Here is a 222,875-nt window from a genome sequence, read left to right as displayed (position 1 = left end):
AGCTCGGGGTGTGGACCGAGATGTTCTCCGACGGCGTGCTCGACCTCGAGCACGCCGGGGTCCTCCGGCACGACGAGCCGCTGACCGCGTCCTTCCTCTTCGGCTCACGCCGGCTGTACGACTGGGTGCACGAGAACGACCGCGTCCACGTGCTGCGCGTCGAGAAGACCAACAACCCGGCGCTGATCGCCGCGAAGCCGGCGATGACCAGCGTGAACACCGCGCTCCAGGTCGACCTGTACGCCCAGGCGAACGCCACCCGGATCGGACACCGGATCTACTCCGGGATCGGCGGGCAGACCGACTTCATCGTCGGCGCGCTGCACTCGCCGGGCGGCCAGGCCCTGCTCGCCCTCCAGTCCTGGCACCCGCGCGCCGACGTGTCGACGATCGTGCCGATGATCGACGAGGCGACCACCTCGTCGCAGATGTCCGCGGTCGTCACCGAGCACGGGGTCGCCGAGCTGTTCGGGTACGACGAGCGGGCCCAGGCCCGGCACCTGATCGAACAGGCGGCCCATCCCGACGCGCGTGAAGATCTCTGGGAGGAGGCCGCGGCGCTCGGCCTCGCCTGACGGCGCGTCACCCTCCGCGCAGTCGCGAGTCGCCTGCGGCGCGGTCACGAGTCGCCTGCGGCGCCGCGAGTGACTCCTCACCCCGCCAGGAACGACTCGCGGCCCCGCTAGGAACGACTCGCGGTGTCAGGCGGCGCCCATGGGCAGGATCACGACCGGGCACGGCGACACGCGTGCCAGCACGTCGCTGACGGAGCCGAGCGCGTTGTGCCGGATCGACGACGTCCCGTGGCTCCCGACGACGAGCAGCTGCGCCCCGGCCGCCACCGACAGCAGGACGTCGACCGGCGCCCCTTCGTGCACACCGACACTGACCTCGGCCTCGGGATCGATGCGGCGCGCCTGCGCTCGTACGGTCTCTGCCACGGTCTCGCCGTCGTCCGCGCTCGTCACCGAGGACCCGGACGGGTCGACCGCGACGACGACCTGGAGCGCCGTCCCGCGCAGTGACGCTTCCTCGATCGCCCAGTGCAGCGCCCGCTCCGCCCCGGCGGAGCCGTCCGTGCCCACCACGATCGTCCCGATCCGTTCCGGTGTGTCAGCCATGCCGTCATCCTGTCGGTTCCGGGCCGAGGAAGCGACCCACGCACCTTGAGATATGTATAAGCACATAATATAAATACGTTATGCATTCTGCCCAGGCCCCCGAGCTCGCCGGCGCGATCGAGCGCCTCAGCACGCTGCTGCGTCACCTCAGCCCGGCCGGCCTCTCGCTGACCGCGGCGGCGACGCTGGCCACGCTGTCGCGCTCCGGCCCGATCCGGCTCACGCAGCTCGCCGCGATCGAAGGCGTCTCCCAGCCCGCGATGACCCAGCTGGTCACCCGCCTCGAGCGCACGGGCCTGGTCGCGCGGTCGTCCGACCCCGGCGACCGCCGGGCCGTGCTCGTCGCACTCACGTCCGACGGCGAGGCCGAGCTGGCGAGTCGTCGAGCGACCCGCACCGAGCGGCTGGCCGAGATGCTCGCCCACCTGTCCCCGGCCGACCAGCAGGCTCTCGCCGACGCCCGGCCTGCGTTCGACGCACTGATCAGGCTCGTCGACCCCCGTACGGAAGGAGATCCCTCGTGACCTCACCTGCGACCTCGTCGCACCTCCACGCCCCCGCGGCGAGCCCGTTCAGCCAGCCCAAGGCGGTGTGGGCGGTCGCGTTCGCCTGCGTCGTCTCGTTCATGGGCATCGGCCTCGTGGACCCGATCCTGCCGGCGATCGCCTCCGACCTGGACGCGTCGCCGAGCCAGGTGACCCTGCTGTTCACGAGCTATCTGGTCGTGACCGCGGTCGCGATGCTCGTCACGGGGTGGGTGTCCAGCCGGATCGGCGCCAAGCGCACCCTGATCGCGGGCCTCGCCGTCATCGTCGTGTTCGCCGCGCTCGCCGGCGCGTCGGACAGCATCGGGCAGATCGTCGGATTCCGTGCCGGGTGGGGCGTCGGGAACGCGCTGTTCATCGCGACCTCGCTCGCCGTCATCGTGGCGTCGGCGTCGGGCGGGTTCGTGGGCGCGATCATCCTGTACGAGGCCGCGCTCGGGCTCGGGATCGCCGTGGGGCCGCTGCTCGGCGGCCTGCTCGGCGAGCTGAGCTGGCGCGGGCCGTTCTTCGGGGTCGCCGCCCTGATGTCGATCGCGCTGATCGCGACGCTCGTGCTGGTCGAGCCGATGCCGATCCCCGAGAGGAAGGTGTCGGTCCTCGACCCGATCCGGGCGCTGCGGCACCGCGGCCTGCTCACGCTCTCGCTCACCGCGCTCTTCTACAACTGGGCGTTCTTCACCGTCCTCGGCTACACGCCGTTCCCGATGGACCTGGGCGCGATCCAGCTCGGGTTCGTGTTCTTCGCGTGGGGGCTGCTCGTGGCGCTGTTCTCGGTCGTCGGCGCTCCCCGGCTCCAGGCGCGCTTCGGTCTCGCCCGCACCCTGTACGCGAACCTCGCGCTGTTCGCGGTCGTCGTGCTGGTGATCGCGATCTTCGTCGAGGACCGAGCCGTGCTCATCGGCGCCGTGATCACCGCCGGCGTCTTCATCGGCATCAACAACACGGTGACGACGCAGGCCGTCATGACGATCTCGCCCGTGGATCGACCGATCGCCTCGGCAGCGTACGGGTTCGTGCGGTTCATCGGAGGCGGGCTCGCGCCGTTCGCGGCCGGGAAGATGGTCGAGGCGTGGAACATCCGCGTGCCCTTCTACATCGCCTCCGCCGCGCTCGTCGTCGCGATCGCGATCCTCGCGACGGCGCACCGGCAGCTCGGTGAGGCCGAGCTCGCGCAGGCCGAGTCCGTCGAGGTGCCGGCCGAGGCCCCGCCGGCCGAGGCCCCGCCGGTCGAGGCCGGGCGGAGCGGGGATCGAGACCCTGCCGCGGTCCCGGTCGACCACGTCGTACGGCAGCCCGTGCGGGTGGACGCGGAGACCGACGGCATCACCGTGGCTGCGATCGACGCGTCCTCGCAGGCGGCCGAGGTGGTCGCGGCGGCGGGACGGCTCGCGGCCCGCTACGGACGCACCGTGCACGTCGTCCACGCGCAGGAGAGTGCGATCACGCCGGACGGCGCCGTCGAGACCGAGGCCTTCGCGGCTGCGCAGGCGCTGGTCCGTACGCACCTGGTCGCCCTCGCCGATGCGGGCGTCCCCGCGGTCGGGCACGTCCTGCGGCACGTTCGCGGCCACGGCGCCGCGGGGCGGACGGTCGCCGAGTACGCCAACGCCCACCACGCCCACGCCCTCGTGATCGGCGTGCCCGAGCACGGCGGCCTCGCCGCTCTGATGGAGGAGTCGGCGAGCGCGGAGCTGTGGCGCCACGCCCGCAGCAGCATCGTGATCGTGAACCCCGAGCGCGACCCTGTCGCCGTCTGACTCCGAGATGCCGTCCGCCCGTCGCCCGGAGTAGCGTCGCACCGGGGTCGAGATCGGCCCGGTCCGACCCGACAGGGGTGTCCGATGAGCACGTCGTTCCCGATCGCGACCGTCACGGCGGCGCTCCGCTCGCTGCTGCGTGCTCAGGTCCCGCTCGTCGACGACGAGCTCGCCGACCTCGCCGTCACCACCCAACCGCCGGACCGGGCACGCCAGCAGATCGGGGTGCCGTCCCTCGACCTCTACCTCTACGCCACGAGCCTGGGCGGCACGAGCCTCGGCGGCGCGGGCATGGGCGGCGGCCAGCCGCCGCCGGGACCGGTCTTCGGCCGTGACCGCGGCAGGTCGGCGGCGCCGCCGGTGCTCGACCTCCACTACCTGCTCACGGCGTACGGTCCGTCGGGCGACCGCGACACCGTCGACCAGCGGATCCTCGGCGCGGCGATGGGGGTGCTGCACGACCGGCCCGTGCTCTCCGGCGCGGACGAGGTTCCGGGGTCCGGGCCGAGTGACGCGACTCCTCCGTTCGACTCCGTACGGATCGCGCCGACCCCGCTGTCGATCGACGACCTCGCCCACCTCTGGAGTGCCTTGCGCACCCCGCTCCGGCTGTCCGCCGCCTACACGGCGTCGGTCGTGCCGTTCCGGCCGGACGTGTAGCCGCCGGTGCGTCGGCCGCCCCGGCGCCGGTGTCCCGACCCGGGGGTGGGCGGTGCCTGGGCCGTCTCCCCGGGGGTCCAGGTGACGGCCCAGGCACGCCCTGGCGTGGAGGCGATCAGATCAGCGTGCCGACGTCGTGGGCGACGATCTCGTCCATGGCCCGCTCGGCGACGGCCGCGATGGTCATCGAGGGATTGCAGGCCGCGGTCGTGCCGGGGATGAGCGCTCCGTCCAGCACGTACAGCCCTGGCATGTCGTGCACACGCCCCTCGAGGTCGCACGACGTCCCCATCGCGACGCCGCCGAGTCCGTGCCAGGTGCTCGGGACGACGGCGTTGGTGTCGGTGAGGAAGCCGAGCGGAGCGGCGATCCTCTTCGCGCGCCGATGGATCGCGTCGAACAGCTCGGCGTCACCGTTCTTCGGCCAGGTCAGCTCCGCGGAGTCCCTCCAGCCGTCGTAGGTGAACCGACCGCGCGCCTCGCTGACCCCGAACCCGACCATCATCGTGGACCGGACGTTGATCCCGAGTCCGGGGATGGAGGCCTGGATGATGGTGTTGGCGCGGGCGGGGTCCGACCAGTCCTTCGTGCCGTAGACGACCGGGCCGCCCTGCACCGACCCGAAGTTCTCGGCGAGGCTGGTCCAGACGTAGATCCGGTCGCCGTTGGTCCCCCAGTTGGTGCCCAGCCCGTCGATCGCGGGGATGTGGCCGCGGCCGACGGAGCGGACCAGCAGCTTCGTGGTGTTGAGACTCCCGGCGGCCATCACGAGCGTGCGCGTCGTGATGATCTTCTTCTCGAGGATCGTGCCGCGCTCGTCCGTGCGGTCGACGTGCACGGTCCACCGCCCGTCGCTCGCACGCTCGATGTCGACGACGTTGTGCTGGATCAGCAGGTCGACCAGTCCGGTGTCCTCGGCCTGCTTGATGTAGGTGACGTCGACGGAGTGCTTGCCTCCGTTGTTGACGCCGAGCGCGGAGTCGCCGTTGGTGTAGGACGCCTTCATCTCACCGTCGAGCTCCCGCAGGGCGTACGACCAGTCGATCGGCATCGGGATCTTCTCCAGCGCGTAGCCCTCCCGCCGGACGTGGTCGGCGAAGACGCGAGCCGGCTTGTACGTCGGGCTGGCGACCAGCTCGTCGGGCGCGGTCTCGAGCTGGAGCATCCGGGCGACACGGGGGTAGTGGACCGCGTCCATGCGGGCGTAGTCGAGCTCCTCGGGCAGGCAGTGTGCGAAGACCTCCTCGCTCGGCTGGAGCGTCATCCCCTGATAGACCAGCGAGCCGCCGCCCACGCCGGCTGCGCAGGTCGCGACCATGTTCTGGCCGACCACGGCCTCGAGCAGTCCGACGTACGGAGCGAGGGAGACCGGTCGGCCGAGCACCTGGCTCGCGGAGCCGTACCACAGGGCCCGCTCGTCGAGGCTCGACAGCGTGGGGAACGTGTCGGCGTCCGGGCCGGTCGGCCAGCGCTTGCCACGCTCGAGGACCGTGACCGGCACGCCGGCCTGGGCGAACCGCAGGGCCGCGACGCCGCCGCCGAAGCCCGACCCGATGATCACGACCCGTCGCTCCTCGCGCGTGACCGGAACACGAGTGAGCGCCGCCGCCGACGACGCGCCCGTCCCGAGCGCGACGCCTGCTCCGAGTGCCGCACCTGCGCCGAGCAGGGTGCGGCGCGACAGCGACCGGGGTGCGGCTGGTTGATCCATCGGAGTCTCCCTCTCGGCAGGTGACCTTCACCACACCGACCGGGCCTCAAACTAGACACTTTCAACATCAAGTGTCAAGAAGAGTGACACTCTCGCCTAACCACCGCTCCAGGAACGACCGGAGGTCCTCGTCGCTGCGGACCGCAGCGCTGTCGAACATCAGCACCGACAGCGCCAGGCGTACGACGACCTCGGCGATCTCGTCCAGGTGCCGTACGAGTCCGGGCGAGCGCTCGGTGATCGGCGCCAGGGTCGCCCGGGCCACCGGCAGGGCCCGCGCCATCATGTCGCGGTCGAAGACCGGGTTGCCGGCGTCCGGCACGAGGAGACGCGCCAGCACCGGCCGCTCACGCACGACGCGCCGCGACGCGACGATCAGCTCGACGACGAAGGCCCGTGCGGTCCGGGTCGCGGCCGTCACCTCCCGCACCTCGGCCAGCGACTCGGTCGCGACCCCGATCATCGCCTCGGACACGAGGTCCTCGAGCGTACCGACGTTGGAGTAGACGGTCTGCCGGGTCACCCCGGCCTCCTTCGCCACCGCGGAGATCGTGACCGCGTCGAAGCCGCCGGCCTCGATCAGGCTCACGGTCGCGGCGAGGATCGCGGGCTTGGATCGCATGGCCGCCATTCTGGCCGCCCGCCGCCCGTCCGTGCTGGTGCGTGCGCCACCATGTCGGGGTGGCTGCCTTCGCCCTGACCGTGCTGCTGATGGGGACCATCGGGCTGATCCTCGTGGTCGCCGGGACCACCATGCTGTCCACCGGCCTGCGCGATCGCGACCCCTACCCTCGCACACGCATCCCCGGGCGCGTGGTCGACAACGGCTCCGGCGCCCTCGACGCGAGCACGGTCACCGTCGAGTACCCGCTCCCGGACGGCACCCCGAACCGCGTCACCGCACCGGTGCCGTGGCGGGGGCGGCCACGCGGGATCGGCACCCCGTACCCCGTCTGGGTCCGCATCCACGACCCCCACGACGCGGTGGTGGTGAGGGAGGGGTACGGGGGGCGCCTGCAGCTGGTCGCCGGCGGCGTGCTGCTCGCGGTCGGCGTGGTCGCCGCGCTCGTGGGCGGGCTGCTCTTCCTGTGGCTCCTGGCCGGCACCAGCGTCATCAGCTGAGCGGGGTCAGATCCCCATCGACCGGCCGATGATCTCCTTCATGATCTCGGTCGTGCCGCCGTAGATCGTCTGGATCCGGGTGTCGGCGTAGGCCTTGGAGATCGGGTACTCGCTCATGAACCCGTACCCGCCGAAGAGCTGGAGGCACTTGTCCACGGTCTTCTTCTGCAGCTCGGTGGTCCACCACTTGCCCATCGCCGCGTCGGCGACCGACAGCCGGCCGGCGTTCAGCTCCATGATCGAGCGATCCACGTAGACCTGCGCGATCTGCTGCTCGGTCTCCAGCTCGGCGAGGGTGAAGCGACTGTTCTGGAACGACCCGATCGGACGCCCGAACGCGGTGCGCTCCTTCACGTACTCCAGGGTCATGTCGATCACGTGGCGGCACGCGGCCGCGGCGGTGACCGAGATCGTCAGCCGCTCCTGCGGGAGCTTCTCCATCAGATAGATGAAGCCCTTGCCCTCCTCGCCGAGCAGGTTCTCCTTCGGCACGCGCACATCGGTGAAGAACAGCTCGGCGGTGTCCTGCGCCTTGAGGCCGAGCTTGTCGAGGTTGCGCCCGCGCTCGAAGCCCTCCATCCCGCGCTCGAGCACGAGCAGCGAGACACCCATCGCGCCGGCGTCCGGGTTCGTCTTCACGGCCACGATCACGAGGTCGGAGAGGATGCCGTTGGAGATGAAGGTCTTCTGGCCGTTGACCAGGTAGTGGTCGCCCTGGTCGACCGCGGTGGTCGCGATCGACTGGAGGTCCGAGCCCGTGCCCGGCTCGGTCATCGCGATCGCGGTGATCGTCTCGCCGCTGCAGAACCCGGGGAGCCAGCGCGCCTTCTGCTCGTCGGTCGCGTACGACAGGAGGTAGCCGGACACCAGGTCGTTGTGCAGCGCGAAGCCGACTCCGGACGCACCCGCGCGCGCCAGCTCCTCCTCGACGATCGCGTTGAACCGGAAGTCGTCGACGCCGCCTCCTCCGTACTCCTCCGGCATCATGAACCCGAGGAAGCCCTGCTTGCCGGCCTCGAGCCACATGTCGCGCGAGACGATCCCGTCGACCTCCCACTGGGCGTGGTACGGCGCGATCTCCTTCTCGACGAAGGTCCGAAACGACGCGCGGAAGGCGTCGTGGTCAGGGGTGAAGAGCGTGCGTTCCATCATGTTCCTCCGGCGGTACGAGTCGGTGCGGGTGGCTCCGTCGGTCCTCGGGGCGCGAGCCGAGCGGGCGATCGGGGGGTGGGCGGGTCAGCCGTCGTCGCGCTGGACGACGGCCCCGGCCTCGAGCAGGGCGTCGGCGTCGGCGACTCCCCACGCCTCGAGGACCGAGCGCGTGTCGGTGCCGGGCTTGACGGGACCGCGGCCCAGCGACGCGGGCGTGCGCGAGAAGCGCGGTGCGGGCGCGGCCTGCACGACGTCGTCGTGCTCGACGTAGGTCCCCCGCGCGACGAGATGCGGGTGCTCGGGCGCCTCGCGCATCGGGACGACGGGCGCGACGCACGCGTCGGTCCCGTCGAACACCTCGGCCCACTCGGCCTGTGTCCGCTCAGCGAATCGGGCGGCGAGCAGCGCACGCAGCCGCGGCCACTGCGACGGGTCGTTGCGGTCGGGAAGTGGTGGCGCCTCCCCGGCGTCGAGCTCGAGCAGCTTGACGAGCTCGTCGTAGAACTGCGGCTCGAGCGCCCCCACGGACATCCAGCGACCGTCCGCCGTCTCGTACACGTCGTAGAACGGGGCCCCCGAGTCCAGCAGGTTGGTGCCGCGCGCGTCGTTCCAGGCGCCGACCTGCTGGAAGTTCGTGATCATCGTCAGCAGGTGCGCCGCGCCGTCCACGATCGCCGCGTCCACGACCTGGCCGTGACCGGACGACCGGGCCTCGAGGACCGCGGACAGGATGCCCACGACCAGGTACATCGACCCGCCGGCGAAGTCGCCGAGCAGGTTCATCGGGATCTGCGGCGGCCCGTCCGCGCGGCCGATCGGGTCGAGTGCGCCGGCGACGGAGATGTAGTTGACGTCGTGGCCGGCCGACTGGGCGAGCGGGCCGTCCTGGCCCCACCCGGTCATCCGGCCGTACACCAGGCGCTGGTTGCGCTCGAGGCAGACGTCGGGACCGATGCCGAGGCGCTCGGCGACGCCGGGCCGGAACCCCTCGATCAGGACGTCGGCGCTCTCGACGAGCCGGAGGACGACCTCGACCCCCGCCGGCTGCTTGAGGTCGACGGCGATGGACGGTCGGCCGCGCGCGAGCAGGTCGCGGTCCTGCGGCAGGACGACCAGGCCTCCCGCCTTGGTCCGGTCGACGCGCACGACCTCGGCGCCGAGGTCCGCGAGCAGCATCGCCGCGAACGGTCCGGGCCCGATCCCGGCGATCTCGACGACCCGGAGCCCTGCGAGCGGGCCGGAGCCCTTCGGTGTCTCAGTCACCTGCTGATTGTGACAGCGTGACTGTCAGAGTTGTCAAGCGGGCGGGCGGGTCCGACCCGCCCGGTCGCGCCGACGACCGGCGACGAGGGTCGCGACTCCGACCCCGACCAGCACCAGTGCGGTGCCGATCAGCCCGAGCACCAGGCCACCGGTATCAGGCAGGCCTCCGCCCGAGACGGGCTGCTGGCCGGGTTCCGGTGGCTCCGACGGCGGTGGCGGCACCGACGTCGGAGCCGGCGTCGCACTCGACGGCGGCACCGAGGTCGGTGCCGGGGTCGGCGTCATGGTCGGGGTCGGGGCCGAGCTCGGCGTGGGCGTCGGTGTCGGCTCGACCGCGCTGAGCACGAAGTCCTGGCCCGTGACCGGCGCGTCGTCGATGTCGAACGGGGGGAGCGTCAGCGTCCCGGTGTACCCGGCAGGCGGCGTCACCGAGACGACGTAGTCCGCACCGAGGGCGTTGTCGTCGAAGAGGTAGCGGCCGAGGCCGTCGGTGGTGGTGACGGACGCTCCCTCCGGACCGGTCAGCGTGACGGTGACGCCGACGAGCGGGAGCCCGTCGTCGTCGGTCACGGTGCCCGAGACCGACTGCGGGACGATCGTGCGGACCTGCAGGTCCGGAGCCACGACGTCAGTGCTCGCGTCGACGACCTTCTCCACGCCGCCGACGGCCACGCATCCCGACGGCGGCTCCACGAGCACGCGGTAGCCCGCCTGGGACGCGACCTCGCCGAAGTCGTACGAGCCGTCGACACCGACGGGAACGGTGCCGAGGTCGCGGCCGTTCTGATCGAGCAGCCGGACCCGGACGTCCGCGAGCGGGCACGAGCCCGCCCCGGACGACACGTCGACGACCGAGCCGCCGAGGCTGTGGGTGGTGTTGAAGAAGCTCGTGGCGTACAGCGGGAGGCCTGCCCGCCGCACGAAGGTGAGCGTCAACGACCGCAGGCGTGCCGGCGGCTGGAACCAGCCCGCCGCTCCGACCGTGTCGGCAGCCTGGGGGTTGCCCGTCAGGGTCAGAGTGGACGGATCCCAGGTCGGCACGTCGCCGAGCGAGTCGACACACCCCGCCGGACGCGGGGAGCCGAACGAGCAGTAGTTGAAGCCTCCCTGGAAGCCGAGGTCGGCCGCCGTCGCCTCGCGCGCACCCGCCCCGTCGGCGACGGTCGCGCTCACCACGACCGCGTCGGCGTCGATGTCGGAGACCCCGAACCCCCACTGCTGGGCCGGGGTCGGAGACGCGAAGACGTACGTGGTGACCGACGGCGCGGCGGCGTTGTCCGCGCGCGGACGGAGGTTGAGGTACGGCTGCCCCTGACTGGAGCCGTACACCTGACCGACCGGCGTCGCAGCGTTGACGTACGCGCTGACTCCGGAGATCACGCCGACACCCGAACCACCGCGCGAGTCGGAGGTGAACGTGGCGGCCGGGAACCCGAGTCCGGGCAGTGTGACGGTGCCCTGGTAAGCCCCGGGGGTGCCCTCGAAGGTCCATTGCGCGTAGCCGGCCTGCTCGGATGCCCCGGGGGAGGCAGTGAGCGCGGCCAGCAGCACCCCCGCCGCGACCGCCGCTGCCCTGCGCCTGGCGCTGGCCATATCGTCCCCCCGAGCCGAACCTGGCGACAGCGTAGTCCGATCTGTCCGTTTCGTCTGTTTGCCGGCGCCTGGCCGAGCGGCGCAGGCACGGGGTACGATCCGAATCACGCCATCGCGTTTGTTCCATCGTTGATGTCAGGAGAGTCGCGTGTCCGGAATCGTGCACACCCGTCGCGGCCGGGGCGAGCCCCTGGTCCTGATCCACGGGATCGGCCACCGCAAGGAGGCCTGGGCGCCGGTGATCGACCGGCTCGCCGAGCACCACGACGTGATCGCGGTCGACCTGCCCGGCTTCGGCGCCTCCGCGCCCCTCGACGAGGGCAGTGCCGACGGCATGCACGCGTACGTCGAGGCGATGGAGGACCTCTTCGACGACCTCGGCCTGTCGCACCCTCACGTCGTCGGCAACTCCCTCGGTGGGGCGATCGCCCTCGAGCTCGCGGCACGTGGCAGCGTCCGCACCGCCACGGCGCTCTCCCCCGCCGGCTTCTGGACCGAGGGAGGCCGACTGTGGGCGTTCGCGGTCCTCCTCGGCATCCGGGCGTCAGCGCTGATGCCGCCGGGCGTGATCCGCTGGGTCGGCGCCCACCGTTGGGCACGCGGAGCGGCGATGGCGAGCCTCCACGCCCACCCCACCCGGTTGTCGCAGGAGGCGTTCCTCGGCGACGTCGCCGCACTGCGCGACTGCACGGCCTTCGGCCGCGTGCTGCGCGCCGGCTCCCGCTACCGCTACCGAGGTCGGCCCCGCGTGCCCGCCACGATCGCGTGGGGCACCGCCGACCGGATCCTGCTGCCGAGCCAGGCCGGTCGGGCACGCCAGCAGCTGGTGGACGCGGCACACGTCCCGCTCCCCGGTTGCGGGCACGTGCCGATGATCGACGACCCCGGCCTGGTCGCGCGGGTGGTGCTCGACCGGAGCCGCTCCGCGACGCCGACGACCTCGGAACGGGCCGCCTGACGGCTGGCCGCAGGGCGTGTCAGGGACGGGCGGCGTCGGCGCGCTCGGCGGGTCCGGTCACCCGCGCGCGGAACACCCAGAACGACCAGCCCTGGTACGCGAGCACCACCGGGAGCATCACGACCGCCACGACCGTCATCACCGTGAGGGCGTAGTCACCGGACGCGGTCGAGGAGACGGTGAGGTTGTGCGCCTCGGAGGTCGAGGAGACCATCACGTTCGGGTAGAGGTTCGCGAACAGGGCAGCGACCGTGCCACCGATCGTCAGCGCGGTCGCGACGAACGACCACCCCGGTCTCCCGGCGGGAACGAGCACCACCGCCACCAGCGCGGCCACGACAGGAACGGCCGCCGCGACCACCCGCCATGTGCCCCCGGCCGAGAGGGTGACGGTCCAGGCCGAGAAGCCGACGACGCACGCCAACGACACCCAGACGAGCCGTCGCGCGAGGGCGCGAGACCGTTCCTCGACCGGACCCGTGGTCTTCAGACCGAGGAACGTCGCCCCGTGGGCCAGGCTCAGAACGACGAGCGTCAACCCCAGCCACAGCCCGTACGGCGTGAGGAGATCCACGAACGACCCGGTGAACACCTCGTTGCCGTTGATCGGCAGGCCGGCGAGCAGATCCCCCAGGGCGACGCCGAGCAGGAAGGGCGTGAGCACGGAGCCGATCGTCAGGGTCCAGGTCCAGGTCCCGCGCCACCCGTCCCGGTCGACCTTCGCCCGCCACTCGAACGACACCCCGCGGATGATGAGCGCCACCAGGACGAGCAGCAGGGCGAGATATCCGGCCGAGAACCAGGTGGCGTACCACGACGGGAACGCCGCGAAGATCCCGGCGCCGGCCACGACGAGCCACACCTCGTTGCCGTCCCAGACCGGGCCGATGCTGTTGATCGCGACCCGCCGCTGCGTGTCCGTGCGACCGACGACCTGGTGCAGCATCCCGACCCCGAAGTCGAACCCCTCGAGCACGAAGAAGCCGGTCCAGAAGACGGCGACGATCACGAACCACACGACGTCCAGACTCATCGCTCCCCCTCAGTACGTGAAGCTCGAGGCGGTCGGTTCACGGGACTGCGGGTCGTCTGGCGCGTCCTCGGACGGCTCGTCCGCGAGGCCCTGCCGCGCGTGCCGGACCATCAGGAACGCCCACACCACCCCGAGCACGACGTACAGGAGCGCGAACGTCCCGATGCTCGCGACCACCTCGCCGCGGCTGACCGACGGCGAGTTGCCGTCCTCGGTCTTCAGCAGGCCCTGGACGACCCACGGCTGCCGACCGCTCTCGGTGAGCAGCCAGCCCGCGGTGTTCATCGCGAACGGCGCGAGGAAGGCCCAGGACGCGCACCACAGGAAGACCTTCGACGACGCGAGGCGGCGCCTCCGCCACACCCACAACCCCCACAGACCGAGGATCGGCATCAGCGCCCCGAGGTAGGCCATGGTGCGCATCGACCAGTACTGGATCGCAAGGTTCGGGATGTAGTCGCCCGGACCGTACTTCGTCTCGTACTGCTTCTGGAGCTCGTTCAGACCGACGACCTTGCCGTCCCACGACTGGGTGGCCAGCAGCGACAGCAGGTGCGGGATCTCGATGATCTTCGTGGCGTCCTGGTCGTCCTCGCTGAACCCGCCGACCTGAGCCGCCGAGAACGAGCACGGCTGGCACGTGTCCCACTGGGCCTCCATCGCGGCCACCTTCATCGGCTGGTACTTCGTCTCGATCACCCCGAGATGGCTCCCGACGCCGAGCACGAGGATCGAGACCGGAACGAGCACGGCCAGCGACAGCTTCATCGAGCGGACGAACACGTCGGCGTCGCCGCGGCGGCGGAGGTGCCAGGCCGACACGGCGAGCATCACCAGCGCGCCCGTGAGCAGCGACGCGAGGATCACGTGCGCGTACCCCCACACGAACACCGGGTTCGTGAAGAGCGCGGTGATCGACGTCAGCCGCGGACGTCCTGTGGCCTGGTCGATCTCGTACCCGACGGGGTTCTGCATCCAGGAGTTCGCCGCCATGATGAAGGCAGCGGACAGCGCCGCGCCGATCGCGACCATCCACACCGTGACGAGGTGCACCCGTCGCGGCAGGACGCCCCACCCGAACAGCCACAGGCCGAGGAACGTCGACTCGAGGAAGAACGCGGCGAGCCCCTCGATCGCCAGCGGCGCACCGAAGACGTCACCGACGAACCGCGAGTACTCCGACCAGTTCATCCCGAACTGGAACTCCTGCACCAGACCCGTCACGACACCGATCGCGACGTTGATCAGGAGCAGCGTCCCGAAGAACCGGGTGAGTCGCCGCAGGTCGGGGTCGTTCGAGCGGTACCACCAGGTGTGCAGGAGAGCGACCAGGAACGCCAGCCCGATCGTGATCGGCACGAACAGGAAGTGGTAGATCGTGGTCATCGCGAACTGGATCCGCGACAGATCCAGCTGCGAGACGGTGTCCATCCCCTCACGCTAGGGCGATTCCCGCCCCCTCGGATCCCTCGATCTGGGTGAGGATCGGGCCCAGGGCGCCGGGCCCGTCCACAGCCGGGCTGCACCAGCGCGCGACCACCGCCGTCCCTCGCTATGCTCGGGTGATCCGAAGGGGGTGTCGGTGATGGTCGACCTCGAAGCACAGACCCAGACCCACCTGGAGAAGGCGTCGACGGCAGAGCACGGGCGCAGCGCCGAGCTCGTGGTGCAGGACGGGCCGCTCCGTCAGAGCGTGCTCGCGCTCGCCGAGGGCGCCGAGCTCTCGGAGCACGACGCGCCGCCGGCGGCCAGCATCCTCGTGCTCAGGGGCGCGATCGACGTCGTGGCCGAGTCCGGCACGACCGTGCTCGAGACCGGGATGCTCGCGGAGATCCCGCACGAGCGGCACTCCGTCAAGGCGGAGGTCGACTCGGTGTTCCTGCTCACCGCCGTCACCGACATCTGAGCCCTCCCGCTGGTCGAGGCGCGAGCGGAGCCGCACCCCCGCTGGTCGAGGCGCGCGAGCGGAGCGGCACCCCCGCTGGTCGAGGCGCGAGCGGAGCGAGCGATCGAGACCCCTCCGTGTCACACCAGGAACTGGAACGCCGGGTCGTCGGGCGACAGCTTGCGGGCGTGCACCGGCGATCGCTCGAGGCGCTCGATGAGCCCCACCAGGTCGGCCGGCGACCCCAGCTCGATCCCGACCAGGGCGGGCCCGCGCTCGCGGTTGTGGCGCTTGACGTACTCGAAGAGCGTGATGTCGTCGTCCGGCCCGAGCACCTCGTCGAGGAACCTGCGCAACGCCCCCGGCTCCTGCGGGAACTCGACGAGCCAGTAGTGCTTCACACCACGAGAGACCAGCGCGCGCTCGATCACCTCGGCGTACCGGCTCACGTCGTGGTTGCCCCCGGACAGCACCACCGCGACCCGCTCGCCGTCCCCGACCAGGCCGTCGAGGCGGAGCGCCGACGCAGCCAGCGCTCCGGCGGGCTCGGCGATCACGCCGTCGACCTCGAACAGGTCGAGCATCTCCTCGCTGACGAGTCCCGCGTCGACCTGGACGAGCTGGGGCATCCGGTGGGCGTGCAGCACGGCGTACGGGTGGTCGCCCACACGGCGGACGGCTGCGCCGTCGACGAACGCGTCCACCTCCGTCAGCTCCACCGGACCGCCGTGCTCGAACGCGGCCGCCATGCTCGCCGCGCCCGCGGGCTCGACGCCGACCACCCGGGTGCGGGGGTGCCGGTCGGCCAGCCAGGCGGTCATGCCGGCGATCAGTCCGCCACCGCCGACCGGCACGACCACGACGTCCGGGGCCTCACCGAGCTGCTCGACGATCTCGCGCGCGACCGTGCCCTGGCCCGCGATCACGTCCGGGTGGTCGAAGGCGGGCACCACGAGCGCGCCCGTACGCGCGGCGTCGTCCGACGCGGACGCGGACGCCGCGTCGTACGTCTCTCCCCCGACGATCACCTCGACCGCGTCGCCACCGAGCGAGGCGATCCGGTCACGCTTCTGCTTCGGGGTCGTGCGTGGCAGGTAGATCCGCGCGTGCATCCCCAGGGAGCGTGCAGCGTACGCGACGCCCTGGGCGTGGTTCCCGGCGCTCGCGGCGACGATCGGGCGGTCCCGTTCGCCGTCGCCGAGGCGGGCGATCATGTGGAAGGCGCCGCGCAGCTTGTACGAGCGGACCACCTGGAGGTCCTCGCGCTTGAGCCACACCTGCGCGCCGGTGCGGTCGGACAACCGTGCGTCGGGCTGCAACGCGGTCCGGTCGACGACCTTCGCGACGACGTCCGCCGCCGCGTCGACGTCGGCAGCGGACACGGGTGGGAGGGGAGGCACCGGTCCAGCCTAAGGCGCTTCGCCCGCTCGGCTGCTCTCGTCACGGCACCGTGAGATGCCGGTGCCGCGCCCACCTAGACTTCGCGCGTGACGCCACCCCCTCGTACCGACGGCTGGCGGCTCGCAGCGCTGGGCGCGATCGCGACGGTCACCGCAGTCGTCAGCAGCCTCGGCGCACCGCTCGTGCCAAGCATCGCCCGTGCGTACGGCGTCGGCCTCGGGACCGCGCAGTGGGCGCTGACCGCCACCCTGGTCGCGGGCGCGGTGACGACGCCGGTGATCGGCCGCTGGGCCAGCGGGAGGCTGCGCCGCCCGGTGCTGATCGGCGGCCTGGTCGTGGTGCTGCTCGGCACCGTGCTCTCCGCGCTGCCGGTCGGGGTCGCCGCCCTGGTCGCCGGACGGGCGCTCCAGGGCGTGGGGCTCGCCCTCGTGCCGCTGGCGCTCGCCGTGGCGCGCGACCTGTGGACCGGACCACGACTGGCCTCACGGCTGAGCTGGCTGTCGGTGGCGACGGTGGCCGGCGCCGGCCTCGGGTATCCGGTGACCGCGTTCGTGGCCGAGCACCTCGGGATCGCCGGCGCGTACTGGTTCGGTGCCGCGCTCGTCGCGTTCACGCTCCTGCTCGCGGTGCTCTTCGTGCCGTCCAGCCCGGACGGCGAACCGCAGCCCGTCGACCTGGTCGGAGCCGCGCTTCTGTCGTCGGGCACCGTCACCGTCCTGATCGCGATCAGCCGCGGCGAGACCTGGGGCTGGGCCGCCCCGCTCACGGTCGGGCTGACCGGCGGCGGGCTGCTGCTGGTCTCGGCGTGGGTGGGGTGGAGCGCGCTGCGGGTCCGTCGCGGGAGACAGCCGCTGGTCGACCTCCGTCTCGCCGCACGCCCCGGCGTCGTCGGACCGAACGTGGTCGCGTTCGGGCTCGGGGCCGGGATGTACGGGTTGCTGACGCTGGCGGTGATCCTCGCGCAGGCGGACGGTTCGGACGGGTTCGGGCTCGGTCACGGCGTCGGCGTCGCGGGGCTGCTGCTGGTGCCGTACTCGCTGATGAGTGTCGGCGGCAGCCGGGTGGCGCTCGTGGTGGCGCGCACGTTCGGACGGGGCGCCCTGCTGCCGATCGGGGCGACGGTCTTCGCGTCCGCGATGGTGCTGCTGGCGTTCGGGCACGACTCGCTGTGGCAGGTGCTCGCTGCGATGGCGCTCGGCGGGCTCGGCAGCGGGTTCTCCTTCTCCTCGATGGCGTTCCTGATCGTGCCGCACGTGCCGCCGTCGGAGACGGGGAGCGCGATGGCGTTCAACCAGCTGCTGCGCTATCTCGGGTTCTCCGTCGGGTCGGCCGCGAGCGTGGCCCTGATCGACGTGTACGGCGGGGGCGGCGCGGGGTTCCGCGGCGCCGCTCTCACCTTCGCGATGGTCTGCGGTGCAGTCGGGCTGCTCGCGCTGGGTGGTCGGCGGCGCGCCCGCGACGTGTGAGCGGCCCGGCCCTGCTCCGGCAACGCGATGGCGGCACGTCGACCGCCGGTGCAGACTGACCCCAGGCTCGAGCGGAGGTTCGGGTGACCGGGGGACGAGCGCCGATGCTGCTGTGGTCGGACGAACAGCTCGGCGCGTTGACCGACGCGCTCGAGCGAGCGCGCCGCGCCACTCCGTCCGCCCTGGTCGTCGAGGGCGGGCCCGGCGAGGGCAAGACGAGCCTGATGGCGGAGCTGCTCGAGCGCGCCGCCGACTTCCGGATCACCACCGCGGAGGGCCTCGAGTCGGACTCCGCTCCCGAGCCGTTCGATCTGCTCCGCGCGTGGGGCGTCGCACTCCCGCCGGGGACTCCAGACGACCTCGCCGTCACATCGGTCGGTGCGCTCGCCGCGCACGTCGACGAGCTGACCGTCGACCGGCCTCTGCTCCTCGTCGTCGACGACGTGCAATGGACCGACCACGAGTCCGTCGACTCGGTACGGACGCTGCTGCGCCAGCTCGACGGCACGCCTCTGCTCGTCGCGGTCTTCTGCCGGGTCCCGTCCGGATCGACCGCGCCACGGGTCGACGGCCTCGTCCGTGCCGAGTCGCGGCTCACGCGGATGACGCTGTCGGGCCTCACTTCCGATGCCGCCGTGGCGCTGGTCGCACGCGAGCGGCCCACCGTCTCGCCGATGACCGCCGTGGAGCTGTGGCGGCACACCGAAGGCAACCCGTTGTTCCTGACCTCGTTGCTGCGCGAGCTCGACCCCGAACAGCTCGACGACCTGCCCCGTGCGCTCCCCGCCCCACGCGCCTTCGCCGACGCGCTGGGGCGCCGGCTGGCACGACTCGATGAACCGGCACGTGACGTGCTCGAGGCGACCGTCGTTCTCAGCTCGGGATGGTCGACCGTGCTCGACGTGGCCGCGGTCTCGGGGCGTGCCGAGCCGTTCGGTGCCGTCCAGGAGCTGGTCGATGCCGGCCTCGTCGACGTCCGCCAGTCCGGACCGCTGTCGCTTCGCTGCTCGCACGCGCTCGTCCGCGCGGCCGCGCAGCAGGTCATCGGGGTCCCCCGCCGCCGGTCCCTGCACGCACGCGCTGCCACACTCACCGGTCGGTCCGACGTCCTGGACCACCGGATCGCCGCGGCTGCGTCCTACGACGAAGCGCTCGCAGCCGAGGTCGAGCAGTACGCTGCGGCCGCGCACCGCGCCGGCGCGTACCGACGGGCGGGCCACTACTTCCGCAGTGCCTGCGCGCTGACGTCGGAACCCTCCCGGCGGCGCACGCTCACGGCTCGAGCCGGGTGGGACGACGTGCTCGCGGGGATCGGGCCACGGCCTCATCCCGACGAGCCGCACGCAGCAGACGACGCCGACGCCGTGGCCACCGCCGCGCTCGAGGCGACCGCCGCTCGCGACCCACGCCACGCGCTCGATCTGCTCGAGACGCTCCCCGGGTCGGTGCTCGACCGGGCCGAGCCGCTGGTGCGCTACCGCGCCCACCTGCTCGCGGCCTACCTCCTGCTGCTCACCGGGGCTGCGGTCGACCGCGTCGACGCGCGGCTGGCCGCTGCGGACGCGGCCGGCGTGACCGATCCCGCCCTCGCCCAGATCGCGTCACCGGTGCGGGGATTCGCGACCGCACGCCGCCTCGGCGACGGCCCCCAGATGGCCGTGATCCTGGGCGAGCTGCCCGAGGATCCCGCGGCGGTCCCGGCGGGCGGCCGCGACCTGCTCGCCTGGCGGGCGATCTACCGGGTCTACGCGCTGCACGTGCGCACGGCCGCGCGGGACCTCGAGGTGCTGGTCGACGCCTCCGGCCGAACCCGCGATCCCTCCGCCCTGCACGAACAGCTCGCGCTCGCGCGCTGGTTGAGCGGTGACTGGGCGCTCGCGGCCGTCTCCGCGCAGCTCTCCCCGAACCGCGGAGGACCCCTGTCCCTGTGGAGCGTCGAGGCGGGTGGCGCTGCGCTCGACGCGACGCGAGGTCGCTTCGACGCGGCCGATGCGCGCCTCGAGCAGGCGATCACTCTCGCCCGCCGCGCGCCGTGGCCCGAGGGGCGCCTGATGCTGCTCGTCGCCCGCGCCGTGCGCACCCACGCCGGTGGCGTTGCTCCGGACGCCGTGGCGCGCCTCGCCGCGGACTACCCGGACCTCGAATCGTTGCTCGCGGTCGCGTCGCCCGCGGACGGGCTCCTGCTGCTGCACGCCGGCCTCACGGGGCTCTGGACGGGGCAGACCGGCGCAACGGAGACGGCCCTCGCGCTGCTCGAACGGGCGCGGGAGCCGTCCCGGTCGGACCGGGCGGTGATCGCCTGGCTCTCGGGGCAGCTGGCCGGGCACCTCGGCGACCGCGGACGTGCGGTCTCCCTGCTCCGGGCGGCGGCCGGCGACGAGCAGAACGAGCTGCCGCTGTACCGCGCGCACATGCTGGCCGACCTGGCCGACGTGCTCGAGCCGGACCACCGCGACGACGCCACGCGCGCTCGGAGCCTCGCGCGGTCGATCTACCGCAGGCTCGACGCCGTCCCGTACGTGGAGCGCCTCGCGCAGACCCGGGTCCGGCGCGACGTCACCGACCCGTCGCCGGACCCGGACGACTACCTCCCGCCGCTGACCGATCGTGAACGGGACGTCGTCGCACTGCTCGTCCAGGGCCTGAGCTACGCCCAGATCGCGACGCGGCTGTTCGTGACCCGCAGCGCAGTCGCGTTCCACCTGTCCAACACGTACGCGAAGTTCGACGTGCACTCGCGGCACGACCTGACCGCCTACGTGCTGGACCATCCGTCGGTGCTGACGGGGTGAGGGCCTCAGGCGATCCCGCTCAGCCGGTCCTCGAACCAGGCGAAGACCCGATCCTCCGTCACGAGCCGCCCGAGCGGCTGGCAGTGCCGGTCCGCCCCCTCGGCCGCGCTGAACCGGACGACGTCGGCGTGCGGCACGAGCTCGGCGAGACGTTGGGACTGACCGGGCCAGAACTGCTCGTGCTCGGGTTCGGTGATCAGGAGCGGCGTGGTGATCCGGGCCGCGTCCGCCGGATCGAGACGGTACTGCCGGACCTCCCGGTACAGGTCGAACCAGTCGCTGTGCTCGTAGGGGCGGCTGCGCCACGCGAGCGTACGGCCGAGAGAGGGAAGCTTGGTGGCGAGGCCCATGTCGCGGTCGAACGCGTGGCGTTCTCCGTCGTCGTCGAGCATCGCGACCATCTTCTTGCTCAGCGGACGCGTCCACGACTCCGACACGTCCACGACGCCGGGGTCGACGACGGCGGCCACGAGGCGGTCCTCGAAGGCGAGGGCCCGCGAGAGCCAGAACCCGGCCTGGCTGACCCCGTATCCGAGCAGGCGCTGGGCGTCGACGTCCGTTCGCGCCACGAGCGCGTCCACGACCGGTCCGAGCACCGCCTCCCAGTCGGGCCGGAAGCAGGTCTGCTGCTCGAAGAGCATCGACTGCTGGCCAGGGCCGTCGTAGACGAACGCGTTCCAGCCCCGCGCCAGCGCGCCCGCCGCCGCAGGCACCCACAGGTCGCTGATCGAGCCGTCGCTTCCGTTCGTCACGATCACGGTGGGCCGCGGCTCACCGCTGGGGTCCGGTCGCAGCAGGTAGCCGGGCAGCGTCCCGCCGTCGTACGGCACGGCGACCCGGACGTGAGCGCCCTCGGAGCAGTCGACGAAGGAGTCCCAGGCCGAGCGGTGCGCCCGGAAGGCGTCGAGCAGGCCGTCGGAGTCCGACGCCGTCGCGAGCCCGTCCACCACGCAGGACCAGTACGTCGCGGCCCGCAGGAATCCTGAGCGCGCGCTGGCGAGGTGCCCGCCGGCGCGCGCATCGTCGGCCGCCTTCTCCACGGCCTGCGCGGTCAGGGCCCACTGGGCCGACCAGTCCGACGCGTGCCGCACGCGCGCCACCGTGGCGAGGACCTCGCCCACCTCGCTCGCGCCGTGCACCGCGCGCCCGAGGACGCCCCGCGTCGCGAAGTCCAGGTCGCCGTCGCTGAAGAACCCCTCGTCGATGACGCGGTGCCCGGAGTTTCCGAGTCTCATGATGTCTCCCCCTGCTGAATGGTCGAGCCCGGCTGTCGGGCCCCACCACCAGTCAAGGCGAGGGTCGGCGCCCGGGGCCTGTACGCAATGACTAGTTCTCGGCCACACCCGAAAACAGGTTGCGCGGCCGTGGGAGACTGGACGGGCGATGAAGAACTGACACCGACCGCGCTCGCGTCCGAGGCATCGTGCCCGGTGAGCCCCTGCGACCCTGCGAGGTCTTCCGGTGTCTCCTTCCTCTCCTTCCTCTCCTTCCTCCTCTCCCGCGACCGCGCCGGCGGGTACGTCGCGTGCTGTCGTCGCTCGCCGGCTCACCGTCGCGTACGGGGTGCGTGTGGTGCTGTCCGACGTCGACGTGACCGCGTCACCCGGTGACCGTCTCGGCGTCGTCGGCGAGAACGGTGCCGGCAAGTCGACGCTGCTGCGGGTCCTGGGCGGGCGGCAGGCCCCGGACTCCGGGACGGTGCGCCGACCCGCGCGCGTGACGCTGCTCGGCCAGGTTCCCGACCTCCCCGACGGCGGCACGGTCCGTGATGCCGTCGACGGCGCGCTCGCCTCGTACCGCGGGCTCGAGTCGCGGATGCGCGAGCTCGAGGACGCGATGAGCGCAGGCGACGCGGAAGCGCTCGAGGAGTACGGCGACGTGCTCGAGGAGTACGAGCGCCGCGACGGCTGGTCCGCGGACGCCCGGGCCGAGCGCAGTGTCGCCGGCCTCGGTCTGGGCGCCGTGGCTGTCGACCGGGACCTCAGCACGTTGTCCGGGGGGCAGCGGGCCCGGTTGGCGCTCGCGCTCGCACTCGTCTCCGCCGACGACCTGCTGCTGCTCGACGAGCCGACGAACCACCTGGACGACGACGCGCTCGACTACCTGGAGTCCGCCTTGCGTGAGCACCCGGGCGTCGTCGTGGTCGTGTCCCACGACCGCGCGTTCCTCGACGCCGTGTGCACGTCGGTCCTCGACCTGGATCCGTCGCTGCAGGTCGAGCCGGACGGCACCACCCGGGTCGGGCCGGAGCGCTCGTCCGGCGCCTACACCGACTACCTGGCGGCGAAGGCCGCGGGCCGGGTCCGCTGGGCGCAGGCTCGCGACGCGTGGGAGACCGCGCACGACGAGGCCCGGGCCGCGCTGAGCGGTGCGAGCCGCCAGGTCGGGCACGGTCCGCGGGCGCCTCGTGACAACGACAAGTTCGTGCCGCACTTCCTCGGCCAGAAGGTCGACGCGGCGGTGGCCCGCCGGGTCCGCGACGCCGAGAACCGCCTCGCGAGGCTGGAGGCGAACCCGGTCCCGCGGCCGCCGGAGGAGCGGGCGTTCGCGGGTCTGGGTGCCGCACGACCAGCAGACGGGGTGCTGGTCGCGGCGCGCGACATCGAGATCCCGGGACGGCTGCAGCTCGATGCGCTCGACGTGACGGCAACGACCCGCCTGCTGGTGACCGGCCCCAACGGGGCCGGGAAGTCGACCCTGCTGGCCGTGCTCGCCGGGGAGCTGACGACGGCGCACGGCACCGTCCAGCACCGGGGGCGGCTTAGGATCGGCTACCTTCCCCAGCACGATGCCGCCGGTGACCTCGGCGCGACGGCAGCCACGGCGTACGGGGTGGGCCGCGGCGGTGATCCGCAGCGGGCGCGCGACGAGCTGCGGACGACCGGCCTGCTGCATCCGCGCGACCTCGATCGGCCGATGGGTGAGCTCTCGGTGGGGCAGCGCCGCCGGGTCGCACTGGCGCGGGCGATCGCGGACCGGCCGGACCTCCTCCTGCTGGACGAGCCGACCAACCACCTCTCCGTCGCGCTCGTCGAAGAGCTGCAGGAGGCGCTCGCCGGCGGCACCGTCCCGTACGTGCTCGTCACCCACGACCGCTGGTGGCGTCGCGGCTGGGACGGGGCCGAGCTGCGGTTGGCGGGCGATGTCCGTGGTCAGCGGTAGCGTCGGCAGCATGGCTGAGATCGTCGTGTTCCACCACGCGCAGGGTCAGACGGGCGGGTTCCTCGCGTTCGTCGACGACCTCCGTTCCGCCGGGCACACCGTGCACGCGCCCGACTACTACGACGGACGGACCTTCCCGACCGTCGATGCCGGCGTCGCGTACGCCGAGGAGGAGGCCGGACGCGACGAGCTGGTGCGCCGGGTCGAGGAGGCAGCGGCGACGCTGCCGGCCGAGGTCGTGTGGGTGGGGATGTCGCTGGGGAGCCTGTTCGCGCAGAAGTACGCGCAGACCCGGCGGGGCGCGCGCGGCGCCGTCCTGCTGTACGGGGCGCTGCCTCCGGAGGTGTTCGGCACGCCGTGGCCGTCCGGTGTGGGTGTGCAGGTCCACGCGATGGCCGACGACCCGTGGGTCGACTGGGAGGGCGAGGTCGCCCCGGTGCGGGCGCTGGACGAGGCCGAAGTCTTCTCGTACCCGGGCAGCGGCCACCTGTTCGCCGAGACCGACTCCGTCGACTACGACGCCGACGCCACCGCGCTGCTGCGTGAGCGGGTGCACGCCTTCCTGGCACGGATCGACTGATGAAGCCGGCCGACGCACCTCACCTGCGGATCGAGTCCATCGCCCAGTGGCGGGCCTGGCTCGCGGAGCATCATGCGGACGCCGATCCAGGCGTCTGGCTGGAGTGGCGCCGTCGCACGAGCCATCCCGAGGCACTCGACTACGACGAGGTCGCCATGGAGGCGCTGTCGTTCGGGTGGATCGACGGTCACGCCAAGAGCATCGACACGGAGTGGTCGATGCTGTGGGTAACACGGCGCCGCCGCGACAGCTGGTGGTCACGACTGAGCAAGGAGCGCGTGGCGCGCGCCGAGTCCGAAGGGCGGATGACCGACGCCGGCCGTGCCGTGATCGAGGCCGCCAAGGCGGACGGATCGTGGTCACGGGGCGACGCGGTCGAGGCGTTGGTCGTCCCGGACGATCTCGCCGCAGCCCTGGCGGAGCACCCCGGGGCGCGCGAGGCCTACGACGGCTTCGCACCCAGCACACGCAAGCAGATCCTGCAGTGGATCGTCGTGGCGAAGCGGGACGAGACCCGGGCCCGGCGGGTGGAAGAGACGGCGAGGCTCGCAGCGGAGGGGAGGCCGGCGCAGTAGTGGTGTCAACTCAGCCGGCTCCAGCGAGCGTCTCCAGCCGTGTGCGACGTGCCTTGACGATCCCGTCGACCGCGTCCCAGGTCGCGATCGCGACGACCGAGAAGCCGATGACCGCGGGGACGACCACGTCGAGGTTCTCGCCGCCGAGCTCCGTGAGCGCGGTGATCAGCTCGGGGTTGATGAGCTCATCCCGCACGATCAACCAGACGGTCCCCACGACGAAGGCGGCAGCGAGGAGGGCGTTCGCCGCGGCGAGCCGCGGACTCCAGCCGCGTCGCGCGTAGGCCGCGACCGCGACGGCCACCTCGAGCAGCTGCAGCGCGATCAGCGCAAGGATCCATCCCGGCCACAGGCCGGGGTCGAGGACGTGCATCCACTCGCCGTCGTACCCTGCGCCGTCGACGCGGGCGATGCCGTGGAGCCCGTCCCACAGGAGCGCGCCGACGAACAGCGCTGACATGACGACGGAGGCGATCAGGTCCCCACGACCACGTCCGCCCTGACGCTCCGGGAGCTTCTCCGGGTTCCACGGCTCGATCCCGGCGTCGGCGGGGTTGGTGGTGCGGTCGAGGACCGCGAAGACCAGCGTGGTCCAGAACGCCACGTGCGCCACCACGCTCAGGGCGACGCCCCACGTGCTGGCGGCGACCTCGCCCGCGCTCGCCCCGCTCAGGATCTCTCCCAGCGCCACCACGCCGGCGACGCACGCGGGGACGATCCACAGGAGCGTCGTGAGCAGCCGCCACCAGGCCACGTAGTAGCGGGGCCCGATCAGGTACAGCTGGCGGCCGGTGTACGCGGCTGCGAGGACGACGGGATCACCGAACTCGGTCAGCACCGCCCGCTCGGCCTCCTCGGTGCTCGCGGTCTCGCCGCTCCGTGCGTCGACCTGGTCGGCGATGGACCCACGGAGCTCGGCGGCCACGTCGGCACGCTGCTTCTCGGGCACCGCGACGATCACGGCGCCGACATAGCGATCGATCAGGCTCGTCATCTCAGTTCTCCTCCGGGAGTGCGGCGATCGCACGGGCGATCGCCTCGAAGTCTTCGGTCATGGCGGATGCGAGCCCGGAACCCTCGGGGCTCGTGCGGTAGAACTTGCGCGGCCTCGCCTCGTCGGTGTTCCACTCGCTGACCAGGTGCCCTTGCTTCTCGAGGCGGCGGAGCAGGGGATACAGCGTGTTCGCATCGGTGTCGAACCCGCGGCCCCGCAGGGCCTCGAGCAGCCCGTAGCCGTAGCCCGGCTCCCGCAGCAGCCGCAGGCACGCCAGCACGACGGTGCCGCGGCGCAGCTCCTGCAGGTGGGTCTGGAACGGCTCGGTCTCGTCCATGTCTCGCACTATACCGTATGCCACACAGTATTGTGTGTCGCATTGATGACGGACTGGGCGACCCGAGAAAGAGCGCCGCCGCCGGCTCTCCGCAGATGCAATCAGTTGCATATGCATCGAGTTGCATCTAGGCTCCCTGCATGGCCTTGGAGCACGCGATCCTCGTCTCGCTCGCCGAGCGCACGGCGAGCGGGTACGACCTGACGCGCCGCTTCGACAAGTCGATCGGCTACTTCTGGCGGGCGAGCCACCAGCAGATCTACAAGGTGCTCGGCCGGATGGAGGCCGACGGCCTCGTCTCGTCGAAGGCGGTCCCCCAGCAGGGGCGCCCGGACAAGAAGATCTACGCGATCACCGAGGACGGCCGCGCGACGCTGCTCGCCTGGTCACGGGAGCCCACGAGCATGGAGCCGCTGCGCAGCGCGTTCGCGGTCAAGGTGCGCGGCCTCCCGTACGGCGACCGCGACGCGGTGCTCGCCGACGTCCGCCGGCGCCGTGAGCAGCACCTCGCCACACTCGCGTTCTACCGCGAGGACGAGGCCCACACCTTCGGCGACCCGGCGGCGCTCGACTCGGCACAGACCGCGCAGTACGCGGTGCTGCGCGGCGGCATCCTCCTGGAGGAGGCCGGACTCGCGTGGTGCGAGGAGATCCTCGCGCTGCTCAGTGATCCGAGCGCGCGCCCCGACGGGAGCGCAACGCCGTGAACGCCACCCAGAGCACACCGAGCGCGATCGCGACCGCTGCGCCGATCAGGACCACGTGCACCCACAGGAACGACGTCGGCGAGCTGTCGCCGACCGCGCCGGTCCACGCCCGCTCGTCGTTCCAGATCGCCACCCCGAACCGCGGCCAGATCACCACGTTGAACACCCCGGCGACCACCAGGAACCACGCCGCGCCTCGAGAGATCACCCGACCAGTACACCCCAGAGGGACACGATGACCGAGCACACCCCCGTGACCACCGCGTACCCGCACCTCCTCTCGCCGCTCACCGTCGGCGGCGTCACGCTGCGCAACCGCGTGATGATGGGCTCGATGCACACCAAGCTCGAGGATCGTGCGGGTGACATCGGCAAGCTCGCCGCCTACTTCGCCGAGCGCGCCAAGGGCGGCACCGCGCTGCTCGTCACCGGCGGGTACGCCCCGAGCTGGCGCGGCTGGCTCAGCCCGCTCGGCTCGACGATGGCCTCGCGCCGCCTCGCGGACCAGCACCGCCAGGTCACCGACGCGGTGCACGCGTACGACTCGCGGATCCTCATGCAGGTCCTGCACGCGGGGCGTTACGGCTACTCGCCGTTCTCCAAGGGCGTCTCGAAGAAGCAGTCGCCGATCACGCCGTTCAAGCCGAGCGCGATGAGCACCCGCGAGGTCGAGCGTACGGTCGACGACTTCGTCCGTGCGGCGACGCTGGCCAAGCGTGCCGGCTACGACGGCGTCGAGGTGATGGGGTCGGAGGGCTATCTGATCAACCAGTTCCTCGCCGCCCGCACCAACGACCGTACGGACGCGTGGGGCGGCACCGCCGAGAAGCGGATGCGGTTCCCCGTCGAGGTCGTGCGTCGGACCCGGGAGGCGCTCGGCGACGACTTCCTGATCCAGTACCGGATCTCCCTGCTCGACCTGGTCGACGACGCCCAGGACTGGTCCGAGACCGTCGAGCTCGCGCACCGGATCGAGGCCGCCGGGGCGTCGATCCTGAACACCGGCATCGGCTGGCACGAGGCCCGCATCCCCACGATCGTGACGTCGGTCCCGCGCGGCGCCTTCGCCTGGGTGACCGGCAAGCTGCGACCCGAGGTCGGCATCCCGGTGATCGCCTCGAACCGGATCAACACCCCCGAGGTCGGCGAGCAGATCATCGCCTCGGGCCAGGCGGACCTGATCTCGATGGCACGCCCGCTGCTCGCGGACCCGGACTTCGTGAACAAGGCCGCGGCCGGCCGCCGAGACGAGATCAACGTGTGCATCGGCTGCAACCAGGCCTGCCTCGACCACACGTTCAGGAACCAGCGCGCGACCTGCCTGGTCAACCCGCGGGCCGGCTACGAGACCGAGCTGCGGCTGCTCCCCGTGCCGAAACCGCGCCGCAAGGCGATCGCCGTCGTCGGCGGCGGACCCGCGGGCCTCGCGGCCGCCACCGAGCTCGCCGGGCGCGGCCACGCCGTGACGCTGTACGAGGCGGACCTCGAGATCGGCGGGCAGTTCCGACTCGCGCGTCGGATCCCCGGCAAGGAGGAGTTCGCGGAGACGCTGCGCTACTACGCGAAGCGGCTCGAGGTGACCGGCGTCGACGTGCGGCTCGGGACGCGTGCCGGTGCGGACGACCTCGCTGCGTACGACGAGGTGGTGGTCGCGTCGGGTGTCGCGCCGCGCAACCCCGAGATCAAGGGCCTCGACCACGCCTCGGTCGTGTCCTACCCGGACGTGATCGACGGCCGGGCCGAGGTCGGCGCGAAGGTCGCGATCATCGGGGCCGGCGGGATCGGGTTCGACGTGGCGGAGTTCCTGCTGCACGAGCCGGACGAGTCGCTCGAGCACTGGATGGCACGCTGGGGCGTGGCCGACCCGGCGACCGAGCGCGGCGGTCTCGGCACGAAGGTCCGCACGACGCCGGCTCGCGAGGTCTGGCTGCTGCAGCGCAAGCCCGCACCGCTCGGCAAGGGCCTCGCGAAGACGTCCGGCTGGGTGCACCGCACCACGCTCAAGGACTCCGGGGTGCACATGATGGGCGGCGTGACGTACGAGTTCGTCGACGATGCGGGCCTGCACATCCTCGACGAGGACGGGACGCCTCACGTGCTCGACGTCGATACCGTCGTCGTCTGCGCCGGCCAGGAGTCGGTGCGTGATCTCGTCGAGCCGCTGGAGTCCGGCGGCACGACGGTGCACGTGATCGGTGGGGCGGACGTGGCTGCGGAGCTCGACGCGAAGCGCGCGATCCGCCAGGCGACGGAGCTCGCAGCCCGCCTCTGAACCGTCCCGCGGCGGGCCTTGCGGGCCTGACGGTCTGCGTAGCCGGCTACGGAGACCGTCACCTGGCACGGAAGGTTTCCCGCGCCGAGTGGGGATCTCCCCAGTTGGCTACGGAGACTGCAGGCGCCGAACAACGGACGGCGAGCGCCGGAACAACGGACTGCGAGCGCCGGAACATCCCTGCCCGGTTCCGGGTTGGACTGGATGTGAGTTCCCCCGCCGACGCCGTACGCGATGTCGTCGACGTCGTCGTGATCGGTGCCGGCCAGGCCGGGCTGTCCGCTGCGTACCACCTGCGCCGACTGGGGGCGCGCTTCGTCGTGCTCGACGCGAACCCAGCCCCAGGCGGCGCGTGGCAGCACCGGTGGCGGACGCTCACGATGGCCGATGTCCACGGGATCGCGAAGCTCCCCGGGCTCGACGCCCCGCACGCCGACGGCGACACCGCTGCGCGTGACACCGTCCCGGCCTACTACGCGGACTACGAGGACCGCTTCGGCCTCCCCGTCGTCCGGCCCGTCCGCGTACGGAGGGTCGCGAACGCCGACCCAGCGGAGCCGACCGGCGATCTGCTGGTCCACACCGACGCCGGCACGTGGCGGACCCGCGCCCTGATCAACGCGACCGGCACCTGGGAGCGCCCGTTCTGGCCGAGCTACCCCGGTGCGGCGACGTTCCGCGGACGCCAGCTGCACACCCACGACTACACCGGCCCGGACGAGCTGGCGGGGCTCGACGTGGTCGTCGTCGGCGGTGGCGCGTCGGCCGTGCAGATCCTCGGCGAGCTCGCCGGGGGCGCGGCGTCGACGACCTGGGTGACCCGCCGCGAACCCGTCTGGCGGACCGACGACTTCGACCCCGCCGCCGGGCGCGATGCCGTCGCGCTCGTCGAGGACCGCGTACGCCGAGGACTGCCACCGCAGAGCGTCGTGAGCGTGACCGGGCTCGCACTCCGCCCGCAGGAGCAGCGCGCAGCCGCGCTCGGCGCGTACGAGCGCCACCCGATGTTCACCGCGATCGAGCCCGAGGGCGTGCGGATGGCCGACGGCACGTTCCGTCGCGCCGACGCGATCGTGTGGGCGACCGGGTTCCGCGCCGTGCTCGACCACCTGGCGCCCCTGCGGCTGCGCGAGACGAGCGGCGGCGTTCGGCTCGTGGCGCGCGAGGATGCCCACACGCCGACCACCGCGGCACGCGACCACCGGGTCCAGCTCGTGGGGTACGGTCCGTCGGCCTCCACGATCGGCGCCAACCGCGCGGGACGGGTCGCCGCCCGCTCGGCCCTGCGTGAGGTCGAGCGGACCGCCGTCGCCTGAGCGATTCGCGTCCGGGCAGGGCCGGGGTGATGATGGCCGGGTGAGGCTCGCGTACGGCTGCATGGGTCTCGGCTCCGGCTCCCCCCACCCGACCGAGGAGGACGTCGACCGGGCCGAGCAGGCCGTGCTGGCCGCGTACGAGCTGGGGATCCGGCAGTTCGACCACGCCGACAACTACGGCGCCGGGTCTGCCGAGACCGTGTTCGGCCGCGTCCTGAAGCGTCACCCCGGGCTCCGGGAGACCCTCACGATCCAGACGAAGTGCGGGATCGTCCTGGGCGGCGCGCCCGACGCCGAGCCGCACGGCGGCAATGCGTACGACCTGTCGCACGAGGCGATCCTCACCGCCGTCGCAGGCTCGCTCGAGCGCCTCGGCATCGACCACGTGGACCGGCTGCTCCTCCACCGACCGGATCCCCTCATGGTGGCCGAGGAGGTCGCCGACGCGTTCGACACCCTGTACCGCGACGGCCGGGTCGTGGGGTTCGGCGTCTCCAACATGGGGGCGGCGCAGATGGCCCATCTGGCCCGTGCCCTCCGGCGCCCGATCGAGGTCGACCAGGTCGAGCTGAGTCTCGCGCACCGCGACCTGATCGAGGCGGGGGTCCTGGTCAACCATGCCGGGGCGAGCACGTCCGTCGGGTCGCTCGGGACGCTGGAGCACTGCGTGTCCGAGGCGATCACGATCCAGGCGTACGGCTCGCTCGCCCAGGGCCGCTACACGGGAGCACGGCCCACCTCCGACGCCGACCGCGCGACCGCGGGCCTCGTCGGCAAGTACGCCGCCGAGCTCGGGACCACCCCTGAGTCCGTGGTCGTCGGCTGGCTGCTGCGCCATCCCGCGATGATCGTCGCCGTCGTGGGGACGACCTCACCGGAGCGGATCCGCGCCTGCGGGGACGCCGAGCACGTCGCAGCCGCGATGAGCCGCGAGCAGTGGTGGTCGCTGTGGACGACGGCGCGAGGGGAGCCGGTTCCTTGAGACCTCTGCGTACGGCGGTGATGGTGATGGCGTGCGGGGCGCTGGTCGTTCCGGTCGGGCCTGCGGCGGCGGAGGGGTCTCGATCGTCGCTCCGCTCCGCCTCGACCATCGAAGGAACCGCCCTCCGCTCCGCCTCGACCATCGAAGGAGCCTCCGGTGCTCGAGGCGCGAGCGCAGCGAGTGATCGAGTGCCGTCCACCGCCGGCGCCCGGGTCGTCGAGCGGATCCGTCTCGGCGGCGTGAGGGTCGGTCTTCGGGCGGGCACCCGCCAGGTGATCACGGTCAACCGACGCTCGGGCTATCGCGCCACCGTCACGTACTGGGTCCGACGCGACGGCCAGTGGGTGAAGCGCCGGCGCACGTCCTCGGGCCGGATCGGGTACGGCGGGCTGGTGAAGGCGTCGCAGCGCAAGCAGTGGACCGGGACAACGCCGATCGGGTCGTTCACGATGACGGAGACGTTCGGGAACCACCGCCGTACGCCCCGGGCACGGATGCCGTTCCATCGCGTCCGCGCGGGCGACTACTGGGTCCAGGACAACCGCTCGGCGTACTACAACACGTTGCGGAACAAGCGCGCGGGCGGGTTCCGCTGGTGGCTCGCACCGTCCGTGCCCAACTCCTCCGAGCGCCTTCGGGACTACGGCCGGCAGTACCGGTGGTCGGTCGTGATCGACTTCAACCGGCCGCCGAACGCGGTCCGCCGGCGGGGCTCCGGGATCTTCCTGCACGTCAACGGCGACGGCGCCACCGCCGGCTGCGTCTCCGCACGCCGCCGATTCATTCGCTGGACGATGAATCACCTCGCCCCTCGGAAGGTTCCGGTCATCGCAATCGGGCGTTGAACCGACCCTTTTCGTCCGAATCTTCGGACAATCGAGCCTAAATGGCATCGATTCCGTCGGACCCTCGTCATGGCGACGTGTAGACCCCGCCGCCCGTGGGTACGTTGCCAGATGCCGCCCGAGATGCGGACGGCATACCCCGGGCACCGTGCCCGGGCCCCCGAAAGAGGAGAGGAACGTCATGGAGTTTCTGCTGTGGATCCTCGCCGTCATCCTGGTGGTGGCCGGCATCGTCGCGATCGTCCGCAAGCAGCTGCTGTGGGGCATCGTCCTGATCATCGTCGGTCTGCTCGTCGGACCGGGCGGCGTCAGCATCTTCACCTGAGCCGGGTGCCGGGTGGCCGCGCAGGCCACCCGGCCCGTCCGGGGACGTAGTGTTGGTCCATGGACCTCGTGACCATCGTCATCATCCTCGGCATCGCTGCCGTGGCGTTCTATCTCGTCCGTGAGCAGCGCAAGTCCAAGGCCCTCGAGCAGCAGCGGCACGCTGACGAGCTGGCGGCCGTGAAGCGCACGGTCAACGAGGACGTCACCGCTCTCGGCGAGCAGCTGCAGGACCTCGACCTGGAGGTGTCCGGTGTCGCCCTGGACGAGGGCGGCCGCGCCGACTACCAGCGGGCGCTCGACGCGTACGAGTCCGCGAAGACCGCGGTCGACGCACTCGACGACCCCGAGAACGTCCGGCACGTCACCGAGATCGTCGAGGACGGCCGATACGCGATCGCGTGCGTCCAGGCCCGTACGGCCGGAGAGCCTCTGCCGGCGAAGCGGCCGCCGTGCTTCTTCGATCCTCGCCACGGGCTGTCCGTCACCGACGTCCAGTACGCGCCCCCGGGCGGTGTGGTCCGCGACGTCCCCGCCTGCGCGCTCGATGCCGAGCGGGTGAACGCCGGGGCGGACCCCGACACCCGTCAGGTGATGATCGGTTCGCAGCGCACCCCGTACTACCAGGCCGGGCCGGCGTTCGGGCCGTACGCCGCCGGATACTTCTCCGCCTACGCGTTCATGCCGGCCCTGTTCATGGGGACGATGATGGGCGGGATGTTCGCCGCCGACGCAGGCCTCGATCCGGGTGCCTACGGCGACCCGTCCGGCGGCGGTGACGCCGGTGGAGGCGATGCCGGCGGGGACGCCGGTGGCGACGCCGGCGGGGGTGAGTTCGGCGGCGACGGCGGAGGCGGCTTCGACTTCGGCGGCTTCGGCGACTTCTGACCCTGATGGCTTCCTCGACGCCGGTCGTCTATCTGCTGCGTGCCGTCAACGTCGGCGGCAACAAGGTCCCGATGGCCGAGCTGCGTGAGCTCGCGAGCGATCTCGGCGCGGACGCCGTCTCGAGCTACGTGAACAGCGGCAACCTCCTGTGCGTCCCCCCGGGCGATGCCGCAGCGTTCGGGACGGAGCTGGAGGCAGGGATCGCCGACCGGATGGGCGTCACCACCGATGCGATCGCCCGGACCGGACCGCAGCTGCGTGCCGCGCTCGACGCCTACCCGTACGACCTCGAGGTCCCGAAATTGCGGCACGTCTGGTTCCTCGCGTCCGCACCGGATGCCGACGCCGTACGGACGCTGGAGGCGTTCGACTTCGCGCCGGAGCAGGTGACGGTGGACGGGGACCTGCTGCACATCCGGTACGAGGACGGGGTCGCGCGGAGCAAGGTGACCGCGCCACGGCTGCTCAAGCTCACCGGCGGGATCCCGGGGACGGGCCGCAACCTCCGTACGGTCGAGACCCTCGCCGAGCGCCTCCAGGCGATCTGAGCGCGGGCGCGTCTCGATCCTCGCTGCGCTCGGCCTCGACGAACGGGGAGAGGCTGCGCTCGGCCTCGACGAACGGGGAGAGGCTGCGCTCGGCCTCGACGAACGGGGAGAGGCTGCGCTCGGCCTCGACGAACGGGGAGGGTGTCAGCTGAGCTGGCGCAGGCGTACGGTCTCCGGCAGGTTGCCGAGAGCGCTCAGCGTCTGCGGGGCCAGCTCCTTGTCGATGTCGGTGATGACGTAGCCGATCTCGCCGCGGGTCCCCAGCGTCTGTCCTGCGATGTTGACCTCGTGCTCGCCGAGCACCGAGTTGATCGCCGACAGCACCCCGGGGACGTTGTGATGGATGTGCACGAGCCGGTGGCCCTGGTGGTACGAGGGCAGCTGGAGGTGCGGCAGGTTCGGTGACAGGTCCGTGCTGCCCTCGGCGAGGTAGCTGTGCAGCTTGCCCGAGACGAACCGGCCGATGTCCTGCTGCGCCTCCATCGTCGATCCGCCGACGTGGGGGGTGAGGATGACGTTCGGGAGGCCGCGCAGGTCCGACTCGAACGGGTCGCCCTGCTTCTTCGGCTCCACCGGGAACACGTCGACGGCCGCGCCGGCGATGTGGCCGGACTCGATGTGCTGGCGCAGTGCCAACGTGTCGACGAGGATGCCGCGCGAGAGGTTGAGGAACAGCGCTCGCGGCTTCATCCGCGCGAACTGCTCGGCGCCGAACAGCCCGGCGTTGCCCGGTCGCCCGTCGACGTGCAGCGTGACGACGTCCACCGTCTCGAGCAGCTCGTCGATGGTCGCGCAGCGCCTCGCGTTGCCGAGCGCGAGCTTGTCGGCGACGTCGAAGTAGAAGACCTGCATGCCGAGCGCCTCGGCGATGACCGAGAGCTGGCTGCCGATGTTGCCGTAGCCGACGATGCCGAGCTTGCGGCCACGGATCTCGTGGCTGCCCTGGGCCGACTTGTTCCAGACGCCGGCGTGCATGTCGTTCGTCTTCTCGTTCAGCCTGCGCGCGAGCGAGATGATCTCGCCGATCGCGAGCTCCACGACCGAGCGGGTGTTGGAGTACGGGGCGTTGAAGACCGCAACGCCACGGTCGGCGGCCGCCTTGAGGTCGATCTGGTTGGTGCCGATGCAGAACGCGCCGACGGTCAGGAGGTCCGGCGCATGGTCGAGCACCCGCTCGGTGACGTTCGTGCCCGAGCGGATGCCGAGCACGTGGACACCGGCGAGCGCCTCGATCAGATCGTCCTCGCCGAGCGCGCCCTTGCGCGTCTCGACCTGGTATCCCTGGGCGCGCAGGAAGTCGGCGCCGTCGGGGTGGATGTTCTCGAGCAGCAGGACGCGGACGTCACCGTCGTCGAGTCGCGGTGTGGTCACCGGCAGGTCTGTGGTCATCGTGTACAGCGTCTGGGTCGTCACGGACGGCACTCCTCCTGGTCTCAGGTCGTGGCACCGCCGGCAGCGGTGCGTGGCGACCCAGGGCCCAGGCGAACGGTCCCGCGGTCTGGCTACTCCACGTCGCTCCCTGGTGGTCGTCCCACCTCAACGCCAGTCGCGACGCCTCCCAGTGTAGGCGGACGGGACGAACCACCGCCGTTCCGTCCACTCCCCGGCCGCGAGTCAGCCCTGGCGGGGTCGCGAGTCAGCCCTGGCGGTCCCGTACGAACTGGAGGAACTCCGGCGGCACCGCGCCGTCGAGGTGCGCCAGCCGGACCTGTCCCTGTGCGACGAGCTTGCCGTCGGCGTTCGTGGTCTCCAGCCGCCACAGCTGCGACGCGCGCCCCCGGTGGATCGGGGCCGCGATCGTCGTGAGGCGATCGCCGGGACGGGCCTGCCGGAGGAAGTCCGTGCTGTTGTTGACTCCGACGACGATCCCGCGCTCCCCCAGCCACGCCTGCGCGGCGACGCTCGCGGCGGTCTCGTGCGCGGCGCAGTGCACGCCTCCGTGGACGATCCCGAACGGCTGGAGGTGCCGGGTGTCGACGTCCCACTCGACCCGGACCCGATCCGGCGTCACCTCGACCCACTCGAACCCGAGCAGGGCGTCGAGGGTCTTCTCCTGGCTCGCGGTGCTGTGCTCTGCGTTCACCCGGCGATCCTCGCACGCAGGCCGCTCGGTCGTACGGCGTGGCCCGCCCACCTTGCGTCATGTACCCCCTAGGGGTATCGTCGCCGGTATGACCACACACCCACCCGGCTACGTCGACGACAAGGACGCCGTGCTCAAGCGGCTGCGCCGGATCGAGGGCCAGATCCGGGGCCTGCAGCGGATGGTGGACGAGGACACGTACTGCATCGACGTCCTCACCCAGGTCTCCGCCGCGACGAAGGCCCTCGAGTCGGTCGCGTTGACCCTCCTCGACCAGCATCTCGCGCACTGTGTCCACGACGCGATCAGCCAGGGCGGTGACGACGCCCAGGACAAGATCGCCGAGGCCTCGGCCGCGATCGCGCGGCTGGTCCGTTCCTGACCTACCCCGGCGCCGGTCACGAAGGACCGGCGCCCCCACCCGTACGAGACGAAGGAGCACCCATGGAGACCACCTACCCCGTCAGCGGCATGACCTGCGAGCACTGCGTCGCCGCCGTCACCACGGAGCTGGGCGAGCTCCCCGGAGTCACACGCGTCGTCGTGGACCTGGTGCCCGAGGGCACGTCGACGGTCAGCGTCTTCAGCAACGCCCCCGTCGACGACGGCGCGGTCGCGCAGGCCCTCGACGAGGCGGGCGACTACGCCCTCGTCGAGCCGTCGTGACCTCCACCGCCGACGCGCGCACCCTCGACCTCGACATCGGGGGCATGACGTGCGCGTCCTGCGCCGCCCGGGTCGAGAAGAAGCTCAACAAGCTCGACGGCGTGACGGCCACGGTGAACTACGCGACGGAGCGGGCGCACGTCGACGCCCCGGCCTTCGTCGACGTGTCCGAGCTGATCGCGACGGTCGAGCGGACCGGCTACACAGCCTCCGAGGTCCGGCAGGATCCGCCGGCCAGCAGCGGGCCCGCGGGCGACGACGGTACGGAGTCCGGCGACCCGGCGCTCGCCGGACTGCGCCAACGGCTCCTGGTCTCGACAGCCCTCTCCGTACCGGTCCTCGCGCTGTCGATGATCCCCGCCTGGCAGTTCGACAACTGGCAGTGGCTCGCGCTCACGCTGGCCTCGCCCGTCGCGGTCTGGGGAGCATGGCCCTTCCACCGCGCCGCGGTGATCAACGCGCGGCACGGCGCGGCGACCATGGACACGCTGGTGTCGCTCGGCGTCACCGCGGCGTACCTGTGGTCGCTGTGGGCGCTGTTCCTCGGCGGAGCCGGCGAGCCGGGGATGACCATGGAGATCACGTGGTTCGCCCAGGGGTCGGGCGCCGACGAGATCTACCTCGAGGTCGCGAGCGCCGTCACGGTCTTCCTGCTGCTGGGCCGCTACCTCGAGCAGCGCGCACGACGCGATTCCGGCGCCGCGCTGCGGGCGCTGCTGGAGCTCGGGGCCAAGTCGGTCACGGTGCTGCGCGACGGCCGCGAGTCGGTGATCGCGATCGGTGACCTGGGCGTCGGCGAGCAGTTCGTCGTACGGCCGGGCGAGAAGGTCGCCGCCGACGGCGAGGTGGTCTCAGGCAACGCCGCGATCGACGCGTCGATGCTGACCGGGGAGAGCATCCCGACCGAGACCGGACCGGGTGACGCGGTGGTCGGGGGTACGGTCGCGGTCGGCGGGCGGCTCGTCGTCCGCGCGACCGCGGTCGGGCACGAGACCCGCCTGGCGCAGATGGCCAAGCTCGTCGAGGACGCGCAGAGCGGCAAGGCGCCCGTGCAGCGGCTCGCCGACCGGATCTCCGGGGTGTTCGTGCCGATCGTGCTCGTGATCGCGCTCGGGACGCTCGCCGGCTGGCTGCTGCTGGGCGGGACGGCGACCGAGGCGTTCACCGCGGCGGTCGCAGTGCTGATCATCGCGTGCCCGTGCGCCCTCGGGCTCGCGACACCGACCGCGCTCCTGGCCGGTACGGGGCGAGGCGCCCAGCTCGGGATCCTGGTCAAGGGTCCGGAGGTGCTGGAGGCGACGCGGCGGGTCGACACGATCGTGCTCGACAAGACCGGCACCGTGACCACCGCGCAGATGAGCGTGGCGGCGGTGACGCCGGGAGACGGGTGGACCAGCGAGGACGTGCTGCGATTCGCGGGCGCGGTCGAGGCTGCGTCGGAGCACCCGATCGCGGTGGCGATCGCGGAGGCGGCCCGGGTAGGCAGCGTCTCGATCGCTCGCTCCGCTCGCGCCTCGACGACCGGAGACGGCTCCTCCTCGCTGGTCGAGGCCGAGCGCAGCACCTCTCCGCTGGTCGAGGCCGAGCGCAGCGAGGATCGAGACCCCCTCCCGCCCGTGCACGACTTCGCGTCCACCACCGGTGTCGGCGTCAGCGGAACGGTGCATGGCCGGAAGGTCTCCGTCGGGCGGCTGGGCTGGCTTCGCGAGTCGGGGCTCGATACCGCCGCCGCGCCCGACCCTGTGCACGCGGACGCGACCGCCGTGCACGTCGCGGTCGACGGCGCGGTCGTCGGCGTGATCGAGGTCGCCGACACCGTGAAGCCCGGCGCCGCCGACGCCGTCGCCGAGCTGCGCGCACTCGGGCTCGAGCCCGTCCTGCTCACCGGCGACCGGCGTGAGGTCGCCGATGCGGTGGCTGCGCAGGTCGGGATCACCGAGGTCGTCGCCGAGGTGATGCCCGAGGACAAGGTGTCCGTGGTCGCCGACCTGCAGACGCGCGGCCGTACGGTCGCGATGGTCGGCGACGGCGTGAACGACGCGCCCGCGCTCGCGACCGCCGACCTCGGCATCGCGATGGGCACCGGGACCGATGCGGCGATCGAGGCGTCCGACCTGACGCTGCTGCGCGGCGACCTCGGCCTCGCTCCGCGCGCGATCCGGCTGTCGCGCTCGACGCTGCGCACGATCAAGCAGAACCTCGGTTGGGCCTTCGGCTACAACGTCGCCGCCATCCCGCTGGCGGCGGCCGGGTTCCTCAACCCGCTGATCGCGGGTGCCGCGATGGCGGCGAGCTCGGTGCTGGTCGTGACGAACTCGCTGCGCCTGCGCGGGCGCTGACGCCCGCGCAGGCGGCACCGTGGGCGTCAGCCGGTGACGACAAGCACGACCACCACGACGACCGCGGCGACCGCCGGCACCAACCTGTCAACCGTCCGGGCCCACCCCACTGACGTGCGGCGTGGGATCCGGGCGACCCACCATGCGACACCCGCCACAGCCAGCGCCGGGAGGAAGAGAGAGTTCGAGGTCGGATCCGCCAGACCCAGGCCGACCGTCCCGACGACGTAGACCACCATGTAGGTCAGGAATGCATCCGTCCAGAGGGGTACCGCGGACGCCATCTCCAGGTCGCTCTGCTCGTCGTGCTGAGTCATGTCGCACTCCCCCGAAAGAGCCGTCCACCGGCCGAGAATGTCCCCTTGCATGTGCGCCGAACAGCCTCGATCCCGGTGAGCCCTAGAACCCCGCCAAGAAGGGCGTTCCACTGTGCCGAGCTGTCTGCTTCCATCAGCTTCTCAGCATGCTTTCTCAGGCCTCCCGCCTTCTTGGCCGCTTTCCAGCCAAGGCCGGCAGGAATCACGACCTCCGCGACCGCACCGACACAGAGGGCGCGCTTGTCCCAGGGCCGCCCTGTTGCGCTTGCTGCACGTGTACGTCGAAGGCTGCCCTCGCCAGACATAGACCGCCTTCGTACAACCTGGGAGCTTGTACTTGCGGCCCGCACGTGTCTGCTTGTTCAGGCGGCGGATGTGCTTCTTGTTCTTGATCCAGATCACCCGCACGTTGGTCCGCTTTCGAGCGCCCGCACGCTCAGACTCGGATCCGGTCTCGGCAGCGAGACTCACCGTTGCGCGCGCTTCGCCCCTCTGGCTCTCGGATGCATCGTGTGCGCCGACAACGACCGACGCCAATGGGCAACCCGCCACCGTCGTCGCCCACGTGCGACGTGCGAACCCTCGAAACACCTGGGCCCCCTGACCTCCTCGGCTACCGAAAACAGTAGTGAACACTGGAGTCACAGGACCGGTCGATTCGACCACCTGTGGAGAACCCCGAGATCCCGCTCGCACGAGCGATCGTGGGAGGATCAAGGCGATGACGGGACCAGCGGCACGGATCGGGATCACAGGAGCCACCGGGACGATCGGTGGCAAGGTCGCCCGGCACCTCGCCGACGGCCAGGTGCCGACCCGGCTGATCGTCCGCGATCCGCTCCGCGCTCCGAACCTGCCGCACGCCGAGGTCGCGACCGCGTCGTACGGCGACGGGGACGCGTGCCGGAGCGCGTTCGACGGCCTCGACACGCTGTTCCTCGTGTCGGCATCCGAGTCCGACGACCGGGTCGAGCAGCACCGTACGGCCGTCGATGCGGCCGCCGCAGCCGGTGTCGGGCACGTCGTCTACCTGTCGTTCGTCGGCGCCGCTGCGGACGCCACGTTCCTGCTGGCGCGCGACCACGGCGCGACCGAGGACCACGTACGCGCCAGCGGGATGAGGTGGACGTTCCTGCGGGACAACCTCTACACCGAGGCGATCGCGACGATGTTCGGCGAGGACGGCGCGATCCGTGGTCCGGCCGGGCACGGCGAGCTCGCCTGCGTGGGGCAGGACGACGTCGCCGCCGTCGCGGCGCTCGTGCTCTCCGACCCGACGGCGCACCGCGACGCCACGTACGAGCTGACCGGCCCGAACCCGATCGGGCTGGCCGAGTTCGCGGTGCTGCTCAGCTCCGCGCGGCAGGCGGAGCACCGGTTCGTGGACGAGACGATGGACGAGGCGTACGCGTCGCGCGAGCCGTACGGCGCGCCGCGGTGGATGGTCGATGCGTGGATCAGCACCTACACCGCGATCCGGGACGGGTCGCTCGCAGACGTCAGCCAGGACATCCCGCGGCTCCTCGGCCGACCGGCCTTGAGCGTGGCCGAGGTGCTGTCCGGGCACAGGTGAGGGGTCTCGATCCTCGCTGCGCTCGGCCTCGACCAACGGAAAGGGCGGCGGGGGTCACTCCAGGGTGGCCGCGTGGTCCGGGACCAGCGTGGACGGGTCGCGGGGCGGCCGCTCGTACCCGTGCGACGTCGGCCGTTCCGGGATCGCGATGTCCTCGCGCTCGACCGGGCGCCACGGCACCTGGCTCAGCAGGTGGGCGATCATGTTGATCCGGCTGCGCCTCTTGTCGTCGGACTCGACCTCGTACCACGGCGCCGACGGGATATCCGTGTGCACGCTCATCACGTCCTTCGCGCGCGAGTAGTCCTCCCAGCGCGTGATCGACGCGAGGTCGTTCGGGGAGAGCTTCCACCGACGCATCGGGTCGTCGGCTCGCGACCGGAACCGCTTCTCCTGCTCGACGTCGGACACGCTGAACCAGTACTTCAGCAGGATGATCCCGTCCTCGACGAGCATCCGCTCGAAGATCGGCGCCTGGTGGAGGAACCGGTGGTACTCCTCGTTGGTGCAGTAGCCCATCACGTGCTCCACACCGGCACGGTTGTACCAGGAGCGGTCCATCAGGACGATCTCTCCAGCAGCCGGCAGATGCGCGACGTACCGCTGGAAGTACCACTGGCTCCTCTCGCGCTCGGTGGGCGCGGGCAGCGCGACGATCCGCGCGACGCGAGGGTTGAGGTACTCGGTGACCCGCTTGATCGTCGATCCCTTGCCCGCGGCGTCGCGTCCCTCGAAGATCACGACGATCCGCGCGCCGGAGTGCTGGACCCACGCCTGCATCTCGACGAGCTCGGCCTGGAGCCGCTTCAGCTCGCGCTCGTACGCCTTCTTCGGCAGCCGCTCGCCCATCCCGCACTCCTCGTCGTCGGTGCACGCCACGATCCCACGTCAGTGCCCCTCCCTGCTGATGTACGGCCCGCTTCCCAACGCCGCGGCAGGCTTGTGTCGGGCCTGCGACCTAGGCTCGATGCATGAGCACCCCCGATCCACCGGCGTACGGCGACCCGACGCCCGTGCTGCCCCGGATCGCCCGGCTGCTCGCTCCGTACCGCACGATGATGATCGCCGTCGCGATCGCCGTCGTCACGGCGGCGGCGCTCAGCGCCCTGGCGCCGTTCCTGACGAAGGCCGTGTTCGACGATGCGCTGTTCCCGACCGACGGGGGCGATCCCGACCTCACGCTGCTCGCGTGGCTCGTCGCGGGGATGTGCGCGATCCCGGTGGTGACCGCGCTGATCGGGATCGGCCAGAACTACCTGACCTCGACGATCGGCAACTCCGCGATGGCCGACCTGCGCGGCCGGCTGTTCGAGCACCTGCAGACGATGGAGCTCGGCTTCTTCACCGCGACCAAGACCGGGTCGATCCAGTCGCGGCTCGCGAACGACGTCGGCGGCGTCCGTACGGTCCTGACGGACACGGCGACGACGATCCTCCAGAACGCCGTGACCGTCTCGTCGGCTCTGATCGCGATGGTGATCCTGTCGTGGCAGCTCACGATCATCGCGCTGGTGCTGATGCCGGTGTTCGTCGTCGTGCAGGTTCGGGTCGGCCGGCGGCGCCGCCGGCTCGCGCGCAAGACCCAGGAGTCGCTGTCGGAGATGACCGCGATCACCGAGGAGGCACTGTCGGTCTCGGGGATCCTGCTCGCGAAGGTGTTCAACCGCTCCGAGGCGGAGACCGAGCGCTACCGCGACGAGAACCGTCGCCAGACCCGCCTCCAGGTCGAGGCCGCGATGACCGGCCGCACGTTCTTCGCGCTGGTGCAGACGTTCTTCGCGATCACGCCGGCGCTGATCTACCTCGCGGCCGGGTTCATGATCACCGGGTCGGCCGGCGGAGCGACGCTCACGGCGGGGACGCTCGTCGCGTTCACCACACTTCAGGGGCGTCTGCAGATGCCGCTGATCCAGCTGATGCGGGTGACGCTGGACGTGCAGACGTCGATCGCGCTGTTCCGCCGGATCTTCGAGTACCTCGACCTCGACCCGGCGATCATCGAGCGCCCCGGCGCGCAGCCGCTGCCGGACACCGGGCGTGGCGGCGCGGTCGAGTTCCGCGACGTCTCCTTCCAGTACCCTCCGCCGCGGATCCTCGGCCAGCAGCCGCGCGGCACCGACGAGGCCGACCCGGTGACCGAGGCGACCTGGGTGCTGCGGGACGTGTCGCTGCAGGTGGAGCCTGGGAGGCTGGCCGCGATCGTCGGTCCGTCGGGCTCCGGCAAGACGACGATGACCTACCTGATCCCGCGCTTCCACGAGGTCACCCGCGGGGCGGTCCTGATCGACGGCGTCGACGTCCGCGACGCGACCGCCGAGTCGCTCGGTCGCGCGGTCGGCATGGTGACGCAGGAGCCGTACCTCTTCCACGGCACGATCGCCGAGAACATCGCGTACGCGAAGGAAGGCGCCACACCCGACGAGGTCGAGCAGGCCGCTCGCGACGCGAACATCCACGACCGGATCATGAGCTTCCCCGACGGGTACGAGACGATCACGGGCGAGCGCGGCTACCGGCTGTCGGGCGGCGAGAAGCAGCGGATCGCGATCGCCCGGGTGTTCCTGATGAACCCGCGGGTCCTCGTGCTCGACGAGGCCACCTCGGCGCTCGACACCGAGACCGAGCGGCTCGTGCAGGAAGCACTCGATCGTGCCACCCACGGCCGTACGACCATCGCGATCGCGCACCGGCTGTCGACGATCCAGAACGCCGACGTGATCTTCGGGCTCGAGGACGGCGAGCTGGTCGAGCAGGGCACGCACGCCGAGCTGCTCGAGCGCGGAGGGCTGTACGCCCGGCTGTACGTCGAGCAGTTCGGGTCCGGCTCGGTGGAGGCACGCTTCTCCGACGGCGTCCGCTACACCGACGGTCGTTGCTTCCGCGACCACCACCGCGCCGACGTCGCGTTCTAGACAGCGACGTCGGCGGTGGACCGCTCGCGGCGGCGCGCCCGATCCCGCAGGAGGCTCGCCACCACGGTCACAGCCAGGACGCCCACGATCACCGCGAGCGACAGAAGCGTCGGGATCTCCGGCACGCTCGTCCAGACGTTGTGCGCCCAGTGCAGTGCGAGCTTGACGCCGATGAAGCCGAGGATCGTCGCCAACCCGTAGTCCAGGTAGACGAGGCGATCCATCGCGCCGTGCAGGACGAAGTACAGAGCCCGCAGACCGAGGAGCGCGAACGCGTTCGTCACGAACACGAGGTACGGGTCGCCGGTGATGCCGTAGACCGCCGGAACGGAGTCGACGGCGAACACGACGTCGGTCGCCAGCACCGCGACGACCACGACCGCGAACGGCGTGATCGCCCTGCGCCCGTCGATCCGCCCGAGCATGCGCGGTCCCTCGTACTGCTCCGTGACCGGCACGAACCGGCGCACGAGCCGGACGCTGCGCAGGCGCGCGACGTCGACCTGGTGCGCCTGTCCGCGCCGCGCGTCCCGCAGGAGCTTCGCCGCGGTGAGGACGAGGAGCAGCCCGAAGAGCAGGAACACCTCGTCGAACGCCGCGATCGCGGCCGCCCCGATCACGATGAAGACCGTGCGCAGCACGAGCGCCCCCGCGATGCCGTACAGGAGAACCCGCTGCTGCAGCTCCGGCGGCACCGCGAACGCTGCCAGGAGGACCATGAAGACGAAGAGGTTGTCGACGCTCAGCGACTTCTCGACCAGGTAGCCGGTGAGGTAGTCCAGGCCGTTGTCGCCCCCGTGCGCACCCCAGACGTAGAAGGTGAAGGCGAGCGGCAGCGCGACGTAGAAGACCGACCATCCGATCGCCTCACGCATCGACACCTCGTGCGGGCGGCGGGTGACGATGAAGTCGACGACGAGGAGCGCGACCACGGCGCCTGCGGTGATGAGCCACAGGGCGGGGGACGCGATCGATTCGATGCCCGTCACGATCAGGCGTGGGGGTGGTGGTGGCCGTGGCGTTCGTCGCGATGGTGCTTCCACCGCACGACGTCACGCGAGATCAACCACGTGAGCGCACCCGCCCAGGCGATCACCGCCACCACGGCCAGGAACTCGAAGAGATAGATGTTCACCACGACACCTCCGTCGATCGCGTTTCGACGAAGGTCTCCCCCGGCTCTGCGGCCCCACGGGCCGGGACGTCTCCGTACCGAGCTGACGACCCGTGGTGGTGGGGTACTCCCCTTCCGTGGTGCTCAGACTACCGGGCTCCGGGTGGCGGGCAAGGCTCTGCCGTGCCCGTCGCGGACTCACCCCGTACGCAGGCCCGCTGCTTTGCGCTCGTACGCCGCACGCTCGGCGGCGTTCCGGGTCAGCTCCGCGGCCTGCTCGTACGACGCCACCGCGGCGTCCGCGCGGCCGGCGAGCGCCAGCAGGTGACCGCGTACGGCCGGGAGCTGCGGGTAGCCGCGCAGCGCCGGCGTGGACGCGATGGCGTCGAGCACGGCCAGGCCGCGCTCGGGCCCGTCGGCCATCCCGACCGCGACCGCGCGGTTGACCTCGACGACCGGCGACGGCCACTGGGCGCGCAGCACGGTGTAGAGCGCGGCGATGCGATGCCAGTCGGTCTCCTCGTACGACCGGGCGCGAGCGTGGCAGGCCGCGATCTCGGCCTGGACCGCGTACGGACCGAGCGCGCGGTCCGTGCCCGGCTCGCTCGCCAGCACCTGCGCGCGGTCGAGTGCTGCGATCCCGCGCCGCACCAGCGTGCGGTCCCAGCGCTGCCGGTCCTGCTCGTCGAGCAGCACCGGCGACCCGTCGGCCGCCGTCCGAGCGGGGATCCGGGCTGCTTGGAGCTCGAGCAGCGCGACGAACCCGAGCACCTCCGGGTCGTCCTCGACGAGACCCGCCAGGACCCTCGCGAGGCGGAGCGCCTCGGAGCACAGCTCGGTCCGGTACCACTCCGTGCCGCCGGTCGCGGCGTACCCCTCGTTGAAGATGAGGTACACGACCTCCAGGACCGAGTCGAGCCGCGCGGCGCGCTCGTCGGGGTCCGGCAGCGCGAACACGACCTTCCGATCGGTCAGGGTCTTCTTCGCGCGCGAGATCCGTTGACCCATCGTCGCCTCGCTGACGAGGAACCCGCGCGCGATCTCCGCCGTGGACAGGCCACCGAGGCAGCGCAGCGTCAGCGCGACCCGTGACTCGACCGACAGCACCGGGTGGCAGGCGGTGAACACCAGCCGGAGCAGGTCGTCGCCGACATCGTCGAGCGCGTCCTCCACCTCGGTGTCCGCGGTGCGGTCGTCGAGGTCGCGGCCGACCTCGGCGAGCTTGCGCTGGTACGTGGACCGCCGCCGCGCTGCGTCGATCGCGCGGTTCTTCGCGGTGGTCATGAGCCACCCGGCCGGGTTCGGCGGGACACCGCGCGACGGCCACTGCTCCAGGGCGACGACGAGCGCGTCCTGCGCCATCTCCTCGGCGGTCCCGAGATCGCCGGTGACGCGGGCCAGCCCGGCGATCAGACGCCCGGCCTCGATCCGCCAGACGGCCTCGACCGTACGGCGTGCCGCGTCGGCGTCCCCATCGGTGGGAGACGCCGACGCGGGGCGTTCGGGAACGGTCTCGTCCATGTCAGCCCGCGGGCGGGACGTCCTCCGGGCCGAAGACCTTGACCACCTTCGTCGTGCCGACCCACCCCGGCCAGTGGTCGACGTGCAGCTGCATGAACCGCCGCGCCCACTCGACCGCCTCCTCCTTGGTCCGGACGTCGTAGAGGGCGTAGCTGACGAGCTCCTTGGACTCCGCGAACGGCCCGTCGGTGATGCTGAGCCCGTCGCCGTCGACGTCCACCCGGGCGCCGAACGCGCTGGGTGTCAGTCCCGCGAAGTCGACCAGGCTCCCGGCCTGACCGGCCTCCGCGCCGAGCGCGGCGATCGCCTCCATCAGCTCGGCGGGTGGGGGCCCGTCGGGCGCCGTCGCCTCGAGCAGGGTGAAGTAGCGCATGTCCGTCTCCTCTGTCGACTCGAGCTCACGCGGCCCGGGTGTTCCGATACTGGTCCACGGCGAGGGCCGTCAGCCAGCCGAAGACCGTGATGACGGCGGCGGTGAACGCAAGGTTGCCGGCGGCGGCACCACCGCTCGCCCCCATCGCGACGAAGCCGGCGAAGAACACGACGGCTGCGACTCGCGACGCCAGCGCGGCTCGCTGACGACCCTCCGCCCCGTACCGGCGGGCGATGACGAAACCTGCTGCGGCCAGGCACGTGAAGCCGATCGCCGCCGCCGCGAGGTGGATCGTCCCGTGGGTCGAGAACGTGCCGGGACCGTCCGGCGTGCCGAGCGGGAAGCCGTACGACGGGTCGGCGCGGAACGCGGCCGCCACCATCATCGCGACACCGAAGCCGCCGACCAGGCGCGGCGCCCAGCGCGACCCGGGACCGTCGGTGAGGCTGCGGTTCAACCCGATCGCGAACGCAAGCACCATGAGGCCGGTGAGGGTGAGGTTCACGACCTGGATCCAGCCGAGGTCTCCGAGGGCGAGCTGGCTCCAGGCGTGGGTCGTCGGATCGAACCCGTCGCGCGTGAACGCCTGCACGAGGCTGACGGTCACGTAGAACGGGCCGGCGATGATGCCGTAGCCCAGCAGCGACCGGGTGATGCGCTGCTCGGGCGTACAGGGGGTGGCGGTGGTCGGCGTGCTGGCGGTGGTGGTCATCGTGTCCTCCTGGGGTCGGCCGTCCGCTTCGTACGGGCGGCTCTTCACCCCCTCCACGAACGGAGGCCGGGCCTTTCGACATCGCCTCGCGACGTGTTCCGGATTTTTTTCTCGCACGCCGTGCGCGCACGCCGTACCAGGAGTCCAGACCTACCCGCGTTTGCGCAGCCCGATCACCCCGATGAGCGCAGCGCCTCCGTACGAGGCGTGAACACGGGAGTGACTCGGGACCACGCCGCCGGTGACTCGCGAGCCCGCCGCGCGTGACCCGCGAGCTAGAGGGCGAGGCCGACGTACTTGGTCTCGAGATACTCCTCGATCCCCTCGGCGCCGCCCTCGCGGCCGAACCCGCTCGCCTTCACCCCGCCGAACGGCGCGGCCGGATTGGAGACGATGCCCTGGTTCATCCCGACCATCCCGGTCTCCAGGCCTTCGTAGACCTTCACCGCGCGACCGAGGTCCTGGGTGAACGCGTACGCGACCAGCCCGTACTCGGTGTCGTTGGCCATCCGCAACGCCTCGTCGTCGCTGGAGAACCGGAACACCGGGGCGACGGGACCGAAGATCTCCTCCGAGTAGACCTTCGCCGACTCGGTGACGTCGGCGAGGACGGTCGGCGGGTAGAAGTACCCGGGTCCGTCCGGGACCTCGCCGCCGGTCAGGACCTTCGCTCCCGAGTCGACCGCATCCGAGACCAGCTCCACGACCTTGTCCCGAGCCGCGGACTCGACCAGCGGACCGACCTCGGTCCCCTCGGCCGAGCCACGTCCCACCGTCATCGCGCCCATCCGCTCGGCCAGCCGCGTGGAGAACTCGTCGGCGACCGAGTCGTGCACGAGGAAGCGGTTCGCGGCCGTGCAGGCCTCCCCGACGTTGCGCATCTTGGCGAGCATCGCGCCGTCGACGGCCTTGTCGAGGTCCGCGTCGGAGAACACCAGGAACGGCGCGTTGCCGCCGAGCTCCATCGACACCCGCAGCAGACCTTCGGCGCTCTGCTCGACCAGCCGGCGCCCGACGCCGGTCGAGCCGGTGAAGGTGAGCTTGCGCAGCCGGGGATCGCGGATCAGCGGCTCCATCACCTTGCCGGTCGACGTCGTCGTGACGACGTTGAGCACGCCCTCCGGCAGTCCGGCCTCGGTCAGGATGTCGGCGAGCGCGAGCATGGTCAGCGGAGTGAGCTGGGCCGGTTTGATCACCATCGTGCAGCCGGCCGCGATCGCGGGGCCGATCTTGCGGGTGCCCATCGCGAGCGGGAAGTTCCACGGCGTGATCATCAGGCATGGGCCGACCGGCTGCTTGAGGGTGAGCAGCCGGGTCGCGCCGTTCGGGGCGACGGAGTAGCGGCCCGAGATCCTGACGGCCTCCTCGGAGAACCACCGGAAGAACTCGGCGCCGTACGCGATCTCGGCCTTCGACTCCGACAGCGGCTTGCCCATCTCGAGCGTCATCAGCAGGGCGAGATCGTCGGCGCGCTCGGTGATCAGCTCGAACGCCTTGCGCAGGATCTCGCCACGGTCACGCGGCGGAGTCTTCGCCCACTCCTCCTGCTTCGCGACCGCCGCGTCGAGCGCTGCGGTGCCGTCAGCGACCGACGCGTCGCCGACCGAGGCGATCGTCTCGCCGGTCGACGGGTCCTCCACCTCGAAGGTGGCACCGGACTCGGCGTCGCGCCACTGTCCTCCGACGAACAGCCCGGTGCTCACACCCTTGACGACCTCGGCCTCGTGACCCTGCAGCGACATCCTGGTCCTCCTCGACTCGGCTACCCCTCGATCCTGCCGCGCCGATCGCTGCCACGCCACACTCGCGACGGAGACCCGATCTCACGCCGGTCGTACGGGGGTCAGCCGTGCTGCACGCCGGCGGCCTTGCGGCGAGCTCGGAGGCGACGCGACCGCAGTCGGCGCCGCAGGTCGCGGGACGACGCGCCCTCCTGCCACGCGTCCCAGAGCACCCGACCCTCGACGGTGTCACGCGACCGGTACGCATCCGCCACGCCCGTCAGGTGCAGCTGCTCCTCGAGAACCTGATCACCGAGATCACCCGCGCGCTCCCGCACGTGCTGCGCCTGCTCGTACGCGCGGACCACCTGACGCTTGTCGGTCTCCCAGAGATCAACAAGATCGGAGGGGGGGGTGAAGATCACGCGCTGATCGTCCCACACGGCGTCCGGGCCGCGCTCCCGAACGTCGACGGTCAGCGCTCGGCGGCCCGGTCGCGTGACAGTCTGCTACCTACGCCCAGCACGGCGACGGCGCGGCGTGGTCGGCGGCGTCTCGTCCGAGACGCCGTTGGTGTCAAGACGTCGCTGACGACGAGTCGTGCGCAAGGGTTTGACCGTCCGACCGAACAGGTCGTCCAACGCGCGCACGCATATCGCCCGCTGTGAGGCTCGGCCGCCCGGGTGGTCCCGCCGGTCTCGATCGCTTCTCCGCTCGCGCCTCGACCAGCGAGGGAACGCCGCGGCCCCTCGATAGTCTGGCCAACTGAGAGGCTAGTAATAGGCCTGATCTCTGGCTAAACTTTCTCCATGGGATCGTCGGTGCCACTCAGTGAAGCCAAGGACAGGCTCTCTCACCTCGTGGAGGCTGCCGAGTCGACGCACGAGATCACCACGATCACGCGCCACGGCAGGCCGGCCGCTGTCCTCATGTCGGCTGACGACCTGGAGTCGCTCCAGGAGACGGTGCACTGGTTGGCGCAGCCCGAGATCGCCGACGCGATCCTCTCCGCCGAGCGCGAGTACGCTACGGGCGACACCATGTCGGGTGAGGACCTCCGCGCGGCGTTCGGGCTCCCAGATCAGTGACGGACTCGCGCTACGCGGTCCAGGTCAGTCGTGGCGCGGCCCGCGATCTTCGGCGGCTCCCGCCGCGCATCGCCGTCGCGATCGTCGAGTTCATCACCGCGGTCCTGCCGGAGAACCCTGCCAGGCTGAGCAAGCCCCTGACCGGCGATCTCGCGGCGTACCGGTCTGCTCGCCGCGGTGACTACCGCGTACTGATCCGGGTCGACGAGTCCGAGCGGACCGTCCTGGTGATCCGCGTCGACCACCGCGCGCACGCGTACCGCCCCATGTGAGGCTCGGCCCAAGGAGTCCCTCCGGGGGTCTCGATCGCTCGCTCCGCTCGCGCCTCGACCAGCGACATTGCTCGCTCGTGACCAACGCGACCGGCTCAGGCCGGGGGGACGACCACCCACGGCTCGCGCGGGAGCGCGGCCGGGTCGAAGCGCTCCAGCATCTCCCCTGCCGTCCGAGCCTCGGTCATGCCGAGCGACTCGGCGATCCACGCGACGACGTCGTCCACCGCGAGCCCGCGCTCGGCCAGGTCCGCCAGCGTCACGGCACCGTCGCGCTTCGCGAGCCGCTGCCCGTCGGCGTTGAGTGCGAGCGGCACGTGGGCGTACGTCGGGGGTGCGATGCCGAGCAGGGTCGCGAGGTAGGCCTGCCGGGGCGCGGAGCTCAGGAGGTCGTCGCCGCGCACGACCTGGTCGACACCGATGGCTGCGTCGTCGACGACGACCGCGAGGTTGTACGCGACCACGCCGTCGTTGCGCATCAGGACGACGTCGTCGACCGGGCCCGTGTAGGCACCGTGCAGCAGGTCCGTCACCGTCGCCTCGACCACCTCGGACGCGAGCCGGATCGCCGCCGGCCTCTCGGTGCGCCGGGCGTCGCGCTCCGCGGTCGACAAGGTCCGGCACGTCCCCGGGTAGAGGCCGGGCGTGCCGTGGGGGGCCGACGCGGCCTCCGCGATCTCGCGGCGCGTGCAGAAGCACTCGTACGTCCGGCCGGCGTCGACGAGGGCCTGCAGCGCCGCGGTGTACGCGTCGCCGCGCTCGCTCTGCCGCACCAGCGGCGGATCCCACTCCAGTCCGACGGCCGCGAGGTCGTCGAGCTGGCGCTGCTCGGCGCCCGCTCGAACGCGATCGAGGTCCTCGACCCGCATCCGGAACGATCGGCCGGTCGACCGGGCGAACATCCACGCCAGCAGGCCCGTCCGCAGGTTGCCGACGTGCAGGTCCCCCGACGGGCTGGGTGCGTAGCGCCCGGTGCCGCTCACGCCACCCGCCGCACCGACGGGTGAGCCGCGACCACCTCGGGATGCAGGATCGACGCCAGCGCCTCCACGCCGTCGACCACCCTCGGGCCGGGGCGTACGACCAGTCCGTCGGCGTCGATCGCCCAGACCGGGACGTCGGGCAGCTGCTCGGCAACCGCGCGGGCCTGCGCAGACGCGTCCTCCAGACCGAACCCGCACGGCGCCACGACCACCGCGTCCGGGCGCGCCGCCCGCAGCGCGTCCCAGGTCGACGGACGCGACCGCTCCCCTGCGTACCCTGCCACGCTCGTACCGCCGGCCAGCTCCACCATGTCGGGGATCCAGTGACCGCCCAGGTAGAGCGGATCCACCCACTCGACGACCGCCATCCGCGGCCGCGGCCGCGACGCCGTGGCGACCGCGACGTCCGCGAGCCGGCACCGCATGTCGGCGACGAGCGCGTCCCCCCGGTCACTCACGCCCGCATGGGCAGCCACCTCGGCGATGCCCGCGACGATGTCCCCGACCGAGCGCGGGTCGAGCGTGACCACCTCGGCGTCACAGCCGAGACGTGCGAGCGCTGCCTCGACGTCGCCCGAGGGTACGGCGCACACCGCGCACAGGTCCTGCGCGAGCACCAGCTCGGGATCGAGCCCGGCCAGGGCACCGGGGGCGATCGCGGGACCGGATCCGACCGCGGCAGCGCGGGCGACCTGCTCGTCGATCTCGGCCGGCGACAGCCCGGCGGTCGCGACGGCCCGGGTGACGATGCGTCGCGGACCACCCGCGCCGACGTCGCACTCGTCGGTGACCGCGACGAGCCGCTCGTCCAGGTCGAGGGCCAGCACGATCTCCGTCGCCGCGGGGAGCAGGGACACGATTCCGCTCATGGGACCGGCATCCTACGCGTACGGGTGGGGGTGTGGTCTCGACAGGCTCGACCGACGGGCGTGGGGGCGGGGTCTCGATCCTCGCTGCGCTCGGCCTCGACCATCGGGCGTGCGGGGTCTCGATCCTCGGGGAGGGCGGTACTCGAGGCGCGAGCGGAGCGAGTGATCGAGAGTCGACCGACGGGAGTCGTCAGGGCCGCGTGGGACGATCGAGAGGTGACCAGCGACGCAGCGCCGACTCTCGAGTGGCGCTGGCGCCCGCAGGAGCCGGTCGACGTGCGGCGCACGCTCGGGATGCTCGGCAAGGGTCCGTACGACCCGGCGCACGCGGTCGCTCCCGACGGCGCGGTGTGGCGTGCGAGCTCGATGCCGTCCGGTGCCGTGACGTACCGCGTCACCGTCCGGGACGGCGAGGTGGTCGCGCACCTGTGGGGGGACGGTGCCGCCGACGCCGCCGACGAGCTCGGTCCGCTGCTCGGGCGCGACGACGACTGGAGCGGGTTCGAGGCCCGCCTCCCGCTGGTGGCGGAGGCACGACGGCGACACCCGGGTCTGCGACTCCCGACCCAGCGCAGGATCTTCGAGACGCTGGTGCCGATCGTGATCGAGCAGCGCGTCCCGGGGGTGGACGCGTACGCCTCGTGGCGACGGCTCGTGCGCCGGTACGGTGCGCCGGCGCCGGGCCCCGTACCGCGCCCGATGTGGGTGCCGCCCAGCGCGGAGCAGTGGCGTGCGGTCCCGTCGTGGGCTTGGCACCGCGCCGGCGTCGACCCGGGGCGCGCCCGCACCGTCGTGGCGGCGGCGCAGCGCGCGAGCGCCGTCCAGCGCCTCGTCGACCTGCCCGTCACCGAGGCGTCCCGTCGCCTGCGATCGCTGGACGGTGTCGGCGCCTGGACCGCGGCCGAGGTGATGGTGCGCCTCGGTGACGGCGACGCCGTCTCGGTCGGCGACTACAACCTGGCCAAGGACGTCGGGTGGCTGTTCGACGGCTCGCCGGGGGACGACACCCGCATGCTCGAGCTCGTCGAGCCCTGGCGTCCGCACCGGGGCCGCATGCTCCGCCTGCTCCTCGCGTCCGGGGTGCTCGTACGGCCCCGCCGCGGACCACGGATCACCCGCGAGGACCACCGCGCCCGCTGATCCGCCCGGTGACCCGCGAAGTCGCCCGATCTCGGTGACAATGGACGGGTGCGACACGTGGGGGCGGTCGCGGTACGGGTGCTCCTCCTGGTCGGGGTCTGGGTCGTGCTCGGCAGAGCGGTCGGCCTGGCCGTCGGTCAGACGCCCGACGCGACCATCACAGCGTCCGTCGCGACCACGACGGCGTGGTTCGCGGTGGCGGGGTTCGTCGCGCTCCTCGACGCTCGCCGGGACCGGCTCCCGCGCTACCCGCTCGTGCTGTGGGTGGTGGTGTGCATGCTCACCTCGGTCGCGTGCGTGACGTGGCAGTGGGCGTCAGCCGCCCTCAGCGCGCACCTGTGGGTCGGCTCCGACCTGCTGGACGATCTCGGGTACCTCACGCCGGGCCTGCTCGTCGGATCGACGGTGTGCGCGATGATCGGGCTCGCGCTGGGGCGCCGCGACGCCGCGGCAGCCCGAGCGGTGGCACTGCCTGAGTCCCGGGAGGCGACCGAGGATCAGCGTCCGCTGACCCGGTCCGCGACCCGCGCGAACCACGAGGTCGTCGACGCCGCAGGGGAGTCCTCGCGCCGGTCCGCGGTGCGGTAGGCCGCGTACATCGCCTGCACCCCGAGCCAGCGCAGCGGTTCCGGCTCCCACCTGCGTGCCCGTCGGCCGACCCACGGAAGCGTGACCAGGGCGCTGTCGCGGTCCAGGATCAGGTCGCGCAGCGTCCGGCCGGCGAGGTTCGTGGTCGCGACACCGTGCCCGGTGTAGCCGCCCGCGGCCGCCAGACCGGTCCCCCGATCGAGCGTGACCGTCGAGCACCAGTCGCGAGGCACGCCGAGCACACCGGCCCACGCGTGGTCGATCCGCGCGTCGGCGGTCTGCGGGAACCGGCGCACCAGCACGTCGCGCAGGCTCGCGACCGTGGCCTCCTGCGTGTGCCCGGCCTGGTCGGTCGTCGACGCGTAGCGGTACGGGACGCCGCGCCCGCCGATCGCGATCCGCCCGTCGGCGGTGCGCTGCGCGTACATGTACGCGTGGGCCATGTCGCCGATCGTCTCCAGCCCGTCCCAGCCGATCGCGTCCCAGACGTCGTCCGCGAGCGGCTCGGTCACGAGCATCGCGGAGTTCATCGGGAGCCAGGTGCGGCGCAGCCCGGGGATCCGGGCGGTGAACCCCTCGGTCGCGCGGACCACGACGTCGGCCGTGACGGTCCCGTACGGCGTGACCGCGCGTCGTGGCTCGATCGCGGTGACCGGACTCGACTCGTGGATCGTGACTCCGAGCCGCTCGACGACCTCGGCCAGGCCCAGCACCAGCTTCGCGGGATGCACCCGCGCGCAGTGCGGCGTCCACAGCCCCAGGGCCGCGTCGGCGACCCGGACACGCTCCGCGAGTGCAGGCGCGTCGAGCACCTCGTGGTCCTCGTCCCCCCACCCGTGCAGGTACGCCGCCTCCTGCCGCAGTCGCTCGACCTGCGGGCGGCTGCACGCCACGGACAGCTCGCCACCCTTCACGACGTCGGCGTCGACGCCCTCGGTCCGCAGCACGTCGATCACCTCGTCGACGGTGTCCTTCATCGCCTGCTGGAGTGCCAGCACGCCGTCCCGACCGTGCGTGCGCGCGTACCGCTCCCGTGACCCCGCCAGCGCCGCCGTCAACCAGCCGCCGTTGCGACCCGAGGCCCCGTACCCGCAGAACTCCGCCTCCAGCACGACGATCCGCAGCGTGGGATCGGCCTTCGCCAGGTAGTACGCCGTCCACAGTCCGGTGAGCCCGCCCCCGACGATCGCGACGTCAGCCGTGACGTCACCGCCCAGAGCCGACCGGGTCGGCTCGGTCCGGCCGAGCGAGGTGAGCCAGTACGAGACGCCGCCGTTGATCACAGCGACACCGCCTTTCCGGAGACGCGGACCCGGGAGGACTCCCGGGAGAGCTGGACCTGCAGCAGGCTGGGTCGGCCGAGGTCGACCCCCTGCTCGATGGTGAACGACGCGTCCGGCTCGACCAGACCGTGGTGCGCGAGATACGCCCCGAACGCTGCTGCCGCGGCCCCGGTCGCGGGGTCCTCCACCACGCCGCCGACCGGGAACGGGTTGCGCGACTGGTAGCCACCGAAGCGGTCGGGCCAGATCAGCTGCACGGTCGTCAGCCCCGCACCGAGCATCGCGTCGCGCAGCCGGTCGACGTCGTACGCCAGCCGGGTCAGCCGGTCCCGGGTCCGGACCACGAGGACGAGGTGGCGCGCACCGGCGTCGGCGACCGACAGCGGATACGCCGGATCGAGGTCCGCCCGGTCCCAGCGCAGAGCGCCGAGCGCCTCGTCGACGAGATCAGGATCCGCCGGCTCGACGGACGGCTCCACGCTGGTCAGCGTCGCCCACAGTGCACCGTCGAGCCGGGTCGTGTCCACGTCGACGAGACCGGACGGGGTGTGCAGCGCGAACCCGCCGACACCGTGCCGCTCGGCCAGTGCGACCCCGCTCGCGATCGTCGCGTGCCCGCAGAACGGAACCTCGACCCTCGGCGCGAAGTACCGGACGTCGTACGCCCGGTCCTCCCCGGCACGCGGCACGAGGAACGCCGTCTCGGAGTAGCCGACCTCGGCCGCGACCGCGAGCATCTCGTCGGCCGACAGCCCGGTCGCGTCCAGCACGACTCCAGCGGGATTCCCTCCGGACGGGTCGTCGGTGAACGCGGCGTAGCGCAGGATCTCGGTCACGAGCAGAGGCTACGCCGCGCCGTCGCGTCCACGATTTGTCGGGTTCTCGACTGATTGCGCGAGCCGATTCGGTACGCAACCCGACGAATCGCGGACGCCGTCGCCGCGGCGGCTCAGCGGTGGAGGCGCAGCATCCAGTCCGGGGGCACCCGCTCGGACGGGCCCGGAGCCGGCTGGTCCGCAGGGCGTGACGTCGGCGGCGCCAGCTCGGGACCGACGAGGATCGCCTCCTCCGCGTAGTCGAACCACCAGTCCTCGCCCGGCTCGTACGACTGGGCGTAGCGATGACCGGTCGACCGGTAGTGGGCCGTGGCGTGCTGCGCCGGCGACGAGTCGCAGCACCCGACGTGGCCGCAGGTCGCGCACCGCCGCAGGTGGAACCACCATCCGGGCGGGTCCGCCCCCTCGCAGTCCGCGCAGCCCGGGCCGCTCGGCGCCACCTCGGTGTCGACACCTTCGGTCATGCTCTCCCCCGTCGGACGCGGGCACCGACCCCCGTACGGACCCTCGTGGGCCTCAGGCTACGTCGCCGGATCGCGGGCCGCACGAGGGATCGCGTGGAAGGATCAGAAGCATGAGCGACGAGCGCAGCGACGAGGGCTTTGCGCAGCGGTGGGTGTACGGCAACCCCGAGGCCGCGCTGACGATCACCGAGTTCGGCGACCTCGAGTGCCCGTACTGCGGGGCCGCGGCCCCCGTGCTGCGCGAGCTCGTGGACACCTCCGAGGACCAGGTCCGGCTGGTCTGGCGACACTTCCCGCTCTACACGGTGCACCCGTTCGCGCTGACCGCGGCGCTGGCAGCGGAGGCGGCCGGCCGGCAGGGGGCGTTCTGGCCGATGGTCGAGAAGCTGTTCAAGCACCAGGACCGGCTCGACGACGCGTCGATCGTGGAGTACGGGCGGTTCCTCGAGCTCGACACCTCGACCCTGGTCGGCGACGCGGCGCAGCAGTACGCCGAGGCGGTCCGGGCCGACTACGCCGACGGGATCGCGCTCGGGGTCCACGGGACGCCGACCCTCTTCGTCGAGGACACCCCGTACCTCGGGAAGGTCACTCTCAACGACCTGCGCGACGAGCTCGGGCTCTCGCGGCGCGGTGCGTCGCGGGCCCGTTCCTAGCAGACCCGCGCGGGCGACCGTCACGGCCGGATGGATCGCGTGCCGGGTCAGGCCGGCGGGCGCCACGGCGTGGCAGGAGCACGCCACGGCCCCTCGGGGAGCGGGGGCGGGCCGTCCTCCTCGTCCGGCGAGCACAGCGACATCCGCTCTCCGAAGTACCGGACGATCAGCGCCCCGGCGATCGCCGACACGACCGAGCCCACGAGGATCCCGACCTTCGCCTCGTTGACCAGCGCCTCGTCGTCGAAGGCGAGCTCGCTGATGAACAGAGAGATCGTGAACCCGATCCCGCACAGGAACCCGCCACCGATCAGGTGGCCGTAGCGCACCTGCCCGGGCAGGGCGCCGAGGCCCGTGCGCAGCGCGATGGCCGCGCCGGCGACCACGCCGAGCGCCTTGCCGACGAACAGACCCACGACGACTCCCAGCGTCACCGGGCTGGACAAGGCGTCCGAGACCTCCTCCGCACCCAGGACGACGCCGGCGTTCGCGAGACCGAACGCGGGCACGACGAGGTAGGAGCTCAGGGGGTGCAGCGCCTCCTGGAGACGGTCACCGGCCGGTACGGCGGCGCGGGCGGCGCTGACGGCGAGCCTCGAGCGGATCGGGTCGGTCTCCTCGACCAGAGCCCGACCGTAGAAGGAGAGGTAGCGCCGCAGCTCGTCGCGGTGCACCTCCTTGCGGGTCGGCATCAGCAGACCGACCGCGACGCCCGCCAGGGTCGGGTGCAGGCCGGACTCGAGCACCGCGACCCACAGGCCCGCTCCGACCAGCAGGTACGGGGTGACCTGCCAGACCCCCGTCCACCGCATCGCCGCGAGCACCACGACGAGGCCGACGACGAAGGCGAGTGCCATCGGGTCGAGCGCGTCGGCGTAGAAGATCCCCATCAGCGCGATCGCCCCGATGTCGTCGAAGATCGCCAGGGTCAGCAGGAAGACCCGCAGCTGGTCCGGGCACCGCGGGCCGACCAGCGCGAGGATGCCGATCACGAACGCCGTGTCCGTCGACATCGGGATCCCCCACCCCGCCGCGTCCGGGCCGGACGGGTTGATCGCCAGATACAGCGCGATCGGGACCGCGAGTCCGCCCACGGCTCCGAGGAACGGGACCGACGCGGCGCGTGGGTGGCGCAGCTCGCCGACGGTCAGCTCCCGGTTCACCTCCAGACCCACCACGAGGAAGAAGATCGCCATCGCCCCGTCGTTGACCCAGTGGTGCAGCGACAGGTCGATCCCCCAGTCGCCGATGTCGACGGTCGCGTGGGTGTCCCAGAAGTGGTGGTAGGAGTCGCCGGGGAGGTTCGCCCACACCAGCGCGATCGCGGACGCGGCGAGCAGCAGGGTCGCGCCGCCCGCCTCGGTCGAGAAGTAGCGGCGCAGCCCCGGCGACAGCCGCGGGTACGGGACCACGACGCGCGGGCGCGGTCCGGGCAGCGGCGGGACCCCGGTCGGGACGGGCTCGGTCACGGGCCGATCTTTCCAGCGCGCCGCCGGATCCGCACTACGCGCCGACGTGGACGAGGTCCGAGATCGCACGCTCGATCGCGTTGAAGTCGGGTGCGTTCACGTCACGGTGGTCGCCGAGGTCCACGTCGACGATCTTCTCGATCCGGCCCGGCACACCGTGCGATGGTCCCCCGGTCATCACCACGACCCGGTCGGCGAGGTAGACCGCCTCCTCGATGCTGTGGGTGACGAACACGACGGTCGCCGACGTCTCCGCGTGGATCCGCTTCAGCTCGTGCTGCATCGAGGTGCGGGTGAGGGCGTCGAGCGCGCCGAACGGCTCGTCCATGAGCAGCAGAGCCGGCTCGTTCGCCAGCACGCGCGCGATCGCGACCCGCTGCTGCATGCCTCCGGACAGCTCCCCGGGGAAGCGGTCGGCGAAGCGGCTCAGCCCGACGGTCTCGATGTAGCGTGCGGCGATCTCCTTCGCGCGGCGGCGCGGGACCCGCCGCTGACGGGGCCCGTACCGGACGTTCTCCGAGACCGTCAGCCACGGGAAGAGCCCGTAGTCCTGGAAGACCACGCCGCGTCGCGGGCTCGGGCCGGTCACCGGCGCGCCGCCGACCTCGACCTGACCGTCGGTGTGGTCCTCGAACCCGGCCAGGATGCGGAGCAGGGTGCTCTTGCCGCACCCCGACGCCCCGACGACGGCGAGGAACTCCCCCGCCGGCACGTCGAGGTTGAGACCGCCCAGCGCTTCGACGCCCTCGCCGACCGGGCCGTACCACTTCGCCATCTGCTCGATCCTGACCTGGCCCTCGAGCGGGACGGGGGGTTCGATGCGTGCCATCACAGACCTCCGGGTCGCGATCAACCGACGAGCGGCCGGCGCCCGAGGCCGACCTTGAAGAGACCGACGAGCAGCCGGTCGGAGACGAAGCCCGCCAGCCCGATGCAGATCATCCCGACCACGACGAGGTCCGTACGGACGAGCTCGCGCGCCAGGTTGATCACCGCGCCGAGGCCGGTGTCGATGCCGTTGGCCTCACCGAGGACGAGGATCACCCACCCCAGACCGAGGCCGATCCGCAGTCCGCTGACGATCCCCGGGGTCGCGGCCGGCACCACGACCTTCAGCAGCACCCCGGCACGCGACGTGCCGAGCATCTGTGCCGCCTCGACGAGGCGCGGCGGGACCTGCCGTACGGCCGAGATCGTGTTGATCAGGATCGGGAAGAACGCCGACAGCATGATGAGGAAGATCGTGGCCTGGTTGCCGAACCCGATGATCAGCAGCACCAGCGGGACCCAGGCCGTCGCGGGGATCGGCCGGACGATGCTCACGGTCGGGTCCAGCGCGGCATCGACCACCCAGAACCGACCCATCAGCACCCCGATCGGGATCGCGAAGAGGGCCGCCAGACCGAACCCCGCGAGCACGCGGGCGGTGCTCGCGAGCAGATGGTCCAGGGCCGTGCCGCTGAAGGCGTCGTCGAGGATCCCGCCGAACCAGAAGTCCCAGAAGACCTCCGCCACCCGGCCCGGCTCCGGCACGTACCCCATCTTGATCCCGAACGGCAGCACCCACTGCTGCTGCACCCCGAAGTGCCACAGCAGGAGGATCGCGATCGGGACGGGCAGGGCCAGCAGGACCCGGTTCAGGGTCCCGCCGGCCCGCCCACGCGTCGTCGCCACCGGCACTCAGGACGTCTCGGCGAACGTGTCGACGACGACGTCGCCGAGCTCCGGCTTCTCCGTGATCTTGCCGAGCTCGTACGAGGCGTCGATCAGCGCCTGGATCTGCGCCTGCCAGTCGTCCGGGATGTCCGCGCGGAGCCAGAAGTTGTCGAGGGCCGTCTCGAAGACCTCCTGGTCGCCGCCGTACGTCTCGACCAGGTCCTTGAGCCACACGTCCTGCGTGGTCGTCATCTCCTCGGTGACACGGGTGTGCTCGTCGACGACCTTCTGCACCAGGTCGGGGTCGTCGTCGATCAGCCGCTGGGTCGTGATCAGGGCGATGTTGACGCGGCCGATCTCGGTCTCGTACGGCGAGGCGACCTCGTGGCCGCCGTCGCCGAGGGCGAGGGAGACGGCGATCTCCGGCGCCCAGAAGCCGTCGATCTGACCGGTGGAGAAGGCGTTGAAGAACTCCGGCGGCGCGAGCTCGACCAGCTCGACGGCGTCGGCGTCCACACCGGCCTCCTCGAAGGTGAGGCGCATCGCGATCTCCTGCGAGCTCGCGACCAGGTAGCCGAACTTCTTGCCCTCGACGTCGGTGACGGACTGGATCGTGTCGTTGCCGACGAAGCCGGACCCGCCGTCGGCCGCGTTGGCCACGATCCGCAGGTCGCGGCCCTGGGCGACCGAGGCGATCGTCGCGGTGATGCTCCCGACCACCATGTCCACCTGGCCCGACACGAGCGCGTCGTTCAGGGCGGGTGCGGTGTCCAGGGTGACGGCCTCGTAGGTGATGCCGTCACCGTCCTCGTAGAGCAGGGGCGCGTAGAAGTGCGGCTGGCCGCGCAGGGTGCCGACCTTGACGACCGTGGTGTCGTCGCCGGCAGCGGCTTCGTCGTCGCCGCCGCACGCGGCGACGGCGGTGAGCAGGGACAGCGAGGCGGCCGCTGCGAGGAGGCGCAGGGGTCGGCGTCGGGTCATCGGCGGTCCTTCCGGGATCGTGGGTGCACCACTGTGCCGACGCGGTGTTACCGACCGACCGCCCTTCCGTGACGTGAAGGTTTCACTTCACACTGATCGCCCCGATCAGCAGCGCAGCTTCCGCGGCACCCGTACGGGCGAGGTCGCCGGCTCGCCGTGCTCGCGGTACGGGCGGCACAGCTTCAGCCCGGTGGACCGGACCGCGCTCACCAGGGCCCGGACGTCGTACCGGCGGTGCAGGGCGTGGTTCATGTGCAGCAGGATCACGTCGCCCGGGCGGACGTTGCGGACGATCCGCGTCCGCACCTGCTTCGGCGTCAGGTCGCGCCAGTCGCGCGTGTCGAGGGTCCACAGACAGATCCGGTACCTCAGGTCGCTCGCGATCGCCGCCACCTGTGCGTCGTACGCGCCGTACGGCGGCCGCAGCAGGCTGCTGCGGACCCCGCCCCGGATCTCGCGGCGGATCGCGGCCGCCCCGAGCGTGGACAGGCTCCGGTGGTCGTACGTGTGGTTCCCGACGTACTGCCCCTGGGCGCGGACCTTGTCCGCGAGGCTCTTGCCGTGCGCGCGGCGGTACGCGGTGTTCGGCTCCCCCAGCGGGAAGTACAGCATGCCGACGTCCAGCCGCTTCGCGGTACGAGCGGTCGCGACCATGCGCTTCGGCTCGGCGTAGTCCCAGTCGTCGAACGACAGCAGCACACGACGGCTGCGGTTGCCGCACGTCGACCCGCGCGGTGCGCGCCCGGTCGCATCGAGGAGCGGCCAGTCACGCACGACGGCGCGCCGCGGCTCGTCGGGCTCGGCCTGCGCGGGGGAGTCCCCGGAGTCCGGACGCACGAGTGCCGCGAGCACGAGAACCGAGCCCAGCGCCAGCAGGGCGACCGTCCGTGTCTGCACGACCTCACCTCTCGCGTGCCGAGCCTGGCCGAACGCTATCGTGCGACGTCCGATATTCGCTGGTGACATGCCCGGCCGGGACGTAGGTTCGCGTGGTGAGCAGCCAGCCGTCCGCGACGACCGTCGCCCGCGACCTCTCGTTCGCGGCTCTCGGTGTGACCGTCGTCCTCTGGGCCTCGGCGTTCGTGGGGATCCGCGCGGTCGGGGACGAGCTGTCTCCCGGTGCGCTGTCGCTCGGACGCCTGCTCGTCGCGGCGCTGGTGCTGAGCGTCCTGGCGCTGCCTCGACGACAGCCCCTTCCTCGTGGTCGCACCGCCTGGTTCGTCCTCGGGTACGGAGTGCTGTGGTTCGGTGCGTACAACGTCGCGCTCAACGCCGGCGAACGGCACCTCGACGCCGGGACCGCCTCCATGCTGATCCAGCTCGGACCGATCATCATCGCCGTGCTCGCCGGGCTGTTCCTCGGGGAGGGGTTCCCGCGCACGCTGGTCGTCGGACTCGCCGTCGGCTTCGGAGGCGTCGTGCTGATCGGCCTCGGCGGCAGCGGAGGCGGGGACGAGGACGTCGACCTGCTCGGCGTCGCGCTCTGCCTCGCCGCCGCGGTGCTCTACGCGGCCGGTGTCCTGCTCCAGAAGCCGGCGATGCCGAGCATCGGCCCCCTCCAGGTGACCTGGCTCGGCTGTGTGATCGGCACCGTGACCTGCCTGCCGTTCGCGGGACAGCTCGTCACGGAGGCCCGCGACGCCTCGACCGGAGCCCTGCTCGGCGTCGTCTACCTCGGGGTGTTCCCGACGGCCCTCGCCTTCACCACCTGGGCGTACGCGCTGCGCCGGGTCGGGGCCGGCCCGGCCAGCGCGACGACCTACCTGGTGCCGGCGGTCGCGATCGGCCTGTCCTGGTGGCTGCTCGACGAGGTCCCGACCGCGCTCGGCTTCGTCGGCGGCGTCGTGTGCCTCGTCGGGGTCGCGATCACGCGCCTGCGGCCGCGCCGGCGCACACCCGACGCCGTGCCGGCCGGCGAACCGTCACCGCTCGCCGACGCCGAGCGCGACTGAGTCCTTGCCCGCGTCGCGACGTCACCCGAGCAGGTCGTCCGCCAGGTGGCGGAGCTTGTCGGGGTTGCGGACCATGTCGACGGCGACGACCCGCCCGTCGTCGATCTCGAGGAACAGGACGGTGAGCACGCCGTCCGCCGACCGGAGCAGCATGCCGGGATCGCCGTTCACGAGCACCCGTCGCGCCGCCAGCGGCGGCTGGCGCGCGAATCCGATGAGGATGCGGGCGACTCCCTCGGCGCCGCGTTGCACCTGCCGGACGGCCGAGACCAGACCCCCTCCGTCGGAGCGCAGCTCGACGTCCGCGTCGAGCAGTGCGACGAGCCTGGCCAGGTCGCCGTCGAGGCAGGCAGCCGAGAACGCGTCGGCGACCTCGCGCTGCTCGTCCGGCCCCGCCGGGCGGCGCGGACCCGCGGCCCGCACGTCCCGGCGCGCCCGGGAGGCGAGCTTGCGCACCGCGGCCGGAGACCGCCCGACCATCGTGGCGATCTCGTCGAAGGACAGGCCGAAGACGTCGTGCATCAGGTACGCGACCCGCTGCGCGGGCGAGAGCCGTTCGAGCACGACGAGCAGCGCCAGCCCGACCGACTCGTCCATCGTGACGCGGTCCGCCGGATCGGCGCCCGCCGCGTCCGGTGCCGGCTCGACGACCGGCTCGGGCAGCCACGTCCCGACGTACCGCTCGCGACGAGCGCGTGCGCTGCCGAGCTGGTCGAGCGCGATCCGACCGACCGCCGTGGTCAGCCATGCGCGAAGGTCACGAATCTCCGCGACGTCCGTGCGTTCCAACCGCAGCCACGTCTCCTGGACGCAGTCCTCCGCCGCTGCCCACGACGAGGTCGTGGCGTACGCGACCCTCAGCAGGTGGGGCCGGTGCTCCTCGAAGGCAGCGGCGAGATCGTTCTCGGTCGCACCGCTCACGGGCGCGTCGCCACCGGCTCGTCGGAGTGCTGCGCGGCGAGCCACTGCCGGAACGTGATGCGGCCGCGGACGTCCGGCGAGTCCGTCACCAGGCCGCCGTCCCGCAGCGCACGGCCCAGGCCGCCCGGCACCCGCAACGGGATCCGGAGGGCGTGGCTCCCGGTGCCGTCCCGCCACTCGTCGACGAACGCGCGCAACGGTCGCGCCTCGGGTCCGGCGACCGTGATCGTGCGGCCCTCGGGACCTTCCTCGACCGCGTCGGCGAAGACCGCCCCGACCTCGCCGGCGTCGACCGGCTGCGTCAGGAACCGCGGGGCGGGGACGACGCCGAGCCGCGCGGCCGAAGCCAGGAGATCGGCGACGAACGGGTGGAACTGCGTCGCCCGGACCAGGGTCCAGCCCACCGGGCCGTCGACGACCAGCCTCTCCTGCTCGACCTTCGCACGGTAGTACCCGAACGGGACCGCTTCCTGCCCGACGATCGAGATCGCCAGGTGGTGCGGGACCCCGACGCGCTGCTCGGCCGCGAGGATCCTCCGTGTGCCGCCGACCATGACCTCCTCGGCCAGCTTCGGCGAGCGGGTGTTGGCGGCCTCGACCACGGCGTCGCAGCCGTCGAGTGCGTCCTCCAGCCCCTCACCCGTCGTGAGGTCGACGGGATGCTCGCTGTGTCGGGTCAGGACCCGGACCTCGTGGCCTCGATCCCTCAACGCGGCTGTGACCGGCGCCCCCAGCATCCCGGTCCCTCCGATGACGGCGATCCTCATCGCGCACTCCTTCCGTTCGGACTCTCTCACCTCACGGACGACGTGGCGACGTGGAATGTGACATCGCTCCCGGGTCGGGCTCAGTCGGCCGACGCGGGGAGCCAGCGGGGTAGGCCGAAGAGCTCGAAGAGCGTCACGTCGAGGAAGCTGGTGATCCCCGCGACGCGACCGTCACGGATGTCGAGCACGTGAAGTGCCCACGGCAGGTGGGTCGCGTCCGCCGGCATGTCCCCGGGCGGCGCGTCGCCCGGGCCGTGGACGAGCGGCTCGATCGCGGACTCGACCAGGCGGTACTGGGCGATCGCGGGGGCGCCGTTGGCCGACGTGACGATCGTCCTCGAGCCTCGGCACCCGCAGCCCGGGCCGAGCATCCACGCCGCGATGTCCTCGCGACCGGCCAGCCACATCTCGAAGGGCGGCATGTTCTGGGTCGCGTCCTCGTGCAGCAGCTGCACGAATGCGTCGATGTCGTAGGCCTCGAACGCCGCGACGTAGCGATCGAGGAGGTCCTTGACGTCGTCGTCCATGGGGTCGGACGCGCTCGTCTCCTCACCCAGCCCGTCGAGGGTGGCGCGGGCGCGCTGGAGCGCGCTGTTGACCGAGGCGACCGTGGTGTCGAGCAGCTCGGCCACCTCCTTCGCCTGCCAGCGGAGCACCTCCCGCAGGATCAGCACGCTGCGTTGCCGGGGCGGGAGGTGCTGGAGAGCGGACACGAAGGCGAGCCGGATCGACTCGCGCCCCGCCGCGACCTCGGCCGGGTCGGCCGACGGCGGAAGGACCCGCTCGTCGACCATCGGCTCGAGCCAGTCCTCGTTGGCACGGCGGGCGGACAGCGAGTCGGCGACCGGCTGCCACGCCGTGGACGACAGGTCCATCGGGCGGGCGCGCCGCTGACCGGACCCCAGCGTGTCCATGCAGACGTTCGTGGCGATCCGGTAGAGCCAGGAGCGAAGCGAGGACCGACCCTCGAACCGGTCGAGCGCCTTCCAGGCACGGACCATGGTCTCCTGCACCGCGTCCTCGGCGTCGAAGGCCGACCCGAGCATCCGGTAGCAGTAGCCCGTCAGCTCGCGGCGATACTCCTCCAGGTCGGCGTCAGTGGCGACGGCAGCGGTCATCGGGGTCCCCCTCGTTCGGATGCCTGCAGTCAACCGTACGCATCTGACAGGTTCACGAGAAGACGCGATGACCGTCGGGCGGCCCGGGGGCCGCTAGTCCTGGAAGGCCATCCCCGCCTCGTCCAGCGCCTCGCGCAGGGCGGTCATCGCCCGCCGCCCCACACCGTGCAGCGCGGCCACGTCGGCCTCCCGCCACCGTGCCAGCGACTCGAGGTCCACGATCCCCGCGCCGGCGAGCGCTCGCCGAGCAGGCGCACCGGGAACGTCAGGGAGATCGGTCACGACGGCACCTCGGCCGACTCGTCGTGGGGACGTGGCGTCCTGCCGAGGACCTCCGTGACCACCAGCGCGAGGGCCGCCAGCAGGGCGATCGTGATCACGACGAGACCGCTCGGATAGCGCCAGAACACCAGCACGACCGCCGCCACCGCGATGATCGCGGACCGGACGAGGATGCGGTTGCGGCCGAGCCACAGCTCGGCGCCGCTCGGCTCGCGGTCCGAGTCGTCCCACCGCTGCCGGACCGATCCCACTCCACGACGCAGCCCGACCGCTGCCGGCGACGGGCCGCTGAGGAAGGCCACCAGCGCCACCACGACCCCGAGCGCGAACACCGCACGGAAGGTCGTACGGAGCGGGTCGACGACGGCGTCGAAGACCGTCTCGGCCGCCGGGATCGTGATCAGGTCGGCCGGGACGGCCGACAGGTAGAAGCTGCGGCCGATCGCGACCGCCAGCGCGAGCAGCAGCATCGACAGGGCGATCGCCAGGGCAGCCACCACCAGGGCCCGGCGGCGCCGGCCGAGCGGTGCGGCCCAGATCGCCAGCGCCGTCAGCAGGAGGGCGAGCCAGGGCAGGACGGTCGAGGTGCGGTCGAGGAGGTCGGTCGCACGCTGGGCCCGGACGACGTCGGCCGACTGGAACACCTCGAACTCGGCGTTCACGCTCGGCAGTCCCTCGACGAAGGTGAAGCCCCGGTTGACGAGCTGCTCCTTCGCAGCGGCGAGCAGCGCGTCCAGCCGGACCGAGACGGTGCCGCGGTCGTCGACCGTGACGCTGGAGTCCTCCCGGCCGGTGAGCACGGCCACGACGGAGTCGTGCGCCTGACGGTTGGCCTCCGCCCAGGTCGTGGCGAACGCGTCGCTGCGGACCAGACGCTCCAGCGTGTTGTGCACGAACGTCTCGACCTGGGAGGTCAGGACGGGCGTCAGTCCGACGACGCGGTCGGGGACACGCGGCGCCACCTCGGTGAGACCGGTCAGCGCCTGGCGGATCATCGCCTCCACGTCGACCTGCGCCATCAGCTGCTCGGTCGCCGTGTCGACGATCTGGTCCTGCACAGCCGGCTCGTCCGCCAGCGGCGCGACCGTCTCCACGTAGCGGTCCGTGTCGAGGAGGATGGAGGCGGTGTAGCGCGAGACCACGCCACCGAGCGCGAGCACCACCGCGAGCGCCACGAGCACGCCGAAGGCGACCCAGCGCCAGCGGCTCGACGTCCGTCCGGTCGTCGCACCGTCGTCCGCGGGCGGCGACTCCCCCGCCTCGCGAGCCGACGCCTCGGCGCGCAGCCGGGCGACCTCCGCACGCAGCGCAGCGATCTCGTCCTCGGCGCCACCAGATTCGTTCGACGCAGCCATCGGCCTCTCCTCGTCCGCGCGGCCCGACGGACGTCACCCTAGCGCGATCGGGAACGTTCACCTCTCGTTTTCCTGCGGTTCCGGCGACGGACCGCAGCCGTCCTTAGCGTGCTGACGGTCACGACGAACGAACGAGGAGATCTCCCGTGCCCCTTCGCCTGCTTCCGCTGCTCGACGCGTCCGACAACGAGGCTCCCTGCGCCTCCGGCCGAGCCGCGATGACCTGCCGCTACCGCTGCGGCGATGCATGTGCCCACGACGCCCCGAACACCTCGGCCAACCCCTACTTCGGCGACGTCGCCGCCCGCGCCGTCTCCCGCCGCGGCATCCTGCGCGCCGGTGCCGTGATCGGTGCGGCGGGCCTCGCGGCCGGTGCCGTCGGCGCCTCCCCCGCGGCCGCCGCTCCCGGCAAGGGCCGCGGCAAGGGCGGCGGCAAGGGCCACGGCGGCGGGCGCCCCGACGCCGCCAAGGGACTCGACTTCACGCCTGTCGCACCCAACACCGCCGACGCCGTCACCGTGCCGCCCGGCTACGCCCAGGGCGTCGTGATGGCGTGGGGCGACCCGATCTTCCGCGGGGCGCCCGCCTTCGATCCGGCGAACCAGACCGCTGCGGCACAGCAGCAGCAGTTCGGCTACAACTGCGACTTCCTCGGGCTGTTCCCGCTCGGGCGCGGCAAGCACCTGATGTGCGTCAACCACGAGTACACCGACGAGGCGCTGATGTTCCCCGCCTACGACGAGGCGAACCCGACCCGCGACCAGGTCGAGATCGCCTGGGCGGCTCACGGGCTGTCGGTCGTCGTGGTCGAGGAGGACCGCCGCTCGGGCGCGTTGACGCCGCTCGTCGGGCACCGGATGAACCGACGCTTCCACACGCACAGCGAGTTCGAGCTCACCGGCCCGGTCGCCGGCCACGAGCTGGTCCGCACGGCCGCGGACCCGCGCGGCCGGACCGCTCTGGGCACGCTGAACAACTGCGGTGGCGGCACGACCCAGTGGGGAACCTGGCTCACCGCCGAGGAGAACTTCAACCAGTACTTCGCCAACGCCGGCGCGGTCACCGATCCCACCACCTCCGAGCGGCTCGCGCGCTACGGGCTGCCGACCGGCGCGACGCCGCGGCAGTGGGAGGAGTTCGAGGACCGCTTCGACCTCGCCAAGGAGCCGAACGAGGTCAACCGCTTCGGATGGATCGTCGAGATCGACCCGTACGACCCGAGCTCGACGCCGAAGAAGCGCACCGCGCTCGGCCGCTTCAAGCACGAGGCCGCCGAGCCGCAGGTCACCCGCGACGGCCGGGTCGCGGTCTACATGGGCGACGACGAGCGGTTCGACTACTTCTACAAGTTCGTCTCGGACAAGAAGATGGCACGCGGCGACTCCTGGTGGGCCCGCCGGCACAACAGCACGCTGCTGGACTCCGGCACGCTCTACGTCGCCCGCTTCCTCGGTGACTCGTCGCAGGCCGAGATCGACGGCTCGGGCGCTCTTCCGTCGGACGGCGAGTTCGACGGCGTGGGCGTGTGGGTGCCGCTGGTCAGCGGCACCACCTCGTACGTGGCCGGGATGACCGCGGAGGAGGTGCTGCTGTTCACGCGGCAGGCCGCCGACATCGTGGGTGCCACCAAGATGGACCGCCCCGAGGACGTCGAGCCCAGCCCGAGGACCGGCAAGGTGTACGTCGCGCTCACGAACAACTCGAACCGCGGACGCGCGGGCTACCCGGCCGCCGACGAGGCGAACCCGCGCAACTCCAACCGCCACGGTCAGGTGCTCGAGCTGACCGAGATGGGCAACGACGGCGCCGCGGAGGCCTTCACCTGGGACCTCTTCCTCGTCTGCGGCGACCCGGAGGACCCGAGCACGTACTTCGCCGGCTACCCCAAGGAGGCCGTCTCGCCGATCTCGTGCCCGGACAACGTCACGTTCGACGCGTACGGGAACCTCTGGATCTCCACCGACGGCAACGCGCTCGGCTCGAACGACGGCCTGTTCGGGGTCGCGGTCGACGGGGAGTACCGCGGCCAGGTCAAGCAGTTCCTCACCGTCCCTCGGGGCGCCGAGACCTGCGGCCCGTACGTCGACTCCGACCGCGTGATGGTGTGCGTGCAGCACCCCGGTGAGATCGACGGCGCGTCGTACGAGGCCCCGGCGTCGCACTGGCCCGACGGTGGCACGTCGATCCCCCGTCCGGGCGTGGCCGCCGTGTGGCGCAAGGACGGCAGGTCGATCGGCCGCTGAGCCGGATCAGCCCGACAGCTCGACGCCCGGCGGGTGGTACGGATCCGTACCACCCGCCGGGCGCTTCCGCGTCCGGACAGCGCCGCCGGTGCAGCGTAGCGTCGAGCGCATGTCGCGATCGCACACGACCGTGGTGCGGCTGCTCGATCGGTACGGCCGCACCTTCAGCGACGACGCCGGGATCACGCTCCGTGACAAGCCCTCGCCGCTGTGGCGCCTGCTCGTCCTGTCGCTCCTGCTGTCGGCACGGATCTCGTCGGACATCGCCGTCGCGTCGGCCCGTGAGGTGAGCCGGGCGGGTTGGCGGACGCCCGCACGGATGCTGGACAGCACCTGGCAGCAGCGCGTCGACGCACTCGGCCGCGGCGGGTACCGCCGCTACGACGAGCGCACCGCGACCCAGCTCGCCGACGCCGCGCAGCACGTCCGAGCCCGGTGGTACGGCGACCTGCGGCGGATGCACGCCGACGCCGGCGACGACCCCGACGCACTCGCACGCAGGCTGCAGGAGGTCCGCGGGATCGGACCGGCCGGCGCGGCGATCTTCCTCCGCGAGGCGCAGGCCGTGTGGCCGGGTCTGCGTCCGTACGTCGACGACCTCGCCGTCCGGGGCGCGCGGGCCCTCGGCCTGCCGACCACACCCTCGCGGCTCGCCGCTCTGGTCGACGGTGAGGATCTCGCCCGCCTGGTCGCGGGCTGCGTCCGTGCGGCGCGTGACGACCGGGTCGCCGACGTCGTGCGGGGCTGATCGCGCCGGGGCGTACGAAGCGGTGGCCCGGCCGTCACGCGATCGTGCTGCGTGACGGCCGGGCCACCGCTGTGGTGCTCCTTCCTCAGGCTCCGGTCACTCGGCGAACAGGTGGTCGAGCGTGCGGGACATCAGATCCGACGCCTCGTCGGGAGCCAGTCCCTCGAGCCCGAACCCGTACATCGCCGTGTCCGGCGTGGTGATGACCGCACCCTCGTCGACCGAGGCCTGTGCCCGCTCCCAGTCGTTGGCGTTGCCGCCCGACCCCTCCGGAGCGCCCGGGACCTCCCAGCCACCGAGATCGGTCTCGAACGACGTCTCCGCGACGGTCGCGCCGTCGACGGTGACCGAGGCGTCGTCGATCCAGACGCCGAGGTTCGTCGTCGCCCAGTCCGTGGCGTACACGATCGCGACCTCGACCTCCTGGCCGGCGTAGGCGGACAGGTCCATCGACCAGTCCTGCCAGCCCGAGGAGTTGCCGCTGAACGCGTTCCACTCGCCGGTGGTGCCGGTCGGGCTGCAGTCCTCACCCTGGTAGTGCGCCAGCTTCGGGTGCAGCTCGTCGACCCAGCCCGACGCGCAGCTGTCGCCGGTGGCCTGGGTCGTGTGGCCGTTCGCGTCCGGCAGCGTCGTCCAGTCGTCCGTCCCGACGGGTGCCACCTCGACGAACACGAAGTCCCAGTTCGTCTCGGTGTCGGCCGAGATCCGGAAGTCGAGACTGCCCGAGGAGGCCCCGGTCAGGTCGACCGTGCGGGCCAGACGCTTGTAGGCCTGGTCCGCCGACTGGCTCGAGACGAACCAGTCGCCGGTGTACGGAGCGTACGGATCGCCGAACCCGCGGTCCCACGAGACGGGTGCCTCGGAGGTGAACTGCGGGAACTCGTCCGGCGGCAGGAACGACGACGTCGACACGAAGGCCGCCGTGTGGTCCTGCGTCTCGTTGAGCGACGCGCTCCAGCCGTCGAAGAGGGTGTCCTCGTCGCCGACCAGCGGGAAGGTCCCGTCGTCGGTCGTTCCCCCGTCACTAACGTACTGGTACGACCCGAGCCAGTACTGGAGGAAGTCGTTGCCCATCGGCAGGCACGGGTCCGCACCCGGTGTGGTGCACCCGACGTCGCCGGCCTCCTCGTACGGGTCGTAGTAGTACGAGCCGTCGGCAGCCTGCGCGAACAAGGCGTACTTGCCGGCGACGAGCAGCTTGCCGCCCTCGTTGACGTAGTCGCGGACGTTCAGCTCGGTGTCGTACGACCACTTCGCAGCGGTGCCGGGCACCTGACCGACGTTGCGGGCGATGACGTCCTCACCGGTCTCCCACACGACGGCGTCGTAGTGCGACAGCACGCCCAACGGGTGCGGAGCGAGCCGCCCCGCCGCATCGACGTCGTAGACGTCGGTGCTGTAGCCCGCCGACTCGACCGCGTCGACGTAGGTGTCGACGTAGTTCGGGCCGTCGGCCTGGGCCGGCGAGACGCCGGTGTAGTCCTCGGCCGCGAGCACGAGCACGTCGTCCCCGATGTCGTCGGCGACGGTGTAGCTGAAGGACTCGCTCTTGACGGTCCTGGCGCGCTTGCCCCAGGAACCCTTGCCGCCCTTCGACTTCAGCTTGCCGCTGAAGCTCACCGTCACCTCGTCGCCGGAGCGCTGGCGCGGGACCTCGGCACGGTACTCGGCGTAGTAGATGTCGTTCTCGCCGCCGTACTTCTCGCCGCCCCTCCACTCCTTGGCCTTGACCGTCCGGGTCTTCGTCTTGCCCTTGCCCTTGCCCTTGCCCTTCGAGGGCGACGCCTCCCGGACCTTGTAGGTCATCTTGAGGTTCTTCACGGCACGCTTGGCGACCACCGCGACCTCCTGCGACGTCCCGTACGACACCGGGAAGTCGTCGACGTCGAAGGTCGGCGTCTTCAGCCCGACCGACGACTTCGGGTCGTCGGGGTCGGAAGCCGACCGAGCGACCGCGAGCGCGAACGGGATGTTGTTCTCGAACTCCTGCTGGATCAGCTCCTCGTCGTCGGGGAAGTTGAACCCGCTCGCACAGTCGGCGGCCTCCCACTCGTCGTCGGGATCGGCGTTGCTGATCGTCTGGCACGTGGACATCTCCGGCGTGAACGCCAGCGTGCCCTGCTCCTCGTGCGTGTGACCGTCGGTGTCGCCGTTGGTCGTGTAGAGCTCGGCGGACAGGTCCGGGTCGTAGTTGGGGATCGCCGGGTTCTCGTCGGTGCCCGCCAGGGCCTCGTAGATCTCGTCGTCCGGTGTGGGCGTCTCCACCTGCCAGCCCACGCCGTAGAGGATCAGCTCGGCGGCCGAGTGGTAGTTGATGAAGAAGTCGAAGCCGACCTTGTCGACCAGACCGATCGTCGCCCGCGTCTCCGACTCCGACGCCGGCTCCGGACCGCGGTAGGTCTCGCTCGCAGGCTGCGGCGAGGACCCCTCGTTGTCGTAGCCCCACTTGTAGGGGAAGTTGCGGTTCATGTCGACGCCGTCACCGTTGGTGATCACGCCGTCGCCGTTGTTGTCCCGCAGCGTCTTGCGCCACAGCCGGTTGCCCTCGGTGAAGGTGAAGTCGTAGCCGTCCGGGTTCTGCACCGGGAGGAACCACAGCTCGGTCGTGCGCAGGAGCTTGGTGATCTCGCGGTCGGAGCCGTACCCGTCGATCATGTAGTGCATCAGCCGCTGCACCATCTGCGGTGTGATCCACTCGCGCGCGTGCTGGGTCGCTCCGTAGAGGACCGACGGCTTGCGCCCGTCCTTGAGCCACTTGGCGCCGGTCGTGACCTTCAGCGCGTAGATGGGCTGACCGGTGCCGGAGGTGCCGATCTTGACGAGCTTCGTCAGGCTCGGGTTCGCCCTCGCGGTCGCGACCAGGTCGTCCTTGATGCCGCCCGCTTCGCTGTAGGAGCGGTAGACGCTGAAGCCGGCCGCGGCCTGGCGAGCCATCATCGTCGAGGCGGCGACGCCGTCGACCTCCTTGACGTCGAGATCGACGCCCTCGCCCTCGAGCTCCCCTGCCTGCTCCGGGGTCAGAACGACCTCGACCTCGGCCTCGCCGTCCTTCGTGACGTCCGTGGTGGCGTGGTCACGGTCCACGCCGACCTCGCCGAGCGCGTCCAGCCCCTCGGAGTCGACCGTGGCCGTATAGACCTCGAGCCCGGACCCACGTGGGCCGGGCTCGTTCTTGGGCGTCTCGGCGGAGGCTGGGCCGGTCGCGGCCAGCACCCCGCCCATCAGGGCGAGAGTGAAGATTCCGACGAGAGATCGTCTCGCCGACGTACTTCTGACGGGTACGGGTGTCCGTCTCATGCAAATCCTCCGGCCTCAGGGCGCGTCCCCTCGCGGCGCGCACTGTCCCACATCGTGGACGCAATGCCCTGAGGTGTCAACGGGTCCGTCCGGGTTGGACCACATCGTCCTCCGATGTCGCCGACATCGGGTCACCGGCGGAAGTGGGCTCCCGCCGCCGGGTCGGCCAGCGCAGCCCGGACGTGGGCGAGGCGCTCCCCGGTCGAGGGGGCGAGGGGCGAGGGCAGCCCGTCCGGCGGGAACCATCCGACGGCTGTCGACTCGTCGTCGGCGACCCGCGCCGAGGCGACCGCCGCGTCGTCGACGGGCCGACAGGCGAAGCACAGGTCGACGTACTGCGTGACGTCGCCGTTGGGGTAGTGCACGGGCTCGGTGGTCGTCACCGCCGCGAGCCGGTCGACCACCACCGCGACGCCGGTCTCCTCCTGGATCTCGCGGGCGAGCCCGACCGCCGGCTCCTCGCCCGGCTCGAGGATCCCGCTCGGCACGGCCCACTCGCCGCTGTCCGCCCGACGGCCGAGCAGCACGCGCCCGTCCGGCGCACGCACCACACCGGAGACCCCGGGAAGCCACAGCAGATCGTGGCCCACCCGCGCACGCAGCGCGGCGACGAACTCCGGGATCGGCACGGTGCGAGCGTACGCCAGGTCACGGAACGGATCGCTTGCACCACGAGGAGTGCGCGCAAGACTGGAGGGAACGGGGTCCCGACAGCGTCGTCGTACGGGCCGAACCGATCGAGACCCGGAAGGCAGGGCGTTCCATGACCCTGAAGGACACGATCACCAGCACCCCCAACCCTCTGTACGCAGCGGTCGGCGTCACCGATGCCGTGGTCGCGGGACTGCGGGGCATCCCGTCCACGGTCCGCGATCTCCCCGACACCGTGCGCGGCCTGCCGGAACGCGCCGAGACCGCGGCGCGATCCGCATGGAGCGACGCCGGTGCCGCGTACGGCGGCCTCTCCGACCGTGGGGAGCGGCTGATCGGGCGGGTGCGTTCGCAGCAGGCGACTGCTGATCTCGAGTCGTCGGCCAAGGCGACCGAGTCGCGGGCCAAGGCCGCCACCACGACAGCGAAGCGGTCCGCCACCCAGACCCGTGCGGCCGCGAAGGGCGCGACCACGTCGGCGCGCCGGACTGCGGGGAAGGCCGGGAAGGCAGCCAGCGGCGCCGCCGACAAGACCGGTCGCTGACGGGAGCGGCGCGGTCCCGGCTCAGCCCCGGTCCCGACTCAGCCCCGGTGCCGGCTCAGCCCCGGTGCCGGCTCAGCCCCGGTGCCGGCCGGCGCGACCACCGGCTACGCGCCGGGCGCCGACGGCGGCGAGGACGAAGACCGCCACGCACGCAGCACCGAGCAGGATCGCCAGCGGCGTGGAGAGTCCCAGCGCGCCGGGAGCTGCTCCGGCCGCCTGCTCGGCCGCAGGCTGCGCTTGGGGTGCCGGGACCGTGGCGGTGTCGGCCCCAGGCGTCGGGGTCGGGACCGACGGCGTCGCGTCCGCAGGCTCGCTGCGTTGCTTCGTGACCTTCTTGGACGCCCCGCCCTCGGCCTTCTCGCCGCTGCCGGCCTTGGCGTCGCTGTCGCCCTTCTCGTCGTTCGCGCCGCTCCCGGCACCCTCGCTGCCGTCGCCTCCGTCGCTTCCGTCGCCCGAGCCGTCACCGCCCGAGCCGTCACCGGACTTGTCGCGCTTCGCGCCGGCTCCGCCGCCTGCATCCCCGCCGGTCGAGCCGGACCCCGCTCCGTCGGAGCTGCCTGGGGTCGACCCGGACGGGCCGCCACCGTCGTACCGGGCGAAGACCTGGACCCCCCACGTCGTCGATCCGTCACGGAGGAAGGCCACGCCGACGTGGGTGTAGTCGCCGAGGATGTTGGCACGATGACCCGACGACCCCATCCAGGCAGCGTGCATCGACGCTCCGTCCGACTGACCGGAGGCGACGTTCTCGCCCCAGGCGCGCCAGCCCGACGGGATCTGGTCGCCGACGGCGGGGTTGTGCGACAGCGAGCCGTTGCGCCGGAGCTGGCGAGCCCAACCCGCTGCGACCTCGTCCAGCGCGGGCGCGCGCACCAGCCTGGTCAGGCCCTGATCCGATCGCGCGTCGTTGGCCAGCGACGCGATCGTGCCGGAGTCGGACGCCGCTGCGGCCGGGGCGAGGAGCCAGAGCACGAGGCCGAGGCTCGCGGCCAGCACGGCAGACGTGGCCCGCACCGCACGCCATCGCCGTCCCGTCACGGGGACGAGCGTAGGGGCGCGACGACCGGAAGGGAACGGCGAGGTCCGCAGGACGGCCCCGGGCAGCGCTCACCTCGCAGCGCCGAGAGCGTCGCGCCCACCGAATCGTGCCGTGTCAGCAGCCGCTCGCCCCGCCGCCCATCCGTCGAGGCTCCGGACGCTCGTGGTCCGCTCGTGGAGGCTCCCGAAGATGGAGACCAGCGCCTCCTCGGCCGCCCGATCCCGCAAGGACATCACCACCACCAGGTCCGCGGCGCGCGGGTCCGCCGCAGCCGCGCCACGACTCGCTGCCGCCAGCCGCTCTCCGACCCGCGCGGCGTACGCCAGCAGGAAGCTGCGCCGGAACGATGCCGTCCGCACGGTGCCGTCACGATCACGCCGCGCGCCGCACGCCAGCGCTGCCGACTCCGCCTGGGCAAGCAGCGAGACGGCCATCACCCCGACGGCGTCGACGTCGCTCGGAGCGCCGACGACGCTCGCGAAACCGAGAGTCTCCGACAGCGCGACACGGCAACCGTTGGCCCGTGCGACCCGGTCGACGAGCAGCGCCTTGGCCGAGACGTGCGGCGCATCGATCCAGATCCGGCGCAGCGTCGCAGCCGAGGGCGTGCCCCCCTCGGCGAGCAGACGGTCCAGGGCGTATCGACTCACGAGCTCCTGCGCCTTGGCAGACAACGCCTCCGCCTCCTCGGGGTGATCGGTGGACTCTGCCTTCGCCAGGAGCGCACGGACTCGGTGGGTGTGCCGTGCGGTCGAGGCGCTCGATCCGACCGCGGAAGGGTCCGCGGCGGACGCGTCGGCGCTCCCCGGGGCCGGCAGGGTGCGCGGGAGCGCCGGCAGGTGGTCGAGCGCGCCGGCCAGGCGCAGCGCGGACGCCAGCCCGGACGGACTGCGCAGATCGTCCGGGCGCGACGAGCCGAGGTCGTCGACCTCGCGTCGCCACCGCGGCACGACCCGCTCGTCCGGGTGCCTCGCGGTCTCCGCGATCACCAGGTCCGCGAGCAGCGCGACGTCGTCACGTCGTGCACGCCGGCGCACGATCTCGCGCAGGTCGACGGGCGTCCAGCCCTTGTGCCGCACGGCGGTCGAGACCAGCCCGCCCAGCACGTCGACGGCCGCGGCCGCGATCTGCGCAGCTGCGACCGGAGCCTCGCCGCGGCCGGGGGCCCCGGCCACCCGACTCGCGTACGCTCGATCGATGCGAGTCCGCCTCGCCGACTCGACGAACCACGCGGCCGCCTCGGACAACCTCTGCTCCTCCGTGATCGTCACGACCCGTCCCTTCTCCGGCTTTTCGAACATGTGTTCCCACACTAGAAGAGACCGCTGACAGGATCGGGTGCTCAGCCGAGCTGGCGCAGCCCGCCTGCCACCAGCGCCGCCACGAGCACGACGACCACCAGCGGCGCTCGCACCAGCGCGGCAGCCACACCGGCGGCGACACCGACGACCCGTGGGCCGTCGGCGGGCTCCGCACCGTCGTAGGCCGTGGTCGCGACGGCGACCGCGAGCAGCAGGACCGCGACGCACCGCTCCAGAACGGCCTCCCGCTCGCCGGTCAGAGCGATGCGGTCCCGCATCACCACGCCGATCAGGCGCACGGCGTACGTGCCGACGGCGAGCACCCCGATCCCGACGAGCACCTCGGTCGGCGTGCTCACGGACGCCTCCTCGCCCGCGCCACCAGTGCGGCGACCGGCACGCCGACGAGCGCGACCAGCGGCGCCAGCCCGACGGGCAGCCACGGCGTCGCCGCGAGCGCGACGACGGCCCCGACGGACGCGGCCACCCGCGTCGAAGGCTCGCGCAGCGCAGGCAGGACCAGCGCGACGAGAAGGGCCGGGAAGACCGCGTCGAGGCCGAGCGTCTCCGGGGCCGCCACCTCCCCCAGCAGGCTGCCGGCGATCGCACCGGTCGGCCAGGCCAACGCGATCGCGGCCCCGGACAGCCAGAAGACGAAGCGCCGCTCGTGCTGGCTGGTCTGCGCGGACGCGAGGGCCACCGACTCGTCGTTCACGAGGTGGGCCCCGAGCCAACGCCACGGGCCACGCCCGAGGAACCGCGCCGCCGCCATCCCGTACGCGCCGTTGCGGAGGTTCACCAGGAGCGCGGCGGCGGCTGCGAGCAGAGGCGCGCCGCCGGCTCCCACCACCCCGACGAACAGCAGCTCGGCCGATCCGGCGAGCACCGTCACCGCCAGGAGAGCGACCTGCCACCGCGCCAGCCCGACCCCCGTCGCGCTCGCGCCGTACGACACCCCGACGACCATGACGGCCAGCGCCACCATCCCGACGTCGCGCAGGACGCCCGGCCGGATCGTTCGCTGTGTCGAACGCATGTTGTCCAGAGTGAACGATTCGTTCGGTGTCTGTCAACCCGAACGTTTCGTTCGCTAAGGTGAACGGGTGGAGTCCTCACCGTCCATCCGTGGCCAGGTCGCGGCGGCCCTGACCCGCGAGCGCACCCGCGCCGGCGTCTCGCTGTCCGAGCTCGCGCGCCGGGCCGGCGTCTCGAAGTCGACCGTGTCCCAGCTCGAGGCCGGCACGGGCAACCCCGGTGTCGAGACGCTGTGGGCGCTGAGCACCGCCCTCGGGATCCCGTTCTCGCGCCTCGTCGACCCGCCGCGCCGAAGCACCGAGGTCGTCCGGCTGGGTCACGGCCAGACCGTGGTCGCGGAGGAGGCCGAGTACGCGGCCACCTTGCTCGCCGCAGGCGCCGCCCACGTGCGCCGCGACCTCTACGTGGTCCAGGCCGAGCCCGGGCAGCCGCGCCGGTCCGACCCGCACCCGCCCGGGACCGTCGAGCACGTCGTGCTCGTCCGCGGACGCGCATCCGTCGGGCCCTCCGACGATCCGGTCGAGATCGGTCCCGGCGACTACGTCCGCTACCCCGGGGACGAGCCGCACGTCTTCGTCGCCCTCGAGCCCGCGACGGTCGCCGTCCTGCTGTCCGACCAGCCCTGATCCGTCCGACGTCAGTGACGCGGACGGTCGCGCCACGCGGCGGTCGCCCACAGCGCCCACAGCACGAGCAGCGGCTGGAAGAACAGCCGCACCAGGCGCGCCCGGTCGGAGTCCAGGCCGAACGCGTCCGTCTGGGTCACGTACTGCGAGATGTTGCCGGGGAAGATCGCGACGAAGAACGCAGCCGTGAGCCAGCCCACGGCGACGCGCCTGCCGGGGAGGCCGATCAGGGCGCCCCCGAGCCCCACCTCGACGAACCCGGACGCCACCACCACCGTGTCGCCGTCGAGCGGGACCCAGTCCGGCACCTGCGCCAGGAACTCCTCCCGCGCGAACGTGAGGTGACTGATCCCCGCGAACAGCAGGAACGAGCCGAGCGCGATGCGGCCGATCGTGCGGGGCGTGGACACGGCGCGCTCCGGCGCCTTCGAGTGCGATGCCATCGATGGTCTCCTGGGGGCGACGAGCGGTGCGGCGGCGCTGCCGCTCGCCACGCTAGCCCGCCCGTACGCCCTTGTCCGATCGCGCGCCGTGGGGGTGCTCCTAGGACCCCACCGTCTCCACGACGGGACGCTCCCCGCTCGGCTCGGCGGCCTCCGCCTCCCCGAAGTACGCCCGGTGCACAGCGTCACGATCAGCACGGAGCTCGGCCGCCGACCCCCTCAGCACCTCCTTGCCGTGGTGCAGGACGACCGCACGGTCGGCCACCGAGAGCGCGAGGTCGACGTGCTGCTCGACGAGCAGGACGCCGACCCACAGGTCGTCGGCCAGCGCCCGCACGATCGGCAGCAGCTCCTGGACGGCGACCGGGGCGAGGCCCATGCTCAGCTCGTCGATCAGCAGCACACGCGGCTGCGCGAGCAGCGCCTTGCCGAGCGCGAGCATCTGCTGCTCGCCGCCCGACAGCAGCCCGACCTTGCGGCCGACCAGCGGCTTGAGCCGCGGCAACCGATCGAGCACCGCGGACATCCCTCCGTCCCGGCTCCCCCGCGCGAGCAGCAGGTTCTCCCGCACCGTCAGGTCGGCGAAGATCGCCCGGTTGTCGGGGACGAGCACCACACCCGCCCGGGTGTTGCGCTCGACCCGACGCGCGATCGGCCGACCGAACGCACGGACCTCGCCTCCGTCCGGCTTCACCAGGCCCGCCGCCGTACGCAGGGTGGTCGTCTTGCCCGCACCGTTCGGCCCGAGCAGCGCGACCACCTCGCCGGCCGACACGCTCAGGTCCAGGTCGCGCACCGCAGGCGCGTGCCCGTAGCCGGCCGTCACGCCGCACAGCTCCAACGCGCTCACGCGATCGCCTCCGCACCGAGATACGCCGTGATGACGGCAGGGTCGCGTCGGACCTCGTCCGGTGGTCCGCACGCGATGACACGTCCGAAGTCGAGCACGTAGACGCGGTCGCACACGTCGAGCACCAGGTTCATGTCGTGGTCGATGAGCAGGACGCCGAGTCCGGTCTCGACCATCGACCGCACCTCCGCACCGAACGCCACGCTCTCGTCGGTGTCGAGCCCGGCGGCCGGCTCGTCCAGCAGGACGACGCGGCTGCCGCCCGCCAGTGCGCGCGCGACGCCCACCAGCTTCTGCCGGCCGAGGCTGAGCTCGTCGGGGCGCCGGGCCGCGCAGTCGCCGAGCCCGAGCAGCTCGAGAGCCGGGTCGGCTGCCGCCGTCCCGCGCCGACCGAACATGTCGGCCACCAGCCCGCCGACGCCGCGGCGCTGGGTCGTGACGGCGAGGTTGTCGGCCACGGTCAGGTCGCCGAACAGCTCCCCGGCCTGCCAGGTCCGCGCCAGACCGGCACGGCGACGCCGATGCGGCGACAACCGGTCGATCCGCCGACCGGCGAGCAGGACCTCACCGGTCGACGGAGCGAAGCCGGTCACGGCGTCGACCAGCGTCGTCTTCCCCGCCCCGTTCGGTCCGATCAGCCCGACCACCTCGCCCGCGCGTACGGTCAGGTCCACGTCGTCGTTCGCGACGACGCCGCCGTAGCGGACGGTCAGTCCCCGGGTCTCGAGCAGCGGTTCGTTCTCAGGCATCGGCACGGGAGCTCCTGCGGTGGGCGAGGTGGGTGGAGGCCTCACGGACGCTGCCGGTGATCCCCACGGGGTTCAGCACGGCCGTGATCACCAGCGCGAGGGCGGCGATCAGGCTGTAGTACTCGCCGACGCCGAGGGTCCCCTCGAGGATCACGGCGAGAACGCCCAACGGCGCGATCAGACCGGCGAGGACGGCGCCGGCGATGCTGGTGATGCCGGCGACGTAGACCGTGCAGAGCAGCGTGAGTCCGACGAGGACGTTGAACGACTCCACCGACAGCTGCGAGCGGCTGTAGCCGATCAGGCACCCGCCGACCCCGGCGAGGAAGGCCGACAACGCGAACCCGAGCAGCTTCGTCGCCGCCACGTCGATGCCGGCGGAGGCCGCGGCGCGCTCGTTGGACCGTACGGCCAGGAACGCCCGTCCCGTCCGGCCGGCCAGCAGGCGCGCGGTGACCCAGGTCAGGACCGCGACGACGGTCAGCACCATCAGCGCGAAGGACACCGTCGTCAGGTCGGTCCCGCTGCGGACCGCGAGGTCGATCCCGAACAGCGACGGGTCCGCGATGTGGTTGCCCTCGAACGGCGTGAACGCCGGGTTGCCGAACACGAAGCTCTCGATCGCCAGCGCAGCGGCGAGCGTGACGACGGCGAGGTGCGCACCGCGGATCCGCAGCGCCGGCACCGCGACCACCACGCCCAGGAGGGTGGCGGCGAGCGCCGGTCCGATCAACGACCACGGGAACGCGATGCCGTACTCGGTCGTCACCCGCGACAGCACGAACCCGCCGGTGCCGGCGAACGCCATCGCCGCGAGCGAGATCTGCCCGAGGTAGCCCGTCAGCACCACGAGGGACAGCGCGATCAGGCTCATGATGATCGACGTCACCACGCCGAAGCGCCAGCTCCCGTCGGTGAGCAGGACGGCCGCGACCGCGACTCCGATCAGCACGAGCGTGGGGAGAGGCTTCATCGACGGCGGACGTACGGTCGGCATCCGCATCGCGACCACGCCGCCGCGGGCCGGCATCGCCTTGCCGAACGCGAACAGCGCGATCACGACGATGAGGAACGGCACGGTCTCGCCGAACCCGGCCTGGGCCCAGGTGGGCCAGAAGTCGTACGTGCTCATCATCAGCAGCAGCGACTGGAAGATCCCGATCCCGAGCCCGGCCGCGCAGGCGCCGAGGACCGACCGCAGCCGGGCGAGCAGCGCCGCGGCGAGCCCCGGCAGGACGTAGAAGGTGTAGCTGAGCGGGTCGAGCCCGACGGTCGGCGAGGCGACGATCGCCACCAGACCCGTCGCGGCGCCGGTCGCGACCCAGACGACGGCGGCCAGGCGGTCCGGGGAGTAGCCCGTCAGCATCACCGCCGTCTCGTCCTGCGCGCTCGCCCGCGTCGCCATCCCCCACCGGGTGAACCGGAACCAGCCTGCGAGCAGGAGCGCGATCGCCACCGCGAGCCCGACGAGGATCAGGTCGGAGACGGCCACCGCAGCGCCGAGGATCTCGACGGTGCCGGCGGGCAGGATCGGAGGTGCGACCGACCCCGTGACGTCGAACCGCAGCGGCACCAGGCTGACGATCACCAGCATCACGCCGACCGACGCCACCACCTGCGACAGCACCGGCGCCGAGCGCAGCGGCCGCAGGACGAGCAGGTGCGTCAGGAGTGCGATGACCGCGGAGGAGAGCGTCCCGACCGCGACCGCGACCGCGGCCGAGGTCGGGCCGTCCGAGACAGCGATCGACCCGACCGGCAGCACGAGCGTGCCGGTGGTGCCGAGCTCGGCGGCGACCCAGACGCCCCACAGGGCGATCGAGCCTTGGGCGAAGTTGAGCACCCCGGTGGCGGCGTGCACGGCGACGAGCGACGACGCGACGACGGCGTAGACCGCACCGACGGCGAAGCCGAGGGTCACGAACAGGACGATCTGGTCCACGGGTCACCTCCTCGAAGATGGGACGGGACGAGAGGGATCCGTCGGGCCGCCCGGGGGTGGCGGCCCGACGGAGGCGGGATGGTCAGGGGTGCGCCGAGGCAAGAGGCGTGGAGCCTCGGCGCACCCCGGTCGATCACGTCGCGCCGGGGATCTGGGCGAGAACCTCGGGAACCGGCTGCAGGAAGCCGTCCGTCAGCGGCGCGATCGTGCCGTCGTCCTGCACCTCGAAGAGAAGCATCTCGGTGGTGCAGTTCGGCGAGGTCGGGCTGTCGCAGGAGATGTCGGCCCCGAGGAAGCTCGGGAAGTCCTTCAACCCCTTCAGCGTGGTCAGCACCGTCTCGCCGGTGAGCTCGCCGTCGACGCCGTCGAGCGCCTGGGCGAAGGTCACGAACTGGGCGAACTCGGCGTACGCGTAGAAGCCACCGGTGCCGCCCTCGACCGACTCGATGGCCTCCTGGGCGGCCGCGAGATCGTCCTGGACCTCCTCCGGGGCGTGCTCGGCCGCGGCCGGCAGCCAGGTCGAGGAGTAGAGCGCGCCGCCGGCTGCCTCTTCGGGCGCCGCCGCGATGTAGTCGGTGCACGCCGCGGTGAAGATCGTGCCTTCGTACCCCTGCTGGCGCAGCGCCTGCACCAGCGCGGTGCACGCGGCCTCGTTCGGCGAGGCGACCAGGCCCCCGACGTCCGGGTTCTCCTTCGCGATCGTCGCCGCGAGGGCGGTGAAGTTGGGGTTCGTCGGCGAGAAGTAGACGCCGTTGGCGTCCATCTCGAGCGCACCCGCCAGCGCCGGCAGGAGCGTGTCGATCGTCTGGTGCGAGGAGGGCGTGTCCACGAGGGCGAGGGTGACCGAGTTCTTGCCGGCCTCCTTGAACGCCTGCATCGCGCCGACCAGGAACGACGCCTGGGGGGCGGCGAAGTACACGCGGTTCTCGGCCTCGGCTCCGGTCACCGAGTCGAACGGGATCATCCCGACCAGCGGGATCTTCGCCGCCGTGAGAGCCGGCAGGGTCGCGCTGGAGGACAGGTTGAAGCCGTCCATCACCGCCACCACGCCGTCCTCCACGAACTGGTTCGCGCAGGCCGTCGCCTTCTCGGGTGTCGTGTCGGTGTCGCACGAGACCAGCTCGAGCGGGCTGCCGTTGATGCCGCCCAGCTCGCCGTTGATGTAGTCGACGGCTGCCTCGGCGCCGGTGTCGGCTCCGGGCTGCGGGACCGCTCCGCTCGACGGGTTGAGGAAGCCGACCTTGATCGGCGGGCCGTCCAGGCTCGCCGCCGGGTCGGCGTCGGCCTCCGAGTCGCCGTCGGAGCCACAGCCCGCGAGGGCCAGGGCGGCGACGGACAGCAAGGCGGTGATTCTCAGTGATGCCGCTCTGGTTCGCACGGCGTTCTCCTTCTCCTAGGTGTGCGCTCGCGCGCGTTGGGGCAGACGGGTGGTGAGGGACGTGGGGCGTACGGGTCGGCTCCGGTCGGAGCTCAGAGGCGCGCCGCCAGACGGGAGGCGTTCATGTGGGCGATCGCCTCGATCGAGATCATCGGGTTGACGCCGGACGAGGTCGGGAAGCACGAGGCGTCGGCGACGACGAGGTTCGGGACCTCCCAGGTCGCGCCGTCGGGGTCGAGGGCGGTCTCGTCGGCCGAGCCGCCCATCCGGGCCGAGCCCATGATGTGCAGCGCGGCCATCGCGCAGCGCCCGGGACCGTAGCCGGCGTCGTCGCATCGGGAGACGAAGTCGTCCACCGAGCCTTCGCCGCGCGTCCAGGTGATCCCGGCCTGGTGCCCGGAGAACATCGACGCCGCCCCTGCTGCCTCGACGATGCGGGCCGCGCCCGCGACACCGGCGCGGAGACGGTCCTCGTCCCGGGCGGACAGCGTGTAGTGGACGACCGGCTCGCCGTCCTTGCCGACCTTCACCTCACCGGAGTCCTGGTCGCGGGTGATCACGCCGACGCCGCTGAGGTGCGCGAGGTTGAGCATCCGCTCCCGGTGCGTCGCCGCTCCGCGCCACGACATGAAGGCGACACCGAGCGCGGGGTTCGTCGCCGCGGTCTCGTAGATCACGCCGTACCCCGAGCCGTCGAGGTCGGCGTGCTCGGTGGAGTAGCGAGTCTGGATGCCGCCCTCCCACGGGCGGACCTCGTCCTCGAACTCACCCCACACCGCGGTCGCCGGATGCAGGCGCAGGTGCCGGCCGATGTTCGGGTTCGTCAGTCCCGATCGCCGCAGCAGCGCCGGCGTCTGCAGGCTGCCGCCGGCGACGACGACCGCACGCGCCCGTACGGTGACGCGGTGACCGTCGGCGGTCCGGCCCTCGACCCCGGTCGCGACACGGCCGCGGCGGGTCACGGTGCGCACGTCGACCCCGGTGTAGAGCCGTGCGCCGTCGACCTCGGCGTCGACGAGCCACGTCTTCGCCGTCGACTGCTTCGCACCGATCCGACAACCCATGCCGCAGCGTCCGCACTCGATGCCGTTGTCGCAGCCCTTGACGTTGCGGGGCATCTCGTCGACGTGCCAGCCGAGCTTGCTCAGACCGCGCTCGAGGATCACGTCGCGCGAGGAGATCGCGTTGTGGTTCTGGTTGACACCGAGCCGCTCCCAGACGGCGTCCAGCGAACGATCGAACTCGTCGGTCGCGAACTGCTTCGCCCCGATCGACGCCCACTCCGCACGGACGTGGTCGGGCGTCTTGAAGGACGTCGTGTAGTTGACGACCGTGCCGCCGCCGAGGCACTGGCCCGAGAGCATGCTGAGCTGTCCTTCGGCGGTGGCCGTCGGTCCCGGCGCGTACGCCCGGGTGAGTCCGTTCAGCTCGCTGCCGTCGAAGTCGCGGTCGTCGAGGTAGTCGCCCTTCTCCAGCACGACGACGTCGTGCCCGGCCGCGGCCAGCACGGCCGCGGCCGTCCCGCCCCCAGCGCCCGAGCCGACGACGACCACGTCGCAGTCGACCTCGAGGTCGCCGGTCGGCGTGATCGGCGACAACGGCGGGGCTGCGGCGTCGTCACGGAACCCCAACGGCCCGGGGTAGCCCATGGCGTCCCACAGCGGCGAGCGCCCGGTCGGTCCCGGGGCCAGGTAATAGCCGAGGGTGGCGGCGCCCTTCAGTGCCTGGAAGAGCGCGCGCTTCTGCGCGACACGGGAGTCGCCGAGTCCGATCAGTGCGGCCTCGCGCTGCTCCTGGCTCAGCCGGGAGAACCGGCGCGGGCCGAACCCCAGGGCGACGCCCAGCGCACGGGTGTCCCAGAAGCGCAGCAGCGTGGCGAGCTGCTTCGCCTCGGCCTCCCGCGGGTTGTGCATCGCCATGCCCTCGACGATCTCGACGGTGCCGAGCCGGCTCGCCGGGGGGATCGCGTCGCCGTCGCCCGGGGCGAAGGTGTCGCAGATCGACGCGAGCGCGGCCCGCTGGCGCTCGTTCAGCGCGGTCATCACTCGACCTCGGTGCGCAGTGCGGTCTTGAGGACCTTGCCGCCGGCGTTGCGTGGGAGCTCGTCGATGATCACCAGGCGCTTGGGCAGCTTGTAGCGGGCCAGGTGGCCGTCGAGGAAGGTGGTCAACGCCTCGAGGTCCAGCGCGGCGCCCTCGCGCTGGACGACGACGGCGACCGGGATCTCGCCCCACTGCTCGTCCGGACGACCGATCACGGCCGCCTCGACCACGTCCGGGTGGGCGTACAGCGCGTTCTCGACCTCGGCGCAGTAGACGTTCTCGCCGCCGGTGATGATCATGTCCTTCTTGCGGTCGACCACCCAGACGAAGCCCTCGTCGTCCTGGCGAACGAGGTCGCCGGAGTGGAACCACCCTCCGTGGAAGGCCGCCGCGGTCGCCTCCGGCTTGTTCCAGTACCCGCGGCTGACCGTCGGGCCGCGGTAGACGATCTCGCCGACCTCGCCGCGCGGGACGTCGTTCATCTCATCGTCCACGACGCGGTACTGGATCGTCGGGATCGGCTTGCCGACCGAGCCGAGCTTGCGCAGCGAGTCGTCGCCGCTGAGCACGCACGTGATCGGCGACGTCTCCGTCTGGCCGAAGACTGCGACGTTGACCGCGTCGGGGAAGGTCTCGGACATGGTGCGCAGCAGCGTCTCCGAGGCCGGCGCCGCACCCCAGCTGATGATCCGCAGGTCGAGCTTGCGGTCCTTGATGTCCGGGAGGGCGCAGATCGCCTGCCACTGCTGCGGGACGTTGAAGACGATCGTCGCGCCCTCCGCCTCCCACGCATCCACGACGGCCGCCGGGTCGAACGCGCCGAGCGGGTGGATCACCGTCGGGATGCCCAGCAGCAGGTTCGCGACCATCGAACCGAGACCGGCGATGTGGAAGAACGGCGCCGTCAGGAAGCCGACGTCGGAGTCGTCGTTCATGCCGTTGGCCCGGATGCACGTCAGCGCCTGGAGCTGCAGGTTGCGGTGCGAGAGCATCGCGCCCTTCGGGTGTCCGGTGGTGCCCGACGTGTAGATGATCAGGGCCGTCTCGTCCTCGGCGACGTCGGCGAGCTCGGCGGGATCGTCCTCGGCGACCAGCGACGCGTACGACTCGAAGCCCTCCGCCTCGCCGAAGCAGATCCGGGTCCGCAACCGGTCGGTGAGCTGGCCCACCGCGCCGACGAGCGGCGCGAGCATCTGGTCCGCCAGGATCACGGTGGCCCCGGAGTCCTCGACGATGTACTGGACCTCGCCGGGCGCGAGCCGGAAGTTCACCGGCACGGCCATCGCGCCGAGGCTGTTGATCGCGAGCACCGCCTCCACGAACTCGGAGTGGTTCAGCGTCAGCAGCAGCACGCGGTCGCCCCGCCGGACCCCGCGGCGAGCCAGCGCCCCGGCCGCAGCAAGTGAATGCTCGTGCAGCTGACTCCAGGTCGTGTTCACACCACGGTGCCGCAGCGCGGTCTCGTCGGCCTTGCCGAAGGCGTGGCCGGCGACCTGGGCCATCCAGTGGTTGCGAAACGTCCACTCCGGAGCGGTGTTCAAGAGGTCGGTCATGGCGCTGCCCTTCTGTGCGGCGTGCTGCAGTTGGCCGGAAGCATGCCGTAGATCACATTCCCTGACAACCCCTCTTGTTAATCGAGACTCACATTTTTGTTAGCGGAGGTTCACGTCACGTGCGAATCCGGCCGGATCCTGGGGTTCCTAGCATCCTGGGCTCGACACGAACGTGAGTCGTGGTTAACTTTGCGGGACGTTTCGAGAGGAGGTGGAGCCGTGGCGAGCTCGACGACGGCGTCCGGTCGGCCGCGTGGCACGCAACCGGCGCGCCGCCCGCGCAACCGCAAGGCGCTGATCCTGGCCGCGGCCTCGCGCGCGTTCGCCGAGCGCGGGTACCACGCCGTCGGGATGGACGACATCGCCGTCGCGGTCGGGATCTCGGGCCCAGCGCTCTACCGCCACTTCCCGAGCAAGTACGCGCTGTTCGCGCAGTGCGCGCGGTCGATGGCCCAGGAGCTGCTCGACGACTGGGCGCCCGCGCCGCCCGGTGTGGATCTGACCGATCCGCAGGCCGCGCGCGCGCACCTCGACGCGATCCTCGACTCGGTCACCCGGGCGACTCTCCGCTCCCGCCGCACCGGCGGGATCTACCGGTGGGAGGGTCGCTACCTCGAGGCCGACGACCGGCGCGAGACCGGGGCGCTGTTCGCCGAGATGATCGCGCGGGTCGCGTCGGTGGTGTCGGTGCTGCGGCCGGAGTCGGGTGCCGCGGACGTCGACCTGGTCAGCGCCGGGACGTTGAGCGTCGTGGCCAGCGTGACAGCCCACCGGACCTCGCTCCCGCAGCGCCGCACCGTGACGGTGATCGGCGACGCGGCCGTACGGGTCGCGACCGGCGACCTGCCGCGGTCCGGCGACGGGGTTGCGGCGGCCGACCTCGCGAGGCCGCCCGCCACGGAGCCGACCACGCGGCGCGACCAGGTGCTCGCCGCGGCCGTCCGGCTGTTCCACTCGGTCGGCTTCGCGGAGGTCACGGTCGAGGCCATCGCGACCGAGGCCGGGCTCACCCCGTCGGGCTTCTACCGGCACTTCAGCAGCAAGTCCGACGTGCTGCTGGCTGCGTGCCTGCTCGCGTCGGACCACCTCGACGCCACGGTGACCGCCGCAGGCGTCGGCGGGGCACCGCCCGAGCTCGCACTCGAACGGCTCAGCCGGGCGTACGTCGCCCACTCGTTCGCGCACCAGGAGCTGATGTCGGTCTACTACGCCGACGTCGCCAGCCTGCCGCCGGCGGACCAGGCACGGCTGCTGACCCTGCAGCGTGACCACGTGGGTCTGTGGGTCAGCCTGCTCTCGGCGGCGCGGCCGGAGATCGATGCTCGCGAGGCGCGGTTCCTGGTGCACGCGGCGCTCGGTGTGGTGACCGACCTCGGTCGGCGGACGCACTGGCGCGACGACGCCGCGACCCGCGCGCGCATCCATGCGATGGCAACCGCCGCACTCGGAACGGCTGCAGCCTCCGAGCGGTCCCCGTGACCTGGTCGCCGATGCACAGGCGGGCTCTTTTGAATCTGTGTTAGATTCCCTCTCGTGGCCGACCAGACCCGAGGACGCTCCCGCGCGGGCGCGAGCGCGCCGCTGCCGAAGTCTCACCGGACGCGCGAGCGGATCCTGGACGCCGCCGCACGCGTGCTCAGCCGGAAGGGCTACGCGGGCACGCGGCTGCAGGACGTGGCGACGGAGGCGGGCGTCCAGGCTCCGGCGATCTACTACTACTTCTCGTCGCGCGACGAGCTGATCGCCGAGGTGATGTACGTCGGGGCACACCGGGTGCGCGGACACGTCAACGACGTGCTCGCCGGGCTGCCGCTCGACACCACGCCGATGGGCCGGATCCTCGCCGCCGTCGAGGCACACCTGCGCTACGAACTGCTGATCAGCGACTACACGACCGCCTCGGTCCGCAACGCCGGGCAGGTCCCGCGCGAGGTACGGGAACGCGCCACCGCCGAGGAGACGGCGTACACGCACATGTGGCGCGACCTCTTCGAGCAGGCACGCGATGCCGGGGAGCTGCGTGGCGACCTCGACGTCAACCTCACCCGGCTGCTCATCATCGGCGCGATGAACTGGGCCGCGGAGTGGTGGAACCCTGAGCAGCGCACCCTGGACGACCTGGTCGCCGCGACGCAGAAGCTCGTACTCAACGGCGTCGGCAGTCCCTGACGAGTCACGTGCGGCGTGCTCACCGCCACGGGCGTCTCGCCGCCGTCAGACGGGGAGGAGTGCAGACGAGCGGCGGCGGAGGACCTCCTCGGCCTCGGCCACCGTTCGGCGGACGATGTCGCCGGCGCTCGGCACGTCGTGGATGAGCCCCTGGACCACGCCGACGGACCAGATCCCGGCGTCCAGGTCGCCGTCGTCGAAGACCCGTCGGCCGCGCGCACCCGCGACCAGATCTCGCACCGAGGCGAAGTCGCCGCCCTCGTCGAGGATCCGGACGACCTCGCGGCTGACCTCGTTGCTCGCGACCCGGGCGGTGTTGTTCAGGGTGCGGAAGATCAGCTCGGTGTCGAGCTCGGACGCCTCCACGATCCGCTGCTTCACCGCGTCGCTCACGGGGGACTCGGTGCTGCACAGGAAGCGGCTCCCCATGTTCACGCCGTCGGCCCCGAGCGCGAGCGCGGCGGCGAGTCCACGCCCGTCAGCGATCCCACCGGAGGCGATGAACGGGATCGTGATCCGGTCCGCCGTCGCCGGGATCAGGACCAGCCCACCGATGTCGTCCTCACCGGGATGGCCGGCGCACTCGAACCCGTCGATGCTGACGGCATCCACACCAACCCGCTCCGCCTTGACGGCGTGCCGCACGCTCGTGCACTTGTGGATCACCCGGACGCCGTGCGCCTTGAGAAGGTCGAGGTACGGCTCCGGGTTCGCGCCGGCGGTCTCGAGGATCGTGATCCCGGAGTCGATCGCGGCCCGCACGTACTCGGCGTACGGAGGCGGCGAGATGGTCGGCAGGATCGTGAGGTTGACGCCGATCGGGCGGTCGGTGAGCCGACGAGCGCGCTCGATCTCCGCGGCGAGGTCGGCAGGTGTGGGCTGCGTCAGCGCGGTGATGATGCCGAGCCCACCCGCCTCGGAGACCGCCGCGGCGAGCTCGGCGCGCCCCACCCACATCATCCCGCCCTGGACGACGGGGTGGGTGATCCCGAACGTCTCGGTGAACCGCGTCCTGATCACCACGCCACCCCCCACGGGACCACCGGGGTCACGCGTCCACCGCCTGGCCGGCCTCCGCCCGCACGACCAGCGACACCGGCGGTTCGAAGCGGGGCCCGTACGCCGCCGCCAGCTCGCGTGCTCGCGCGACGAACCCGGCGACGCCGCCCTCGTACTGGTTGACGTAGTGCAGCACCCCGCCGGTCCAGGCGGGGAAGCCGATCCCGAGCAGCGAACCGATGTCGGCGTCCTCGACGGACGTGAGCACGCCCTCGTCGAGACACCGGGTGGCGTCGATCGCCTCCGCGAAGAGCATGCGCTCCTGGAGATCGATCAGCGGCACGTCGGCCGACCCCGATCCGAAGGCATCACGCAGGCCCGGCCACAGGCCCACGCGTCGACCCTCGGCGTAGGCGTAGAACCCCCCACCGGTCGAGCGACCTCCCCGACCGAGCTCACCGATCATCCGGTCCAGGACGGCGTCGGCACCGTGCGGCGTCCACGTCCCGCCCTCCGCCTCGACCGCGGCCCGGGTCTCCTCCCGGATCTTCTGGGTCAGCGTCAACGTGAGCTCGTCGAGCAGCTGGAGCGGGCCGGCCGGGTAGCCGGCCTGGAGCGCGGCCTGCTCGACGCTCGCCGGCTCGACGCCCTCGCCGACGGCGGCCACGGCTTCGTTGATGAAGGTGCCGATCACACGCGAGGTGAAGAACCCCCGCTGGTCGTTGACGACGATCGCGGTCTTGCGGATCTGCCGGACGAAGTCGAACGCCTTCGCGAGCGTCGCGTCGGAGGTCTGCGCACCGCGGACGATCTCGACGAGCGGCATCTTGTCGACCGGCGAGAAGAAGTGCAGGCCGATGAAGTCCTCCGGCCGGCTCACGCCGCCCGCGAGGGTGGTGATCGGCAGCGTCGAGGTGTTCGAGGCGAGCACCGCGTCCGGCAGCACCACCGGCTCGATCTCGGCGAAGACCGCCTGCTTCACCTCGACCGACTCGAAGACGGCCTCGACGACGAGGTCGACCCCCGCGAAGTCCGCGAGGTCGTCGGTCGGGGTGATCCGGTCGAGCAGCGCCTGCGACCGCTCGGCTGTCGTACGGCCCCGCTCGAGCGCCTTGGCCTCGAGTCGCTCGGCGTACCCCTTGCCTCGACGGGCCACGTCGAGATCGGTGTCGCGCAGGACGACCTCGATCCCCGCCCTCGCGGCGACGTACGCGATCCCGGCGCCCATCATCCCGGCGCCGACGACCCCGAGCCTGCGGCAGGTGGACGCGGGCTCGCCGTCGGGTCTGCTCGCGCCGGCGTCGACGCGCTGCTTCGCGAAGAACGTGTGGATCATGTTCTTCGCCACCTGCCCGCTCGTGAGGCTCACCAGGTAGCGGGTCTCGATCCGCGTCGCGGTGTCGATGTCGACGTACGCGCCCTCGACCGCGGCGGCGAGCGCGGCCCGCGGCGCGGGCATCGGAGCGCCCTTGAGCTGCTGGCGCAGCAGGGCGGTGATCGCGGGCAGCGTCGAGGCGATCGCCGGGCTGGTCACGGCGCCGCCGGGGATCGTGAAGCCCGTGCGGTCCCACGGCTGCGTGGCGTCCGGGTTGGCCGCGATCCAGGCGCGGGCACGGGGCAGCAGCTCGTCGACCGACGACACGACGTCGTCGACCAGGCCGAGCTCGAGCGCCTTCGCCGGGGTCATCCGCGTCCCGCTGAGGATCACCTCCGAGAGCGCCCGCTGCAGGCCGAGCATCCGCACCGTACGGGTGATCCCGCCCCCGCCCGGGATGAGCCCGAACGTGACCTCGGGGGTGCCGAGCTTGGCGCCGGGAACGTCGGCGACGATCCGGTGGTGGGTCGCGAGCGCGACCTCGAAGCCACCGCCCAGCGCGGCGCCGTTGACTGCGGCGACGACCGGTCGACCCAGCGTCTCGATCCGCCGCATCACGGCCTTGATCCCGTCGATGTGCGCTGTGCGCTGCGGCGCGTCCTCCGGCGATCCCTGACGCAGCAGGTTGAGGTCGCCGCCGGCGAAGAAGGTGCTCTTCGCGCTGGTCAGCACCACCCCGGTGATCGACTCGCGCTCGGCCTCGAGGCGATCGGCGGCGCGGGCGTACGACGTGGCCCAGATGTCGTTCATCGTGTTGACCCGCTGGGTCGGGTCGTCCATCGTCAGGACGACGACACCGTCGTCGTCCTGCTCCCACCTGATGCCCTCGACGGTCTCGCCGGGGTTCGGGTCCGTGTGCTCGTTCGTCATCCGTGTTCTCCGGTCGGTCTCGGCGGCGGGTCAGAGGCGCTCGATGATGGTGGCGACGCCCATCCCGGCGCCCACGCACAGCGTGACGAGGCCGTAGCGCGCCTCGCGGCGCTCGAGCTCGTCGAGCACCGTGCCGAGGATCATCGCCCCGGTGGCGCCCAGGGGGTGGCCCATCGCGATCGCGCCACCGTTGACGTTGACCTTCTCCGGCGGCAGGTCGAGGTCGTCGATCCACCGGAGGACCACGGCCGCGAACGCCTCGTTCAGCTCGAACAGATCGATGTCGTCGACGGTCAGACCGGCCCGGTCGAGCACCTTCCGTGTCGCCGGGGTCGGCCCGGTCAGCATGATCGTCGGCTCGCTCCCGACGGCGGCGGTGGCGACGATCCGCCCGCGTGGAGTGAGGCCCATCGCGGCACCGGCGGCCTCGCTGCCCATCAGGACGAGCGCAGCACCGTCGACGATGCCCGACGAGTTCGCCGCCGTGTGGACGTGCTCGATCCGCTCGACCGCGTGGTACTTCTGCAGCGCCACGGCATCGAAGCCGCCCTGAGCCCCGATCCCCGCGAACGCCGGCCGCAGGGACGCCATCGACTCGGCGCTGGCGTCGGGACGTCGGTGCTCGTCGTGGTCGAGCAGCACGACGCCGTTCATGTCGCGGACCGGCACGATCGAGCGCTTGAAGTAGCCGCTGGTCCAGGCGTGCTCGGCGCGGCGCTGCGACTCCAGGGCGTACGCATCCACGTCCTCGCGGGAGTAGCCCTGGAGGGTCGCGATCAGGTCGGCCCCGATGCCCTGGGGGACGAAGTACAGGTCGTACGCGGTGGTCGGGTCCTGGACGTACGCTCCGCCGTCGCTGCCCATGGGCACCCGCGACATCGACTCGACCCCGCCCGCGACCACCATGCCGTCGCCGATCGCGATCTTGGCGGCGGCGGAGTTCACCGCCTCCAGACCGGAGGCGCAGAACCGGTTGAGCTGGACCCCGGGCACGGTCTCCGGGAGGTCGGACAGCAGCGCAGCGGTCCGGGGGATCACACCTCCCTGCTCCCCGACCGGCGAGACCACGCCGAGCACGAGGTCGTCGACGCGTTCGAGGTCGAGCCCGGGGTTGCGTGGGACGAGCTCGTCGAGCAGTCCGACGACGAGGTCGACGGGCTTGGTCCCGTGCAGCGCTCCGCCGCGGTTCTTGCCACGTGGTGTGCGCAGTGCGTCGTAGATGTACGCCGTGTCGGGCATGGGTCCTCCGCAGTCAGGGGCCCCGGGCTCGCGGAGCCGGGTCCGGTGGGGTGTGGGGTGCAGGCGCTAGAGGCCCAGGCCGCGGCCGACGATCTCCTTCATGATCTCGGTCGTGCCGCCGTAGATCGTGGTGATCCGCGCGTCCTCGTAGTCGCGGGCGACGCGGTACTCGCGCATGTATCCGTACCCGCCGTGCAGCTGGAGGCAGCGGTTGACGATCTCGACGTGCTGCTCGGTGCACCACCACTTCGCCGCGGCGGCCTCCTCCGGGGTGAGGGCGCCGTCGAGGTGCTTGCGGACCATCTCGTCGATGTAGACACGGCTGACCTGGAGCTGCGTGGCGATCTCGGCCATCACGAAGCGAGAGTTCTGGAAGGAGCCGATCGGCTTCCCGAACGCCGTACGCTCCTTGACGTACTCCAGGGTGCGCTCGAAGGTGCCCTCCGCCGCCGCGACGGAGCCGACCGCGATGGAGAGCCGCTCCTGCGGGAGGTTGCGCACCAGGCCGAGGAAGCCGGCGCCCTCGTCGCCGAGGAGGTTCGCTGCCGGGACGCGCACGTCGGTGAACGACAGCTCGCTGGTGTCCTGGGCGTGCAGCCCGATCTTCTCGAGGTTGCGCCCTCGCGTGAAACCGGGCATGCCCTCCTCGACGACCAGCAGGCTCAGACCGCGGTGCGGGTCGTCGCCGGTGCGCACCGCGACCGCGACGAGGTCGGCGTTCTGCCCGTTGGAGATGAACGTCTTGGCACCGTTGACGACGTAGTCGTCGCCGTCACGCACCGCGCGGGTGCGGATGCCGGAGAGGTCCGAGCCCGTGCCCGGCTCGGTCATCGCGATCGCGGTGACGAGCTCGCCGCGGGCGATGCCGGGCAGCCAGCGCCGCTTCTGCTCGTCGTTGGTGAGGTCGGTGAAGTAGGGGAAGACGATGTCGTTCTGCAGGGCGACGCAGCCCATGCCGCTGCTGACCGGGTTGCGGCCGAGCTCCTCGAGCATCACGGCGTTGAACCGGAAGTCGTCGACGCCGCCCCCGCCGAACTCCTCGGGGATCGAGAACCCCAGGATGCCGTCGCCCGCCGCCGCGGTGAAGAGCTCGCGGTCGACCTTCTCCTCGGCCTCCCAGCGATCGGCGTTGGGTACGACGTTCTTCTCCACGAACGCGCGCACCGTCTCGCGGAATGCCTCGTGCTCGGCGTCGTACAGCGTGCGGGTGCTCATCGGCGTGGCCTCCTCGTGGTCGTCGCCTCGCACGGAGGCCGGTGAGAAGACCGTAACGCGAAGACGCCTGTTTTTACAAGAGATTAGAAAATGGCGAGCCCCTGGTGGAAGCACTGGCCGCATCGCTTGAACAAGGCGCCATCACTTTCGAATGCTGATGAGAAAGCGGCGCTCACCGTGCGGATGTGCCCGGGCGGGGTCAGCGCTCGACGGCCGCGGCGACCAGGGAGCGCAGCGTGCCGGCCACGGCGTCCAGCGGCGCCGCGCTGCGCTGGCTGCGCGCGAGCACCACCGCCCCCTCGACGGAGGCGAGCACGGTCCACGCGAGCGCGTCCGCCTGCTCCGGAGCGACGCCGTCGCGGCGCAGCGTGTCGACGATCAAGGTGTGCCAGCGCTGGAAGACGGCCGTCGACGGCGGCGGGTCGTCACCGCGCCCCGGCTCCTCGGCCGCGACCGCGAGAACCGGGCAGCTCGCCCGGTAGTCGGTCTCCTCCAGCAGGCGCCGCCAGCTCGCGACGAACGCGTCGAGGGCAGCGACGGCGTCGTCGCACGACGCGATCAGCCGCTCGGTCCGCACGCAGACCCAGGCGAGCGCCTCGTCGACGAGCTGGTCCTTGCCTCCTGGGAAGTAGTGGTAGGTCGAGCCGAGCGGCGCGCCGGTGAACCGGGCCAGCTCGCGCACGCTCGTCGCGCCGACGCCGCGCATCCCGATCAGGGACGCGGCACCGGCGACCATCCGTGTCCTGGGGTCATCGGCCATGGTCCGATGCTACCCCTTGACTATGACGTCCGTCATAAGTCATCGTGCTGACTATGACGACTGTTCTAAACGCGGTCCGGATCCCGACCGACGACGGGAGCGAGCTGTCCGGCGAGTGGCTCGAGCCGCGCGGCCGCCGCCGTGGAGTGCTCGTCGTCGCACCGGCGATGGCAACGCCGGCGGCGTACTACCGACCGATGGCCGCCTGGCTCCGCGACCGCGGGATCGCCGTGCTGCTGTTCGACTACCGCGGCTACGGCGCCTCCGCGACCGGCCACCTGCGCGACGTCGAGGCCGACACGACCCGCTGGTTGCGGGACGCGGCCGCCGCCGGCTCGTACGCCCTGGACCGGGCCGAGGGCCTCCCCGTCACCTGGCTCGGGCACAGCCTCGGCGGCCAGGCGTTCGGTCTTGCGGACCACACGCGTTTCGCACGGCTCGTCCTGGTCGCGGCCGGCAGCGGCCACTGGCGCTACGGCGTCGGTCGGAGCCGGTTCGTCGCGCCGGTGCTGTGGGCCGCCCTCGCACCGGTGGCGATCCGACTCACCGGCTACTTCCCGGGTCGGCGCTTCGGGATCATCGGCGACCTGCCGCCCGACGTGATGCGGGAGTGGGCGTCGTGGTGCCTGCACCGCGACTACCTCTGGGGGCGGAGGCCGGAGCTCACCGCCCGGTACGCGGAGGTCACCACACCGGTGTCGTCCCTGGTGATCGCCGACGACGAGCTGCTCGGAGAAGCGAGCATGCGCGACCTCGCCGGCCGCTACTCGGGTGCGGAGACCGAGGTGCTGCGGGTCGAGCCGACCGCCCACGGCCTCCAGCGGATCGGCCACCACGGGTTCTTCCACCGGGACCACGCGGTGCTGTGGGAGTCGCTGCTCCTCCCCCGGATCACGACCGCCGAGCCGGCTGCGACCGCCTGAGCAACGATCGAGCGGACCCGCCGCGGCGGTCCTACGATTCTGCTGACGCTCCGTCGCGGGGTGCCGACGACCTGGTCGCCACGATCCCGAGGAGCACTCCGATGACCGAGATCCCTGATGTCTCCCCAGCCGACCGCGACGCAGCGCTCGTCGCCGCCGCGAACGCCTCCGGCCGGCAGCCGGTCGTGTTCGTCCACGGACTCTGGCTGCTGCCGACGAGCTGGGACCGCTGGGTCGAGCTGTTCGAGGACGCCGGCTACGCCGCGATCGCCCCGGGCTGGCCCGACGACCCGGACACGGTGGAGGAGGCAGGCGCGAACCCCGAGGTGTTCGCCCGCAAGAGCGTCGGTGACGTGGCCGACCACTACGCCGGCCTGATCGGCACCCTCGAGCGCACCCCGGCCGTCGTCGGCCACTCCTTCGGCGGTCTGCTCGCCCAGATCCTCGCGGGTCGCGGCCTCTCGGTCGCGACCGTCGCGATCGACCCGGCCCCGTTCCACGGCGTGCTCCCTCTCCCGTTCTCCGCCCTGCGGGTTGCGAGCGTGGCCGTGAAGAACCCGTTGAACTACCGCCGCGCCGTACCGCTGACGTACGAGCAGTTCCGGTACGGCTTCGCCAACGCGGTCTCGGAGGACGAGGCGCACCGCCTGTACGACGAGTTCGCCGTCCCCGCGCCCGGCCAGCCGCTGTTCCAGGCCTCGACGTCGAACCTGAACCCGTGGTCGGAGACGAAGGTCAGGACGAAGGCCGCCGGGCGTGGACCGCTGCTCCTGCTGTCCGGGGAGAAGGACCACACCGTGCCGTGGGCACTGACGAACGCGGCGTTCGGCAAGCAGAAGCGCAACGAGCACGCCGTCACCGAGATCGTCGAGGTGCCCGACCGGGGCCATTCGCTGACCATCGACGACGGGTGGCGTGACGTCGCCGACCTGGCCCTCGGGTTCGTCCAGCGCTACGCCTGACCCCGCGCATCCTCCTCGGCGTTTCCCAGCCGCTTCCCAGGCCGGTCCCGTATCCTCGCGGTCGTGATTCCCGCCGCCATCTGCCTCGTCGCCCTCGGGTCGATCTGGCTCACCGAGCACCTGCTGCGACCGCTGCCCGCCGATGCGTCGGAGGAGGCGCGCGAGGGACGGGAGGCGAGGCTCGAGCAGATGGTCGAGCGCGCGCCGAGCCTGCCGTTCCCGGTGCTGGCGCTCGTCGTCGCCGGGATCGCGGTCTACGAGGCGACCCAGGGCGCGTCGAACTGGTGGCTCTGGCTGGCCGCCGCCGGCCTGGTCGCCGTCGGGTGGCGCCACCGTCGCATCGCCGCGGACCGCGCCGCCGCCGCGCTCGCCGAGACCGCGCCCGACCGCGGCTGACCGACGACGATGGTCGTCCGGTCGGTCGCGGTCCTGTCCGACGTCCACGGCGTGCTGCCGGTCCTCGAGGCCGTCCTCTCCGAGCCCGACGTCACCGCTTCCGACCTCGTCGTGGTGACCGGCGACCACGCTGCCGGGCCGATGCCGACCGAGACCCTCGACCGGCTGACGGCCCTCGGCGAACGCGTCGTCCTGGTCCGCGGGAACGCCGACCGTGAGCTGGTCGAGGTCGCGCGTGGAGGCACCTCCGAGCACGCCGAGTCCGTCTGGGCGGCAGGCCGGCTGCGCCCGGACCACATCGACCTGCTGGCCGGGCTGCCCCACCCCGTCACGATCGATGTCGCCGGCTTCGGACCGGTGGTGTTCTGCCACGGCACCCCACGCGACGACGATGAGGTGGTGCTCGTCGACACCCGCCTCGCGCGCTGGGTCGAGGTGCTCGCCGCGCTGCCACCGGACGTCGGCACCGTGGTCTGCGGTCACACGCACATGCCGTTCGTCCGGCTCGTGGACCGACGCACGGTCGTCAACCCCGGCAGCGTCGGCATGCCGTACGGGCGGGTCGGCGGCGCCTGGGCGCTGCTCCGCGAGGGACGGATCGAGCTGCGGCACACCGCCATCGACGTGGACGCGGCGGTCGCCCGGATCATCGCCGAGTCGACCTATCCGGACCGGGCCGCCTGGGCCGACGAGTACCTCCGCGCACGGCACAGCGACGCCGACGCACTGCGGGCGTTCGGGCCGCGCGACGGACGCGAGACCTGAGACGGCGCCTGTGCCGGGTCAGAGGTCGTGAACCATCACGCACCGCCGCTGTGACGGGTGCGTCACCTCCCGGAAACCTGCCGCCTCGAAGACACGGCGGTGCCCGACGTACATCTCGCCCCAGGTGATCGTGGTGTCGGCGTCGACGTCCATCGGGTAGCCCTCGAGGCGCGTGGCTCCTCGCTCACGAGCGAACGGCACGGCGGCTCGCGCCAGCGCGTAGCTGATCCCACGCCTGCGGTATCCGGCCCGGACCACGAAGCAGACCAGAGCCCAGACTCCCCTGTCGTCCTTGTCCTCGTCGCGACCCGCCCACGGCGTGCGCATCCTCCGCAGCCGGGCGTACTCCGCCCGCGGCTCGAGCGCGCACCACCCGACCGGCTCGCCGTCCAGGTACGCGACCAGCCCGCTCGTGCTGGGACTGTCCGGACGACCGCACGCCGTCTGCTCCCGCAGCCGCTCGCGGAGCTCCTCACGGCTGTGCGCGGACCAGTCGCGGTCGCGGATCTTGAAGTGCTGACACTGGCAGCGCGCGGCGTCGCCCCGCGTCCCGAAGATCGCCTCCAGATCGGGCGCGGTCGCGTCGCTCGCCGGCACGATCGTCACAGCGGTGTCGGCTGTCATGTCGTCAGTCTGCGCCACGGCGCCGACATCGGCCGCCGACCTTCGAGAGGGCTCAGAGGCGGCCGGTGACGCGGAACCGCTCCAGGACGACCAGGGTGTCGTCGTCGGTGACGTACGCCGGGTCGCCGAGCGCGTCGCGCATCGGCTCGCTCTCCCAGAAGGCGGCATGCCCCGCGCGCCACTGCGCGACCGTGCTGTCGCCTTCGCCCTCGTCGACCACGTGGGCGAGATCCACCTCGGCCAGGCGCCGTACGGCGACGTCCGTCGTCTCGATCACGCAGACCGCGGACCCGGCGGAGTCGACGAGTCGCCACCGCTGCCCTACGGCCGGCATCGGCTCGGTGACGCCCTCGCCGCCGCCCGGCGCGGCGAGGAGCTCGGCGACCAGCGAGGTCGTCGAGGTCTTCGCCCCCTCCAGCACCGCGGCCACCAGCCGGTCGCGCACGGGCCCGGGGAACGCGAGCTCGCACACCGGGAGGTCGTCCGGCTCCAGGTCCGGCACCGGCGCGGTCCCGCCGACGACGGCCGTGCCGACCTCGAGGTCCAGGTCGGCGACGTGCGCACCGAGGCCCTGCCGAGCGAGCGCCTCCGCAGTCCACGGCACCTGCGCGGTGCTGGTCTCGATCAGGACGACCCCGCCGGGCCGCAGCCACGAGCGCGCACCGCTCGCGACCCGTCGGTGGACGTCGACGCCGTCCGGACCGCCGTCGAGGGCGAGTCGTCGCTCGTGATCACGAGCCTCGGACGGCATCGTCGCGATGTCCGCCGACGGAACGTACGGCGCGTTCGCCGCGATCACGTCGACCCGGCTCTGCAGATCCGCAGGCAGCGCGTCGTACAGGTCGCCCTCGTACGTCACACCCCGCTGGAGGTTGCGTCGTGCGCAGGCGACCGCGGCGGGATCCAGGTCGGCGGCGACCACCGTGCAGTCCGGCCGCCGCTGCTCGACGACGGCACCGACCGCGCCGACCCCGCAGCACAGGTCGAGGACGGTGCCCCCGGCCGGCGCAGCGGCCACCGCGGCTTCCGCCAGGACCGTCGTTCGCCGGCGGGGCACGAACACGCCCGGAGCGACCGCCAGCCTCAGGCCGTCGAACTCGACCCACCCGACGATCTGCTCCAGCGGCTCGCCGGCGACCCGCCGTCGCGTCATCTCCTCGAGGTGTGCGGCATCGACGGCCGAGGAGAGAAGAACCCGCGCCTCGTCCTCCGCGAACACGCACCCGGCTGCCCGCAGGCGTGCCGCCAGCGCGTCGAGGTCCGTGCGCTCGGCCCGCGATCCGGTCATCACGAGCCGACTGTACGGGGTGGGCGCGAGCGTGCACGTGACAATACGTTCGATCGGTCGTATTGTTTGGGAATGACGATCGCACAGAGCGCTGCACACGCGACCGAGGCCGTGCCGTACGGGGTGGTGATCCCGGTCCGGATCTACCTCGACGACCTGGACGGCTTCGGCATGCTGAACCACGTCGAGTACGCCCGGCTGTTCGACCACGCGGTCATCGACTTCTGGACCGACGCGGGGTGGGTCGCCGACCCGTCGAGCTCGGTCCAGGCGATCCGTGACGTGCACCTGACCTACCACCAGCCGATCACCACGATCGGACGGGTGATGGTCCACCTGTGGGTCGCCGAGGCCGGCCGGACGAGCGTGAACTACCGGTTCCGGATCCTCTCCGAGGACCGCGGCACGCTGCACGCCGAGGGCTCGCGGCGCCTGGTCAACCTCGACCCGAGCACCCTGCGCCCGAGCCCGCTGACGGATGCGATGTGGCAGTTCGCCGCCCCGCTGCTCGGGCCCGACGTCCAGCGTCCGCGCGGCTGAGCCCGGTCAACCCAGCGCGTCGATGACCTCGAGGGCGCACGCGACAGCCAGATCGAGCTCGCTCTCGTCACCGAACAGCACGAACCGGGTGTTGCCGGCCGCGAGGAACGCATCGAGCTGGAACGCGACCCGAGGGCCGTCGCCCCCGGCGGTCACGGCGTCGGCGGCCAGCAGGTCCAACCACTCGCGCTTGAGCGCACGGACGGCATCCGCCACGGCGCCGTCCTGCGCTCCGAACTCGGCCGACGCCGCCACCAGGAAGCACCCTCCGGGGAAGACCCGGCGACGGACGTACGCCGCCCAGCTCTGCACCAGCGCGCGCAGACGCCGCGCTCCGGGCTCGGTCGACCAGGCACCGGTGACGACCTCCTCGACGAAGACCCGTCTCCCCTCGCGGACCGCAGCGAGCTGGATCGCCTCCCGGTTGGGAAAGACCGTGAGGATCCCGCTCTTGCTCAGGCCCGTGTCCCCGGCGATCCGACCGACCGACAACGCGTCGAGGCCCCCGAGCGTGGCTGCGTCCGCGGCGTACCTCGCGACCCGGCGACGGGTCGCGTCACCGCGCAGGCGTCGTCCGTCGGCCGTCGTCATACCGCGAGTCTAGGCTCGCGGCGGGCGTCAGGCGCCGACCCGGCGTCGCAGGGCGCTGACGAGCGCGATCGCCGCACCGGCGATGACGAGTGCCACCCCCGTCGGCGCCAACCACCCGGCCGCACCGCCGGTGTTCGGGAGGGAGGCACCGGGCCCTGTCCCGCCGGTCTCGTCGTTCCCGGCGACGGCAGCGGTCGGCTCCGTCGTCGGCTCCGTCGTCGGCTCCGTCGTCGGCTCCGTCGTCGGCTCCGTCGTCGGCTCCGTCGTCGGCTCCGTCGTCGGCTCCGTGGTCGGCTCGTCGGACGGTGTCGGCGCGGTCGTCGGATCCGTCGGCGGGGCCGGCGCACCGTTCTCGCAGTCGACGATCCCGCGGAACGGGTAGTCGTGCAGCTCGCCCGCGGTCGTCGACCCTCCGGCGATCGCGGAGCCGTTGTGGACGAAGGAGCGCGCGATCACGTTGCCCTGGATGTTGGACCCCGTGACGAAGCGCAGGTCGGCGAGCGGCGCGTAGATCGTGCCGTTGACCGAGTCGCCCGAGGTGAAGGTGAGCGAGGTCGAGGTCGGGAAGTTCCAGAGCGTCCAGGGCGCCGTGTCGCCGGAGGTCCCGGCGATCTTGAGGAACCGGCCCTCGTAGCGGGGCAGGCCGAGCACGTTCACCAGCAGGACCGTGTCCTGCGAGGGACGGACGGCGCCGTCGAACTGGATCTCGGCGAGCGAGGCCATCTGCGCGTCGGTGATGTCCAGAACGTTGGTGATGCCGGGCTCGAGGGTGACGAAGAGCTTGTCGCCCTCTTCCCTCGTCTCGACGGTGCGGTCGCAGCGCCCCATCTGCTCGGTCAGACCGCGGTACGCCGTGAAGGCGCGCTCGAAGTCGAGTCCCAGGCCTTCGGCGTCGCGGATCGACTGCTCGGACTGCACGGCCGTCCCGGCCAGGCGCGGGTCCGAGTCGACACCGGCTCCCGGTGCGACGACCTGCGGCTCGTTCGGGTTCTTCGCGACGACGTCGTTGTCCTCGCCGCCGACCTTCAGGAAGCCCTGGTCCAGCACCCTCAGGGTGCCGCTCGGGCTGCGGCCCCACGCCACGTCGCCGCCGACGAAGAGGATCGTCGGTCGCGCGTCCCCGGCCGCGGTCGGCGTCTCGAGGTGGTAGCCGCCCGTCTTGCGCATCACGTTGTAGTTCGCCGTGAGCGCCAGGTCCCCACCGAGCGCGATCGAACCCTCGGACTCACCACCGCGCACGGTCACGTCGTCGCGTACGAACGCGAGGAAGCCGGCGTTGTACGGGTCGGCCTCGTCGACCCGTACGGGGTTGAGCGCGGCGACGTCGGCGTCGGCCGACGGGGCAGGGATGGACAGTGCGGTGAAGACGACTCCGGTGGCTGCGACCGCAGCACCGAACGACGTGATGGCCCGAGAAATCACCCGCCCAGCGTACGGAGTGTTGGACGCTCACCCAACTTCCGGCGCTGCCGTGGCTTGCCGCACGAGCCCCGGCCGTGGTGACATTCCGCCATGCCGAACCGGGTGATCGAGTCCGACGACGCCGTCGCGCTCGCGACGAGATGGTTCCTCGAGGGTCGTCCGGTCGACATGCGCGCGCTCGCCGACGCCATGGCCGTGGGGCGCGCCACGCTCTACCGCGTCGTCGGGAGCCAGGAACGCCTGCTCGGCGACGTGATGATCGGGCTGGCGACCGAGATCATGACCGCATCGTTCGACCGGGCACGCGCACGCGGCCTGGCACCCGGCGTCGACCTGATCGTCGGGGCCGCCCGGCACCTGAACACCGCGATCGTCCGCGCCCGCCCCCTGCGGACCTTCCTGGCGCGAGAGCCCGACCTCGCCTTCCGCGTGCTCTTCATGCCGGCCGCGCGAGTTCACCTGCGCAACGTCGCGGCGTGGCAGGCGGTGCTCCAGGAGGCCGTCGACTCGGGCGAGCTCGAGCTGAAGGTCGAGCCCGAGCGCCTCGCGTACATGTTCGTACGGATCGGCGAGTCGATGATCTACGCCGATCTGTTGGCCGACCGCGAGCCCGATCTCGAGCTCGCGGCCGACCTCCAGCGTCATCTGCTGATGACGTCGCCGCCGGGGGGCTGACCGAACGCGGACCAGAACCCGCAGTGCGCGGCCGCGGCCACGTCCTCGGTCCTGACCCCGCCGGTCGCGGCGAGATCGAGCGCGAGCACGTCGCCGTGCCCGCTGTAGCGGGGCCACCGCGGCAGGCCCGCGGCACGCGGACGGCCCGTCGCGGCGAAGCTGGTCCAGTAGGCGACCATCGCGTCCGACAGGGTCTCCTGCTCCGGCGTCAGCCCGTCACCGAACAGCCCCGGGAACAGGTAGGGCAGCTCGGTCGCGTGCGCCGCACCGTTCTGGTCACCCAGGAGCGGGATCAGCGGGTCGGCGGTGCGGTCCTGGAACTGGTACGCGTAAACCCGGCCTCGCGACGCGGACGCCGCCTCGTACGCGTCGACGTGCGTGCAGGTCGACAACGCGCTGCCGTAGTCGCTGAAGATCGTCGACAGGGCGATCGTGGGCGACGGGTACGCCTCCGAGGGATACAGGCCGAGCACCGCGGGCGCGGCGTCGCCGAAGACGGCCCCGACCACGCCGACGTACTGCGCGGCGGTCAGCGAGGTCCCGTACTCCAGCGGGATGAACAGGCGGTTCTCGTCGAGGGTGTTGCCGTGCATCAGGTCGATCCGCCGGGCGACGCCCTCCTCGAGCGCCCGGCCGGGCTGCACGGGCAGCGCCGTCCCACCGACCGCCGGCACGCCGCCGGGCCAGGCGTCGAGGAGGGTCGCCACGTCGACGTCCCGGAGGCACGAGGCGACATCGACGGCCTCGGCGCACCCGACCTCGCCGGCGACGCCGGCGCCGACGGTCTCGGCCTGCGGAAGCGTGATCAGGTCCGATGCGCAGGAGTAGCTCTGGGCGATCGCGCGCCGGAACAGCGGTCGCGCGTCGGGCGAGGCGAGGTTCGCGCAGACCGACGCGCCGCCGGCGGACTCGCCGAAGATCGTGACGTTGCGCGGGTTGCCGCCGAAGGTCCTGATGTTGCGCTGGACCCACCGCAGGGCGGCCTGCTGGTCGAGCAGACCCGCCACGCCCGACCCGGACCGGCGCTCGCCGGTGAGGTCGGGGTGAGCCAGGAACCCCAGCGGGCCCAGCCGGTAGTTGACCGTCACGACGACGGCGTCGCCCTGGGTCGCGAGCTTCGACGCGTCGTAGCTGCCGCCCGTGCCGGTCAGGAAGGAGCCGCCGTGGATCCACACCATCACCGGGAGTCCGGCGCGGCGCGACGACGCGCCGGCGGGTGTCGTGACGTTCAGATAGAGGCAGTCCTCGTCGTACGTCGTGGGGTTGCCCGTGCCGGTCGTGATCTGCGCGCACTGGCTGCGCGGCGCCGTCGCGTCGAGCGTCCCTGACCAGCGCTCGACGCGCTGCGGCGGCGCGAAGCGCAGGTCACCGACGGGCGGTGCGGCGAACGGGATCCCTTCGAAGGTGCGGTACGCGCCCGCGTCCGTGCCGCGGACCGTGCCGCCGGTGACGCGGACGACCGTCGCGTCGTGGTGCCGGCCGCCACCGTCGTGCCGGTCGTGCGCACCACGGCCCGGACCGTCGTGCCCGGGTGCTGCGGCGACCGGCGCCGCGAGAACACCCGCCGCCAGCGCTCCGGCTCCGAGTGCGGCGATCAGCGGACCGAGGACTCGGCGGGATCGGTGTCGTTGCTGCACAGAGAGCTCCCCGGGGTGGTGTGATGCGGCTCACTGCCGGCCGCCCGCACGGCACGCTAACGACCCGGGCCTGCCCGGCGACAGGGTCGCGCGGCAACGTGAGACCACGTCTCTCTCTCGGAGACCGGCGCGGGAAGCGCAGTCTGACGACGGCCGCACCACCGCGTACGGTCGAGGACGATGAGCGGGCCTGCGACCGGTGACGAGGCCGCCGACGTCGGCGACGCGGCGGTGCTGGTCCTGCAGGTGATCAGCGAGGAGCTCGATGCGACGCTCGGCCCGGCGCTGCTCGACCGGCCCGACGCGCTGCACGCTCACCGCAAGGCCGTCCGCCGGCTCAGAACCGCCCTCGTGGTCGTACGCCCGTACCTGGACCGCGAGCAGATCGAGCAGCTCCGCGACGCCTACCGCGGCTGGGGGCGCGCGCTCGGCGAGGTTCGTGACCTCGAGGTCCGGATCGCGGTCGCGGAACGCTACGGCAGGAACGCGCCGGACGTCGGAGCGGACCTCCCCGACCAGGAGGACGTCGACGCGGCCGCGGACGCACTCGTGGAGGCCGACCGCGCCGCGCACCACCGGGCCCACCGCACGCTGGTCCACCAGGGTGTCAGCCTCGAGGCCCTCGAGCGCCGCCGTGCGCTGGCTGCGCTCCTCGACGACCCGCCCCGTACGGCCAAGGCCGCACGATCGACGAAGAAGCACCTGCGCCGGCGGCTCGCCCGGGAGGGTGACCGCGTCCTGCGCCGCGCCGATGCGCTCGGCTCGGACGACCCGGCGGCGCTGCACGACCTGAGGAAGGCGGCGAGGCGTCTCCGCTACGCGATCGGTGCGGTCCGGAACCCACCCGTCGGGATGTTCGGCGACCGGGCGCGGATCCTCGAGGAGGCGGCCGAACGCGTGCAGGACCTGCTCGGGGACCACCGGGACGCGCTCGCGTTCGCGGACCACGTCGGGGGCGCGAGCCACGACCACGCACCCCCGTCCGCGCGGCGCGCCCGCGCGGACGCCGCCCAGCAGCTGGCCGGCCTGCCCGATGCGCTCGACGACCTGCGCACCGCGCTGAGGCGGTTCCGTTGAGCGTCGGTCGTCGTCGGGGCGGCGCGGTCAGTTCCGCTCGCGTGCCCGCAGCACGATCGCCGCGACCAGGAGCGCGAGACCGACGGCCGAGACGAGCAGGGTGAGGACGCTGTTCGTCACCACGATGCTCAGTACGAGGCAGAGCAGGGCGAGAACGAGGAGGAGGTTCGGCAGCGGGATCCGGTTCACGACTCGCGATCCTGCCAGGTGCACAGGCAGACCCGGTTGCCCTCCGGATCGGCCAGCACCCAGAACGACGGCGCCTCCGCGTCGCTGACCAGCGAACCACCGGCCGCGAGCGCCGCCTCGATCCGCGGCTCGACCTGCGACGGGTCGACCCACACGTCGGGGTGCCAACGCTGTCGCGGCTCCTCGCTGCCCGAGGGTTGGAACCACACGGTCGGCCCTGCCCCGGCGGGGTCGCGGACCTCGTCGTCGGCATCACCTCCCGGGGCCTCGTACGCCAGCACCGCCGCCCAGAACGGCATCACGACCGTACGGTCGGGGGTGTCGAGGCCCATCTCGACCAGGCTCACCGCGGTCGCGTCCAACCGGTGCCCGGCCGACTGCGCGAGGTCGGCGATCGCGCGTGCCATCGCGACGTCGCGATCGCTGACGCCGCCGACGTCGTGGCTGGTCAGACGCACGTCGACGTGCGGGTAGCGCAGGTCGACATCGGGATGGTGCTGCGCCCGCTCCGCCTCCGCGCCGATCGCGTCGACCAGGGCGAGCCCGGCCGCGAACGATCCGGTCTCGATCCGGGTCTGGAGCCCGCCGACGAGGAAGGCCCACCCGTCGAGCCCGTGCTCGGCGATCTGTCGTCCGTTGAGAGTGCTCACCCGACCCATCGTGGCGCCCACCGCGCCCGCGCGCACAGCGGCGCCGACCCTGGAACCGCCGCACCATGGAGGGATGACGTCACGGACCCCTCGGCAGCGCGCGGTCCGGACCGCTGTCGTGAGTGCGGTCGTCCTCGGAGTCCTCGGAGCGGTGGTGGCGTTGGTGTGGTCGATGCAGCGGACCCTGATCTACTTCCCCGACGCGAGCGCCCCTCCGCCGGCGGATCGTGTGATCGCCGGCGCCACGGACGTCACCTTCACCACCAGCGACGGGCTCGAGCTCGCCGCATGGTTCGTGCCGCCTGCTCCAGCCGCCGACCGCGACCTGGCCGTGCTGGTCGCGCCCGGCAACGGAGGTCATCGTGCCGGGCGAGCCGACCTCGCCGAGGCGCTGCGTGCACGCGGCTTCGCCGTGCTCCTGATGGACTACCGCGGCTACGGAGGGAATCCGGGCGACCCGACCGAGGAAGGACTGCTCTCCGACGCCCGCGCAGCCGTCGGCGCACTCGCGTCGCGGGGATACCCTCCCGCGCGGACGCTGTACCTCGGGGAGTCGCTCGGGTGCGGTGTCGTGGCGGAGCTCCAGGCCGAGGTCCCACCCGCCGCGATCCTGCTGCGGTCGCCGTTCGTCTCACTCACCGAGGTCGGCTCGCACCACTACCCGTACCTCCCGGTGCGGTGGCTCCTCCGTGACCGGTTCGAGGTCGCGAGCCGGCTCTCGGACAGCTCCGTCCCCGTCACGGTCGTCTCCGGCGACGCCGACACGATCGTCCCGCCCGAGCAGAGTGCGCGGGTCGCCGAGGCCGCGGGCACCCTGGTCGAGCACGAGGTCATCGACGGCGCCGGGCACAACGACCCGGTGATGTTCGGGCCCCGGGTCGCCGACGCCGCGGTGCGTCTCGCCGACGCGACCGATCGCTGACGGCCGGCCCCGGACGCAGGCGGCATACTCACGGGTGTGAGCGAACGCGTGAAGGTCGAGACCGACGACGGCGCCATGCCGGCCCACCTCTGGCTCCCGGAGACGGGCCGTGGGCCGGGGATCCTGCTGGTGCAGGAGATCTTCGGTGTCAGCGCCTACATCCGGCGCCGCGCCGCCGACCTCGCCGCCCTCGGGTACGTCGTGCTCGCGCCGGAGATCTTCTGGCGGCTCGGAGTCAGCGAGGTCGCGACCGGTCCGGACATGCTGGACGAGGCCCTCGCCGTCGCCGGTCGCGCGGACTGGGACCTGGCCGTCGCCGACGCGACCGCTGCGCTGTCCGCGTTGCGCGAGCGCGCTGAGGTCGACGCCGGTGTCGGCGTGGTCGGCTTCTGCTTCGGCGGCGGCCTGGCGTACGCCGTGGCGGCAGGCTCCCCGGTCGACGCGCTCGTGTCCTACTACGGCTCCGCCCTCCCGTCGCTGATCGAGGCGGTCCCGGCGATCGAGGCGCCGAGCCTGCACCACTTCGGTGACGCCGACACCTACATCCCGCCGGAGACGGTGGAGAAGATCCGGGTCAGCGTCTCGACCGGCGGTCCCGTCGAGCTCCACGTCCATCCCGGGGCCGGTCACGCCTTCGACAACGACGACTTCGTCGCGCACCACGCGGAGGCGAGCGCGGCGGCGTGGTCGATCACCGAGCGCTGGCTGGCGAGCACGCTGCCCGCAGCCTGAGCACCCCTCCGTACGATCGACAGCGTGCGCTTGCTGCTGATCCGACACGGCCAGACCACCAACAACGTCTCGGGTGCGCTCGACACGGCGATCCCCGGTGCGGAGCTCACCCCGCTCGGCCAGGCCCAGGCCCAGGCGGTGCCCGAGGCGCTCGCCGACGTCCCCGTCGCGGGGATCTACGCGTCGCGGCTGGTCCGGACCCAGATGACCGCAGCCCCGCTCGCGTCGGTCCGGCGCCTGGACGTGGTCGTACGGCCGGGGCTGGAGGAGATCTCGGCCGGCGAGCTGGAGCTGCGTCGCGACCCCGATGCCCGCCAGGCCTACATCGACACGCTGGCGGCGTGGATGACCGGCGATCTCGGGCACGCGATGCCGGGCGGCCCGGACGGGCACCACTTCCTCGGGCGGTACGCCGAGGCGATCGACGCCGTCGTCGGGGCGCACGACGACGACGCGACGGTCGCCGTGGTCTCCCACGGCGCGGCCATCCGTGTGTTCAGTGCGATCGCCGCCGGGATCGACGTGGAGCGGGCCGACGGGATGCCGCTGCTCAACACCGGGATGGCCACGCTGCGGACCGACGGGTCCCGATGGTCGCTGGAGGAGTGGCACAGCGACCCGCTCGGCGGACACGGCCTCGAGGACACGGTCGCAGTCGACCCGACCGGTGACCGCGTGCCGACGCACGACTAGCATCCCGACCCGCGCTCGCCTCAGTCCAGGCAGAACTCGTTGCCCTCGGGGTCGGCCATCACGATGAAGCCGGTCTCCATCGGCGGGTCCGGCTCGAACCGACGGACCCGGCTCGCGCCGAGCGCCACGAGCCGCTCGCACTCGGCCTCGAGCGCGACCATCCGCTCCGTGCCCGCCAGACCAGGAGCGACCCGGACGTCGAGGTGCAGACGGTTCTTGACGACCTTGTCCTCCGGAACTTGCTGGAAGAACAGCCGCGGACCGGTGCCGTCCGGGTCCTCGATCGCCGAGCGGGTGTTGCGCTGCGCCTCCGGGACCCCGAGGCCCGCGAGGAACTCGTCCCACGCCGCGAGCGGATCGGCTCCCTCGGCGAGCTCTGTGCCCGGGGGCGGCGGATGGACGTAGCCGAGGACGTCCCGCCAGAACGTGGACAGCCCACGAGGATCGTGAGCGTCGAAGGTGATCTGCACGTCACGGCTCATGTCGGCTCCCTCGCCTCGCTGCGGTCCGTCCCACTGCGAGCATCGAACCACGCCGCACCGACACGCAGGACGTCGAGCGAGTGCGGCGTCGCCATCGGACACGCCGAGGGGTGACCCGTACAGTCAACGGCACGGCCCTCGAACGGGAGCACGGGGGGACAAGGGTGCTGGCACCACCACGATCCACCGTCCAGGCCCCTCGATGCACCCGCTGATCGCTCCTAGCGTCGAGATCGATGCACACGCCGTGCAACCCGACGGAACGAGGTCCGCCCCATGACCGTGCAGCTGACGCCGACCGGCACGAGCGGGGACGCCACCTCTCCCTACACAGCGCGCTTCTCCGACCTGCTGGCCGAGGTTCGAGGCCACGGGCTGCTCGACCGGCGTCATGGCTGGTACTGGGCACGGATCCTGCTCACGATCACGGCATTCGCCGGGCTGTGGGTCGCGTTCGGCTTCATCGGCCACTCCTGGTGGCAGCTGCTCGTCGCCGCCGGCCTCGGCGCCGTCATCACGCAGTTCGGCTTCCTCGGGCACGATGCGGCGCACCGCCAGATGTTCCGCTCCGCAGCCTGGAACGCTTGGACCGCGCGCGTCCTCGCCGGGGGGTTCGCCGGACTCAGCCACGCGTGGTGGCGCGCCAAGCACAACCAGCACCACCGAGGGCCGAACCAGGAAGGCGTCGACCCCGACATCGCACCCGGCGCGCTCGCCTTCACCCCCGCGGTCGTGGACGGCCGACGGAGCGCGTTCGCCCGCTGGTTCGCACGACGCCAGGGATGGCTCTTCTTCCCGCTCCTCACCCTCGAAGGACTCAATCTGCACGCCGCCAGCGTCCGCAGTCTCGCCTTCCCGTCCGCTCGGCACCCGTGGCGTCGCGTCGAGCTCACGCTGGTCACGACTCGCCTCGCCGCGTACGTGGTGGTGCTGGTGCTCGTGCTCCCGCCGGGGCTCGCCGCGGCGTTCTTCGCGATCCAGATGGCGGTGTTCGGCGTGCTGCTCGGGATGTCGTTCGCCCCGAACCACAAGGGCATGCCGACCGTGCCGGAAAGCATGAAGCTGGACTTCCTGCGGCGCCAGGTGCTGGTCTCACGAAACGTGCGCGGCGGCCCGTTCGTCGACCTGTTGATGGGTGGGCTCAACTACCAGATCGAGCACCACCTCTTCCCGTCGATGGCACGCCCCCATCTGAAGAAGGCACAGCCGATCGTGCGCGAGTACTGCGCCCGTGAAGGCATCCCCTACACGGAGGTCGGTCTGTTCCGCTCGTACGCCATCGTGGTCGACTACCTGAACAACGTAGGGCTGCGCGCCCGCGACCCGTTCGACTGCCCGCTGTCGGCGCAGCTGCGCGGCGGTACGACGGCGTAGGAGCTCCCGCGCGGCCCTGCAGCGCGTCACGCCAGGCGGAGGAACTCCAGGTGCCGCTCGTACTGGTCGAGGCAGTCGTGGATGATCTGCGACGTCGAGTAGCCCATCACGTCGTAGTCCTGACCGCCGTCGGCCGTGTGCACCTCGAGGCGTGCGTACCGGTCGCGGTCGCCGATCATCCGCCCGCCGTACGTCGGGACCGGCGACTCGGTGAGCTGGACGCGGTAGACGAACGGGCGCTCCGCCGTCGTCCGCAGCTCGACCCAGGGCAGCCGGCCGCCCTCCGTCTCGTCGTCGCCGTCGCCGACGCCGCTCGAGACACCCGACGGAACACCCTCGGCCTCGAGCTGCGCCGCGACCTGCTCCAGCGCAGGGGTCACCACCGAGTCCTGGAACGCGACCGCCTCGTCCTCCTCCGCGAAGTCGACCGCGCGCGACAGGCGGGCCTTCCACGACGCACTCTCGTGGTCCGGGCCGAAGCCGCCGCGAGCCGACAGCATCAGGGGCAGCGCGTGCTCGCCCGAGGCTGCCCAGCGGCCCTCGACGCGCAGCGCCTTCATGAAGCCGACCATCACGAGCACGATCACGAAGGCGAAAGGCAGGCCGAAGATCACGGTCGCGTACTGGAGGGCGTAGATGCCGCCGACCGCGAGCACCGCGATCGTGAGCAGACCGGTCGCCGACGCCCAGACGATCCGGAGCCACGGCGCCGCGTCGTCCTGGACCGAGCGGAGCCTCGACGACAGGTTGGCCATCACGAGGGCGCCGGAGTCGGCCGAGGTCACGTAGAAGAGCAGGCCGACGAGGACGGAGACGAAGATGACGACACCCGAGAGCGGGTAGCTCTCCAGAAGGTCGTAGAAGCCCGCCTCGGGTGAGGCGAGCGCGGTCTCGGCGAAGTCCGCGTCGCCCTCACGGATCCGGTCGAGGGCGGCGTTCCCGAAGATCGAGATCCACATCAGGATGTAGCTGAACGGGATGAGCATCGTCCCCGCGACGAACTGGCCGATCGTACGACCGCGGGAGATGCGCGCGAGGAACAGCCCGACGAACGAGGCCCAGGCGATCCACCACGCCCAGAAGAACAGGGTCCAGAAGGACATCCACTCGGTCGCCTCCGCGCCCTCGAAGGCGAACGTCTCCATCGTGCGGGTCGCGAAGGTCTGGACGTAGTCCCCGACGTTCATCACGATCGCGTTCAGGATGAAGCTCGTCCGTCCGGTGATCAGGACCCAGGCAGCCAGTCCGAGCGCCAGGATCACGTTGAGCTGCGACAGGAGCCGGATGCCCTTGTCGATCCCGGTCGTCGCCGAGATGGCCGCCATCGCGACCGCCAGCACGATCAGGGCGATCTGCGCGCCGAGCCCGACCGGGACGTCGAAGAGGATGTTCAGGCCCTGGTTGAGGAAGACGACCCCGATGCCCAGGCTCGTCGCGACCCCGAAGATGGTGCCGAGCACCGCGGCCGTGTCGACCACGTGGCCGATCCCGCCGTCGATCCGCTTGCCGAAGATCGGGTACAGCGCGGAGCGGACGGCCAGCGGCAGGTTGAGCCGGTAGGTGAAGTAGCCGAGAGCCAGCCCCATCAGGGCGTACAGCGCCCAGCCGGAGATGCCGTAGTGGAACAGGGTCCAGACCGTGGCCTCCCGTGCAGCCTCGATCGTCTCCGCATCACCGGTCGGCGGAGCCATGTACTGGCTGACCGGCTCGGCGACGGCGAAGAACATCACGTCGGTCCCGATCCCGGCGGCGAACAGCATCGATGCCCAGGCGAACGTCGAGAACTGCGGCTTCGAGTGGTCCGGGCCCAGCTTGATCCTGCCGTACCGCGACAGCGCGAGGTACAGCACGAACACGAGCACGACCGTGGTGAGCGCGACGTAGAACCAGCCGAACACGTCGACGACCCAGCCCACCGTGTCGCCGAGGACGGCCTCGGCACGCTCCGGCGCCACCATCGCCCAGATGGCCATCACGAGGACGCCGACCACGGAGGAGACGAAGACGGGCTTGCGTACGGGCGGACCGGCGGTGAGGAAGTGCCACCACCGGCGCTCGCCGTCGCTCGTGGGGGGCTCGCTGCTCGGGTTCGGTTGGGTCGGTACCTCGGTGCTCATCTGCTCGTCCGTTCTGGCTGGGCCGGCGGAGCCGGCTGGTTGCGGGGGTCGCCGGGCGGGTACAGCGGGGTGTCGTCGCGGTAGCGGTAGAAGGGCACGTCGGTCGCCGCGGCGAGCGGCTCGTTCCCGAGGATCAGGTCCGCCGACTTCTCGGCCAGCATCATCACGGGCGCATAGATGTTGCCGTTGGTGATGTAGGGCATCGAGGACGCGTCGACGACACGCAGCCCGTCGACGCCGTGCACCCGCATGCTGGTCGGGTCGAGGACGCTGTCGTCACCGGTCCCCATCTTCGCGGTGCACGAGGGGTGGAGCGCGGTCTCGGCGTCGGCGGCGACCCAGTCGAGGATCTCCTGGTCGGTCTGCACCGCGGCCCCGGGCGAGATCTCTCCGGCGTTGAAGGCAGCGAAGGCGGGCTGGGTGAGGATGTCACGGGCGATCCGGACCATCTCGATCCACTCGCGCCGGTCGTTCTCGGTCGACAGGTAGTTGAACTGCAGCGCCGGGTGCTCGCGCGGGTCGGTCGAGCGGATCCTCACGGTGCCGCGACAGTCGGAGTACATCGGACCGATGTGCACCTGGTAGCCGTGCTCCGCGGCGGGCTGGGACCCGTCGTAGCGGATCGCGATCGGCAGGAAGTGGAACATCAGGTTGGGGTAGTCGACCTGGTCGTTGCTGCGCACGAACCCCCCGGCCTCGAAGTGGTTGCTCGCCCCCACCCCGCGCCGCAGGAACATCCACTCGGCACCGATCCGCGGCTTGTGCCGGTGCTTGAGCCACGGCGCGATCGAGACCGGCTGCTTGCTCGCGTACTGGATGTAGACCTCGAGGTGGTCCTGCAGGTTGGAGCCGACACCGGGCAGGTCGACCAGAGGATCGATCCCCAAGGCGCTCAGCTCGTCGGCGGGGCCGATCCCGGCGAGCTGGAGGAGCTGGGGCGAGTTGATCGCGCCGCCGCACAGGATCACCTCACCGGCCGTCACGCTGCGACGCGCGCGTCCGGCGCGCAGGTAGTCGACCCCGACCACCCGTGTCCCGTCGGTCCGCAGCCCGGTGACGTGCGCCAGCGTCTCGACGGTGAGGTTCGGACGGCTCATCACGGGGTGGAGGTACGCGCGTGCCGCGCTGAGCCGGCGCCCCCGGTGCACGTTGCGGTCGAACGGCGCGAACCCTTCCTGCCGGTACCCGTTGACGTCGTCGGTCCGTGGATACCCGGCCTGCTCGGTCGCCTCGAGGAACGCACCGAACAGCGGGTTGGTGGCGGGTCCGCGCTCGAGCACGAGCGGCCCGCTCCCCCCGCGCCACGCGTCGGCACCCGCGAGGCACGTCTCCATCCGCTTGAAGTACGGCAGGCAGTGCGCGTAGTCCCAGCTCGCCATCCCCGGGTCGGAGGCCCAGCGCTCGAAGTCGAGGGCGTTGCCGCGCTGGAAGATCATCCCGTTGATGCTGCTGGAGCCTCCGAGCACCTTCCCGCGGGCGTGGTAGACCCGCCGTCCCCCCATGTACGGCTCGGGCTCGGACTCGTACTTCCAGTCGTAGAGGCGGTTCCCGATCGGGAACGGCAGCGCGGCGGGCATGTGGATGAACGGGTCGAGCCTGTTGTCGTTGCGGCCCGCCTCGAGCACGAGCACGCTCGTGGACTCGTCGGCACTGAGCCGGTTGGCCAGTGCGGAGCCGGCCGAGCCGCCCCCGACGATCACGATGTCGTACGCCTTGGTCATCACGACTCCTGCTCGTCACCGGAGAACCACCGCTGCGGCGACGGATCGATGTTGTGCCAGACGTGCTTGGTCTCGCGGTACTCCTCGAGCCCGGCGATCCCCAGCTCCCGGCCGATCCCCGACTGCTTGTATCCGCCCCACTCCGCCTGCGGAACGTACGGATGGAAGTCGTTGATCCAGACGGTGCCCATCCGCAGCCGCGCCGCCACCCGCTCGGCGCGCCCCGCGTTCGAGGTCCAGACCGCGCCCGCCAGCCCGTACGTGCTGTCGTTCGCGATCGCGACCGCAGCGTCCTCCGATGCCTCCTGGCCGTCGCCGTCGAAGGTCTCGACGGTGAGCACCGGCCCGAACGACTCGTCCTGCGTGACGGACATCGACGCGTCGCAGCCGTCGAGGATCGTCGGCAGGTAGTAGAAGCCGTCGGCGAGCGCCGGGTCGTCGGGACGCGCTCCGCCGGTCCTCAGCACCGCGCCCTCGGCCAGTCCCGCGGCGACGTACGCCTCGACCTTGTCGCGGTGCGCCGCGCTGATCAGCGGCCCCGTCTCGGCGGTGTCGTCGAACGGACCGCCCAGGCGGATGCGCGCGGCCCGCCGTACGAGCTCGTCGACGAACTCGTCGTGGATCGACTCCTCGACGATCAGGCGCGCACCTGCGGAGCAGACCTGCCCGGAGTGCAGGAAGACCGCGGTGAGGGCGTAGTCCAGGGCGGTCTCCCGGTCGGCGTCGGCGAAGACGACGTTCGGGTTCTTGCCGCCGAGCTCGAGCGCGATCTTCTTCACGGTGCCGGCAGCCGACGCCATGATCTGCTTGCCCGTCGCGAGGCCACCGGTGAACGACACCAGGTCGACGTCCGGGTGCTCGGTGAGCGTCGGGCCGACCTGGGCGCCGGCGCCGAGCACGAGGTTCGCGACCCCGTCGGGGACGCCGGCCTCGCTCAGCGCCCGCATCAGCCAGATCCCGGTGGACGGCGTCAGCTCGCTCGGCTTCAGCACGAACGTGTTGCCCGCCGCCAGGGCCGGTGCCACCTTCCAGGCGGTCTGGAGCAGCGGGTAGTTCCACGGGGTGATCAGCGAGCACACCCCGACAGGCTCGTGCACGACCTTGCTGACCACTCCCGGCTGGCCGGTGTCGACGACGCGCCCGCTCTCGGCGCCGGCGAGGCCTGCGTAGTGACGGAACACCCCGACGATGTCGTCGACGTCGTACTCCGACTCGACGAGACGCTTGCCGGTGTCCAGCGACTCGAGCCGCGCCACCTCGGCCTTGTCGCGCTCCAGCAGGTCGGCGACGGTGTGCAGGATGCGGGCGCGCTCCAGCGACGACGTCGACGGCCACGCTCCGTCGTCGAACGCCCGTCGCGCCGCGCGGACCGCATCCTCGGCATCGCGAGGCCCGGCCTCCGCCACCGCGACGACGAGCGAGCCGTCGGCCGGGCAGCGGATCTGGCGGGTCGCTCCGTCCCCGGCATCACGCCAGGTCCCGTCGATGAACAGCTCAGCCACCGCACGCTCCTCTGCTCGACGTTCACACTCTTGTGCGTCGGGCTGTGCGCGGCAACCGGTGTTCACGAGAAGCACCGCCGCAAGGGCGGGCCGTACGAGCCTCTTCCCTCGATACGATGGCGCGCCGAGCGCATGCCTGCCCGACCGCGACCGAGAGGCACGGATGGACCTCGTCACCCTGGCCGCCTCGCTGTTCTGCACGGTGCTGGTGGGCCTCGCCGCCTTCCAGGTCGCCCTCGCGGCCGGTGCGCCGCTCGGCCGGTACGCGTGGGGCGGGTCGCACGTCGTCCTGCCGACGCGGCTGCGCGTCGGGAGTGTCGTCGCGATCGTCATCTACGCGGTCTTCGCCGCGGTCGTGCTCGCCGACGCCGGCATGGTGGCGCTCGGGCTTCCCGAACCCGTCATCGGGGTGCTGACCTGGGTGATCGCGGGCTACCTCGCGATCGGGACCATCATGAACGCGGCCTCGCGCAGCCGGGCGGAGCGCGTCGTGATGACCCCCGTGTCGACGCTGCTCTGCGCGGCATCCGTCGTCGTGGCGCTCGGGTGAGCTCCGTGGAGACCGGTCACCATAGAATGGACGCCCGTCCGCGGTTGCCCGTGCCCGTCCGTGCCCGAGGAGTCCTCGCATGTCCGTGACCGACCCGGCTCGCGAGCGCGACCGTGAGACCACCGAGCGCCGATGGTGGCACGCTCCCGGGTGGTTCTGGCGGACCTGGATCCTCGTCGCCGTCTTCTTCGGGGTCGCCGTGGCAGGTTCTCTGATCGTCGACATCCCGCTGCGCGACCCGGGCAACCGCTTCTTCCTGGGGAAGCTGGCGATCGCGGCCGGCGCCTGGGTCTTCCTCGCGCTCGTCGACGCGGTGGTCCGCAGCCGGGGACCGGACTGGACCGTCGGCCGGCTGCGCGACGCCCTGGTGCAGCGCTGGACCCGACAGCGGACCGCGCTGGTCGCAGCGGGCATCGTGGCCTACTACGCGGTCTACGTCAGCTACCGCAACCTCAAGAGCTGGGACGTCTTCCGCGGCCCGTACGACGAGCTGCTCGACGGGTGGGACCGGTGGCTGCTCGGCGGCCAGAGCCCGGCGGTGCTGCTCCAGGACCTGCTGGGCACGGACGTCGCGATGTACGCCCTGACGTTCGTCTACCGGTCGTTCACCCCGGTCGTGACGGCGTTCCTGATCGGGTCGCTCGTGTTCCACCGCCGGGTGCGCGACGGGTACGTGATGGTCGTCGCGGGGATGTGGGGGTGGATCCTCGGCACGGCCGCGTACTACACGATCCCGTCCCTCGGCCCGTTCTGGCTCACGCCCGAGGAGTACACCGACCTGCCCCGGACGGCGATCCAGACGATGCAGGAGGACATCGTCGCCGGCAGACTGGTCATCCTCAACGCGCCCGAGACCCCGGGTGCGGTCGCGGGCATCTCCGCGTTCGCGAGCCTGCACGTCGCGATGACGGCGATCGTCTGGCTGATGTCGCGCTACTACGGCCTGCGCCGTACGAGCTGGGTGCTGTTCGTGTTCCTGCTGCTCACGATCGTCTCGACCCTCTACCTGGGCTGGCACTACATCGCAGACGACATCGCCGGCCTCGCGATCGCGTACGCCGCCGTGTGGCTCGCGCGGTGGATGATCTACCCGCGCGGCCGGCCGGGCGGCGAGCTCCGCGAAGCCGACCGGTGAGCGAGCCGCGGTGATCGATGTCGCCGCGGGCTCGCTGGTCGTGATCGCGGTCGCGCTCGTCCTCGGGAGCCTCGTGCAGTCCGTCGTCGGGCTCGGCCTGGGTCTGGTCGCGGCTCCGGTCGTCACGCTGGTCGCGCCGGAGCTGATGCCCGGGTCGATGCTGCTGCTCGCGCTGGCGCTCCCCGTCGCGACGCTCGCCCGTGACCACGCCGAGATCGACTGGGCCGGGATCGGGTGGAGCCTGCCGGGGCGGCTCGTCGGCACCGCGGTCGGTGTGTGGGTGGTCTCGGTGGTCAGCGTGCAGCAGCTCGGGGTGGCAGTCGGCGTGGTCGTGCTGCTGGCCGTGGTGGTCACGGCTCGTGCGATCGTCGTCCCGCTCAACCGTCGGTCGCTGAGCGTCGGCGGCCTCGTGAGCGGGGTCGCGGGGACGACCTCGGCCATCGGCGGCCCCCCGATGGCCGTGCTCTACCAGCACAGGCCGGCGCGGCAGATCCGCTCGACGCTGGCGGTGTTCTTCCTGATCGGGACCTCTCTCAGCCTGTGCGGCCTCGCGGTCACCGGCCATCTCAGCGCGGAGCAGGGGGCCGTCGCCGCGGTGATGCTGCCCGCGCTGCTGGTCGGCGTCGCACTCGCGGCCGTGGTGCATCGCCGGATGCGGGCCACGACGATCCGTCCGCTCGTCCTCGTCGTGTGCGGGGCGTCGGCGCTCGTCCTGATCGTCCGCTCGCTGGTGTGAGGACCCGTCCCCGATTCGTCGAGTCGAGGCTGTTTCTGGGACGTGAGTTCACGCCGGAACTCGACGAATCGAGGCCGTGGCGCGCAGGCTGCGGTCGGCTGCGGCGAGGACGAGCAGCACCGCCCCCGAGCCGATCAGGAACGTCGCGAGGTCGTGCAGACCTGCCGTGTCGGCGCGAGGACCGACCAACGCGCTGATCGCGCCGGCTGCGGCGATCGCGCCGAGGTACATCGCGGTCCGCAGCAGGCCGGCGGACGCGGCAAGCCGGGACCCGTCGGCCTGGTGGTAGACGGCGTTCTGGTTGCCGAGCGGCAGCAGGCCCTGCGGGATGCCGAACGCGACCAGGATCAGCACCAGCGCCCAGAACGGCGTGGTGTCGTCGACCAGCAGCAGCATCGCGGCTCCGGCGAGCTGGAACGCGGCGCCGACGACGATCTTGGCCTTGATCTCGGGTCGCCGTCCGGTCGCCGCCGCGACCAGCAGCCCGGATGCGGTCGGCGCCAGGAGCAGCAGACCCGCCTCCGTCGGGCTGACACCACGCCCCTCCTGCAACCACTGGCTGACTCCGTACAGCACGGTGTAGACCGCGAGCCCGCCCAGCATCTGGCGGACGTACGTCGCGAGCAGCGGCAGGTTGCCGCCGACGAGCCGCACGTCGAGGAACGGATCCCGGGCACGCAGCTCGCGGACCACGAAGGCGGCACCCAGCACGGCGAACGCACCGAGCATCCACAGGTCCGGGACCGACGGCTCCATGCCGAACAGCAGCAGCATCGTGAGCGTGCCCCCGAACAGGAGCATCCCGGTGAGGTCGAGGCCCGGCGGGCTCCCCGGCTCGTCGCCGTTGTCCGGGGCGTCTCGCGGCAGGGCGATCCACCCCAGCACGATCCCGGCGACGGCGAGCGGGACGTTGATCGCGAACGTCGCGCGCCAGCCACCGATCCCGATCAGCAGTCCTCCCAGCGCAGGGCCGATCACCGCGACCGTCTGGCTCGCGACGGCGAGCACCGTGAGGATCGTACGCGGGCTGTCGCGGCCCGTCCGGCGCGCTTCCGACCGGATCAGGTACATCGCTGCGGGGTATCCCGCACAGGTCCCGAGGCCGATCAGCACGCGCGCGCCGATCAGGACGGCCAGGTTCGGGGCGACGGTCCCGAGCACCCCGCCGACCCCGACGAGCGCGGCGCCGAGCAGGAAGAGCCGCCGCGGTCCGAAGAGGTCGATGAGCCGCCCCACCACGGGCTGGCCGATCGCCGTCGTGAGGTAGAGCGCGGAGACGAGCCACGCGGTCTGCGACGCCGGCACGTCGAGCGCTCGTCCGATCGGCACGAGCGCGACCGCGAGGATCGTGGTGTTGATCGGGTTCAGGACCGCGCCGAGGATCAGGGGCGCCATCAGACGCCGGTCGAACGCCGGCCCCGGGCGTACGGTCTCGTGCTCCGCGCGCACGTCGTGCCCGGTCACGACTGCGCCACACGCTCCAGCAGGCGCACGGCCTCGATCACCGTGGCCAGCTCCTCGGCACTCAGGCCGTCGTCGAGGGTCGCGACCAGCCACTCGTCACGGGCGCGGTGCCGGTCGTCGAGCCAGGCCCGTCCGTGCTGCGAGAGCGACAGCAGCTGCCGGCGTCCGTCCGCGGGATCGGGCGTGCGCTGCACGAGTCCGCGCTCCAGGAGCACCCCCACCGTGGCCGCCATGGACTGCGGGCGGACCCGCTCCGCCTGCGCGAGTCCCGCCGAGGTGATCGGACCGTCCTGGTCGATGCGGTTCAGGACGGCCGTCTGCGACGGTGACAGGCCGGACAGGTCGCGGACCTCGCGGAGGCGCCGGCGCAGGCGGCTCAGGACGGCGACGATGTCTCTCGCGGCGACCACGGCAGGCTCGGTCGCGCTCCGGGGCACGGTCGTCGCACTCTCGGTCGGCATGGGACGAGCCTATTTTCATCAGGATGAACTGACAAGTCTCACCTGATGATTTTGGGTGCGACGATGGTGCCACCGCGCGTTCTCCGACGGAGGGACGACGATGCGCCTGCTCAGTCCGTTCTCGGGCCTGTCCCGCGTCGTCAATCCCCGGATCCGGTCGCTCGCCCGCGTACGCCCGCCCCTGGCGCTCCTGCACCACGAAGGTCGCCGGACCGGCCGTCCGTACGAGACCCCGGTGCAGGCGTACCGCACCGCGACCGGGTTCGTCGTCGGGCTCGCGTACGGGCACGACGCCGACTGGGCACGCAACATCCTCGCCACGGGCCGCGGCCAGATCACGTACGGGCGCCGCCGCTACAGCCTCAGCCACCCCCGGCGCCGCGGCCCGGAGGCCCGTGGCGACCTGCCGGCGCCGGCGTCGGCGATGATGCGGGTGCTGGGCATCGACGACTTCGTCGAGTTCGACGCCACGCTGATGGGTGACACATGAGCTGTCCCCCTCAGCCCGCCGCGCGCCTCACCAGGTCCTCGATCGCCGCCAGGTTGGCGTCGGTGGCCTCCGTCAGAGCGAACGCCGTCGGCCACATGGTCCCGTCGTCCAGCTGGGCGACGTCGTTGAAGCCGAAGGTCGCGTACCGCGCGTCGAACTTCTCGGCGGACTGGAAGAAGCAGACGACCTTCCCGTTCCTGGCGTAGGCCGGCATCCCGTACCAGGTCTTCGGCAGCAGCTCCGGTGCCACCGACAGGACGATGGCGTGGATGCGCTCGGCGAGGACCCGGTCGGCATCGGACATCTCGGCGAGCTTCTCGAGCACCGCCTCGAGGTCGTCGGACTTCTTCTTCCCACCGCGTCCGCTGGCCCGCAGCTCCGCCGCGCGCTCCTTCATCGCGGCACGCTCGGCCTCGGTGAAGCCGCCGTCGTCCGTGCGATCGGCGCTGTTCGCTGCGGTCATGGTTCCTCCTCGTGGCTTCGCCGGCGCTGTCGTCGGCGTCGTGCTCATCACGCTAGTGACGAGCAGACCGGGGCGGCTTCTCGATTCCTGACCGGTTCGCGACGCCCGTCCGCGGAGCGCGGCCACCGGCGGATCATGCCGGCTTGCCGACCGCCATCTTCACCGCGAAGAAGCCGAGCAACGAGCCCGACACGTACCGCTGCACCGCCAGGATCCGCCGATGCTGCGCCAGGTATCCCGCGGTCGCCGCCGCGGTCAGGACGAGCAGTCCGTTGACCGCCACCGCCACGGCGATCTGCGCCGATCCGAGCTGGAGGAACTGCCACCACGTCGCCCCGAGCGCAGGGTCGACGAACTGCGGGATCAGCGCCGCGTACAGCAGGGCGATCTTGGGGTTCAGCAGGTTCGTGACCAGACCCATGCCGAACAGCCGTCGGGCCGAGTGCGACGACAGCGGACGCATCTCGAACGGCGACCCGCCGCCGGGCCGTACGACCTGCCAGGCGAGCCACGCCAGGTACGCGGCGCCCGCGAGCTTGACCGCGTGGTAGGCCTCGGGGACCGCGGCGAACAGCGCCGTGAGCCCGGTGGCGGCAGCAGCGAGGTAGACGACGAAGCCGAGCGCGACCCCGGCGAGCGAGATCATCCCGGCCCGCCGTCCCTGGGAGATCGACCGCGAGGTCAGGTAGATCATGTTCGGACCCGGCGTCAGCACCAGCCCGAGCTCGATCACGGCGACCGCGACGAGCGACTGCATCGACACCAGCTCCACCCGGCCAGCGTAGGCGCCGGCGCGCGGGCGGTCGACGCGATTTCGGCCGCCGGCGGATCGGTCGCGGCCGTGCTCGGCTACTCCAGGTAGTTCTCGACCACGCCCGGCGGCCGGACCTGTGCCTGGTCGGGATCCTCCCCGAACTCGCGCGCGGCGTCACGCTGCCGCAGCAGGTCCCAGCACTGGTCGAGCTGCGTCTCGGCGGCGGCGAGCTCCGCGTGCTCGGTGCTCGCATCGATCTCGCCGGCGGCGAGCCGCGCCCGGAGCTCCCGCTCGCGCGCGATCAGGTCGCTGATCGTCTGCCTGATGCTGTCGTCCGTCGTCATCGCGTCCCTCGTCCCCGGGTCGACTCAGACGACCGAGATGCCGTCCCCGATCAGTTTCACACCGATGACCAGCAGCAGCACGGCCATGACGATCGCGTTGTGCTCGATCAGCCACGCCTTCAGCTCGTCGAGGAGCACCGCCGCACGGTCGCCCGTCGCCAGATAGATGGCGATCGGGGCGGCGACCCCGATGCAGGCGACGACCGCGAAGACGATCGAGGCGACGACGACCGCGGAGGTGTCGTCGGGCGCAGCGGCCGCGATCGTCGCGCCGCCCGAGACCGTGAGGAGCAGGTTCTTCGGGTTGACACCGCCGAGCAGCACGGCCAGGCCGGTCGCCTTCACGGGCGTGAAAGTCTCGACGGCGGCCATCCACTTCGGCGTCGGCGCCTCGATGCCCGGTCGGGGTCGACCACGCCACTGCCGCAGGGCGACGACCAGCAGGGCGAGTCCGAGGACGATCTTCAGCCAGCCGGTCCAGCCGGCGGGATCCTCCTCGTCGGGGGCGGCCGAGCCGGCCGCGAGCGCCACCACCATCGCCACGGCGGTGATCGCGACGAACCAGCCCAGCAGGAATGCGAACGCGTTGACCTTGGCCCTCGCGCTGCTGAGCATCAGGACCACCGCGACGATCGGCAGCGGGCTGATCATCACGCCCAGGGCGACGGGCAACGACTGGCCGATGGCAGCACCCACGGCTCCTCCTGTCCTCGGTCGAGCACGCTATCGCAGGCGCACCTCAGACGGCATCGCCAGGCACGAGCGGGGTGGAGCGGAGCCGCTCGATGAAGGCGCGGGTCTCGTCGACGTCGCGCGGACGATAGAGCCGGATCCCGTGGAAGAACTCCTGCCCCTCGCGGGTCTCGATCACGTTCGGCTTGCCGGCGCACCGCTCGTCGCCGAACCAGATCGTGATCGTGCCGTCGGGGTTGCGCTCGAGCTCGGTGTCGGAGAAGCCGGGACGGTCGACGTCGAGCCAGCCGGCGTCGTCGTACTTGATCACGGAGAAGTACCCGTTGTGCTCGTAGTCGAGCGGCGGCACGTCGAAGGTCCAGGAGTCGCACCCCGTGCTCACCGCACGACCCTGGAAGTACTGCGCGTGCTGCGGCGGGAGCCCACCCCAGCCGAGCTCGGCGGCGAGGGCGTGCTGCAGCGGTGTCGTCGACTCGGGCGTTCCGAAGCCCAGGCTGAAGTCGGCTTCGGCGGCGCGCGCCTCGATCTGGCGGCGCATCGCGACCAGGCTGTCGTGGTCGTAGACCGGGGGCGTGTACGGGTGGGCCGTGGCCGCGTCGATGCGCCGCCGGTCCTGCAGCTCGTGGGCCCGCTCGACCCCGCTCGTCGTCGCGGTCCGCCCGAGGATGTAGACGTGCGTGCCGCCGGAGAGGTCGTCGTCGGTCAGCGTGAGCGTCTCACCCGGGTAGACGACACCGACGACGTAGTGGTTCTCGTCGATGATCTGGTCGACCGCGTACTCCTCGGACGGCGCCAACGAGACCGTCGCGCGCTCGGTCACGTCGACCACGGCGTACGAGTAGATCAGGTCGACGTTCGATCGGATGATCACCTGGTTCTCGACGTCGACCGGCACGCGGTTGTGGAAGTACTCGTTCACCGGGGCCTTCGCGAGCTGCTCGGTGAAGTAGTGCGCAGTCTCCGCGTGCGCGAAGTTGTCCAGCGTGACCGCTTCCCCGGTCCCCATGATCGCTCCTCCACGTCGGTGTCGGGTCGTGCCACAGCCTAGTGAGTCCGTGGGGCGGTGCACCGCCGGTGCCGGCGTAGGCCACACTGCCGGGATGGACGGATTCTGGTCGGGCCTGCGTGATCGGTTCTGGGTGCTGCCGATGCTGTGCGCGGCGGTGGCTGTCGTGGTCGCGGTCCTGCTGAGCGAGCTGGACGAGACGCTCGGCACCGCCGACGCGCTGCCGTTCCTCTTCAGCGGCGGTCCGGAGGGAGCGCGGGTGCTCCTCTCGGCGATCATCACGTCGATGATCTCGTTCACGGGACTGGTCTTCTCGATCACGATCGTCGTCCTGCAGCTGACGAGCAGTCAGTTCTCGCCCCGTGTGCTGCGGACGTTCCTCCAGGACCGCCTCAACCAGCTCACGCTCGGCGTCTTCATCGCGACCTTCGTGTACGCCCTGGTGGTGCTGCGCGACGTCAGCGGGACGAACGAGCAGAACCCGTTCGTCCCGCAGGTCGCCCTCACGGTGGCCTTCGGCCTGGTGCTCGCGAGCGTCGTGGTCTTCCTGATCTACATCCACCACATCACCCAGAGCATCCGGGTCGCGACGATCATCAGGACGGTCGGCAACGAGACCCGCCGCGTGCTCGAACGCCGCTACCCCTCCGACGTGGTGCCCGCCCCCCGCGTGGCCCTGCCCGAGGGGCCCGGGCGGGTCGTCGCCTCCGGGACGCTCGGCGTCGTCCAGCGGATCGACGACGACGACCTCGCGCACCTGGCGGCACAGCAGGGCGTGACGATCTGCCTGCTCCGTGCGGTCGGCGAGTTCGTCCCGGCGAGAGCTCCCCTGGCGGAGATCCACGGCGGCGACCGGCTCGACGACGAGACCGTTCGCTCGGCGATCGGCGTCGGGTCCGAGCGCAACTTCGACCAGGACGTCGGCTTCGGGTTCCGTCAGCTCACCGACATCGCGGAGCGGGCCATCTCCCCTGGCATCAACGACCCGACGACGGCGGTCCAGGCCGTCGACCAGATGCACGACCTGCTGCGTCGTCTCGCGACCCGCCCGCTGCCGCCGCGCCAGGTCGTACGCGAAGGTCGGTTGCTGGTCGACGTGCCGCAGCCCGGCCTGGGCGACTACCTCGCCCTCGCGGTCGACGAGATCGCACGGTGGGGTGCCGACGACGAGCGCGTGCTCCGACGTCTGCGCGTGATGCTGGCCGATCTCGAGCACGCGGCGCTGCCGGTGCACCGGTCCGCCGTGCTCGAGGTGCTCGGACGGCTCGACACCGTGGGCGACCAACGGACCGTCGCCGGCAGGGTCGACGCGCTCGCACCCTCGGACGTCGGGGTGCGCTGACCCGGTCGCGCCTCAGCCCCGGTCGCGGTAGGAGCTCGGCGGGACGCCCACGAGCGCGGTGAAGTCGCGGGCGAAGTGGGCCTGGTCGTACCATCCGTACGCCGCGGCGAGATCGGCCAGCGACCCGTCGTACCCGTCGTCGAGCGCGGTGACGACGTCGTGCATGCGGTAGCGGCCCAGCACCCACTTCGGCGTCGTGCCGACGTAGCGGGAGAACAGTCGCTGGATCTGACGGGTCGAGAGTCCGTGGCGCTCCTCGAGCTGCGAGACCCGCACGATCGACCGGTCACCGAGCATGTCGTCGATCAGGCGCAGCACCACGTCGTACGAGCGGTCGCGGACGTCGTCGCCCATCCCGAGCAGCGCCCGGTCGGCCTTCGCGGCCGCGGCGCCCGGCTCGTCGGTGTCGGTGAGCAGGCGCATCCCGGCGACGACGGCATCCGGCAGGATCCCCGCCGCGGGGACGACGCGGTCGGTCAGGCCGGCGACGTCGATCCCGGCCAGCGCAGCCAGCCCGCCCGGACGGAACTTCACACCGAGCACCCACCCGCTCCGGGCCAAGGTGACGTCGAAGCGCCGTGTGACGACCCCCGTGACCACGACCCGGTCGTCCGGCAGCCCCGCGCGCGGGTGGCCGAGCTCGACGCTGAGGGTGCAGGCCGGGTGCGGCAGCGTCTGGCTGACGAACTGCGTCCCGGCCGGGAGGTCCCAGCGCAGGTGCCAGGTGTTCTCGACCCACGGCTCGAGGGCAGGGTCGCAGGCGACACGGGTGAGCGACGCGTACCGGGCGAACTGCTCGGGGCGCAGGATCCCGGCCGACGTGGAGGTCGCGTTTCTCCTATCCACCACCCCTCGATCGTAGGGAGGATCGCTGACATGACCGCGCCGCTCGCATGGAAGATGCTGACCCTCGACTGCCCGGACCCGCCCGCGCTCGCCGCCTTCTACGCGCAGCTGCTCGGCGGGGACGTCGCGCACGCGCAGGAGGAGTACGCGATGGTGACCGGCGTCGGCACGACGCTCGGCTTCGGCCAGGTTCCGGACCACCAGCCACCGGGCTGGCCGAACGAGCGCGGCACGAAGCAGTACCACCTCGACCTCGCGTGCGTCGACATCGACGAGGCGGCGGCACGGGTCGTCGAGCTCGGCGGGACCATCCCGGACGAGCAGCCCGGCGAGACCTGGCGGGTCGCCCTCGACCCTGCGGGGCACCCGTTCTGCCTGACCGACGCCTCCCGCTGGTGACGCACCCTGAACACACGGTTGTCAATCGGTGTGACGCAGGTTACGTTGCTGCTCATCGCGTGACGCCCCGTCCCTGGGCGGATCCCACGCACAGGAGTGGTGACGATGGCAGACGACGCACCGGACCGCATCGCGAACTCGACGGTCCCCGCAGCTTCCACCGAGGTGTGGAAGGACAAGAAGCGCTACCTGTGGCTGATCGGCCTGGTGGTCCCGAGCCTGGCCTTCGTCGCCGCAGCCGCCTACATCGTCACGGGCTGGGGCCTGTGGCTCTGGATCGGGCCGATCATCATCCTCGGGGTCGTCCCGACGATCGATCTCATGGCCGGCCTGGACCGCTCGAACCCGCCCGACGACGCGATCGAGGCGCTGGAGAAGGACAAGTACTACCGCTGGATCACCTACGCCTTCCTCCCGATCCAGTACCTCGGGTTCCTCGGCGCGTTCTGGGTCGTCGGCGGCGGCAACCCGGCGGCGTGGATGGTCGACCAGGCCGGTCTGCAGGAGTGGGCCTCCGGTCTGCCGTTCGGTGAGCGGATGACCGGCGACCTCGACCTCTCGGTCCTCGACAAGGTCGGCCTCGCGATCTCGATCGGCGCCATCGGCGGGATCGGGATCAACACCGCGCACGAGCTGGGCCACAAGCGCGAGGCGAACGAGCGGTGGCTCTCCAAGATCGCCCTGGCGCAGAGCTTCTACGGCCACTTCTACATCGAGCACAACCGCGGTCACCACGTCCGCGTCGCCACCCCCGAGGACCCGGCCTCGGCCCGACTGGGCGAGAACTTCTACCAGTTCTGGCCCCGCACGGTCATCGGCTCGCTGAGGAGTGCCTGGGGCCTCGAGAAGCGCCGCATCGCGCGCCGCGGCAAGCACCCGTTCCGGATCAGCAACAACGTCCTCAACGCGTGGCTGATGTCCGTCGTGCTGTTCGGCACGGTCATCGCGCTCTTCGGCTGGGGCGTCACCCCGTACCTCATCATCCAGGCGGTCATGGGGCTCACGCTGCTCGAGGTCGTCAACTACATGGAGCACTACGGCATGCTCCGCCAGAAGGTCGGCGCCGGTTCGCGTCGGCGCTACGAACGGGTCGACCCGTCGCACAGCTGGAACTCCAACAACATCGCCACCAACGTGCTGCTCTACCACCTCCAGCGGCACAGCGACCACCACGCCAACCCGACGCGCCGCTACCAGACGCTGCGCGACTTCGAGGAGTCTCCGGTCCTGCCGACCGGGTACGCCGGGATGATCGTGCTCGCCCTGGTCCCGCCGGTCTGGCGACGCGTGATGGACCCCCGCGTCGCCGCGCACTTCGGCGGCGACCTCACCCGCGCCAACATCAGCCCCCGCAAGCGCGCGAGGATCCTGGCGCAGGTCGGCGCGACCGACGCCGAGGTCGCGCGCTCGGCCCGCACCCAGCGCGGCGGCGCGGACGGGTCCGGCGTGTCCGCGGTGCCCGAGGTCCTCGCCGCCCGGTGCCCGGGCTGCGGCTACACCTACGAGGTCGCCGCGGGCAACGAGCACGAGGGCTTCGCCGCCGGTACGGCGTGGGACGACGTCCCGAACACCTGGTGCTGCCCGGACTGCGGTGTGCGCGAGAAGGTGGACTTCGTCCCCGTCGACCCCGCCGAGGACCCGGTCGACACCCGCCGCGCGTGAGCGCGACGTGTCATGCGGCGGAGCGGAAGGCCGGCAGGTAGCCGGACGACTGGCCGACCGCCTTCGGGTGGTACGACTTCCAGATCGGCAGCGTCACGCTGTGCAGCCATGCGTCCCCGGAGCAGATCTCGTGCCCGGTGAACTCGTCGGTGACGCTGGAGAAGGTGAAGCCGTGGTCGGCGGCGCGCTTGGCGATCTGCGCGTTGAGAGCGTCGGCGCCCCGGTTGATCGCGGCCCGCTCGGTCTCGGTCAGGCCGACGATGCAGCTGCCCCTGAGCTTGTAGAACCGTGGATAGCCCATGACGACGACGTGGGCGTCGGGAGCACGGCTGCGGATCGCGGCGTACAGCGAGTCGAGCCGCCCCGGCAGCACGCCGTCGACCTGCGCGATCGCGTTGTCGACCGCGCTGACGCAGCGACTCTGGCTCCGCAGGACGCAGGTCTGCATGACCGACGTGAAACCGACGTCGTTGCCCCCGGCCGAGATGCTGACGAGGCTGGTGGAGGTGGCGAGCGACGCGAGCTGGCCGGTCCTCACCGACGTCGTGGTCGCCCCCGAGCACGCCGCGAAGGTGAAGGAGGCGGGCGCGTTCGACGACTTCCACAGGTACGGGTAGGCCTTCGTGCTCCTGCGGCAGTCGCCGCTGCTCGCGATGTAGCTGCCCGCGCCGACTCCGGCGGAGTAGGAGTCGCCGAGCGCGACGTAGCGCTCGGCGCTCGCTGCGTTCGCCGGCGGCACCAGCACGAGGCTGACGATCAGGGCGGCGAACCCGGCGGCGGCGACGCGGAAGGAGGATCTGTCCATGGCACCGTTCCCTCGCTCCGGGGACTGCTGGCCCGTCACATCCCATCAGTGTGATCTGGATCACGCTCGGCAAATGTTCTGAATGTCCGCTTTTCGTCGTGGCCGGCGGCCTGCCTGGCGCCGCTGGTTCGACGCGCGGTGCAGCAGACCAACCGCGCTCCCTTCGACTGCCTACGATGTGGGGTCATGAGACATCGTGGTGCGCGCACGCGCGTCCTCGTGGCGATCGGCCTCGCTCTCGCCCTCGCCTCCTGCACCCAGGACTCGGGCGACGACGACAAGCCCGCGTCCGACGAGCCCGTCGCGTGGGAGTTCGTCGGTCGCCCCGACCTGACTCCCCCGCTGATCGACGTCACGACGACCGACGCCGGAGGCGAGGACCCGATGCCCGCCGACGCCCTCGTCCTCCTCGGGGTGAAGGACCAGCGGGAGAAGGGCGCGCCGATGAACGGCCCGGTGATCGTCGACGCTGCGGGCAACCCCGTGTGGGTCGCCCCGCAGGGGGACACCCGCTGGACGTACGACCTGCGCGTGCAGCAGTACCGCGGCGAGCCGGTGCTCACCTGGTGGCGCGGCGACACCTTCGAGTACGGGTACGGCGAGGGCGAGTTCGTCGTGATGGATCAGTCCTACCGCGAGATCGCGACCGTGACGACGCCCGAGACGCACGCCGACTTCCACGACGCGACCCTCACCGACCGCGGGACCGCGCTGCTGATCAGCTATCCCGAGCTGCCGCGCGACCTGAGCGACATGGGCGGTCCGGTCGACGGCTACCTCCGGAACTCGGTCGTCCACGAGGTCGACGTCGCCACCGGCGAGGTCGTGTTCGAGTGGGACATGCTGGACGACATCCCGATCTCGGACTCCGAGTCGCCGCTCGACCCCGAGGAGGAGGAGTCCGGGACCGTGGAGGCCCCGTACGACCCCTTCCACATCAACTCGGTCACCGAGGACGGCGACGCGTACCTCGTGTCCGCGCGCAACACCCACGCCGTCTACCGCGTCGACCGGCGCACCGGCGAGCTCGACTGGATCCTCGGCGGCAAGAGCAGCGACTTCGAGATGGGTGACGGCGCGTACTTCGCCTGGCAGCACGACGCCGAGCGGCAGGACGACGGCACGATCACGCTGTTCGACAACCAGGCGGCGCCGCCGATCGGTGACGAGTCCCGGGGGTTGACGCTCGACGTCGACCAGCAGGCGGGCACGGCGACGGTCGTGCGCGAGTTCCTGCCGCCCGACGGCCGCCTCTCGGACAGCCAGGGCAACATGGAGGTTCGCGACGACGGGACGGTGTTCATCGGCTGGGGATCGAACCCGTTCTACTCCCTCTACGACAGCGAGGGCGAGCTGCTGATGGATGCGAAGCTCGCGGGCGGGATCAGCTACCGCGCCTACCTCGACCGCTGGGTCGGGCGTCCGTCGGAGCCGCCGCGGTTCGTGCTGTCGGACGGGAGCGCGTACGTCAGCTGGAACGGCGCGACCGAGGTGGCCTCGTGGCGCTTCCTCGCGGGGTACGACGAGCAGAGCGCCGAGGAGGTCGCGACCGTCGACGCCGACGCGTTCGAGGTCTCGGCCGAGATGCCCGACGCGCTGTACGTCGGGGCTCAGGCGCTCGACGCCGACGGAAAGGTGCTGGGGACCGCCGAGCCCGGCTCGTGGCCGTGACCGAGGCCGAGCTCTCGCTGACGACCGACGAGCTGCGCGCGGTGACCCGCTACGCCACCGAGGACGCGGAGGCGGTGCTCCGGGTGTTCGAGAACGACCGCCCCGACGACCCTCGACCGCGGGAGGCCGTGGACGCGCACCGTGCGGCGAAGGAGACGACCGTCGCCTCCGCGACTCACGCTTCGCACGGGGCCGGTGATGCAGCGGCGGCTGCGTACCTCCACCCGCTCGCTCGGGCGACCCAGGTCGCGCACATCCTGCGCGCCTCGGCCCACGCGGCGTTGCGTACGCGGTGACAGCGATCAACCGATCGCGTCGGCGATCGCCTTGCCGAGCTGCTCGGTCGTCCCCGCACCGCCGAGGTCCGGCGTCACCAGGTCCGGTCGGTCGCCGAGCACGCTCTCGATCGCGTCGACGACGGCAGCGGCAGCCTCGGGCTGACCGAGGTGGTCCAGCATCATCGCGCCGCTCCAGATCTGCCCGACCGGGTTCGCGATCCCGCGGCCGGCGATGTCCGGGGCGGAGCCGTGGACCGGCTCGAAGAGGCTCGGCCAGGTCCGGTCGGGATTGATGTTCGCGCTCGGGGCGATCCCGATGGTCCCGGTGCAGGCGGGTCCGAGGTCGGAGAGGATGTCGCCGAACAGGTTGCTCGCGACGACCACGTCGTAGGTGTCGGGCTGGAGCACGAACTTCGCCGTGAGGATGTCGATGTGCTCCTGGTCCGTGGTGACGCCGGGGTACTGCTCCGCCATCGCCGCGACCCGCTCGTCCCAGTACGGCATCGTGATCGCGATGCCGTTGCTCTTCGTCGCCGAGGTGAGGCGCCGCCGCGGTCGTGCCGAGGCCAGCTCGAAGGCGAAGCGCAGCACGCGGTCGACGCCGGTCCGCGTCATCACGGTCTCCTGCATGACGGTCTCGCGATCGGTGCCCTCGAAGATCCGGCCGCCGATGCTGGAGTACTCGCCCTCGGTGTTCTCGCGGACGACGAGGAAGTCGATGTCACCGGGCTCGCGGTCGCGCAGCGGGCCCTGGACCCCGCGCAGGAGTCGTACGGGCCGCAGGTTGACGTACTGGTCGAAGCCGCGCCGGAACTGGAGCAGGCTGCCCCACAGCGACACGTGGTCGGGGACGACGTCGGGCCAGCCGACCGCGCCGAAGTAGATCGCGTCGAACCCCCCGAGCTGGTCCTTCCAGTCCGGCGGCAGCATCTGTCCGTGCTCGCGCCAGTAGTCGGCGCTGGCGAAGTCGAAGTGCTCCAGGTCGAGAGCGAACCCGTACGCCTCGGCGGCGGCGCCCAGACTCCGCAGCCCTTCGGGCACGACCTCCTTGCCGATCCCGTCGCCCGGCACGACCGCGATCCGGTACCGCTCCGACACGTCTGCTCCTCGGACTCGTCGCTCGCTGGCGCCACCCGCGCCGGCGAGCCCACCCTGCGCCTGGGCGCGGAGGGAGCGCAAGGGAGCTCGCGGCAAGGTAATCTTTCGCTGGTGGAAAGCCTGGTCGGACCTCGCGCAGCATCCGGACGGACATGACGACGTCCCCGGACGACCTCGCCTTCTTCCGCGTCGTCGCCGCGAACGAGACGCTGACCGCGGCTGCGCGTGAGCTCGGGAGCTCGCTGCCCGTCGTCAGCAAGCGGCTCAGCGCGCTGGAGCGCCGCCTCGACGTACGCCTCGTCCAGCGCGGCGCGCGACGCCTCGTCCTCACGTCGGAAGGTGAGCTGTACGCCGCTCGCGCCGCCGAGATCCTGCAACGGATCCGTGCGCTGGAGGACGACCTCACCGACCGGCCCGGGGACCTGCGGGGATCGATCGTCGTCGACACGACCCTCGGTCTCGGCCGCGCGCACGTCGCGCCCCTGGTCGCTTCGTTCGCCGCGTCCCACCCTCGGCTCAGGATCCAGCTGCGGACGTCGGCACTGCCGCTGCGGCCGCACAGCCGCGAGTTCGACGTCGCGGTCCACGTCGGGACTCCGGCTGACTCCTCCCTGCGGATGCGTCGGCTGGCCAGGAACCGGCGGGTCCCCTGCGCGGCGCCGAGCTACCTCGAGCGGCGTGGGACCCCGGAGCGCGTCGACGACCTGGCCGACCACGACTGCATCGTGCTGCGTGAGCGGGAGGGCGACTTCGCACTGTGGCGCTTCGGCACGGCAGCGAACCCCCACCAGGTCCGGGTCCGCGGCTCCCTGTCGAGCAACGACGGCGACGTCGTGACTGCCTGGGCGCTCGACGGCCGCGGCGTCGTGATGCGGTCCGAGTGGCACGTCCGCCCGTACCTCGAGAGCGGGGCGCTGGTCCGCGTCCTCCCCGGCACAGCGACCCCGGCCGCCGACATCTACGCCCTCACGACCGACGGGTCCCACCGGACGCGCCGCGTCGAGGAGCTCGTCAAGCACCTCGCCGCCCACCTGCCCGACCGGCTCGCCGCGGATCGCTAGACGCCGGTCCGGGGAGCGTCGGCCGCAGCGGGGCGGACGTCGGGCGTGGTTCGATGTCGAGAACCCGTGCCCGGCTCCGCTCCCCAGGCGGAGGGTCGGACCGCCCGGCCCACGACGCCAGGAGATCACCATGACGAAGTACCTGCTCCTCAAGCACTACCGTGGAGGCCCGGTCCCGCACCGCCCCGTACCCCCGATGGACCAGTGGGAGCCCGAGGACCTCGAGGCGCACATCGCCTTCCAGCGGCACGTCTGCGAGCTGCTCGAGGAGAACGGCGAGTTCGTGGACGCGCAGGCGCTCACGCCCACGCGGACCTGGGTCCGCTACGGCGGGCCGGACGCCGCGCCGGTCACGACCGACGGGCCGCTGCCCGAGACCAGCGACCTGATCGCGGGATGGTTCATGATCGACGTCGACTCGTACGAGCGTGCGCTCGAGGTGGCCGCGTACGCGTCCTCCGAGCCGGGTCCGGGCGGGACACCGCTGTACGAGTGGATCGACGTCCACGAGGTGATGACCGAGATGCCGCCGCAGGACTGAGCGACGTGCCTGAGCAACTCGCCCTCGGGATGGACGAGGGTGCCCTGCGCGCCCTCGTCCCGCGGGTGCTGGCCGGTCTCGTGCGCCGCGGCGAGAACTTCGACGACGCTGAGGACGCGCTCTCCGAAGCGCTGCTCGAGGCGCTGCGGGTCTGGCCCGAGCATCCGCCCCGTGACCCGCGGGCCTGGTTGACGACGGTCGCGACCCGACGACTCATCGACGCCCGCCGGAGCGAGTCGGCCCGGGTGCGGCGCGAGGACACGGCGTACGCCGCACCGCCGCCGGGCGCGACCGAGCAGGCGGACGACACGTTGTTCGTGCTCTTCTGCTGCTGCCATCCCGACCTCGCGCCGGCCTCGCAGGTCGCCCTGACGCTGCGGGCGGTCGGCGGACTCACGACACGCGAGATCGCCGACGCCTTCTACGTCCCGGAGGCGACCATGGCGCAGCGGATCAGCCGCGCGAAGCGGACGCTGCGCGGACGCCGCCTCGACCGGCCCGGCGATCTCGCCGTCGTGCTGCGCGTGCTGTCGCTGGTCTACGCGGCCGGTCACGCCGACCGCGTCGACCTGACGACCGAGGCGATCCGCCTCGCGCGCCAGCTGACCCTCGAGACCGCCGAGCCCGAGGCCCGCGGCCTCCTCGCCCTCATGCTCCTGAACCGCGCACGCCTCCCGGCCCGGGTCGACGGCGAGGGGAGGATCGTCACGCTCGACCAGCAGGACCGCAGCCTCTGGGACACCCGGGAGATCGCGGAGGGCGTACGGATCCTCCAGTCCGCTCTCGCCGAGCAGACCGACGAGCGTCCACCGGGGCGCTACCAGGTCCAGGCGGCGATCGCGGCGCTGCACGACGACGCCGCGACCGCCGACGAGACCGACTGGCAGCAGATCCTGTCCTGGTACGACGACCTGGTCGCCCTGAGCACGGACCCGGTCCGCCAGGACCCCGCTGCCGTCCTTGGCCGCGCGGTCGCGGTCGGTCACGTGCTCGGCGCCGCTGCCGGTCTGCGCGAGGTCGACCGGCTGTCCGACGTGATCGGGACGCGCCACCGCTGGCACGCCGCCCGCGGCTACCTGCACGAGCTCGACGGCGACCTCCCTGCGGCCGCGGCCGCGTACGCCGAGGCCGCACGGCTCGCCACGAACGTCGCCGAGCGCGACCACCTCGTACGGCAGGCTGCGCGCACGCGTCACGCGCGCGAGTGAAGGCTCAGCGTGCGACCGAGACCGTGAACTCGTTGCCGTCCGGGTCCGCGAGCTCGACCGCGCCACCACCGTCAGGGCTCGGTCCGAGCCGGGTGGCGCCGAGCCCGACGAGCCGGTCGGTCTCCGCCTCCGGGTCGCGGTCGACGACGAGGTCGAGACGCTGGCGGTTGCGTCCGACCCTCGGCTCGACCGGCGGCCCGCCCCAGGCGACCTTCGTCCCGCCGAGCGGCGACTGGACCGCCGTCTCCTCGTCGGAGTCCCAGACCAGGGGCCAGCCGAGCGCCTCGCTCCAGAAGACGCCGACGTCCCTCGTCCCGTCGCACGCGAGCTCGCCGAGGAACCCGGTGCCGGCGAGGAAGGCGTTGCCCGCCTCGATCACGCAGAGCTCGTTGCCCTCGGGATCGGCCAGGACGACGTGCCCCTCCTCGGGGAGCTGCCCGACGTCGATGTGCCGACCGCCGAGCTCGAGCACCCGGTCGACCGTCGCCTGCTGGTCGGCCGGCGTCGCGCTGGTCAGGTGGAGGTGCATCCGGTTGGCGACCGCCTTGCCGGCGTCGCTCCGCGCGAATCGCAGGCCGAGCTGGCCGGGCTCGCCGAGCAGGAGCGGTCCGCGCGGGTCGTCGCGGGTCTCGCGGCCGAGAAGGTCGGCCCAGAATCGTGCGAGGCGCGTCGGATCGTGCGCATCGAAGGTCACCGCCAGCAGGTGCGAAGCCACCCTCGCACCGTAGGTCCGCGGGTGTGCCCCGGCAACGGGTTTCCGGGCGAGGTCGACCGCGGCCGCGGCGGCGATCCGGTGTGTGACCGCTTCGCCCTGCTAGCGTCGCCTGGCTGTCGTCACCCGAGGAGGTCCCTTCGTGCCATCGCTGGAGACGGTCGAGCCGGACGAGTCCGCACCGCCGCGTCCCCGTCCGGGCCGGTCCCTGCTGCGCGACCTCCTCGTCGCGGTCGCCGCGGGGTGCGCGTGGTGGCTGGTCGGGTTCCTGCCGTGGCTCGTGCACGGAGCCGTCGACGTGTTCGTCGGCGACCGGACGGGCGCGTTCCTCGCTGTGCCGCTGACGACCGGCGCGCTGACGCTGCTCGCCTCGGGTGCCCTGCTCGGGGGCGTGGTCGCGGGGCTGGCCGCGCTGATCAACCGCGCCCACCCGGTCGAGGCGGCGGCCAGCGGGTTCGTCGGGACGGCGGTCGCGGCCGCGCTCGCCCTCACCCAGGCGTCCGGCACGGTCCGCGACCTCGCCGGCGGCGGTTTCGACAGCGACGACCGGGTGCTGCGTGGCCTGTGCCTGGCCGTCGCCCTGATCACGCTCGCGGGGTGGGTGATCGGAACGCTCGCGCTGCTGAGCCGGCGCATCGGAGGTGGTCTCGCGCTGGCCGTCCTCGCGGGCGTCGTCCCGACCTGGTTCGTCGGGTTGCTCGTGTCGTCGACGTCGGCGACGGAGCACCTCGCGACCATCACGACCGTCGGCCGGTGGGCGGGGGCCGGCGTGCTCGCGTGCGCGCTCGTGCTCGTCGGGATCCGCCCGCTCGTCCGGTTGGTGTGGTGGCCGGTCGCCGTCGCCGTCGCGTGGCTCGTCGGGCCCGCGATCACCGCCGCTGGCTACCTCCAGGTGTACCTCCGCCCGGGCGGCGGCCTGCCGGATGCGCTCCCGGAGGCGCTGGACGCGACGTGGGACGTCTTCGTCGCCGCCCTCGCCCCCTCGGTCCGACCGGTGACCCCGTGGATCGTCGCGGTCGCCGCAGCCGCGCTGGTCGCCGTCGTGGTTACGGCGCGGAGACCGACCGACCCCGCGGGATCGTGAAGGGGGCCGCCAGGGTCGAGACGAGCGCGAGCGCCGCGAGCACCCCGAACGCCTCGGGGTAGCCGCCGAGCGCCTCGGCCAGGACGGTTCCGAGCCACGGCGACAGGGCGACCGCGAACATCAGCGGCGCCGACAGCAGGCCGTTGAGGGCTCCGTACTGCCGGACTCCCCACCGGTCGGTCACGGCGGTCGCCTGGATCAGCGTGGCGACACCGCGCGCCGTACCGGCGAGGAACGAGACCGACGCCAGCAGGGCGTACGGCCCGGGCACGACCGCGAGCAGCAGGGTGGTGAGCGTGACGGCGGCGAGGACCAGGGTCGTGCGGCTGCGGACACCGGTCGCGAGCTCGAGCCGCCGGTACCCGAGCCTGCCGCAGACCTGGCCGACGCCGCCGATCCCGAGCACCAGCGCCGCGGACTCGGTGCTGAGACCGCGCTCGATCAGCATCGGCACCAGGTTCACCAGACCGGCGTAGATCGCGGCCGCGGACAGGCAGATCGCCACCGTCAGCATGACGAAGGCACCGGACCGCCACACCGGAGGACCGCCGCGGTCGGCATGACCGTGCTCGGACGCGGCATGGCGCGGCCAGGGCTGGCGCAGTCCCCACCAGTGCAGCGGGACCGTGACGACGAGGACGACCGCGAGCACCTGGTAGGCGCCGCGCCACCCCAGGCCGCCGAGGAGGAACGCCGTCAACGGGGCGAAGACCGTGCTCGCGAGCCCTGCGACCAGCGTGAGCACCGTCAGCGCCTGCACCCGGCGCGTCCCCGCCCAGTGCGTGAGCGCCGCGAACGCCGGGGCGTACAGCGTCGCGGCGCACGCGATCCCGGCCAGGAACCAGGCCGCCACGAACCATGCGAGCGTCGGCGCCCAGGCCAGCGCGAACGCGGCGACGACCCCGAGCACCGAGCCTGCCGACATCACGGCCCGCGGCCCGTGCCGGTCGATCCACCGGCCGACCGCCACGCCGACCAGGCCGGCGACGACCTGACTCATCGAGAAGGCAGCCACCACCGTGCCCTGCGGCCAGCCGGTCTCGGCGACCAGGTCGGAGAGCAGGACCGGGAAGGCGTAGTAGAGGACACCCCAGCTGGTGATCTCGGTCAGACACAGCACGGCGGTCACGCGGCGCAGACCCGCGCGGGTCAGCGGCTCGTCGGTCACCGCGTCGCTCCCCCCGTCCGCCCTCGTCGTCGCAGGGACCCGAGCCTAACGTCGCCGGCGTGACCCGCCCGTGCTGGCATGCTGGCCGCATGTCAGCTCTGCGCACACTCGGACGGGTCGCCGGATGGTCGTGCATCACGATCGGCACCGTCCAGCTCGTCGGCGGCGTCCGGGCCGAGCCCGGCATGTCCGGCGACGCGACGGTCGACTCGCACCTGCGGTTCATGGGCCCGATCTTCGCGAGCTACGGCCTGGGCTGGCTGGCCGCCGCCGAGCAGCCGCAGCCGGACCTCGACCGCATGCGCGTGCTCGCCGGCCTCATGGCCCTCGGCGGGCTCGGGCGGCTCGCGACCCGCGCGACGCTCGGCCGGCCCCACCGCTTCCACGACCTGCTGCTCGCCATCGAGCTCGCCGCCCCGGTGCTGGTCGAGGCGACGGCGCGGACCGATGACTTCGGCGCGCAGAAGCGGTCACGTCCCTAGCGTCGTCGACCACCGGGCGGCGCGGAGACGAAGGAGCTTCGATGTCCAGCACCCGGATCCACAACTTCTCGATCTCGCTCGACGGCTTCGCCACCGGTGAGCCTCAGTCGCTCGAGGCACCGTTCGGCCACGCCGGCGAGCGGCTGCACGCCTGGATGTTCGCGACCCCGTTCTGCGGCGGTGACGGCCCGGCGGGGATCGACGACGCGTTCGCGCGGCGCCACGACGAGGGCTTCGGCGCAGAGATCATGGGCGCCAACAAGTTCGGTCCACCCGGGTGGCAGGACGACCCGGACTGGACGGGCTGGTGGGGTGAGGACCCGCCGTTCCACACCCCGACCTTCGTGCTCACGCACCGGCCGCGACCGCCGGTCGAGATGAAGGGGGGCACCACGTTCCACTTCCTCACCGCCGACCCGGTGGAGGCTCTGGAGGCGGCGCGGGACGCAGCGTCCGGTGGCGACGTACGGATCGGCGGCGGCGCCACCGTCGTGCGCGACTTCCTCCACGCCGGGCTGGTGGACGAGATGCACCTCGTCCTCGTGCCGATCGTGCTCGGCCGGGGAGTCCGGCTCTGGGACGGGATCGAGGCACTCGAGGACACCTACGAGATCGAGACCGTGTCGTCGCCGAGCGGGGTCACGCACCTGTCGTTCACGCGCAAGGCCGTCACGTGACGGCTGCCGACGGGCGCACCTTCGTGCTGATCCACGGCGGCGGGGACTCCGGCTGGTCCTTCCACCTGGTCGAGGCCGAGCTGCGATCACGCGGGCACGACGTGGTGGCTCCCGACCTCCCGGCCGGCGACGACACCGCGACCCTGACGGACTACGCCGACACCGTCGTCAGCGCGGTCGGGCCGGTCGAGCGCGCGGTCGTCCTCGGTCACTCCTTCGGTGCGTTCACCGCACCCCTCGTCGCCGACCGGCTGGAGGCCGACGTCCTGGTCCTGCTGGCCGGGATGGTTCCACGGCCGGGCGAGACTCCGGACGACTGGTGGGCGAACACGCGCTATGCGGACGCGGTCGCACAGCAGGCCCGGCTCGACGGCGGCCTCACCGGCAACGACGACCCCTACGTGAGCTTCTACCACGACGTGCCCCGGGCGCTCGCCGAGCAGGCGATCAGGATCGAGCGTCCGCACCCGTCGAGCACCGCGACGGCGATGCCGTGGCCGTTGGAGGCGTGGCCGGACGTGCCGACGCGCTTCCTGCTCAGCACCGACGACCGGTTCTTCCCGGCTGCCTTCTTCCGCCGCGTGGTCCCCGAACGACTCGGCATCGTCCCCGACGAGATCGCCGGGAGCCACTGCGTCCCGCTCAGCCGACCGGTGGAGCTCGCCGACCGGCTGGAGGCGTACGCGAGCGAGGGCTGACCCGCATGGCGGTGATCGAGGACGTGCGTCCGCTGGGCAGCCAGCTCGAGCGGTCGTACGAGGTCTACGTTCGGGGCCGGCTGAAGTTCCGGGTCAAGCAGATCGTGTACGTGGCGTTCTCGCTCGACGAGACCGTGATGGAGTTCGCGTTCCCGAAGGAGGAGCGGGCGGACCTCGTCGCGAGCAACCCCGGGACGTTCGCGATGCCCGCGCCGTCGGACCTGCGCTTCCACTGGGTCCGCGCCGACCTCGCTGCCTTGGACCCGACCGAGGCCCGTGAGCTCGTCGTCGACGCGTGGCGGATGGTGGTGCCGCAGAAGCTGTCACGCGCCTACGACCTCGCGCATCCTCACGGCCCCCGCTGAGCTCGGGCCGGCAAGGTCGGCTCGTTCCTCGGCCGACTCAGGTCTTCCGCCGCAGGATCAGAGCAGCGTTCACCAGCACGACCACCGCTGCGGCGGCGATCGCCGTGACGACGAGCGGGGTCGACGTCCCGCTCACCGCCACCACGATCCCGACCAGGGCCCAGGCGAGCGTCGCGGCGTACACCCAGGACCCTCCGATCACGACGCTGATGGCGACGGCGACGAGGGCGGCGACCACGAGGGCGCCGATCTGCCACCCCACGTCGTCACCGTCGAGCGCTCCGCCGTCGACCAGCGCGGTGCACACGTTGAGGATCGACGCGGCGGTCACCCAGCCGGCGTAGAGGGCCGTGGTGACCCGAACCAGCACGACCAGCCAGGTCGGGCCGCCGTCGGCCGCCGGACCGGACGCCACCCGGGCTGCGTCGACCGCGAACACGACCATCGTCACGAGCACGACCGCGGTCGCCCACGACGGGCCCGCAGCGGCGACGACGATCCAGAGCGCAGCGCCGAGGTACACCACCAGCAGGTCCCGCATCAGCCGGTCGGGCTGGGCCGTGCCGGTGCTGCGTTCGATCAGCACCGCGACGGCGTGCACGAGGGTCAGCAGGTAGACGAGGCTCCAGATCGAGAACGTGTAGCCGGCCGGGGTGATCAGCAGGTCGTCGCCCTGGCTGCTCGGCGGATCGCCCAGCCCGCCGATCGCCTGCACCGCCGGCGTCGCGATCTGGAGCACGACAGCGACGAGCACCACCCAGGCCAGGGTGCGCGACGGACGGGTCGGGCTCTTCACGCTCTCCGAGGTCGTCATCGCCTCACGCTATCCAGCGCTGGGCGACTTCACCGATGGACGCGGACCGTACGGAGTGCCGGCCGTGGCCGGCGCGTCGCGGTCAGAAGAACTGGTCGATCAGGACGGCGTTCCCGTCGGGATCCCTCAGCGTGATCGACGCAGGGCCGCTGTCGCCCTCACCCGTGCGCTCGGCGACCTCGAGGCCACCGTCGGTCACGTGCCGCTCGATCTCGCGGACGTCGGTGTACGACTCGAGCCGCTCCATCCGGTTCGTGAGGCCGGGGTTGAACGTGATGATGTTGCCCTCGAACATCCCGTGGAACAGCCCGATCGTCGTCTCGCCGTTCTTGAGGATGAGCCATCCTTGCTCGGCGTCACCGCCTGTCACGACGAACCCCAGCTTCTCGTAGAAGGCCCGGGACGCTCCCAGGTCCGCGACGCTCAGGGAGATGGAGGAGGCACCCAGCTCGAGCGAGCCCGGCAGGGTGTCGTCTGCAGCAGGAACGGTCGGCAGTCCCTCGAGTTCTGACATCGCCCCATCGTCGAGCGACCGTCCGGCCGTGTCAACGAGGACCCGATCCACGACGGGCGGTCGTCACGCGCCGGGAGGCGCTCCCAGCAGGTCCCAGCGGTTGCCGGCCACGTCGAGCTCGAAGGCGAGGACGTCGACGAGCAACCGGATCGCCTCGTCGTCGTGGACCATGACGGCAGCCGTCGACCTCGCGCTCCGCCACCTCGCCGGCCAGCCGATGACCCGTGCCGAGGCACTCGCGATGCGAGGGGCCCGCGCGCTCGACGAGACTCCCGGCGACGTCGCCCCGAGGAGTGCCGAGTGATCCTCGCCGACACCTCGGCGTGGATCGAGTACGACCGCGCGACGGGCAGCTCGGTCGACGAGCGGATCACCGAGCTCATCACCGACGACGGAGGCCTCGCCGTCACCGAGCCTGTCGTGACGGAGGTGGCCGCCGGCGCCCGCACCGACGCACGAGAACGCGACCTTCGCCGTCTCCTTCTGCGGTTCGACCTTCTCGCCTTCGACGCGGTCGGCGACTTCGACGCCGCCACGCGGATCTACCGCCGGTGCCGCACCAGCGGGATCACTCCTCGGGGGATGGTCGACTGCATGATCGCGGCGGTCGCGTGGCGCCGTGGCGCGACCCCGCTCTCCTGGGACGCCGACCTGGCCCGGGTGGCAGGAGTCGTCGGGGTCGAGCTCGATCGCGCCTCCCTGCGCGTGTGATCGCGCCGGGACTCACGCCACCCTGATCGCAGCAGCGGTTGCCGCGTCGGCCGGGAAGAACGTCTCGATCGCGATCTCGTCCAGCGTGACGTCACGAGCCGCGCCGAAGACCGTGATCGCGTAGTGGAAGGACAGCACCTGGTGCTCGCCCGCCAGCTGCATCGGTACGACAAGATCGTGCCCGCTGGCGCCGCCCGCGTCGCCGGTGGCGTGGACCGGATACGACTCGAGTTCCGCGAGAAGCTCGGGCAGACCGTCGGCGGCCGTCCGTTCCCACTGACGTCGGACCCGCCGGAGGGTGTGGGCGCGCCACTCCCCGAGGTTCTGGATCCGCGGCGCCAGCCCGGCCGGGTGCAGCGTCGCCCGCAGCACGTTGACCGGCGGCTCGAGAAGCTCCTCGGCGATGCCGTCGAGGAAGACCTGCATCGCGGCGTTCGCGGCCAACAGCTCCCACCGCACGTTGACCGCCAGCGCGGGATTCGGCTCGTGGCCCGCCAGCACCACCTCGACCGCCGACCGCGCGACGCCGAGATCGGCGAGCGGACGCTCCGGGTACGCCGGCGCCAACCCGGCGGCGAGGTGGAAGGCGTTGCGCTCGCGCAGGGGGACGTCGAGCTCGTCGCACAGCCGCTCGATCACCGCCCGGCTCGGGTTCGCGCGCCCGGACTCGATGAAGCTCAGGTGCCGAGCCGACAGGTCCGCCCCGATCGAGACGTCGAGCTGCGAGCGATGGCGTCGCTTGCGCCAGCGGCGCACCATCTCCCCGACGGGCGCGCCCGTGACGTTCGGAACCACCCCGGTCGTGTCAGCCACACGGCCAGCGTGCCGCGCCTCGTGCTCTCGCACCACTACCTCGGAGGTAATCGACAGCGCGCGCCGACCCGGCCGACGGTGGGGACGTGACGACCCGACACGACCGACGAGAACGAGAGATGCACCATGATCCTCATCGACATCCGTTGTCCCGCGGACGGACTGGACTCGACCGATCGGACGGCGCTCGCCGACGACGTCGTCGCGGGGCTGGTCGGCGACCAGATGAGCGAGGACGTTCCCGACGAGACGCTCGCGCGAGCACGCGCGATGACGCACGTCGTCTTCGGCTCCGTCGAGGGATGGACCACGGGCCACGGCCGATGGCACTCGGACTCGCAGTCGACCGACTCGCAGGGCACAGCAGCGCCGCTCTGGATCACCGTGACCGTGCCGGAGACCTGGCGCGACGAGATCGCGCCGAGCCTGATCGGCTGGGTGCGACGCGCCGTACGGCACCTGGACGAGCGCCAGGGGCGGGAGCGTTCTGTCGGCGACCTGTGGATCAACGTCACCGGCATCGTCGACGGCAGCATCGGTCTCGACGGCAGGCCGGCGACAGCCGACGACGTCGTGGCGGTGATGAGCGAGCCGTTCCATGCACGCCGCGACACCGACGACGTCGACCTCCCCGAGGGCACGGTGATCGACCCCATGTGTGGCATGCGGGTCCGGCTCGGGCCCCGCGCGATCACGCTCGAGAGCGACGGAGCGACGCTGGGCTTCTGCGCTCGGAGCTGCCGCGACGCCTACGTGCGGCGCGAGGATGCCATGTCGGCGGGAGGGTCTACGGTCGCGCCATGACCACCTGGGACGCCGTCACCTCCGCCGTCGGGCTCGCCCTCTCGGGTGACCGGCAGGCGGGCCGGAGTGCGCTGCTGGAGTGCTGGACCGGCACCACGTCCGACGACCACGCTCACCGTTGCGTGCTGGCGCACTACCTCGCGGACCTCGAGGACGAGGTCGCCGACGAGGTGGGCTGGGACGAGCGTGCCCTCGCCTTGTACGCCGGGGTGCGCGACGACGATCTTGCACCGGCCGGGATCGCGTCGTCGCGGGGTCTCGCGCCGAGCCTCCACCTGAACCTCGGCGACGGCTACCTCCGCCAGGGTCGGATCGACGACGCCGCCGCCCAGCTCGCCGCCGGGCTCGGCGCGCAGGATGCCCTGGTCGACGACGGGTACGGGGAGCTCGTCCGCCGCGGGCTCGCCGCGCTCGAGCGACGCCTCGACGCTGCGCGGTCCGGCACGACGGGCTGACTCAGCTCGTCGCGAGGTGGCGCTCCACGGCCGCCAACAGCTGCGCCTCGGAGCGACGGTGACGCGCCGGGCCTGTGGCGTCGGCGAGCAGGAGACCGTCCAGGAAGGCCAGCAGATCACGGGCACGGTCACGGAGGTCGTCGGCGGGTGCGTCCGGCGCACCGCGACGCAGGGCACCGTCGAGCAGCTCGAGCAGCTGGTCCGTCCCCTCCGCCAGCGCCGCCTGCAGGTCCGGACGGCGGACCGACTCGAGCACGAGCTCGTACCGCGCGAGGGTCCGCGCCCGGCCGTCGCCCCGCCGGGACGCCCGCAGCACCGCACGGATCGCGTCGAGAGGGCCGGACTCCTGGTGGCGGGCGAGAGCGCGTGCGTCGAGGGCAGCGAGCCGCGGGACCGCGCACGCGAGGAGGTCGGCCCGCGAGCGCGCGTAGTACGAGGTCGATCCCGCGGGCAGGTCGAGGTGCTCGTCGATCGCACGGTGCGTCAGCCCCCGGCTCCCCCGCTCGGCCAGCGTCTGGATCACCGCATCGGCGATCCGGGTGCGCCGATCGTCCTTGGGGGCCATCCGTGATCTCCTCGACCTCAAGAGCCTCTACGGATGTAGAGTAGCAGCCTCGACACCTGTAGAGGAGATTCGCATGCCGATCGGCTACCTCGTGTTCCTCGCGTCCATCACCGTGTTCGCGGCTGCCGCGTGGACCCGACCGAGCGATCCCGCCCCGCACGCTCGCTACCTGCTGGCGGCGTCGGTGAACGAGATCCCGCACCTCTTCGGGGCTGCGTTGCTGCTCGCGACCGCGCTCGCCTGGGCGCAGGGCGACCTCGGCGGTCCAGCGGGGCTGATCCTGACCGGAGTCGCCTGCGCCACCCTGGCTGCCCTCGCGGGCCTGCTCGTCCGCAGCCTCTCGGCACCCGTCGAGGTGCGCAGCGCGCTCGCCGCGTCCGGGATCCAGCCCGCCCTGCGGAGCAGGGTCCGCGCGCTGCTGGCGCCCCTGCCCCTTCGACCGCTGTCGGTTCGACGCGTGCGCGGGATCGCGTACGGCCCCGACCGGCGTCAGCGTCTCGACGTCTACGCCCGGCGCGGCGGGGCGTACGGGCCGGTCCTCGTCTACTTCCACGGCGGCGGCTACTACTCCGGCGGGCGGCACCGCGAGGCTCGTGCGCTGCTGCACCACCTGGCGGCGCAGGGATGGGTGTGCATCAGCGCCGGCTACCGCCTGCGGCCGGCGGTCAGCTTCTCCGAGCACCTCGCCGACGCGCGGACAGCGCTCGCCTGGGCCCACCGCAACGCCGGCAGCCACGGCGGAGACACCAGCCGCCTGGTGCTGGCCGGGTCCTCCGCCGGGGCGCACCTCGGCTCCGTGCTGGCCCTCACGCAGGACCTGCGCACCCCGCACAGCCGGGTCGATGCCGTCGTCGGGCTGTACGGGTACTACGGGGGCTACTACGGGCACGGGCCGGCCGAGGCGGCGTCCTCCTCACCGCTCCTCCTCCCGCCCGACGAGGCGCCGCCGTTCTTCCTCGCCCACGGCGATCGGGACTCGTGGGTTCCGGTCGAGCAGGCGCGTGCACTTCGTGACCATCTCGCCGACGGTGCCGTCCCGGTGACCTACGTCGAGCTGAGCGGGGCCCAGCACGGCTTCGACCTGTTCTCGTCGGTGCGGTTCACCTCGGTCGTCGACGGCGTCGAGTCCTTCCTCGACGCCGCGCTCCGTCGTCAGAACGCGTCGACGGCGCGGAGCAGCGAGTGAGCCCGCTGCGCCGGGCCACCGCAGGGCTCGGTGCGGCGATCGTCCTGGCGCTCGGGCTTCCGGCGGCCGCGCCGGGCGTCGAGAGCGGCGGCGCCGACGACATCGCGCGCTACCTGGCCGACCACCGGGCCCGCACGCACGTCCCCGGGCTCGCCTGGGCCGTGGTCGACCGCCACGGGACCACGATCAGGGGGACCCTCGGCATCGACGGCGACGGCGAGCGTGTCACGCCCGGTACGCCGTTCTTCCTCGGATCGGTCAGCAAGACCCTCACCGCTGCCCTGGTCCTGCGCCTGGCCGACGACGGCGTCCTCGACCTCGACGCCCCGGTGACCCAGACGCTGCCCTGGCTCGACGCCGCGGCGCCGGACGTCGGTCGGCAGATCACGGCCGCCCGCCTGCTCGGTCATCGCAGCGGCTTCGACGCCGACGCCGGGCTCCGGGTGGCCGACCGACGCTCGGCTGCGCGGAAGGCGGTGACCGCCACGGCCCGCGGTCTGCGCGACAACGGCCCGGTCGCCGCTCCGGGGACGTACCAGTACAGCAGCGCCAACTACCTGCTCCTCGGCGCGCTCGTGGAGCAGGCCACGGGCAGGCCGTTCGTCGACGTCCTGGCGGAGGACCTGCTCCACCCCCTCGGGCTCTCCGGCGTCGCGCGCTACGCCCACGACTCGGGCGCGGTCCCGCCCGGTCACCGGCTGGCCTGGGGACGGGCGTGGCCGTACGACGTCGGTCCCGTCGCCGGAGGGCTGCCGTACGGGTACGCGGCCGCGACCCTGAACGACGCCGCCACCCTGGCGTCGAGCCTGCTGGTGGCGCGGCCGGGTGGGGTGTGGCCGCCCTCGATGCTGGCCGCCGTCCGCGACGGCCCCGCGCCGGACGTCGAGCAGGCGCGGTACGACACGGGCTGGCGCGTCGAGCGTCGCGACGGCGAGCGCGTCGCGTGGCACTCCGGTGCGACGCCGGGATTCTTCTCGACCGTCCTGCTGCTCCCCCGCCGAGGCCTGGCGGTGGTGCTCCTGCAGAACGGCTACGCTCCGGCGCGCGACGCCCAGCTCAACGAGGCGGCGTTCGACGTCGCGCGGCTCGCGACCGGGCGCGCGGTCCACCCGATCGACCCGGATCCGCTGCTGCTCACTGCACCCTGGGCCCTGGTCGCCCTGGGAGCCCTCCTGCTCACGACCACCCTCGTCGGCGCGCGTCGCCGGACGGTGCGTCCGCGGCGGGGCCGTCTCTGGCTGCTCGGCGGTTGGACGGCGTTGCTGGCGGCCGTCGCCGCCACGGCGGCGTGGGCCCTGTCACGGGCGGCAGCCGGGAGCGTGACGGTGCTCGCACGCTGGACCCCGGACCTGTTCCTCGCCGGTGTCGCGCTCGTCGGATGCTGCGCCCTCGCCATCCTCGTCGCAGCGGCGGCAGCACTCCGTACCGCCCGACTTCACCGATCCGTCCGACCCTGACCCAGGAGGTCCCGTGCGCTCGCTCGTCTACCTGATCGCCGTCAGCATCGACGGCTTCATCGCCGCCCCCGACGGCGGCACGGAGATGTTCCCGCAGCCGCCCGAAGCACTGGCCGACTACTTCGCCGAGTATCCGGAAGCGTGCCCCGCGCACGCCCGGGACGCCCTGAACGTCACCGAGCCCGCGCGTCACTTCGACACGGTGCTGATGGGAGCCCGCACCCACCAGCCCGCACTCGACGCCGGCCTGACCAGCGGGTATCCGCACCTCGAGCAGTACGTGTTCTCGCACCGCGCGCTGCCGCCGGGCGAGAATCTCACCGTAGTGCGCGGCGATCCGGTCGACGTCGTGCGCGACCTCAAGCGGAGGCCCGGGCGCGACATCTGGCTCTGCGGTGGCGGCGACCTGGCCGCCCAGCTGGTCGACGAGATCGACGAGCTGCACCTCAAGGTGACACCGGTGCTGCTCGGCGGCGGTGTCCCGCTGTTCGCGGGCGGCGCGACCCTCCCCGTCGAGCTGCGGGACACACGCGTGCTCGGCGGCAGCGTCGTCCTGGCGCGCTACCGCCGAGGGCAGTGATGCGTCGCCGAGCCGTTGCGGCCGGTCACGCTCGTCGGTTGCGCGGGTGGTTCTTGGCCGTGCGCTCGTTGCCGTGCTTGTATTGACCGGTCGCTCGGGCCATCAGCTCCTGCGGATCCCGCCGCTCCACGTCGGCCAAGAACCTTGCGGCCGCGGCTCCCCGCAAGGTGGCGGCACGGCGTCCGTGGTGGGCGATGACCACGTCGGAGCCGGCCAGCTCGTAGGTGAACCCGTGAGGTCGAGGCATGAGCTCAGCATGCCTCGACCTCACGGGGCCGGTCATCCCGATTCCGACCGCCGCGGCACGTAGCGCATCGCGACCGCTCCCGACGCGAGCTCCTGCCGTCCCACCAGCTCCAGGGCGAGAGGTCGGGTCAACCCGGCGAACAGCGTCGGCCCGTGGCCCGCGAGCCACGGGTGCACCACGATCTCGTACTCGTCGACGAGACCCAGCTCCGTGAGCTGCTGCGCCAGCTGCACACCGCCGACGAACACACCCCGGGGGCAGCTCTGCGCGAGCGTCCGGACCGCGGTCGGGAGATCACCGCGCACCAGCTCGGCGTTCCAGTCGACGGACTCGAGGGTGCTCGAGACGACGTACTTCTTCGCCGCGTCCATCGTCCGGACGAACGGGTCGGCAGGATCGGCGCCCGCGTCCCCGCCGATCCGGAAGGCGGCCTCCATCATCTCGTAGGTGACCCGGCCGAAGAGGAGCGCGTCCGCTTCGGCGAGCCTGTCGGCTGCGTGCCGGTGGAGCTCGTCGTCCCCCGGGACCGCGCGGTGATCGCAGCAGCCGTCCAGCGTCACGTTGATCGAGTAGCGGACAGGCCCCGCCGACGTCGTCTCCGCGCTCATCGACCGGTGCTCGCCGGCGACGGGGCGGGGACGTCGAGCGCCTCGAGCCAGGTCTGCCAGGCCGGCTCCTCACGGCGCGCGTAGGCAGCCGCGTCGGGCGAGAACAGGTACGCCCGCACGCCGGCCAGTGCGTTGCCGTCGGCCTCCGCGAACGTGTACACGCTGAGCATCCCGGGCACCGGCGCGATCACCCGTACGAGCGCCTGCCGCTCACCGACACGCTCGACCGTGCCCGTCGCGCCCCGCACCTCGACGGACGTCCCCTCGTCCCCGAGCACGAGCGCCTCGCTCAGAGCCGACCAGAGCGTGTCGGCGTCGCATCGATGACTGGCGGCGGCCTCGAAGTGCGTCGCCTCCTGGCCCGGGAAGTGCGACAGGTAGAGCCGCAGGTTGTCGAAGAACGGCATCCAGTTCGGCGCCAGGTCGTCCCAGAACTCCGACTCCCAGTCGGCGCCCGTCCCGAAGCCGCTGCTGGTCACGCGCACGATGCACGTCCCGCCCGACTGGGCCTCGACCAGGAACTCCGACGTCAGCGGGCTGAGCGCATCGGGGTCCTTGCCCATCAGCGCGGCCCAGTCCTCCTCGTAGACGAGGCGGCGCGGCGGCTCCCAGCGGGTGACCTCACCGTCGGAGCCCATGTCCGGCCCCATGGTGAAGTGCAAGGAGCCGCCCTCACGCTCCTCCATCTCGGTCGGACCGAACCACGCGCTCATGCCTCGGGCGGTGGCGATGGCCTGCCAGACCTGCTCCGGGGTCCCGGGGACCTCGACGCTGAACTCCAGGCGGTACGGGACGTTCGGGGTGGTGCTCATGCGTCCTCCTCGGGACGTGGGTGGGCCGCGACGACGAGCCGGTGCGGCCGACCGTCGTCGTGGTGGTAGCGGGCGGCGAGGTCGAGCACCGCCGCCGTCAGGTCGTCGGCGAAGGCAGCCCGGTCCTCGGCGGACCGGAACCCGATCTGCGTGTCGATGGTCAGGGTCGGGAGGCGCTTGCCGGACGAGCCCGCTCGGCGGGCCAGGGCGCCGACCTCCCGTACCACCCGACCGGCGAGGGCCACGAGATAGCCGGCCGAGAGGTGGTCGGCGTTGGCGTCCGGGTCGGCCCCGGACGCACTCACCGCAGCCGGCGACACGACGTACGACGCGGCCGAGGCCCGGAGCACGCGCTCCTTGATCCCCCCGTGCCTGCGCTCCTCGGCGAGCTCGACCAGACCGTGAGCCTCGAGCGCCTTGAGGTGGTAGTTGACCTTCTGCCGAGCGATGCCGACCCGAGCGGCGAGCCCGGCCGCGGACGCCGGGACCGTCAGCTCACCGAGGAGCCGCGCCCGGACCGGGTCCAGCGCAGTCGCCGCAGCGTCCGCGCTCTCGATGACTTCGACGTCGTTCATGACCCCAGCGTGCCCTTGACAAAATAATTTGTCAAGAGGTCGAGGACAGCCCCGTCCCGCGCTCTTCGAGCCACTCCTCGAGGAGCGTCAGGAACGAGTCGGGGCGCTCCATCGACGGCAGGTGCGCGGTCCCGGGCCAGGTGATCGACCGGGCGTCCTGGATCCCGTCGGTCAGGCACGCAGCAGCGGCGGTCACCGCGTCCACGTCGAGATCGCCGCAGAGCACGAGCGTCGGCACGGCGATCTCGCCGTAGCGCTGGTCCGGTCCGGGCTCGAGCTCGATCTCCAGCTCGTCGACGTCGTCCCAGTCGGCCGTGATCTCGAAGGCGCGGCGCTGCATGGTCGCGACCGCGGCTCGCATCCGGGGCGCCACCCGGTCGGCCGGGCCGTCGGGTCCGTCGACCCACCACGCGAGGTTCGCCTCCACCGCAGCCTCGACGTCGCCGCGTTCGAGCGCTGCGTCCTCGGCCGCGACGAACGCCGCCAGCTGGCCGGTCTCCTCGGCGAGCAACGAGCCGCCCGGGGCGCAGAGCAGCAGCGAAGCCACCCGGCCCGGCTCGGCCAGTGCAGCCTCGACGGCAACCCCCGCGCCGTACGAGCAGCCGACCAGGTCGGCCCGCTCGACCTCGAGAGCCCGGAGGGTCTCGAGCAGATCGCGGTACGGGGCCCAGGCCTCCGTCGGCCTCGCGGTGGACTCCCCGAACCCCCGCAGGTCCAGCCGGACGGTGTCATGACGCACGGTCAGGTGCGACCACTGCGGGTCCCACATCCGGCGGTCCGCGATGCCGGCGTGGATCAGGACGACGGTGCCGGCGTCGTCCGTGGGTCCCGCGCGGTCGTAGGCGATCCCGGTCGCGTGGCAGATCGGCAACGTAGGTCCTCCCAGCTGTCGGACGATCGAGCAGAGGGTGGTGCGATGGTCACGAGGGCGCCTGCACCGACCCCGTGAGCGCCGCATCGACCTCGCTCGAGCGGCGCCCGCGGCGATACTCCTGCGGGCTGACACCGTGCTCGCGCTTGAACGCGGTGCTGAGGGAGAAGGGTGTGCCGTACCCGACCTGACGTGCGACCGAGGCGACGGTGACCTCGCTCGAGGAGCAGAGCAGGTCGGCGGCCAGCGCCAGCCGCCAGCTCGCGAGGTAGGCCATCGGCGGCTCGCCGAGCAGTGCCGTGAACCGTCGCGCCAGAGACGCGCGCGAGACCCCCACCCGGGCGGCGAGCTCGGTCACGGTCCAGGGATGAGCGACCTGCTGGTGCAGGAGCCCGAGGGCCGCGGCGACGGCCGGGTCGTGCTGCGCACGGAACCACCCCGGCGCCTCGGTCTGCTGGAGCGCGAACCACGTCCGCAGCGTCGAGATCAGCAGGACGTCCAGCAGCCGGTCGAGCAGCGCGCGCTGGCCTGGGGCCTCGACCTGCATCTCCGCGGCGAGGACCGGCAGCACCGGAGTCCCCAGCTCCTCGGGCGTCAGGGCGACCACGGCAGGGAGGGCGTTGAGCAAGGGCTTGCTGGCCTCACCCGCCCCCTCGTACGTGCCCACGAGCAGGATGCACGAGGCGTCGGCGCGATGGCCCCAGGTCCGGATCCCGAGCGACCACTCGTCCCAGAGGCCCCGACCGTCCGCGGCGCTCGTGCAACGACCGCCTGGGTAGACGACGACGCTCGGCGGGGTGTCGGGACGGTCCGCGACCAGGTAGTGGTCGGGACCGCGCACCACCGCCACCTGCCCCTCGCGCAGCTCGCGTGGGGCGCCGTCGGTGGGGGCGAGCCAGGCCGTGCCCCGCAGCACCGCGAGCACGGTCAACGGCGCCTCGTCCTCGATGCGCAGCGACCACGGCGGGTCGAGGAGCGCCCGCAGGAGGAACGCCCCGCGGGCGCGTGGTCCGTCGAGCAGTGCCTCCAGCACGTCCACGCCTGCCATGCTAGCCAGCGCGGCGGTCGGGGCGGTCATGTCGACACCCGCGTCATGCCGACACGGACACGGCACGGTGCAGGTACGCCGGATCAGCCGCCTGCGCGAGGAGGAACGCCGCGACGTCGGCCCGTGAGACCTTCAACCGCAGCCCCCGCTCGTCCCCGGCGAACCCGTGCCGGAGCTCGCCGAGCGCATCGCCGGGTGCGTCGGTGAACGCCGAGGGGCGGACGATGGTCCAGTCGAGGCCGCTCGCCGTGACCACGTCCTCCTGACGGACGTGATCGGCGTACGCGGGCCGCAGCAGCGCGCCGAACATCACGTAGCGCCACCACAGGTTCAGGTTGCGCCGGCTCGAGCCCACGCCGAGCGTGGACTGGCACACCAGCCGGCGAGCACCGGTCTCGTGCATGGCGGCCACCACGGCGCGCGTCCCGGCCTCGCGTACCCGGCCCTGCCGACCGGCACCGAGGGTGACGATCACGGCGTCCGCGCCCTTCACCGCAGGCGCGCACACCTCCGGTTCGGTGGGATCCCCCTGGACGACCCGCAGGCGGTCGTGGCGTTGCGTCACGCGGTCGGCGTCGCGGGTGACGGCCGTGACGTCGTGCCCGGCTGCGAGCGCCTGCTCGACGACGAGCCGGCCGACGGTGCCGGTGGCGCCGAAGACGGTGATGTTCATGGATGGTCTCCTTCGAGTGAGGTACGGCGGGTGCGTGAGGTACGGAGCCGTGCGGTCCGGCAGGCCGCTGCCGGGGTCAGCCCGCCGCCCTCCCGATGGCGAGGAGGGCGCCGCACAACGCGGTGAGGGAGGCCGTCGAGGTGACGGCACGGACGGTGTTCCACGGGACCCAGCGGGTCTCGAACCGCGCACGCAGGTCAGAGGCGTCGGCGAAGGCGGGTGCGGCTTCCTGGGCCAGCGCGTTGATCGGCAGGTGCACCACGACGGTGATCGCGATCGTCACGACGATCAGCACCAGGGCGGCGACCAGCCACGGCGACGCGACCCGGTCCCCGCCGAGGTCGACAGCCAGCGCCGCGACCACCAGCACCGGGCTTCCCAGGAACGCGAGCATCATCCACGGGTTGCCGATGGCGGCGTCGATCCGCTGGAAGGCCGTCAGGTACGCGCGGTCGCCGAGGGTGCCGAGCCCGGGCATCACGGCGTGGGCGAAGACGACGAGGAGCCCGGCGACGAGACCGGTGGTGACGGTGGCCGCGACGGCGGTGGTTCCGAGGACTGTGGTCATGTCCCTCATTCGACCGCCGGGCACCACCGCCTGACCATCGTCGGCTCGCTCGCGGACATACGTCAGACGCTCACGCCGTGAGCGGCTCCCGCTGGATCGGACCGTGGCTCGCGGTAGCGCCACCACCAGCAGGTCATCAACGCGGTGCTCCCGAGGTAGAAGCCGTGCAGGAGCCAGATCGGCCCCATCGGGAGCGACAGGACGTAGACGGTGTGCACCAGGTTCCCGAGGTTCGCCACCATGAGCTGACCGAGGCTGTACGAGTGAAGGTCCCGTGTCCGCGCCGCCTTGACCAGCATCGGCAGGTAGCTCACCACGAAGAGCATGGCCGACACAGCGCCCGCGAGGACGCCGGCGCTGTGCAGGGACATCTCCGGCTCCGTCAGAGGTTGTCGATCGTCACGACGGTGCCGGCCAGGCCCACGACGTACGCCGTGCTCCCCACCAGCTCGAGCGAGGTCGGCCGGTCCAGCACGATCTCGTCTCCGTCCCCGTCGGTGACCGGGACGAGATCGCCGCGCCATCCCACGCGGACCAGCCGACCCGTGCTCGGCGACGCCGGAGACCCTTCGGACGCGCCGTCCCACCGACCCTGGGACAGCGCGTACAGACCCGCGCGAGGGTCGAGCTCGACGTCGACGAGCAGGCTCGCGCCACGGGCGACCTCGACGGGCGCGCGGTGACGCCGGAACGTGGCGACGACCCTCCCGTCCTCCGGGTCGTGCGGGATCGGTCCGGCCTGCGAGGTCAGGACGACCGGTCCGACGACCTCCAGCCCGGTGGGGACGACGTTGCCGAAGGCTCTCGCCTCGCTGACGTGCCCCCGGGGCCCGACCCGCAGGACGCGGTTGTGGTGTCCGTCGGTCACCAGGAACCCGTCACCGCGACGTTCGAGGGCGTACTGGAGCCCGGTGGTGATGAAGGAGTCCGTCACCGGTGGATGCTCCTCCGACCACGTGCCGACATCGGCGAACACGCGGAACCGCCCGTCCCGACCGAGCCGGTAGAGACCGACGGTCCGATCACCGATGGGCGTGCCCGCGAGGTCCCCTCCGACGAGCGTGACGAGCACGTACGCGGTCCGACCGACGAACTCCAGATCCATCGCCCCGCCGATCCCGAGGACCTGGGTCGGCAGCCCGTCGGCGTACGTGCGCGTCGCGCCGGTCCTCCGATCGATGCGCAGCACGCTGCCCGCGTTCGGATCGGTCACGTACAGGGCTCCGTCCGGTCCGATCGCGCTTCCGGAGGCCAGTCCGGTCCCGAACTCGGTCAGCGGGGTGAGCACCGGCGCGTCCGTGGTCCGTGCCCGCTCGACCTTCTCGGTCGGCGGCTGCTCCGCCGCCGCGTGCAGCGGCGCGGGTGTCAGGATCGCCAGGAGTGCTCCCGCGAGTGCGAGCCGTGTGATCCTCATGAGGCTCTCCTCGCCGCGACGTTCTGATTGACGTGGAAGAAGTTGGCCGGGTCGTACTTGCCCTTCAACGCAACCAGTCGTGCGTAGTTGTCGCCGTAGCTCGCGGCGAGGCGCTCCTCGTCACCGTCGCCCATCATGAAGTTCACGTACCCACCGCTCTGCGTGTGCTCGTGGATGGCGGCCCAGTAGCGTCTCGCCCAGGCGCTCAGCTCGGGGGCGAGGGCGGGGTCGGCGTCGACCGCGACGACGACCATCGCCCACCTGGCCGCGCGCTCGTTCCACGCCGTCTCGGTCGGGCCGACCCGGTGGACGGCGCCGTCGATGGGGTAGAGGTGCACCATCGAGAGTGCGCCCACCATGTCCCGGCTCTGGACGACGTGCTCCTGGATGGCGGCATCGGTGAGCTCGTGCACGTACTCGCCACGCCAGTACCACTGCAGCCCCGGCGGGATCAGCGGATCGAAGAGCTGCTGGACGGCCGGGAACGGCATCTCGTCCATCCAGTCGAACATCGGCTCCGGCAGCGCGTCGAGCAGGCGCCCCATGACCTCGCCTCCCCGGTCGGCCGGGCCGTTGAAGCAGGAGACGACCGCGCAGGCGAGGTCGCCGTGGTGCTCTGCCGGGAACGGGTCGACGGCCGGGACCCGCTTGATGCCCACGAAGCTGCCGAGCTCCTCGGGCGCCTGCGCGAGGAACTCCCGGTACGCGCGCATGACCTGCTCCGTGTGCTCGTGGCCCCAGAAGACCGGACCCGCGAAGACCTGGCCGACCGGGTGGGCCTGGAACAGGAAGCTCGTGACGACACCGAAGTTGCCGCCACCACCCCGCAGACCCCAGAACAGGTCGGCATGGCTGGTCGGGCTCGCCGTGACGAGGCGACCGTCGGCCAGCACCACGTCCGCCTCGAGCAGGTTGTCGATCGTCAGCCCGTGCTGACGCGACAGGTACCCGATCCCGCCCCCGAGCGTCAGCCCTCCGACGCCGGTCGTCGAGACGATGCCGAACGGCACCGCCAGGCCGTACGCGTGCGTCGCATGGTCGACGTCTCCCGTCGTGCAGCCTGCTGCCACGCGGACGGTCCCGTGCTCGACGTCGACCCGCACGCCGCGCATCCGCGTCAGATCGATGACCAGCCCGTCGTCGACGCTGCCGAGGCCGGGCCCGTTGTGACCGCCGCCGCGTACGGCGACCTCCAGCCCCGTCTCCCGTGCGTAGTCGACGCACGCGGCCACGTCGGCGGCGTCGAGGCACTGCGCGATCAGTCGGGGATGCTTGTCGATCATGGCGTTGTAGAGCGCCCGTGCCTCGTCGTACGCGGGGTCGTCGCGATCGACGACCCTCCCCCGGACCCGTTGGCCCAGGCTGCTCGCGGTCTGTACGGTCATGGTTCCTCCCCGTGGACGCCCCTCCCGTCGAAGGGCTGGGAATCGACCGTAGGAGTGCTGCGAGTCCGAACTGAATGGCCGCTCGTCCGAGGCTGTTGTCCGTTCGTCCCCGAGGTGCGAGATTCGTGTCAGGACGTCCGATGAGGGTGTCCGGGGGTCCGGGAGGCGAGCATGGACGTGCTTTCCGACGTGCTCCTGTCGGTGCGACTGACGGGCGCCGTGTTCTTCGACGTCGATGCCAGGTCACCGTTCGTCACCCAGTCGCCCAGCGTCGCCTCGCTGCACCGCGAGGTCCTCCCGGGCGCGGAGCACGTGATCGCGTTCCACGTGGTGACCGAGGGCACCTGCTGGGCGGAGATCGTCGCACCCGGCGAGGCGCCCGTGGCCCTGAAGGCGGGCGACATGGTCGCGTTCCCGGGTGGCGACGCGAACGTCATGGCCTCCGCCCCGGGGATGCGGGGCGCCCCCGACCCGTCGCTCTACCAGCGCCCTCCCGACCGGACGCTGCCGTTCCCCCTCCGCATGAGCCGGAGGTCCACCGCGGATCGAACGCGGTTCGTGTGCGGCTTCCTGGGGTGCGACAGCCGACCGTTCAACCCGCTGCTCGACTCGCTCCCCCGCATCGTCCACTCGCCCGTGTCCTCGCAGAGCCGCCAGTGGGTCGCCGGCCTGATCGACGCGGCCGTGCAGACCAGTGATCGTGAGGCCGGCGCAGGCCGGGAGGCGTTGCTCGCCAAGCTTGCGGAGCTGATGTTCGTCGAGGCCCTCCGCAGCCACCTGGCGCAGCTCGGGGAGGACGAGCGCGGCTGGCTCGCGGGGGTGCGTCAACCGCAGGTCGGCGAGGCGCTCCGTCTCATCCACGGACGACCCGCCGATCCGTGGACCCTCGAGCGTCTCGCCCACGAGGTCGGCATGTCGAGATCGTCGTTCGCCGACCAGTTCACCACCTACGTCCGGATCCCGCCGATGCGGTATCTCTCCCGGTGGCGGCTGCAGATCGCCGCCCGGCTGCTGAAGTCCGGCACCGTCACCGTGGCGCAGGCAGCCACGGCCGTGGGTTACCAGTCCGAAGCGTCGTTCAACCGAGCCTTCAAGCGGGAGGTCGGCAGCGCCCCGGGCGAGTGGCGCCGACGCCGCCCCTACGTCGACGACGAGCGGTCGTGACCGGCAGGGAGTCCCGTGCCCTCCCCGGCGTACTCGCCGGTGGGCTCGATCGGGGTGATCACGTCGACGAGGACGCCGTCGGGTCCGGCCACGATGAAGTGGCGCTGACCGAAGTCCTCCGAGCGCAACGGCAGGAGAGGCTCGAGGGGGCCGCTCGTGACCAGCCGCTCGTACTCGGCGTCCGCGTCGTCGACCTCGAGGTTGATCAGGATGCCGGCGGCGGGGCGCCCCGCTGCGGGGATCGTGGGGTGGCTCGCCTCGAGGACGGCCAGCTCCCAGCGGTCGCGCCGGAGGCTGACGTACCAGTCGGTCTCGAAGACCGTCTCGAAGCCGAAGTGCTCCCGGTAGAAGGCGGCGGTGGTGGTGACGTCCTCGGTCATCAGCACCGGGTAGATGCTCGTGTACGGCACGACAGCACTCCTTTACGTACAGCGTGTATGTATACGTCCATGTTATACATACACCACGTACGTATGACAAGGGGTGAGTCGTGCCGCGGAGGACGAAGGCCGAGAGCGAGGCCACGGCGTCGACGGTGCTCACCGCCGCACGGGACCTGTTCGCCGCCGACGGCTACGCCGACGTCGGCCTGGAGCAGGTGGCCGCCGCCGCCGGGGTGACCCGGGGCGCGGTCTACCACCACTACGGCAGCAAGCAGCGCCTCTTCGCCGCCGTGCTCGAGCGGGCGCACTCCGACGTCGCCGGCGCGGTGGCCGACTCGGCCGAGCGGGCGCGGACAGCGAGCGGCGATGCGTGGGATGGCTTCGAGGCAGGGTGTCGCGCGTTCCTGGAGGTCAGCTCGTCCGCGCCCACACGGCGCATCCTGCTGATCGACGGACCGGCCGTCGTCGGCTGGGACGCGTGGCGGGAGTACGACGCGGCGGCCTCCGGCCGCTCTCTCGAGCAGGGCCTGCGCGAGCTCGCCGAGCTGGATCGACTGGCCACCGTCCCCCGTGCAGCGACGGCGGCGCTCCTGTCGGGAGCCATGAACGAGGCGGCGCTGTGGATCGCCTCCCGCCCGGCGCCACGGCGGCGCCAGGCGCTCGAGGAGGCCTGGTCGACGCTCCGCGTCCTGCTCACCGGGCTGCGCGCAGGACCGCGCTGACCGCAGACCCGGTCAGCGGGGCGCCGAGCCGCGGAGCGCGGTATCCAGGAGCGCCTCGATGCCGTCGTCGTCGGTTATGTACCCTTGCGGATACGTAACGCATCGGGTACATTCGACCCATGGACGCTCTCCTGCAGGCGCTGGCGGACCCCAGCCGACGCACCGTGCTCGGGATCCTCCGCGACCACGAGGCCTCCGCCGGCGAGCTCGCGGAGGCCCTGCCGATCGCGCGTCCCGGCGTGTCACGACACCTGCGCGTCCTCCGGGAGGCCGGCCTCGTGGACGTCGAGCAGGACGCCCAGCGCAGGATCTACCGCCTGCGCCCGGAGGCGTTCGTCGAGCTCGACACCTGGCTCGCCGACTACCGAGCCCTCTGGCAGAACCGTTTTGACGCCCTGCACACCGAGGTCGCACGAGGAAAGAAGGCCGGACGATGACGACGATCGGGACGATGCGCGCGCTCGACGCGACGCGCGGAGCCGTACGGATGGAGGAGGTCTTCGACACCGACGTCGAGGACCTGTGGGACGCGTGCACCACGCCGGAGCGGCTCGCCCGGTGGATCGCTCGGGTCTCCGGCGACCTGCGGGTCGGTGGGACCGTCGAGCTGACCTTCACGAGCACGTGGACGGGGCCTGCCCGGATCGACCTCTGCGAGGCGCCCCATCACCTGCTGGTGACGACGCGCCCCGACACCGCCGAGGAGAACCAGATCGAGGCCTGGCTCACCCCCGAGGGCGACGAGACGCGGCTGGTCGTCGAGGAGCGCGGCCTGCCGGTCGCCGACCTCTTCATCCACGGCGCCGGCTGGCAGGTCCACATCGAGGACCTCGGCCGCGCGCTCGCGCTGGGCCGCTCCGCCCACCCGGACGGCTGGACGCCGGACCGTCCCGCCGGTGCTTGGCACGACCGCTGGGTCGAGCTCAGCACGACCTATCAAGAGAGGGGGCTCGAGTCATGATGATCGATCCCGACGCGTACCCCGAGCAGATCCTCGCCGCGGCACGCGATCGCATCCGGGCGTTGGAGAGGCGCCGGGCTCGACGCGACGCGCGGAGGGCCGGTGTGACCCGCCCGCGGGCCTGGATCCGCGGGCTGAGGGGAAAGGGTGCGCCGGAGGACGGCTGATCGACGCACCGCCCGGCCTTCCCAGCACGCGGACGGCAGGGTGCGGACCGAACGACGGTGTGATCCTCTTGGTCCCGATGGAGAAGCACGACGAACGGGAACGGGATCGTCCCCAGGGTTTCCTCGTGGTGGCGCGGACGGCACCCGGCCCGTACCCGCACCCCGTCGAGGTGGCCGTGTATCCGGACGGCCGCGATTCCCGGATCGCTTTCTCCATCGGGCCGCACGCCGCGAACGTCGGCGGGCAGGTCCCCCTCGCCAGGGTCGTCGACGCCCTGCAGGACGACACCGATCCGGCGTTCACCGAGGAGTTCGACGCGGCCGACCTCCACTGGCTCGTCCCGTTCCTGGTCCGCCTCCGGGCCGGCGAGGACGTGACCGACGAGATCATCGACGCCTACGAGGCGAAGCACGGGACACGACCCGAGGTGCTCGTCTGGGAGCCCTTCGGTCGGTGACCACTCTTCGCGTCCGGGCGGCGAGGGCACATGCGGGTCTCTGCAAGATCACGTGGCGCTGCTCGCGAGGATCACCGCGCCGGGGACGTCGTCGTCCGGCCGTAGGACGAGTTCGGCCTGGATCGCGAATCCAGCCTGCCGGAGCCAGTCCATCACCCGGCTCGGCTGACGGCGATGGGTGTCCACGCTGATGTGCGCTCCGGTGTAGCCCTCCGCGGTGTGCTCCGTGCCGTCCCCGACATGGAAGCCGACGAGCACGGGACTGCCGGGTCGCAGCACCCGGTGGAACTCGGCGAACACACCGGGCACCGCGTGATCAGGCACGTGGATGACGGACCAGAACGCGACGACACCGGCGACCGAATGATCGGCGAGATCGAGGTCGGTCATGTCCCCGACCTCGAAGCGGAGCCCGGGATGGTCCCGCTGGGCGATCGCGACCATCTCCGGCGAGAGATCGATCCCGAACGCGTCGACTCCCGCGTCCTGCAGATGCCGGGTGACGTACCCGGGTCCGCAACCGACGTCGGCGACCGGTCCCCCACCCGCGTCGCGAACGGCCTCGGCGAAGACGGCCAGGCTCGCGCGCAGGTAAGGCATCCGATCGAGGAGGCCGCGGACCTGCTCGGCGTAGCCGAGGGCGTCGGCGTCGTAGGAGTCACGGGTGTCGGACCGCCACGCATCGGGCATGGCTCAGGGTAGCCACACGTCGTACGGGTGACGGGGCGACAGGAAGGAGCACCGGTCTGCGCGAGGGCCATAATCGAGACCATGGTCGAGCCGTGGTGGCCGCTGGCGGCGCTGGCTGCGGTGCAGCTCGTCGACGCGGCGCTCTGCGTGCGCCCGGCGTCGTTCGTCCGCGACTGCCTGACCGACGTCAGGTTTCCCGAGCGGTCGTGGTGGATGTTGCCGCCGATCAAGGTGGCAGCCGCAGCGGGACTCGTGCTGGGGATCTGGCTGTCGCCGTTGGCGCTCCTGACGAGCGGCATGCTCGTGCTCTACTTCGTCGTCGCGATCACGATGCACCTGCGCGCCCGGGACCTGGGACGCAACCTGTTCGTCAACGCCACCGGCATGCTGATCCTCAGCGGCGCCGTCTTCGGCTTCGTCCTCACCCAGGCGGGGTAGGCGTGCACGGCGACGCTGCGCACGACGAAGCTGGGCTCTACGAAGACTGGGGTGTCCGTTCGCCGCAGTGGGCGGGGGTACGGAGCGTGTCGACGCGGGTGTGCGGCGTGCGCGTGCACTTCGTTCGCGCCGAGCCCGCGTCGGAGGCACCGCCCGACGCGCCGGTCCACGTGCTCGTCCCCCCGATGACCGGGAGCGCGAGCATGTGGATGGACTTGGTTCCTCCCCTGCGGCAGCTCGGTGCCGTCGTCTCCGTCGACATGCCAGGTTCGATCGCCGGCGGTACGGACGATCCGTACCGGCACGGACCGCGCCCCGAGCTCGACGCGCGTTTCGTGAGGGCGTTCGTCCGGCACCTCGGCCACGAGAAGGTCGTCCTCCACGGGTGGTCCATGGGCGGACTGGTGGCAGCGCTCGCCGCCGGGCTGATGCCCGAGCAGGTTCGAGCCGTGGTGCTGGTGGCTCCGGCGCTCCCGTGGCGTCGGACGTCACGAGGCGAAGCGCTCGGGTGGCACACGGTCGGCCGCCTCGCCGTCGTGGCAGTCCCGCCTGCGGCACGGATCCTGTGTCGACTGGCCGGCCCGCGACTCCTGGACACCAAGCGGACCGCCGTCGGGGGCGCAGGCACCCCCACTTCGGGCGTGGACCGGATCACCGGGAGCGACCTCAGCCGCATCTCACGTGCACAGATCGACCTGTGGATCGACAGCCTCGACGCGGCCCGCGCTCATCCAGAGCGGCTTGCCCCAGCAGCCGCGGCCTTCGCGTCGACAACCCGAGCCATGTTCGTCGCGCAGAAGTCGACGAACCAGGCACTCGATGACGTGCGGGTGCCGGTGCTCGTGGTCTGGGGAACGGCCGACCAGCTGATCGACCCGCCGTCACTCAGGATGCATGCCAGGCGCCCGGGCTGGACGGCCCGACCCATCGAGGACGTCGGCCACCTGCTGCCCCTCGAGGCACCTGCGGTCTACGTGCACGAGGTGTCCGCCTGGCTCGCCGGGTAAGCCGGGTCACGAAGGGTCGTCGTCGCGCAGGACGTCGTACTCGACCATCACGGTGCCCCGGCTGGTCGTTCCGTACGACCTGAGCGCGAGCGAGCGAGGGGACGGAAGCTCTCGGAACAACCGCTTGCCCGTGCCCAGGAGCAGCGGATGGATGAAGAGCCGGAACCGGTCGACCAGACCGAGCAGCATGAGCTCGTGCACGAGCACACCGCTCCCCAGCGTCGCGATCTCCCCCGTACCGTCCTCCTTGAGCTTGTGGACCGCCACGCCGAGGTCTCCGTCGAGGACACGAGCCCCGTCCCAGGAGAGGTCCGTCAGGGTACGGGTCGCCACGAACTTGGGAGTCTCGTTCAGCTGCCGAGCCATGGGATTCTCGTCGGGCTGGGACGGCCAGAAGGCGGCCATCTTCTCGTAGGTGCGACGCCCGAACAGGTACCCCGTGGTCTCCGTGAGGCCGTCGGCCGTCACCGCCTCGTGGATGGCATCGGCGTACGGCGCACCCCACCCGCCGTGCGTGAAGCCTCCGTCGGTGTCCTCGTCGGGTGAGCCCAAGCCCTGCATCACACCGTCGACGGTCAGGAACTCGATCGCAACAAGATCTCTCATGGCTCGAGGATGCCGATCGTCGACGAGCGGTGGCTTGAAGAAATTCGACCGGTGATACTGGTCGGATGGTCGACGGCCACCGCATCGAGCTCGTTCGCCACCACGCGCCCGCGGCCCTCGGCGGGCTCGTCGCCGGGATCGTGGGTATGTCCGAGCGTGCCCCGGGCGTCGTCCGTCGACGCCAGCCGGCCGGGAGCCTGGTGCCGCTGGTCTTCTCCTTCGGGAGCCGGCTCCGTGTCGATGCGCTCGCCGGAGACGGGCGGGCCGACCGCGAGTACGGGTCGTTCCTCGCCGGGTTCTCCACGGGCCCCGCGAGCACATCCTTCGAACGGAGCCAGGACTGCGTGCAGGTCTACCTGACGCCGCTCGGCGTGGAGCGCATCCTGGGGATCCCCGGGATGCAGGCGGCTCGCAGCGTGCTCGACCTCGACGACATCGATCCGGCTCTCGGCGGTTCGACCAGCGACCGGCTGCACGCCGCGACGACGTGGCGGCATCGGTTCGACATCGTCGAGACCCTGCTGCTGGACCGGGCGTCCCGCACGGCCGACCCGCCGGGGTGGCTCCCCTGGATGTGGGGCCAGATCCACGCCAGCGGCGGGCAGGCAAGGATCGCCGACCTCGTCTCGGCGACGGGGTGGAGCCACCGGCACGTCACGTCACGGTTCGCGGAGCACGTCGGGGTGACGCCCAAGCAGGCCAGCAGCGTCGTCCGCTTCGAGCGCGCGAGCCTCGACCTCGGCAGGCTGCCCCTGGCCGAGATCGCAGCACGGCACGGGTACTCCGACCAGAGCCACTTCACGCGGGACGCCGGGCGCTTCGCCGGGGAGACGCCGCAGGAGCATGCCGCGGCCCAGCGCCCCACTGCGGTGACGGCTCTCGGCGCGACGTACTGAGGCTGAGGAGACGATGCCCGTCCAGGCGCGGCCTTGGCACAACGCTCTTGACTCTCCGGTGAGAGGAGAGTCGAGTCTCGTCCCATGAGCGAACCCGTGGTGTCCATCGGAGAGTTCTCCCGGCTCACCTATCTCAGCATCAAGACGCTGCGCCACTACCACGACGTGGGGCTGCTCGAGCCGGCCGCGGTCGACCCGAGTTCCGGGTACCGCCGCTATTCGCTCGAGCAGGTATCACAAGCCCATCTCATCCGCCGGCTGCGCGACCTCGAGATGCCGGTCCCCGAGGTACGCACCGTCCTCGCGGCCTCCGACGCAGACGCTCGTGACCGTGCCATCAGGACCCATCTCGCCCGAATGGAGGCCCAACTCGCTAGTACACGAGCCGTCGTCGCGTCGCTGCGCGACCTGCTTGCGCCCCTGCCCGCCCTCGACGTGACCTTCGTCGATCTTCCGGCCCAGCCGGTGCTCGTCGTCCGGGACGTCGTCGAGGCACACGCCAGCGCTCGGTGGTACGACGACGCCCGGCTTCGCCTGGAGGCGACGCTGGACCAATCCCGGCTGACCGCGACTGGTCCGTACGGCGCGACCTGGGCGCACGCGTTCTTCGAGAACGAGCGCGGCGAGGTAGCGGCCTTCGCCCCCGTCGCCTTCGGGGGCGGACTCCCGGCCCGACGCAGCGACCCGGGCGTACGACTCGAGGAGCTGCCAGCCGGGCGCTTCGCGACGGCCGACCACATCGGGAGCCTCGACGACTTCGACCGTACCTACGGCGCACTGGGCAGTCATGCCATCCGGCACGCTGCGCCGCTCGCCGATCCCATCCGCGAGCACTACCTTCACGACCGCACCGAGGTCCAGTGGCCCGTTCGAACGCAGTGACCAGAATCTCCGCGTCCGGCGCCAACGCCAGCCCGAGCCAGCTCAATCGGAAGGACAGGACATGACTTCCCTGATCCGCGAGATCATCATCGACGCCGAACCGGATGAGGCATGGGACGCGCTCCGTGACTGGTATCAGCTCCACGAGCGCCTGGTGCCCGGGTTCGTCGTGGACGCCGTGCCTCAGGGGAGAGACCGCGTGGTCACCTTCTTCAACGGTTCACGGGTCCAGGAGCTGTTCGTCGGGGCGGACGACGAGGCTCGCCGCCTGTCCTGGGCGGTCACCGACGGATCTCTCGGACTCACCCACTACAACGCGTCGGCTCAGGCATTCCGGCACGAGCAGTCTGGACAGACACGGTTCGTCTGGACCGCGGACCTGCTCCCGGACGCTGTCGCGCCCGCGGTTGCTCAGCTGATCGAACAGGGCCTGGCCGTCATCAAGTCCACCTTGGAGAAGGGCTCACTTAGCTCCTGACGAGGAACTGGTCGGTGACCGTCGAGTGAGTCGGTCGCATCGGTCCCCGACCTCTATGCTCTGGCCACGATGATCAGGACCTACGCACCCGCCGACCACGCCGCGCTCGTCGACCTGTTCGCACGTGCGGGTCAGGACTCCCCGAGCGGGGAGCTCTGGAGACACCTGCCCTCGGAGCGCATGGTCTACCTCGACCCGTACATCGACCGCTGCCCCGACACTCTGTTCCTGGCCGAGGTCGACGGTGAGCTGGTCGGATACCTGACGGGGTGTCCGGACGGTTCGCTGCTTCCGTCCGAGGACGACCTGCTGACCCAGGCCATCACACGCCACCGGGTGATGCTCAAGCCGCGGTCGATCCCGTTCTTCGCAAGAAGCCTCGTCGACCTGGGCGCGGCCAAGCTGCGGGGAAGACAGGTCGCCTCCGGTGAGTTCGTGAACCCGGACTTCCCCGGCCACCTGCACATCAACCTCGTCCCGCAGGCACGCGGCACCGGCGTCGCACGGCAGCTGATGTCCGCGTGGCAGGACTGGCTCGCTCGCGAGGGCATCCCTGGCTGCTACCTGCAGACGTTGGTCGAGAACACCCGTGCCGTCCGGTTCTTCGAGCGGAGCGGCTTCGTCGCCCACGGGTCGACGCCCCTGGTTCCCGGTGTCCGGTACGAGGGTCGGCCGGTGCACCAGCAGACGATGGTCTGGCGACCGCCGGAGGCAGCCTGACCTGGCCCTAGGGGGAGGTTGGGGACCCGGGGGCCCTGCGAGCGAGGATGGGGTCGGCGACTCCCAGAGCGAGGCGGCTGAGGGTCTGTCCCTCTCGGTCGAACAGCTCATCGCGCGACTCGAAGTACCCGAAGTCGGCTACAGCGGTGGCCGAGAGATCACAGCGGTCGTTCCCGCAGATGCCGTCCCAGTCGACGGCCGTGGTGGCGACAGCGTCGAACAACGTCTCGCCGTCGTTCGTGAAGCCGGCCGAGTTCTCAGCCAACCGAGGCAGCGTGTCGAACAGCTCGCCGAGGGCGACCCACCCTTCCTCCAGGGCGAACTCGGGCCAGGCGAGCACCACGCGTTCTGGAACCAGCCACGTGAGGCGGCGGAACCGTGGATACCAGAACGTCCCGTCTACGGCGATGCCCCGTACCCGGGTGACGATGCCTGCTCGCCGGGCCAGGGATTCCAGTACCGCCGCTCGTTGACTGCACGAACCACGACCGCGTGCGACCGTCACCGAGGCCGGCTGTCGATCATCGAGTGCGTAGACAGCCGATACATTCCGTGCCACGGACCGGTGGGCTGCCTGCACGTAGGCACGCGCGCCGATCGTCCCGACCGGCGTCAAGCCGGCCGCGAGCCGCGCGACCGGGGTCGAGTCCCAGTCCAGGATGCGAGTGGACGTCGTGCTTCCGGACACCCGGTCTGCGGCGAGGGGGGACCTCGTCGAACGTCCCCGGCGCGGCATGAGCAGGCGCGACGTCATGCTTCATGGTCCCACTGTCGATACGGGGACGGTCGGGGTCCGCATCCGGTTAGACTCCGGCGGCACGGGGCTGAGGATCGAAGGTAGGCGATGGTGGACTCTTGGTGGCGTGCGCCGCGATCGGTGACGATCGGCAACGGATTCGCTGCGGCCCTCGTGTGGGCGGTCTTCGCGGTCGAGGTGGCCGTTCTCTCGGTCGACCCTCCATCGCTTCGGACTCTGGGGGCGGCGTGCGCTCTGTTCTGGGCCGGATTCGCACTCGCGCACACTGTCTGGATCCTCCGAGCACCGGCGCGGGCCCAGGAGGCACCGAGCTGCCCGCCGTCCTTCGAGCACCTGGTGGGGACCGCCTTGTGGATCCTGACGCTCGTGGGCCTCGGATCGACCGCGCTGGTCCTGAACGTCGATCGATCCCCTCTGACGATGCTCGCCACGGGTGTCCTGTGGGTCTTGGTCGGATTCCGTGCAGGAGGCATGGCGGTGCGGCTGGCCGAGCTGCTCTGGAGGACGAAGGTGGCGCCGCCCCTGACGCCGCCGTGGACGCCGCCGCCGCCGTACGGTCCGGTGCCCCGAGCAGGTGGCGAGGCCCCACAGGCGGGAGGCGCACCGCCCTCGGGTCGACGCTGACGGGCACCCGCTCGCGCCAGGCGTCGGTGCATCAGCTCAGCCGAAGTCCTTCGGCATGTCGATGAACCGCGAGTAGTGGCCCTGGAACGTCACCGTCGCCGTGCCCGGCTGGCCGGAGCGGTTCTTCGCGACGATGAAGTCGGCCTCGCCGAGCCGCTCGGACTCCTGCTCGTACATGTCGGGACGGTGGAGCAGGATCACGATGTCCGCGTCCTGCTCGATCGAGCCGGACTCACGGAGGTCCGAGAGCATCGGGCGCTTGTCGGTGCGCTGCTCGGATCCGCGGTTCAGCTGGGAGACCGCGATGATCGGGACCTCGAGCTCCTTGGCGAGCAGCTTGATCTGACGGCTGAACTCCGAGACCTCGAGCTGACGGGACTCGACCTTCTTGCCCGACGTCATCAGCTGGAGGTAGTCGATCACGATCAGCTTGAGGTCGTGGCGCTGCTTGAGCCGTCGGGCCTTCGCGCGGATCTCCATCATCGTCATGTTGGGCGAGTCGTCGATGAACAGTGGCGCCTCCGACACCTCGCCCATGCGCTGTGCGAGCTTCTGCCACTGGTCGTCGGACAGCGAGCCGGACCGCATCTCGTGCAGACCCACCCGCGCCTCCGCCGAGAGCAGGCGCATGGTGATCTCGATCCGGCTCATCTCCAGCGAGAAGATCGCGGTGGTCAGACCGTGCTTGATGGCGGACGAGCGACACACGTCGAGCCCGAGTGTCGACTTGCCGACACCAGGTCGGGCTGCGACGACGACCATCTGCCCGGGGTGCAGGCCGTTCGTCAGGCGGTCCAGGTCGGAGAAGCCGCTCGGGATGCCGGCCATCTGCCCGTCGCGCGAGGCGATCGCCTCGAGCTCGTCGAACGTGGCCTCCATCAGATCGTTGAGGATCGCGTAGTCCTCGCTCGTGCGCTGCTCGGTGACGCCGTAGACCTCCGACTGCGCGGCGTCGACCAGGTCGTCGACCTGCCCCTCCCCCGAGTAGCCCATCTGCGCGATGCGGGTCCCGGCCTCGATGAGGCGACGCAGCACGGCCTTCTCGTGCACGATCTGCGCGTAGTACGAGGCGTTGGCCGCGATCGGGACGTTCGCGACGAGGGTGTGGAGGTACGGGGCGCCGCCGACGCGCGTCAGCTCGCCCCGCCGGCCGAGCTCCGCGGAGACCGTGACGGCGTCGGCCGGCTCGCCGCGGCCGTAGAGGTCGAGCACCGCGTCGAAGATGCTCTCGTGCGCCGGACGGTAGAAGTCCACGCCCTTGACCGACTCGACGACGTCGGCGATCGCGTCCTTGCTGAGCATCATCGCGCCGAGGACGGACTGCTCCGCGTTCGAGTCCTGCGGCGGGGTCCGATCGACCTGGCTCCCGCCGTACTCGTAGTCGTCCGGCGGCTCGGGAAGATCAAGCTCGGCAACGCTCACCCGGGTCCCACTCCTCCAACGTGATCGCTACGGCTCGCCCGCTCGCCGTGGCCGACGAACCACACGCTTGTTGTTCGTGACCTTACGGCGCCGCACTGACGCTTCTCGGAGGTCGGTCCCGTCACGCGCGATCGTGTCGTGCGAGGCGGTCCCCGACCGTGTCGACCCGGGCCGACTCCGAGGACCGTACGCCGACCCGCAGCCCACCGAAAGCCGCGTGTCCACCGGCCATGTGCAGTTCCGAGAATTTCCTGTGGAAAAGTGTGGAGAACGGTGTGCACAGTCTGTGGGAATCCATGTGGATTTCGGCGGTGGACGCGTCCGATCCCGCCGCTGACCTGCACCGATGTCGTACGCAGCGTGTGGAGCAAAACTGCTCGCGACGCGATCGTGGTCGACTTGCGTAGGGGGCCCGAGGGCCTTACCGTCCCGGCGCGAGCCTACTCCTCGGTCACCTCGGACGGTTCCGGGCCGCCGCCCCCGCTCTCCTCGGCGAGACGTCGGTCGCGGTAGGCGTGCCACCGCTCGAGCATCCGCGGAGCCTCCTGGGTCATGAACGCGAAGTACAGCTCCGACTCGTACAGGGCGGAGCCCGCGCGCCGCACACCGCCGAGGTCGTCGATGCCCTCCTGCATGCTCTCGTACCAGCGCTCGACCAAGGGCAGCCGACGCTGAAGGATCGTCGCCCAGATGTCCCCGGAGAAGACCCGGTAGTAGTGCTGGCGATCGCCGCCGGACCCGGTGACGCGCTCGAGCAGGCCCGTCTCGATCAGGTACTTCACCGCACCCGAGACGGCCGCCGGGCTCGCGTCCAGCCCGTCCGCCAGCTCCCGCGCGCTGACCCTGTCGGAGTCGACAGCCAGGATGTACGCGAACGCGCGCGCCGCCATCGGCGGGACGCCGGCCTCGCGGAACGACGCTCCGAAGCGCTCGACGAACCGCGCCACCGCCTCGTCGCGCGCCGTACGCCGCTGGGATCCGGCCATCCGCCCACCACCTCCTCCCGCCGACCGAAATCTGCCTTCACAAGATTATGAAACCTGTGTAACGTCGGCAAGGTGACCAACGCGATCGAGATCTCCGGGCTCCACAAGAGCTTCGGCAGCACCCACGCCCTCGACGGGCTCGACCTCGTCGTCGAGCAGGGCGAGGTGCACGGCTTCCTCGGGCCGAACGGCGCCGGCAAGTCCACGACCATCCGCGTCCTGCTCGGGCTGCTGCGCTCGGACTCGGGCACGGTCAGGCTCCTCGGCGGCGACCCGTGGAAGCAGGCCGCGGACCTGCACCGGCGCCTCGCGTACGTCCCGGGCGACGTCACGCTGTGGCCGAACCTCACCGGCGGCGAGGTGATCGACCTCTTCGGCCGGCTGCGCGGCGGGCTCGACCGCGCGAAGAAGGCCGAGCTGATCGAGCGGTTCCAGTTCGACCCCACCAAGCGCGGCCGGTCGTACTCCAAGGGCAACCGGCAGAAGGTCGCCCTGATCGCCGCGCTCGCCTCCGACGTCGAGCTGCTGCTGCTCGACGAGCCCACCTCCGGGCTCGACCCGCTGATGGAGTCGGTCTTCCGCGAGTGCGTCGACGAGTACCGTCACGACGGCCGCGCCGTCCTGCTGTCCTCCCACATCCTCAGCGAGGTCGAGGCGCTCGGCGACCGGATCACGATCATCCGTGACGGCCGGGCCGTGGAGTCCGGGACGCTCGCCGAGATGCGCCATCTCACCCGGACGTCGGTCACCGCCGAGACGCAGCAGCCGCCCACCGGCCTCGACGAGCTGACCGGCGTGCACGACCTCGTCGTCGAGGGGCACCGCGCCCGGTTCGAGGTCGACACCGACCACGTCGGCGCGGCACTCGACCGCCTCGGCGACTTCGGCATCACGACGATCACCTGCACGCCGCCGACGCTGGAGGAGCTGTTCCTGCGGCACTACGGCGACGAGATCGAGACGGGAGAGGACGCCGCGTGAGCGGACGCTACGCCGGCACCGGTGTCCTGCTGCGGTTCGCGCTCCGCCGCGACCGCTGGGCGCTGCTCTGGTGGATCCTGGGTGGCTTCCTGCTGTACGTCGTGACCGCGGCCACCGTCGAGGGGACCTACCCGACGCAGGCGGACCTCGACGCCGCCGCTGCCGCGGTCAGCGGCAACCCGGCCTTCATCGCGATGGCCGGCCCGGCGTACGCCCTCGACACGATCGGCGGCCAGACCGCCTGGCAGACCACCGCGTTCGGCGCGATCATCGCCGGCCTGATGAGCACCTTCCTGATCAACCGGCACGTCCGCGCCGGCGAGGAGGGCGGGCAGAGCGAGCTGATCCGGGCGAACGTCACCGGCCGCTCCGCCCCCGGCGCCTCCGCGCTGATCGAGACCACCGCAGCCAACCTGCTGCTCGGCGTCCTGGTCGCCGCCGGACTCACGGCGTACGGCCTGCCCGCCGCCGGGTCGGTCTGCCTCGGCGTCGCCGTGACCACCACCGGGTGGACGTTCATGGGTGCCGCGTTCGTGTGCGCCCAGCTCAGCCAGACCACCCGCGGCGTCTGGGGCATGTCCGGCGCGGTGATCGGGGCCGCCTATCTCCTGCGCGCGATCGGCGACGTCGGCAACGCCACGTTCTCCTGGCTCTCCCCGATCGGCTGGGGCCAACGGATGCGCGCGTACGACGACGAGCGCTGGTGGCCCGCGCTGATCGGGATCGCCGCCGCCGCGATCCTGGTTGCGATCGGGCACGCTCTGTTCGAGCGGCGCGACTTCGGCGCCGGTCTGCTCGCCGTCAAGCCCGGGCCCGCCGACGCCCGGTGGTCGTCCGGCACCACCGGGCTGGCCTGGCGTCTGCACCGTCCCACGGTGATCGGCTGGGGGATCGCGTTCGTCCTCACCGGGCTGTCGTACGGGTCGGTCGGCGACGACGTCGACGACCTGATCGGCGACGCCTCGGGAGACCTCACCGCCGCGCTGACCGGCGGCGGCGACCAGATCTCCCTCGTCGACGGGTTCTACTCCTCCGCTGTCATCATCATCGCGATCATCGCCGCCGCGTACGGCACCTCTGCGGCGCTGCGCTCGCGGGGGGAGGAGACCAGCGGGCGGCTCGAGCCGGTGCTGGCCACCGCGGCGTCCCGTACGCGCTGGCTCGCCGACCACGTCGGGATCGCCCTGCTCGGATCGGCCCTGATGGTCGTGGTGGGCGGGGCGTGCACCGGGCTGTCGCTCGGGCTCCTCACCGACGACCTCGACCAGGTGTGGCGCCTCGGCGGCGCCGGGCTCGCCGCCGTCCCCGCGATCTGGGTCGTCGTCGGAGTCGCGGTCGCCCTCGTGGGAGTCCTTCCGCGGCTGTCCGCGCTCGCGTGGCTGATGGTCGGCTGGGGTGCGGTCGTCCTCATGTTCGGGGCACTGCTGGACTTCCCCGACTGGGTCAACGGCATCTCCCCGTTCGACCACCTGGCACTGGTGCCGGCCCAGGACTACGACTGGACGTCGGGCTTGTGGCTGCTGGCGGTGACGGCGGTGCTGCTGATCGTCGGGTTCGTCGGGTTCCGCCGCCGCGACCTGCAGACGTAGCGCCGCACGGACGTCCGGACCGGGACCGCGCGGGCACGGAACGCGCCCGACGCGCCGGACCGCCGACCCCGGCGGCAGAATGACCCGGTGAGGCTGCACCTGGACGCGCGCGACCGCGAGATCTTCCGCATCGCCGTCCCCGCGTTCGCTGCCCTCGTCTCCGAGCCGCTCATGCTCGCGGCCGACACCGCCATCGTCGGCCACCTCGGCACCACCTCGCTCGCCGGTCTCGCGATCGCCTCGACCGTCGTGCAGACGCTGGTCGGGCTCTGCGTGTTCCTGGCGTACGGGACCACCGCGTCCGTCGGCCGGCACATCGGCGCCGGCGACACCCGCGGAGCGATGCTCTCGGGGATGAGCGGGGTGTGGCTCGCGATCGGCATCGGCGCGGCCGCGGCCGTGGTCGCCGCCGCCGGGGCGTCGATGATCGTCGGGGCCTTCGGGCCGACCGACGCCGTCGGGTCCGAGGCCGTGTCGTACCTCGTCTGGGCAGCTCCGGGGATCCCCGCGATGCTCGTCGTGCTCGCCGCCACCGGTGTGCTCCGAGGGATGCAGGACCTCCGGACCCCACTCGTCGTCGTGATCGCAGCGAACGTCGTGAACGTCGCGCTCAACCTCGTGCTCGTCTACGGGGCCGGGCTCGGCATCGCCGGCGCTGCGATCGGGACGACGATCGCCCAGCTCGGCGCCGCCGCGGTCCTCGGCGGGATCGTCGTCCGAGACGCACGCCGGCAGCACGCGCCCGTACGGCCGGTCCGGGCCGGCGTCGTCGAGGCGGCGCACGCCGGTGTCGCGCTCGTCGTCCGGACGCTGACGCTCCGCGCGGCACTGTTGATCGCGACCGTCGTCGCGACCACCCTGGGCCCGGATGCGCTCGCCGCCCACCAGGTCGCGGTCACGGTCGTGTCGGTCCTGGTGTTCGCGCTCGACGCGATCGCGATCGCCGGGCAGGCCCTGACCGGCCGCTCGCTGGGCGCGGGCGACATCGCGGGGACCCGCGCGGCGACGCGGCGGATGATCGGCTGGGGCATCGCGTCGGGCCTGCTGGCATGCGTCGGTCTGCTGGTGCTGACGCCGTGGCTGCCCGGATTCTTCACCCCCGACCCTCGGGTCCAGTCGCTGCTGATCGGCGCGCTCGTCGTGATCGCCGTGACGCAGCCGGTCTCCGGCATCGTCTTCGTGCTCGACGGGGTGCTGATCGGCGCGGGCGACGGCACGTACCTCGCGTGGGCCGGCCTCGTCACGCTCGCCGTCTACGCACCGCTCGCGTGGTTGGTCTGGTGGCTCGACGCCGGCCTGGCGTGGCTCTGGATCGCGTACGCAGGCTTCATGCTCGCGCGGATGGTCACGCTGGTGCTGCGCGAACGCACCGACGCGTGGCTGGTGACGGGGACGGCGCGCTGACCGTCCCTTCGCGGTCCGAGCCGACGGTGGCGACGCTCAGGCGGCGTGGCGGTCGCTGCGAGCGTGGGTCCGGCGCTCGCAGCGGGCGCAGCCCTCGATGACGTGGTCGTGCAGCCCGCTGAGGTGGTCGTCGTACACCGCGCAGCACTCCGCGCAGCGCTCGAGCCAGCCCTCGGCCTCGACGAACTCCGTGCTGCAGTCGACGCAGATCACGAGCAGCTCGGTCATCTCAGGCTCACCGCTTCCAGTCTCGGGTCGGGGGCGTTCCCACTGCTTCGAGTGTGCGGGCGCGCACTGACAGTTCTCCCGACGTGGGTCGGCGTGTCGGGCTCTCGATCGCTCGCTGCGCTCGCGCCTCGAGCAACGGGGCCGCACCCTCGCGCCTCGAGCAACGGGGCCGCACCCTCGCGCCTCGAGCAACGGGGCCGCACCCTCGCGCCTCGAGCAACGGGGCCGCACCCTCGCCCCGCGGGCAGTGGTCCTCCGCTCGTCGAGGCCGAGCGCAGCGAGGATCGAGACGCGCTCACACCACCGGTGCCGGCGGGGCGATCACGCGCAGCGCCGCGGGCAGGAGGCGGACCTCGATCGGGACCGTCCCGATCTCGTCCCCGTCGGCGCACACCGGCACCTCGCGATCGATCGCCACGCTCACCCGGGTGCCCGTCTCCAGCCGCACCTCCGGCCGTCCCACGTGCGTGCCCTTCGCGGCCTGCGCCAGGAAACGGATGATCGCCCGCCGTGGCACGTCGTCGACGATCATCACGTCGAGGTGCCCGTCGTCCAGGACCGCGGGCGGGACGATCCGCAGGCCGTTCCCGTACGCCCCGGAGTTCGAGATCACGACCGTGCTGGCACGGGTCGTGATCCGTCGTCCGTCGATCTCGACGGTGTACGTCGGGGCGGTCCAGGTGCTGATCGCGAGCACTCCGGCGACCCGGTAGACGAGCAGCGCGGGCAGCCGCCGGAGCCGGTTGATCAGCCGTGTCGCGTGGGAGTCGACGCCGACGTAGACGTTGCCGGGTGCGATCACGCCCCCGACCTCGAGGACGTCGATCGACCGCACGGACCCCTCGAGCAGCAGCACGGCGAGCTCGGCCGGGTCCGTGCCGATCCCGAGCGTCCGGGCGAGGTCGTTGCCACGACCGGACGGGACGATCGCCATCACACCGTCGGCCGTGTGGACGCCGGTCGCGATGTCCCGCACCATGCCGTCCCCGCCCACCGCGACCACGACGTCGCCCCGGCGCGCCGCGTCACCTGCCGCCTCGACCGCGTGCTGCGCGCTCCTGGTCGCGATCGTCGTCACCTCGGCCCCGGCCGTACGGAGCCGAGCGGTGACCTCGTCCCAGTCGCCGGCGGCGTGCCGCGTCCCCGAGATCGGGTTGACCAGAGCGGTGAACCGCCGCGGCCGCTCGTACGGGGTGTCGGGCACGACGTCCTCCGGTCGGCTACGGACGCGTACGGCGCGCGACGGCAGAGGTCGTCCGGCGTGTCCGGGTGGTCAGGTTGATACAGTGAAGCACGTGATGCCTCAGTGGATCAACGAGGGCAGTGGTCCCGCTCCGGGCGGTCGCACCGGCGGTGTGATCGGCGAGGACCAGATCCTCGACGCGGCGTTCGATCTGCTCGTCGACCGAGGCATCCGAAGGATGACGATGTCCGACGTCGGCCGGCAGGCGGGCGTCTCGCGCGCGACGCTCTACCGCCGCTGGGGCAGCGTGAACGACGTCGTCGGAGCGCTGCTGACCCGGGAGTTCGCCCAGGCTGCCGCCGAGACCGTGCCCGGGGCCGGTGACGGGCGGCACCGGCTGGTCAGCGCGGTGGTGGCGATGGTGCGGCTGATCCGGACCCACCCTGTGCTCCGCAAGATCGTCGAGGTCGACCCGGACTACCTCGTCCCGTACCTCCTGCAGCGTCTCGGGACGAGCACACGCGACCATCTCGCCCTCGTCGAGGAAGGCATCCGCGCCGGGATCGCCGACGGCTCGATCGGCCCCGGCGACCCGGCCGACCGCGCACGGTCCGTGCTGCTGACCGCGATGGCGTTCTGCCTGTCCGGGCCCGTGGTCGCCGAGACCGGAGCGCAGGATCACGCGCTCGACCGCCTGGACGAGCAGCTCGGCGTGATGCTCGACCGCTACCTGGCGCCCTGAGTCACGCCGACTTCTTCGCAGGACGCTTCGCCGCGGACTTCTTCGCGGCCGACTTCTTGCTCGTCGACTTCTTGGCCGCGGACTTCTTCGCGGCCGTCTTCTTCGCCGGTGCCTTCTTCGCCGACTTCGCCGTCGACTTCTTCGCGGCCGTCTTCTTCGCAGCGGTCTTCGATCCCGACGCGTCGTCGGAGTCCTCGTCCGCACCCGAGTCGGCTGCCGGTGACGACTCCAGCGTCGGACCCTCGCCCTTCTTCGCCCGATCGATCGACGCCTGCAGCGCGGCCATCAGGTCGACCACGTTGTCGGAGTCCCCGCCGGCCGACTCGGCCGCCGCCGGCGCGACCACCTCGTTGCCCTCGAGCTTCGCCGCGACCAGCTCGTCGAGCGCGACCTGGTAGTCGTCGGTGAACTCCTCGAGGTCGAAGTCGGACTCCATGCTGGCGACCAGCGACTGGGCCATCTTGACCTCCTGCGGCCGCAGCTCGTTGTCCTCGTCGAGGAACGAGAACTCCGGCTTGCGGATCTCGTCGGCCCACAGCAAGGTGCTCATCGTCAGCACGCCGTCGCGGACCCGGATCGTCGCCATCTGCTCGCGCGTCCCGATCGTCACCTTGACCACGGCGACCATCTCGGACGACTCCAGCGCCTCGCGGAGCAGGAGGTACGGCTTCACGCCCGGCTTCGACTCCGGCTCCAGGTAGTAGCTCTTGTTGTAGAGGATCGGGTCGACCTGGTCGAGCGGGACGAACTCGAGCACCTCGACGGTCTTCTTCGTCGGCAGCGGCAGCTCGGCCATGTCCTCGTCGGTCAGGATGATCATCCGGCCGTCCGGGAGCTCGTACCCCTTGGCGATCTCGGAGTACTCGACCGTCTCCCCGTCGGCCTCCGCGACCCGCCGGAACCGTACCCGTGACCCGTCGCTCGCCCGGACCTGCCGGAACGAGATGTCGTGCGTCGACGTCGCCCCGTACATCCGCACCGGGATGGAGACCAGCCCGAACGAGACCGTGCCCTTCCACATCGCGCGCATCCGCGACCCCCTCTTCGTACGACAAGCGAACCGGCACTCGCCGGGCCTGTCAATCCAGAAGACCGCCGTCGTGGCCCCGGCTCATCGGTGCCGACCCGTACGCCGCCCTGCTCGAGACGCCCACCGCACACGACGGAGCCGGCCGGTGCGTGACCGGCCGGCTCCGACTCTGCGCCCTCAGCGCAGGATCGGGTACCGCTTCACCAGCTCCAGCGAACCCCACCAGCGGCCGAGACCCCAGGTGTCGCCCGCGAGAGCGAGCCCCGCGACCAGCACGGCGAGCGCGCCGATGATGTGCTCGTCGATGATCGGGTTGGTGACCGGGGGCAGGACCACCGTCCACATCATCACGTAGAGCAGCACCCCGACGGCCGCGCCGAGACGGATCCCGATGCCGAGGACGAAGGTGACGCCGACGGCGAGCAGGCCGAGCATGAACAGGACGTCGACCCACCACTGGCCGGCGAGCGCGTGGTAGAAGCCCTCGAGCGGACCGCTGGGCGTGTTGCTGAGGTACCCGACGGTCGGGCTGCCGCCGCTGATCCACGCGTTCTCGCTCGGCGTCGCGTACCCGAGGCCGAACGTCTTGTCGACGAACGCCCACAGGAACGTGAATCCGAGCACGAGCCTCATCGCGGCGAGGCCCTTGGCGACCGCTGTGGACGTGACCGCGTGGGCCTCGTCCCGAGCGGCGAAGACACTGACGTGGGTACCGACTCCGGCGCCCGTGGCTGCGCTCATGATGTCCTCCAGACTCTCGAGCTGATGTCCTCATCGTCGAACGCAGCACGCCCTCGACGTCAGTGCCGACGGTCCCGGATCGGCGGGACCTTCGACTCGTCCGTACGACCGGTCGCTCAGCGCCGTACGCCGTGGGTCCGCCCCGGTGTCACGGGCGCCCCAGCGGGGTACGTTGCTGCCATGACGCGCACCCTCGGCGTCGAGGAGGAGATGTTCCTCGTCGACGGCATCAGCGGGCGGATCGCACCCGTCTCGGAGCAGGCCATCCGGCGGCACGAGTCCGACGAAGCGATCGAGCACGAGCTGTTCCTCGAGCAGATCGAGACGATGACCGAGCCCCGCTCGACGCTCGCGGACCTCCGCGGGGACCTCGTCGCCGGTCGGCGGGCCGCGATCGCCGCAGCACGCTCGGCAGGCGCGCAGGTGATCGCGGCGGGGACGGCACCCCTGCCGCACCACGACCCCCGGGTCACACCGAAACCGCGCTACGAGCGGATGAGCTCGCTCTTCGGCGGCATCGGGCCGGGCGGGCTGGCGTGCGGGATGCACGTCCACGTCGGGATCGACGGGCCCGAGGAGGGCGTGGCGATCCTCGACCGGATCCGCCCCTGGTTGTCCATCGTCCGCGCACTCGCCGCGAACTCGCCGTTCGCCGACGGCGACGACACCGGCCACGCGTCGTGGCGCACCCAGCTGTGGGACCGGTGGCCGAGCGCGGGGCCGGTCGAGCCGTTCGGTGATCTCGCGGGCTACCGCCGGGCCGTCGCCGACCTGATCGAGACCGGCGCTGCCGTCGACGAGGGGATGGTCTACTTCGACGCCCGGCTCGCGCGATCGCTCCCGACCGTCGAGGTCCGCGTCGCCGACGTGTGCACCGACGTCTCCGACGCCACCGTGGTCGCCGGTCTGATCCGGGGCCTGGTCGAGACCGCCGCGCGAGATCACGCCGCAGGCGGCCCGGTGCCGCCCTGGCGGGTCGACCTGCTGCGCGGCGCACGCTGGCACGCGGCACGGTACGGGGTGTCGGCCGACCTGGTGGATCCGGTCGCGCGGTCGCGCCGTCCCGCGCTCGAGGTCGTCGACACCCTCCTCGATCACGTCGGCGAGGCCCTGGCGGACGCCGGTGACACCGCACTGGTGACGGCCGGTGTGCAGCGGATCGTCCACGAGGGCAACGGCGCCGACCGTCAGCGGGCGGTCGACCGCTCCACCGAGCGGGACGGGCTGCGCGCAGTCGTGGCGGACCTCGTCACCCGGACCGCGGCCGAGAGCACCGAGCCCGTCCACGAGAGGACCGGGTGACAGGCCGAAGGCCCGCCACCCTCAGGGGGCAGCGGGCCTTCGTGACGGTCGGGCGGACTCAGGCCGCCTCGACCACCTGGATCTTCACCTTGGCGGTGACGTCCGGGTGGACGCGCACCGACACGGCGTAGTCGCCGACGGACTTGATCGGGTTGCCGATCTCGATCCGCCGCTTGTCGACGGTCGAGCCGAGACCCTCCAGCGCCGAGGCGATGTCGGAGACGGTGATCGCGCCGAACAGGCGGCCGCCGTCACCGGTGCGCGCAGGCACCTTCACGACCGACGCCTCGAGACGCTGCTTCAGCGCGGTCGCGTCGTCGAGATCGTGGATCGCACGGGCGTTGCGAGCCTTCTTGATCGACTCCACCTGCTTGGCGGCGCCACGCGTCCAGAGGATCGCGTAGTTGCGCGGCAGCAGGTAGTTGCGGCCGTACCCGGCCTTGACCTCGACGACATCGCCCGGCTCGCCGAGACCGCTGACCTCGTGGGTGAGGATGAGCTTCATCTGTCTTCCCTTCCCCTCGATCAGCGACCGGTGGAGGTGTACGGGAGGAGCGCGACCTCACGGGCGTTCTTGATCGCGATCGCGATCTTGCGCTGCTCCTGGACGGACACGCCCGTCACGCGACGCGCGCGGATCTTGCCGCGGTCGGAGATGAACTTCCGCAGCAGAGCGGTGTCCTTGTAGTCGATGTGGGTGACCTTCGCAGCCTTGAGCGGGTTGCTCTTCTTCTTCGGCTTGCGAACAGGGGGCTTGGTAGCCATTGTGGTGCTCCCTTCCGGTGAGCCCGACCCGCAGGACGGGTCGGAATGACAGTGACGATCAGGCGATCGTCGTGGTGTGTCTCAGGTCCGGGGCGGACCGCTGATCCCTTGCGGATCAACTGATCCCTTGAGGATCAGAAGGGAGGCTCGTCCGAGCTTCCCTGGTTGCTCGCCCACGGATCATTGCCAGCGTTGCCGCCCGACGGGGCGCCTCCCGACGGCGCCGGCGACGACCACGGGTCGTTCGCCGGGGCCTGCTGCTGCCCGCCGCCGGAGTAGCTGCCGCCACCGGAGCGCGAGGCCTTCGTGACCTTCGCGGTGGCGCTGCGCAGGCTCGGACCGACCTCGTCGACGTCGATCTCGAACACGGTGCGGCGGTTGCCCTCGCGATCGTCGTACGACCGCGACTTCAGCCGACCCTGGACGATGACGCGCATGCCCTTCTGCAGGGACTCGGCGACGTTCTCGGCCGCCTGACGCCACACGGCGCACGACAGGAAGAGCGTGTCACCGTCGCGCCACTCGCCCGACTGACGGTCGAACGTCCGCGGCGTCGACGCGATGCGGAAGTTGGCGACCGCGGCACCCGAGGGGGTGAACCGGAGCTCCGGCTCGTCCACGAGGTTGCCGACGATCGTGATGACGGTCTCGCCTGCCATGTGCTTACTCCAACGGGTCGCGGGATGTCTGCTGGCTAGCAGTCAACATCAGAACACCGACAGGTGCGACCCCCGATGAACGAATCGGTGGACAGCCCCGCCGGTGGTCCGTCACTTCTCGGGCCGGATGACCTTCGTACGCATGACGGACTCGTTCAGCGTGAGCTGACGATCGAGCTCCTTGACGGTCGTCGGGGTCGCGGTCAGATCGACCACGGCGTAGATCCCCTCGGAACGCTTGTTGATCTCGTACGCAAGACGGCGCTTGCCCCAGATGTCGACGTTGTCCACGGTGCCGCCGTCCTGGCGAACCACGTTCAGGAACGTGTCCAGGCTCGGGGCCACCGTACGCTCGTCGAGGTCGGGATCGAGGATCACCATGACTTCGTAGTGACGCAAGGCAACTCCACCTCCTTCGGTCTCAGGCGGTCACGGTCCTTCCGTGACAGGAGGGCTCTGCATCGCGTTGCCCGGGCAGGCCGAGTTCGGCGCTCCGGGCAACCGGCTCAGTCTATCCGGCCGCACGGCGTCGCCCCAAATCACGTGCACAGGCCACGGCACGGACCCGGGCAGGCGTGCACGTCGGGACGGGTGGCGGGATGATCGCGGGCGTGTGGATGTCGCTGCTGTGGGGTGCGCTCGCCGCGTCGTCGCTGATGCTCGGCGCGCTGCTCGGCGTCGTCCGACCGTGGAGCGACGCGGTGGTCGGCTCCGTCCTCGGATTCGGGGCGGGCGCGCTGATCGCCTCCATCTCCTTCGAGCTGTTCGAGGAGGGATACGACACCGGCGCGTCCGTGGCGCTGACCGTCGGTCTGGCCGCGGGTGCTGTGGTGTTCTACGCGTCCGACCGGGAGGTCGAGCGGATCGGCGGCCGGTCCGCGAACGGCGCCGCCGGCCTGCCGCTCGCTCTCGGCGCGTTCCTCGACGGGATCCCCGAGCAGGCCGTGCTCGGGATCGGACTCGCGGGCGGCGGCGACGTGAGCATCGCGCTCCTGGTCGCGATCTTCGTCTCCAACCTGCCCGAGGCGATCGGCTCAGCGACCGACATGCGGCAGGCGGGATCACCGACCCGCGACGTCCTGCTCCTGTGGGGTGGCGTGGCGACGCTCTGCGCGCTCGCATCGGTGGGTGGCTACCTGGCGGCCGAAGCGACCGGGGAGCAGTTCGTCGCCGGGGTCGACGGGTTCGCGGCAGGTGCGCTGCTCGTGATGCTGGTCGGCGCGATGATCCCCGAGGCACAGCGGAAGGTTCACGAGAAGGCCGGCCTCGCCGGAGTCCTCGGGTTCGCCCTCGCCGCCGCCCTGGCGCTCGCGGGGTGAACGGTCTCGATCGCTCGCTCCGCTCGCGACTCGACCAGCGGTCGGGCCGCGTCACTCCGTCGCGATCGCCTGCAGGACGTTGAGGCGAGAGGCGCGGAAGGCCGGGATCACGGCCGCGAGCACGCCGACGACCGCGGCGATCAGGACGTACGCGACCAGGGTGCCGTACGGGATCGACAGCTCGGTCACACCCTCGTCCTCGAGCACGCGCTGCAGCACGACCCCGAACACCAGGCCCATCGCGATCCCGAGCACGGCGCCGAGCACGGCGATCGCGACCGCCTCGAGCCGGACCATGCGGCGCAGCTGGCGGCGGCTCATCCCCACCGCCCGCAGCAGGCCCACCTCGCGGGTGCGCTCGATCACCGACAGCGCGAGGGTGTTCACGATGCCGAGCGCGGCGATCACGATCGCCAGGCCGAGCAGGGCGTTGATCAGCATGAGGATCTGGTTCACCTGGTCGCGCTGCGACTCGATGAACTCCTCCTGCGTCTGCACGATCACCGTCGGGAGGTCGGCCACGACGTCACGGGCGGGCTCCTCGATCGTGTCCGGGTCGACCCCCTCGGCGGCGTTCACCCCGACGAGCGAGTCCTCCCGCTTCACGTTCGCCTGCTCGACGAAGTCGAACGACGTGAGGTAGCCGGAGATGACGTTGGACTCGGCGTAGGTCCCCACGACCTCGAGCTCGGCCGGCCCCGACGCCAGGGGGATCGTGACGGTGTCGCCGACCGCGAGGCCGTCGGACTCCGCGACCGTCTCCATCACCGCGACCTCCCCCGGGCCGATGTCGGACACGTCGGAGTCGATCTCGAACATGCCGAGGATCTGCTGCGGGTCACCGGAGGTCACGACCGTGGTCGCGAACCCGTCCCCCTGGCCGTAGACGAACTGGATCTCGGCGACCTCGCCGACGCCGTCGATCTCGCGGACCTGGTCGGCGATCGACGCGGAGAACGGTGCGCCGACCGGGTTGCTCAGCAGGAGGTCGGTGGTGAACTCCTTGCGCACCCCCTCGTCGACCGAGGCGTTCACCGACGAGCCGAGGATGCTCATCGTCGTCACCAGCGCGAGACCGATCATCAGCGCGGACGCGGTCGCGGCCGTACGACGGGGGTTGCGCATGGCGTTCTGGGTCGACATCCGCCCGACCATCCCGAACGGCCGGAACAAGCCTCCGAGAACGGCGAGCACCGGGTGGCTCAGCAGCGGGCTCATCAGCGCGACCCCGATCAGCACGAGCAGCGCGCCGCCCCCGACGTACCAGGCGCCGCTCCCGCTCACGCCGAGCCAGATCCCACCGGCACCGGCGACGACCATCGCGGCACCGATCATCATCCGGACCCGGATCGACGACTCCGGCAGTGCCACGTCGTCACGCATCGCGGCCACCGGCGGCACGCGCGAGGCACGGCGGGCGGGGAGGTACGCGGCGATCAGCGTGACGGCGATCCCGACGACGTACCCGACGACCCACGTGCGTCCCTGGATCTGGAGCGGGGTGTCGGTGACGTCCAGCCCGAACGTCGCGAACAGAGCCGAGAGGAGCATCGCGAGCCCGATCCCGAGCAGCACGCCGATCGTCGAGCCGACCACGCCGACCACCAGCGCCTCGAGCAGCACCGACCGGCTCACCTGACGGCGCGACGCACCGAGAGCGCGGAGCAGCGCGAGCTCGCGGCTGCGCTGCGCGACCAGGATCGAGAAGGTGTTCACGATCAGGAAGGTCCCGACCACGATCGCGATCCCGGCGAAGACCAGCAGGATCGTCGTGAGGAACCCGAGGATCTGACCGATCAGGTCCTCGGTCTGCTCCGCCACGTCGTCGCCCGTCACCGCCACCACACCGGGCGGCACCACCGCGCGGGCGGCCTCCGCGAGCTCCTCCTGGCTCACGCCCTCCGCCGGCGTCAGGGCGACCGTGCTGTACGCGTCGGCGCCGTCGAGGAACAGCTCCTGGGCGTACGTGGAGTCCCACAGCACCAGCGAGGCGCCGGCCATCGAGCCGCCGCCGAACTCGACGATCCCCACCAGCTCGGCCTCCAGGCGCGGCGGCTCGCCGGTGGAGACGAGGTCGACGGTGTCGCCGATCTGGTAGCCGCCGTTCTCCGCGCTGGCCTCGTCCAGGGCGACCTCTCCGTCCGCGGTCGGCGCGCGTCCGTCGACCACCGTCACCGCGGGCTCGCCCGTCATCGCCGGGGCGTCGTCGTAGCTGAACGACAACGTGGGCGGGCCGAACCCGCCGACGAGCTTGCCGTCCTCGCCGACCAGGGTCAGTCCCTGGCTCGCCACCGAGCCGTCCGCGCGGGCGACCTCGGGCAGCGCGTCCAGGTCGTCGACCACCGAGGCCGGGATGGTCCGCGACTCACCGACCGGCGAGTCCCAGCCGCCGGCGCCGATCGGCTGCACCGTGACGTACGGGGTGGAGCCGTTGACGATGCCCTCGAACGACTTGTTCATCGTGTCGGTGAAGATCAGCGTGCCGGCCACGAACGCGATCCCGAGCACGATCGCGAACGCGCTCATCAGCAGGCGCACCTTGCGCGCCACGAGGTTGCGCAGCGTGACGCGCAGCATCAGGCGACCTCGGGGCCGGCACCGAGCACGCGGGTCTGGATCGCGGCCATCCGCTCCAGGACCTTCTCCGCGTCGGGGTCACGGACCTCGTCGACGACGCGGCCGTCGGCGAGGAAGACGACCCGGTCGGTGTAGGACGCGGCCACCGGGTCGTGGGTGACCATCACGATCGTCTGACCCAGCTCGTGCACGCTGTGCTGGAGGAACCGGAGCACCTCCGCACCGGACGTCGAGTCGAGGTTGCCGGTCGGCTCGTCGGCGAACACGATCCGCGGACGCCCGACCAGGGCACGCGCGCACGCCACCCGCTGCTGCTGACCGCCGGACATCTCGTTCGGGCGGTGGTCGAGGCGGTCGGCGAGCCCGACCGTGTCGATCACCTCGTCGAACCAGGCGGCATCCGGCTTGCGGCCCGCGATCGACAGCGGCAGCAGGATGTTCTCCTTCGCGGTCAGGGTCGGGACCAGGTTGTAGGCCTGGAACACGAACCCCACGTCGTCGCGCCGCAGCCGCGTCAGCTGCTTGTCGCCGAGCGTGGACAGGTCGGTGTCGCCGATCACGACGGTGCCGCTGGTCGCGGAGTCGAGCGCCGCGAGCAGGTGCATCAGGGTCGACTTGCCGGAGCCCGAGGGGCCCATGACGGCGGTGAACTCCCCCTCGTACACGTCGAGGCTCACCCCGTCGAGCGCGTGCACCTCGGACTCGTGCCGGCCGTACGTCTTGCGCAGGTCGATCGCGCGGGCGGCGATCGCACGGCCCCCGGCCGTCGTGTCGGTCATCGGTCTGTCCGGTCCCCTCGGATCGTGGCGCCAGGCTCGACGCGCCTGTCGCGCAACAGCCTCACCGTAGGCGTGCCCGGTGACAAGCGGATATCCGTCACGTCCCTGAGCCGACCCCGAGGTTCGGCGCGATACTCGGGGTGTGAGCAACACCGAGCTGCACCCGGCCGAGACCACCTGCGGGACCGCGCAGTCGCCGGACGTCGAGCTGCTCGAGCCGAGGCTGGTCCCGCTCGGCGGTCCGCGCGCGATGACGGTCCGGCGGACGCTCCCGCAGCGGGCCCGCTCCCTGATCGGCGCGTGGTGCTTCGTCGACCACTACGGACCCGACGACGTCGCGCAGACCGGCGGGATGGCGGTCCCCGGACACCCGCACACCGGGCTGCAGACCGTCACGTGGCTGTTCTCCGGCGAGGTGGACCATCGCGACACCGTCGGTTCGTCGCAGCGGATCCGGCCGGGTGAGGTCAACCTGATGACGGCCGGCGCGGGGATCGCGCACTCGGAGTTCTCCACCCCCGAGACAACGATGCTCCAAGGCGTGCAGCTGTGGATCGCGCTGCCCGCCTCCGCACGGACGGGGCCGCCGTCGTTCGAGCACCACGTCGCCGAGCCGGTGGCGTACGCCGAGGCGACGGTCCGGACCTTCGTCGGCTCGTTCGCCGGGACGAGCTCGCCCGTCACCACGTACACCCCCACCGTCGCCGCCGAGATCGTCCTGCCGGCCGGGGTCGCGGTGACCTTCGAGGTCGATCCGGCCTTCGAGCACGGGGTGCTGGTCGACGTCGGGCCCGTGGACGTGGACGGCACGCTGGTCGACGACGCCGCGCTCGCGTACCGCCCGACCGGCCGTACGACGCTGCGTCTCACGACCGCCGAGCAGCCGGCGCGGGTCGTGCTCATCGGTGGCGAGCCGCTGGGTGAGCAGATCGTGATGTGGTGGAACTTCGTCGGCCGCGACCACGACGAGATCGTCGCCTCCCGCGCGGCGTGGATGGACCAGATCGCCGGTGCCGCGGACGGCACCCCGTACGGCCGGTTCCCGTCGTCGTGGGGTGACGACGTGCTGCCGGCGCCCGAGCTGCCGAACGCCCGGCTGCGCCCGCGCCGGCAACCACCGGGGTGAGGGGTCTCGATCGCCCAACGGGCCACGGCGCTGCGCGGGGCACTGCCCGGTCGTCGAGGCCGAGCGCAGCGAGGATCGAGACGGCGCTCAGCGCAGGCGGGTGATGGTCACGTGGGTGTCCATCGACTCCGTCGCGCCGCCGGAGTAGATCCCGCGCAGCGGTGCGACGTCCGGGTACTCCCGCCCCGCGCCGACGACCACGTGCCGGTCGCCGACCGCGGTGTCGTTCGTCGGGTCGTACGCGACCCACGCCCCGTCCCACCACTCGACCCACGCGTGCGACTCGCCCGCGACCGGGTCACCGACCTCCGGCGCCGACCGCGGGTGCAGGTAGCCCGAGACGTAGCGCGCCGGGATGCCCGCCTGCCGCAGGGCCCCGATCGCGAGGTGGCTGATGTCCTGGCAGACCCCCGACCGCGCCGCCCAGGCGTCGCCCGCCGTCCCGGTCACCTGGGTCGAGCCCGCGACGTACGCCACCTCGCCGTGCACCAGGTCGCAGACGTCCCGGGCGTACGTGCCGGGGGTCGGTGCGGCCTCCGTCATCGACCGCAGCCGCTCGGCGAGATCGTCCGGCGGGTCCACCCAGCGGCTCGGCGCGAGGTACTCGCAGAAGTTGTCGACCAGCTCGGGGTCGCGCAGCCGGCTCCACGAGACCGGATCCCCTGCTGCGGCCGGTCGGCCCACCTCGACGGTGGACGTCGCCGTCACCACCAGCTCGTCGTGCGGGTCCTGCACCTCGAACGCCGTGACCTGGGTCCCCCAGTAGTCGGTGTAGGTCATCGACCAGGGCGACGGCGAGACCTCGATCCGGCTGTGCAGGACGTACTGCTCCAGCGTCCGGGCGGGCGTCATCCGCGCCTCGTTGTAGGAGGCGACCGCTTCGTCGTAGGTGTACTCGGTCCGGTGGGTCACGCGCATCTGCAGGCTCACGCCAGGCCTCCCATCCACGACACCGACCCGACGGTCGCGAAGTAGCGCTGGCTGATCGCGTCGGTCGCGACCGAGCAGGTGCGCTGGAGCCGCTCCATCTCCGTCGGCAGGTCGAACATCACGTCGCCGAGCGGACGGTACTCCAGCTCGGTCCGGGCACGGCCGAGCAGCCGGATCGCCTCGGTGCTGAACCCCGAGCGCCGGCCGCTGGACTCGAGGTTCTGGAGGCTCTCCTCGGCGCGGTTGAGGGCGCCCACGACCGAGCGGGGGAACAGCCGGTCGAGCAGCAGGAACTCCGCCGCCTCCCGGTCCGCCTCCATCCCGCGGTACGTCCGGACGAACGCCTCGTACGCGCCGCAGGCCCGCAGCGTGGTCGGCCAGGCGACCTTCGGCCCGTGCGAGAGCGCCGCCGTGGAGAGCAGCCGAGCGGTCATGTCGACCCGCTCGATGCTGCGGCCGAGCACCAGGAAGTGCCAGCCGTCGTCGCGGCTCATCGTGGAGTCGGCGATCCCGGCGATCACCGCGGCGCGCTCCTTCGCCCAGGCGAACAGCTGCGGCGGCCGCATCGTCGAGGTCCGGCCGGACGGGATCGCCCGCCAGGTCGTGTTGATCGCCTCCCACATCTCCGTCGACAGGGTCTCGCGTGCCCGGCGGGCCGACTCGCGCGCCGCCGCGATCGACGCGACCAGCGCGGTCTCCGACGTCGGGTCGGTGCCGAGCACGTCGAGGAGCAGCGCGCGGGTGGGCTGACGGCCGTCCGCATCGACACCCATCACGCTGAGCAGACGCAGGCACGCCTCGCCCTCGTCGATGCCGGGGTCCTCGACCAGCAGCTGCATCTGGACGTCGAGGATCCGCGCGGTGTCGTCGGCGCGCTCGACGTAGCGGCCGATCCAGAACAACGACTCGGCGATCCGGCTCAGCATCGGCTCACCCGGGGGTCTCGATCACTCGCTCCGCTCGCGCCTCGACCAGCGGGTTGATCGACGTGACGCACTCGGCTCACCTCACTGTTCCTGCTGCTGCTGTTGCTGCTGCTCCTGGGCGGAGCCGTCCCCCATCGCCGGTCCCGAGTCGCGCGGAGCGCCGTCCGGGTCGGCGTACGTCGGGGCCAGCCCGGAGTCCTCCGACTCGTCGCCGGCGTCGGCGACCACCCAGGTGTCCTTCGAGCCGCCCCCGCGCGAGGAGTTCACGATCAGCTCGCCCTCCGGCAGGGCGACGCGCGTCAGACCGCCGGGCAGCACCCACACCTCGTCGCCGGAGTTCACCGCGAACGGCCGCAGGTCGACGTGCCGCGGCGCGAGCCCGGACTCGACCAGCGTCGGCACGGTCGACAGCGACACCACCGGCTGCGCGATCCAGGCACGCGGGTCCGCGAGCACCTTCGTCCGCAGCTCGTCGAGCTCGGCGCGCGACGCCGACGGCCCGATCACGATCCCCTTGCCGCCGGACCCGTCGACCGGCTTGACGACGAGCTCGTCGAGCCGGTCGAGGACCTCCTCGCGGGCGTCGGCGTCACCGAGCCGCCAGGTGTCGACGTTGTCGAGGATCGGCTCCTCGCGCAGGTAGAAGCGGATCAGGTCGGGGACGTAGGTGTAGAGCAGCTTGTCGTCGGCGACGCCGTTGCCCACGGCGTTCGCGATCGTGACGTTGCCGGCCCGCGCCGCGTTGATCAGGCCCGGGACGCCGAGGACGGAGTCGCTGCGGAACTGGACCGGGTCGAGGAACTCGTCGTCGAGGCGCCGGTAGATCACGTGCACCGGCTCCAGGCCGGCGGTCGTCCGCATCATCACCCGACCGCCGCGGCACACGAGGTCGCGCCCCTCGACCAGCTCGATCCCCATCGTGCGCGCGAGCAGCGCGTGCTCGAAGTACGCGCTGTTGAACACGCCGGGGGTCAGGACGACCACGGTCGGGTCGGCGACGCCTGCCGGTGCGGAGGCCCGCAGCGCGGCCAGCAGCTTCCCGGAGTACATCGAGACCGGCCGGATCCGGTGGTCGGCGAACAGCTCGGGGAGCACCGCCGACATGGCCCGGCGGTTCGTCATCACGTACGAGACGCCGGACGGCACCCGGACGTTGTCCTCGAGCACACGGAACGCCCCGTCGGCGTCGCGGATCAGGTCGATGCCCGCGACGTGGATCCGTACGCCGTTCGGTGACGTGATCCCGGCGACCACGCGGTGCAGGTGCGGAGACGTCATCACCACCGACCGCGGGACGACGCCCTCGTCGAAGACCTCGCCGGCTCCGTACACGTCGTCGAGGAACCGTTCGAGGGCGTGCACCCGCTGCTGCACACCGAGGTCGACGCGCGACCACGTCGTCGAGTCGATCAGCCGCGGCACGATGTCCAGCGGGAACGGCCGCTCCTCGCCGGCGACACCGAACGTCACACCCTGGTCGAGGTACGACGAGGCCAGCGCGTCACCGCGGGTCCGCAGCTCGTCGGGGCCCATCTCGATGTACGCCCCGGCGACGGCCGCGTAGTTCGGGCGGACCCGCCCCCCGACCACCATCTCGTCGTACGTCGGTCGGGCCGAGGCGCTCTCGTACGCCTTCAGGACCTCGGCGGCGTCGGCGAACCTCGTCATGAACGCACCGTAGGACGAACGTGTGACGCGCGCGTTTCGAGCGTGGCTCGGCGGAGGCGGCCACCGGCGGCCACGGCCGAAATCACAGGGCACCCGCACGACGAACGGCTACGCTGGGCGCACAGACGAGAGGCGGTGCGCCGATGACCGTGATGGCCGAGCCCGTGATGCCGGCACAGCCGACTCTGCGCGCGCGCACCGTCCTGGTCCTCAACGCCTCCTACGAGCCGCTCCAGCGGGTCTCGCTGCGGCACGCCATCCGGATGCTCGTCCGCGAGGTCGCGGTCGTCGAGGAGGCGCACGCCGACGCCACCTTCGGCCCGTTCCCGGTTCCGAAGGTGCTGCGCCTCCTGCGCTACGTCGTGATGCGCTGGATGCACCGGCGTCGGCCGATCTGCACGAAGGCCGCCGTGAAGGCGCGCGACCAGCGCTGCGGCTACTGCGGAGGTCCCGCCGAGACCGTCGACCACATCCTGCCCCGCTCGCGCGGGGGCCTGCTGACCTGGGAGAACTCCGTCGCCGCGTGCCTGCGCTGCAACCACCGCAAGAGCGACCGGACGCCGGTGGAGGCCGGCATGACGCTGCTCGTCACGCCGGTCGTTCCCGCCCGCTCCCCGCTGCTGCCCACGCGCTGACGCGACCCCGGTAGCCTCGGGGGGTGCCTGTCACCGTCCGTACGATCAGTGCCGCCGACCACCTCGCGTACCTCTCCTCCCTGGAGTCCGCCAGCTTCCTCCAGACGCCCGCCTGGGCAGCCGTGAAGCCGGAGTGGGACGCCGAGTCGATCGGCTGGTTCGACGACGGCGAGCTGGCCGGGGTTGGCCTGGTCCTCTACCGCCGGCTGCCCCGGCTGAAGAAGGCGCTGGCGTACCTGCCCGAGGGTCCGGTGATCGACTGGACGAGCGCAGCGGCGGGACCCGGCGGGGTGCGGCGCTGGCTCGACCCGATGGTCACGCACCTCGCGGGCCGGGGGGCGTTCGGAGTCCGGATGGGTCCGCCGGTCGTGCTGCACCGCTGGGACGCGACGACGGTGAAGAAGGCGGTCGCCGACCCGGCCCTGCACCGGCTCGCCGACGCCCCCGCAGCGTTCAGCGACCCCGCGGCGGTCGCGGTCACCGACCAGCTCGCGGCGGCGGGATGGCACAAGCAGGTCGGCGAGGGCGGGTTCACCGCAGGCCAGCCGGCGTACAACTTCCACCTCCCGCTGGTGGCCCCGGACGGCACGCCTCTCGCCGAGGAGCAGGTGCTGCGGGGGATGAACCAGCTGTGGCGACGCAACATCAAGAAGGCCGACAAGTCGGGCGTCGTCGTCACGACCGGCGGCGGCGACGACCTCGCGGACTTCCACCGGATCTACGTCGAGACCGCCGAGCGGGACCACTTCACGCCACGCCCCCGCTCGTACTTCGAGACCATGTGGACCGCCCTCAACGGCGAGGACCCCGACCGGATGCGCCTCTACCTCGCGCACCACGAGGGCGACCTGGTCGCCGCGACCACGCTCGTACGGGTGGGTCGGCACGCGTGGTACTCCTACGGCGCCTCCACCACCCACAAGCGCGAGGTCCGCGGCTCCAACGCCGTGCAGTGGCGGATGATCCGCGACGCGGTCGCCGCCGGGTGCAGCGTCTACGACCTGCGCGGGATCACCGACACCCTCGACGCCGACGACCCGCACGTCGGGCTGATCCAGTTCAAGGCCGGCACCGGTGGCGAGGCCGTCGAGTACGCCGGCGAGTGGGATCTCCCGGTGAACCGGTTGCTCTACCTCGCCTTCCAGCAGTACATGAAGAGGCGCTGACCCCTCCACCGAACAGACACGACACGGAAGGTCCGAGATGACGCTGACCCTGCACGTCGACGGCGAGCGGTGGAGTGCGCACCTGCACGCGGTGGCCGGTGCGATGCCCGGGATCGTCCCGGTGATCAAGGGCAACGGGTACGGGTTCGGGAACCGCGCGCTGGCGCGGCGCGCGGGCGAGCTCGGCGCCGGCACGGTCGCCGTCGGGACGTACACCGAGCTGGTCGACGTGCTGCCCTTGTTCGGTGGTGACGTGGTCGTGATGACGCCGTGGCGTCCGTTCGCCGCGGCCTCCGTACGGCCGGAGCGGATGTACGACCCGCGCGTGGTGCACACGGTGAGCCGCGTCGAGGACGTCGCGGCGCTGCGCGAGGTCGCACCGCCGGGGACCCGCGTGCTGATCGAGGGCGAGACGTCGATGGCCCGCCACGGCGTCGACCGGCACGCGCTGGCCGCGGTCGCCGAGGACCTCGGGGACCTGAGGCTCGAGGGGTTCTCCCTCCACCTGCCGATGACGGGGGACAACCTCGCGGAGGCCGACCGCTGGGCCGGCGTGTTCGAGACGTCGCGGCTGCGCGGGCTGGCCACGGGTGCTCCGGTGCTGAGCGTGTCCCACCTGCGGACCGCGGAGCTCGCCGCTCTCGCGGAGCGTCGGCCCCAGCTGTCGGTCCGGCCGCGGGTCGGGACCGCGCTGTGGCTCGGCGACCGCGGGGCGTTCCGGGTGACCGGCCAGGTGCTCGACTCCCACCAGGTCGAGCGCGGTGAGCGGGTCGGATACCGCCAGCGTCCGGTGCCGGCCCACGGGACGCTGCTCGTCGTCTCCGGCGGCACCGCCCACGGGATCGGCCTGGAGGCGCCGACCTCTGCCTCGACGCTGCGCCAGCGTGCCACCTCGGTCGCGAAGGGCGGTCTGGGCGCCGCCGGGTTCGCACTCTCGCCGTTCACGGTCGGTGACAAGCAGCGGTGGTTCGTCGAGCCGCCGCACATGCAGGCGAGCATGATCCTGGTCCCGTCGGGGGTGCCGGTTCCCGCGGTCGGCGACGAGGTCGAGGTCGACGTGCGGATGACGACGACGCAGTTCGACGCCGTCGACGTACGCTGACGCCCTCGCTCGTCGAGCCGAGCGAGCCCATCGCCGCTCGTCGAGGCCGAGCGAGCCCATCCCCGCTCGTCGAGGCCGAGCGAGCCCATCCCCGCTCGTGCCTCGACCAGCGGGAGGTCCGCTCGTGCCTCGACCAGCGGGGAGGTCCGCTCAGCCCGCGAAGAAGGTGCGGAGGTCGGCGGCGAGGACGTCCGGCACCTCCATCGCCGCGTAGTGCCCCCCGGACCGGTGGTGCGACCAGTGAGCGACGTTGCCGTTGTCGCGCTGTGCGAACGCCTTGATCGTGCGGAAGTCGTCGGCGAACACCGCGACCCCGGTCCGTGCGTCGTTCCGGCTCCCGTCGTCGTCCGCACGCGCGTCCTCGTAGTGGTACCGCACGACCGACGACGCGGTGTTGGTGAGCCACTGGAGGGTGACCTGGGCGAGGACCTGGTCGATCTCGACCTTGCTGGTGCCGTTGCCGAACGACATGAAGAGCTCGTCGTACGCCAGCAGGCCCACGGGCGAGTCCGAGAGCCCGACCGCCACGGTCTGCGGGCGCGACGCGTTCATCGCGTTGTAGCCGCCGACGGACTGGAACCACTGGAGGTGCTCCAGCCCGGCGACGTCGTCCGGTCCGAGCTGCGCCATCTCCTCGGCGTCGCCCGACGGGAAGGAGAACAGCTGGAGGACGTGCAGGCCCAGGAATCCTTCCGGCCGGACACGCCCGAGCTCGCGGGCGACGAGCGCGCCCAGGTCGCTGCCGTGCACCCCGTACGCGTCGTAGCCGAGGGCCCGCATCAGGGCGTCGAGCGTCGTGGCGACACGTCGCGACGTCCACCCCTTCTCCACGACCGGCGTGGAGAAGGCGAACCCGGGCAGCGACGGGATCACCACGTGGAACGCGTCCTCGGCCCGCCCTCCGTGGGCGACCGGGTCGACCAGCGGATCGATCAGGTCGAGGAAGTCCAGGAACGATCCCGGGTACGAGTGCACGAGGAGCAGCGGCGTCGCGTCCGGCTCGGCCGAGCGCACGTGGAGGAGGTGGATCGGCTGGCCGTCGACCTCCGTGAGCACCTGGTCGTAGGCGTTCGCACGCCGTTCGACGGCGCGCCAGTCGAAGCGGGTGCGCCAGTGGTCGAGCGCGTCGGACAGGTAGGCGTTCGTGATGCCGTACGTCCCGTCGTCGCCCGGGGCGGGACGCGGGAGGCGGGTGCGGGCGAGCCGGTCGGCGAGGTCGTCGAGGTCGGCCTGGTCGACGTCGATCCGGAACGGCCGGAGCTCGCCGACGTGCTGGGTGGTTGCTTCGTTGTTCGTCATGGAACGACCGTACGAAGGCTTCAGGAACACTTCGTTCCTGTTACGCGCCACGATCCGGGCGGTCCGGGACGGAATCCGGGTCCGGGTCCTTCCCCAGAACGCCCACCCCGCGTACGAGGGCGGGAGGGTCGTGGACGGTGATCGGCGGGGCGGAGCCGGCGTACCGCTCGACGGCGACCAGCGTGCTGTGCGCACTCGGCCCCTGCGCGAGCCGCGAGGTCGGACGGTCCGCGGTGAGGACGTTCGGATTCCCGTGCAGGTCGAGGGACTTCGGCTCCGCCGCGTCGGCCGGGTCGTACCACGCGCCGGTCGCCAGCTGGACCACGCCCCGGCGGACGTCCGGGTCCAGCACCGCACCGGCCAGGACGGCGCCGCGGTCGTTGTGCAGCCGCACCACGTCGCCGTCCGCGATCCCGTACGCCGCCGCGTCCTCGGGGTGCATCCGGCACGGCTCCCGTCCCGCGACCTTGCTCGCGGCGCTCACCGGCCCGGTGTCCATCTGCCCGTGCAGGCGAGACGCCGGCTGGTTCGAGACGAGGTGGAACGGGTGCCGCGCGACGTCGGGCGACCCGAGCCACTCCCGCGGCTCGAGCCAGGTCGGGTGCGCCGGGCAGTCGTCGTAGCCGAACCCGTCGAGCGTCTCCGAGAACAGCTCGATCCGCCCGCTCGGCGTCCCCAGACGGTGCGCCTCGGGGTCGGCACGGAAGTCGGCGAGCAGCACCAGGCTCGGTTCGGTCGGGAGCTCCACCCGCCCCCGCGCCCACAGCGTCGCGAAGTCCGGCAGCTCCACGCCGGCCGCACGGCCCTCCGCACGCGTGGTCGCCCAGAGGTGCCGCAGCCATCCGTCGGCGTCACGGCCCTCGGTGAACGCGTCACGGCACCCGAGCCGCTCGGCGAGGTCGGCCAGGATGGCGAAGTCGTCACGCGCCCGGCCGTAGGGCTCGACCGCCCGGTGCATCGCGACCACCGACGTGTCCCGCGACGAGGTGGAGAGGTCGTCGCGCTCGAGCGTCACGGTCGCCGGCAGCACGACGTCCGCGCGGCGAGCGGTCGCAGTCCAGCACGTCTCGTGCACGACCACGGTCTCCGGGCGCTGCCACGCCCGGGCCAGACGGTTGAGGTCCTGGTGGTGGTGGAACGGGTTGCCCCCGGCCCAGTAGACCAGCCGGACGTCCGGGTACGAACGGTGCTGCCCGTCCACCTCGTACGGCGCGCCCGGGTGCAGCAGCATGTCGGCGATCCGCGCGACCGGGATCCACGAGTCGGCCGGGTTCGGCAGGGTCGGCATCGACAGTCCCACCGAACGCGGACCGTGGGCGCCGATCGACGCGGCGTTGCCGTACCCGAAGCCGAACCCGCCCCCCGGCAGCCCGATCTGCCCGAGCACCGCAGCGAGCGCGATCACGGCCCAGAAGGGCTGCTCCCCGTGCTCGGCGCGCTGGAGCGACCAGGTCGCCGAGACCAGGGTGCGGCCGCGGGCCGCCCGCACCGCGAGGTCCCGGATCGTGCGCGCGGGCAGGTCGCAGATCGGCGCGGCCCAGTCCGCCGACTTCGGCTGTCCGTCGGTCTCGCCGAGCAGGTACGCGCGCAGCCGCGGCCAGCCGGTGCAGCAGCGGTCGAGGAACGGCTGGTCGTGGAGGCTCTCGACGACCAGGGTGTGCATCAGAGCGAGGAGGAGGGCGGTGTCCGTGCCCGGGCGCGCCGGCAGCCACCGTGCCGACGGCGGTGCGTCGTCACGCAGCGGACCGACGTGGACCAGCTCCGTGCTCGCCGCGACCCGCCCGAGGTCGGCCCGTGCACGGTGAGCGACCACCCCGCCCGACTCCACCTGGGTCGTCCGCACCGGAGCCCCTCCGAGCATCAGCCACAGGTCGGTGTGCTCGGCGACCACGTCCAGCGAGGTGACCGTGCCGTCGGTGGCACGGGCGTCGCCGAGGACGTGCGGAAGGATCCGCAGCGCGGCCGCGAAGCTGTAGTTGCCGCTCTGCGCGGTGTATCCGCCGCTCGCGGCCAGGAACCGGTTCAGCTGCGTCTTCGCGTGGTGGAACCGCCCCGCGCTCGACCAGCCGTACGACCCGCCGAAGATCGACGCGGGTCCGTGCTCCGTGCGCACGCGGGTCAGCTCGGCCGCGACCAGGTCGAGCGCCTCGTCCCACCCGACCTCGACGAAGTCGTCGATCCCCCGGCGCTGCGGCGCGGCGCCCGGCCCGTGCTCCGCGACGCTGCGCCGGAGGGCCGGCCTGCGGATCCGGGTGCGTCCCGTGGCCGCCTCGACCACCGAGCCGAGCAGCGGCGCCGGGTCGGGGTCGAGCGGGTGCGGCGTCACGCCGACCAGCCGCCCGTCGCGGACGTGAGCCGAGAAGGCGCCCACGTGCGAGGAGTGCGGGACGGTGCGCTCGGACGCCATCGACCCATCGTCCCCGACGGCGACGCGGTGCGACAATCCAGGGGTGCTGGAGACGTCGGCCCGCCTGCTCGCCCTGCTGGGACTCCTCCAGACGCGCCCGGACTGGCCCGGTCCCGAGCTGGCCGCGCGGCTCGACGTGACGACACGCACGATCCGCAACGACGTCGAGCGGCTGCGCCGCCTCGGCTACCCGATCGACGCCGTACGTGGGACGGGTGGGCACTACCGGCTCGGAGCGGGAGCCGCCCTCCCGCCGCTGCTGCTCAGCGACGACGAAGCGGTCGCGGTCGCGGTGGGGCTCGGCTCGGTCCGTGGGATCGCCGGCGTCGCCGAGGCCGGCGAGCGCGCGGCACGCAAGCTCGAGCAGGTCCTGCCGCACCGCCTGCGGCGCCGCGTCGAGGCCGTCGCCTCGTCCCTGAGTGCCGGTCCGGCCAACACCGACTCCGACGTGCAGGACCCGGAGATCGACGTCGCCGTGCTCACCCGCGTCGCCGACGCCGTCCGCGACCACGAACGGCTGAGGCTGACGTACGACGGGCGCCGCCGCGACGTCGAGCCGTACCGGGTCGTGACGTGGCAGCGTCGCTGGTACCTGCTCGCGCGCGAGGTCGGCGTGAGGCCCGCACCCGACGACCCCTGGATCGCGTTGCGCCTCGACTGGTGCGAGGTCAGCGCGATGCCGCAGCCGCGGTTCGATCCGCGGCCCCTGCCCCGCGACGACGAGACGGCGTTCGTCGTGCGCGAGGTCGCCTCGGCGGGATGGGCGGTGCACGCGCGGATCACGGTGTACGCGCCGGCCGACGTGGTCCGGGCGCGGATCAACGACGCCGTCGGTGTGGTCGAGGCGGTCGACGACGAGTCCTGCGTCCTGGTCACCGGTGCCGACTCGGCCGAGACCATCGCGGTCTACGTCGGGATGCTCGGCCTCGACTTCCGGGTCAGTGGACCGCCGGCCGTGGTCGAGCACCTGCGAGCGCTGGCGGGTCGCTACGCAGCTGCGGTGGGTCCGCGGTGAAGAGTCGGACGGCGAACCACGCCGTGACGACGATCCGCAGAGCGATCGCGACGACGAGCACGGCATCGGGTCCGTCGGAGGTCGCGTCGTTCGTGCCGGCGACGTGCCACCACGTCGCGCACACCGCGAAGATCTCGGCTGCCTGCCACACCAGCAGGTCCCGCCAGGCGGGCCGGGCCAGGACGGCGGGGACGAGCAGCCACAGCGCGTACCCCGGCTCGTACGACGCGCCGACCCCGAGCACGACGGCCAGCAGGACGAACGCGACCCGCGCGGTGCTCGTGACGACGGCACCCCGGACCGTCCAGGCGAAGGTCGCGCACACGGCGAAGGCCGCGAGCCCGATGACCAGCGAGGCCACGACTCGCTCGTCTGCGCTCACCCCGACCTCGGCGAGCAGGGCCCAGACGGACCCGACCGGGTCGTCGTCGTAGATCCATCCGCGCAGCGGTCCGATCACGGCGTCGCCACCGGTCAGGACAAGCGCCGGCAGCGTGATCGCGGCGACGACCGCCAGAGCGGTGCCGACGAGTCGGCCCACCGCCTCGCCGTGCCGCAGGAGCGCAGCAGCGACCAGCGCGACCGCCACGAGCGCCGGCCACCCGGCTGCGGCGGTGCCCAGCCCGAGAAGCGCGCCGGCCGTGGCAGCACGACCGCGTGTCCACGCGGCGAGAGCCGCGGCCGTGATCGCGACTCCGAGCAGGTCCCAGCCGACACCGACCAGCACGACGAGCAGCGGTGCCGCCGCGATCGGCATCAGCGCCTCGACCGGACGCACCCACGGCGGCCAGCACTGGAGCCGGGCGCGAGTGAGCGCCGCCCGGCCGAGCGAGCCGAGAGCGAGCAGCAGCAGGACGACCAGGAGCACGGAGACCAGGCCCGTGTAGACCACGGCCTCACGGGCCACCTCCGGCGACTCCTCGACGCGCGAGGCGTCGCCCGCCGCGCGCTGCTCCTCGTCGACACCGAAGACCACCCGGGTCACCGCTGCGGTCCCCACCTGGAGGGCGCCCACCGGTCCGGAGACGCTCACCGCCGGCCATCGGCCGCCGTCGGTGCCCCACGGGCTGGTCCCCTCGGCGAGACCCGACGTCGCGTACTCGGCCGGTAGGTCGCTCGCGCACAGACGCGCGGCGCCACCGCTGTCGGAGAACCACCGGGCGCCGTCGTCGACGGCACAGGGCGCCTTCGTCACGAGGCCGAGCGTGCAGACGAGCGTCGCCGTGATCAGCAGCAGACGCAGCGGAGTCCACCACCGGTGCTCGACGCACCGGTCGACCGGTGTCGCGGGGTCGACCGGAGGCGCGACCACGTCAGGCTCCGCTGTCGCTGCCGTTCCCGCCGCCGCCACCGCCGCCGCCACCGCCGCCGTTGCCGCCGCCACCGCCGTTCGTGGGCGTCGGCACGGTCGGCACGGTGGGCTCCGTCGGCTCGGTGGGCTCCGTCGGCTCGGTCGGCTCGGTCGGCTCCGTCGGCTCCGTCGTCGGCGGGTCCGTCGGCTCGGTCGGACGCGACGGGCGGGTCGGCCGGGTCTTCTCCGGCTTCTCGACCTCTTCCTCGGTCGGCTCGGTCGTCGGCTCCGTCCAGGTCTTGCCCTCGGTCGCCTTGATGTTCGCGGGCGGCGGGAACTCACCGCAGTCCGAGGAGTCGAGCACCTCGTCCATGTAGGCCTGGAACGTCTTGGCCGGGTACTCGCCGCCGTAGAACGTGGGCATGTAGCCGTCGAGCTGGCCGTTGCCGTTCTTGCCGCGCGCGTACATCACCGCCGTCGACAGCTTCGGGGTGAAGCCGACGAACCACGAGCTGGAGACGTACGGTCCACCGATCTCGTTGCCGTCGGAGTCCACCTTCTGGAAGGTCGCGGTCCCGGTCTTCCCGGCGGTCGGGCAGACCGTGTCGCCGTTCTGACCCGTGCCCTGCTCGACGACGTCCTGCAGCGCGTAGGTGACGTCGGCGGCCACGGCCTCGGAGAAGCCGGTCTCCGACCGTGCCGCGTGCTTCTCGACGACCTCGCCGCTGCGGTCGCGCACCTTCTCGATCACGTACCAGTCGTTCTGCTTGCCCTCGTTCGCGAACGTCGCGTACGCCGCCGCCATGTCGACGTTCGGCACCGGGGCGTACCCCAGCGACATCACGGCGACGCTGGGGTCGTAGCGCTCGACGGCCGCCTTGGACACGCCGGCCTTCAGCGCAGCCTGGCGCGTCTTCTCTCCGCCGTCGTCCATCACGTTGTACGTCAGGTCGACGAAGGCGGTGTTGACGGAGTTCTCGGTGGCCTGCAGCAGGGAGACCGGGCCGTACGAGGAGCCGCCGGAGTCGCCCTGGTTCTCGATCGAGGCCTCGCCGATCTGCAGCGGCGACGAACCGTCGAGCAGGGTCGTGAGGCTGTAGCCGTCCTGGAGGGCCGCTGCGACCGCGAAGGGCTTGAAGGTCGACCCTGGCTGCGAGCCGAGGGTGGCCCAGTTCAGCTGGGACTTGAGGTAGTTCGGGCCGCCGTACATCGCACGGAGCGCGCCCGTCTCGGTGTCGACCGAGGAGAGCGCGACCTTCAGCTGCTTGAGCCCGTCGGGCCTCATCTCCTTGACCGTGCGGATCGCGGCCTTCTGCATCCCGCGGTCGAAGGTGGTGACCACCTTGAGGCCGCCGCCGTTGATCTGCGCGTCGCTGAATCCGGCCTCACGCAGCTTCTGCTCGGTCAGCGCCAGCAGGAAGCCCTTCGATCCGCCGAAACGGTTCGAGGTCTTCTGCTTCTCGACCTTCGGCAGCTTCTCGGCGAACTTCGCCTCCTCCACCGCCGTGATCGCGTCGGTGTCGGCCATCCCGCTGAGCACGTAGCGGTAGCGGGCGAGCAGCCGGTCGTGGTCGTCGGGGTCGTACGGGTCGAACGCGCTCGGGTTGTTGATCACCGATGCCAGCAGCGCCGACTGCGGGACGGTGAGCTTGGCGGCCTTGTGCCCGAAGTACATCTGCGAGGCCGCCTCGACGCCGTACGCGCCGTTGCCGAAGTAGATCGTGTTGAGGTAGCCCTCCAGGATGTCCTCCTTCTCCATCTGGTTGTGCACCTTGATGGAGAGGATCGCCTCCTTCGCCTTGCGCTGCAGCGTGCGCTCCTGCGTCAGGTAGAGCACCTTCACGTACTGCTGGGTGATCGTCGACCCGCCCGAGGTGGTGTCGGTGGTCGCGTTGTTGCGCAGGGCGCGCAGGATGCCCTTGAAGTCGAGGCCCTGGTTGGTCCAGAACGAGCGGTCCTCCGCGGCGATCACGGCCGACTTGATCGTCTCCGGCATCTCCTCGTAGTCGATCGAGGTGCGGTTCTGGGTGCGGAACTCGCCGATCTTGTGCTTGCCGTCGGCGTAGTAGACCTTCGTCGTCTGGGTGAGGTACTCGGCGTTCGCGTCCGGGATCGAGACCGAGCGGTACGCGATGAACAGCGCCGCGATCCCGAGCACGAGCAGCACGCCGCCGGTGATCAGTCCCCACACGAGAAGTCGGCGCCACAGCGGCTTCTTCGGCTTGTCCGCTCGGCGCGAGCGCCGGCGGGACGCGCGCGATCCGGGCGCGGACGTGCTCGCCCCCGCGGCTCGGCCGCCGGGCGGGGTGGTCGTCGATCGCGAGGTCGCGGGACCGTTGGCTCGCTGATCCGCCACGCGTCGTTCTCCTCGTTGTCCGGGCATCGGGGGGTGGCCTGCGGACATGGGCGCAGGGCTGAAGGACCGCGCTCCAGCGCGGTGATCCAACCCAGTGTGCCTGCTCGGGCCGCCACATCCCAAGCACCCGGGTCCGACGTGACGCATTCGCGCCGTGCTGTCCGGATCCACCGGACGTGGTGGGAGCGACGCAGATCACATCGCCGGGGGGTCACGTCGGGGCCGGTGTCGCCCGTGCTGGTTGACATCGCTTCGATGTATCGCGACGATATATCGATCGGCACCTGTACGGAGGGGGCCGATCCCGGACGCCGGAAGGAGGCTGTCGTGGCGAAGCGCGGTGCTGCACTCGAGTTCGCGGTCCTCGGGCTGCTCCACGACACCCCGATGCACGGCTACGAGCTGCGCAAGCAGCTCAACGCCCTGCTCGGCTGGTCGCGCGTGCTCTCGTACGGCACGCTCTACCCCTGTCTGAAGGCGCTCGGCCGGAAGGGATACATCGTCGCGGACGAGCCGGCGGAGCCCACGACCCGAGGTCGACGGGGCCGGATCGTGTACCGGCTCACGGCCGACGGCAAGGAGCACTTCGCCGATCTGCTGGCCGAGACCGGCCCGTCCGCCTGGGAGGACGAGAACTTCGGCATCCACTTCGCCTTCTTCTCGCGCACCGACTCCCGTACTCGGGTGCGCATCCTCGAGGGACGCCGAAGTCGTCTCGAGGAGCGGCTCGAGCGGGTCCGCGCCACCGCGCAACGCAGTCGCGAGCGCCTGGACGCGTACACGCTGGAGCTGCAGCGCCACGGTCTGGAGTCGGTCGAGCGCGAGGTGCGCTGGCTGACCGGGCTCATCGACGCGGAGCGCTCGGGGCAGGACCCCGGGAGCACGCGGGCGCCACACCCCCGCACGAGCAAGCAGGACGACAGTGACGAGTGAGACCACCACGGTCTCGAGGAGGAGGACCCATGGGTTCGGTACGTGTTGCGATCGTGGGCGTCGGAAACTGCGCCACGTCGCTCATCCAGGGCGTCGAGTACTACAAGGACGCTGACCCCGAGGGCACCGTCCCCGGACTGATGCACGTCCAGTTCGGCGACTACCACGTCCGTGACGTGGAGTTCGTCGCCGCGTTCGACGTCGACGCGAAGAAGGTCGGCTTCGACCTCTCGGAGGCCACCCAGGCCAGCGAGAACAACACCATCAAGATCTGCGACGTGCCGCCGCTCGGCGTGACCGTGCAGCGCGGCCACACCCTCGACGGCCTGGGCAAGTACTACCTGGAGACGATCGAGCAGTCCGACGCCGAGCCGGTCGACGTCGTCCAGGTGCTCAAGGACACCGAGGCCGACGTGCTCGTGTCCTACCTGCCGGTGGGCTCGGAGGCGGCCGACAAGTTCTACGCGCAGTGCGCGATCGACGCCGGCGTCGCGTTCGTGAACGCGCTGCCGGTCTTCATCGCCTCCGACCCCGAGTGGGCGCAGAAGTTCACCGACGCGGGCGTGCCGATCGTCGGCGACGACATCAAGAGCCAGGTCGGCGCGACGATCACCCACCGCGTGATGGCGCGCCTGTTCGAGGACCGCGGCGTCGTCCTCGACCGGACCTACCAGCTCAACGTCGGCGGCAACATGGACTTCAAGAACATGCTGGAGCGCGACCGGCTCGAGTCGAAGAAGGTCTCGAAGACCCAGGCCGTCACCTCGAACCTCAACGGCCCGCTCGCCGGCAAGATCGAGGACAAGAACGTCCACATCGGCCCGAGCGACTACGTCCAGTGGCTCGACGACCGCAAGTGGGCGTACGTCCGGCTCGAGGGCCGCGCGTTCGGCGACGTCCCGCTGAACCTCGAGTACAAGCTCGAGGTCTGGGACTCCCCGAACTCCGCCGGCATCATCATCGACGCGATCCGCGCCGCGAAGATCGCCAAGGACCGCGGCATCGGCGGCCCGCTGATCTCGGCGTCGTCGTACCTGATGAAGTCCCCTCCGGTGCAGCGCCCGGACGACCTCGGTCGGGCGAAGCTCGAGGCCTTCATCGTCGGCGACGAGGAGCGCTGAGGCTCGTCCGGTGACGCGGGTCGAGGCGCGAGCGAAGCACCTCCTCCCGCTGGTCGAGGCGCGAGCGAAGCGAGCGATCGAGACCCGCACGCAACGGCGCGGACCCGCACGCGGGTCCGCGCCGTTCGTCGTCCCTGCCATCCTCGACTGATGCGGGAGGGCTTGGCGACATCCGGGTTCCGGCGCCTGCTCACGGTCCGGATCGCGGCCCAGGTCGGCGACGGGCTGTTCCAGGCCGGGATCGTGTGGCTGACCCTGCTCTCACCGGAGGCCCAGCGCTCGCCGGAGCGGTTCGTCGCGGTGCTCGCGCTGCTGCTCCTCCCCTTCAGCGTCGTCGCGCCGTTCGTCGGTCTCGTGCTCGACCGGTGGCACCGCCGCACCCTGCTCGTCCTCGGTCAGAGCGCCCGCGCCGTCGCCGTGGCCGGGGTCGCCGTCCTGTCCGTCCTCGCCGACTCCACCCCGGGCTGGCCCACGTACGCGCTGGTGCTGGCGGTGCTGGGGACCGGTCGCCTCGTGCTGGCCGCGCTGTCGGCCTCGGTCCCGCAGGTCGTGCCGACCGACCGTCTCGTCGACGCCAACACGCTCGCGCCGGTGCTCGGGACCGGCGGGCACGCCTGCGGCCTGTGGCTGGGGGTGGTGGTCGTCGCCCTCGGCGGGTCGTCGGCGCACGTCCTCGCCCTCGCGGCGGCCGCGGCCGCGCTCGCGGCGCTGTCCGCCCGAGGGTTCGCGGACTCGGCGCTGGGCCCGGACTCCGGCACCCGTCCTCCGCGCCTCACCGACGTCGCACGCGACCTCGGGCGCGCCCTGCGGCACCTCGCCGCAGCGCCGCTCGTCCGCGCGGCACTCCTGCGGTACGGCGGGTACCGCACGGCGTACGGCGCGCTGACGCTGCTGGCGTTCGTGTTCGCCACGACCCGCTCCGATGCGTACCTGGCCGCCCTCGCCGGCGGCGTCGCCCTCGGATACGGCACCGGTGCGCTCACCACGCCGTTCGCCTGGCGGGCGTGGGGGCTGGACCGGCACGCAGTCGTGGTCGGGGTCGGTGGACTGCTGCTCGCTCTCGCCTCCGCCGCGCTCGGTCCGGCCGCCGGCTGGCCGGTGGTGGCGTTCGCCCTCGGCCTCGTGGGACAGGTCTGGAAGGTCCAGACCGACACGCGGATCCAGCGCGGGGTCGACGACGACGAGCGTGGGCAGGCCTTCGTGCTCTACGACGTGCTGGTCAACGTGGCCTACGTGGCCGGCGCGGCGCTCCTGCTGCCGCTCGTGTGACCGCCGGGCAGGCCGCTACTGCACGCGGTCGCCGCCGGCCGCGAGGTACTCGAAGTGCCACGGCTCGGCGCGCGAGCCGCCGGGTCGCGCCCACGACGGCAGGCCCCATCCGTACGCCGGGCCGTTGCTGTCCAGCCAGGTCCACGTGGACGAGCCCGGACCCTCCTCCGCACCGCACAGGTCGACGGCCAGCCCGAGCCCGTGGTTGCTCGTGCCCGGCGCGGCGACCAGTCCGGGGTTGGCCGCGTACATCGACGCCTGCTGCGCGTAGCTGCGGTAGCCGTTGTTCACGCAGGGTGACCGCCCGAACGCGGCCCGGAAGTCCTCCTCCAGGCGCGCCCACGCCTCGGCGGCGTCGGCGCGGAGCTCGATCCCGTCCACGGTGCACAGGGCGGAGGCCGGGAGGCGGCCGTTCGGTCCGCTCGGCTGCGCCTGCTCCGACGGGCAGCCGGTCAGGACGAGCTGGCGGCCGACGCGCGCACGGCCGGCAGCGTGCAGGCTCCGGGAGACCGCGACCGCCTGCTCCTCGAGGCGCTCCCGTCGCAGCGCCTCGCTGGCGATCTCCTGGGCGGCCTGCTCCGCGCGTGCGTGCTCCGCCGCGGCCTCGCGCCAGTCGCGCACCAGCGGGACGGACGCGAGCATCACGAGCACCAGGCCGGCGACCAGCACGACCCGCCGCAGCCGGCGGCGCGGCGGGCGAGGAGCCCGTCGTCGCCCCGGAGCTGCGTGGCGTCCGCCCACGGACCGTCCTCTCGTCGCCGCACGCCCCCGCGTGGACGACACGATAGCGAGACGGCACGTGTCCGGGCCAGCCTTCGCCGCCCGGATCGAGAGGTCGGGACCGAGCGGCCGCCGGGTGTGCGTCAGGCCTCGCGTGCCGCCCACCACGCGAGCAGCGCCTCACGGGCCTGCTCGGGCGGCAAGGGGCCGCGGTCCATCCGCAGGTCGAGCAGGAAGCGGTACGCCTCGCCGACCTCGCGACCCGGACCGATCCCGAGGATCTGCATGATCTCGTTGCCGTCGAGGTCCGGCCTGATCCGGTCGAGCTCCTCCGCCTCGGCGAGCTCGCCGATCCGACGCTCGAGGTCGTCGTAGGTGCGCTGGAGGCGCTCGGCCTTGCGCCGGTTGCGTGTCGTCGAGTCCGCCCGCGTGAGGACGTGCAGACGCTCCAGCTCGTCACCTGCGTCGCGGACGTAGCGTCGGACCGCCGAGTCGGTCCACTGGCCCGATCCGTAGCCGTGGAAGCGCAGGTGGAGCTCGACCAGCCGGCTGACCCGCTCGACGAGCTCGTTGGAGTAGCGCAGCGCCTTCATCCGCTTGCGGGCGAGCTTGGCCCCCACGACGTCGTGGTGGTGGAACGTGACGCTCCCGTCGTCAGCGAACCGCCGGGTCCTGGGCTTGCCGATGTCGTGCAGGAGCGCGGCCAGCCGGATCGCGAGGTCCGGTCCGCCGTCCCCGATCCGCGACTCGAGGGCGATCGCCTGCTCGAGGACGGTCAGCGAGTGGTCGTACACGTCCTTGTGCCGGTGGTGCTCGTCGCGCTCGAGCCGCAGCGCCGGCAGCTCCGGCAGGACGCGGTCGGCGATCCCGGTCTCCACGAGGAGAGTCAGTCCCGCCCTCGGCGCGGGCGCCAGCAGCAGCTTGTCGAGCTCGTCGCGCACCCGCTCGGCCGACACGATGTCGATCCGCTCCGCCATCGACCGCATCGCCTCCACCACCTCGTCGGCGGGGGTGAAGCCGAGCTGGGCGACGAACCGCGCCGCGCGCATCATCCGCAGGGGGTCGTCGTCGAAGGACCGCGTCGCCTCCACCGGAGTCCGCAGCACGCCCGCCCGCAGGTCGGCGATCCCCTCGTACGGGTCGACCAGCTCCCCGCCCGCCAGCCGGTACGCCATCGCGTTCACCGTGAAGTCCCGCCGCGACAGGTCCCCGGCCAGGTCGTCGCCGAAGGCGACCTCGGGCTTGCGGGACCTCGGGTCGTACGCGTCGGTGCGGTAGGTCGTGATCTCCAGGACCACGTCCCCCTTGCGGGCCCCGATGGTCCCGAACTCGCGACCCATGTCCCAGGTCGCGTCCGCCCACCCGGCGAGCACGTCCTCGGTCTGCTCCGGGCGCGCCGACGTGGTGAGGTCCCAGTCGGCGCCGGGACGGTCCAGCACCGCGTCGCGGACCGGACCCCCGACCAGGGCCAGCTCGTGACCGGCGGCGGCGAAGCGTCGTGCGAGGTCTCCGACCATCGGCTGGGCCGCGATGCGCGCCGTCAGGCTCGGGAGCGGATCGTGCACAGCGGAGGGTGAGGAGGCGGTGGCCATGACGACCCACTGTACGTGGGCGCCACCGGCGGCTCGACCCGTCGCTCTAGCATGGCTCCCGATGACGCCCACCTGCCCGAGCCCCGGCCAGCCCCCGACGCCGCTGCGTGCTCGGGCGTTGCTGGTGTCGCTGCTCGTGACCCTGCTCGGGCTCGGCCTGGTCGGCACCACCGGTCCGCACGCGGACGCAGCGGAGTCGGACCAGCTCTCCGTCACGATCGACACCCTCAGCCCGACAGCGCTGCGCTCCGGCGGCTCCGTCACGGTGACCGGGCGGATCTCCAACCCCACCGAGCGGACCTGGAGCCGGGTGCGGGTCTACCTCGCCCTCCCGTCCGAGCCCCTGACCACCACACGCTCGGTCGACTCCGTCCTCGCCGACCCGACCACCGTCGGCGGCCTGCGTCGCGTGACGGCGCTGGACTCGATCGGCACCGCCGGGGACCTGTCGCCCGGTGACACCACGACGTTCCGGCTCGAGGTGCCGTTCGGGCGGCTGGGGATCAGCGGCGCGTCCGGGGTCTACCCCGTCAGCGTCCAGGTGCTCGCGACGGCCCCGAACGGCACACGCTCCGACGATGCCGTCGGTCGCGCACTGACGGTCCTGCCGTACGTCGCCGACGACGCAGTCGACCAGCCCGCACGGGTGTCGGTCGTCTGGCCGTTCGTCGACCCGGTCCAGCGCGACGCGGACGGGCTTCCCGCCGACGCCGACGCGCTCGTCCAGGCGGTCTCACCCGGTGGTCGCCTCGACCGCCTGCTCGCGCTCGCGCGGGCCGACGAGTCCGCGCCCGCGACGGTCCTCGTCGATCCGGCTCTGCTCGACGCCCTGCGGGACATCGCGCTCGACAGCTACGGGCCCTCGCGCGCGGGCGGTCCAGGCGGCGCCGCGGCCTACGACCCCGATCAGCCGGTCGAGGAGGAGACGGACACCCAACGGGTGGCCCGCTCGTTCCTGTCCGACCTGGTGACCTATGCGCGCCGGCACACGGTCTGGACCCTGCCGTACGGTCGCCCGGACGCAGCCGCCCTCGGCCGTCCCGCCGCCGCCGAGTCCGGCCAGGCCGTGACGCAGGCGGCCGTGCGTGCGACCGAGGCCACCGTGAGCCAGTTCGGGCTGCGTGTGGCCCGCACGGTGTCGTGGCCACCCAACGGGATCACCAACCGCAGGCGTCTGGACCGGTCGCGCGCACTCGGGGCCGACGCCGCGCTGCTGTCGCCGGACGTGCTCCGCGGCTGGTCCCCCGCCGACTCCGACGCCTTGCAGGTCGAGGTCGACGGCCTGCCGATGGACGCGGTCGTGCTCGACCCGGGTCTGCAGCCCGTCACCACCGGAGCCGGCGCCACGCTCGCGCTGCGGCAGCGGCTCGCTTCCCGTGCCGCGCTGTCGGCACTCTCGCCGACGCATCCCGGGGTCGTCCTCGTGGCGGATCCGGCGTTCGACCCGGGCAACGAGTGGGAGCGCGCCGACTTCTCCTCCGTCTTCGATCCCGCCTGGGTGCGCCCGGTCGGGACCGACGCGCAGCTCGGGGACGCCGCACAGGTCTGGGAGGGACGGGTCCGGCTGCCGGGCAAGTCCAAGCAGCGCCCGATCAGCAACGACCAGGTCGAGGCCTCGGCCGAGATCCTCACGGGCGGGAGCGCGCTCGACGAGATGCTCGGCGCGAGCACCTCGCGCTCGGTGTTCTTCGACCAGAGCGCCGCGCTCGCGGCATCCCAGGGCTGGCGTCAGGCTCGTACGCGCGGCCTCGAGCACGCTCAGTCCCAGGCCGACGCGGTCTCGTCGATCCTCGACGAGGTCACGGTCTCGGTCACGTCGTTCGTGACGCTGTCGGGCTCGTCGGGACGCTTCCCGGTCACGATCACCAACGGTCTCGACGTGCCCGTCACGGTCGGCGTCCGCTTCTTCTCGGAGAGCCCGAGCACACGGATCCCCGACGTCGAGGTCACCGAGATCTCGCCCGGCCAGAGCCTCACGACGACGGTGACGGCCGAGGCCGGTCAGGCGACCACCTCCGCGGTCACGGCCAGCCTGGTCACCGCGGAGGGGACGATCGTCGGCGTCCCGGCACCGTTCACCGTCCGCTCCAGCGTGGTCGGTCGGGTGGTGTGGGTCTTCCTGGCGCTGGCGGTCCTGCTGGTCGTCGTCGCCGTGGCGCGGCGGGTCGTGCGCGCGCGGCGTCGTCGACGCGTCGCGAGTCCGGAGGGTCGATGAGCAAGCACCGACGTTCGAGGCGTGAGGCACGCGACCCGGATCACCCGCCGGCGGCTCCGGAGCCGACCGGGGGCGCCCCGCTGGGCTCTGCAGCGGAGCGTGCGGCCAGCGTGGCCGGGGAGTCCGGTGCCGACCCCACCTCGGACCCGGCGGCTGTGAACGAGGTCGTGGCCGAGGCCGAGCGCCGCACCTCGACCGGGTTGCTGTCCGCCAGCGTCCTGATGGCGGCGGGCACGGTCGTGTCGCGTCTGACGGGCTTCGTGCGGGCCTCGCTGATCTTCGCCGCGATCGGGTCCAGCCTCAACGCCGACATCTTCACCGGTGCCAACACCATCCCGAACGCGCTCTACATCCTGGTCGCCGGCGGGATCTTCAACGTGGTCCTCGTCCCGCAGCTCGTCCGGGCGATGCGCAACGACGCCGACGGCGGCGACGCGTACGCCCAGCGCATCGTCACGCTCGGCCTGAGCGTCCTCCTCGTGGCGACGGTCGTGCTGGTGATCGCGACGCCGCTGCTCACGCGGATCGTGTTCGACCCGATGCTGTTCGAGCCGCAGCACGCCGCCGCGCTGGAGTCCGCCTACACGTTGATGCGCTACTGCCTCCCGCAGATCTTCTTCTACGGCGCGTTCGTGCTCGTCGGGCAGATCCTGAACTCGCGCGGGCGGTTCGGGCCGATGATGTGGGCCCCGATCGCGAACAACCTGATCTCCTGCGCGATCCTCGTCACCTACATCGCCGTCTACGGCAGCTCCGACGGCTCGGACGGCTTCACCTCCGGGGAGGAGGCGCTGCTCGGCCTCGGGTCCACGCTCGGCATCGCCGTGCAGGCGCTCGTGCTCGTCCCGTACCTCCGCGCGGCCGGCTTCCACTACCGTCCGCGCTTCGACTGGCGCGGGGTCGGTCTCGGCCACACGCTGCGCCTCGGCGCCTGGACCCTCGGCTTCATCCTGGTGAACCAGGCGACGTACGTCGTGGTGAACCGGATCGCGTCCAGCGCCGGTCTGCGGGCGGCCGAGGCCGGGATCGACGACCCGGCCGGGACGACGGTGTACGCGAACGCGTTCCTCATCACCCAGGTCCCGCACGGCGTGATCACCGTCTCGCTCGTGACCGCGACGATGCCGCTGCTGTCCCGCCTGGCCGCCCAGGGCCGGCGCCAGGACGTCCGCGCCGAGCTGCAGCGGACGATGCGGCTCGTCCTCGCGCTCGTCGCCCCGGTCGCGGTGGCCGTGCTCGCGCTGTCGACCCCGCTCGGCGTGCTGATCGGGTCGTGGGGCGAGATGACGGGTGAGACCGGACCGCTCGGGAACACCATCGCGGCGTTCGCCCCCGCGATCGTGCTCTTCTCGCTCCAGTACATGACCCTGCGGGGTTTCTACGCGCTCGAGGACACCCGGACGCCGTTCTTCATCCAGATCGTGCTCGCGACGACCAACATCGTCCTCGCGATCACCCTGACCGCGTCGGTCTCCCCGAGCCAGATCGCCCCCGCCCTCGCGCTCGCGTACGGGGCGGCGTACCTGGTGGGGTCCGCCACCTCGCTGATCGTGCTCTCGACGCGCGTCGGCCCGGTGGTCGACTGGCGGGTCGCCGGCTACGCGGTGCGTCTCACGACGGCATGCATGGTCGCCGGGGCCGCGATGCTGGTCGTCCTGGTGGTCTTCAACACCCGCGGCGTCGCCGACGTCGAGTCCAAGGCGGGCGCTCTCGTGATCTTCGCCTCGGCCGGGCTGATCGGCGCCGTGAGCTACCTCGCGGCCGCGTGGCTGCTGCGGCTGCGCGAGGTTCAGGACGTCGTCCGCACGGTGCTGCGGCGCTCGGCGTCGTAGGCCCTGCGCGGCCGTCCCAGGCGAGGGCGGTGGGATCCGCCGGCAACCCGGGGTGGTGCGCCACGTGTCCGCCCACCGCGTGGATAGCATGAGGCGTGGACCAGACGGCGCAGCTGAGCTCGGGGACGGTGCTCTCCGGTCGCTACCGCCTCGACGACCTGATCAAGGAGTCGGGCGGGGCCGTCACCTGGAAGGCCTACGACACGGTGCTGTCCCGCCCGGTCGGTGTCCAGGCCCTGCGTGCCGACGACCGCCGGTCGACCGCGTTCGTGCTCGCCGCCGGCCGGTCGACGGCGGTGGCCGACCCGCGGTTCCTGCGGATCCTCGACATCGTGGAGGACGACCTCGGCCACACGTACCTCGTCCGGGAGTGGGCGCGCGCAGTCTCCCTCGACCACGTGCTCGACCCGACCACGCTGACGAACCGTCGCTCCGCCACCGTGGTCGCAGAGGTGGCCGAGGCCATGGCCGAGGCGCACGCCGCCGGCGTCTACCACCGCCACCTGCGACCGGCGACGGTCCTGCTCAAGGACAACGGAGCGGTCCGGGTCATCGGCCTCGCGACCGACCACGCGCTGCGTTCGGCCCACCACGACGTCGACGAGGCCGACGTCGGCTACGCCGAGCAGCTCGACGTCGAGGCTCTGGGCAAGCTGCTCTACGCCTGCCTCACCGGCCGGTACCCGGGAGGCGACGAGGGACTGCCGGCCGCGCCGCGCGAGCACGGGCGGCTGCTCCGTCCCCGACAGGTCCGCGCCGGGGTGGGACGCGACGTGGACGTGGTCTGCGACCAGATCCTCGGACGCCCCCCACGACACCATCGAGCAGGTCTGCACAGCGCCCGCGACATCGCACTCGAGCTCGCGATGACCGGCGAGGACGAGCCGGCCGAGGAGCCCGAGGTGCTCGCGTCGTCGCCCGACCTGTTCCGGCACGATCCGGTGCGGGTCCCGGAGGGCCCGCCACCGGGCGTGACGCCCAAGCGTCGACCGCAGGCCTTGGAACCACCGCCCCCGAATCTCGCCGAGCGCGGCGTCGAGCGTCTGCGCCGGGCCACCGACGGCGAGCGCAAGCTGATCTGGCTCGCCGTCGTCGTGATCGTGCTCCTCGCGATCGGCCTGACGTTCGTGGTCGGCCGTGCCTCGGCACCCGGGGGCGACTCGATCCCGAGCGACCAGCCGACGGCGGCCGATCCGGTCATCACCGGGTCCGTGGTGGACCTGCCCGTGGACTCGGTGACGTCCTTCGACCCGGAGCCCGACGGCGACGGCTCGGAGAACCCGGACGCCGTCGGGCTGGCCGTCGACGGCGACCCCGAGACGGCGTGGACGACCCTGGAGTACTACAACCAGGCAGCCCTGGGTGGGCTGAAGGAGGGCGTGGGCCTGATGCTGGACCTCGGGGACGTCCACGACGTCGAGAGCGTCCAGGCGCTGTTCGTCGACGCCCCGATCTCGTTCCAGGTCTACGTCGCCCCGGACCGCAGCCGCGAGCCCACCCGCCTCGACCAGATGAAGCGGGTCGGCAACGCCGACAACTCCCCGACCGGAGCGTCGGTCTCGCTCGGGGAGGTCACGCGCACGCAGTACGTCCTGCTCTGGCTCACCGAGCTGCCCGCGGTCGACGACGACGTGTTCCAAGGTGGGGTCGCCGAGGTCGTCGTCCGCGGCTACGCCTGAGCGGGAATGCCGCCCCCCTAGGATGCGTTGTGCGGAGTGCAGCCGAAGGCTGCACGGATCGACCACCAACGAAGGCGAAGAATGTCTACTGACGTACGCAACGTGATCATCATCGGATCCGGCCCGGCAGGCTACACCGCGGCGGTCTACACCGCCCGCGCGAACCTCTCGCCGCTGGTCTTCGAGGGCTCCGTCACCGCCGGTGGCGCCCTGATGAACACGACCGACGTCGAGAACTTCCCGGGCTTCCCCGAGGGCATCGTCGGGCCGGCGCTGATGGACAACATGCGCCAGCAGGCCGAGCGGTTCGGCGCCGAGCTGGTCGCTGACGACGTCGTGTCGGTCGACCTGGGCGACGACGTGAAGGTCGTGCGGACCGCCACGGGCGAGTTCCGCGCGCACGCCGTGATCCTCGCGATGGGCTCGGGATACCGCAAGCTCGGGCTGCCGGACGAGGACCGTCTGTCCGGGCGCGGGGTGAGCTGGTGTGCGACCTGCGACGGATTCTTCTTCCGCAACCAGAACATCGTGGTCGTGGGAGGCGGTGACTCCGCGGTCGAGGAGGCGACGTTCCTGACCCGGTTCGCAGAGAAGGTCACCCTCGTGCACCGTCGTGACGAGCTGCGCGCCAGCAAGATCATGCAGGACCGCGCCTTCAAGAACGACAAGATCGAGTTCGCCTGGAACAGCGAGGTCGCCGGGCTCCGCGGCCAGGACACGCTCGAGGGCGTCGTCCTGCGCGACACGGTGACCGGCGGCGAGCGTGACCTCGACGCGACCGGGCTGTTCATCGCGATCGGGCACGATCCTCGCTCCGAGCTGGTCAAGGGCCAGGTCGACCTCGATGCCGAGGGTTACGTGCTCGTCGAGTCAGGCTCGACCCGGACGAACCTCCCGGGCGTCTTCGCGTCCGGCGATCTCGTGGACCACACCTACCGTCAGGCCGTCACCGCCGCCGGCACGGGATGCTCGGCGGCGCTGGACGCCGAGCGCTTCCTCGCCGATCTCGAGGATCGGGCACCTGCCGCCCCGGCGATCGAGCCCAGCACCCAGCAGACCACCACCCCGGAATCGTCCGCGTCCGTCGCGGGTTGATCCTGACAGGCACCGCACCTTCCACTCGAGCGCAAAGGAACCAACCGTGGGCAACATCCAGGCCGTCACCGATGCCGACTTCTCCACCGCCGTGCTCGGCGCCGACAAGCCCGTCCTCGTCGACTTCTGGGCCGAGTGGTGCGGACCGTGCCGCCAGGTCGCTCCGATCCTCGAGGAGATCGCGGCGGAGCACGCCGACAAGATCACGGTCGTGAAGATGAACGTCGACGAGAACCCGCAGACGCCGGCGTCGTACCGCGTGACGTCGATCCCGACTCTCAACGTCTACTCCGGCGGCGAGCTGGTGCACACCGTCATCGGCGCGAAGCCGAAGAGTCTGCTGCTCAAGGAGCTCGACGAGTACGTGTCCTGATCCTTGCTGCTGCCGGATCCGCCGGATCTCGGCACGCCGACCATGAAGCCCCGGGTGATCGATGATCGCCCGGGGCTTCCTCGTGCCAGGGGTACAGCTGACGGAACGCCGGTTATGGCGTCTTAGGTATTTGTCGACAAATCAATTAATGGCTTCGACGACGCGTCGCGCAGACGTTCACGCTGATGCGTCGCCGCCAGCCGCAGGGTCCATCAGCGTCACGATCCGCTCCAGGTCGTCGATCGACGCGAACTCGACCGTGATCCTGCCCTTGCTCTTGCCCAGGTCGACCTTGACCCGGGTGTCGAACCGGTCGGACAGCCGCCCGGCCAGGTCGGTCAGCCGAGGCGCGACCGGCTTCGGGCCTCTCGGCCGACGCGTCGGCTCGGGCTCCGAGGTGCCGAGCGCGATGAGCTCCTCGAGCGCGCGGACCGACAGTCCTTCGGCGACGACCCGCTGGGCCAGCTGGTCCTGGCGGTCACGATCCTCGACGCCCACCAGCGCACGGGCGTGCCCCGCGGTCAGCACCCCCGCTGCCACCCGCCGCTGAACGGGCGGGGTGAGGCGCAGGAGCCGCAGCGTGTTGCTGATCTGGGGACGCGATCGCCCGATCCTGCGGGCCAGCTCGTCATGCGTGCAGTCGAAGTCGTCGAGCAGCTGCTGGTAGGCCGCCGCCTCCTCGAGAGGATTGAGCTGCGCGCGGTGAAGGTTCTCCAGGAGCGCGTCCCGGAGCATGTCACTGTCGTCGGTGTCGCGGACGATCGCCGGGATGACGTCGAGTCCGGCCTCCTGGGTGGCGCGCCAGCGGCGCTCCCCCATCACCAGCTCGTACTGCTCGTCCCCGACCGGGCGGACCACGACCGGCTGAAGCAGTCCGATCTCGGAGATCGAGGCGACCAGCTCGGCCATCGGCTCCTCGTCGAACACCTCACGCGGCTGGCGCGGGTTCGGACGGATCGAGGTGACCGGCACCTCCGCGAACCGGGCTCCCTCCACCGGCGTCAGTTCCGGTGCGGTCTCCGCCCTCGGGGCCGAGGTCGCGCTCGAGGCACCACGCCCGCCGTCCTCGCGAGGCTCGGCCTTCGTCGATCCCGCGGCCGTCTCGGACACGGGACCGCCCACGGACGCCCCGGACTCCGGGTCCACGTGGTCGTCACGGCGCCCGTCGGCCGGCGTGGGCTGGTCGGGACGCGCGGGATCGCTGCTCTGCCGGGGAGAATCGGGGTCGGCGGTCGGGATCAGGGCTCCCAGGCCCCGCCCGAGGCCGCGCCGCTGAGGGCTCACGAGGCCGGCTCCGTCGTGGCCGCGTCCGCGATCTCGCGGGCCGCTTCGAGGTAGGACAGGGAGCCCGGCGAGCTCGGGTCGTACGTGATCACGGTCTGCTGATAGCTCGGCGCCTCGGAGATCCGCACGGAGCGCGGGATCGCGGTCCGCAGGACCTGTCCCCCGAAGTAGTTCCGGACCTCGTCGGCGACGCCCGCGCTCAGCCGGGTGCGGGCGTCGTACATCGTCAGCAGGATCGTGCTGAGAGAAAGGGACGGGTTCAGCTGGTCCTTGACCATGTCGATCGTCCGGATCAGCTGGCTGAGTCCCTCGAGCGCGTAGTACTCGCACTGGATCGGGATCATGACCTCGCGCGCCGCCGCCAACGCGTTGACGGTCAGCAGGCCGAGCGAGGGCGGACAGTCGACGAACACGTAGTCGTAGGCGTGGTCGGCCTCGGAGTTGCGTTCGAGGAACTCGTCGAGCGCGCGCTTCAGCCGGACCTCCCGCGCGACCATCGGGACCAGCTCGACCTCGGCACCGGCGAGCTGGATCGACGCGGGGAGGACGTCGAGGTTGTCGACGTCCGGACAGGGCTTGCTGAGATCCTCGATCCGGGCGCCTTCGACCAGCACCTCGTAGACGCCGGGCGTCTCCTCCGAGTGCTCGACGTTCAGCGCCGTTGACGCGTTGCCCTGCGGGTCGAGGTCGACGACGAGGACCCGCAGTCCCTGGCCTGCCATCGAGGCCGCCACGTTGACCGCGGTCGTGGTCTTGCCGACCCCGCCCTTCTGGTTCGCGACGACGATGACGCGCGTCCGGGCCGGCTTCGGCATCGGTCCGGTCGCGCTGGCCAGCTGCTGCCGCGCCAGGTTGTCGGCGACCTCGCGCGCCAACGGCGTATCGATCGCGAACGCTCCGGCGTGGGTGAGCTCGGAGGCTCGCACGACTCCGGGGGGCGAACCTTCCGTCGACTCGGTCACGCTCTCGCTCCCTCTCCGCGCTTAGTTTCACGTGAAACGTCCGGGTCCTGCCATCCCACCGGGAGCGTCGTGTCCGCGACATCGTGCGGGGCGCGCTTCTCGGAGAACCGGGGGTAGCCCAGCCCGCGGACGACTTCGATCTGCATCACGGGATCCTGTCGATCTGGAGGACGGTGGTGGGGGTCTCGACGATGCCTTCACCGTACGTGGTCACGCGGACGTTTGTCCCTCCGGACCGGCGGATGGCGGACCGCGCAGCCGGCACCTCGTCGGAGACCGACGCGCCCTTGATCGCCCACATCGAGCCTCCCGGACGAACGAGCGGCATCGACCACCCGACCAGACGCGGCAGAGGCGCCACCGCACGCGAGGTGACGACGTCGTACGCGCCGTCGACCTCCTCGGCGCGGCCGCGGACCACGTCGACGTTGTCCAGCCCGAGATCGGCCACGACTTCCTCGAGGAAGACCGTACGGCGCAGGAGCGGCTCGATCAGCGTCATCCGGACGTCCGCCCGCGCAATCGCCCACACCAAGCCCGGAAGCCCTGCGCCCGTGCCGACATCGGCGATCTCCGCACCCGACTCCAACGCAGTCGCGACGACGGCGCAGTTCAGCAGGTGGCGGTCCCACAGCCGGGGGACCTCACGCGGCCCGATCAGTCCACGCTCGACGCCGGACGTTGCCAGGGACATCGCGTAGCGCTGTGCGAGGTCCAGCCTGGACCCGAAGAGACTTCCGGCCACGGCCGGAGCCGATGTTTCACGTGAAACATCCATCAGGACGTCGGAAGGACGACCACCCGGCGGTTGGGCTCCTCACCCTCGGACTCGCTCACGAGACCGGCAGCGGCGACCGCGTCGTGCACGACCTTCCGCTCGAACGGTGTCATCGGATCGAGCCTGACGGGCGCACCCGCTTCCTTGGCGGAAGCAACGGCCTCCTCGGCCGCGCGCGTCAGAGCCTCGCGACGCTCGGCGCGGTATCCCGCGACGTCGAGCATCAGCCGCGAGCGCTCTCCGGTCTCGCGGTAGACCGCCAGCCGGGTCAGCTCCTGCAGCGCCTCCAGGACCTCCCCGTCCCGGCCGACCAGCTGCTGGAGCTGGCCGCCCACGACCGAGACGACGGCGCGGTTGCCGTCGACATCCATGTCGATGTCGCCGTCGAGGTCGGCGATGTCGAGCAGGTCCTCGAGGAAGTCGGCAGCCACGTCGCCCTCGTGCTCGAGCCGGTCCAGCCGACTCGGGCGATCCTCGTCAGCCTGCGCGTCGGTCGTGACGTCTTCCACCTGCGACTCACTCACTCGTGCCACCTCCATCTCCTCCGGCCTTGCCCGAGGAGTCGTCCTTCGGTGCAGTCGATCCGCCCGACGGGCGGCGCTGCTGCGGGTTCTTCTTGCGCTGCTGGCGCGACTGCTTCTTCGGCTGCTGCCGACGGATCTGCGCGTCCTCGTCGACCGGGGCCGGCTCGGGCTCCGGCGTCGTGATCTTGCCCTTCTTCACGTCCCGGGCGTGCTTCGCCTCGAACGCCGGGGTGCCGGGCGCCGGGTTGTTCCGGATCACGTAGAACTGCTGGCCCATCGTCCAGGCGTTCGAGGTCGTCCAGTAGATGAGGACGCCCACCGGGAACGCGATGCCACCGACGGCGAAGACGAAGGGGAGGATGTAGAGCAGCATCTTCTGCTGCTGGGCGTACGGCCCGGTCATCGCGTCCTTCGGCATGTTCTTCGACATCAGCTGCCGCTGCGTCAGGAACGTCGTCGCGGTCATCAGCACCACGAGGATCGCGCACACGATCTTGGAGGAGACCTCAGGATCGGTGAACCGGCTCGCGATCTGCACGCCGAGGAAGGTGGCGTTCTGGATCGAGTCGACCTGCTCCTGGGTCAGCACGCCGTACGCGTCGCCGTTCGCGGCGTGGTCGATCACCCGGAACAGGGCGAAGAAGATCGGCATCTGGAGAAGCAGCGGCAGGCAGGACGCGAACGGGTTCGTCCCCGCGTCCTTGAAGAGCTTCATCTGCTCCTGAGCGAGCTTCTCCCGATCGTGCCCGTACTTCTTCTGCAGCTCCTTGATCTTGGGCTGGAGCAGCTGCATGTTGCGGCTGGCCTTGATCTGGCGGACGAACAGCGGGATCAGCAGCGCACGGATCGTGACGGTCAGCCCGACGATCGACAGCGCCCACGTCCAACCGGAGTCCGGATCGAGCCCGATCTGGGTCAGGAGCCAGTGCCAGCCGACCATGATGGCCGAGACCGCGTAGTACAGCGGTTGCATGATCGCGCCGAAGAAGCTGCCGATCGATTCCATGGGTCACACGCCTCGTGGGGAAGTGGGGGACGACGACCCGCCGGCGGCGGATCGAGGGGGGACGGGATCGTAGCCGCCGGCGGTCCAGGGGTGGCATCGCCCGAGTCGGCGCACGGCGAGCCACGAGCCCTTCACGGCGCCATGCGTCTCGACCGCGCCGAGGGCATAGGCCGAGCACGACGGGTAGTAGCGGCAGACCTGCCCGTACAGCGGGCTGATCACGGCTCGGTAGGCCTTGAGCAGGGCGATCAGGACGTACTTCATCGGCCCGACCTCTCGGGGGCCGGCGCGAGCCGGCCGAGCACGCGGTCGAGGTCGGACGACAGAGTCGGGGACGACGCCGTCGCCGCGGCCGGCAGGGCCCGCAGGACCAGGTCCGAGCCGCCCGGGACCGACGTCAGGCGTGGCCGCATCTGCGCACGCAGCCGACGCTTCACCTGGTTGCGGGTCACGGCGTTGCCGACCTGCCGGCCGACCACGAACGCGACGCGCGTGGGCTCGGCGGGGCCACGGACCCCCAAACGAGCGTGGGCGAGGACAGTGCGGGAACCCGCACGACGTCCTCGCCTCGTGGTTGCTCTGATGTCACCGCCGGACCGCAGGCGGTGAGGCGAGCTCAGCACCGCACCGCGTACCGGGTCAGGCCGACAGGCGGGCGCGGCCCTTGCGACGGCGGTCCGCCAGGATGGCGCGACCGGCGCGGGTCCGCATGCGAAGACGGAACCCGTGCTTGCGCGCACGACGGCGGTTGTTCGGCTGGAAGGTGCGCTTGGTCACCGGAATGCTCCCTGCTCGTTGAATCTGGCCACGACACAGCGCAGCCGCTAGTCCGGACGGACGATCGTGCTTCGACGGCCACCGCCCGCCGACGTGCGCGCGCGAAGGGCGCTTCGGCGCACGCAGGCATGCGGCAGTTGTCGACGAACTCGACCTCACCACGGTACGTGGTCGTTCCCAGGACGGTCAAACCACGCCCCACCTGGGCTTGCCCCACGTGACGCGGCGCACCCGAGCGTACCCCCGGGTGGCGAGCCTGTGAGTGCCTGTGGACAATCGGTTGCCGGGGTTCCGTGGTGCTGTTAGCGTCCCGACAAGACGCGGTTATCCACAGGGACAAAACGGGCGGGCGAGCGATCACACGCCTGTGATTCCGGAGTATTCGTGCCAGAAAGACGAGTCTCCACGACCTGTGGAAAACGATGTGGACTCGGGAAACAACCACAACGCGAGGACGGGGCCTGAATGGACGACAGCGAGACGCAGCCGGAGGCGCAACCCGTCGACACCGCCGCTCTGCGAAGCCGGTGGGAGGCCATCACCGACGTCCTCCCGGTGACCACCCGGGCGTGGGTCGCCAGCTCCGTGCCGCTCGCCCTGCACGACAACACCCTGCTCGTTGCCGTGCCCAACGACTTCACCCGGACCCAGATGGAGGTACGGCTGCGGTCGCAGCTCGAGGAGGCGCTCTCCCAGTCGTTCGACCGGCCGATCCGGATCGCGGTCACCGTCGACCCGGACGCCCTGCCCGCGTCCCGGACGCCGACGCCCGGGTCGGAATTGTCGACAAGTCCCCATTCCTACGAGCCGGAGCCCGCTCCCGAGCCGACTCCGCCCGAGGCGGACGAGCCGACCCACAGCGCGCGCGACCGGCGGCCCGCCGGCGACGAGACCTCGCCGCAGGCCGCCTTCGTCCCGACCCGCCCGACGAACCGTCCGGCGCAGGCGAACGGCGCAGACACCCGGCTCAACCCTCGGTACCACTTCGAGAACTTCGTCATCGGCTCCTCCAACCGGTTCGCGCACGCGGCCGCGGTCGCGGTCGCCGAGGCGCCCGGCAAGGCCTACAACCCGTTGATGATCTACGGCGAGTCGGGCCTCGGCAAGACGCACCTCCTGCACGCGATCGGGCACTACGTGCGCAGCCTCTACGCGAACGCCCGGGTCCGCTACGTGAGCACCGAAGAGTTCACGAACGACTTCATCAACGCGATCCGCGACGACCGGATGCCCGCGCTGCAACGCCGGTACCGCGACACCGATGTCCTCCTGATCGACGACATCCAGTTCCTCGAGGGCAAGATCCAGACCCAGGAGGAGTTCTTCCACACCTTCAACACGCTGCACGGCTCGAACAAGCAGATCGTCATCACCTCGGACCGACCGCCCCGGGGCCTCGAGTCGCTCGAGGACCGGCTGCGCAGCCGGTTCGAGTGGGGACTCACCACCGACGTGCAGCCGCCCGACCTCGAGACCCGGATCGCCATCCTG

232 protein-coding genes, 1 pseudogene and 1 riboswitch (2 of these 234 cut by a window edge) are annotated in these 222,875 nt (G+C 71.8%); of the genes and pseudogenes, 105 read left to right on the top strand and 128 right to left on the bottom strand.

Annotated features, from left to right (window positions below; translation table 11 throughout):
* On the top strand, positions 1-575 hold the final stretch of the coding sequence (locus CLV56_RS10480; protein ID WP_245857892.1) for an acetyl-CoA hydrolase/transferase family protein. The gene continues 643 nt to the left of window position 1, outside the view; the window shows 575 of its 1,218 coding nt (coding positions 644-1,218); its start codon lies off the left edge, out of view; its stop codon occupies positions 573-575.
* 126 nt (positions 576-701) lie between these two features.
* On the opposite strand, the gene CLV56_RS10475 is transcribed toward CLV56_RS10480, so the two are convergent.
* A complete protein-coding gene (locus CLV56_RS10475) occupies positions 702-1,121 on the bottom strand; it encodes a universal stress protein (RefSeq protein WP_039363639.1) in 420 nt (139 codons plus the stop codon).
* 80 nt (positions 1,122-1,201) lie between these two features.
* Here CLV56_RS10475 and CLV56_RS10470 point away from each other — a divergent pair, with 80 nt between their 5' ends.
* The 3 genes from CLV56_RS10470 to CLV56_RS10460 all read left to right on the top strand — a co-directional run bounded on the left by CLV56_RS10470 (position 1,202) and on the right by CLV56_RS10460 (position 4,083).
* Positions 1,202-1,645: a MarR family winged helix-turn-helix transcriptional regulator gene (locus tag CLV56_RS10470; protein ID WP_039363637.1), complete on the top strand. Its 444-nt coding sequence runs from the start codon at positions 1,202-1,204 to the stop codon at positions 1,643-1,645.
* The gene (locus CLV56_RS10465) at positions 1,642-3,423 is read left to right on the top strand and encodes an MFS transporter (protein WP_039363634.1); all 1,782 of its coding nucleotides are present in this window, start codon (positions 1,642-1,644) and stop codon (positions 3,421-3,423) included. Before CLV56_RS10470 ends, CLV56_RS10465 begins: the two co-directional genes overlap by 4 nt.
* An 84-nt stretch (positions 3,424-3,507) precedes the next feature.
* A complete protein-coding gene (locus tag CLV56_RS10460) occupies positions 3,508-4,083 on the top strand; it encodes a Pvc16 family protein (protein WP_039363632.1) in 576 nt (191 codons plus the stop codon).
* A 115-nt stretch (positions 4,084-4,198) separates the two neighbouring features.
* On the opposite strand, the gene CLV56_RS10455 is transcribed toward CLV56_RS10460, so the two are convergent.
* Positions 4,199-5,794, bottom strand: coding sequence for a GMC oxidoreductase (locus tag CLV56_RS10455; protein WP_039363630.1), 1,596 nt, complete (start codon positions 5,792-5,794; stop codon positions 4,199-4,201).
* 67 nt (positions 5,795-5,861) lie between these two features.
* Positions 5,862-6,416 (bottom strand): TetR/AcrR family transcriptional regulator, encoded by a 555-nt coding sequence (locus CLV56_RS10450; RefSeq protein ID WP_039363971.1) that lies wholly within the window; start codon positions 6,414-6,416, stop codon positions 5,862-5,864.
* 59 nt (positions 6,417-6,475) lie between these two features.
* Between CLV56_RS10450 and CLV56_RS10445 the strand changes: the two genes are divergently transcribed.
* A complete protein-coding gene (locus CLV56_RS10445) occupies positions 6,476-6,916 on the top strand; it encodes a DUF3592 domain-containing protein (protein WP_039363627.1) in 441 nt (146 codons plus the stop codon).
* Between the two features lie 6 nt (positions 6,917-6,922).
* On the opposite strand, the gene CLV56_RS10440 is transcribed toward CLV56_RS10445, so the two are convergent.
* The 3 genes from CLV56_RS10440 to CLV56_RS10430 all read right to left on the bottom strand — a co-directional run bounded on the left by CLV56_RS10440 (position 6,923) and on the right by CLV56_RS10430 (position 10,924).
* The gene (locus tag CLV56_RS10440; RefSeq protein ID WP_039363625.1) at positions 6,923-8,065 is read right to left on the bottom strand and encodes an acyl-CoA dehydrogenase family protein; all 1,143 of its coding nucleotides are present in this window, start codon (positions 8,063-8,065) and stop codon (positions 6,923-6,925) included.
* Positions 8,066-8,152: 87 nt separating this feature from the next.
* On the bottom strand, positions 8,153-9,331 hold the full coding sequence (locus CLV56_RS10435; RefSeq protein ID WP_039363622.1) for a CaiB/BaiF CoA transferase family protein: 1,179 nt from the start codon (positions 9,329-9,331) through the stop codon (positions 8,153-8,155).
* 33 nt (positions 9,332-9,364) lie between these two features.
* Entirely contained in the window at positions 9,365-10,924 is a 1,560-nt protein-coding gene (locus CLV56_RS10430; RefSeq protein WP_157805135.1) for an MSCRAMM family protein, read from the bottom strand.
* A 148-nt stretch (positions 10,925-11,072) separates the two neighbouring features.
* Between CLV56_RS10430 and CLV56_RS10425 the strand changes: the two genes are divergently transcribed.
* Positions 11,073-11,882, top strand: coding sequence for an alpha/beta fold hydrolase (locus CLV56_RS10425; RefSeq protein WP_039363619.1), 810 nt, complete (start codon positions 11,073-11,075; stop codon positions 11,880-11,882).
* A 19-nt stretch (positions 11,883-11,901) separates the two neighbouring features.
* On the opposite strand, the gene cydB is transcribed toward CLV56_RS10425, so the two are convergent.
* Both cydB and CLV56_RS10415 read right to left on the bottom strand, forming a co-directional pair.
* Positions 11,902-12,915: a cytochrome d ubiquinol oxidase subunit II gene (gene cydB, locus CLV56_RS10420; RefSeq protein ID WP_039363616.1), complete on the bottom strand. Its 1,014-nt coding sequence runs from the start codon at positions 12,913-12,915 to the stop codon at positions 11,902-11,904.
* Positions 12,916-12,924: 9 nt separating this feature from the next.
* On the bottom strand, positions 12,925-14,346 hold the full coding sequence (locus CLV56_RS10415; protein WP_039363613.1) for a cytochrome ubiquinol oxidase subunit I: 1,422 nt from the start codon (positions 14,344-14,346) through the stop codon (positions 12,925-12,927).
* Positions 14,347-14,497: 151 nt separating this feature from the next.
* Between CLV56_RS10415 and CLV56_RS10410 the strand changes: the two genes are divergently transcribed.
* On the top strand, positions 14,498-14,821 hold the full coding sequence (locus CLV56_RS10410) for a cupin domain-containing protein (RefSeq protein WP_211288039.1): 324 nt from the start codon (positions 14,498-14,500) through the stop codon (positions 14,819-14,821).
* A 119-nt stretch (positions 14,822-14,940) separates the two neighbouring features.
* On the opposite strand, the gene ilvA is transcribed toward CLV56_RS10410, so the two are convergent.
* Positions 14,941-16,200, bottom strand: coding sequence for a threonine ammonia-lyase IlvA (ilvA, locus tag CLV56_RS10405; RefSeq protein ID WP_039363610.1), 1,260 nt, complete (start codon positions 16,198-16,200; stop codon positions 14,941-14,943).
* 87 nt (positions 16,201-16,287) lie between these two features.
* Between ilvA and CLV56_RS10400 the strand changes: the two genes are divergently transcribed.
* Entirely contained in the window at positions 16,288-17,667 is a 1,380-nt protein-coding gene (locus CLV56_RS10400) for an MFS transporter (protein ID WP_100414790.1), read from the top strand.
* Between the two features lie 104 nt (positions 17,668-17,771).
* On the top strand, positions 17,772-20,459 hold the full coding sequence (locus CLV56_RS10395) for a helix-turn-helix transcriptional regulator (protein ID WP_039363607.1): 2,688 nt from the start codon (positions 17,772-17,774) through the stop codon (positions 20,457-20,459).
* 5 nt (positions 20,460-20,464) lie between these two features.
* Here the strand turns inward: CLV56_RS10395 and CLV56_RS10390 are convergent, their stop codons facing one another.
* Complete coding sequence (locus CLV56_RS10390; RefSeq protein ID WP_039363597.1) at positions 20,465-21,694, bottom strand: alpha/beta hydrolase family protein; 1,230 nt, start codon at positions 21,692-21,694, stop codon at positions 20,465-20,467.
* A 334-nt stretch (positions 21,695-22,028) separates the two neighbouring features.
* Between CLV56_RS10390 and CLV56_RS10385 the strand changes: the two genes are divergently transcribed.
* Genes CLV56_RS10385 through CLV56_RS10375 form a run of 3 tightly spaced genes read left to right on the top strand, consistent with a single transcriptional unit; the run spans position 22,029 to position 24,776 of the window.
* Positions 22,029-23,621: an ABC-F family ATP-binding cassette domain-containing protein gene (locus tag CLV56_RS10385; protein ID WP_245857751.1), complete on the top strand. Its 1,593-nt coding sequence runs from the start codon at positions 22,029-22,031 to the stop codon at positions 23,619-23,621.
* A gap of 10 nt (positions 23,622-23,631) precedes the next feature.
* Positions 23,632-24,201 carry a dienelactone hydrolase family protein gene (locus CLV56_RS10380; protein WP_039363958.1) on the top strand — a complete coding sequence of 190 codons (570 nt, stop codon included), beginning with the start codon at positions 23,632-23,634 and terminating at the stop codon, positions 24,199-24,201.
* A complete protein-coding gene (locus CLV56_RS10375) occupies positions 24,201-24,776 on the top strand; it encodes a YdeI/OmpD-associated family protein (RefSeq protein WP_039363583.1) in 576 nt (191 codons plus the stop codon). Before CLV56_RS10380 ends, CLV56_RS10375 begins: the two co-directional genes overlap by 1 nt.
* A 10-nt stretch (positions 24,777-24,786) precedes the next feature.
* On the opposite strand, the gene CLV56_RS10370 is transcribed toward CLV56_RS10375, so the two are convergent.
* Both CLV56_RS10370 and CLV56_RS10365 read right to left on the bottom strand, forming a co-directional pair.
* Positions 24,787-25,770, bottom strand: a complete 984-nt coding sequence (locus CLV56_RS10370; protein WP_039363582.1) for a permease prefix domain 1-containing protein — start codon at positions 25,768-25,770, stop codon at positions 24,787-24,789.
* A gap of 1 nt (position 25,771) precedes the next feature.
* Complete coding sequence (locus tag CLV56_RS10365) at positions 25,772-26,107, bottom strand: PadR family transcriptional regulator (RefSeq protein WP_039363579.1); 336 nt, start codon at positions 26,105-26,107, stop codon at positions 25,772-25,774.
* 140 nt (positions 26,108-26,247) lie between these two features.
* On the opposite strand from CLV56_RS10365, the gene CLV56_RS10360 reads away from it, so the two are divergent.
* Complete coding sequence (locus CLV56_RS10360) at positions 26,248-26,814, top strand: PadR family transcriptional regulator (RefSeq protein ID WP_039363574.1); 567 nt, start codon at positions 26,248-26,250, stop codon at positions 26,812-26,814.
* On the opposite strand, the gene CLV56_RS10355 is transcribed toward CLV56_RS10360, so the two are convergent.
* Positions 26,771-27,022 (bottom strand): SCO4848 family membrane protein, encoded by a 252-nt coding sequence (locus CLV56_RS10355; RefSeq protein ID WP_039363572.1) that lies wholly within the window; start codon positions 27,020-27,022, stop codon positions 26,771-26,773. The two genes, CLV56_RS10360 and CLV56_RS10355, sit on opposite strands and share 44 nt — an antisense overlap.
* A 27-nt stretch (positions 27,023-27,049) precedes the next feature.
* Here CLV56_RS10355 and CLV56_RS10350 point away from each other — a divergent pair, with 27 nt between their 5' ends.
* From CLV56_RS10350 to CLV56_RS10325, 7 genes are all read left to right on the top strand, one after another.
* Complete coding sequence (locus CLV56_RS10350; protein WP_100414789.1) at positions 27,050-29,086, top strand: NADPH-dependent 2,4-dienoyl-CoA reductase; 2,037 nt, start codon at positions 27,050-27,052, stop codon at positions 29,084-29,086.
* A 206-nt stretch (positions 29,087-29,292) separates the two neighbouring features.
* Positions 29,293-30,402 (top strand): FAD-dependent oxidoreductase, encoded by a 1,110-nt coding sequence (locus CLV56_RS10345; RefSeq protein WP_100414788.1) that lies wholly within the window; start codon positions 29,293-29,295, stop codon positions 30,400-30,402.
* Positions 30,403-30,442: 40 nt separating this feature from the next.
* Positions 30,443-31,384, top strand: coding sequence for an aldo/keto reductase (locus CLV56_RS10340; protein WP_211288038.1), 942 nt, complete (start codon positions 30,443-30,445; stop codon positions 31,382-31,384).
* Between the two features lie 188 nt (positions 31,385-31,572).
* Positions 31,573-32,229 carry a L,D-transpeptidase family protein gene (locus CLV56_RS10335; protein WP_157805134.1) on the top strand — a complete coding sequence of 219 codons (657 nt, stop codon included), beginning with the start codon at positions 31,573-31,575 and terminating at the stop codon, positions 32,227-32,229.
* A 181-nt stretch (positions 32,230-32,410) separates the two neighbouring features.
* Complete coding sequence (locus tag CLV56_RS20860; RefSeq protein ID WP_170224783.1) at positions 32,411-32,554, top strand: GPGG-motif small membrane protein; 144 nt, start codon at positions 32,411-32,413, stop codon at positions 32,552-32,554.
* Between the two features lie 59 nt (positions 32,555-32,613).
* On the top strand, positions 32,614-33,441 hold the full coding sequence (locus tag CLV56_RS20595; RefSeq protein ID WP_039363564.1) for a hypothetical protein: 828 nt from the start codon (positions 32,614-32,616) through the stop codon (positions 33,439-33,441).
* Positions 33,442-33,446: 5 nt separating this feature from the next.
* Positions 33,447-33,989: a DUF1697 domain-containing protein gene (locus CLV56_RS10325; protein ID WP_039363560.1), complete on the top strand. Its 543-nt coding sequence runs from the start codon at positions 33,447-33,449 to the stop codon at positions 33,987-33,989.
* Positions 33,990-34,133: 144 nt separating this feature from the next.
* Here CLV56_RS10325 and serA read toward each other — a convergent pair whose 3' ends face one another.
* Together serA and CLV56_RS10315 are read right to left on the bottom strand one after the other, a co-directional pair.
* Positions 34,134-35,378, bottom strand: a complete 1,245-nt coding sequence (gene serA, locus CLV56_RS10320; RefSeq protein WP_100415127.1) for a phosphoglycerate dehydrogenase — start codon at positions 35,376-35,378, stop codon at positions 34,134-34,136.
* A 79-nt stretch (positions 35,379-35,457) separates the two neighbouring features.
* Positions 35,458-35,549, bottom strand: a riboswitch (ZMP/ZTP riboswitch).
* Positions 35,550-35,625: 76 nt separating this feature from the next.
* Complete coding sequence (locus tag CLV56_RS10315; RefSeq protein ID WP_100414786.1) at positions 35,626-36,072, bottom strand: PaaI family thioesterase; 447 nt, start codon at positions 36,070-36,072, stop codon at positions 35,626-35,628.
* Between the two features lie 88 nt (positions 36,073-36,160).
* Here CLV56_RS10315 and CLV56_RS10310 point away from each other — a divergent pair, with 88 nt between their 5' ends.
* The 3 genes from CLV56_RS10310 to CLV56_RS10300 all read left to right on the top strand — a co-directional run bounded on the left by CLV56_RS10310 (position 36,161) and on the right by CLV56_RS10300 (position 39,077).
* Positions 36,161-36,454, top strand: a complete 294-nt coding sequence (locus tag CLV56_RS10310) for a metal-sensitive transcriptional regulator (protein ID WP_039363559.1) — start codon at positions 36,161-36,163, stop codon at positions 36,452-36,454.
* Positions 36,455-36,516: 62 nt separating this feature from the next.
* Positions 36,517-36,738 (top strand): heavy-metal-associated domain-containing protein, encoded by a 222-nt coding sequence (locus CLV56_RS10305; protein WP_039363558.1) that lies wholly within the window; start codon positions 36,517-36,519, stop codon positions 36,736-36,738.
* On the top strand, positions 36,735-39,077 hold the full coding sequence (locus tag CLV56_RS10300; RefSeq protein ID WP_039363557.1) for a heavy metal translocating P-type ATPase: 2,343 nt from the start codon (positions 36,735-36,737) through the stop codon (positions 39,075-39,077). Before CLV56_RS10305 ends, CLV56_RS10300 begins: the two co-directional genes overlap by 4 nt.
* A 26-nt stretch (positions 39,078-39,103) precedes the next feature.
* Here CLV56_RS10300 and CLV56_RS10295 read toward each other — a convergent pair whose 3' ends face one another.
* Entirely contained in the window at positions 39,104-39,394 is a 291-nt protein-coding gene (locus tag CLV56_RS10295; protein WP_157805133.1) for a hypothetical protein, read from the bottom strand.
* A gap of 721 nt (positions 39,395-40,115) precedes the next feature.
* Here CLV56_RS10295 and CLV56_RS10290 point away from each other — a divergent pair.
* Complete coding sequence (locus CLV56_RS10290) at positions 40,116-40,967, top strand: NAD(P)H-binding protein (protein ID WP_039363554.1); 852 nt, start codon at positions 40,116-40,118, stop codon at positions 40,965-40,967.
* 54 nt (positions 40,968-41,021) lie between these two features.
* On the opposite strand, the gene ppk2 is transcribed toward CLV56_RS10290, so the two are convergent.
* Entirely contained in the window at positions 41,022-41,846 is an 825-nt protein-coding gene (gene ppk2 / locus CLV56_RS10285) for a polyphosphate kinase 2 (protein WP_245857749.1), read from the bottom strand.
* A 92-nt stretch (positions 41,847-41,938) separates the two neighbouring features.
* On the opposite strand from ppk2, the gene CLV56_RS10280 reads away from it, so the two are divergent.
* On the top strand, positions 41,939-43,879 hold the full coding sequence (locus CLV56_RS10280) for an ABC transporter ATP-binding protein (RefSeq protein WP_100414785.1): 1,941 nt from the start codon (positions 41,939-41,941) through the stop codon (positions 43,877-43,879).
* On the opposite strand, the gene CLV56_RS10275 is transcribed toward CLV56_RS10280, so the two are convergent.
* The 7 genes from CLV56_RS10275 to CLV56_RS10250 form a co-directional block, all read right to left on the bottom strand.
* Positions 43,876-44,868 carry a TerC/Alx family metal homeostasis membrane protein gene (locus CLV56_RS10275; RefSeq protein ID WP_245857747.1) on the bottom strand — a complete coding sequence of 331 codons (993 nt, stop codon included), beginning with the start codon at positions 44,866-44,868 and terminating at the stop codon, positions 43,876-43,878. The two genes, CLV56_RS10280 and CLV56_RS10275, sit on opposite strands and share 4 nt — an antisense overlap.
* Positions 44,869-44,870: 2 nt before the next feature.
* Positions 44,871-45,014, bottom strand: a complete 144-nt coding sequence (locus CLV56_RS20590) for a hypothetical protein (RefSeq protein ID WP_157805132.1) — start codon at positions 45,012-45,014, stop codon at positions 44,871-44,873.
* 177 nt (positions 45,015-45,191) lie between these two features.
* Positions 45,192-46,514 (bottom strand): RNA polymerase sigma factor, encoded by a 1,323-nt coding sequence (locus CLV56_RS10270; protein ID WP_100414784.1) that lies wholly within the window; start codon positions 46,512-46,514, stop codon positions 45,192-45,194.
* 1 nt (position 46,515) lies between these two features.
* Positions 46,516-46,887, bottom strand: coding sequence for a YciI family protein (locus tag CLV56_RS10265; RefSeq protein ID WP_039363552.1), 372 nt, complete (start codon positions 46,885-46,887; stop codon positions 46,516-46,518).
* 25 nt (positions 46,888-46,912) lie between these two features.
* Entirely contained in the window at positions 46,913-47,599 is a 687-nt protein-coding gene (locus CLV56_RS10260; protein ID WP_039363551.1) for a DUF998 domain-containing protein, read from the bottom strand.
* Positions 47,600-47,874: 275 nt separating this feature from the next.
* Entirely contained in the window at positions 47,875-49,341 is a 1,467-nt protein-coding gene (locus tag CLV56_RS10255) for an NAD-dependent succinate-semialdehyde dehydrogenase (RefSeq protein ID WP_039363542.1), read from the bottom strand.
* 101 nt (positions 49,342-49,442) lie between these two features.
* Entirely contained in the window at positions 49,443-49,745 is a 303-nt protein-coding gene (locus CLV56_RS10250; RefSeq protein ID WP_157805131.1) for a hypothetical protein, read from the bottom strand.
* Positions 49,746-50,129: 384 nt separating this feature from the next.
* Here CLV56_RS10250 and CLV56_RS10245 point away from each other — a divergent pair, with 384 nt between their 5' ends.
* Positions 50,130-50,408 (top strand): type II toxin-antitoxin system Phd/YefM family antitoxin, encoded by a 279-nt coding sequence (locus tag CLV56_RS10245; RefSeq protein WP_039363538.1) that lies wholly within the window; start codon positions 50,130-50,132, stop codon positions 50,406-50,408.
* The gene (locus CLV56_RS10240; RefSeq protein ID WP_039363536.1) at positions 50,405-50,680 is read left to right on the top strand and encodes a type II toxin-antitoxin system RelE family toxin; all 276 of its coding nucleotides are present in this window, start codon (positions 50,405-50,407) and stop codon (positions 50,678-50,680) included. Before CLV56_RS10245 ends, CLV56_RS10240 begins: the two co-directional genes overlap by 4 nt.
* Before the next feature lie 95 nt (positions 50,681-50,775).
* On the opposite strand, the gene gluQRS is transcribed toward CLV56_RS10240, so the two are convergent.
* Both gluQRS and CLV56_RS10230 read right to left on the bottom strand, forming a co-directional pair.
* Entirely contained in the window at positions 50,776-51,663 is an 888-nt protein-coding gene (gene gluQRS / locus CLV56_RS10235) for a tRNA glutamyl-Q(34) synthetase GluQRS (RefSeq protein ID WP_039363534.1), read from the bottom strand.
* Positions 51,660-52,532, bottom strand: a complete 873-nt coding sequence (locus CLV56_RS10230; protein WP_039363533.1) for an ABC transporter substrate-binding protein — start codon at positions 52,530-52,532, stop codon at positions 51,660-51,662. The genes gluQRS and CLV56_RS10230 overlap by 4 nt, the downstream gene beginning before the upstream one ends.
* A gap of 216 nt (positions 52,533-52,748) precedes the next feature.
* On the opposite strand from CLV56_RS10230, the gene CLV56_RS10225 reads away from it, so the two are divergent.
* Positions 52,749-53,672, top strand: a complete 924-nt coding sequence (locus CLV56_RS10225) for a DNA-3-methyladenine glycosylase family protein (protein ID WP_100414782.1) — start codon at positions 52,749-52,751, stop codon at positions 53,670-53,672.
* Positions 53,673-53,720: 48 nt separating this feature from the next.
* Entirely contained in the window at positions 53,721-54,260 is a 540-nt protein-coding gene (locus CLV56_RS10220; protein WP_157805130.1) for a hypothetical protein, read from the top strand.
* Here the strand turns inward: CLV56_RS10220 and CLV56_RS10215 are convergent.
* From CLV56_RS10215 to CLV56_RS10205, 3 genes are all read right to left on the bottom strand, one after another.
* The gene (locus tag CLV56_RS10215; protein ID WP_039363531.1) at positions 54,170-55,543 is read right to left on the bottom strand and encodes an NAD(P)/FAD-dependent oxidoreductase; all 1,374 of its coding nucleotides are present in this window, start codon (positions 55,541-55,543) and stop codon (positions 54,170-54,172) included. The two genes, CLV56_RS10220 and CLV56_RS10215, sit on opposite strands and share 91 nt — an antisense overlap.
* A complete protein-coding gene (locus CLV56_RS10210; protein ID WP_245857745.1) occupies positions 55,540-56,379 on the bottom strand; it encodes a PhzF family phenazine biosynthesis protein in 840 nt (279 codons plus the stop codon). Before CLV56_RS10210 ends, CLV56_RS10215 begins: the two co-directional genes overlap by 4 nt.
* A 113-nt stretch (positions 56,380-56,492) precedes the next feature.
* On the bottom strand, positions 56,493-56,843 hold the full coding sequence (locus CLV56_RS10205) for a UBP-type zinc finger domain-containing protein (RefSeq protein ID WP_039363528.1): 351 nt from the start codon (positions 56,841-56,843) through the stop codon (positions 56,493-56,495).
* A gap of 110 nt (positions 56,844-56,953) precedes the next feature.
* Here CLV56_RS10205 and CLV56_RS10200 point away from each other — a divergent pair, with 110 nt between their 5' ends.
* Positions 56,954-57,499 carry a DsbA family protein gene (locus CLV56_RS10200; RefSeq protein WP_039363525.1) on the top strand — a complete coding sequence of 182 codons (546 nt, stop codon included), beginning with the start codon at positions 56,954-56,956 and terminating at the stop codon, positions 57,497-57,499.
* A gap of 47 nt (positions 57,500-57,546) precedes the next feature.
* Here the strand turns inward: CLV56_RS10200 and nhaA are convergent, their stop codons facing one another.
* From nhaA to CLV56_RS10175, 5 genes are all read right to left on the bottom strand, one after another.
* The gene (gene nhaA, locus CLV56_RS10195) at positions 57,547-58,968 is read right to left on the bottom strand and encodes a Na+/H+ antiporter NhaA (protein ID WP_039363523.1); all 1,422 of its coding nucleotides are present in this window, start codon (positions 58,966-58,968) and stop codon (positions 57,547-57,549) included.
* A 34-nt stretch (positions 58,969-59,002) separates the two neighbouring features.
* Positions 59,003-59,797, bottom strand: a complete 795-nt coding sequence (locus CLV56_RS10190; protein ID WP_039363521.1) for an ABC transporter ATP-binding protein — start codon at positions 59,795-59,797, stop codon at positions 59,003-59,005.
* Between the two features lie 20 nt (positions 59,798-59,817).
* Positions 59,818-60,648 (bottom strand): ABC transporter permease, encoded by an 831-nt coding sequence (locus CLV56_RS10185; protein WP_211288037.1) that lies wholly within the window; start codon positions 60,646-60,648, stop codon positions 59,818-59,820.
* On the bottom strand, positions 60,649-61,605 hold the full coding sequence (locus CLV56_RS10180; RefSeq protein ID WP_100414781.1) for an ABC transporter substrate-binding protein: 957 nt from the start codon (positions 61,603-61,605) through the stop codon (positions 60,649-60,651).
* Positions 61,606-61,710: 105 nt separating this feature from the next.
* A complete protein-coding gene (locus CLV56_RS10175) occupies positions 61,711-62,502 on the bottom strand; it encodes a polysaccharide deacetylase family protein (RefSeq protein WP_039363517.1) in 792 nt (263 codons plus the stop codon).
* Between the two features lie 95 nt (positions 62,503-62,597).
* Here CLV56_RS10175 and CLV56_RS10170 point away from each other — a divergent pair, with 95 nt between their 5' ends.
* Entirely contained in the window at positions 62,598-63,557 is a 960-nt protein-coding gene (locus CLV56_RS10170) for a DMT family transporter (RefSeq protein WP_211288036.1), read from the top strand.
* 21 nt (positions 63,558-63,578) lie between these two features.
* Here the strand turns inward: CLV56_RS10170 and sigJ are convergent, their stop codons facing one another.
* The 5 genes from sigJ to CLV56_RS10145 form a co-directional block, all read right to left on the bottom strand.
* Positions 63,579-64,478 (bottom strand): RNA polymerase sigma factor SigJ, encoded by a 900-nt coding sequence (sigJ, locus tag CLV56_RS10165; protein ID WP_039363516.1) that lies wholly within the window; start codon positions 64,476-64,478, stop codon positions 63,579-63,581.
* Positions 64,475-65,245, bottom strand: a complete 771-nt coding sequence (locus CLV56_RS10160) for an SDR family oxidoreductase (protein ID WP_039363515.1) — start codon at positions 65,243-65,245, stop codon at positions 64,475-64,477. Before CLV56_RS10160 ends, sigJ begins: the two co-directional genes overlap by 4 nt.
* 80 nt (positions 65,246-65,325) lie before the next feature.
* The gene (locus CLV56_RS10155) at positions 65,326-66,363 is read right to left on the bottom strand and encodes a sigma-70 family RNA polymerase sigma factor (RefSeq protein WP_039363514.1); all 1,038 of its coding nucleotides are present in this window, start codon (positions 66,361-66,363) and stop codon (positions 65,326-65,328) included.
* 93 nt (positions 66,364-66,456) lie between these two features.
* Positions 66,457-66,645, bottom strand: coding sequence for a helix-hairpin-helix domain-containing protein (locus CLV56_RS10150; RefSeq protein WP_039363513.1), 189 nt, complete (start codon positions 66,643-66,645; stop codon positions 66,457-66,459).
* Positions 66,642-68,000 carry a hypothetical protein gene (locus CLV56_RS10145; protein WP_100414778.1) on the bottom strand — a complete coding sequence of 453 codons (1,359 nt, stop codon included), beginning with the start codon at positions 67,998-68,000 and terminating at the stop codon, positions 66,642-66,644. The genes CLV56_RS10150 and CLV56_RS10145 overlap by 4 nt, the downstream gene beginning before the upstream one ends.
* 146 nt (positions 68,001-68,146) lie before the next feature.
* On the opposite strand from CLV56_RS10145, the gene CLV56_RS10140 reads away from it, so the two are divergent.
* Positions 68,147-70,243, top strand: coding sequence for a PhoX family protein (locus CLV56_RS10140; protein ID WP_039363512.1), 2,097 nt, complete (start codon positions 68,147-68,149; stop codon positions 70,241-70,243).
* 109 nt (positions 70,244-70,352) lie between these two features.
* Positions 70,353-70,991, top strand: coding sequence for a hypothetical protein (locus CLV56_RS10135; protein WP_039363511.1), 639 nt, complete (start codon positions 70,353-70,355; stop codon positions 70,989-70,991).
* 96 nt (positions 70,992-71,087) lie between these two features.
* On the opposite strand, the gene CLV56_RS10130 is transcribed toward CLV56_RS10135, so the two are convergent.
* The gene (locus CLV56_RS10130; protein WP_211288035.1) at positions 71,088-74,213 is read right to left on the bottom strand and encodes a M14 family metallopeptidase; all 3,126 of its coding nucleotides are present in this window, start codon (positions 74,211-74,213) and stop codon (positions 71,088-71,090) included.
* A gap of 206 nt (positions 74,214-74,419) precedes the next feature.
* Positions 74,420-74,917 carry an NUDIX hydrolase gene (locus CLV56_RS10125; RefSeq protein ID WP_039363507.1) on the bottom strand — a complete coding sequence of 166 codons (498 nt, stop codon included), beginning with the start codon at positions 74,915-74,917 and terminating at the stop codon, positions 74,420-74,422.
* A gap of 134 nt (positions 74,918-75,051) precedes the next feature.
* Here CLV56_RS10125 and CLV56_RS10120 point away from each other — a divergent pair, with 134 nt between their 5' ends.
* Entirely contained in the window at positions 75,052-75,483 is a 432-nt protein-coding gene (locus tag CLV56_RS10120; RefSeq protein ID WP_100414777.1) for a hypothetical protein, read from the top strand.
* A gap of 72 nt (positions 75,484-75,555) precedes the next feature.
* Here the strand turns inward: CLV56_RS10120 and CLV56_RS20855 are convergent, their stop codons facing one another.
* The 4 genes from CLV56_RS20855 to CLV56_RS10100 form a co-directional block, all read right to left on the bottom strand.
* Positions 75,556-76,521 (bottom strand): CAP domain-containing protein, encoded by a 966-nt coding sequence (locus CLV56_RS20855; RefSeq protein ID WP_100414776.1) that lies wholly within the window; start codon positions 76,519-76,521, stop codon positions 75,556-75,558.
* Between the two features lie 69 nt (positions 76,522-76,590).
* On the bottom strand, positions 76,591-77,823 hold the full coding sequence (locus CLV56_RS10110) for a DUF2786 domain-containing protein (protein ID WP_100414775.1): 1,233 nt from the start codon (positions 77,821-77,823) through the stop codon (positions 76,591-76,593).
* Between the two features lie 41 nt (positions 77,824-77,864).
* Positions 77,865-78,182: an AzlD domain-containing protein gene (locus CLV56_RS10105; protein WP_039363504.1), complete on the bottom strand. Its 318-nt coding sequence runs from the start codon at positions 78,180-78,182 to the stop codon at positions 77,865-77,867.
* Positions 78,179-78,859 carry an AzlC family ABC transporter permease gene (locus CLV56_RS10100; RefSeq protein ID WP_039363502.1) on the bottom strand — a complete coding sequence of 227 codons (681 nt, stop codon included), beginning with the start codon at positions 78,857-78,859 and terminating at the stop codon, positions 78,179-78,181. Before CLV56_RS10100 ends, CLV56_RS10105 begins: the two co-directional genes overlap by 4 nt.
* A 67-nt stretch (positions 78,860-78,926) precedes the next feature.
* Here CLV56_RS10100 and CLV56_RS10095 point away from each other — a divergent pair, with 67 nt between their 5' ends.
* Positions 78,927-79,484, top strand: a complete 558-nt coding sequence (locus CLV56_RS10095; RefSeq protein ID WP_039363499.1) for a helix-turn-helix domain-containing protein — start codon at positions 78,927-78,929, stop codon at positions 79,482-79,484.
* Positions 79,485-79,495: 11 nt separating this feature from the next.
* Here CLV56_RS10095 and CLV56_RS10090 read toward each other — a convergent pair whose 3' ends face one another.
* From CLV56_RS10090 to CLV56_RS10060, 7 genes are all read right to left on the bottom strand, one after another.
* The gene (locus tag CLV56_RS10090; RefSeq protein ID WP_100414773.1) at positions 79,496-79,927 is read right to left on the bottom strand and encodes a DoxX family protein; all 432 of its coding nucleotides are present in this window, start codon (positions 79,925-79,927) and stop codon (positions 79,496-79,498) included.
* Between the two features lie 100 nt (positions 79,928-80,027).
* Positions 80,028-80,777 (bottom strand): ABC transporter ATP-binding protein, encoded by a 750-nt coding sequence (locus CLV56_RS10085; protein WP_100414772.1) that lies wholly within the window; start codon positions 80,775-80,777, stop codon positions 80,028-80,030.
* On the bottom strand, positions 80,774-81,526 hold the full coding sequence (locus CLV56_RS10080) for an ABC transporter ATP-binding protein (protein WP_039363905.1): 753 nt from the start codon (positions 81,524-81,526) through the stop codon (positions 80,774-80,776). The genes CLV56_RS10085 and CLV56_RS10080 overlap by 4 nt, the downstream gene beginning before the upstream one ends.
* Entirely contained in the window at positions 81,519-83,468 is a 1,950-nt protein-coding gene (locus tag CLV56_RS10075; RefSeq protein WP_100414771.1) for an ABC transporter permease, read from the bottom strand. Before CLV56_RS10075 ends, CLV56_RS10080 begins: the two co-directional genes overlap by 8 nt.
* A 133-nt stretch (positions 83,469-83,601) precedes the next feature.
* On the bottom strand, positions 83,602-84,810 hold the full coding sequence (locus tag CLV56_RS10070; RefSeq protein WP_211288034.1) for an ABC transporter substrate-binding protein: 1,209 nt from the start codon (positions 84,808-84,810) through the stop codon (positions 83,602-83,604).
* 128 nt (positions 84,811-84,938) lie between these two features.
* Positions 84,939-86,888, bottom strand: coding sequence for a GMC family oxidoreductase (locus CLV56_RS10065; protein WP_039363498.1), 1,950 nt, complete (start codon positions 86,886-86,888; stop codon positions 84,939-84,941).
* Positions 86,888-88,441, bottom strand: coding sequence for a long-chain-fatty-acid--CoA ligase (locus tag CLV56_RS10060; protein ID WP_039363496.1), 1,554 nt, complete (start codon positions 88,439-88,441; stop codon positions 86,888-86,890). The genes CLV56_RS10065 and CLV56_RS10060 overlap by 1 nt, the downstream gene beginning before the upstream one ends.
* Positions 88,442-88,660: 219 nt before the next feature.
* Between CLV56_RS10060 and CLV56_RS10055 the strand changes: the two genes are divergently transcribed.
* Positions 88,661-89,920: a TetR/AcrR family transcriptional regulator gene (locus CLV56_RS10055; RefSeq protein ID WP_039363494.1), complete on the top strand. Its 1,260-nt coding sequence runs from the start codon at positions 88,661-88,663 to the stop codon at positions 89,918-89,920.
* 54 nt (positions 89,921-89,974) lie between these two features.
* Positions 89,975-90,610, top strand: a complete 636-nt coding sequence (locus CLV56_RS10050) for a TetR/AcrR family transcriptional regulator (RefSeq protein WP_100414768.1) — start codon at positions 89,975-89,977, stop codon at positions 90,608-90,610.
* A 45-nt stretch (positions 90,611-90,655) separates the two neighbouring features.
* On the opposite strand, the gene CLV56_RS10045 is transcribed toward CLV56_RS10050, so the two are convergent.
* From CLV56_RS10045 to CLV56_RS10025, 5 genes are all read right to left on the bottom strand, one after another.
* Positions 90,656-91,633, bottom strand: coding sequence for an NAD(P)H-dependent flavin oxidoreductase (locus CLV56_RS10045; protein ID WP_211288033.1), 978 nt, complete (start codon positions 91,631-91,633; stop codon positions 90,656-90,658).
* A 25-nt stretch (positions 91,634-91,658) separates the two neighbouring features.
* The gene (locus CLV56_RS10040) at positions 91,659-93,854 is read right to left on the bottom strand and encodes a 3-hydroxyacyl-CoA dehydrogenase NAD-binding domain-containing protein (protein ID WP_100414767.1); all 2,196 of its coding nucleotides are present in this window, start codon (positions 93,852-93,854) and stop codon (positions 91,659-91,661) included.
* Between the two features lie 30 nt (positions 93,855-93,884).
* Positions 93,885-95,093, bottom strand: a complete 1,209-nt coding sequence (locus CLV56_RS10035) for an acetyl-CoA C-acetyltransferase (RefSeq protein ID WP_039363492.1) — start codon at positions 95,091-95,093, stop codon at positions 93,885-93,887.
* Between the two features lie 66 nt (positions 95,094-95,159).
* Complete coding sequence (locus CLV56_RS10030; RefSeq protein WP_039363889.1) at positions 95,160-96,308, bottom strand: acyl-CoA dehydrogenase family protein; 1,149 nt, start codon at positions 96,306-96,308, stop codon at positions 95,160-95,162.
* A gap of 199 nt (positions 96,309-96,507) precedes the next feature.
* The gene (locus CLV56_RS10025; protein WP_039363490.1) at positions 96,508-97,068 is read right to left on the bottom strand and encodes a TetR/AcrR family transcriptional regulator; all 561 of its coding nucleotides are present in this window, start codon (positions 97,066-97,068) and stop codon (positions 96,508-96,510) included.
* 53 nt (positions 97,069-97,121) lie between these two features.
* Here CLV56_RS10025 and CLV56_RS10020 point away from each other — a divergent pair, with 53 nt between their 5' ends.
* From CLV56_RS10020 to CLV56_RS10005, 4 genes are all read left to right on the top strand, one after another.
* Complete coding sequence (locus CLV56_RS10020; RefSeq protein ID WP_039363489.1) at positions 97,122-97,991, top strand: alpha/beta hydrolase family protein; 870 nt, start codon at positions 97,122-97,124, stop codon at positions 97,989-97,991.
* Between the two features lie 101 nt (positions 97,992-98,092).
* Positions 98,093-98,953: an alpha/beta hydrolase gene (locus CLV56_RS10015; RefSeq protein ID WP_039363487.1), complete on the top strand. Its 861-nt coding sequence runs from the start codon at positions 98,093-98,095 to the stop codon at positions 98,951-98,953.
* Between the two features lie 63 nt (positions 98,954-99,016).
* Positions 99,017-99,349, top strand: coding sequence for a hypothetical protein (locus CLV56_RS10010; RefSeq protein WP_039363485.1), 333 nt, complete (start codon positions 99,017-99,019; stop codon positions 99,347-99,349).
* A 9-nt stretch (positions 99,350-99,358) separates the two neighbouring features.
* The gene (locus tag CLV56_RS10005; RefSeq protein WP_039363483.1) at positions 99,359-100,114 is read left to right on the top strand and encodes a metallophosphoesterase family protein; all 756 of its coding nucleotides are present in this window, start codon (positions 99,359-99,361) and stop codon (positions 100,112-100,114) included.
* Between the two features lie 18 nt (positions 100,115-100,132).
* Here the strand turns inward: CLV56_RS10005 and CLV56_RS10000 are convergent, their stop codons facing one another.
* Together CLV56_RS10000 and CLV56_RS20580 are read right to left on the bottom strand one after the other, a co-directional pair.
* On the bottom strand, positions 100,133-100,738 hold the full coding sequence (locus tag CLV56_RS10000) for a GNAT family N-acetyltransferase (protein WP_039363887.1): 606 nt from the start codon (positions 100,736-100,738) through the stop codon (positions 100,133-100,135).
* Positions 100,739-100,790: 52 nt separating this feature from the next.
* Entirely contained in the window at positions 100,791-102,026 is a 1,236-nt protein-coding gene (locus CLV56_RS20580; protein ID WP_157805129.1) for a putative protein N(5)-glutamine methyltransferase, read from the bottom strand.
* 72 nt (positions 102,027-102,098) lie between these two features.
* Here CLV56_RS20580 and CLV56_RS09990 point away from each other — a divergent pair, with 72 nt between their 5' ends.
* Positions 102,099-102,566 carry an acyl-CoA thioesterase gene (locus CLV56_RS09990; protein WP_100414766.1) on the top strand — a complete coding sequence of 156 codons (468 nt, stop codon included), beginning with the start codon at positions 102,099-102,101 and terminating at the stop codon, positions 102,564-102,566.
* Between the two features lie 6 nt (positions 102,567-102,572).
* Here the strand turns inward: CLV56_RS09990 and CLV56_RS09985 are convergent, their stop codons facing one another.
* The gene (locus CLV56_RS09985; RefSeq protein WP_039363482.1) at positions 102,573-103,157 is read right to left on the bottom strand and encodes a TetR/AcrR family transcriptional regulator; all 585 of its coding nucleotides are present in this window, start codon (positions 103,155-103,157) and stop codon (positions 102,573-102,575) included.
* Positions 103,158-103,239: 82 nt separating this feature from the next.
* On the opposite strand from CLV56_RS09985, the gene CLV56_RS21470 reads away from it, so the two are divergent.
* Positions 103,240-103,539, top strand: coding sequence for a hypothetical protein (locus tag CLV56_RS21470; protein WP_483869448.1), 300 nt, complete (start codon positions 103,240-103,242; stop codon positions 103,537-103,539).
* Here CLV56_RS21470 and CLV56_RS09980 read toward each other — a convergent pair.
* Positions 103,536-104,579, bottom strand: a pseudogene (locus CLV56_RS09980) (collagen-binding domain-containing protein); the annotation flags it as partial. The gene CLV56_RS21470 and the pseudogene CLV56_RS09980 sit on opposite strands and share 4 nt — an antisense overlap.
* 90 nt (positions 104,580-104,669) lie before the next feature.
* Here CLV56_RS09980 and CLV56_RS09975 point away from each other — a divergent pair.
* Positions 104,670-105,254: a QsdR family transcriptional regulator gene (locus tag CLV56_RS09975; RefSeq protein WP_100414764.1), complete on the top strand. Its 585-nt coding sequence runs from the start codon at positions 104,670-104,672 to the stop codon at positions 105,252-105,254.
* Here CLV56_RS09975 and CLV56_RS09970 read toward each other — a convergent pair.
* A complete protein-coding gene (locus tag CLV56_RS09970) occupies positions 105,221-106,891 on the bottom strand; it encodes a carboxylesterase/lipase family protein (protein ID WP_100414763.1) in 1,671 nt (556 codons plus the stop codon). The two genes, CLV56_RS09975 and CLV56_RS09970, sit on opposite strands and share 34 nt — an antisense overlap.
* Positions 106,892-107,071: 180 nt before the next feature.
* On the opposite strand from CLV56_RS09970, the gene CLV56_RS09965 reads away from it, so the two are divergent.
* A complete protein-coding gene (locus CLV56_RS09965; protein ID WP_039363480.1) occupies positions 107,072-107,968 on the top strand; it encodes a CHAD domain-containing protein in 897 nt (298 codons plus the stop codon).
* 27 nt (positions 107,969-107,995) lie between these two features.
* Here CLV56_RS09965 and CLV56_RS20575 read toward each other — a convergent pair whose 3' ends face one another.
* Together CLV56_RS20575 and CLV56_RS09960 are read right to left on the bottom strand one after the other, a co-directional pair.
* On the bottom strand, positions 107,996-108,157 hold the full coding sequence (locus CLV56_RS20575; RefSeq protein ID WP_157805128.1) for a hypothetical protein: 162 nt from the start codon (positions 108,155-108,157) through the stop codon (positions 107,996-107,998).
* A complete protein-coding gene (locus CLV56_RS09960) occupies positions 108,154-108,807 on the bottom strand; it encodes a 4a-hydroxytetrahydrobiopterin dehydratase (RefSeq protein ID WP_039363479.1) in 654 nt (217 codons plus the stop codon). The genes CLV56_RS20575 and CLV56_RS09960 overlap by 4 nt, the downstream gene beginning before the upstream one ends.
* A gap of 73 nt (positions 108,808-108,880) precedes the next feature.
* Here CLV56_RS09960 and CLV56_RS09955 point away from each other — a divergent pair, with 73 nt between their 5' ends.
* From CLV56_RS09955 to CLV56_RS09945, 3 genes are read left to right on the top strand one after another with little or no spacing between them, the layout of a single operon-like run.
* Positions 108,881-109,729, top strand: coding sequence for an alpha/beta hydrolase (locus tag CLV56_RS09955; RefSeq protein ID WP_039363477.1), 849 nt, complete (start codon positions 108,881-108,883; stop codon positions 109,727-109,729).
* A gap of 36 nt (positions 109,730-109,765) precedes the next feature.
* A complete protein-coding gene (locus CLV56_RS09950; RefSeq protein ID WP_039363474.1) occupies positions 109,766-110,461 on the top strand; it encodes a dienelactone hydrolase family protein in 696 nt (231 codons plus the stop codon).
* 24 nt (positions 110,462-110,485) lie between these two features.
* The gene (locus CLV56_RS09945; protein ID WP_039363473.1) at positions 110,486-111,154 is read left to right on the top strand and encodes a histidine phosphatase family protein; all 669 of its coding nucleotides are present in this window, start codon (positions 110,486-110,488) and stop codon (positions 111,152-111,154) included.
* Positions 111,155-111,174: 20 nt separating this feature from the next.
* Here CLV56_RS09945 and CLV56_RS09940 read toward each other — a convergent pair whose 3' ends face one another.
* The gene (locus CLV56_RS09940; RefSeq protein ID WP_039363471.1) at positions 111,175-111,636 is read right to left on the bottom strand and encodes a VOC family protein; all 462 of its coding nucleotides are present in this window, start codon (positions 111,634-111,636) and stop codon (positions 111,175-111,177) included.
* A 276-nt stretch (positions 111,637-111,912) separates the two neighbouring features.
* On the opposite strand from CLV56_RS09940, the gene CLV56_RS09935 reads away from it, so the two are divergent.
* A complete protein-coding gene (locus CLV56_RS09935; protein ID WP_100414762.1) occupies positions 111,913-113,010 on the top strand; it encodes a fatty acid desaturase family protein in 1,098 nt (365 codons plus the stop codon).
* A gap of 26 nt (positions 113,011-113,036) precedes the next feature.
* On the opposite strand, the gene betT is transcribed toward CLV56_RS09935, so the two are convergent.
* The 3 genes from betT to CLV56_RS09920 are packed head-to-tail and all read right to left on the bottom strand — an operon-like array spanning position 113,037 to position 118,350.
* A complete protein-coding gene (gene betT, locus CLV56_RS09930) occupies positions 113,037-115,127 on the bottom strand; it encodes a choline BCCT transporter BetT (RefSeq protein ID WP_100414761.1) in 2,091 nt (696 codons plus the stop codon).
* A complete protein-coding gene (betA, locus tag CLV56_RS09925) occupies positions 115,124-116,848 on the bottom strand; it encodes a choline dehydrogenase (protein ID WP_039363469.1) in 1,725 nt (574 codons plus the stop codon). Before betA ends, betT begins: the two co-directional genes overlap by 4 nt.
* Positions 116,848-118,350: an aldehyde dehydrogenase family protein gene (locus CLV56_RS09920; RefSeq protein ID WP_039363467.1), complete on the bottom strand. Its 1,503-nt coding sequence runs from the start codon at positions 118,348-118,350 to the stop codon at positions 116,848-116,850. Before CLV56_RS09920 ends, betA begins: the two co-directional genes overlap by 1 nt.
* Before the next feature lie 163 nt (positions 118,351-118,513).
* On the opposite strand from CLV56_RS09920, the gene CLV56_RS09915 reads away from it, so the two are divergent.
* From CLV56_RS09915 to CLV56_RS09905, 3 genes are all read left to right on the top strand, one after another.
* A complete protein-coding gene (locus CLV56_RS09915; RefSeq protein WP_039363465.1) occupies positions 118,514-118,900 on the top strand; it encodes a hypothetical protein in 387 nt (128 codons plus the stop codon).
* A gap of 79 nt (positions 118,901-118,979) precedes the next feature.
* Positions 118,980-120,035 (top strand): phosphatase PAP2 family protein, encoded by a 1,056-nt coding sequence (locus CLV56_RS09910; protein WP_039363463.1) that lies wholly within the window; start codon positions 118,980-118,982, stop codon positions 120,033-120,035.
* 10 nt (positions 120,036-120,045) lie between these two features.
* A complete protein-coding gene (locus CLV56_RS09905) occupies positions 120,046-120,771 on the top strand; it encodes a sulfite exporter TauE/SafE family protein (RefSeq protein ID WP_039363461.1) in 726 nt (241 codons plus the stop codon).
* A 48-nt stretch (positions 120,772-120,819) separates the two neighbouring features.
* Here CLV56_RS09905 and CLV56_RS09900 read toward each other — a convergent pair whose 3' ends face one another.
* Together CLV56_RS09900 and CLV56_RS09895 are read right to left on the bottom strand one after the other, a co-directional pair.
* The gene (locus CLV56_RS09900; RefSeq protein ID WP_211288031.1) at positions 120,820-122,235 is read right to left on the bottom strand and encodes an MFS transporter; all 1,416 of its coding nucleotides are present in this window, start codon (positions 122,233-122,235) and stop codon (positions 120,820-120,822) included.
* Positions 122,232-122,696: a MarR family winged helix-turn-helix transcriptional regulator gene (locus CLV56_RS09895; RefSeq protein ID WP_100414759.1), complete on the bottom strand. Its 465-nt coding sequence runs from the start codon at positions 122,694-122,696 to the stop codon at positions 122,232-122,234. The genes CLV56_RS09900 and CLV56_RS09895 overlap by 4 nt, the downstream gene beginning before the upstream one ends.
* Before the next feature lie 100 nt (positions 122,697-122,796).
* On the opposite strand from CLV56_RS09895, the gene CLV56_RS09890 reads away from it, so the two are divergent.
* Positions 122,797-123,186, top strand: coding sequence for a nitroreductase family deazaflavin-dependent oxidoreductase (locus tag CLV56_RS09890; RefSeq protein ID WP_039363460.1), 390 nt, complete (start codon positions 122,797-122,799; stop codon positions 123,184-123,186).
* 10 nt (positions 123,187-123,196) lie between these two features.
* Here the strand turns inward: CLV56_RS09890 and CLV56_RS09885 are convergent, their stop codons facing one another.
* From CLV56_RS09885 to CLV56_RS09865, 5 genes are all read right to left on the bottom strand, one after another.
* Positions 123,197-123,649 carry an iron chaperone gene (locus CLV56_RS09885; protein ID WP_039363458.1) on the bottom strand — a complete coding sequence of 151 codons (453 nt, stop codon included), beginning with the start codon at positions 123,647-123,649 and terminating at the stop codon, positions 123,197-123,199.
* Between the two features lie 133 nt (positions 123,650-123,782).
* Entirely contained in the window at positions 123,783-124,421 is a 639-nt protein-coding gene (locus tag CLV56_RS09880; RefSeq protein WP_245857743.1) for a LysE family translocator, read from the bottom strand.
* A 77-nt stretch (positions 124,422-124,498) separates the two neighbouring features.
* Positions 124,499-124,747, bottom strand: a complete 249-nt coding sequence (locus tag CLV56_RS09875) for a DUF2630 family protein (protein ID WP_039363456.1) — start codon at positions 124,745-124,747, stop codon at positions 124,499-124,501.
* 24 nt (positions 124,748-124,771) lie between these two features.
* A complete protein-coding gene (locus tag CLV56_RS09870) occupies positions 124,772-125,443 on the bottom strand; it encodes a GAP family protein (protein WP_039363455.1) in 672 nt (223 codons plus the stop codon).
* 43 nt (positions 125,444-125,486) lie between these two features.
* Entirely contained in the window at positions 125,487-126,446 is a 960-nt protein-coding gene (locus tag CLV56_RS09865) for a DUF1214 domain-containing protein (RefSeq protein ID WP_100414757.1), read from the bottom strand.
* A gap of 94 nt (positions 126,447-126,540) precedes the next feature.
* On the opposite strand from CLV56_RS09865, the gene CLV56_RS09860 reads away from it, so the two are divergent.
* Complete coding sequence (locus tag CLV56_RS09860) at positions 126,541-127,788, top strand: DUF2254 domain-containing protein (protein WP_100414756.1); 1,248 nt, start codon at positions 126,541-126,543, stop codon at positions 127,786-127,788.
* A gap of 12 nt (positions 127,789-127,800) precedes the next feature.
* Here the strand turns inward: CLV56_RS09860 and CLV56_RS09855 are convergent, their stop codons facing one another.
* Entirely contained in the window at positions 127,801-128,637 is an 837-nt protein-coding gene (locus CLV56_RS09855) for an AraC family transcriptional regulator (RefSeq protein WP_211288030.1), read from the bottom strand.
* 27 nt (positions 128,638-128,664) lie between these two features.
* Here CLV56_RS09855 and CLV56_RS09850 point away from each other — a divergent pair, with 27 nt between their 5' ends.
* On the top strand, positions 128,665-129,033 hold the full coding sequence (locus CLV56_RS09850; RefSeq protein ID WP_039363454.1) for a VOC family protein: 369 nt from the start codon (positions 128,665-128,667) through the stop codon (positions 129,031-129,033).
* A gap of 105 nt (positions 129,034-129,138) precedes the next feature.
* A complete protein-coding gene (locus CLV56_RS21370) occupies positions 129,139-130,695 on the top strand; it encodes a fatty acid desaturase (protein ID WP_100415118.1) in 1,557 nt (518 codons plus the stop codon).
* Positions 130,696-130,705: 10 nt separating this feature from the next.
* On the opposite strand, the gene CLV56_RS09840 is transcribed toward CLV56_RS21370, so the two are convergent.
* Positions 130,706-131,500, bottom strand: a complete 795-nt coding sequence (locus CLV56_RS09840; protein ID WP_039363453.1) for an SGNH/GDSL hydrolase family protein — start codon at positions 131,498-131,500, stop codon at positions 130,706-130,708.
* Between the two features lie 186 nt (positions 131,501-131,686).
* Between CLV56_RS09840 and CLV56_RS09835 the strand changes: the two genes are divergently transcribed.
* Positions 131,687-133,171 (top strand): arylsulfotransferase family protein, encoded by a 1,485-nt coding sequence (locus CLV56_RS09835; protein WP_039363451.1) that lies wholly within the window; start codon positions 131,687-131,689, stop codon positions 133,169-133,171.
* Positions 133,168-133,467, top strand: coding sequence for a hypothetical protein (locus tag CLV56_RS09830; protein ID WP_157805127.1), 300 nt, complete (start codon positions 133,168-133,170; stop codon positions 133,465-133,467). The genes CLV56_RS09835 and CLV56_RS09830 overlap by 4 nt, the downstream gene beginning before the upstream one ends.
* Positions 133,468-133,473: 6 nt before the next feature.
* Here the strand turns inward: CLV56_RS09830 and CLV56_RS09825 are convergent, their stop codons facing one another.
* The gene (locus tag CLV56_RS09825; protein ID WP_039363449.1) at positions 133,474-134,547 is read right to left on the bottom strand and encodes a tartrate dehydrogenase; all 1,074 of its coding nucleotides are present in this window, start codon (positions 134,545-134,547) and stop codon (positions 133,474-133,476) included.
* A 152-nt stretch (positions 134,548-134,699) separates the two neighbouring features.
* On the opposite strand from CLV56_RS09825, the gene CLV56_RS09820 reads away from it, so the two are divergent.
* The 3 genes from CLV56_RS09820 (at position 134,700) to CLV56_RS09810 (ending at position 137,357) form a co-directional block, all read left to right on the top strand.
* Positions 134,700-135,608, top strand: a complete 909-nt coding sequence (locus tag CLV56_RS09820; protein WP_039363448.1) for a LysR family transcriptional regulator — start codon at positions 134,700-134,702, stop codon at positions 135,606-135,608.
* Between the two features lie 130 nt (positions 135,609-135,738).
* Positions 135,739-136,149 (top strand): YciI family protein, encoded by a 411-nt coding sequence (locus CLV56_RS09815; RefSeq protein WP_039363447.1) that lies wholly within the window; start codon positions 135,739-135,741, stop codon positions 136,147-136,149.
* Between the two features lie 5 nt (positions 136,150-136,154).
* The gene (locus CLV56_RS09810) at positions 136,155-137,357 is read left to right on the top strand and encodes an RNA polymerase sigma factor (RefSeq protein WP_342745008.1); all 1,203 of its coding nucleotides are present in this window, start codon (positions 136,155-136,157) and stop codon (positions 137,355-137,357) included.
* A gap of 4 nt (positions 137,358-137,361) precedes the next feature.
* Here CLV56_RS09810 and CLV56_RS09805 read toward each other — a convergent pair whose 3' ends face one another.
* On the bottom strand, positions 137,362-138,072 hold the full coding sequence (locus CLV56_RS09805; protein ID WP_039363444.1) for a VOC family protein: 711 nt from the start codon (positions 138,070-138,072) through the stop codon (positions 137,362-137,364).
* A 139-nt stretch (positions 138,073-138,211) separates the two neighbouring features.
* On the opposite strand from CLV56_RS09805, the gene CLV56_RS09800 reads away from it, so the two are divergent.
* Positions 138,212-139,153, top strand: a complete 942-nt coding sequence (locus CLV56_RS09800) for a hypothetical protein (protein ID WP_039363443.1) — start codon at positions 138,212-138,214, stop codon at positions 139,151-139,153.
* Here the strand turns inward: CLV56_RS09800 and CLV56_RS09795 are convergent.
* Positions 139,116-140,321 (bottom strand): MFS transporter, encoded by a 1,206-nt coding sequence (locus CLV56_RS09795; protein WP_245857738.1) that lies wholly within the window; start codon positions 140,319-140,321, stop codon positions 139,116-139,118. The genes CLV56_RS09800 and CLV56_RS09795 overlap by 38 nt on opposite strands.
* Before the next feature lie 89 nt (positions 140,322-140,410).
* On the opposite strand from CLV56_RS09795, the gene CLV56_RS09790 reads away from it, so the two are divergent.
* Genes CLV56_RS09790 through CLV56_RS09775 form a run of 4 tightly spaced genes read left to right on the top strand, consistent with a single transcriptional unit; the run spans position 140,411 to position 142,543 of the window.
* Positions 140,411-140,803, top strand: coding sequence for a DUF4345 domain-containing protein (locus CLV56_RS09790; RefSeq protein ID WP_100414754.1), 393 nt, complete (start codon positions 140,411-140,413; stop codon positions 140,801-140,803).
* Positions 140,804-140,844: 41 nt separating this feature from the next.
* Entirely contained in the window at positions 140,845-141,480 is a 636-nt protein-coding gene (locus CLV56_RS09785) for a dihydrofolate reductase family protein (RefSeq protein WP_039363442.1), read from the top strand.
* Positions 141,477-142,178 carry an alpha/beta fold hydrolase gene (locus tag CLV56_RS09780; RefSeq protein WP_039363440.1) on the top strand — a complete coding sequence of 234 codons (702 nt, stop codon included), beginning with the start codon at positions 141,477-141,479 and terminating at the stop codon, positions 142,176-142,178. Before CLV56_RS09785 ends, CLV56_RS09780 begins: the two co-directional genes overlap by 4 nt.
* 5 nt (positions 142,179-142,183) lie before the next feature.
* Complete coding sequence (locus CLV56_RS09775; RefSeq protein ID WP_039363438.1) at positions 142,184-142,543, top strand: MmcQ/YjbR family DNA-binding protein; 360 nt, start codon at positions 142,184-142,186, stop codon at positions 142,541-142,543.
* 37 nt (positions 142,544-142,580) lie between these two features.
* On the opposite strand, the gene CLV56_RS09770 is transcribed toward CLV56_RS09775, so the two are convergent.
* Both CLV56_RS09770 and CLV56_RS09765 read right to left on the bottom strand, forming a co-directional pair.
* On the bottom strand, positions 142,581-143,357 hold the full coding sequence (locus tag CLV56_RS09770; protein ID WP_039363436.1) for a hypothetical protein: 777 nt from the start codon (positions 143,355-143,357) through the stop codon (positions 142,581-142,583).
* An 82-nt stretch (positions 143,358-143,439) separates the two neighbouring features.
* Positions 143,440-143,871, bottom strand: a complete 432-nt coding sequence (locus tag CLV56_RS09765; protein WP_100415116.1) for a VOC family protein — start codon at positions 143,869-143,871, stop codon at positions 143,440-143,442.
* 169 nt (positions 143,872-144,040) lie between these two features.
* Between CLV56_RS09765 and CLV56_RS21365 the strand changes: the two genes are divergently transcribed.
* Entirely contained in the window at positions 144,041-144,175 is a 135-nt protein-coding gene (locus CLV56_RS21365; protein WP_281254213.1) for a hypothetical protein, read from the top strand.
* Complete coding sequence (gene vapC / locus CLV56_RS09755; protein WP_039363433.1) at positions 144,172-144,582, top strand: type II toxin-antitoxin system VapC family toxin; 411 nt, start codon at positions 144,172-144,174, stop codon at positions 144,580-144,582. Before CLV56_RS21365 ends, vapC begins: the two co-directional genes overlap by 4 nt.
* Positions 144,583-144,594: 12 nt before the next feature.
* Here vapC and CLV56_RS09750 read toward each other — a convergent pair whose 3' ends face one another.
* On the bottom strand, positions 144,595-145,395 hold the full coding sequence (locus CLV56_RS09750; RefSeq protein WP_245857733.1) for a helix-turn-helix domain-containing protein: 801 nt from the start codon (positions 145,393-145,395) through the stop codon (positions 144,595-144,597).
* 126 nt (positions 145,396-145,521) lie between these two features.
* Here CLV56_RS09750 and CLV56_RS09745 point away from each other — a divergent pair, with 126 nt between their 5' ends.
* On the top strand, positions 145,522-146,199 hold the full coding sequence (locus CLV56_RS09745) for a hypothetical protein (RefSeq protein WP_039363430.1): 678 nt from the start codon (positions 145,522-145,524) through the stop codon (positions 146,197-146,199).
* On the top strand, positions 146,196-146,654 hold the full coding sequence (locus CLV56_RS09740) for a hypothetical protein (RefSeq protein WP_039363428.1): 459 nt from the start codon (positions 146,196-146,198) through the stop codon (positions 146,652-146,654). The genes CLV56_RS09745 and CLV56_RS09740 overlap by 4 nt, the downstream gene beginning before the upstream one ends.
* 1 nt (position 146,655) lies before the next feature.
* Here CLV56_RS09740 and CLV56_RS09735 read toward each other — a convergent pair whose 3' ends face one another.
* On the bottom strand, positions 146,656-147,219 hold the full coding sequence (locus CLV56_RS09735; protein WP_100414753.1) for a TetR/AcrR family transcriptional regulator: 564 nt from the start codon (positions 147,217-147,219) through the stop codon (positions 146,656-146,658).
* A 73-nt stretch (positions 147,220-147,292) separates the two neighbouring features.
* Between CLV56_RS09735 and CLV56_RS09730 the strand changes: the two genes are divergently transcribed.
* From CLV56_RS09730 to CLV56_RS09720, 3 genes are read left to right on the top strand one after another with little or no spacing between them, the layout of a single operon-like run.
* On the top strand, positions 147,293-148,405 hold the full coding sequence (locus CLV56_RS09730) for an alpha/beta hydrolase (protein WP_100414752.1): 1,113 nt from the start codon (positions 147,293-147,295) through the stop codon (positions 148,403-148,405).
* Positions 148,402-149,862 (top strand): serine hydrolase domain-containing protein, encoded by a 1,461-nt coding sequence (locus tag CLV56_RS09725; protein ID WP_039363425.1) that lies wholly within the window; start codon positions 148,402-148,404, stop codon positions 149,860-149,862. The genes CLV56_RS09730 and CLV56_RS09725 overlap by 4 nt, the downstream gene beginning before the upstream one ends.
* A gap of 13 nt (positions 149,863-149,875) precedes the next feature.
* Positions 149,876-150,442, top strand: coding sequence for a dihydrofolate reductase family protein (locus tag CLV56_RS09720; RefSeq protein ID WP_039363422.1), 567 nt, complete (start codon positions 149,876-149,878; stop codon positions 150,440-150,442).
* 25 nt (positions 150,443-150,467) lie between these two features.
* Here the strand turns inward: CLV56_RS09720 and CLV56_RS09715 are convergent, their stop codons facing one another.
* From CLV56_RS09715 to CLV56_RS09665, 11 genes are all read right to left on the bottom strand, one after another.
* The gene (locus tag CLV56_RS09715; RefSeq protein WP_039363819.1) at positions 150,468-150,689 is read right to left on the bottom strand and encodes a hypothetical protein; all 222 of its coding nucleotides are present in this window, start codon (positions 150,687-150,689) and stop codon (positions 150,468-150,470) included.
* Positions 150,690-150,721: 32 nt separating this feature from the next.
* Complete coding sequence (locus tag CLV56_RS09710; RefSeq protein ID WP_039363419.1) at positions 150,722-151,297, bottom strand: dihydrofolate reductase family protein; 576 nt, start codon at positions 151,295-151,297, stop codon at positions 150,722-150,724.
* Positions 151,294-152,109 (bottom strand): SRPBCC family protein, encoded by an 816-nt coding sequence (locus CLV56_RS09705; RefSeq protein ID WP_039363417.1) that lies wholly within the window; start codon positions 152,107-152,109, stop codon positions 151,294-151,296. Before CLV56_RS09705 ends, CLV56_RS09710 begins: the two co-directional genes overlap by 4 nt.
* Complete coding sequence (locus CLV56_RS09700) at positions 152,106-152,684, bottom strand: ArsR/SmtB family transcription factor (RefSeq protein ID WP_039363415.1); 579 nt, start codon at positions 152,682-152,684, stop codon at positions 152,106-152,108. Before CLV56_RS09700 ends, CLV56_RS09705 begins: the two co-directional genes overlap by 4 nt.
* A 31-nt stretch (positions 152,685-152,715) precedes the next feature.
* Positions 152,716-153,555, bottom strand: a complete 840-nt coding sequence (locus CLV56_RS09695) for an alpha/beta fold hydrolase (RefSeq protein ID WP_157805126.1) — start codon at positions 153,553-153,555, stop codon at positions 152,716-152,718.
* A 49-nt stretch (positions 153,556-153,604) separates the two neighbouring features.
* Positions 153,605-154,594 (bottom strand): AraC family transcriptional regulator, encoded by a 990-nt coding sequence (locus CLV56_RS09690; RefSeq protein WP_100415114.1) that lies wholly within the window; start codon positions 154,592-154,594, stop codon positions 153,605-153,607.
* 52 nt (positions 154,595-154,646) lie between these two features.
* Positions 154,647-155,276, bottom strand: coding sequence for an NAD(P)-dependent oxidoreductase (locus CLV56_RS09685; protein ID WP_039363413.1), 630 nt, complete (start codon positions 155,274-155,276; stop codon positions 154,647-154,649).
* Positions 155,277-155,352: 76 nt separating this feature from the next.
* Positions 155,353-155,844, bottom strand: coding sequence for an anthrone oxygenase family protein (locus tag CLV56_RS09680; protein WP_100414750.1), 492 nt, complete (start codon positions 155,842-155,844; stop codon positions 155,353-155,355).
* A 62-nt stretch (positions 155,845-155,906) separates the two neighbouring features.
* Positions 155,907-156,215, bottom strand: coding sequence for a hypothetical protein (locus CLV56_RS09675; protein ID WP_039363409.1), 309 nt, complete (start codon positions 156,213-156,215; stop codon positions 155,907-155,909).
* Positions 156,216-156,226: 11 nt separating this feature from the next.
* Entirely contained in the window at positions 156,227-157,258 is a 1,032-nt protein-coding gene (locus CLV56_RS09670) for a hypothetical protein (RefSeq protein ID WP_039363406.1), read from the bottom strand.
* Positions 157,255-158,643, bottom strand: a complete 1,389-nt coding sequence (locus tag CLV56_RS09665) for an FAD-binding oxidoreductase (RefSeq protein ID WP_039363404.1) — start codon at positions 158,641-158,643, stop codon at positions 157,255-157,257. Before CLV56_RS09665 ends, CLV56_RS09670 begins: the two co-directional genes overlap by 4 nt.
* 171 nt (positions 158,644-158,814) lie before the next feature.
* Here CLV56_RS09665 and CLV56_RS09660 point away from each other — a divergent pair, with 171 nt between their 5' ends.
* Complete coding sequence (locus CLV56_RS09660; protein WP_039363401.1) at positions 158,815-159,807, top strand: AraC family transcriptional regulator; 993 nt, start codon at positions 158,815-158,817, stop codon at positions 159,805-159,807.
* Here the strand turns inward: CLV56_RS09660 and CLV56_RS09655 are convergent.
* Positions 159,783-160,217, bottom strand: a complete 435-nt coding sequence (locus CLV56_RS09655) for a VOC family protein (RefSeq protein ID WP_100414749.1) — start codon at positions 160,215-160,217, stop codon at positions 159,783-159,785. The two genes, CLV56_RS09660 and CLV56_RS09655, sit on opposite strands and share 25 nt — an antisense overlap.
* A gap of 80 nt (positions 160,218-160,297) precedes the next feature.
* Between CLV56_RS09655 and CLV56_RS09650 the strand changes: the two genes are divergently transcribed.
* The 4 genes from CLV56_RS09650 (at position 160,298) to CLV56_RS09635 (ending at position 162,498) form a co-directional block, all read left to right on the top strand.
* Positions 160,298-160,912, top strand: coding sequence for a TetR/AcrR family transcriptional regulator (locus tag CLV56_RS09650; RefSeq protein ID WP_039363398.1), 615 nt, complete (start codon positions 160,298-160,300; stop codon positions 160,910-160,912).
* Between the two features lie 119 nt (positions 160,913-161,031).
* Entirely contained in the window at positions 161,032-161,349 is a 318-nt protein-coding gene (locus CLV56_RS09645; RefSeq protein ID WP_039363394.1) for an ArsR/SmtB family transcription factor, read from the top strand.
* Positions 161,346-161,873 (top strand): SRPBCC domain-containing protein, encoded by a 528-nt coding sequence (locus tag CLV56_RS09640; protein WP_039363391.1) that lies wholly within the window; start codon positions 161,346-161,348, stop codon positions 161,871-161,873. Before CLV56_RS09645 ends, CLV56_RS09640 begins: the two co-directional genes overlap by 4 nt.
* Positions 161,874-162,117: 244 nt before the next feature.
* Complete coding sequence (locus tag CLV56_RS09635) at positions 162,118-162,498, top strand: hypothetical protein (RefSeq protein ID WP_039363387.1); 381 nt, start codon at positions 162,118-162,120, stop codon at positions 162,496-162,498.
* Between the two features lie 48 nt (positions 162,499-162,546).
* Here CLV56_RS09635 and CLV56_RS09630 read toward each other — a convergent pair whose 3' ends face one another.
* Complete coding sequence (locus tag CLV56_RS09630) at positions 162,547-163,188, bottom strand: class I SAM-dependent methyltransferase (RefSeq protein ID WP_039363385.1); 642 nt, start codon at positions 163,186-163,188, stop codon at positions 162,547-162,549.
* Between the two features lie 81 nt (positions 163,189-163,269).
* On the opposite strand from CLV56_RS09630, the gene CLV56_RS09625 reads away from it, so the two are divergent.
* Both CLV56_RS09625 and CLV56_RS09620 read left to right on the top strand, forming a co-directional pair.
* Positions 163,270-163,626, top strand: a complete 357-nt coding sequence (locus CLV56_RS09625) for a DoxX family protein (RefSeq protein ID WP_039363382.1) — start codon at positions 163,270-163,272, stop codon at positions 163,624-163,626.
* A gap of 107 nt (positions 163,627-163,733) precedes the next feature.
* Complete coding sequence (locus CLV56_RS09620) at positions 163,734-164,633, top strand: alpha/beta fold hydrolase (protein WP_100414747.1); 900 nt, start codon at positions 163,734-163,736, stop codon at positions 164,631-164,633.
* 6 nt (positions 164,634-164,639) lie between these two features.
* Here the strand turns inward: CLV56_RS09620 and CLV56_RS09615 are convergent, their stop codons facing one another.
* Positions 164,640-165,239, bottom strand: a complete 600-nt coding sequence (locus CLV56_RS09615; RefSeq protein WP_039363376.1) for a dihydrofolate reductase family protein — start codon at positions 165,237-165,239, stop codon at positions 164,640-164,642.
* A 65-nt stretch (positions 165,240-165,304) separates the two neighbouring features.
* On the opposite strand from CLV56_RS09615, the gene CLV56_RS09610 reads away from it, so the two are divergent.
* The 4 genes from CLV56_RS09610 to CLV56_RS09595 all read left to right on the top strand — a co-directional run bounded on the left by CLV56_RS09610 (position 165,305) and on the right by CLV56_RS09595 (position 168,215).
* Entirely contained in the window at positions 165,305-166,135 is an 831-nt protein-coding gene (locus CLV56_RS09610) for a helix-turn-helix transcriptional regulator (RefSeq protein WP_100414746.1), read from the top strand.
* Between the two features lie 84 nt (positions 166,136-166,219).
* The gene (locus CLV56_RS09605) at positions 166,220-167,017 is read left to right on the top strand and encodes a MerR family transcriptional regulator (RefSeq protein ID WP_039363373.1); all 798 of its coding nucleotides are present in this window, start codon (positions 166,220-166,222) and stop codon (positions 167,015-167,017) included.
* A 61-nt stretch (positions 167,018-167,078) separates the two neighbouring features.
* Positions 167,079-167,495 carry an SRPBCC family protein gene (locus CLV56_RS09600; protein ID WP_039363370.1) on the top strand — a complete coding sequence of 139 codons (417 nt, stop codon included), beginning with the start codon at positions 167,079-167,081 and terminating at the stop codon, positions 167,493-167,495.
* Between the two features lie 69 nt (positions 167,496-167,564).
* Positions 167,565-168,215, top strand: a complete 651-nt coding sequence (locus CLV56_RS09595; protein ID WP_039363367.1) for a GNAT family N-acetyltransferase — start codon at positions 167,565-167,567, stop codon at positions 168,213-168,215.
* 7 nt (positions 168,216-168,222) lie between these two features.
* Here CLV56_RS09595 and CLV56_RS09590 read toward each other — a convergent pair whose 3' ends face one another.
* The 3 genes from CLV56_RS09590 to CLV56_RS09575 form a co-directional block, all read right to left on the bottom strand.
* On the bottom strand, positions 168,223-168,903 hold the full coding sequence (locus CLV56_RS09590; RefSeq protein WP_211288029.1) for a transglutaminase domain-containing protein: 681 nt from the start codon (positions 168,901-168,903) through the stop codon (positions 168,223-168,225).
* 729 nt (positions 168,904-169,632) lie between these two features.
* Positions 169,633-171,018: a replicative DNA helicase gene (gene dnaB, locus CLV56_RS09580; RefSeq protein ID WP_039363357.1), complete on the bottom strand. Its 1,386-nt coding sequence runs from the start codon at positions 171,016-171,018 to the stop codon at positions 169,633-169,635.
* Between the two features lie 440 nt (positions 171,019-171,458).
* Positions 171,459-172,004 (bottom strand): GbsR/MarR family transcriptional regulator, encoded by a 546-nt coding sequence (locus CLV56_RS09575; protein ID WP_100414744.1) that lies wholly within the window; start codon positions 172,002-172,004, stop codon positions 171,459-171,461.
* A gap of 72 nt (positions 172,005-172,076) precedes the next feature.
* Between CLV56_RS09575 and CLV56_RS09570 the strand changes: the two genes are divergently transcribed.
* The 3 genes from CLV56_RS09570 (at position 172,077) to CLV56_RS09560 (ending at position 175,978) form a co-directional block, all read left to right on the top strand.
* The gene (locus CLV56_RS09570; RefSeq protein ID WP_039363354.1) at positions 172,077-172,985 is read left to right on the top strand and encodes an ABC transporter ATP-binding protein; all 909 of its coding nucleotides are present in this window, start codon (positions 172,077-172,079) and stop codon (positions 172,983-172,985) included.
* Positions 172,982-174,574 carry an ABC transporter permease gene (locus CLV56_RS09565; protein ID WP_039363352.1) on the top strand — a complete coding sequence of 531 codons (1,593 nt, stop codon included), beginning with the start codon at positions 172,982-172,984 and terminating at the stop codon, positions 174,572-174,574. Before CLV56_RS09570 ends, CLV56_RS09565 begins: the two co-directional genes overlap by 4 nt.
* 87 nt (positions 174,575-174,661) lie before the next feature.
* The gene (locus CLV56_RS09560) at positions 174,662-175,978 is read left to right on the top strand and encodes an MATE family efflux transporter (protein ID WP_039363348.1); all 1,317 of its coding nucleotides are present in this window, start codon (positions 174,662-174,664) and stop codon (positions 175,976-175,978) included.
* A gap of 36 nt (positions 175,979-176,014) precedes the next feature.
* On the opposite strand, the gene CLV56_RS09555 is transcribed toward CLV56_RS09560, so the two are convergent.
* Both CLV56_RS09555 and CLV56_RS09550 read right to left on the bottom strand, forming a co-directional pair.
* Positions 176,015-176,206 (bottom strand): hypothetical protein, encoded by a 192-nt coding sequence (locus CLV56_RS09555; RefSeq protein ID WP_039363345.1) that lies wholly within the window; start codon positions 176,204-176,206, stop codon positions 176,015-176,017.
* A gap of 295 nt (positions 176,207-176,501) precedes the next feature.
* Positions 176,502-177,410 carry a diacylglycerol/lipid kinase family protein gene (locus tag CLV56_RS09550; RefSeq protein WP_039363342.1) on the bottom strand — a complete coding sequence of 303 codons (909 nt, stop codon included), beginning with the start codon at positions 177,408-177,410 and terminating at the stop codon, positions 176,502-176,504.
* 94 nt (positions 177,411-177,504) lie between these two features.
* Here CLV56_RS09550 and CLV56_RS09545 point away from each other — a divergent pair, with 94 nt between their 5' ends.
* Positions 177,505-178,131 carry a TetR/AcrR family transcriptional regulator gene (locus CLV56_RS09545; protein WP_100415112.1) on the top strand — a complete coding sequence of 209 codons (627 nt, stop codon included), beginning with the start codon at positions 177,505-177,507 and terminating at the stop codon, positions 178,129-178,131.
* A 1-nt stretch (position 178,132) separates the two neighbouring features.
* On the opposite strand, the gene ku is transcribed toward CLV56_RS09545, so the two are convergent.
* The gene (gene ku, locus CLV56_RS09540) at positions 178,133-179,161 is read right to left on the bottom strand and encodes a non-homologous end joining protein Ku (protein ID WP_039363338.1); all 1,029 of its coding nucleotides are present in this window, start codon (positions 179,159-179,161) and stop codon (positions 178,133-178,135) included.
* A gap of 177 nt (positions 179,162-179,338) precedes the next feature.
* A complete protein-coding gene (locus tag CLV56_RS09535) occupies positions 179,339-179,902 on the bottom strand; it encodes a DoxX family membrane protein (RefSeq protein ID WP_157805125.1) in 564 nt (187 codons plus the stop codon).
* A gap of 180 nt (positions 179,903-180,082) precedes the next feature.
* Between CLV56_RS09535 and CLV56_RS09530 the strand changes: the two genes are divergently transcribed.
* Positions 180,083-181,204, top strand: coding sequence for a carboxylate-amine ligase (locus CLV56_RS09530; protein WP_039363336.1), 1,122 nt, complete (start codon positions 180,083-180,085; stop codon positions 181,202-181,204).
* 58 nt (positions 181,205-181,262) lie between these two features.
* Here the strand turns inward: CLV56_RS09530 and rplI are convergent, their stop codons facing one another.
* From rplI to rpsF, 4 genes are all read right to left on the bottom strand, one after another.
* On the bottom strand, positions 181,263-181,709 hold the full coding sequence (gene rplI / locus CLV56_RS09525) for a 50S ribosomal protein L9 (RefSeq protein WP_039363334.1): 447 nt from the start codon (positions 181,707-181,709) through the stop codon (positions 181,263-181,265).
* Between the two features lie 20 nt (positions 181,710-181,729).
* On the bottom strand, positions 181,730-181,969 hold the full coding sequence (gene rpsR, locus CLV56_RS09520) for a 30S ribosomal protein S18 (protein ID WP_039363330.1): 240 nt from the start codon (positions 181,967-181,969) through the stop codon (positions 181,730-181,732).
* Positions 181,970-182,103: 134 nt separating this feature from the next.
* Complete coding sequence (locus CLV56_RS09515; protein WP_039363328.1) at positions 182,104-182,628, bottom strand: single-stranded DNA-binding protein; 525 nt, start codon at positions 182,626-182,628, stop codon at positions 182,104-182,106.
* Between the two features lie 111 nt (positions 182,629-182,739).
* Positions 182,740-183,027 (bottom strand): 30S ribosomal protein S6, encoded by a 288-nt coding sequence (gene rpsF, locus CLV56_RS09510; RefSeq protein ID WP_039363324.1) that lies wholly within the window; start codon positions 183,025-183,027, stop codon positions 182,740-182,742.
* Between the two features lie 176 nt (positions 183,028-183,203).
* Here rpsF and CLV56_RS09505 point away from each other — a divergent pair, with 176 nt between their 5' ends.
* The gene (locus tag CLV56_RS09505; protein WP_211288028.1) at positions 183,204-183,947 is read left to right on the top strand and encodes a ZIP family metal transporter; all 744 of its coding nucleotides are present in this window, start codon (positions 183,204-183,206) and stop codon (positions 183,945-183,947) included.
* 51 nt (positions 183,948-183,998) lie between these two features.
* Here the strand turns inward: CLV56_RS09505 and CLV56_RS09500 are convergent, their stop codons facing one another.
* Both CLV56_RS09500 and CLV56_RS09495 read right to left on the bottom strand, forming a co-directional pair.
* Complete coding sequence (locus CLV56_RS09500) at positions 183,999-186,524, bottom strand: ABC transporter permease (protein WP_039363321.1); 2,526 nt, start codon at positions 186,522-186,524, stop codon at positions 183,999-184,001.
* Positions 186,524-187,303: an ABC transporter ATP-binding protein gene (locus CLV56_RS09495; RefSeq protein ID WP_039363318.1), complete on the bottom strand. Its 780-nt coding sequence runs from the start codon at positions 187,301-187,303 to the stop codon at positions 186,524-186,526. The genes CLV56_RS09500 and CLV56_RS09495 overlap by 1 nt, the downstream gene beginning before the upstream one ends.
* A gap of 142 nt (positions 187,304-187,445) precedes the next feature.
* Between CLV56_RS09495 and CLV56_RS09490 the strand changes: the two genes are divergently transcribed.
* Entirely contained in the window at positions 187,446-188,429 is a 984-nt protein-coding gene (locus tag CLV56_RS09490; protein ID WP_039363316.1) for a pirin family protein, read from the top strand.
* 87 nt (positions 188,430-188,516) lie between these two features.
* On the opposite strand, the gene CLV56_RS09485 is transcribed toward CLV56_RS09490, so the two are convergent.
* The 3 genes from CLV56_RS09485 to CLV56_RS09475 form a co-directional block, all read right to left on the bottom strand.
* Entirely contained in the window at positions 188,517-189,359 is an 843-nt protein-coding gene (locus tag CLV56_RS09485; RefSeq protein ID WP_211288027.1) for a transglutaminase family protein, read from the bottom strand.
* Positions 189,356-190,285, bottom strand: a complete 930-nt coding sequence (locus tag CLV56_RS09480) for an alpha-E domain-containing protein (RefSeq protein WP_039363313.1) — start codon at positions 190,283-190,285, stop codon at positions 189,356-189,358. The genes CLV56_RS09485 and CLV56_RS09480 overlap by 4 nt, the downstream gene beginning before the upstream one ends.
* Positions 190,286-190,366: 81 nt before the next feature.
* Positions 190,367-191,953 (bottom strand): circularly permuted type 2 ATP-grasp protein, encoded by a 1,587-nt coding sequence (locus CLV56_RS09475; RefSeq protein WP_039363310.1) that lies wholly within the window; start codon positions 191,951-191,953, stop codon positions 190,367-190,369.
* 143 nt (positions 191,954-192,096) lie between these two features.
* Between CLV56_RS09475 and CLV56_RS09470 the strand changes: the two genes are divergently transcribed.
* Genes CLV56_RS09470 through CLV56_RS09460 form a run of 3 tightly spaced genes read left to right on the top strand, consistent with a single transcriptional unit; the run spans position 192,097 to position 194,856 of the window.
* Positions 192,097-192,588 carry an HNH endonuclease gene (locus CLV56_RS09470; protein WP_245857728.1) on the top strand — a complete coding sequence of 164 codons (492 nt, stop codon included), beginning with the start codon at positions 192,097-192,099 and terminating at the stop codon, positions 192,586-192,588.
* Positions 192,589-192,611: 23 nt separating this feature from the next.
* The gene (locus CLV56_RS09465; protein WP_039363307.1) at positions 192,612-193,754 is read left to right on the top strand and encodes a lipid II:glycine glycyltransferase FemX; all 1,143 of its coding nucleotides are present in this window, start codon (positions 192,612-192,614) and stop codon (positions 193,752-193,754) included.
* A 37-nt stretch (positions 193,755-193,791) separates the two neighbouring features.
* A complete protein-coding gene (locus tag CLV56_RS09460; protein WP_039363304.1) occupies positions 193,792-194,856 on the top strand; it encodes an alanine racemase in 1,065 nt (354 codons plus the stop codon).
* Positions 194,857-195,006: 150 nt separating this feature from the next.
* Here CLV56_RS09460 and CLV56_RS09455 read toward each other — a convergent pair whose 3' ends face one another.
* Positions 195,007-196,155: an epoxide hydrolase family protein gene (locus tag CLV56_RS09455; RefSeq protein WP_039363300.1), complete on the bottom strand. Its 1,149-nt coding sequence runs from the start codon at positions 196,153-196,155 to the stop codon at positions 195,007-195,009.
* 40 nt (positions 196,156-196,195) lie between these two features.
* Entirely contained in the window at positions 196,196-198,562 is a 2,367-nt protein-coding gene (locus CLV56_RS09450) for a molybdopterin-dependent oxidoreductase (RefSeq protein ID WP_100414743.1), read from the bottom strand.
* 43 nt (positions 198,563-198,605) lie between these two features.
* On the opposite strand from CLV56_RS09450, the gene CLV56_RS09445 reads away from it, so the two are divergent.
* Positions 198,606-199,577, top strand: a complete 972-nt coding sequence (locus CLV56_RS09445; protein ID WP_039363296.1) for a helix-turn-helix transcriptional regulator — start codon at positions 198,606-198,608, stop codon at positions 199,575-199,577.
* Here the strand turns inward: CLV56_RS09445 and CLV56_RS09440 are convergent.
* A complete protein-coding gene (locus CLV56_RS09440) occupies positions 199,501-200,889 on the bottom strand; it encodes a hypothetical protein (RefSeq protein WP_157805124.1) in 1,389 nt (462 codons plus the stop codon). The genes CLV56_RS09445 and CLV56_RS09440 overlap by 77 nt on opposite strands.
* A 1-nt stretch (position 200,890) precedes the next feature.
* Positions 200,891-203,224, bottom strand: coding sequence for a transglycosylase domain-containing protein (locus tag CLV56_RS09435; protein WP_170224781.1), 2,334 nt, complete (start codon positions 203,222-203,224; stop codon positions 200,891-200,893).
* A 327-nt stretch (positions 203,225-203,551) separates the two neighbouring features.
* Between CLV56_RS09435 and CLV56_RS09430 the strand changes: the two genes are divergently transcribed.
* The 4 genes from CLV56_RS09430 to CLV56_RS09420 are packed head-to-tail and all read left to right on the top strand — an operon-like array spanning position 203,552 to position 206,547.
* Positions 203,552-204,157 (top strand): PadR family transcriptional regulator, encoded by a 606-nt coding sequence (locus tag CLV56_RS09430; protein ID WP_039363290.1) that lies wholly within the window; start codon positions 203,552-203,554, stop codon positions 204,155-204,157.
* A 29-nt stretch (positions 204,158-204,186) separates the two neighbouring features.
* The gene (locus CLV56_RS09425; RefSeq protein WP_039363287.1) at positions 204,187-205,278 is read left to right on the top strand and encodes an inositol-3-phosphate synthase; all 1,092 of its coding nucleotides are present in this window, start codon (positions 204,187-204,189) and stop codon (positions 205,276-205,278) included.
* A 10-nt stretch (positions 205,279-205,288) separates the two neighbouring features.
* Positions 205,289-205,429: a hypothetical protein gene (locus tag CLV56_RS20570; protein WP_157805123.1), complete on the top strand. Its 141-nt coding sequence runs from the start codon at positions 205,289-205,291 to the stop codon at positions 205,427-205,429.
* Positions 205,429-206,547: an MFS transporter gene (locus CLV56_RS09420; RefSeq protein WP_039363780.1), complete on the top strand. Its 1,119-nt coding sequence runs from the start codon at positions 205,429-205,431 to the stop codon at positions 206,545-206,547. Before CLV56_RS20570 ends, CLV56_RS09420 begins: the two co-directional genes overlap by 1 nt.
* 15 nt (positions 206,548-206,562) lie before the next feature.
* Here the strand turns inward: CLV56_RS09420 and CLV56_RS09415 are convergent, their stop codons facing one another.
* Both CLV56_RS09415 and CLV56_RS09410 read right to left on the bottom strand, forming a co-directional pair.
* Positions 206,563-207,288, bottom strand: coding sequence for a M15 family metallopeptidase (locus CLV56_RS09415; protein WP_157805122.1), 726 nt, complete (start codon positions 207,286-207,288; stop codon positions 206,563-206,565).
* Between the two features lie 122 nt (positions 207,289-207,410).
* Positions 207,411-208,859, bottom strand: a complete 1,449-nt coding sequence (locus tag CLV56_RS09410; protein WP_039363285.1) for a CCA tRNA nucleotidyltransferase — start codon at positions 208,857-208,859, stop codon at positions 207,411-207,413.
* 61 nt (positions 208,860-208,920) lie between these two features.
* Between CLV56_RS09410 and CLV56_RS09405 the strand changes: the two genes are divergently transcribed.
* The 5 genes from CLV56_RS09405 (at position 208,921) to trxA (ending at position 216,053) form a co-directional block, all read left to right on the top strand.
* Positions 208,921-211,074 (top strand): DUF6049 family protein, encoded by a 2,154-nt coding sequence (locus tag CLV56_RS09405; RefSeq protein ID WP_039363281.1) that lies wholly within the window; start codon positions 208,921-208,923, stop codon positions 211,072-211,074.
* Entirely contained in the window at positions 211,071-212,906 is a 1,836-nt protein-coding gene (gene murJ, locus CLV56_RS09400; RefSeq protein WP_100414739.1) for a murein biosynthesis integral membrane protein MurJ, read from the top strand. Before CLV56_RS09405 ends, murJ begins: the two co-directional genes overlap by 4 nt.
* Positions 212,907-213,001: 95 nt before the next feature.
* The gene (locus CLV56_RS09395; protein ID WP_039363278.1) at positions 213,002-214,585 is read left to right on the top strand and encodes a protein kinase; all 1,584 of its coding nucleotides are present in this window, start codon (positions 213,002-213,004) and stop codon (positions 214,583-214,585) included.
* An 81-nt stretch (positions 214,586-214,666) separates the two neighbouring features.
* Positions 214,667-215,680: a thioredoxin-disulfide reductase gene (trxB, locus tag CLV56_RS09390; RefSeq protein ID WP_100414738.1), complete on the top strand. Its 1,014-nt coding sequence runs from the start codon at positions 214,667-214,669 to the stop codon at positions 215,678-215,680.
* Positions 215,681-215,726: 46 nt separating this feature from the next.
* On the top strand, positions 215,727-216,053 hold the full coding sequence (trxA, locus tag CLV56_RS09385) for a thioredoxin (protein ID WP_039363275.1): 327 nt from the start codon (positions 215,727-215,729) through the stop codon (positions 216,051-216,053).
* 177 nt (positions 216,054-216,230) lie between these two features.
* Here the strand turns inward: trxA and CLV56_RS09380 are convergent, their stop codons facing one another.
* The 8 genes from CLV56_RS09380 to rpmH form a co-directional block, all read right to left on the bottom strand.
* Positions 216,231-217,337 (bottom strand): ParB/RepB/Spo0J family partition protein, encoded by a 1,107-nt coding sequence (locus CLV56_RS09380; RefSeq protein WP_039363272.1) that lies wholly within the window; start codon positions 217,335-217,337, stop codon positions 216,231-216,233.
* Positions 217,334-218,299: a ParA family protein gene (locus CLV56_RS09375; RefSeq protein WP_425437706.1), complete on the bottom strand. Its 966-nt coding sequence runs from the start codon at positions 218,297-218,299 to the stop codon at positions 217,334-217,336. Before CLV56_RS09375 ends, CLV56_RS09380 begins: the two co-directional genes overlap by 4 nt.
* 145 nt (positions 218,300-218,444) lie before the next feature.
* Entirely contained in the window at positions 218,445-219,044 is a 600-nt protein-coding gene (gene rsmG / locus CLV56_RS09370; protein ID WP_039363270.1) for a 16S rRNA (guanine(527)-N(7))-methyltransferase RsmG, read from the bottom strand.
* Positions 219,045-219,076: 32 nt separating this feature from the next.
* Positions 219,077-219,616, bottom strand: coding sequence for a Jag family protein (locus CLV56_RS09365; protein WP_100415109.1), 540 nt, complete (start codon positions 219,614-219,616; stop codon positions 219,077-219,079).
* A complete protein-coding gene (gene yidC, locus CLV56_RS09360) occupies positions 219,594-220,607 on the bottom strand; it encodes a membrane protein insertase YidC (RefSeq protein ID WP_100414736.1) in 1,014 nt (337 codons plus the stop codon). Before yidC ends, CLV56_RS09365 begins: the two co-directional genes overlap by 23 nt.
* A 3-nt stretch (positions 220,608-220,610) precedes the next feature.
* A complete protein-coding gene (gene yidD / locus CLV56_RS09355) occupies positions 220,611-220,871 on the bottom strand; it encodes a membrane protein insertion efficiency factor YidD (protein WP_039363265.1) in 261 nt (86 codons plus the stop codon).
* Complete coding sequence (gene rnpA, locus CLV56_RS09350; protein WP_039363262.1) at positions 220,868-221,230, bottom strand: ribonuclease P protein component; 363 nt, start codon at positions 221,228-221,230, stop codon at positions 220,868-220,870. Before rnpA ends, yidD begins: the two co-directional genes overlap by 4 nt.
* A 16-nt stretch (positions 221,231-221,246) precedes the next feature.
* Positions 221,247-221,384 (bottom strand): 50S ribosomal protein L34, encoded by a 138-nt coding sequence (gene rpmH / locus CLV56_RS09345; protein WP_039363259.1) that lies wholly within the window; start codon positions 221,382-221,384, stop codon positions 221,247-221,249.
* 465 nt (positions 221,385-221,849) lie between these two features.
* Between rpmH and dnaA the strand changes: the two genes are divergently transcribed.
* Positions 221,850-222,875, top strand: the 5' portion of a protein-coding gene (gene dnaA / locus CLV56_RS09340) for a chromosomal replication initiator protein DnaA (RefSeq protein WP_039363255.1). 507 nt of this gene lie beyond the right edge of the window; the window shows 1,026 of its 1,533 coding nt (coding positions 1-1,026); it begins with the start codon at positions 221,850-221,852; the stop codon falls past the right edge of the window.

Origin of the sequence: Mumia flava (genome assembly GCF_002797495.1) — a bacterium.
Taxonomy (GTDB): Bacteria; Actinomycetota; Actinomycetes; order Propionibacteriales; family Nocardioidaceae; genus Mumia; species Mumia flava.
This window is presented reverse-complemented; position numbering and strand designations above follow the sequence as displayed.

Excerpts from the sequence above, each read along its gene's own strand:
- CLV56_RS09765 (WP_100415116.1), bottom strand. The coding sequence starts at position 143,871 with ATGTCAGAACTCGAGGGACTGCCGACCGTTCCTGCTGCAGACGACACC.
- CLV56_RS09915 (WP_039363465.1), top strand. The coding sequence starts at position 118,514 with ATGGACCTCGTCACCCTGGCCGCCTCGCTGTTCTGCACGGTGCTGGTG.
- CLV56_RS10380 (WP_039363958.1), top strand. The coding sequence starts at position 23,632 with ATGGCTGAGATCGTCGTGTTCCACCACGCGCAGGGTCAGACGGGCGGG.
- CLV56_RS09425 (WP_039363287.1), top strand. The coding sequence starts at position 204,187 with ATGGGTTCGGTACGTGTTGCGATCGTGGGCGTCGGAAACTGCGCCACG.
- CLV56_RS09705 (WP_039363417.1), bottom strand. The coding sequence starts at position 152,109 with ATGAGCACCACCCCGAACGTCCCGTACCGCCTGGAGTTCAGCGTCGAG.
- CLV56_RS10375 (WP_039363583.1), top strand. The coding sequence starts at position 24,201 with ATGAAGCCGGCCGACGCACCTCACCTGCGGATCGAGTCCATCGCCCAG.
- CLV56_RS09910 (WP_039363463.1), top strand. The coding sequence starts at position 118,980 with ATGTCCGTGACCGACCCGGCTCGCGAGCGCGACCGTGAGACCACCGAG.
- CLV56_RS10310 (WP_039363559.1), top strand. The coding sequence starts at position 36,161 with ATGACCACACACCCACCCGGCTACGTCGACGACAAGGACGCCGTGCTC.
- CLV56_RS21470 (WP_483869448.1), top strand. The coding sequence starts at position 103,240 with ATGACGAGTGCCACCCCCGTCGGCGCCAACCACCCGGCCGCACCGCCG.
- CLV56_RS09740 (WP_039363428.1), top strand. The coding sequence starts at position 146,196 with ATGACCACCTGGGACGCCGTCACCTCCGCCGTCGGGCTCGCCCTCTCG.
- CLV56_RS09785 (WP_039363442.1), top strand. The coding sequence starts at position 140,845 with ATGTCCAGCACCCGGATCCACAACTTCTCGATCTCGCTCGACGGCTTC.
- CLV56_RS21370 (WP_100415118.1), top strand. The coding sequence starts at position 129,139 with ATGGCAGACGACGCACCGGACCGCATCGCGAACTCGACGGTCCCCGCA.
- CLV56_RS09965 (WP_039363480.1), top strand. The coding sequence starts at position 107,072 with ATGAGCGGGCCTGCGACCGGTGACGAGGCCGCCGACGTCGGCGACGCG.
- CLV56_RS09515 (WP_039363328.1), bottom strand. The coding sequence starts at position 182,628 with ATGGCAGGCGAGACCGTCATCACGATCGTCGGCAACCTCGTGGACGAG.
- CLV56_RS09605 (WP_039363373.1), top strand. The coding sequence starts at position 166,220 with ATGAGCGAACCCGTGGTGTCCATCGGAGAGTTCTCCCGGCTCACCTAT.
- CLV56_RS09455 (WP_039363300.1), bottom strand. The coding sequence starts at position 196,155 with ATGACGAACAACGAAGCAACCACCCAGCACGTCGGCGAGCTCCGGCCG.
- CLV56_RS09670 (WP_039363406.1), bottom strand. The coding sequence starts at position 157,258 with ATGAGGATCACACGGCTCGCACTCGCGGGAGCACTCCTGGCGATCCTG.
- CLV56_RS10080 (WP_039363905.1), bottom strand. The coding sequence starts at position 81,526 with ATGCCTGAGAACGAACCGCTGCTCGAGACCCGGGGACTGACCGTCCGC.
- CLV56_RS10110 (WP_100414775.1), bottom strand. The coding sequence starts at position 77,823 with ATGTTCGAAAAGCCGGAGAAGGGACGGGTCGTGACGATCACGGAGGAG.
- CLV56_RS10155 (WP_039363514.1), bottom strand. The coding sequence starts at position 66,363 with ATGACCGCTGCCGTCGCCACTGACGCCGACCTGGAGGAGTATCGCCGC.
- CLV56_RS09640 (WP_039363391.1), top strand. The coding sequence starts at position 161,346 with ATGACGACGATCGGGACGATGCGCGCGCTCGACGCGACGCGCGGAGCC.
- CLV56_RS10360 (WP_039363574.1), top strand. The coding sequence starts at position 26,248 with ATGGCCTTGGAGCACGCGATCCTCGTCTCGCTCGCCGAGCGCACGGCG.
- CLV56_RS09790 (WP_100414754.1), top strand. The coding sequence starts at position 140,411 with ATGTCAGCTCTGCGCACACTCGGACGGGTCGCCGGATGGTCGTGCATC.
- CLV56_RS09955 (WP_039363477.1), top strand. The coding sequence starts at position 108,881 with ATGACGTCACGGACCCCTCGGCAGCGCGCGGTCCGGACCGCTGTCGTG.
- CLV56_RS10460 (WP_039363632.1), top strand. The coding sequence starts at position 3,508 with ATGAGCACGTCGTTCCCGATCGCGACCGTCACGGCGGCGCTCCGCTCG.
- CLV56_RS09545 (WP_100415112.1), top strand. The coding sequence starts at position 177,505 with ATGCCTCAGTGGATCAACGAGGGCAGTGGTCCCGCTCCGGGCGGTCGC.
- yidD (WP_039363265.1), bottom strand. The coding sequence starts at position 220,871 with ATGAAGTACGTCCTGATCGCCCTGCTCAAGGCCTACCGAGCCGTGATC.
- CLV56_RS09480 (WP_039363313.1), bottom strand. The coding sequence starts at position 190,285 with ATGCTGAGCCGGATCGCCGAGTCGTTGTTCTGGATCGGCCGCTACGTC.
- murJ (WP_100414739.1), top strand. The coding sequence starts at position 211,071 with ATGAGCAAGCACCGACGTTCGAGGCGTGAGGCACGCGACCCGGATCAC.
- CLV56_RS10025 (WP_039363490.1), bottom strand. The coding sequence starts at position 97,068 with ATGGCCGATGACCCCAGGACACGGATGGTCGCCGGTGCCGCGTCCCTG.
- CLV56_RS10290 (WP_039363554.1), top strand. The coding sequence starts at position 40,116 with ATGACGGGACCAGCGGCACGGATCGGGATCACAGGAGCCACCGGGACG.
- CLV56_RS10030 (WP_039363889.1), bottom strand. The coding sequence starts at position 96,308 with ATGAGCACCCGCACGCTGTACGACGCCGAGCACGAGGCATTCCGCGAG.
- betA (WP_039363469.1), bottom strand. The coding sequence starts at position 116,848 with ATGACCAAGGCGTACGACATCGTGATCGTCGGGGGCGGCTCGGCCGGC.
- CLV56_RS09860 (WP_100414756.1), top strand. The coding sequence starts at position 126,541 with ATGGACGGATTCTGGTCGGGCCTGCGTGATCGGTTCTGGGTGCTGCCG.
- rpsR (WP_039363330.1), bottom strand. The coding sequence starts at position 181,969 with ATGGCTACCAAGCCCCCTGTTCGCAAGCCGAAGAAGAAGAGCAACCCG.
- CLV56_RS09850 (WP_039363454.1), top strand. The coding sequence starts at position 128,665 with ATGACCGCGCCGCTCGCATGGAAGATGCTGACCCTCGACTGCCCGGAC.
- CLV56_RS10325 (WP_039363560.1), top strand. The coding sequence starts at position 33,447 with ATGGCTTCCTCGACGCCGGTCGTCTATCTGCTGCGTGCCGTCAACGTC.
- CLV56_RS10245 (WP_039363538.1), top strand. The coding sequence starts at position 50,130 with ATGGGATCGTCGGTGCCACTCAGTGAAGCCAAGGACAGGCTCTCTCAC.
- CLV56_RS09815 (WP_039363447.1), top strand. The coding sequence starts at position 135,739 with ATGACGAAGTACCTGCTCCTCAAGCACTACCGTGGAGGCCCGGTCCCG.
- serA (WP_100415127.1), bottom strand. The coding sequence starts at position 35,378 with ATGACCACAGACCTGCCGGTGACCACACCGCGACTCGACGACGGTGAC.
- CLV56_RS10200 (WP_039363525.1), top strand. The coding sequence starts at position 56,954 with ATGAGCGACGAGCGCAGCGACGAGGGCTTTGCGCAGCGGTGGGTGTAC.
- ku (WP_039363338.1), bottom strand. The coding sequence starts at position 179,161 with ATGCGCGCGATGTGGAAGGGCACGGTCTCGTTCGGGCTGGTCTCCATC.
- CLV56_RS10020 (WP_039363489.1), top strand. The coding sequence starts at position 97,122 with ATGACGACTGTTCTAAACGCGGTCCGGATCCCGACCGACGACGGGAGC.
- CLV56_RS09470 (WP_245857728.1), top strand. The coding sequence starts at position 192,097 with ATGACCGTGATGGCCGAGCCCGTGATGCCGGCACAGCCGACTCTGCGC.
- CLV56_RS09700 (WP_039363415.1), bottom strand. The coding sequence starts at position 152,684 with ATGAACGACGTCGAAGTCATCGAGAGCGCGGACGCTGCGGCGACTGCG.
- trxB (WP_100414738.1), top strand. The coding sequence starts at position 214,667 with ATGTCTACTGACGTACGCAACGTGATCATCATCGGATCCGGCCCGGCA.
- CLV56_RS10440 (WP_039363625.1), bottom strand. The coding sequence starts at position 8,065 with ATGGAACGCACGCTCTTCACCCCTGACCACGACGCCTTCCGCGCGTCG.
- CLV56_RS09635 (WP_039363387.1), top strand. The coding sequence starts at position 162,118 with ATGGAGAAGCACGACGAACGGGAACGGGATCGTCCCCAGGGTTTCCTC.
- CLV56_RS20580 (WP_157805129.1), bottom strand. The coding sequence starts at position 102,026 with ATGACCGGATCGCGGGCCGAGCGCACGGACCTCGACGCGCTGGCGGCA.
- CLV56_RS09420 (WP_039363780.1), top strand. The coding sequence starts at position 205,429 with ATGCGGGAGGGCTTGGCGACATCCGGGTTCCGGCGCCTGCTCACGGTC.
- CLV56_RS09730 (WP_100414752.1), top strand. The coding sequence starts at position 147,293 with ATGCCGATCGGCTACCTCGTGTTCCTCGCGTCCATCACCGTGTTCGCG.
- CLV56_RS09530 (WP_039363336.1), top strand. The coding sequence starts at position 180,083 with ATGACGCGCACCCTCGGCGTCGAGGAGGAGATGTTCCTCGTCGACGGC.
- CLV56_RS10255 (WP_039363542.1), bottom strand. The coding sequence starts at position 49,341 with ATGTCGCTGCAGGGTCACGAGGCCGAGGTCGTCAAGGGTGTGAGCACC.
- CLV56_RS10475 (WP_039363639.1), bottom strand. The coding sequence starts at position 1,121 with ATGGCTGACACACCGGAACGGATCGGGACGATCGTGGTGGGCACGGAC.
- CLV56_RS09660 (WP_039363401.1), top strand. The coding sequence starts at position 158,815 with ATGGACGTGCTTTCCGACGTGCTCCTGTCGGTGCGACTGACGGGCGCC.
- CLV56_RS09710 (WP_039363419.1), bottom strand. The coding sequence starts at position 151,297 with ATGAGCGCGGAGACGACGTCGGCGGGGCCTGTCCGCTACTCGATCAAC.
- CLV56_RS10205 (WP_039363528.1), bottom strand. The coding sequence starts at position 56,843 with ATGACCGAAGGTGTCGACACCGAGGTGGCGCCGAGCGGCCCGGGCTGC.
- CLV56_RS09840 (WP_039363453.1), bottom strand. The coding sequence starts at position 131,500 with ATGGACAGATCCTCCTTCCGCGTCGCCGCCGCCGGGTTCGCCGCCCTG.
- CLV56_RS10350 (WP_100414789.1), top strand. The coding sequence starts at position 27,050 with ATGACCGAGCACACCCCCGTGACCACCGCGTACCCGCACCTCCTCTCG.
- CLV56_RS10395 (WP_039363607.1), top strand. The coding sequence starts at position 17,772 with ATGCTGCTGTGGTCGGACGAACAGCTCGGCGCGTTGACCGACGCGCTC.
- CLV56_RS20860 (WP_170224783.1), top strand. The coding sequence starts at position 32,411 with ATGGAGTTTCTGCTGTGGATCCTCGCCGTCATCCTGGTGGTGGCCGGC.
- CLV56_RS10265 (WP_039363552.1), bottom strand. The coding sequence starts at position 46,887 with ATGCGCTACTTCACCCTGCTCGAGGCGACGGCGCCCGACGGGCCCCCA.
- CLV56_RS09535 (WP_157805125.1), bottom strand. The coding sequence starts at position 179,902 with ATGAGCGCAGCCACGGGCGCCGGAGTCGGTACCCACGTCAGTGTCTTC.
- CLV56_RS09985 (WP_039363482.1), bottom strand. The coding sequence starts at position 103,157 with ATGACGACGGCCGACGGACGACGCCTGCGCGGTGACGCGACCCGTCGC.
- CLV56_RS09715 (WP_039363819.1), bottom strand. The coding sequence starts at position 150,689 with ATGCCTCGACCTCACGGGTTCACCTACGAGCTGGCCGGCTCCGACGTG.
- CLV56_RS09820 (WP_039363448.1), top strand. The coding sequence starts at position 134,700 with ATGACGACGTCCCCGGACGACCTCGCCTTCTTCCGCGTCGTCGCCGCG.
- cydB (WP_039363616.1), bottom strand. The coding sequence starts at position 12,915 with ATGAGTCTGGACGTCGTGTGGTTCGTGATCGTCGCCGTCTTCTGGACC.
- CLV56_RS10180 (WP_100414781.1), bottom strand. The coding sequence starts at position 61,605 with ATGACCCGACGCCGACCCCTGCGCCTCCTCGCAGCGGCCGCCTCGCTG.
- CLV56_RS09555 (WP_039363345.1), bottom strand. The coding sequence starts at position 176,206 with ATGACCGAGCTGCTCGTGATCTGCGTCGACTGCAGCACGGAGTTCGTC.
- CLV56_RS09460 (WP_039363304.1), top strand. The coding sequence starts at position 193,792 with ATGACGCTGACCCTGCACGTCGACGGCGAGCGGTGGAGTGCGCACCTG.
- CLV56_RS10270 (WP_100414784.1), bottom strand. The coding sequence starts at position 46,514 with ATGGACGAGACCGTTCCCGAACGCCCCGCGTCGGCGTCTCCCACCGAT.
- CLV56_RS10365 (WP_039363579.1), bottom strand. The coding sequence starts at position 26,107 with ATGGACGAGACCGAGCCGTTCCAGACCCACCTGCAGGAGCTGCGCCGC.
- CLV56_RS09615 (WP_039363376.1), bottom strand. The coding sequence starts at position 165,239 with ATGAGAGATCTTGTTGCGATCGAGTTCCTGACCGTCGACGGTGTGATG.
- CLV56_RS10390 (WP_039363597.1), bottom strand. The coding sequence starts at position 21,694 with ATGAGACTCGGAAACTCCGGGCACCGCGTCATCGACGAGGGGTTCTTC.
- CLV56_RS10470 (WP_039363637.1), top strand. The coding sequence starts at position 1,202 with ATGCATTCTGCCCAGGCCCCCGAGCTCGCCGGCGCGATCGAGCGCCTC.
- CLV56_RS10065 (WP_039363498.1), bottom strand. The coding sequence starts at position 86,888 with ATGACCGCGCTGAACGAGCGCCAGCGGGCCGCGCTCGCGTCGATCTGC.
- CLV56_RS09875 (WP_039363456.1), bottom strand. The coding sequence starts at position 124,747 with ATGACGACGGACGACAGCATCAGGCAGACGATCAGCGACCTGATCGCG.
- CLV56_RS09610 (WP_100414746.1), top strand. The coding sequence starts at position 165,305 with ATGGTCGACGGCCACCGCATCGAGCTCGTTCGCCACCACGCGCCCGCG.
- CLV56_RS09495 (WP_039363318.1), bottom strand. The coding sequence starts at position 187,303 with ATGACCGACACGACGGCCGGGGGCCGTGCGATCGCCGCCCGCGCGATC.
- CLV56_RS10005 (WP_039363483.1), top strand. The coding sequence starts at position 99,359 with ATGGTCGTCCGGTCGGTCGCGGTCCTGTCCGACGTCCACGGCGTGCTG.
- CLV56_RS10450 (WP_039363971.1), bottom strand. The coding sequence starts at position 6,416 with ATGCGATCCAAGCCCGCGATCCTCGCCGCGACCGTGAGCCTGATCGAG.
- CLV56_RS10130 (WP_211288035.1), bottom strand. The coding sequence starts at position 74,213 with ATGGGCGGGGTGCTGGCCGCGACCGGCCCAGCCTCCGCCGAGACGCCC.
- CLV56_RS10230 (WP_039363533.1), bottom strand. The coding sequence starts at position 52,532 with ATGAGCGGAATCGTGTCCCTGCTCCCCGCGGCGACGGAGATCGTGCTG.
- CLV56_RS09475 (WP_039363310.1), bottom strand. The coding sequence starts at position 191,953 with ATGACGAGGTTCGCCGACGCCGCCGAGGTCCTGAAGGCGTACGAGAGC.
- rplI (WP_039363334.1), bottom strand. The coding sequence starts at position 181,709 with ATGAAGCTCATCCTCACCCACGAGGTCAGCGGTCTCGGCGAGCCGGGC.
- CLV56_RS09625 (WP_039363382.1), top strand. The coding sequence starts at position 163,270 with ATGGTCGAGCCGTGGTGGCCGCTGGCGGCGCTGGCTGCGGTGCAGCTC.
- CLV56_RS09935 (WP_100414762.1), top strand. The coding sequence starts at position 111,913 with ATGACCGTGCAGCTGACGCCGACCGGCACGAGCGGGGACGCCACCTCT.
- CLV56_RS09595 (WP_039363367.1), top strand. The coding sequence starts at position 167,565 with ATGATCAGGACCTACGCACCCGCCGACCACGCCGCGCTCGTCGACCTG.
- CLV56_RS09745 (WP_039363430.1), top strand. The coding sequence starts at position 145,522 with ATGATCCTCATCGACATCCGTTGTCCCGCGGACGGACTGGACTCGACC.
- CLV56_RS10060 (WP_039363496.1), bottom strand. The coding sequence starts at position 88,441 with ATGACCGACCTCTTGAACACCGCTCCGGAGTGGACGTTTCGCAACCAC.
- CLV56_RS09775 (WP_039363438.1), top strand. The coding sequence starts at position 142,184 with ATGGCGGTGATCGAGGACGTGCGTCCGCTGGGCAGCCAGCTCGAGCGG.
- CLV56_RS10090 (WP_100414773.1), bottom strand. The coding sequence starts at position 79,927 with ATGGCATCGCACTCGAAGGCGCCGGAGCGCGCCGTGTCCACGCCCCGC.
- CLV56_RS10370 (WP_039363582.1), bottom strand. The coding sequence starts at position 25,770 with ATGACGAGCCTGATCGATCGCTATGTCGGCGCCGTGATCGTCGCGGTG.
- CLV56_RS09890 (WP_039363460.1), top strand. The coding sequence starts at position 122,797 with ATGCGCCTGCTCAGTCCGTTCTCGGGCCTGTCCCGCGTCGTCAATCCC.
- CLV56_RS21365 (WP_281254213.1), top strand. The coding sequence starts at position 144,041 with ATGACGGCAGCCGTCGACCTCGCGCTCCGCCACCTCGCCGGCCAGCCG.
- CLV56_RS09665 (WP_039363404.1), bottom strand. The coding sequence starts at position 158,643 with ATGACCGTACAGACCGCGAGCAGCCTGGGCCAACGGGTCCGGGGGAGG.
- CLV56_RS10145 (WP_100414778.1), bottom strand. The coding sequence starts at position 68,000 with ATGGCTGCGTCGAACGAATCTGGTGGCGCCGAGGACGAGATCGCTGCG.
- CLV56_RS10035 (WP_039363492.1), bottom strand. The coding sequence starts at position 95,093 with ATGCCCGACACGGCGTACATCTACGACGCACTGCGCACACCACGTGGC.
- CLV56_RS09405 (WP_039363281.1), top strand. The coding sequence starts at position 208,921 with ATGACGCCCACCTGCCCGAGCCCCGGCCAGCCCCCGACGCCGCTGCGT.
- CLV56_RS10260 (WP_039363551.1), bottom strand. The coding sequence starts at position 47,599 with ATGACCACCACCGCCAGCACGCCGACCACCGCCACCCCCTGTACGCCC.
- CLV56_RS09680 (WP_100414750.1), bottom strand. The coding sequence starts at position 155,844 with ATGACCACAGTCCTCGGAACCACCGCCGTCGCGGCCACCGTCACCACC.
- CLV56_RS09645 (WP_039363394.1), top strand. The coding sequence starts at position 161,032 with ATGGACGCTCTCCTGCAGGCGCTGGCGGACCCCAGCCGACGCACCGTG.
- CLV56_RS10430 (WP_157805135.1), bottom strand. The coding sequence starts at position 10,924 with ATGGCCAGCGCCAGGCGCAGGGCAGCGGCGGTCGCGGCGGGGGTGCTG.
- CLV56_RS09940 (WP_039363471.1), bottom strand. The coding sequence starts at position 111,636 with ATGAGCCGTGACGTGCAGATCACCTTCGACGCTCACGATCCTCGTGGG.
- CLV56_RS09450 (WP_100414743.1), bottom strand. The coding sequence starts at position 198,562 with ATGGCGTCCGAGCGCACCGTCCCGCACTCCTCGCACGTGGGCGCCTTC.
- CLV56_RS10000 (WP_039363887.1), bottom strand. The coding sequence starts at position 100,738 with ATGACAGCCGACACCGCTGTGACGATCGTGCCGGCGAGCGACGCGACC.
- CLV56_RS10295 (WP_157805133.1), bottom strand. The coding sequence starts at position 39,394 with ATGACTCAGCACGACGAGCAGAGCGACCTGGAGATGGCGTCCGCGGTA.
- CLV56_RS09600 (WP_039363370.1), top strand. The coding sequence starts at position 167,079 with ATGACTTCCCTGATCCGCGAGATCATCATCGACGCCGAACCGGATGAG.
- CLV56_RS10190 (WP_039363521.1), bottom strand. The coding sequence starts at position 59,797 with ATGGCACGCATCGAACCCCCCGTCCCGCTCGAGGGCCAGGTCAGGATC.
- CLV56_RS10120 (WP_100414777.1), top strand. The coding sequence starts at position 75,052 with ATGACCCTGAAGGACACGATCACCAGCACCCCCAACCCTCTGTACGCA.
- CLV56_RS10455 (WP_039363630.1), bottom strand. The coding sequence starts at position 5,794 with ATGGATCAACCAGCCGCACCCCGGTCGCTGTCGCGCCGCACCCTGCTC.
- CLV56_RS09365 (WP_100415109.1), bottom strand. The coding sequence starts at position 219,616 with ATGGAGGTGGCACGAGTGAGTGAGTCGCAGGTGGAAGACGTCACGACC.
- CLV56_RS10160 (WP_039363515.1), bottom strand. The coding sequence starts at position 65,245 with ATGAGGATCGCCGTCATCGGAGGGACCGGGATGCTGGGGGCGCCGGTC.
- CLV56_RS09865 (WP_100414757.1), bottom strand. The coding sequence starts at position 126,446 with ATGGGGACCGGGGAAGCGGTCACGCTGGACAACTTCGCGCACGCGGAG.
- CLV56_RS09630 (WP_039363385.1), bottom strand. The coding sequence starts at position 163,188 with ATGCCCGATGCGTGGCGGTCCGACACCCGTGACTCCTACGACGCCGAC.
- CLV56_RS09575 (WP_100414744.1), bottom strand. The coding sequence starts at position 172,004 with ATGGCCGGATCCCAGCGGCGTACGGCGCGCGACGAGGCGGTGGCGCGG.
- CLV56_RS10305 (WP_039363558.1), top strand. The coding sequence starts at position 36,517 with ATGGAGACCACCTACCCCGTCAGCGGCATGACCTGCGAGCACTGCGTC.
- CLV56_RS09500 (WP_039363321.1), bottom strand. The coding sequence starts at position 186,524 with ATGCTGCGCGTCACGCTGCGCAACCTCGTGGCGCGCAAGGTGCGCCTG.
- CLV56_RS09675 (WP_039363409.1), bottom strand. The coding sequence starts at position 156,215 with ATGTCCCTGCACAGCGCCGGCGTCCTCGCGGGCGCTGTGTCGGCCATG.
- CLV56_RS09975 (WP_100414764.1), top strand. The coding sequence starts at position 104,670 with ATGCCGAACCGGGTGATCGAGTCCGACGACGCCGTCGCGCTCGCGACG.
- CLV56_RS10280 (WP_100414785.1), top strand. The coding sequence starts at position 41,939 with ATGAGCACCCCCGATCCACCGGCGTACGGCGACCCGACGCCCGTGCTG.
- CLV56_RS09990 (WP_100414766.1), top strand. The coding sequence starts at position 102,099 with ATGACGATCGCACAGAGCGCTGCACACGCGACCGAGGCCGTGCCGTAC.
- CLV56_RS09835 (WP_039363451.1), top strand. The coding sequence starts at position 131,687 with ATGAGACATCGTGGTGCGCGCACGCGCGTCCTCGTGGCGATCGGCCTC.
- CLV56_RS09685 (WP_039363413.1), bottom strand. The coding sequence starts at position 155,276 with ATGAACATCACCGTCTTCGGCGCCACCGGCACCGTCGGCCGGCTCGTC.
- CLV56_RS20595 (WP_039363564.1), top strand. The coding sequence starts at position 32,614 with ATGGACCTCGTGACCATCGTCATCATCCTCGGCATCGCTGCCGTGGCG.
- yidC (WP_100414736.1), bottom strand. The coding sequence starts at position 220,607 with ATGGAATCGATCGGCAGCTTCTTCGGCGCGATCATGCAACCGCTGTAC.
- CLV56_RS10100 (WP_039363502.1), bottom strand. The coding sequence starts at position 78,859 with ATGCGTTCGACACAGCGAACGATCCGGCCGGGCGTCCTGCGCGACGTC.
- CLV56_RS10415 (WP_039363613.1), bottom strand. The coding sequence starts at position 14,346 with ATGGACACCGTCTCGCAGCTGGATCTGTCGCGGATCCAGTTCGCGATG.
- CLV56_RS09735 (WP_100414753.1), bottom strand. The coding sequence starts at position 147,219 with ATGGCCCCCAAGGACGATCGGCGCACCCGGATCGCCGATGCGGTGATC.
- CLV56_RS09895 (WP_100414759.1), bottom strand. The coding sequence starts at position 122,696 with ATGCCGACCGAGAGTGCGACGACCGTGCCCCGGAGCGCGACCGAGCCT.
- betT (WP_100414761.1), bottom strand. The coding sequence starts at position 115,127 with ATGAGCACCGAGGTACCGACCCAACCGAACCCGAGCAGCGAGCCCCCC.
- CLV56_RS10015 (WP_039363487.1), top strand. The coding sequence starts at position 98,093 with ATGACCGAGATCCCTGATGTCTCCCCAGCCGACCGCGACGCAGCGCTC.
- CLV56_RS09410 (WP_039363285.1), bottom strand. The coding sequence starts at position 208,859 with ATGGCCACCGCCTCCTCACCCTCCGCTGTGCACGATCCGCTCCCGAGC.
- CLV56_RS10040 (WP_100414767.1), bottom strand. The coding sequence starts at position 93,854 with ATGACGAACGAGCACACGGACCCGAACCCCGGCGAGACCGTCGAGGGC.
- CLV56_RS09770 (WP_039363436.1), bottom strand. The coding sequence starts at position 143,357 with ATGACGACCTCGGAGAGCGTGAAGAGCCCGACCCGTCCGTCGCGCACC.
- CLV56_RS10135 (WP_039363511.1), top strand. The coding sequence starts at position 70,353 with ATGTCGCGATCGCACACGACCGTGGTGCGGCTGCTCGATCGGTACGGC.
- CLV56_RS09885 (WP_039363458.1), bottom strand. The coding sequence starts at position 123,649 with ATGACCGCAGCGAACAGCGCCGATCGCACGGACGACGGCGGCTTCACC.